The following is a 192,153-nucleotide window of genomic DNA, read 5'->3' as shown; positions in this document are numbered from 1 at the left end:
GCGCTGGGCGGAGGCAAATTTTCCCAAGTCTCCGGCCCTGGGGAGGAAACGCTTTCCCCTGGGGAGCTTTCCGGGGGCGGCACCAGGAAGTCCCCGGCGGGCAGTTCCCCCAAATCGCCCCGGTCGTCGTCGTCCCGGCTGCCCCCGCCGTTGACGTGGTAATCGTCGTACAGTGGAAATTCCAGCACGTTGGAGCGTCCCGCCATGGGGCCGCCCTCCACCGCCAGCTGGAACAGATAGGTGCGGTTCCATTCCAGCCCCTCCACCTGGGCCCCGGTGGAAAGCACCGCGCTGCCGGAATATTCCTCCGCGCCGCGCCAGCTTTTTCCGCCGTCTTCCGACACCCAAAGCGTCAGCCGGTCCGCCCCGGTAATCTCCCGGAAAAACCGGACGTACGCGCCCGCTCCCGCGTCCTGCGCGTCCATCAGGAACGGCTGGTTTTCCCCCACCGCGTGAATGGTCACCAAAAACGGGGCGAGCTCCAGCGGAAACCACTCCGGAGCCAGCGGCGCGCAGGCTGCCTCATAATCCCCCGAAAGCGTCTCCGGGAAACTCACGGGGGCCATGGGCACGCTGAAGAGCTGCGCGGGCTCCCGCTCCGCCGTGTCATAGGCGTAAAACTGCGCCCTGCCGCCCAGGGAATCCTCCCAAAGCTCCTCCACTCCTGCCCGGTCCGTGCCCATGGCGGCGCACAGCCCGTTTTCCCGAATGCGGTGGGCGGGAACCGCCGTGCGCTGAATGGTCCTCGCCCCGGGCAGCTCCGGGCTTACCCGGCTGCCGTCCAAAATCACCTCTCCGGTGGAGAGCACCGCCGCGCCCTCCGCCTCGGCCCGGCAGAAAATCAGCCGCACCGGTCTCTCGGAGCGCACCGCCACGGAGCCGCTTCCCTCCGCCCGGAACCAGCCGCCGAGCAGTTCCATGGGGCCGTCCCCCAGCAAATCCACCGCCGTGGCGCCTGTTCCCCGGGCGCTGATTTCCGGGAATTCCCAATTCAGAGAGTAGGCCCGCACCGCCGTGCAATGTTCCCCCACGGCCTCCGCCGCAACGCCGCCCTCAAAGGAGAAACCGCCCTCGGCCTCCAGCAGCGGGCGGCTTGTCCCGCTGCCCGTGAAAAGGACCGGACCCGCCACCCGAAAGGTGATTTCCTCCGGCACAAAAATACCGAAATCCCCCAGCTCCACCGTGACCGGGCGGGTCACCTCCACCGGGGTTTCCAAATCCCAGCGGATATCCCCGGCCACCGTCACCGTACCGCCCTCGTCGCGGTTCAGGGCTTCCAGCAGCTCCCGGGCCGTCGCGCACCCGGGCCTTTCCTCCAATTCGGACGCTCCGCTCTCCAGCGCCCAGCCGTGCGGCGCGGCGCAGGCCGCCCCGATGACACAGAGGCACACCAGCAAAAACAGCCGCACGCTTTTCATAGGCTTACTCCCATTCCTTTTCGGCTTCCAGCGTCAGGCGGTAGCCCCGGCTTCCCTCCCGCTGGATTTGAATGTTTCCCTCTTCCCTGCCGCCCCGCAGCTTGGCGCGCAGGTTGGAAATGTGCACCAGCACCGTGCGGGCGTCCGCGTTGGCATCCAACCCCCACACCTCCTGATAAAGCTCCTCCGCGGTGCGGAAGCGGTCCCGGCCGCGAAGCAGCACGCAGAGCAGCTGGAATTCCTTGGGCTTGAGCAGCAGGTCCTTACCCTCCAGAAAGGCCCGCTGGGCGCGGGCGTCCAGGGTGAGCCCGCCCACGCCCTCCGCCGCTTCGCCCCGGATTCGCTCCGTCCGGCGCAGCTGGGCTTCCACCCGGGCCAGCAGCTCCTCCATGCGGTAGGGCTTGGTGACGTAATCATCTCCGCCGGCCCGCAGGCCCTCCACAATCTGTTCGCTCTCCCCCAGGCTGGTGAGGAACAAAATGGGCGCGGCGGTGGAATCCCGCAGCTCCCTGCAAAGCTCCACGCCGTTCCCGTCCGGCAGCAGCACGTCCAAGAGAATCAGGTCCGGCTGCCGCCGCGCCAGCCGTTCCCTGGCCCCGGCCAGCGTGGACGCCGCCAGCACCTCATATCCGGCGGCCACCAAAGCCTTCCGGTTGTCCTCCAGAACTTCCTTCGAATCCTCTACCAAGAGCAGAGTGGATCTTCGCATGGGCCATTTCCTCCGTTTCCCCTACAGGGCGTGCCTTTCCCCAGCGGCTTTTCCTACATTTAGTATAAAGAATACACTGGGAAAAAGCAAGTGAACTGCACCCCATCTGTTAGATAACATATCACACTATCCAACAGATGGGTGCAGTTCAAAGACGCCAGTTTGCTAAATCTGGACGAAGAGAAAATCCGCTATTGCAAAAGGTACCGCTCAATTCTTTGCAGCGGCGGCAGGGTAAGCTTCAGCACCAGTCCGGTGAGCAGACCGGTTAACACGCCGAACAAAACTAAAAAAGGCAGATAGAATACCACAGCAGCCGAAGTGAGCAACCAGGCCGCGCAGAGCTGCGCAGCATTGTGGGAAAGCGCGCCGCACACACCCACCAGAGAGAGCGAGGCCCTGGTTTTCTGCAGCAGCAGCCACATGACAAGAGCGCTCAAAACACCTCCTGAAATACTCAGGAGGCCCGCTGTGACGCCGCGGGTCAGCAGCGCAAAGCCCCCCTTCAGGCAGGCCAGGAACAGCGCCGCAGGCAGCCCCAAGCTGCCCGCAGCATACAGCACCACAATATTGGAAAGCCCCAGCTTGGCTCCGGGAGGCAGTACTGGAATGGGCGGAATAAGCCCCTCCAAAAAAGAGAAGCTGAGCGCCAGAGCCGCCAGCAGCCCTGTAAAAGCCACGCGGCCCGATGCTTTCTTCACGGTCTTTCCTCCTCCTGCAAATTCTTCAGAAAACGTTCAATAGGTCTGCGCATCTCCCCCGCTGCCGCCTGTCAGCCGGACCGATACTTTAGCAGGGAGGCATAGAACGCTCTCTCCCGCCCGGGTGATCAGGCCGGTGCGTACACAGACTTGATCACGGCAGCCGGAACGGATCACCTGTGCGCCCTGAGGAGAAAGGCGCACCGTCACCTCTATCCCTCCATCCCCCTCTACCGTCACCTCTTTCGGACCGGCAAGTGCAGAGAGTTCCTGCTCTGCCACGATGTTTCCGTCGTACTCAATCACTGCTGTACTCGCCCGGGGCAGCAGGGAAAACACCAGCAGCATCCCCGCCGCCACACACAAAAGCGCCGCCAGAAGCAGGCTATCCCGTCGGGAGATCAAGCGCCTGCGGGTCAGCTCTTCCAATTATACCACCCCCGCGAAGGTATACTCTGAAGAGGACACTGAGAAAGCTTCCGCCAGGTTCTCCGTCACATAGACCTGATGTTCTTCTGTGAGGAACACGGCCCCGGCGCCGAATTCTTTCAGCAAAGGCAGACTGTCCTCCAGTCCCAGCACAAAGCAGGCAGTAGAAAGAGCGTCGCTCAGCGCTCCGCTCTTTCCCCAAACCGTGACGGAAACCAGCCCACTCTCTGCAGGATACCCGGTTTTGGGATCCAACAGATGATGATAAACCTTCCCCGTTTCCTCATCGGTAAAGGTCTTTTCATAGCTTCCCGAAGTGGAGACAAACCCTTCCTGAAGCCGCAATTCCCCCATCCCGCCGGTATTTTCCGGATTGCGGACCGTGATTTTCCAGGGCTCTCCGAAGGGCTTTTCTCCAAATAGACCCACGCTGCCACCTACGGCTATGATAGCCCGGTCTACACCGTTTTGCCTGTAGATCTCCACCGCAGCGTCGCAGGCAGCGCCCTTACCTACCGCGCCAAGGTCTACAGCCGTCCCGCTGTTCCGCAGCGCCGCCGTGCCGTCCTCCAAAAGAGAAAGCGTACTGTAGTCCACTTGAGGGAGCATGGCCTTGATCAGAGACGGCTTAGGCAAGTGGGGATTGTCATCAAAATCCCACAGCTGGCTCAGGGGGGCTATGGTGATGTCAAACGCCCCGCTGCTAGCCTCGCAGACAGACAGGGAAAGCTTGAGAAGCTGCCAGGTCTGGCTCTCAATGGGAATAAACTCCTTTCCGGCCTGGGCGTTGAGCTTCTGAATATCACTGTCCTCCACACGCCAGGAGATCAAATCCTCCAACCCGGCCACCGCATTGGCAGCCTGTCTTGCCGCCTCCTCCCGTTCCTTTCCATAAACCGTTTGCCGGACATAGGAACCCATGGAATAGGTGGTGACCTCATACCCTTTCCCGGAGCCTATGGTCAGGATGGCCGTACATGCCAGCAGCGCAATCCCCAGAATCAGCAGCACGACAGTGATCCGTTTCGCCTGCTTTTCCGAAAGCTTTTCCAAACATTTCATGAACCAGTTACCCCGTGAAAATTTTATTTCTCATTGTAGCACAACACGGCATGGGAAACAACTGATACTTGGAAAGTCCGCTGCAGAACCTGAACGCCATGTGGCGCTGCGGAGTTCCGCCGAAGCGCCTTCTCCCACCCCTTTTCCCGGCACAAAAAGGGGCAGCCGCATCCGGAACGTCTCTCCGTCTGCCGCAGCCCCATTTGTTATTTTCCTAAAACCTTATTTTGTGATAATTTATCTGTCCAATTTTTTCGCCGCATCCAGGATCAGGTCTACCGCCTGCTCCACACTGAATTTTGAGGTGTCCAGCGTCAGGTCGTAATTCATCAGGTCGTCCCAGCGGTTGTTGGAATAGAAATTATAATAGTTGGCGCGCTGTTTATCCTTTTTGGTCACAAAATCCGGCGCTTTCTTGGCCTCGCACAGATTTTTCCCCACAATCCGTTTCACCCGGGCCGCCTTGTCTGCATGGACAAAGACGTTGAGGCAGTTTTCAAAATCCCGCAGGATATAGTCTGCACACCGCCCTATGATGACGCAGGGGCCTTCCGCCGCCGCCTTTTTGATGATATCCGACTGGATGATGAACAGCTTATCGTTGATCGGCATTTCATTGATGCCGGGAATGCGCGACCCAAAGGCATAGCTGCCCATAACCATCGAATAAAGCAGGCTGCTGGTTGCCTTTTCATCTGCATCCGCAAACACTTCTTCAGAAAGTCCGCTTTTTTTCGCCGCCATGGCGATGAGGGCCTTGTCATAGAAAGGAACGCCCAGTTTCCCGGCAAGTTTTTCCCCTACCTCATGGCCTCCGCTTCCGTATTGACGGGCTATCGTGATGACAGGCAACATATTAATTCCTCCTTGTGTAAAAACTCCAATTTTTTTGCTATGATACAGACATTTATATTATTATCTTATAATAATACAATAACTTCTTTCCACTAAAAAGTCAAGTTCTTTCTCGGAATTTTCCCGAAATCAGGAAAACCACAAAAAATACTCCCGTAAAAATAGGGGTTGTGCCGGAAAGCCTTCCTTACTCTCTCTTTTTTCGTCTTTTTCTTCCTCTGTCCGCAATTGATTTTCCCGGCCTATTGTAGGATAATAACATAGATAAGAAAGCCCGCAGAGCAAGCTGGAAGGCTGTTGCCGGCCCATCCTGGAATTTTAGCTGCGCGTCACACAGTTTTCACAAAGCTGTGCTATTTTGAGCAGACATGGAAGCTTTCGTATCCAGGGTCTGGAGCATTCGGAAGCGGCAAGGGGGATGCCGGGTCACAGGGTTTTCCGTCCCAGAAGCAGAATCTGCAAAAAGAAGAGGGGGAATTTTGATGTATCACATCCTTGTTGTGGACGACGAGGAAAAAATACGCACTCTTATCCGCAAATATGCGGAATTTGAAGGCCATCAGGTTACTGAGGCGGAAAACGGCATGCAGGCTGTGGAAATCTGCCGGAGAACCCCCAGCCTGTTCGATATCATCATCATGGACGTGATGATGCCGGAGCTGGACGGCTTTTCAGCTGTGGCGGAGATCCGCAAGACATGTGCTTCTCCAGTGCTGATGCTTTCGGCCCGTGGGGAGGAGTACGACAAAATTCACGGTTTTGAGCTGGGAGTGGACGACTATGTGGTCAAGCCTTTCTCTCCCAAGGAACTGATGATGCGCGTAACTGCTATCATGAACCGGGTGCATCCGCAGAATGCCGTTCCCAAACGCAATCTTGCCAATTTCGAGGGGCTTTCCATCGACTTTGACGCACGTATCGTCACAGTGGACGGGGAACGCGCTGAGCTGTCCCCCAAGGAATACGAGCTTCTCCTCTATATGGTGCAGAATAAGAATATTGCCCTGACCAGGGAAATGCTCATCACCAATGTGTGGGGCTATGATTTCTACGGGGACGACCGCACCCTGGATACCCACATTAAGCTGCTGCGCCGCAGCCTTGGTCCCTACAGCAAGTTCATAGTCACCCTGCGCGGCGTGGGATACCGGTTCGAAACGCCATGAAAATAACGGCGGGCAAAAAAGAAAAAAAGAGTCCTGGGATCCGCCGGCAGGTAGTCCTGAGCTTCGGCGGGTTCATCCTCATCATCCTGGCGCTGCTCTGGGTGTTCCAGATCGCTCTGCTGGGGCCGTTTTACCGGCTTATCAAAATCAACGAGGTTAAGGGCGTGGCTCAAACCCTGGAAAATAACCTGGAAAGCGAAACACTGGAGGAGACGGCCTCCAGGCTGGTCAACGCCACTAACACCGCCATTGTGGTCTCCGATGAACTGGGCAGGCTCTATGTGGCAAAAAAAGCCTCCGAAAAATACGTGCGCCTGGAGGGACTCACCCCCTATGACCTGAGAAACATCTTCGACGGCGTCAACCTGCAGGGGGGCACAAAGATGGAAACGTACCGTTCCCAAGTGGAAACCTGGTTCGGCGGTACAGAGGAGGGAATCCTGTACGCCCGCACCGTGCGTACAAAATCGGGCCTGAACCGGCTGATCCTGCTGGAGAGCGAGCTCACCCCGGTAGATTCCACTCTGGAAACCCTGCGGGTCCAATTGAGCTGCCTTACCGTGGTCATGGTGCTGCTGGGCGGCGTGCTGGCCTTCTTCCTGTCAAGACGCATCGCCCGGCCCATTGCCGCTGTCAATGAATCCGCAAAATCTTTGGCAAAGGGACAATATGAGATCCGTTTTGAGGGCAGCGGCTGCAGGGAGGTGGCAGAACTGGCCGATACCCTCAACTATGCCGCGGAGGAGCTTTCCAAGGTAGAGGGACTGCGCAGAGAGCTGCTGGCCAATGTCTCCCACGACTTGCGTACTCCCCTGACCATGATAAAGGGCTACAGCGAGGTGATGCGCGACCTTCCCGGCGAGAATACGCCGGAAAATGTGCAGATCATCATCGATGAGACGGAGCGGCTGACAAACCTGGTCAATGACCTGCTGGATCTTTCCCGTCTAGAGGCCGGCGTTGTACCCCTGGACCGTACCCGTTTCAACCTTACGGAAAGCATCCGAGCCATTCTCACCCGCTATGACAAGCTGGCCGGTTACCACTTTCCCTTCCAGGCCGGAGAGGCGGTTTGGGTTTGCGCCGACGAGCTGCGCATTTCCCAGGTGGTTTATAACCTGGTGAACAACGCCGTCACCTATGCTGGTGCGGACAAGACCGTTTCCCTCTGCCAGACCGTGGAAAACGAGAAGGTGCGCATTTCCGTCACCGACACAGGCGAGGGAATTCCCGCAGACAAGCTGAAAGACATTTGGGAGCGGTATTATAAGGTGGATAAGGAACATAAGCGTGCCCAAGTAGGCACGGGGCTGGGCCTCTCCATCGTGAAAAACATTCTGGACCTCCACGGCGGAAGCTATGGAGTGGAAAGCGAACTGGGAAAGGGCAGCACTTTCTGGTTTGAGCTGAAGCTGGCAGAGGAAACCACCGCGCTGCCGGATCCGCAGGAAGCTGCACATTGACTTTTTAAAGAGATTGCAGTATCATGGGGAAAAGCACTTTATTCAATTAACGAAATAAAGGGAGCTGATTCTTATGACTTGGAAATACACCGTAAAGCAGCTTTTCCGCACCCCGGGGAAGCTGCTGCTGTTTTTTCTGCTGCTGGTCCTCTCCGCAGCGCTGCTGGTCTCCGGGTTCAATCTGTGGGCCAATACCGGGGAGACTCTCTCGCAGATGTCCCAGGCTTATACTACCCGGGGGACAGTGCGCCAGCTGGCAGACACCACGGAGCTGGTAAGTTATACCAACGCCTTAGGGAGCTTTACCTTTGAACAGCCTATTTATACCAAAGAAATGAAGCTGGAAGAGCTTTCCTCCCTGCCCTATCTGGTTCCTCCCGAAAACCGCCCCGTGCTCTATACCAAGGGCATCCGGGAGAAAAACGGGAATGAGATTCTCACTTATCCCAACACCCTTCAGTATGCGGTGATCAAGTTCCGGGTGCAGGAGGATTTCAACAACCTCTCCGGCGAGACCACCGGACAGCCGGGGGAACGCACTGCCTCCGGCTGCGACCAGGCGACGCTTTCTTCCCTCTCCGTCCTACAGGAGGACGGTTCCTTTGCGGAAGTCTCCCTGCCGGGCTGCCAGGTGCTCATCCCCCAATCTTCAGACCCTTACTCCTATGACTTCAAGGCCTCAGAGGAGTACGTGGCCTATGCCTATCTTGATGCCCGGGCAACCCCCATGGCCACCCTCAGACACTACAGCTACTCCACCGCCACCACCCCGGCCTCTACCGAGTATTCCGGGCTGGAGGAGCTCTACTACCCCTATTCGGATCACTTTCTCACCACGGAGGAGGGAAAGCTTCTCCTCGCCTATGCCCGGAACAGCGCCCTGTTTTCCCGCAACGCCTTTCCCACCGTTCCCACCAATGACAACATGCTGCTGGATCCCTTTTTCAAAAAATGGATCACCATGAAATACGGCAGAACCATCACAGCGGAAGAGTACGCTTCCGGCGCCAAGGTATGCATGGTTCCGGAATACCTGGCCTCCGACCCGTCGGATTCCGACACCAGCCCCAGCGGCTACAACAATTACATGAGCGTGGGCGACCAGCTTACCCTCTCCTTTTACGGCGCTGTATACAGCCTGCCGCCCGTCGATGCCAGCTATGACCCGAAGCAGTCCCTGAACGCGCCCCTGTTCCCCAAGGAAGAGATGGAACCCTTCGCTACCGAAACCTACGAGATTGTGGGTGTTTACCGCCAGCAGGTCCCCTCGGACACGGACGATACGGCGATGTTCGGCTACCTGCAGGTGATCATCCCCGAAAAATCCATCGAGGGAGGCGTTTCCAATATTGTGGCCGGAGGACCCTTTGTACCGCAAAACGTCTCCTTCCTTCTGGAAAACGGTTCTGCTGATTCGTTCCTGCTGGAGTTCGATAAGCTGGGGTACGACAACCTTCAGGTCGAAGTGGACGATATGGGCTATGCGGAGGTTGCCCGCGGCGTGGAAGCGGTAATGCTGGTGGCCCGCATTCTGTTCTTTTCCGGTCTGGCAGGCGTTCTCTGCGTGCTCGTCTTTTTCGTCTTCCTGCAGGTGGCCCGCAGGGAGCGGGAGACCGCCGTGCAGATTTCCCTGGGTTCCGGCAAACGGCGGGCGGCGGCCTCTCTGCTGCTGGCCGTGATGCTGGTAGCCATACCGGGCTCCGCCGGAGGGGCCTTGCTGGGCCATGCGGTTTCCGGCAGACTTTCCGAGCAGGTTTACGACACTGCCTCCCAGAGCGCCTACAGCCGGGAATACAGCGACCTGTACGCCAGCGAAAACCAGGAGCAGGTGACGCTGAAGACGGAGGCCCAGCCCGGCAATACCCTGGCTGCTGCAGTGGGCATTGTAGCCTGTGCGCTGCTGCTGACGGGTTTCTTTGCAGCACGTAATTTTCGGAAGGAACCGCTTGCTTTGCTTTCGAAGGGAGGTGACAGGACATGACTGCTTTGAAAAAAGCATGGCGCAGTGTTCTGCGCCACCGGGGCAAAACGCTGACAGCACTGGCTGTTTCTGTCTCCCTTTCCCTATTCCTCTGTCTGTTCGCCGGAAATCTGGAGCAAAACCGTGCGGAGTGGAACAGACTCTCAGACGGCGCGGATATCCGTATTCAGATCACCAGTTCCAATGGGCAGCAGAAAACCGGGCTTTTGATCGACGACGACCGTCTGGAAAAAATCGAGGCCACAGGCCTGGCGGAACGCGGGCTCTATACAGCGCGCGCCCTGTTTACCGATTCTGAGGATCAGGAAGAGGATGTCAGGAGCCCGCATTTCAACGGCCATATCCTGGCTGCCTATACCGCAGACACCCCGCTGACAGAGGCAGGGGAGGACAACATCAGCTACTTCTCCGGCTATGACAGCTCCCTGTTCGGCGGCAGTGAGGCTGTCTGCCTGCTGCAGGAGGACTTCCTGAACAGCCGCGGCCTGCAGCCGGGAGACTCTTATCACGTCCGGCTCAACACCCTGAAAGAAGGCGGCGAGGTGTATCCTGCGGGTGAAGCCGAGTTCAAAATCGCCGGCACCTTCCGCGAGTCCGGATCCGGCTTTGCCAATGCAGTCGCCGTCTGTTCCTATGATACTCTGAAGGCAGCCCTTTCCCAGTTCAACCTGCATATTTGGCCCTCCTCCGCTTGGCTGAAGGTCAAGGATCCCACACAGCTCAACCGGATCAAGGAGGCCATGAAAGAGGCCAATATCACCTCTGTGCTGCCTCAGGCTTATCTGTTTTCCACGCAGGGCAGCGCCGCGGTGATCAATGACCGGAAATTTATTCTCCGGGCCGAACCCCTAGAGAGGAACATCCGCCTGCTGCAAAGCCTGTATCCCCTGTTCTTTGCGGCCGTCGCCGTCATCGCTTTTTTGGTCTCCTATCTGTTGGCGCAGAGCCGCCGGGATGAAATCGCGGTCTGCCGTTCCCTGGGGGAGAGCCGGACAGGTGTGTTCCTGCAGTTTTTCTGGGAAAGTACAGTGGTCTGCCTTTCCGGCGCGGTTCTGGGCTTCGGGGCTGCCGCTCTGCTCTCCGGCATCTCCCCAGGGATGCTGGCGCTCCCTCTTCTGGGTTATCTTGCCGCCTACCTGCTGGGAGCCGCCGCGGCCATTCTGCTTTTAAACCGCACCAATGTGATCCAGGTACTCACCACTCTGGACTGACGGAAAGGAAGGAAAACAAATGAGTGTGCTCGCTGTATCCGATGTAAAATATGCCTACCAAAGCCGCTACCGTGTGGTAAACGTGTTAAATGATGTCTCCTGCTCCTTTGAAATGGGAAAATTTTATGCCATTGTGGGCAAGTCCGGCAGCGGAAAGACCACCCTGCTTTCCCTGCTGGCCGGCCTGGATCTGCCGGTCAGCGGAGATATCTTTTATGAGGGCAGTTCCCTGAAGGAACTGAACCGGGATCAGTACCGCCGGCAGGAGGTTTCTGTAATCTACCAGGCATTCCATCTTTTCCCCCTGCTCAATGCTCTGGAAAATGTGATGTACCCTATGGAACTCAATCACAAAAAGGGAAAGGAGGCGGCTCAAACAGCAAAAGAACTGCTCCGGCGTGTAGGCCTGCCAGAGAGCATTGAAAAACAGCTGCCGGCCCGTATGAGCGGCGGTGAGCAACAGAGAGTGGCCATCGCCCGGGCACTGGCTTCCCAGGCCAAGGTAATTCTTGCAGATGAGCCCACCGGTAATCTGGATTCGGAAAACGGGCAGAACATAGTGGAAATTCTCCTGGCGCTGGCCCATGAGGAAGGAAAGTGCGTCATCATCATCACCCACGACGAGGAGATCGCAGGAAAGGCAGACGTCGTGTATACCATGCGGGACGGACGGCTTGACAATTGAGCCGGTTCGAGCTAGGATATTAGAGACGGCGGGCGTGTCTCGCATCTGCCTCCTGTTTTTCCGTGGGCCCCGCCCGCATAAAACGCGGTTGGAATGCCTATACTCCGGCCGGAATCCTCATTCTCAATTCTCATGAAAGAAAGAAGTGTAAAAAATCCGTGAGTGAAACCTGCACACACGATTGTTCCTCCTGTGGCGAAAACTGCCCCTCCAGGAACCAGCCTCAAAGCTTTCTGGAACCCCAGAACGCTCTGAGCCATGTAAAAAAAGTGATCGGCGTTGTCAGCGGCAAGGGCGGCGTGGGAAAATCCCTGGTCACTTCCATGCTGGCCGCTACCATGCGCCGTCGAGATGCGGAAACCGCCATTCTCGACGCCGATATCACCGGCCCTTCCATTCCCAAATGTTTTGGCTTGAAAGAACGCGCCGTGTCTGATGAAAATGGCCTCTACCCCGTGCTTACCAAAACCGGAATCAAGGTGATGAGCGTCAACCTGCTGCTGGAGGAGGAAACCTCCCCCGTGGTTTGGCGCGGCCCGGTGATTGCCGGAGCCATCAAGCAGTTCTGGACCGATGTGGTCTGGGGCGAGGTGGACTACATGTTTGTAGACATGCCTCCCGGAACAGGCGACGCTCCGCTGACTGTGTTCCAGTCCCTGCCGCTTTCCGGCATTCTCATTGTCACTTCTCCCCAGGAACTGGTCTCCATGATCGTCTCCAAGGCGGTGGAAATGGCAAAGATGATGGATGTCCCAGTGTTGGGCTTGGTTGAAAACATGAGCTATGTGCAGTGTCCGGACTGTGGGAAACAGATTCCCCTGTTCGGCGAAAGCCATATTGACGAGGTGGCCGCCAAATATGCCCTGAAGGTGCTGGGCAGGCTGCCCGTAGACCCGCAGCTCGCCACTCTGTGCGACCGGGGAGCCATCGAACTGTTTGACGGCGCCTACCTGGACGCTGCCGCCGACCTCATCGAGACGCTTCCCGCCGGGGATGCCTAAGTTCGTTTGCAACGTACAAAACGGAGGAACGGATCCGTAGGAAGAACTCCTGAAATAGTATGTCAAAGCTATCGGACAGAAAATACGGACACACCAGACTTTTCAAAATGGTGTGTCCGTATTTTTTCTGCAAGTGCCAGAGCTATTTGACGAAACCTACGGACAGACGCTTTTTCCAGCCAGCATTGATCTCCGGCTTTCTCCGTTTCTACAGTCTGTCACAGAACTGCATCCCTGCCAATTATTTTTCCAATAATACGGCAAGAGTAGGGCTGTCTTCACGGTAAGGCATGCCCGCGATATCCCCAAAGATACCGCAGACCTTAAACCCGCTTTCTTCCGCCTCTTTCCGCAGAGACTCCCTGGTAAAGCAGGTGTCCCATAGCTGGTAGGTCATCATACCCCTGTCAGAGAGGACTGTAGTCTGCTTCAACGTCACAAGATTCGGATACCGGTACTGTCCGCACAGGGCAACATAGCCCTCTTCCCGCCAAAATCCTCCTTGGGGACAAACTTCCCAGGTCTGCGCTTCCTGAAACGAATCATAGGTTACAACGGAAAACACATCGAACAGGAATTTTCCGCCTGGCTTCAGCTGCCGGTAGATCCTGTTCATCAATCCCTTTCTGTCAACATCCGATAAGGCGCCATAATCGCAATAGATCATGGTTGCAAAATCGAAGGGTTCCCGGAATGACATCTCCAGATAATCCTGGCAGAAATAAGCAATGTCCAGCCCTTGCCCTGCCGCGGAGCGTCTCGCATACTCTATGGACCTTCTAGAGAAATCAATGCCCGTCACTCGATAGCCCTGCCGGGAAAATCTTTCCGTATACAGCCCCGGGCCGCATCCAACGTCAAGCAACGAAGAAAACTCTGCCGGTGGGACGAGCTCTTTAATCCAGGAGGCCGAGCTTTCAATAAATTCCAGCTTTCGGCTTGCCCCTTCAAATTCGGGATCCAGGTGAGCCTTGAGCATCTGTTGAGAAATATAGGAGTCGTTCCAAAACTCTCCTTTCGTCTTCGTATAGAGCGGCGGCTTTTCTAAAGCCTGAAGTATATCATAATACATGAAATTTTATCCCTCCTGTGTGTAAAGGAAAAGCCGCAGAGTAAATCTGCGGCTTTTCCTTCGATTGCTGGGGCAGCGCCGCCCGGTTTCTCATCTATCATTGAGATCCTTCTTGATCTGGCTGGTAGAAATTTCCGGAGTACGGGGCAGATAGACCACCTCGCAGAACTCCTTGAGAAAATCGAATTTCCCTTCCCAATCGTTCCCCATCACAAAGGTGTCCACATGGTACTCCCGGACGTCGGTGCGCTTTTGCTCCCAGCTTTCCTCCGGGATCACCAGATCCACATACCGGATTGCTTCCAGCAGCTGCTTGCGCTTTTCATAGTCAAAATAGCATTTCTTCCGCTTTTCTTCCCAGTTAAACTCATCGGTGGAGAGGGCCACAATCAGATAGTCTCCATACTGCTTAGCCCTGCGCAGCAGATTGATGTGCCCATAATGGAGCAGGTCAAAGGTACCGTAGGTGATCACTCGCTTCATGAAGGTTTTCCCCCGTTCTAAATTTTTTGCCTTTGTTCAATCCAATCCGCCACTGCCTGGGCGGCATGGCCGGTTTCCTGCACGCCAAACTCTTCCCGAAACTGTTCTTCCCTGGCGGCCTGTTCCTCCTCATCGAAGGAATGGATCGCCTGCTCCAGCCCGTCGTTATCCTCGGTCAGGAGATAGGGCAGCTTCTGCAGGTCGAAATAAAAATTCCTGTCCCCCCGGTAGGCCTCCAGATCGTTGACATAGAGGAAGCAGGGCTTTCCGGTGGCCATATAATCGAACATCACCGAGGAATAATCCGTCAGCAGGGCGTCGCTGGCCAAGTACAATTCCTGAATATCAGGATATTCCGAGGCATTTTTTACAACCTCAGGATCAAAGGGAATCTCCGCCGCTTTCCCTGCAATATTGGGGTGCAGCTTCAGCAGCACCGTCCACTCCCCGCCGAATCTATTCCCCAGCGCCCTGGCACAGCGGGAAAAATCCACGTCGTAAACGGAAACACCCTTATCCTTTCGGAAAGTGGGCGCATAAAGCAGGAGTTTCTTATCCTCAGGAAGAGAGAGAGCCCTCCTCACCTTGCTTTCCAGATCCGGATGCTCCTGGGCAAGGATGTCGTTGCGGGGAAAGCCGCATTCCAGCACCTCGCCGTCATACCAGAATCCTTTCTGATAAATCTGCGTCAAAAAGCGGGAGTTTGAGACAAACAGGTCGGCCATCCGGGAATCCTGCCTGGCCGCCCGGATATAATCCTCCGGCAGGGCCTTCTCCGCATCCTTTTCAATCCGTTTCAGCGGGAAACCGTGCCAGGTTTGAATATAAAGCTGTCTGCCGCGCTTTTTTGTATAAGCCCATTTGCGGCAGCTGTCCACCCATACCCCGGCGGTACACTGGTGGTAGATTGCCGCGGCGCTGTCCAGCAGCAGCGGCTTTACTCCCTCGGGCAGGGAATTCGCTTCCTGCTCTCCCTTTACGACCCAGCAGACCGTATAACCGCGCTTCAGCAGTTCTTCCCCCACAGCCGCGGGGCTGTCGGACCAGCCTCTGCCGTAAAAGCTTTGGCACACCGCTTTCCCGGGCTGCTTCGGCAAAAGGGAAAAAAGCTCCCACAGCACGTTTCTCTTGATTTTGTGCAGTACCTCATTCATCCAAAATCTTCTCCTCTATCTTTCCCGCCTCTTCAGGACGAAGCCGGTTCCGGTTCAGGAAGATCACCACGACCCGGAACAGCAAAATCAGGAATTCCGTCAGGGACGTGAGCAGGCACAGCGTCAGCACATCGAGATGCCCGGTGAAAAAGGCTATTCCCAGGTTGATCAGGTGGATCACCGTGCCGAACACTGTGGATAGGTTGGCATACTTGGCAAGACCCATGGCCCCCAGAGTGGGGAAGCCCAAAACATAGTTGGGCAGGGTGAAAAGCACCACCGGCAGCAGGGCCCGCAAAGGCAGGATGCTGGCCCCAAAATCATCTCCGAAGAACCCGATGCAGATCGGCTCGGCGAACACAAAAAGCACGCCGCAGCCCAGGGCGATCAGCGGCATAAAGATCAGCAAAGTCCTCTTGATCAGCTTGAAATTCCTGTGCTTGATCATATGGGGATAAAGGCTGTCCGAAATGGGATTCATCATATTCCGCACCGGCGTAATGATCTTGTCCGAAGCGGCGGAATAGGTCCCGGCCAGCGCCCCGGAGGCATCCATGCCTCCCAGAATGATCGTGTTGGTGGAGGTATATACGGTGGAGGCGATTTTGGAGACAAAAAACCAGAAGGACTCCTTGATCTCCAGGAAGACCTCTCTCACTGTCACCCGGCAGAAATGCACCCCCATCTTCTTGATGAGATGCCAGTACACCGCCACAATCGCGCCGGTGTTCCCGATGGCTGTGAACAAGGGCACCAGAAAATACTGTTCCTTGGTACGCAGAAACAAAAAGATCATGGCAGTGAAGAACAGCTTGATCAGCACCGTACGCACCGTTATGATGGACATGCGTTCCAGGCCCTTATACATGTAGTCGGGCAGGAAGGAATTGGTGCCCGTGGCCAGCAGATAGAAAAAGTACATCAGCCGCATGCTGTTGTCCTCCAGCCCGGGAGAAATGCACAGTTCCACCACCAGCAGCGACACCGCAAAGAACAGCGCCTTCGCCCAGGTGACGCAGGTCAGCACCTTAGAGAGCACCTGTGGGTCATCCCTGTGGCGGGAAATTTTGGCCACCGCCGAGAGGATGAACCCAAAGTCCATCAAAAGCTGAAAATACATCATGATGGCGGCAGCCACATTGAGCTTGCCGAAAATTTCAGCGCCCATAATACGGGTTTGGTAGGGCACGGTGACCAGGCCTAAAAACATATTGGAAAACTGCAGGATATACAGCATCACCGCATTTTCGATAAAGCTGCCTTTTTCCCGCTCTTTCCACTTCTTTATCAAATTCATCTGATTCTCCCTTTCGGACCGCGCCTAAATTACCCCTTGAGCTGGAACAGCAGGGCGATGAGGAAATACCACTTCCTTTGCAGCAAAAAGAGCAGTAGCTTTCTGTTCCTTCCCAGCCTGTCCAAATACCGGTTCTTTCTCCAGTCAGGGAACTCGTGCTCCAGATATTCCGCAAACCGGGGGAGCAGCGGATGTTTCCTGTCAATGCGCAGCACCCGCACCGAGGCGGTGAGGTAAGCGTGATACAGCGTCAGATAACACAGTTCCTCCCGGTACTCCTGGAACATTCCCTGCGCCTTGAAATAGGAAAGGATATCGTCAAAGGCCTCCAGGATTTCCACGTTCCGGTCCGCGTTGAGGTTTTTGGTGATGGAGCCCTCCCGCAGCAGGTAGTTATAACCGATATCATCGAGAAACACAGCTGTTTTCGCTGCCAAAAACAGCTTTAAGGTAGTGCGGATATCCTCATACCATACCCGGGGCGGATAGCGCACTGCCGACTCCCGGAACAGAGCTGCTCGGTACAGCTTGTTCCACGCACAGGGCGCCGTAAGGTAAATTTCCCGATGCTCCGTGACCGTCAGCGGCATATCCTTGGGCAGTTCTTCCCGGAAGACCTGAATCTGCTTTCCCAGCTCGTCCACGGAGCGGAAGGCAAACATCACCAGCTCCGCCCCAGTCCTCTCCCCCGTTTCGCGGGCCTTTTGCAGAATTTCCGGCTCCAACCAGTCATCGCTGTCCACAAAGAGCAGCCATTCCCCGTTTGCCGCCTCGATTCCTGTGTTTCTCGCTCCGCCCAGTCCGGCGTTGGGCTGATGAATCACCCTGACCCTGGCGTCCTTTCCGGCAATCCGGTCGCAGATAGTCCCGCTGGCGTCCGTAGAACCGTCGTCTACCAGAAGCAGCTCAAAATCAGGGTCCGTCTGGGCTAAAATCGAGTTTGCGCATTTTTCCACATACTGTTCCACATTATAAACGGGAACCACAATACTGGTTTTCGGCAAAGCGCCACCCCCTCAGGAAATTTTCTCCCCGGTTTTCGAAGAGACCCCATTTCTGTTACTTTACAAAAGTTTTCCTCTATTATACACACTCTCCCATATTTTTGCAACGCGGAGGAAAACTGTTGCAGGACATCTCCGCATGTCTGCCCGCCCTTGATTTCTCCCGGAAAAAAGCATATAATTTGCCCGGGCAGCAGTCGACTGCCCGGGCCCGGATACAAGCGCAATCCTCGTTCCTTTCGGGCTGACTCACGACAGTATGCGCCGTCCGGGACAATTTGCAGGGTGGGCGGCGAAACAGAAATTACAACGCGCTGAAATCCTGTTTTCAGCCTTATACAGAAAGGATGACGATCTGAACATGATGAAAAAAAAGATAACCTCCCTGTTTCTGGCCCTTGTTCTGGCAGCAGCCATGACGGGCTGCAGCAGTTCTGACAACAACTCTTCTCCCAGTTCCCAGGCTTCCTCCGGCACAGAGAGTTCCTCTGTGTCTTCGGCGGTGTCTTCTACACCGGGCGTTCCGGCGGAAGACTCCTCTCAGCCCTCTCCCGAATCCGCGGCGTCAGGGGAGAAAATCCGGGTGGCCGCCCTGAAGGGGCCCACCGCCATGGGCCTGGTCAAGCTCATGGATGACAACGACCACTCCGAGGCCCCCCAATACGATTTTTCCATCTACGCCTCTCCCGACGAGATCACCCCGAAGCTGGTTCAGGGGGAATTGGATCTGGCTGCCGTGCCCGCAAACCTTGCCAGCGTTCTCTATAACAAAACTGAGGGAAAGATTCAGGTTTTGGCGGTGAACACCCTGGGAGTGCTGTACATTGTGGAGAGCGGGGACAGCGTCAATACGGTGGAAGATCTGCGCGGCAGGACCATCTTTGCCAGCGGCAAGGGATCCACGCCGGAATATGCGCTCAACTATATGCTTTCTCAGAACGGTATTGACCCAGAAAAGGACGTGTCTATAGAATGGCGTTCCGAGCATTCGGAATGTGTGGCGGCGCTGGCCAGTACGGAAAACGCGGTAGCCATGCTGCCCCAGCCCTTCGCCACCACCGCATTGACCAAAAATGAGAATATCCGCATCGCCCTGGACATGACGAAAGAATGGGAAAAGCTGGCTCAGGATAACGGCTCACCCACTACGCTGATCACCGGCGTGGCGGTAGCCCGGACGGATTTTGTACAGCAGAATCCCGAGGCTGTGAAAAAATTCCTGGAGGAGTACAGCAGTTCCGTCACCTATGTGACGGAACAGAACGACGCTGCAGCCGAACTGGTGGGAAACTACGACATCGTTACCGCAGAGGTGGCCAAAAAAGCGCTTCCACAATGCAATATCACCTTTTTGTCCGGCAGCGACATGAAGGATAAGCTTTCTTCTTACCTCTCCGTCCTGTTTGAACAGAATCCCCAAGCCGTGGGCGGCAAGCTCCCCGCGGACGATTTCTACTATGCCGGATAGATGAAACAACGTCGTGTGCCGCCTGAACTGACGCCCGGGAGGAGGCGGTTTCTCCGCCTGGGCGCGGCTGTATTCTGGATTGCCGTTTGGCAGCTTGCCGCCATGTTTATCCATCAGGAAATCTTGCTGGCTTCCCCGGTTTCGGTGGCGGCCAGACTCATTTCCCTCCTGCCGGAACCCTCCTTTTGGAGGGCTGTCCTGTTCTCCTTTTCCCGCATCACCCTGGGTTTTCTCCTGGCCTGCCTCTGCGGGATTCTTCTGGCGGGGCTTGCCTCCCGTTTCTTCTGGGCCCAGGTGCTCATCCAGCCTCTGATGGGCGTTATCAAGGCCACCCCTGTGGCTTCGTTCATCATTCTGGTGCTTATCTGGCTGCCTTCCCGGCATCTCTCTATTTTTATCTCCTTGCTAATGGTCACGCCCATCATCTACTCCAACACCCTGGCGGGCATTGGGAACATGGATCAGAAGCTTCTGGAAATGGCGGATGTATTTGAAGTGCCGTTCCGGCGGCGTCTGCGGTATTTCCATATTCCCCAGGTGCTTCCCTTCTTTCGCTCAGCCTGTGCGGTATCCTTAGGGCTGTGCTGGAAAGCAGGCGTTGCGGCAGAGGTGATCGGCCTGCCCCAGGGTTCCATCGGGGAACGCCTGTACCAGGCCAAAATCTATCTGGAAACACCTGAACTCCTGGCCTGGACGCTGGTTATCATTCTCATCAGCATGGGCTTCGAAAAACTATTTCTTTGCCTGCTGGATACCGTCAGCCACAGGCTGGAACAGGGCTGACAGTGCCCTGACGTTTTCCCTGGAACCCTTCTCATGAAAAGGAGCCTCCTCATGATCGAAATCAGACATCTGGACAAGAGCTTTGGAGAAAAGCAGATCTTCCGGGACTTTTCCTGTTCCTTTCCGGAGGGGGAAACCACCTGCATCATGGGCCCTTCAGGCTGCGGAAAGACCACACTGCTGAACCTGCTGTTGGGCCTGGAGCAGCCGGACAGCGGCTCCGTTTCCGGAATGGCAGGAAAAAAGAGAAGCATGGTGTTTCAGGAAAACCGCCTGGTGGAGGGAATGGGTCCCGTGCCGAACCTTCGTCTGGTGAACCCCGCAGTCACCAGGAAGGAGGCGGAGGAGATGCTCCGCGCCCTGGGCCTTTCCGACAGCCTGCATCAGCCTGTCAGAACTCTGTCCGGCGGCATGCGGCGCCGCGTTTCCATCCTTCGCGCTTTGGCCGCTGAATATGATATTCTCTTTGCCGACGAACCTTTTAAAGGCCTGGATGAGAAAACAAAAAGCCAGGTGATTTCTTATTTCCAGGAAAAGACCCGGGGGAAAACCGTATTGCTTGTCACTCACGACAGAGAAGAGGCCCAAGCGGTGGGCGGATTTCTTCTGGAGCTGGGAAACAGACATTGTGTTTTTTCTTCGCCTGAGGTATGATGAAAGGCAGGAATTGCGGTAAAAATCTCAGATAGAAAGGCAGTGTACAAAATGAGCGATCTTCCAAGGCTTATGCACCATTTCGAACCGAAAAAAGGATGGATCAATGACCCGAACGGGCTCTGCTTTTTTGGAGGGAAATATCATGCTTTCTTCCAGCATTATCCCTTCGAGGCCAAATGGGGGCCCATGCACTGGGGCCATGCCGTGAGCGAGGACTTGGTAAGCTGGGAAGAACTGCCCATCGCCTTGTACCCAGACATGCCCTATGAAAACGGCGGCGGCTGTTTTTCCGGATCCGCCCTAGAAAAGGATGGGGTTCTGTACCTGATGTACACCTCCGTTTCCAAGGAACACGGGCAGACTCAATCCATTGCTGTCAGCCGGGACGGCCTGCATTTTGAGAAGCTCCCGGAAAACCCGGTGATTCCCCAGAGCCCCCTGGACTCAGAAAACCGCGATTTCCGAGACCCAAAGATTTTCCCCTATGGGGACGGCTATCGTATGGTCTGCGGCGCAGGGCAGGGCGGCATGGGCTACGTGCTGCTGTTCTGCTCTCCCGATCTGCTTCATTGGGAGTATGCAGGCAAGCTCTTTGAAAGCGATCAGTTCGGGGCCGTACCGGAATGTCCTGACTTCTTTCCGCTGGGGGATAAATGGGTGCTGCTGTTCTCCCGTATGGATACCCGTTCCGCCCAATTTATTGTAGGTGAATTTGACGGCGTACACTTCACGCCGGAATCCTATCAGCAGCCGGAATGCGGTACCGACTTCTACGCCCCCCAGACCTTCCTGGACGGGAAAGGCCGCCGTCTGATGATCGGCTGGCTCTATAACTGGGACCGCAAGGTGCCGGAGGGGGCTTCCTATGCCGGAGCGCTGAGCGTCCCTACCGAACTGACACTGCGGGACGGAAAGGTTTTTCACTACCCCGCAGAGGAAACTCAGAGCCTGCTGCGCGGAGAAGACGAGCATCTTCTCCGGCAGGACGGTGTGCTGAAGGTGACAAACGGAGAGCGCATCCTGCTGGAGCGTCCCCTTTCCCAGGTATCGGATGCAGCGGTACTGCGGGATACCAAAACCTGTGAGGTCTTCCTCAACCGTGGAGAGCAGAGCTGCACCTTTTATTTTATCTGAATGTCCGAGGCCGGCAACTTCATTTCATTCGGAGAGGCCAAAAAGCGAGCCGCAGAAAACTGCGGCTCGCTTCAGGCTGTCAAAAAAAGCCGCCTCGCAGCAACTTTTTTGACAGCCTGCGAGCGCGTAATAAATCGTGCCCTGTCGTTAATGTTCCTGTAGGAAAAAACTCTATATAAAAGCCCCTCGGCGGCGACGTCTGACCGCAGAAGAGCTTGGATATTTTTGGACAACTTAATGCTTTCGTGATATACTGCTGGAAAGAACAATAAATTCGGAGGCTACGCACATGGTTACATATATAGAAAACGAGCCTACATCTTCTAAAGCGATTGTCGCCCTTCGTCGAAGCGTTGGTTGGAATGGCATGGAGAGCTGCTATAACAATCCGCTAATGGTTTCGTATTATCATATCGCTTGCTATTATGACAAAAAACTTATTGGATATGTCGATACCGTTTCAAACGGAGTTACTGATGCCTACATTCAAGATTTGGTAGTTGACCCAGCATATCAAGGGCAAGGGGTTGGTACAGAATTGATGAATAGGATTATTTCAATACTAAAGGAAAAGAAAATTCTTTGGATTTCAGTAATGTATGAGGAGAAACTACAAGACTTTTACAAACGGTTTGGCTTCTTTCAAATGCTCTCTGGAGCAATGCAAACTTATGAGATGGAGTAGCGCATCGGGTAGTTTGTCACCGGCTTCTTTGAAGCGCGTGACCCACTTTGACAGTTACCGCGTTGCGGATAACTCAGGCTGTTAAAAAGTCGCCTTGAGGCGGCTTTTTTGGTATAATAAGCACAGGTGATGAAAGATGCTAGAGCGTGCAGAAGATAAGCGGAATCAAGTAAAAGTAGTGGACATAGAAGGGCTAGTGCCGTCAGAGCACCTGCTGCGAAAGATCGGACTTCGATCGAGTGTACGGGGTGGTGGAGCACCTATATAGCGAAGATAGCGGTCGCCCAGCAGCAGATCCAATGGTGCTGGTGAAGATGGCTTTGTTGCAGCATCTGTACGGGATTCGGTCACTGCGCCAGACGGTTATGGAGATCAATATGAACATCGCGTATCGGTGGTTCTTGCACTACGACTTGGATACAAAGGTACCGCACTTTGCGACGGTGAGCTACGCTTTTGCGACGCGGTTTCCGAGCGAGCTGTTCGAGGAGATCTTTGCGTGGGTACTGGAAGCGGCGGTAGAGCGAAAGTTCGTGGAAGCGAAGCGGGTGTTCATCGACGCGACGCACATCAAGGCGAGTGCGAACCGGAAGAAACACCGGAAGGTGCTGGCGCAGCACACCGCGTGCGTGTACGATGACCAACTGCGAGCAGAGATTGATGCAGATCGTGCGGCACATGGCAAGAAGCCCCTGAAGGACGATGACCACGATGACGAACCGAAGCATGGCAGCGGGCGAATGGCGAAGGAATCGACGAGTGATCCGGAGAGCGGACTGTTCGTGAAGAGTGATCACAAGGTGGAGTTCGCCTATACGGCGTATGTATCGTGCGACGAGCACAACTTCGTACTGAACTGCGAGGTGACACCGGGAAACGTACACGACAGCAAGGTATTCGATACCGTCTGTGAGCGTACGGTAGAGGCATTCCCGGATGTAGAGACAGTCGCAGTAGACGCAGGCTACAAGACACCCTGGATCTGCAAGACGATGGGCGAAACCTGTCGACTGCATATAAAAAGCGGGATTCTTTCGCAGCTATGAGTATATCTACGATGCGTATTATGACTGTGTGCTCTGCCCAAACAACCAGGTGCTTTCGTACAGCACGACCAGCCGCGATAGCTACAGGGAGTTCAAGAGCAACCCTACGATCTGCGCAAATTGTCCGCATCTTCAGCAATGTACCCACAGCCGAAACCATCAGAAAGTTGTGCAGAAGCTCATCTGGGAATCACACGTGGAGCGTGCGGAGGACTTCCGGCACAGCGAGGAGGGCAAGGCAAGTTACACCTTGCGAAGCCAAACGATTGAGCGGGTGTTCGCGGATGCAAAGGAGAAGCACGGCATGCGCTACACGCTACTTAGAGGGCTTGATCGAGTTCGAAACTGGGTCAGGCTCAAGTTTGCTGCCATGAACCTCAAAAAGCCAACATTGTGGGCATAGGAGTCGTACTTTACAGCGCCTCATAACGTCATTTGCACCCGATTTTATGCGCAAAGTTGGTTCTTCTTTCATGGAAAACCAACTTCTTTGACAGCCTGAAGCGAGCCGCAGAAAACTGCGGCTCGCTTTTTGTATCCAGTCTTTTTCGGGAATTTTTTTCGACTATTTCATTGAAGCAGCATATTCATCCAGCTGCTTTTGAAGCTCTTCCCGAACCTTTTCAATGCCAGCTGCTTCCATCTTCGCCTGATAATCCTTCAGGCCGCTCTCGATGTCCACGTATGCCAGCTCCAGCGGCTGCCAGTACTGCTGAATCACATTCTGTACAGCGGCGTATTCGGTTTCAATATTCGAGGTATTGATATTGAATCCCTGATATTTTTGACTGCCCTCGCCGTTCTTTTCTTCGATATATTTGTCAAACCCAGCTTTCTGCTCCTTCAGATCAGGCGGAGCGCCGTAAGAATCCTTGGTGAACTCCGTTGTGCGGGCGGCCCAGCAGGCGGAAAAACCGTAATCGTCGCTGTTCAGCGCCTTGACCTGGTCATCCACAAATTCATAGGAAGTCCCCTCGATCCCGTAGAAGAATGCATTGAAAGCGTCCTCGTCGCTGGTGATCAGCTCATAGAGCATCAGGGCGCGCTCCGGATTTTCCGACGTGTTGGAAATGACCAGGGCGTCCTGGGTAAAGGGCAGGTTGGAAACATCCTTGACAAAGTTTGCATATTTGATGCCCCACTCCGGGTGTTCAATATACTCGCCCGAATAGGAATCAATATTGTGGACGCGGCTGGCAGCCTTGCCGCCCTTGAACTTCTGGGAGTCCGTGTCGGACAGCGCGGATTTGGTAAAGTACCCATTGTCATTCCAACGTTTCATCATCTGCAGGAATTCCGGCGTCTTGTCGTATTCATACCAGGCCATCAGCTTCGGGCTCTCCTCATTGGGGTCAAACCACAAGAAGTTGGCACTCTTGGGCGCATAGAAACCCTGCTCCTGCATCCAGACGTCGTCCACGCCGGAACCGGCCTGGTAAACCTCATAGGGTTCCATCTCCGGAGCAGCTTCCTTCACATAACCCAGGTAAGCCTCATAATCCGCCAGATTCTCCATCTTGCCGTCCCAGTCCGTGCCTTCCAAAATGTCGGTGCGATAGATGGGACCAAAGGCGGAATAGGTGGCAAGCAAAGTGGGGATGCAGTAATAGTGCCCATCCACTGTAGCCTGCTGCAGCGCCGCTTCTGACTGGCGTTCAAAGTTCTTTGGTGCATATTGGGGCCAAATTTCATCCAAAGACTTGAAGGCGCCCTTCTGCGCCAGGGCAGCGTAGTTCAGCCAGGTGGCGGTATAGGCCATGTCGAATTTCTCCCCGGAGGAAAACAGCAGCGGGTATTTGTTGGGATACTCTGCCCAGCCGATCCAGTTTACCTTCAGCGTACAATTGAGCTTTTCTTTGAACAATTTGTTGAAATTGGCATCGATATCGTCTTGTTTGGCAGGGCGGTCACTGACCACATACATGGAGAGTTCTACCTCCTTCGAGGTATCTGTCTCTCCCGTATCTGCCGAAGCAGGGTCTGCCGCCTTAGAGGAGGAGGTTGTTTCCCCCTTGGACGCCTGGGAGGCTTTTCCCGAAGAACTGCCGTCCGTCTTGTCCCCACAACCGGCAAAAACACTCATCAGCATTGCCGAAGCCAACAGAAGAGCTGCGAATCTCTCGAACCGTTTCATAAAATAGCACCTCCATACCACATCACATATTTCCATTGCCGGAACCGGCAAACGAATGGAACCTTCTTTTTTCATTCTACTCTGCCCCCATCCGGGATGGTACCGTAATAAAATATGATTCAGAGGAATATCTTACGCTATTTGAGCTAATTAGCACTATTTTTTAAATCATATATTACAAAATTGTTTTAAACTGCACAAACATAACAATCAAATGCTTCCACAGCAAAAAAACTCCGGCCCGGATAATCCGGGCCGGAGTTTTTGTCTTTAGAAAAAAGGGAAAGCTTTTATTTCGTGGAAGCAATGAATTCATCCAGCTGCTTCTGAAGCTCTTCACGGACCTTCTCCACGCCCGCTGCTTCCATCTTGGACTGGAAGTCGGCAAGACCGGACTCCAGATCCACATAAGCCAGCTCCAACGGCCACCAGTACTGCTGTACTACATTCTTGCAGGCCGCAAACTCCGTTTCAATGTTGGAAGTGTCAATGACAAAGGCCTGATACTTCTGGGAGCCTTCGCCGCCCTTCTCTTCAATATGCTTATCAAAGCTGTCCTTCCAGGTCTTCACATCCTCGGGAGAACCGTAAGAGGGCAGGTTAAACTCTGAGGTACGGGCTGCCCAGCAGGCAGAGAATGCATAGTTGTCGGAATCCAAAGACTTGACCTGATTGTCAACAATCTCATAGGAAGTTCCTTCAATGCCGTAATAGAATGCGCGATAGGCATCCTCATCGCTGGTGATCAGGTCGTAGAGCGCCAGTGCCCTTTCAGGATTCTCCGCCGTGTTGGAAATAACCAGCGCATCCTGGGTGAAGGGCAGGTTGGAAACATCCTGTACAAAGTTCGCAAATTTGAAGTTCCATTCCGGCTTATCGATCGCACGGGACTCGTAGGTATCGATGTTGTGAATGGTGCAGGCTGCCTTGCCGGTCTGTACCTTTTGGGAATCCGTGTCGGAAAGGGCGGACTTGGTGAAGTAGCCATTATCGTTCCAGCGCTTCATCATGTTCAGGAAATCCATAGCGCCGTCATACTCATACCAGGTCATAAACTTGGGATTTTCCGCACTGGGATCAAAGAACAGGAAATCCACGCCCTTGGTAAAGAAATAACCCTCTTCAGCCTGCACATACATGTTGTCCACTTCAGAACCGGACTGATAGACGTTGTAGGGTTCCATCTCAGGAGCGGCAGCCTTCACAGCACCCAGATAGGCCTCCAAATCCGCAAAATTCTCCATCTTTCCGTTCCAATCCGTGCCTTCCAGAATGTCGGTACGGTAGATGGGTCCATAGGCGGAATAGGTAGCAAGCAGGGTGGGAATGCAATAATAGTGCCCGTCCACCGTGGCCTGCTGCAGAGCAGACTCGGACTGACGCTCGAAGTTCTTCGGCGCATACTTCGGCCACATCTCATCCAAAGATTTAAACGCGCCCTTCTGTGCCAGGGAAGAATAGTTCAGCCAGGTGGCGGTGTAAGCCATATCAAACTTTTCACCGGAGGAGAACAGCAGCGGATACTTGTTGGGATATTCAGCCCAGCCGATCCAGTTGACCTTCAGCGTGCAATTGAGCTTCTCTTTGAAAAGCTTGTTGAAATTGGCATCGATATCATCCTGTTTTGCAGGGCGGTCGCTGACCACATACATCACAAGCTCTACTTCCTTCGAAGTATCCAAATCGCTGCCACCTTCTGCTGTGGAGCCTTCTGATGCTTCAGAGCCTTCCGATGCCGTGCTGGCCTTGGACGACGTTTCTTCCTTCTTCGAGGAAGAGGACGACGTCTTATCGCCGCAAGCCGCAAACACGCTAACTGCCATTGCCAGAGCCAACAGTAGCGACACGATTCTCACTGACTTTTTCATTGCAGTACCTCCAGATTTCTCTATTATTTGGCGATTGGCTCAACCCTTGACAGAGCCGATCGTAATGCCCTTGACGAAGTACTTCTGCACGAAAGGATAGAAGAGAATGATAGGACCGGTAGCAACCACTGCCATGGCCAGTTTCAAAGAGTTGGAGGGCAGGTTTTCCACCTTGATGCCCACCTGGCTGGCAATAGCCGCCAAAGCCTGCTGCTTCTGCAGCATATTGTAGAGCATGTACTGCAGGGGGAATTTTGTTTCAGTATTCATGTAAAGCATGGCATTGTACCAATCGTTCCAATAGCCCAGGGCCATGAACAGGCCGATGGTGGCAAGACCGGATTTCAGCAGGGGCAGAACAATCTGAACGAAAATACGGAACTCGCCCGCGCCGTCTATTTTGGCCGATTCTATCAGCGCCGTCGGCACTGTGTTGACAAAGCTGCGCATAATCAACAGATAGAACACGTTCATTATTCCGGGCAGAATCAACGCCAGGAAATTATCCTTCAGGTGCAGGTACTGGATGTAGAAAATATAGGTACTGATCATTCCGCCGTTGAACAGCGTGGTAAAATAGAAGAAAAACGAGATTTTGTTGCGGTATTTAAAGTCCTGGCGGCTGATGACATAAGCTGTCATCGTAAGCAGGAACAGGCCCAAAATAGTGCCGACCGCCGTAATGAAGATGGTGACTCCATAAGCGCGGAGCACCTTCTCCGGCGATTTAAAGATAACCCCATAGGCCTCGGTGGTAAATTCCTGGGGCAGGATACTGTACCCATTAAAACGGATCGCCTGCTCCGAACTGAAGGAGCCGGAAATCAGCATGACAAACGGCAGCACGCACAACGCAGCCAATAGGGTGATAAATACATAGGAAATGATGTTAAAGACGATACGCGATGAAGTCAATTTAATTTTATTAGATCTCTCGACTGTTGCAGTCGCCATAAATAACCCTCCGTTTCTAAATTTTGCGTAGTGTCTGTCCGGTCAGAACAAGGCGTAATCCGCTTCGACCTTTTTGACGATCTGGTTTACGACCATGATAATGATGAAACAGAGGACAGATTGATAAAATGTGGCGGCTGCCGTCATACCGAAGTTGGAATTGGTCAGCAGGGAACGGAAAACATAGGTGTCGATCACGTCCGTTGCATCGTAAAGCTGACCGTTGTTGCCAACGATTTGATAGAACATCTCGAAGTCGCCCCGCAGAATACGTCCAACCTGAAGCAGCAGCATCGTGATGATGGTGGGCCGGATGGACGGAAATGTGATATACCAGATTTTCTGGAACACATTGGCGCCGTCGATATCCGCAGCCTCATAGCACTCGGCATCAATGCTGGTGATGGCCGCTATGTAAATGATGGAGTTGTATCCCACCCATTTCCAGGCGTTGAAGATACAGATGATCCAGGGCCAAACCCCGGGCATAGAATAGACATTGACCTTCTCTCCGCCAAAAGCGGTGATGATGTTGTTCAGTACGCCGGTCTCATAGTTAAAGATGTTGAACACAAAGGTGCCGACGATAACCCAGGAAATGAAGTAAGGCAGGAAGATAACCGACTGGGTAATCTTTTTGAAAATCCTGCCGGTGAGCTCTGAAATGATCACGGCCACAACAATTGCCAAACCTTGGGATGTGATCAGGTTCAGAAGATTGTACAAAATCGTGTTGCGGGTGATCAGCCAGCCGGCGCCGGATTGGAACAGGTACCGGAAGTTTTCCAATCCATTCCACTCGCTGCCGAACACACCCAGGTCAAACCTGTAGTTCTTGAAGGCTAGAACCAGGCCCGACATTGGCAGGTAAGACATCACCAGTACCAACAGTACTGTGGGCGCTACCATAAAGAACAAAGCCTTGTTCTTTTTGAACTCATACACGAAACCGTGCTTTTTCATGTGCTTTCCCCCTTGTGTCATTTGAACAAAAACAAATAATACCCAGAAGCTTTCTCTGTTTATTTGGTTTATAATATTGTACTATACTCCCCCTCGTAATTGAAACGGGACAAAACTATGATTTCAAGGATTTTATTATGATTTTGTTTAGAATGGCTCCTTTTTAAAAGTGAATTATTTCAATTTTGATACATTTTGTCCTGGAACACTCTCCTTTTATCGATAGAAAAGGAGCACAGAAGAATTCTCCCTGTGCTCCCCAGGACACTGTTATTATTTCTCTTTCAGCGAATCCAGGTACTCGTCCAACTGGCGCTGTACTTCCTCCCGTATCCTTTCGATACCGGCAACCTCCATCTTTTCTTCATATTCCTGCAGGCCGGATTCCGCGTCGGTGTAAGCCAGTTCCAGAGGCCACCAGTACTGTTGATGCACGTTCTGGCAGGCAGCAAATTCCGTTTCAATAGCGGCGGTGTCCATGACAAAGCCGGTATATTTTTGTGATCCCTCCCCCTTCATCTCCTCAATATGACTGTCAAAGGAAGCCCGGATGTCAGGCAGATCCGCCGGGGATCCATAGTCATCCATATCAAATTCCGGGGTGCGGGCGGACCAGCAGGCGGAATACACAAAATCGTCCGGCGCCAGGTTCTCGATCTGGCCGTCAATGATCTTATAGTTTACACCTTCCACACCGTAATAGAAAGCGTTAAACACCTCTTGGTCGCTGGTGATTAGATCGTACAGCATCAGGGCCCTTTCCGGGTTTTTGCTGGTAGAGGCAATCGCCATGGCGTCCTGCGTAAAGGGCAGGTTCGACACGTCGGAAACCAGGTTGGCATACTTGACGCCCCATTCCGGATGACGGATGTATTCGTCTGGATAAGCATCCAGGTTTGTGATGCGGGAGGCCGCCTTACCGCCTCGGAATTTCTGCGAATCCGTATCGGACAGAGCAGATTTGGAAAAGAAGCCCTTTTCATTCCAGCGGCTCATCATTGTGAGGAATTCCGGCGTATCCCCATACTCGTAATAGGTGAACACCTGCGGTTTTTCCTCGCTGGGGTCCAGCCACAAAAATCCTCCGGTAAGACCGTACAGGCCTTTGCTCTTCATATAAACCTCATCCATATCGGAGCCGGACTGATAGACATTATAGGGTTCCATCTCGGGAGCAGCCTCTTTGGCATACTCCAGAAACTCCTCATAATCAGCAATCGTTTCCATCTTTCCGTCCCAGTCCGTCCCTTCCAGAATATCAGTGCGATAGGTAGGGCCGGATGCAGAATAGGTTCCCAGCAGGGTGGGTATGCAGTAGCTGTGGCCATTGACCTTGGACTGACGCAGCGCCATTTCTGATTGGCGTTCATAGTTCTTCGGCGCGTATTTGGGCCAAAGCTCATCGAGTTCCTTGAAGGCTCCCTTTCTGGCCAACGGTGAAAAATTCAGCCAAGTGGAGGTGTAAGCCATGTCAAACACCTCGCCGGAAGAAAACAGCAGAGGATACTTGTTCTTGTACTCCGCCCAACCGATCCAGTTTACCTTGAGGGTACAGTTGAGCTTTTCCTCAAACACTTTGTTGTAGTTTTCCTCCACCTGGTCCTGAACCACGGGCCGGTCGCTGACCACATACATGGAGAGCTCCACTTTTTTGGAGATGTCCTCCCCCGCTGCCTCGGAAGACGCGGCGCCAGAAGAGGGCGTGTCCTCTGAGGACGCTTTCCCCTTCCCTGTTCCGCAGGCCGTGCATGCGCATACCAGAAGTGCGGCCACAAGCAACAGTGCCGTGAGCCTGATGGTTCTTTTCATTACAATTCCTCCCAATTTCTGGCCTTTATCTTTCGGCCGTCCCCGAGGGAAGACCGCAAAGCCCCAAAAGAGTGCCGGACATTCTGACCGGCGGAACCAGGCGGCGACCGTCCGGCTCTTTTTTTGCATGCCCTCATTTTACTTATCACACGTTAATAATGTAAGACCAGAAAAGTACGATTTACAGGAAAAACTTATGCACATTACACATAGAAAACCCAGGGACCTGTTTCTCTGCACAGCAGTATCGTTTGTCAGCCGTGCTTGCTATTGTAGCAAAAAAGCCTTCCGGCAGCCTTTGAATGCTGCCGGAAGGCAAAACCTCTAGCGTAAAAAACTCCCAAAAGCCAAAATCCCCACCAGGCTTTCAGAACCGGTTCTACGCCTCCCACGACCATGTACAGGCGATCACTGGACGTGCCGCTCCATCTCCTCCGGCGTCATGGCAGGAATACGGATGGTGACCGCCGTGCCGTGACCCACCACGCTGCGGTAGGTCAGCCCGTAGGCGTCCCCATAGGAGAGTTTCAAACGGGAATCAATATTTTTCACCCCGTAACCGTGAGAGTCGGAGGAATCGGCGCAAAGCAAAGCTTTCAGCTGATCTTCCGTCATCCCCATACCGTCGTCCTCCACAGTAAATACCACGTCCCCTTCCTCCCGCAGGGCTGAGATCGATACATTGCATTCCTGGATATAGGGAATCTCCGCAATACCGTGCATGATGGAATTTTCCACCAGAGGCTGAAGGATGATATTGATGCACCCAAGAGGCAGCAATTCCTCCGGCACATCTGTTTTCAGGCTGATGGCTCCGTCAAAATGGTGATTTTGAATCTTGACATAGGCTTCTACATGCCTCAGTTCCTGCTCAATCGTCACCACCTGCTGCCCGCGGTTCAGGCTGATACGGTAAAATCTGGCCAGGCTTTTGGCAATTTCAGCAATTTCAGGCGCGCCATGGTCCATCGCCTCCCAATTGATCAAATCCAGCGTATTGTAGAGAAAGTGCGGGTTGATCTGAGCCTGCAGCGCCTTCAACTGGGCAGATTTCACCGCCTTGCCGGATTTATACTGCTGTTGCATCAGCTCCTTGAGCTCTTCCGTCATATGGGAAAAGCTCCGAAATAGCTGGCCGATCTCATCGTTACTGGGCTTTTCCATCCCCACATTCAGATCTCCGCCCCTCACCGTATGCATCATGTCTGTCAGCAGTTTCAGCCTGTGGGTATAATACCGGGCAATAAGAACAGACACCGTACATACCACCGCTACGGCGAACAGGGAAAGCACCAGGATAACGGATCCGATCTGAGTCATCTGGCGGTTAATTTCCTTTTCCGGAACCAGAGCAATCAGCGTCCAATCCGCCAGCTTCAGCCTCTGCTGATTCATCAGATAGCTTTCTCCAGCCAACGTCTGAGCAGTCCACTTTCTAACCTTTCTGTCGTATTGGGGCAAAGTTCCATTTTCGGAAAGCGTCTTCAGCAGTCCGCCGCCTCCGCCGGAAGCGCTGATCACCGCGCCGGCATCATTGACCAGATAGACCGCTCCCGTAGTGGTAATATCCGATTTTTCCAGCACGCTCCTCAACTGAGAGGTGAGAATGCTCACCTGCTCTACGCCGATAGGCGTAGCAGTACCGTCCGTATTCCGGATCGTGCGCAGCAGGGATACCAGATTCACCGTATAGATCTGTCCCGGTATCTTTACCTCTTCCGGCTCGGTAAAATACACCATTTCCGTTTGGCTTTTGCGAAGGAACTCTTCATAATCCACCCTGCCCTCCAACTGGGAAACCCCGGCAAAATGCCGCTGATTGCTGGAATAGAAGATATCATCCGGAATAAAGACCCTGGAACGGTAAATGGTTTCTACCATTTCCACCGAAGTAAATACCTTGTCTAACTGCAGAAACTCCCGGTACTGAACGCCGAAATTCCGGTGTCCATTGAACGTAGGAGAGCTCATGGCCTGCTGTAGGTCATTATTATAATAGATCAGGTCCGAAACATAGATCATGGTTTCCAGATAATTTTCCAAAAACGACTGGGCCTGGTCGCAGGATTTCTCCGCCGTATGAAGAAGCTGCTCCCGATAATTTCGTGTGATGAAGTAATTGAGCAGTATCATAAGCAGCAGCAAAATCAACACTACGGTACAGGAAAAAGTCACAGCGAGCTTTGTGCGCATGGAATGGCGTGAAAACCAATCTTTAAACAGGCGTACAGGATTTTTCACAATAGATTTTTCTCCCTGTATTCAGAGGGTGTTACCCCAGTTTGCTTTTTAAAAATCTTGGCGAAATAATTGGCATCCTCATACCCGACCTGCTTGGATATATGGTACAGCTTGAAACGGGGATTCCGCAGCAATTCCTTGGCGCGCTCAATCCGCACGGAGGTCAGGTACTCCCAGATGGTCTTTCCGGTTTTCCTTTTGAACAGACCGGAAAGATAGGTGGGTGTCAAATAGACGTTCTCCGCCAGCTGTTTGACGGATAGATCTTTATCCCCATATTCCTGCTGAATCAGACGGATTACCCGCAGTACTACGGAACTATTGCTGTCGTCCCGGCTGTTCAACGCAAATATTTCGTGAACCTGGGCACGCAGGAACGCGTTCAGATCATCAATCGTATCCAGTCCCTCCAAATGCTGCGCATCGGTTTCCTGCCTTTTTGCCATGTCGGACCGGTCGTAAGGAAACAGACGGAGGGATTCCTCCTCCAGTTCCCGCTCCAAACTGAAATAAAGCCCCTGTACAAAGGCGGAAGCAACCGCCTCTCCCTCCCGCAATGAGGCGGCCAAACGGTCCAGCACCTGCGAAGCCGCTTCCTCGCTTCCCATGCTCAGCGCCTGCCGGAATTCCGCCGGGTAATCCGCACCCAGATCCAAGGGCCGGTCCTTCCTCCCCCGCTCCGCCGACTTTCCATACCCCAGATAAAAAACCGTCTTTTCGGCCTCATGGGCGCTTTGATAGGAATGGGAAAGGCCATGTGGATTCCGCACCGGCTCCCCCAGGGCGAAGAACAGCCGCACACCGTCCACCAGTCCTGTCGCTGCCCGGGAAATCGCTTTCAGGAGACAGCTGCCGTTGCCCACAGCCTCCTCCGTGCCGCACAGCAGCAAGATCAGCCGCCGGTTATCCCAGAACTCCCCATAAACGGAGCAGTCCCTCTCTGTAAACGCCCGTATCCCAGCCGTTTCCCACAGTGCGCTTCGAAACCTCGACAGATTGGTGACTGCCGGCGAGAGCCGCAGAATACAGATACGCATCAACGGGTAACCTTCCCGGAAAAGCCCGCTCTCCTCCAGGTTCTGTTCTGAGGATTCTCCAGGTTCCCTGCCGCGGAGGAGAGAAAAAAATGCCTCTCTTCGAAGATATGCTTCGCTTTTGGAAAGCCGTTCCCCCTCGTTGCGATGGCGCCGGGTCTCCAGAATAGACGCCATCGCCTTTTGCACCGCCCTCTTCAATTCCTCCGTATCCACCGGTTTCTCCACGTAATTTACCGCTCCCAGTTCAATGGCGGCTTTCAAATATTCCTTGTCGGAATATCCGCTGATAAAGATAATACGGCATTCCGGATATTTTTCATGCAGGATCGTACACATTTCAACCCCATTCATACCGCGCATACGGATGTCGGAAAGCACCAGATCCGGCTGAAAATCCTCACACATAGCCAGCGCCTCCTGACCGCTCTCTGCGGTCTGAATCATATCCACTCCGAGGCCCTTCCAGTCCATATAGCGCAACAAACCATTCCGGGTAGCAGATTCGTCATCCACAATCAATAAACGTATCACAATACATCCTCCCTCTACCTAACAGTCCTACTTTTCTGTGCTGCTTTACAGCACAGAAAGCTGAAGGAGAACGTTCTCCTTCAGCCCATCGGCGGCGTTGCCGCCAATGGAAATTCATAGCAGAATTGTTCCTGTTTTTCCAAAATCGTGTATGGTAGTCTGCAGAAAAAACTTTATAATTTGAAATAGGCGTGTCCGATTATTTTGGCTATTCCTGCCAATCGACATCCTCTCGATATTTTTGCCGGAATTTTCCGGGAGACATCCCCTTCAGCCGCCGGAAAACCCGATGAAAATAGGAATATGTACCAAAGCCTGAGTTTTCTGCAATCTCTTCCAAGGTGGAACCCGTATATTTCATCTGTTCTATGGCAAAGTTCAGGCGTACCTCCATCAGGTAATCCACAATGCTGCGGCCTGTGATCTCTTTGAACAGATGGATGGCTCGGGATTCGCTGAGGGATACATGCTCAGCCACGTCGGCCACCCGCAGCTTTTCCACCGCATGATCCTCAATAAAGCGGCGCATGCGGAACACGATGAAATCCGATTCGCCCTTCTGCCCCTGGTTAAGAAGCCGCTTGACGGAAAGGCAAAAGGTCCGCAGCAGGGATTCCAGGTATTCTTCATCCCCCGCCTCCGGCACCCGTCTCGTCTCCCGGATCAGCAGCCGCCACAATTCCAAAAGAGATTCGTTGGGCGGCACCCGGGTAAGTTTTCTTTCACCAATTTCCCGGTACCAGTCGGTCACCCATTCCCCGCGGCAGATGAGGTAATAATCTCCGCTGACATCAGCAGGGTCATCTGAAAGTTTGTCTTTTCTCAGTTTCAGTTTATCCCCGGGAGCCAGCGTCAGCAGGTCTCCCTTGCACAGTGTAAACTGTTCCCCGTCGTTGAGCCGAGCTCCGCATTCTCCGTGAGACTGCAGCCGGATCAAGTAGTGCCGGTTGCCGCCGATTTCTTCTGGAAAATCGCACTGCCGGTGGACGGAATATCCGCACATGACGATGGAATCCAATGGTATTTTTCCCCCCTTGCACCGACCTAACGTAAACTGCTTTTACCTATTTACTAGCAAGGATACCACAAAGAGGGAAAAACGACAAGAGCGATCGTTCCGGAAAGTCCGGATTAAAATAACCGATCAAACAATGATAAAGGGAGGAACATGAACCATGAACAAAATGAAAGCAGCCATGATCGGCTTTCTGCCGAAAGAACAGGACCCCTACGAGGTGCTGGAATCCTACGCCAAGCTGGGCTACAGCGCTTTTGAGGGCGCCGACGTCCTGCTGCGGGAGGGAGACCCTGCCGAAAACCTGAAGCGCGTCAATTCTTTCGGTATGCAGCCTCTGGCCGTTGGCTACAACATCTGGGATCCGCCCGCTGTGGCCGACGTGATCGACCGCGCCAAGAAAACCGGCGTTAAGCGCGCCGCCTGCTATGCCGGCTGTGCGGGAGCCTACCGTTTCGGCATGCGGAACGACCCGCCCTCCTACGACGAGCTTATGAAGGAGTGCGAACAGTTCGACAAGGCTGCAGAGGAACTGGGAAAAGAGGGCATCGTTCTCTCTTTCCACAATCATGACGCTGAATTTTTGCAGAAGCTCAACGGCGTTCCGGTGATCTACCTGATGGCCGCCAACACCCAGTACCTGAAGTTTGAAGTGGATTGCGGCTGGGTCACCTACGCCGACTATGATCCCATCAACTTTATGAAGGGTCTGGGAGACCGCATGACCGCTGTACATATTAAGGATTTTGTGGCCGGACCTCCGGTAGAGCGTCACGAGCCTGACGGCAGAGTGACCAGCATGCCTCGTTTCACCACCCCCGGCACAGGCGCTCTCGACCTGAAGGGCTGCCTCGAGGCCGCTCAGGCTGCAGGCATGGATTACGCCATTGTAGAGCAGGACTTCCAGTTCAATCTGACCGAGGCGGAAACCCTGCGGGCCGCCTACCTCAACATGAAAGAAACCGGCTTTGTCGAATAATCTCAAGGGTTTTAAAGCTTTCCATATTGGATTAAAGGAGTGTTTCCTATGAAAATCAGAAAGGGCGTACAGGTGTATACCGTACGTGATTTTATCAAAACGCCGGAGGGATATGAAAGCTCTCTGAAAAAGATCAGCGAAATCGGCTATGACAGCGTGCAGACTTTCGGATACCATATGAGCGAGGCGGAGCACAAGGCCTTTTTGAAAGACCTGGGTCTCAAGCAGGAATCCGTCGGCGGCAATTACGAAGAGATGGTGAAAGATCCCGAAGCTATCAAGAAAGCTATTGAGCTGGCCCATTTTTACGAGACGGACCTGATCTCCGTAGGCACGCTTCCCATCCCGCTGCGGGAAAGCCGCGAGGGCTATCTTCAGTATGCGGAGGGCATCAATAAAATCGGCGCTGAAATGAAAAAAGAAGGCGTAAAGCTCATCTATCATCCTCATGCCCTGGAATTTTTCTCCCTGGGCGGCGGTGAAAATGGCTTTGACGTGCTTTTCGATGCCACAGACCCCGAAGTATTCTGGTACTGCCTGGATACCCACTGGCTGCAGTCCGGCGGCAAGAATCCTCCGGATTACATCCGCAAGGCCAAGGGCAGGATGTCCGTCGTCCATTTCAAGGATTACAAAATTGTCGGCGGAGCCGATCCCATCGAGCAGGTCTGCAAGGACTTTGCCGAAGTCGGCGAGGGCAACCTGAACTGGCCCGCCATTATCGAAGCCTGCCGCGAAGTGGGCGTAGAGGCAGTCATTGTAGAGCAGGATGTCTGCCCCCGTGATCCTTTCGACTGCCTGAAGACCAGCTTCGACAACATGGTGAAGTTCGGCCTGTAAGCATGCTGTACCCACCGGCTGTCTCACGTGCAGCCGCGGTTTTCAGAGGAGGACCCACAGAAAGGGTCCTCTTCCTCTATCCGAACCGCTTTATCTTGAACGCAACATCAATAAAGGAGGCCAATTTCCCATGCCACAGATGAAAAAAGTGAAAACTGCCATCATCGGCTGCGGCACTATCTGTAACCGCATCTATGCGCCAAACCTGATGGAGAAATTCCATATTATCGACCTGGTCGCCTGCGCGGACCGCATTCCGGAGCGCGCCCAGGCTTTAGCTGATAAATACAGCCTTAAGGTGATGACCAATGAGGAGATTTATCAGGATCCTGAAATAGAAATTGTAGTGAACCTGACCTGTCCCGAATCCCACTATGAGGTTTCAAAAGCTGCTATTCTCGCAGGGAAAAATGTTTACTGTGAGAAAATGATGGCAGTCACTCTGGAAGAGGGAAAAGAGCTTTATGCTCTCGCCAAGGAAAAAGGGGTACAGTATACCATTGCTCCGGATACATTCCTGGGCGGCAGCTGGCAAACGGCCAGAAAGGCGTTGGACGACGGTTTGATCGGAACACCGGTAGCCATGGTCTGCTGCTATTCTTCCAACTACCAGTTTGACGGTGAAATGAGCGATATCGATCCCGATCATTTCATGTTTGTACTCCATCCGGGCGGCGGCATTCCCTATGACTTTGGCGGGTACTACCTGCACAACATCATCAATCTGCTGGGATCAGTCAAGCGTGTGGGCGGTTTCTGTAAGACTATGTATCCGGACCGCATTTATCGCAACCCCAGGCATCCCAATTATAAAGAACCGGTACATGTGGAGACCCCCACCTCCATCGCGGGCGCGCTGGAATTTGAAAACGGCGTTCACGGCACCTTGATGATCACCTCGGATTCCGTTCCGCGTTTTGTATTCCAGATTATGGGCACCCAGGGAATCCTGGTACTCAACGACCCTAACTTCTTCGGCGGATCCGTGAAGGTGATCCGGTCTGGAGCGGCCCCCATCGAGCCCTTCCAGGAGGCCCCTTCCGGAATGAGCGCCTTCTTCCCCACAGAATGCACCCTGCCCATCACCCATCCCTTCCGGGAGGATTCCCGCGGTGTGGGGATAGCGGACATGGCCTATGCCCTGCGCAACGGCCGCAGGCCCAGGGCCCATATGGACCTGGGATTCCATGCGTTTGAAGTGATGCACGGAATCTGGCGCAGCGGCGATACTGGAAAGATCTACGAGCTCACCTCTCATTGCGAGAGGCCGAAGCCCCTGCGTTCTCTGGGCCTTTCCGGCACGGCGGAGGAGTTTACGCTGGACGATTGATCCCTAACAAAGGAACGGCGGCGGAACGAAACCGCCGCCGTTTTCCATTTTTTTATAAAAACAAAAAGAGAGACGGTGCCAGTTTCCTCAGGGAAGCCGGCACCGTCTCTCTTTCCATCTAATCAACTATCTGCCACGGCAGCAGTCATGGCAAAGTACTTTTCATTGGGGATATACTCTGGGATACTATTTCCGGAGCCCAGCGCATAGCCGCCCTTCTCCTGGGCCAGCTCCAGCATCTTTCTGCAGCGTTCCGTAATGACGCCGCACTCTGAGCGGATCAGGAAATCCACGTCGATGCCTCCCAGAATGGCAATTCTGCCGCCCCATCTCCGGTAGGCCTCTTCTACGGAAATAATATTATCTTCATAGGAATGCTTTCCGTCGAACTTCATATCACAGATGATATCCTCCATGATCTCCTCAGGATTGCCGCAGGAATGGAGCACAGCCGGTTTTCCGTTCTTGTGGGCGCTCTCTACAATCTTCTTGTGCCAGGGGAACACATATTTTCTAAGATCTTCCGGAGAAAGCATGGTTTGGGTATTGAAGCCCCAATCGTCGTTTGACATGATGATCCCCACCGAATCATACTGTGCGCCCTGTTCATAATAAGCGGCCAAAATGGAACCCACCTTTTCAAAGACAGCCGCTACCAGCTCCGGTTCATCAAAGATTAAATAGCAGAGATTATCATACCCCACAAGGTCGATTACATTTTCCAGAACGCCGCCGGGACCTGACAGCATGATCTTCATATTCCCCGGCAGAAAAGGGGCTGCCTCCTTCAGGACAGAAAAATCAAAAGAGGCAGGATCCGGCCACTGAAACCGTTCAAAAGATTCCCAATCGGCAATGCAAACGCGGCCATTGAGGGAGACCGTGTTTTTTCTTTCCTGGATTTTAGGATTAAACGAAAGCGTGCATCCCTGGGCGTTAACGTAGTCATAGCCGCAGGCTGCATACGCTTTCGCAAGATAACGGACCGTGTTCAGCGGCGTACGTTCTGCGGGCGGCTCTCCCGCCGCCTCCCGGTAAACCACATCGTTCATAAAAAACTCAAATAGTGTAGGACGGCTGGGCTTTTCACAGCGCAGCACCTTCAGGATGTTTTCGAAATCCGGCTCGCGATGGACTGCATTCATACGGGCTGACCGCCTTTCCCTTTCGAAGGAAACCCGGTCTGAATCGCCGGATCCCCTCCCGCTGTATTTCATATTTTCTAAAGTATAACGTTTGGGAAGGCAATCCTAAAGCGCAAATTTTACCGGATCCTGTTCAAATTTTGTCCTTTGCCAGCTCGCTGAGCGCAGAGGGAGAGTATCCCGCAATCCGGCGGAAAGCGCGGCAGAAGGAAGAAGGGGAGTCGTATTGCAGAAGCGCGGCTGCTTCCGTCACCGTTTTTCCCTCCAAGAGCATGTCCTTGGCCGCCCAAATCCTTTCCCTGTCCGTATAGGTCTTGAAAGAAAGCCCCATCAGGCGTTTAAAGTATTTGGAGAAATATGCCGGAGAATACCCTGCAAAGGCTGCCGTGCCCGCCAGAGTCAGGGTATCTCCCAAATGAGAGCGGATATACCCCACAATGCGAAGAGCCTCCTCCGCCCGGACGTCCCGTCCGGTAGACAGCGTTTTTCCATCCCGCTCCAGAAATCCCAGGACCTGACGAATCAAGCCCTGGACAATCATCTGATATCCTGGATTTTGCAGGGTGACTTCCCGGTTGATTACTGTAAAAATCCTTGCCTGCTCCCGATCTCCCGGCTGAGGGGTCAACAGCCTGCCGGGAAGCTTCTCCGGCAGAGAGAACTGAACCACTCCGATGAAGCAGGCATCGGCAGCGGATACCGTGGTATGCAGGTCACCCGGAGCGATCAGCAGAACTTCTCCGGATTCCATGAAAAACTGTTTTTCATTCACCGTCTGCATACTTCTGCCGTCGAACAGGTAGAGCAGCTCATAGAATTCATGCCAGTGGGAGGGAGCCATTTGTCCCCGACCTTCTTTGTAATTGATAAAAGCGGTAAAGCCGTTCTCTTCCAGACTGTGAGACAAGTCCTCCCGATAGGGCAGCATCAGAGCCCCACCTCGTACCTGCTTCCAGCCGCTAGCTCCAGCTCTTTTCCGCACAACCGCAGGGCGACGGGCACGGTTCCTCTGTTTTCCACGACTACCCTGTTCCGCTCCGCCGCCACCCGCAGAGGCGTACCACGGAACACCAGCGGGAATTCCAGCCTGCTCCAGCCTTCAGGCAGACAGGGGGAAATCTGCAGCTTCCCGCCGACCAGTCTCACACCGCCGAACCCCAGCACCACATTTTGCCAGATTCCGCCCATGGCCGCACTGTGGATTCCCATATCGGAAGAGAGCATCTTCTGCCCCAGATCGGTCAGGCAGGCGCCCTGGTAAAACCGGTAAGCCTGCTCCGAAAGGCCAAGGTCGCAGGCCAAGACACAGTGCGTGGATTTGCTCAAAGAGGAATCGTGCAGGGTGTGCGCCTCATAGAACATATAGTTTTTTTCTTTGAGCTCAGCGGGGAACAAGTCGTCCAGAAGATAGAACAGCACCAGCAAATCAGCCTGTTTCAGCACCATGATGCCGTTGATCTGTTCCGCATTGTAATCGTTATAAATTGTCCCTACGGTTTCCCTGTCCTTATAGGGAGTCAGATCGATTTCCCGCAGTCCGAAATACCCGTCGAATTGCGGAATCAACCCCCGGTCATCCGGCTGAGGAAGATAGATCAGATCCAGCTTTTCAGAAATTTCCCGTTCTGTCTCCTCCAGCGGCAGCCTGGCGCACAGTCCAGTATAGAATACCGGTTCCTGCTCCCGCAGCTCCCGGATCAGCTTCAGCGCCAATTCCATATTATAATGAGCCATATAATTGGTATAGGCGTTGTTATTGACATGCTCCTTATATTCATCCGGGCCAATAACGTCGTTGATTTCAAATTGTTTCTTTTCCGGATTCCACTCCAGGCGGCTTGCCCAAAAACGACCTGTCTGGGTGATGATCTCCACGCCGCAGCGCTCCATAAACTCCCGGTCCCCCGTCATGAGCCAGTACTGCCACACCGTATAGGCAATATCAGCCGACACATGCTGTTCCAGCTCTCCGGTCAGGATAGGAATGGGCTTGCCCGTCACCACGTCTGCGCCTCCCAGCTTGGGAGTCACCTCGCCATCGTCCGCCCAAGCGGATTCCCAGGGGTACATGGCGCCCAGAAAGCCATATTCCTTTGCCTTTGCATAGGCCCCGCCCAGGGTATGGTACCGGTATTCCAGCAGAGTTTTAGCAGCGCCGGGGTCTGTAAACATAAAGTAGGGCAGGATGAAAATCTCCGTATCCCAGAAGGAGTGGCCCTTATAGCCTTCTCCGCTCATTCCTTTTGCACCGATTCCAACCCTGCTGTCGTCCGTCTTAGCCATAATAGCCAAATGGTACAGTGCGAAACGCAGGGCCAACTGGTCAAAACCGTTTTCACAGGTGATTTTGACATCCCTTGGTTCCCAATAAAGTCTCCAGGCCTCCCTGCTCTTTTCGAAGAGCCTGTCATACCCTTCCTGTCTGGCAGTACGGAGAACTGAGAGGCCGTCCGCGGCAGTGCGTTTCGCCGCCTCCTCAGAAGAAAGCTTTTCGTAGGCCAGATCTCTGCTGGTATGGACACAGGAGAGCTTCTCCACCACCAGTGTCTCACCTGCCGGGACCACAATCTCCATCTGATTTTCAATTGTCCGCCTGCTGATCACAGGAAGGGCAGGCACTGTCTGAGCCTTGCCGTTCAGGAAAACCCTGTGAGTGGTATGCACTGCCGCCGTCACACCGGACTGGTTTGTCCTCGATACCATCTCCAGGTATTCGCCCTCATAGACCCGTTTGCTGCCTTCCAGAAAATGCTGGGCGCCCGAATTGGTGACACGTCCGTCAATCCCGCTGTGAATTCCGATTTTTACTTCCTGAGACAGCGGGGTGATTTCCAGCTTTCCCCCAATCAGATGCTCGTTTTCCTTGGATACAAACCGGAAAAAATCCAGTTTCACCCGGTTCCCCTCCGGGGAAGCCCACACCACATGCCGGCTCAATTCCCCGGTCTGCAGATCCAACTCCCTGCGGTATTCCTGCAGCGTTCCCGCATCCATACGGAACCGCTTCCCGTCCAGCAGAATATCCACATTGGTGATATCAGGCAGGTTCGGCAGCTCCGTGACCTCAGTTTCGTCGGCCCGGTTGAAGGTGCCCGTCACCAGCAGGTCCCTGGTTTCTCCCACATATCGTTCTTCCAGGGCGGACCTCACATTGAGGTACCCGTTTCCCAGGCAGAAAATCGATTCGCATTTTCCAAGGTACCGGGGATCGAATACGGCTTCCCTGACCACCCAGTTTTCTTTGCTTCCCGTTCCGGCATTATATTGTAAGTAATTCATATCCTTTTCTCCTCTATTTTCCATGAAAAAGCCCCCTCGGCAGGAGCGGCGGTTTCCGCGCCGTACGGCTTGGAACTCAGACGCATTCCCACCGGGAGGCCACAATGCAGTTTCAGTATGTTAAAATATATTCAGCCTTTTACACCGGATGCAGCCACACTGGCCTGCACCTGCTCCTGGGCGCAGGCATAGAGGATAATGCCCGGAAGAACCACCACGGTCAGGGCCGCAAAAAGCTTTGTGTAGTCGTAGGAAAATGCCTCATTGAAGAACTGCAGGGCAATGGGCAGCGTTCTGTTCTTATCGCTGGACGTCAACAGGGACGCATAGAAATATTCGTTCCAGTTCCCCAGGAACATCAGGATCCCCGCGGTAGAAAGCCCGCTCTTGGTCAGCGGAAGGTTGATGCTCCAGAAACGCCGGAAGAACCCCGCGCCTTCCAGTTCAGCGGCCTCATCCAAAGATTTCGGCACCGACATAAACGCCGCCTTGAGGATAAACATGCTCATGGCCATGCCTCCTGACAGATACACCAGCGTGAGGCCCCAGATGTTGTCATAGAGGTTCAGGTTCATGATCAGCGCAAAGATGGGCTGCGCCTTGGATTGTCCCGGTACCAGAAGCGTCATGGCAAACAGGACGTAAAACAGGTTTTTGCCGGGGAAATTAAACTTGGCAATCACATAAGCCCCCATAGCGTAGAACAGAAGGGACACAAAAGTGGATACCACCGAAACGATCAGGGAGTTGAGCGCATAGCCCAGAAAGTTATATTTGGTAAACAGATAGGCATAGGCGTCAAAGCTGATGGAGGTCGGCAGCGTAAAAGGACTGCTCAGAATCTGGGCATTGGTTTTAAAGGAGGAGATAATCACCCACAGAATCGGAAATACCGACACGACGACGGTAAACACCAAGACAAGGTACATGAAGAACCTCGTCACAAATTTTTTCAGACCAGCCATGTATTTTCCCTCCTTCTCAATAGACCGGTTCATTCATTTTCATCACCTTATTGATGATGACCATGATGATGACGCCGATCAGGAACATGACTACGCCGGCCGCATTGGCATAACCGTTATTCATATCCATAATGGCTTTTACCAGGATCAGCGGCGTGTTCATGGTATCATCTCCAGGGCCGCCTGCCGTGGTAAGCTGAATGGCTTCATACATAGCCACACGGGAGGTCACCGTACAGATAATACTGGTGCCGATGGCGTTGCGGCACAGCGGCAGGTGAATCCGTGTGGTAATCTGCCACTGATTTGCACCGTCGATGCGCGCAGCCTCGTTGAGCTCTTCAGGAATGGCCATCAAATCTCCCAAAACCACCAGGGTGACAATGACGGCATAGAACAGCCAGGTAAAGGTGATGGCCCAGAAAGCATAGGGCGAAGTGTAGAACCACTGCACGTTAAAATCCGGGCTGATCATGCGGATCAAGTTATTGAGCACGCCCATCTCATTGTTAAAGATGAATTTGTAGATCAAGGCCCATGCCGCCGCGGAAATGACGTTGGGGATCATAAACACCGCACGGGTGAATTTCCAGCCTCTGGGTTTATGGTACAGGATAAGGGCCACCAATACGCCGAATCCCACGTGCAGGAAAATTCCAATCAGCGACCAGGCGATCAAGTTGCGCACAGAGATAACGAATGCCGGGTTTGAAAAGAGCCTGGTATAGTTGTCGAGGCCGTTGAATACAGGGGCGTTGAATCCGTCCCACTTGGTAAAGGATGTAAAGAACATGGTAAGTATTGGGACAAAATAGAACATCAGAAACATGACAACCGATGGCAGCAGGAACAGATAAATCCACTTGTAGTCCCGCCGCTCCAGCTTTGATGCCCGGACTCTTTTCCCCTTGTCGGGCATTTTAATTTTGCTCATGGACATTCCCTCCTTTTCCGGCCCTTCTCAATGGGTCGAAAAAAACTTATGTCTCCCCTCTCCGACGTTAAACACGGCGGGTGGAGCTCTCCTGCAGTTCGAAGAAAAAAAGGGCGGCGGCCATCCTTGCGATGTGTCCGCCGCCCCGTCTCTCTGTTTTCAGACTCTGCCGAAGCGGACAGTCCTTTTCTTTTATGCCAGAGCGTCGGCGGCCTTGGCAGAAAGCTGTTCGCAGAACTGTTCGGGTGTCAGGGTACCGTCGATCAGCTGGGGCAGCATCTTTCCAACTTCTGTCTCACCGACGGAGGTAGGCATGATATCCAGGATGGAAGGCGTAAATTGTGTCTTGTCGTTGATGGCTGCAGACAGATCGGCCAAAACCTGGGTCTCTCCCTGTTTGGCAAGGAAGTTTTCACTGTATTCCATGTTCGGGCAGGAACCGCCCTCGGCCAGCATGTAGGCTTCCAGCTCTTCCTGGCTGTTCACAAAATCAAGCCATGCCTTGGCAAGCTCAATCTCCTCGTCGGTCGCATAGGCGGAAACCCACCACTCGCCCCAGCCTCTGGTGTTGGCCAGGCCGATATTTCCGGGCAGAAGATCAGCATGCACATTGGCGCCGTCAAAATTGTTGCTCCACTTGTCGCTGGAATCCGGGGCGAAATCCGCGGACATCCAAGGACCGTTCAAAATCACTACAGAGCCCTCGCTCATGAAGTTGTTGGCAGCGTCGGCATAGGCTGCGCCCACAGAGTTTGCAGAGGCATTCTCCTGCAGGATCTTCTGCAGCTTGGTCACCGCGTTGACAATGGCGGGCTGGTTGAAATCGGAGGTCTTGTCGTCCACATTGTTCTTCAAAATCTCAATACCGCCCTCTTCGTTGGCCACCAGGTCGGAGAGGAAAAGCATGGAACACCATGCGTTGTCGGCGGTCTGGAACGCAATTTTGCTGTCGCCCAGGGAAGCGATAAATTCATCTACCGTCATGTCGTGAACGGCCTTCTCCGGCTTGTACAGATCAGAATTGTAGAACAGGCCCATGGGGCGGGTTACCGCTGCGGGGGCAGTGACGAGCTTGCCGTCGCGGGTGCTGTATTCCACAGAATCCTGAATAAAGAACTTCTTTGTGGGGGTGTTATTGTACCAGTCGGTCAAATCATAGGCAAAGCCGTTGGGAATGGCAACCTTTTTGAACCACTCGTTGTCCACGCCCGTGTGCATCAGCACCGGCATCTTTTTCTGCTGGGCCAGCTGCTTGATCTTTTCTGAATAGGAAGCCTGAGGCACCTCTTCGATATTGATCTTATACTTGCCCTCGTACATTTTGTTGAAGCGCTCTACCTGAGGCAGGAAGAACACGGCGCCTACGTTTTCACCGGCCTTGAAGGTGGGTAGATTGATCTCTACCAGCTTGCCGCTGTCTCCGCCTTCGGAAGTTTTCGACTCCTCAGTCTTGCTCTCGGTTTTGCTTTCCGTTTTGCTTTCAGTCTTGCTGCTCTCCTTACTGCCAGAGCTTGTGTTGTTTCCGGCGCAGGCCGCCATACTGAATACCAAAGCGGCAGCCATCACCAGTGCCAACAGTTTTTTCATGATGTTTTCCTCCTAACATATTTTTTATCTGTTCTCCGAAAGGAATTTCTCCCCATCCGGAGCCGGTCACAACGTTACAGGAACGGGTCGGTTCCCACCGTCCACACGGCGTCGTTGGCAAGTTCCATTTTGCCTGACTCTGCCGAACGGGAACCCGCATCCAGGATGGAAATCGCGGAGAGGTTGGTTTTCAGTTCCAAAAGCTGGAACAATTCTTCGCCTGTATCCAAATGGTGAAGCACCTCTCTGCCCAAATTGTCCCGGCCATCCGGCAGCGACATAGGTTCGATCACCCGATCCGGCGCTTCGGCATGCCGCGTACAATATATCTCAATAGCGCCGCTTTGATTCACCACCATTGTTCCCTCTGTGCCGTAGAGAATCGGTCCGTTGGGAATCCCCGTATTTACCGTAGTCCAGGAGCCTTCCAAAATGGCCACTCCCCGGGGAAAACGAACGGTTATCTCTGCATAATCTTCCGCAGAGGCATAGGGGGAATCAAAATTCGCCTTCAGCCCATAGGCAGATACCGGTTCAGAATTCAGAAACCAGGGCGCCATACACGCTCCATAGCAGCAGTAATCCAACAACGCGCCGCCGCCCACGTCGGCCTGGTGCCACCATTCCCTGCCCTTTTCCAGCTCCGTAATCTGCTGGCCGTAGGAAAGGGGACCCAAGGAATCCGAGTTGCGGAAAGTAAATTTGAAAAGCCTGCCGATCTCCCCTGCGTCGCACAGCTCCTTCGCCTGCCGGACGGCAGAACTCCAGGCCACCGGCCAATTGGTAAAAACCTTCGCTCCGCTTTCTCTGGCGGCGCGGGCAATCCGCATGGCCCCCTGCATCGTAGCCGCCAGAGGTTTTTCCACCACAACGTGGATCCCCCGGCGCAAAATTGTTTCCATCACCACAGGATGATAGGCGTTCTCGCAGCAGACCAGGGCAATGTCGATCTCATTCTCCTCCAGCAGCTGTCTGTAATCCTCATATTTCCGGAATCCGTACTGTTCAACCGCCCGATCCAGTTCGCATCTCCTGGTGTCAGGCTCGACACTGAGGGATGGGATTCTCGGAGGCACATCCGCCGCAGCCACAAATTCCACTCTTTCCCCACAGGAGGCGAACGCTTCCAAATTTGCCCGCATATGGGAATGAGCGAAGCCTATGGCGGCGATTCGATAGGTTTTCATAAAAGGCATCTTCCTTTCGGCTCAATGTCAAAAAGCAGTCTTCAGCTCTTTTGTCTCTCCATCCCGTGCGCTTTCCTCCACACGGCACATGATTTCTATCACATGTCTGGCCTGCTCCGGCGGCAGTCCCACAGGCTCCTCCTGTTCGATTGCCCGCACCAGGTCTCCGATACAGGACGCCTGGAAAAATTCCTCTGCAGGCCGTGTTTGAGGTTCCGGCTTCATCCAACCCCGAATTTTTTTCTCCGGGTCGTCCAGATACACCTTCAAAGGAGCCCCTCCGCCCGGGAATACGATCGACCCCAGCTCGCCGTAAATTTCCAATTCCGGAGCGGCGTTTCCCTTGACGCAGAATCCCGTCACAATATCGCCCAGCACTCCGTTGCCAAAATCCAGGGAAATCAGATAATTGTCAAATAGCTTCCCGGCTTGAATTTCCTTGCCGTCAAAAGCGCCCGACCGCACCGTACGCACCGGCTGCGCAGTGGCCGCCCGGCTGAACACTGTTTTGGCGGGGCCCGCTATTCCGGTCACCATGTGCAGGGCATGCACCCCCAGATCATACAGAGCGCCAGCTCCAGGCTCATAAAACCAGGAGGGATCGTTAGCCCTATACTGGAAATATTCCGGACCGCCGTGAGCCACCATGGACCGGATGAACAGAAGCCTGCCGATCGCCCCGTCGGCAAGCAGCTGTCTGGCCTGCCTGATATCCGGACGGAGCATATGGATGGGGGAAGCGGAAAACTTCACCCCGTTCCTGCGGGCAGTCTCAATCAGATCTGCAGCCTGCTCCTCATTGAGCGCTACCGGCTTTTGAGAGTACAGGTGCTTTCCCGCTTCCAGCGCCTTTTTGTTCAGCTCATAATGGGCCGGAATCGAGGCCAGATCCATCACGATATCAAATTCACACTGCGCCAACAGTTCATCAATATTGGGATATCCCCGGGGAATCCCGAACTTTTCCATGAACAGCCGTACCCTCTCCGGCTTCAGGTCACAGCAGGCCACCACCTCGACCCGTTGGTTCCGATCAAGATTCGGCAAATAGGTATGCTCTGCAATATCACCGCAGCCGACAATCGCAATTTTCCATGTTTTCATTCTTTTAACCATCCTCCTTTCTCAGGCCGGCACACATCCTTCCGTTTTCCTGAACGGTACCGGCAAGCATACGCAAACCTTTATTTTTCAAACCTTCCGCCCAGACGCGTTTTTCTTGGAGCTCCGGCAAACCGTCCTTTCAGCCTCCCCCCTCATTCTTCTGCCCTGTACTCTGCCTTTCTTTCAGCACATGAGGCAGATACAGGCACCTGGCCTCCTCCGGCCTTTCCAATATCCGGGACAGAAGCCGCATCCCTTCATATCCCTTTTGTTCGATTTGCTGATCCACGGTTGTGAGCTTGGGTTCCGTATAGGTGGTCAGCAAAATGCCGTCAAAGCCCACGACGGAGAAATCCTCCGGCACCCGATATCCGCACTCCTTCACGGCCCGCAGTACGCCGACAGCCATCATATCGCTCATACAGAGAAAAGCCGTCGCCCCGTTTTTTTGCTTCTTTTGGAGGTAAATCTTGGTTTTCCGGTATGCTTCGTCCTCCCGGAAATCACAGTAAACCACGTTTTCCTTCCGAAATTCAAAATTGTTGGCTAAATAAGCCTCATAAGCTCCGGCCATACGCTCCATGGTGACAGCGGCAGTTTTTCTTCCGGTTATCAGCAACAGTTCACGGTGTCCCAGATCAAACAAGTATTGGGTAAGTTCCTGAAATGCAAGCACATTGTCAATTGTGACACAGCCGACATTCCTGCCCCGCACCAAAGTATCCACCGTTACACATGGAATTTCCGCGTCGTGCAGCTGATGAAAATAGTCGTCCGTTATTTTCAGGCCGAACATGAGCGTGCCGGAAAGATTCCGCTCTGCACAAAATTGCTCATAAGTTTTTTTCTTCTGAAATTCGGAATCAATACTGTACATGGCAACGTCAAGATCAAGATCCCTCGCACAGCGGTAGGCGCCGTGCATCAGCCAGAACTCAAATTCATCATTACGGGCCTGCGCCGTATTCTCCTGCAGAAACCCGGAAATGACCAATCCGATATTCTGCTTTTTTTTGGAAGATAGATTCCTGGCGCTGATATTGGGGCTGTATCCCAAGGCCTCAGCCGCTTCCAGGATCCGCTGCTTTGTGACCGGATTGATATCGGAATATCCATTAAACGCCCGTGACACCGTGCTGACGGATACACCGGCGAGCCTTCCGACATCTTTGATGCTGACGGCCACATCCCACCACCTCTTGTTTTGCCAGTTTCCCACAAATCAAACGCGTTACAAAAACGTTTTCGTCGTTTTAATGACTATACTGTATCACAAGAATTTAAAAAAGTAAATAGATTTTTTCGATTACGCGCAATATTTTTTTACTTTGTCTCCACCTCCGCAGGTTTTTTTAAGCATGATATGGAAAATTCCGCGCCTTTTCTGCTTCCATCTCAACTTTTTCCGGGGAACTGAAATGGCGGAAACCCTCTGTCTTTTGGTCCTTGATTTGTTTTTTCTTTTCTTTTTGACAATCTTTTAATTATCTTGAAACCACTGTCCGTTTAGGGTAAAATAGAGGCTGTACAGCTCGGCATGCTCCGGGCTATTTTTCTGAATCGAGCAATCTGAGAAAGGCTGGTCTGAAACTATGGAGTTCCCAAAGCACCCTTTCAGGACCCATGGCGGCGCGCCGGTTCCGCATCACAAGAACACGTGGAACACTCCCTCCGTCATTATGCCCCCGCCTGAGAGGATCACTCTGCCGATGCAGCAGCACATCGGCGCGCCCTGTATTCCTACCGTCAAAAAGGGCGACCACGTCTATGTGGGCCAAGTCGTGGGCGACAGCGACGCCTACGTCTGCGCACCTGTTCATTCCTCCATCTCCGGCACTGTAGCCGAAATTACCTCCGTAATGCTCACCGGCGGCCAGATGACCCAGGCCGTGGTGATTGACTCCGACGGCAAGATGGAAATAGACCCCAATATCTATCCCCCGGCAGCCATTCATTCCAAGGAAGAGCTGGCGAAAGCCGCCCGTTCCGCAGGACTGGTTGGTTTGGGCGGCGCCGGTTTTCCCGCTCACGTAAAGCTGAACGTGCCCGAGGGGAAAAATATCGACACCCTTATCGTCAATGTGGCTGAATGCGAGCCCTATGTCACGTCGGATCACAGAGAGGCCCTGGAAAACGGCAAAAATGTTCTGGACGGCATTTATAAAGTAAAGGATATTCTCGACGTCCATCGTGTGCTGATCGCCGTGGAGGACAATAAGCCGGACGTCATCGAAAAACTCAGGGAAATCGCAGATAACCCTACGATGGATCCCCAGGACGAAGTACGGGTTCTGCCGCTGAAAAGCCGTTATCCTCAGGGCGCGGAAAAAGTGCTGGTGCAAGCCTGTACCAGCAGGAGGGTTCCCCCCGGCCAGCTCCCTGCAGATGTGGGCTGCCTCGTGATGAACATTGCCTCCATCTCCTTCCTGGCAAGCTACATGCGCACCGGCATGCCCCTGACTCTGAAGCGGGTCACCATCGATGGTTCCGCTGTCAAGTCACCCAAAAATGTGATTGTGCCTGTGGGCGCCAGAATCCGTGATGTCATCGAATTCTGCGGAGGGTATCGCAGCGAACCCCAAAAAATCCTGATGGGCGGTCCAATGATGGGCGTGGCCATCACCACTGACGAGCTGCCTATCCTGAAGCAGAACAACGCCATCCTGGCTTTCGATGCCGCAGAGGCGGCTTTACTGGAGCCCACCTCCTGCATCCGCTGCGGCCGCTGCGTAGCGGCCTGCCCCATGTGCTTGATGCCTACCAAGCTGGAAAAAGCTGTGGACAAGAAGGACGTGGACGCCTTGCAGGAGCTGGATATCATGACCTGTATGGAATGCGGCTGCTGCGCCTTTTCCTGCCCTGCCGGCAGAAGGCTGGTACAGGCGATTCGCCTGGGCAAGAGCTATGTGAAAAAGCAGGGGAGAAAATAAGCGCAGCCGTTCCTCATCTCCCCGGCCTTGCCGGCCTTATCAAATCTCACCTCTCCCAGAAAGGAAGATGGTCATAAAAATGGAAAAGCTCATCGTTTCGTCTTCCCCCCATTTTAACGGGAAGAAGACGACGCAGAACATTATGCTGGACGTGATTATCGCGCTGACGCCCGCCATGATCGCCTCCGTCATACTCTTTGGCTTCCGGGCCATGGTGGTAATCCTCACCTGTATTGCCTCCTGCGTTCTCAGCGAATACATATGCCGCCGTGTGATGAAACGGAGCCAGACCGTAGGGGATCTGAGCTGCGTTGTCACCGGTATTCTGCTGGCCTTAAATCTGCCGGTCACCATCAATCCGCTGATCTCCGTATTCGGCGGGGTGATCGCTATCGTGGTAGTAAAGCAGATGTTCGGCGGCATTGGACAGAATTTTGTCAATCCGGCTTTGACGGCCCGTATTATCCTGATGAATTCCTTCCCCGCCCGCATGACCCACTGGACGGCGGCCTTCGACTACTCCGCCACGGCGGACGCCGTCACTACCGCCACCCCTCTGGGGATTCTGTCGGAAGGCTCTGGCGGACAGCTGCCCTCTTACCTTGACATGTTTCTGGGAAAAACAGGGGGCTGCCTGGGGGAAACCTGTGCGCTGGCCATCCTGATCGGCGGCATTTACCTGATTTTGCGCCGGGTGATCAGCCCGGTGATTCCCGTGACCTACCTCGCCACGGCGGCGCTCTTTTCTTTCCTGTTCGGACGGGATCCGCTGTTTGACCTGCTTTCCGGCGGCCTGATGCTGGGCGCATTCTTTATGGCCACAGATTATACCACCAGTCCGCTGTATTTCTGGGGCCGCGTGGTATTTGCCGTAGGGTGCGGCGCCCTCACACTGGTTATCCGGGAATTCGGCTCCCTGCCGGAGGGCGTTTCCTATTCCATTATTTTGATGAATATCCTCACGCCTCTCATCGAGCGCTATATCAAGCCCCGGGCCTTCGGCCTTGTAAAGGAAAAAAGGACGAAGGAGGCCGCGAAATCATGAAACTGGACGCAAAAAGCATTCTGGTTCCCACTGCCGTCCTGTTCGTCATCTGTGTCGTCGTTTCCGCTGCATTGGCAGGCACCAACCTGCTGACAAAGGAAAAAATCGCGGAACAGCAGGCGCTAAAGGCGGAAGAATCCCGCAGAATTGTGCTGGATTCTGCAGACTCCTTCGAGGCGCAGGACAACGGCGAATACTATGCCGGTATCAAAGACGGCCAGACTGTGGGCTATGTTTTTGAAACTGAAAGCAAGGGGTATGGCGGTACTGTACGGGTGATGACCGGAATCAGCTCGGAGGGAGAGATTACCGGCGTTGTCGTTCTCAGCCACAGCGAAACTCCGGGCCTGGGCGCCAATGCGGAGAAAGAAGATTTCCGGAACCAATACAAGCAGGCTGCTCCGGAAAGCGGCATTGAGATCGTCAAGTATCAGACTCCCGCAGAGGGCCAGATAGAGGCGATGACCGGCGCTACCATCACCACGAAAGCGGTGACCCAGGCGGTCAATCAAGCTGTTGAAAAGTTTTATACCGTGAAAGGGGGGGCATAACGGTGGAAGCCAAAAAGAAAGGAAACCTCTGGAAGGAATTTACAAAAGGTATCATCCGGGAAAATCCCGTGCTGCGCCTGGTACTGGGCTGCTGCGCCACTCTGGCCGTGACCACCGCCGCCTCCAACGCCATCGGAATGGGCGCGGCCACCACCTTTGTGCTGGTCTGCTCCAACGCTGTGATCTCCCTGCTGCGCAATGTCATCCCCAACAAGGTGAGAATTCCGGCGTTCATCACCATTATCGCCGGTTTCGTCACTGTTGTGCAGCTGTTTATCAAAGCCTTTTCCCCTGCGCTGGACACCGCCCTGGGCGTATTTCTGCCCTTGATCGTGGTCAACTGCATCATTCTGGGCCGGGCTGAAATGTTCGCCAGTAAAAACAAGGTGCTGCCCTCCATCATTGACGGTCTGGGTATGGGCGTCGGCTTTACCGCAGCTATGCTCTGCATGGGCATCATCCGGGAACTGCTGGGCGCAGGCACGGTGTTCGGCTTTCCCGTCCTTTCCGGCTTTATGGAGCCCATCATTATTTTCCTGCTGCCGCCCGGCGGTTTCTTCGTGTTTGGCATGCTGATCGCCCTGGCTGGAAAGCTCTCCAAAGAAGGCCATGCCCCGGAATCCACCGGCTGCTCCTGCTGCCCCTTGGCAGCCTCCTGTTCCATGATTCAGGAGAAGGAAGCCTGCGGCAGGGATTCCAAGCAGGAGGTACAGAATGAAAAATAAAGCTGTCATTTCTCATTTTGCGCTTCAAAGACTGTGTGCGGGGAATTGGTTCTGCCATCTTCGCGCCGCAGTGAGGTCTGGAGCAGGAAAGGAGCTGGCTTAAATGGACGCACAAACTCTGAAAACCCTGGTTGCCATATTTTTGGCCGCCATTCTCACCGAAAACTATGTCCTGAATAAATTTCTGGGCATCTGCCCCTTTCTGGGCGTATCGAAAAAGCTGGATACGGCCTTTGGCATGAGCTGCGCGGTAACCGTAGTTATGGTGATCGCCACAGCGGTCACGTGGCCTCTGTACACCTATCTGCTGGCGCCAAACGGCCTTAGCTATCTTCAGACCATTGTATTCATCCTGGTGATCGCCGCCCTGGTTCAGCTGCTGGAGACTGTGCTGCGCAAGTACATGCCTCCGCTGTATAATTCCCTGGGTATTTATCTGCCCCTGATCACCACCAACTGTGCCGTACTGGGCGTTACCATGCTGGTGCTGGAAAAAGGCGCAGCAGACCCCAGCTTCGGCTATCTGCAGTCCCTGGTCAATGCTTTCGGCTCCGGCGTGGGCTTCCTGGTTGCCATGATCCTGTTTGCCGGTATCCGGGAACGCCTGGAAGACTGCGACATCCCCGAAACTTTTAAAGGCCTGCCCATCACTCTGGTGGCAGCCTCCCTCGTCGCCGTATCCTTCCTGGGCTTTAACGGCGTCGTGGACCGTCTGCTGTAAAGGAGGGCCGGAATGGATATTTTAACCCCTATTATGATTGTCAGTGCAATCGGCCTGCTGGCAGGCGTCATCCTGGCGGTAGCTTCAATTGTAATGGCTGTGCCAAAGGATGAAAAGGCCGAAGCCTTGGAGGAGGTTCTTCCCGGCGCCAACTGCGGCGCCTGCGGCTACTCTGGCTGCTCCGGTTATGCGGCGGCTCTCTCCAAAGGGGAGGCTAAGCCCGGTCTGTGTTCCCCCGGCGGCGCCGATGTGGCTCAAAAATGCGCCGAGCTTCTGGGCTCCGGAGAGGTGGAAGTAGAGTACAAAACAGCGCTGGTACACTGCCTTGGCAGCTATGACAACACCACCGATAAAATGCGTTATGACGGCATTCAAAGCTGCTCTGCCTCCACTTTTCTGGCAGGAGGAATCTCCAGCTGCCGGTACGGCTGTATGGGTATGGGCGACTGCGTCAGAGCCTGCGAATACGGTGCCGTGAGCGTTTGTAACGGCGTGGCGAAGATCGACCCCGCAAAATGCAGGGGCTGCTCCAAATGCGTGGAAGCCTGTCCCAAGAGCCTCATCAGCTTCGTACCCCTCAAAAAGCAGGCTGTGGTGCGCTGCTCCAACTGTGACAAGGGCAGAGACACGATGAAGGTCTGCACCATCGGCTGTATCGGCTGTATGAAATGTGTCAAAACATGTGAATTCGAGGCAGTCGCTGTGAAAAACGGCTGTGCGGCAGTAGATCCTCAAAAATGCACCGGCTGCGGAAAATGTGTGGAGGTTTGCCCCCGCCACGTGATTACCCTGCTGGATATCTAACCACCCTATTGGAAAACCCGCCGTCTCCTATGCACACAGCAGGGGATACGGCGGGTTTTTCTTTTACAGATTAAAGGAGACGGCGTGGGCGCGTCGCAGAATTTTCCCATTCCGCGACGCACCCAGCTGAGTTTCAGGTTCGTTTTAGGTAAGGACCGTACAATAGAGCAGCAGTAAGCACCAGAAAGGAAGGGACACGGATGGAGGATTTTTCCAAGGACGCAGTGATTCTCACTGCCTTTGAAAACAAAGAAGCGCTGGGCTTGTTGACTTGCGATTTAGTTCGTAGAGGCGTTGGGCTTGTTCTGCTAATAGATGACAGCTCCGGTTCTGCTGCCGGGAGTTCCGCAATCCCCGGACTCACCATTCTCCGGCAAACCCCTGACAGAGACGATGCCCCCACGCTTCGGGACGCCCTGCAATACCTGAACCTCCATCGCCCTGATATGGAATATGCCGCCGTGTTGGAGACAGCTGGAGATTGCAGCGCAGAGAACATCGCAGGCCTGCTTGCAGCCGTACACGGCAGAAAACGTCTTCTTGCGGTAAGCCTGCGTCGTCCAGGCCGAGGCGTCTCCTTCCTCAGCTGGCGCAGAAACCGGCTCAACTGCCTTTTGCCCCGTCTGGTAAGCGGAGAAGGAGAAGCAGAATCCTTGAGGAGTTCCCGCGCCTTTTCCACCCAGCTGATCCCCCAATTTCTCACAGTGGAAGGAGAGGGGCAGGCCTATCATTTAAACTGCCTTTTGGCCTGCATCAGCACCGGGATAGCCCTGGAGGAAGTCCTCTTTCCGGTAAAGGAGGAAAAAACAGAGTACCGGATACCGGAATTTTTGAAATCCATCATTCCCGGATAACCGTATGAATCCGGAACCCATGGAATATTCCCCGCATACTATGTGATAAGCGCCCGCACGGCAGAGACGTGCGGGCTGGTTTTATCTTTTCGTGCAGGGAGTGTCCTTTTGATGAAATTCCGCAGCAGAGAAAATCTAGCCATGCACGTTTCCCGTGTCTCCATCTTTTGGAACGTGCTTCTTTCCTCCTTTAAATTTTTTGCCGGGTTATTCTCCCATTCCGGCGCCATGATCTCCGATGCGGTTCATTCTGCTTCTGACGTATTCAGTACCCTGGTTGTGATGATCGGTGTAAAAGCAGGCGGCAAAGCGGCCGACCAGGAGCACCCCTATGGCCACGAGCGCATGGAGTGTGTAGCCGCCCTGCTGCTCTCCGTGGTATTGTTCGCCACAGGGCTCGGCATCGGCATTTCCGGACTCTTTAAAATCATTTCTCCCTCCGGCCATCTGGACGTTCCCGGCTTTCTGGCGCTGGCGGCAGCGGCCATCTCCATAGCGGTTAAGGAAACCATGTATTGGTATACCCGTGGGGCTGCCCGAAAGATTCAATCCGGGGCACTGATGGCCGACGCCTGGCATCACCGTTCCGATGCCCTCTCTTCCGTGGGAAGCTTCGCGGGAATTCTGGGAGCACGCCTTGGATTTCCCATTCTTGACCCCATTGCCTCTGTGGCAATCTGTCTGTTCATTGTGAAAGCTGCAGTCTCCATTTTCCTCGATTCCGTCAACAAAATGGTGGACCGCTCCTGTACGGAAGACGCTGTTCAAATCATTTCCGACACAGCGCTGGAACAGCGGCATGTGCTGGGTATAGACGAGATACACACCCGCTTGTTTGGGGACAGGGTATATGTTGATTTGGAAATCAGAGTGGACGGCAGCCTCCCGCTCCGGGACGCCCACGCTGCGGCGGAAGCTGTACACAATGCTGTGGAAAATAGATATCCGCAGGTAAAGCACTGCATGGTACATGTCAACCCTGGCGAGCCGGAGGACTGACGTCGAGGGCGCAATGCATTTCTGATGGAAATGCATTCTCCTCCAGGAACAGCTAAAGCACAACGCAAAGCCCCACAAGCACAGCCATGCGCTGTGCTTATGGGGCTTTCGCTCTAAATGGCACGGTGAAGCGTGTATTTTGCCTGGAACAGCACGACCCTTGTGCCTATTCCATCACATGGCCGCTGCTGATTCCCTGCACCGCTTCGCCAAGAGGCAGCCAATCAATGAATTTTTTGATGTACGTATCCCAGAACGCCCATTCATGGCCGCCAGGGCCCTCCTCGTAGGTAAAAGGATATCCTAAATCAGTTAAAAACTGACGGAATTCCCGGTGCTCCGGCAGCAGGAAATCCTCTGTGCCGCAGGCGAGGAACAGTTTGGGCAGCGTTTTCTTTTCCCGTACCAAACCCTCTGCCAACGCCTTGTAATCTTTCTCACTTCCCAACACCTTTGCCAGATCTCCAAAAATACTTTCATAAAATTTATTTCCCGGCATCATGCCGGCAAACTTTTTGCTCCCGCTGACAACTCCCTCCAACAGGAGCCCCGATGAGAAACCGCCGATAGCGCCGAAGGTCTCGTTATATTTCAGGCCGTTTACCAGTGCGCCGTATCCCCCCATAGAAAGCCCCGCAATAAAAGTATCTTCCCGTTTCTGGGAAAGCGGGAATGTTTTTCTGGTGAACTCTATCAGTTCCTTCCCGATGAAAGAGCCGTACATCTCCCCGGAATCGGGATTGTCAATGTAAAACTTGTTGTCTCCAGAAGGCATGAATACGGCCAAATCCTTGTCCTGCGCCCATGCCTGAACCCTGGTGCCGCCTAGCCAGTCCGTATAATTTCCATACCCTCCATGAAGCAGGTAGAGCGCCTTGTACTCTTTGATCTCCCTTTTCTCATGTTGGGTGAACAGGGTCTTGTCGGTGGGGATAATCGCGTTCATAGTGACGGTACGCATCAGCGACTCTGAGAAAAAATCGATTTGCAGAAGTGCCATTTGAAACTCCTCTCCTCTGCCCGGTCTCAACAGGCAGACAACTCATATTTACCCGCCGCAGAAAAATCCGTAGGCCGATGCCGGAATCTTCCCTGTCAGGGGGTTCCACTATTTATCCTACCAGAGGGGGAAAGAATCTGCTATCAAAAAGCAGATAAAAACTATCGATAACCCGACAAAACCTGCCATGTACAGGACAGAAAAAAGAGGGGCCTCCCCGCGGGAAGCCCCTCCGTTTTCCGGTTTTTTCAAGAGCATGCCGGACCTATTCTCAGCCCTTTCGCACACTTTCACTCCACAATGGAATACACCAAATTTTCCCAATGCAGCTTTGTGCCTACGTCTACTCCATCGGGCAGCAGGGCCATGGCTATCATAAAGGGTTCTCCTGCGTCGTAAATGTCCGTACGGCGCAGATAGGCGTACTCTCCCTCAATGCTCTCCACCACATACTCATAGGGTCCCATAAATTACGCCTCCACGGGGAAGAGCGGAAGCTCCTCCAAAAAGATGATGTCCTCCCGCCTGGCCGCGTCTCCCTCGGCCAAAATCGCCGCTTTTGCCACGATTTCACCGCCGGCTTTTTCCACCAGCCTCTCAATGGCGGACAAGGACTCTCCTGTGGAAATGACATCATCCACAATGGCAACCCGTTTTCCCTTGAGCAGCAGGGCATCCTTGCCGTCCAGGCAGAGGGTCTGTTTTTTCTGAGTGGTAATCGAAACCACCTCATCCGTAAGAGGCTTGCTCATATACGGCTTGACGCTTTTACGGGCCACAATATAGTAGGGCAGGTTCCGCAGGCGGCACAGCTCATGCACCAGGGGGATTCCTTTTGCTTCCGCCGTCACAATGTAATCCACTTGGGGCAGCCTCTCTTCGATCAGCGGAGCTGACTTCGTGACAATCTCACAGTCCCCCAAAATGACGAAGCTGGCAATGCACAGGGTGTCGGACACCTGCATAATAGGCAGTTGGCGGGTGACGCCGGCCACCTCAAGAGTATAGTATCCTTCCATGAATAAGCTCCTTTCCAATGGTTAAAATGCCAGGCCTGTCCAGCCGATCAGCAGCTTCAGGACGATACCGGCCAGCATGCCGAAGAACGGGTCGAACACCGCGGTGACCGACATGGTGACCGCAGCAATGACGGAACCGCCCGCTTCTGCGGTGGCAAAAGCAGCAGCGCCGTCTCCAGGAATGGTCACGAAGGCGCCGAGAATAAACAGAAAACCTGCAATAGACTGGCTGGGCACAAACTTACCGATTTTCGGAAGCAGGCCGAAGAAGAGGATCAACGCCATAATTGCCATCATGATGACGCCGGACCAAACCGCATGGGGAGCCGCACCGGTAGCGGAGATAATAGCCTCTACCGGGCCGCCGCCAAACAGGGAGCTGACCGCATCGGCCAGGCCGGAATACACCGTGAGATGGTCCACATTCATATTGGCATTCGCCATCCCGCCGGTGATATTGCCGAATGCGATGTTCGCGCCGATGGTCAGGCAGGCCAAGGAAAGGGCGCCTCGGATCACCGTAAAGTTTACCGTGGGCTTTTCCAGCTTCAGGCGGAACATTTTTTCAGATACCGCATCTGCGCCCAGCTCCTGTTTGGCCACCTTTGCCGCAATGCTGGAAATGATCAGGGACCCCACAATAGTGTACACCAACGCATTGCTGGGATCCAGCGCCTTGGAAACCAAATAAATAATCACTGCAGAGGCCACGGAAACCCAGCCCACCAGCCTGTTTTCCTTGACCATGCCGAACGCCACCTTCACCAGCATAAAACCCACGCCTGCCATCATGGCATGCACAATGGCGTCGCCCGCAAAGGCCGTTATGGCGGAAAGCGTCCCGGTCAGCCCCAGGATCACCATGATGACGCCGCCGAACAGAATCATGGAGAGCCTGTCTCTTCGATCCTTGCCCATATTGCCCGCCAGCACGATGGTCTCAGCCTGGAAGGAGATGGGGGCCACTGAACCCAGCGCTCCGCAGGCCACCGCACCTACCACGAAGCCCAGTCCTGTAGGCACCGAGGCAAACCCGTAGGTCAGTGCCAGCAGGCCCTGGGGAATTCCGTTGAGCACCACGCCGATAGCAGCCAAAATGTCTTGAATGACTTCCAAAATTAACACCCCTCTAACATATAATGATGTACGAAATCTGTCTTTCTTAATCGTACCGGAAAACGCGAAAAAAATCAACAGAATGTTCACATCTATTTCATAATCTAAGAAAACAAATTCCAGGAAACTCCTTATCCTTTTTCGTCCTCTCTTTCCCTTCTTTCTTGACATCCGCTTCGGAAACGGAGATAATAGAACCAGTAAAAATCAACCGTGCCAAACGGCGTACAGCCTGTACTGGAATTGCAGCTGGGGCAGGAGGGAATTCCAATGAAGCGAATGCTGCTGCTGATCGTTTTGAGTCTTATTCTGTGCCTCCTTCCAGGTTGTTCTTCCCCTCCGGAGAGCAAGGAACAGCTGACGGTGGAATTGGTACGGCAGCTGGCAGAAAAGGGAGAAGGGCTGACCTGGGACGATTTGGCCCCCTATGAGTATGATTCGGAGGCCGGTTCCGGCAGGGTTGTCCGCTTTTATATTGTTGAACCCAGCTACCTCCTCCTCGTCAGCGGCGATACGGCGGAGGAGAAGCCCCAGACTGCCCGGTTTGTCCACAACCGCAATTCCGAACAATATATCGACATCCGTACGGACGATCTGGACGCTTTTCTGGAAGAAAACCCGCCCCTGGAATCTCAGTCTTAACATGTTTTGAAAATTGGAGGAAGCTTTATGGAACTGGTTCATTTCAAACCCTTTGCGGACACTGACGGCTCCGTCGAGGGGCTTTTGCACACACCGATCCTGGAGATGGAGGAGCGCCGGGAAACCTTTCCCGCCGTAGTTCTCTGTCCCGGCGGCGCATATGCCTTTGTCTCCCGGCGGGAAGCTGATCCCGTGGCCCTGCGCTTTTTTGCCGCTGGATATCAGGTCTTCATCCTCACCTACTCGGTAGGAGAAAAGGCCAAAGAGTTTCTCCCGCTGCGGGAGCTCTCCGAAACCCTGTGCCGAATTCGGGAGCAGGCAACCCAGTGGCATGTCGATCCCGGCCATGTGGCTGTGTGCGGCTTTTCCGCAGGGGGCCACCTGGCCTGCTCTCTGGGCGTCATGTGGGACGATCCGGAGCTTCTCAAGCGCTATGACAACCACGGCGGAAAAAACAGGCCCGACGCCATGATCCTGGGATATCCGGTAATCACCGCGGACGAATATGCTCATGTGGAATCCCTTGAAAATGTCAGCGGCTGCAGGCAGGGAACGCCTGGCTACGCCTATTTTTCCCTGGACCGGCACGTAAATGAAAGGACATGCCCCGCTTTTTTGTGGCACACTGTCACAGACGATTGTGTGCCTGCGGAAAACAGCCTGAAACTGATGGCCGCCCTTCAGAAAGCGAAAGTGCCCTATGAGGCCCATCTCTTCCCCTCCGGCGGACACGGCCTGTCCGTCTGCACCCAGGAGACAGGCAGCCCAGACCCTTACAATGCAAGGTGGATGGAGCTGTGCCTCGCCTGGCTGGACAGGACCTTTGGTTATACCCTGTAAAAGAGGAGGAAAATTTATGTCATCGTGGTGGTTAATCGTAGGAATCGTTGCTGGTTTATTGCTTCTTGCCTTAATCATTATGCTAGCAACACGTTCCAAAGAATCCAAATCAAATTACCTAAAAAGAAGTGAGTCATTCGAGAAAGTTAACGCGGTTTCCAGAGCAAAAGAAGTGAAAGACATATCGAAAGAGACTGATCAAATCCCTTACTTGATGAAGGACCCTGTTATTGAGTACAGAATCTTATTCGAATCCGATTCAGGGAACACGAGGTGGATTGTCGTTCAAAAGGAACAATACGAAAACATTGAGGTAAACGAGCGCGGAGAACTGATTGTTGAAAATAACAGACTCATAGATTTTGGTGACAGGTTTGGCCATGACATAAACATGACTTAAAAAAGAAAGGCCGAAATTCGCATGAATTTCGGCCTTTCTTTCCATCCAATTTGTCTTAATGATTCCACCGCTTATTACAGAAGAATATGTTCGACGGGAAATTATTATAGAAGGGCCACAAGCTCAATCGGAATAGCGTTTGCTGGATTAAGATTGTAAAAACAGAGTCCTTGTGCTATAGTATTATGGATGCGTTGTATCAATCGGCAAACCGTCAAAAAACAGTTCCTATGACACGCATTTATACAAACTGTGCGACGATGCGGGGACGAGACGCTTCTGTATGCATGCGCTGCGGCACACCTACGCCATGCGTGCGATTGAGCGCGGCGTACAACTCAAAATCCTGCAGCAGTTGTTGGGGCACGCAAGCATTCAGACAATGATGGACAGATATGTCCATGTTACGGATGATTCACTGGTAAACGCCGTTCGCCAGTTTGAAAACGCTGCGCCTGTCAGTTGTGAAAAAAGGGCGTAAAAAGGGTGTAGCAGAAATATGAGGAAAGGCAGAAACCCAGAGAAATCAAGGGTTTTTGGATAGGTGTAAGAGAAAATGAAATTAGGAATCGTCGGTCTGCCCAACGTGGGCAAAAGCACACTTTTTAACGCCATTACCAACGCGGGCGCCCAGTCCGCCAACTATCCCTTCTGCACCATCGAGCCCAATGTGGGCGTGGTGGCCGTTCCGGACAAACGCCTGGACAAGCTCAGAGAGATGTATGAACCGGAGAAATTCACCCCCGCCACCATTGAATTTGTAGATATCGCCGGTCTGGTGAAGGGCGCTTCCAAAGGCGAAGGTCTTGGAAACAAATTTCTTTCCAACATCCGCGAGGTGGACGCTATCGTCCACGTGGTGCGCTGCTTCGTCAACGACGACATCGTTCATGTGGACGGCAGCATCGACCCCAGACGGGATATTGAAACCATCGACCTGGAACTGATCCTTTCCGACCTGGAGGTGCTGGACAGACGCATCGATAAGACCAAAAAGATGATCAAGGCGGACAAGAAGTACCAGACGGAGCTGGAATTTCTGGAGCGGGTCCGGGAAGCCCTGGAGGCGGGAAAATCGGCTCGCAGCGTGGAATGCACCGAAGAGGAGGCCGAACTGCTTTCCACGGTCTCGCTGCTGACCAATAAGCCCATCATCTTTGCAGCCAACATGAGCGAGGATGATTTTAAGGACGGCATCGACCAGAACCCTTCCTTCAAAATCGTAAAGGAATTCGCGGAGCAGGAACACGCCGCCGTGCTGCCCATCTGTGCTGAAATTGAGGCGGAGATTTCCGGCATGGACCTGGAAGAGAAATCTCTGTTTCTCGCGGACATGGGACTCACCGAATCCGGGCTTGACCGTCTGATCACCGCCTGTTATTCTCTGCTGGGGCTCATTTCCTTTCTCACGGCCGGCAAGCCGGAGGTTCGGGCATGGACCATCCAAAAGGGAACGAAGGCTCCGCAGGCCGCAGGCAAAATTCACACGGATTTTGAACGCGGCTTCATCCGCGCCGAGGTCATCGGTTTTGAGGAACTGATGGAATGCGGCACCATGGCCGCGGCAAAAGAAAAGGGCCTGGCGCGTTCAGAAGGGAAAGAATACGTCATGCAGGACGGGGACATCGTCCTCTTCCGCTTCAACGTTTAAACAGGTTTTCAAAAACAACAACACCCCCGCCGCAAAAATGCGGCGGGGCTGTTTCCTTTTTTAAACCTTCCCGCATCCCCTCTGAACTGCATTTCAAGCGGAAACAACGGCTCCGGACCGCTGAACGCAACGGTCCAGCCATTTCATCCGCGCATAGTAGATAATGAACACCAGCGCGGTCGCCGCCCATGTGACGGGATAGTTCAGCGCCACCATCTCCATAGTGGGCCAGAAGGGCACGGCGATGAGCACCCACAGAATCCGCAGGCCGCAGACGCCGAAGCAGGTAATCAGCATGGGCTGCAGCGCTTCCCCCGCGCCCCGTATCGCTCCGGAAAAAATTTCGATAAATACAAAGGTAAAATAGGAGGGCGCCAGAATCCTCAGGAAGTTTGACCCCAGCTCCACCACGGCGGCGTCATTGGTGAAGAACCTCAGCAACGGTCCCATAAAGAAAAACAATACCGCAGAAAGGGTAATGGTGGCGCCCAGCGCCATGCTCAGGCAGATGCGCACGCTCTTTTTGACCCTGTCATATTTCTGCGCGCCGAAATTCTGCCCCACAAACGTGGTGATGGAAATGCCGAAGGCATTCATCACCATCCAGATAAAGCCGTCGATTTTGCCAATGGCAGCCCAGGCCGCGATGGCGTCCGTGCCGAAGGAGTTGATGCCAGCCTGAATCACCAAATTGGAGACGGAATACATGACCGACTGCAGCCCGGCAGGCAGGCCGATCCGGATAACGTCCCGCAGCATATGCCGGTCAAATTTGATTTTTTTCAGCTCCACACGGTAGGACTCCCGGGTACCCATGAGCCGCACCATAATCAGCACCGCGCTGACCACCTGGGAAAGCACCGTGGCGAGAGCCACGCCAAATACGCCCCACCGGAAAGCCACCACAAACAGCAGGTCCAGTACAATGTTGACCAGGCAGCAGGCGATGAGCACATAGAGCGGCATGCGGGAATCGCCGATTGCCCTCAGAATTCCCGTGCCCACATTGTAAATCATACAGGCGAGGATTCCTGCGTAATAGACGTTGAGATACATCAGGGCGTCGTCCATAATTTCCTCCGGCACCCCCAACATCTCCAAGGAAAGCCTGGAGGTCAGCAGGCCGACCACCATGATAATCCCGCCGCCCGCCAGTGCCAGCGCCATAGAGGTATGCACGGCCCTGGACACGTTTTTCCCGTCTCCCGCACCGAAAAACTGGGAGATGATGACCGTGGCGCCGGAGGAGACGCCCACAAAAAATCCCACCAGCAGGTTGATGATGGTTCCCGTGGTGCCCACGGCAGCCAGGGCCTGCTTGCCCACATACTGCCCCACAATCACGGTGTCCACCGTGTTGTAGAGCTGCTGAAAAAATGTCCCGATCAGAATAGGAAAGAAAAAGAGGAGCAACTGCTTCCAGATGACGCCCTCCGTAATGCTGTTTTCCTTCAACTTTTGTCCCGCCATAGCCCTGTCCACGCATGCAGGCCCGCACAGATTCACGAAAAAACGTGCCTGGCCCCGCGCCCCCTTTCTTCATCTTATAGACCTCTGTTTGCCTCTGGATCCTTTTCTTTTGCCCTTTGCTTCCCGGGGAGGCATGCCCCCGGCGCTTGATTCCTCTTTTCCCGGCCGCGGGGAAGGGAAAACAGCGCCCTATTCCCGTTTTCCTGCGGGAAGCCGGTGAATCCGCACAAAATATGCCGCTACCAAAAGGATGGCCGCGGCCGTCCAAGCTCCCACCTCGGCAAAAAAGATACCCTCCTGCCCCATCAGCATGGGCAGGAATAAAGCCACAGCAATGCGCACCGCCATTTCCGCAAAGCCGGAAAGCATGGGGACTACCGTATCCCCAAGGCCCATCAGCGCCGAACGGTAAATATGCAGCATGTAGAGAATGGGCAGGCAGACGCTCATGATCGCCAAATAGTGATACGCAATCTGCATGGAGGTGTCGATTTCCTCCGGAGTGCCGGAGATAAAAAGACGCAGGAAGAAATTTCCGAACAGCAGCATGGCCCCTGCAATCACCGCGCTGGTTCCCAAGGCCACCAGGGTTGCGGCCCGCATGCCCTGTTTGATGCGTCCCACCAGTCCGCCGCCCAGGTTCTGTCCCACATAGGAGGTAACCGCATAACCGTAAGAGGTAGCTGCGATTTCCAAAATCCCATACAGCTTATTGGTGGCTGTAAAACCGGCGATAAAAAGCATGCCGTACCGGTTGATCACCGCCTGCACCACCATGCCGCCCACGGAGATGATGGCGTTCTGCAGGGCAATGGGAGAGGCCAGCTTCATGAGAATCCCGGTCAGTTCCCGGGTGGGCTTGAGGTCTCCCTTTTCCAGACGGATGATGGTGATACGCCTCACATTCCGGAAACAGTAGACGCTGGAAAAAAACTGTGCGATCACCGTGGCCGCCGCCGCGCCCGCAATTCCCCAATGAAAGCCCATGACAAACAGAAGGTCCAGCACCACATTGATCAGCGCCGCCACAATCATGGCATAAAGAGGGGTTTTGCTGTCTCCCAGAGCTCTCAGAATGGAAGCCAGCAAATTGTAGGCCATAATCACCGGGATGCCGCCAAAGACTATCCGCAGATAGAGCAGCGCCCCGTCCATGATGTCCGCCGGCGTGTTCAAAAGCCTCAGCACCGGCTCCGCCGCCAGCTGGCTTCCCAATAACAGCACCGCCGCAGAAATGACGCACAGGGTGACAGAGGTCCCTATGGACCGGGAAAGGCCCCTGTGGTCTTCCGCGCCGAAGTTCTGGGCCATCAGAATAGAAAATCCCTGAGTGAGACCCTGGATAATTCCCAAAACCATCCAGTTGAGCCAGTCGGCAGCCCCCAGAGATGCCAACGCGCCGACTCCCACAACCTGCCCCACCACAGCGGTGTCCACCACGGTGTAGAGCTGCTGGAACACATTGCCCGCCATCAGGGGCAGTGCAAAGGTGATGATCAGCCGCAGCGGCGAGCCCTGTGTCATATTCCGAATTCTCTGTGCCATACTCTGATTCCTTTTCCTAAAAAATACGGTATCCTGCGATTAAAAAACGGCGAGGGAAAAAGGGAAACCCTCTTCCACTCACGCCGCTTTCGGTCGAATAGACCCATCTTAACATGGGGCGGACAACATTGCAATCCAAATTTTTGCTTTTTCTCTGCAGAAAAACCGCAATTCTTTGCATCACTTCTCCCAACGCCTGACAAAGGTCCTGATTTTTTCTTCACAGCCCGCCGTATCCCTGGCGAAACTCTGGGCATGGCCCGCTCCCCGCACCAGATACAGCTCCTGTTCCGCCTTGCAGGCCCTGCTGTTTTCCTCAGTCATCCGAAGCGGCACAAAATCATCCTCCCTGCCGTGGAGAAAGAGCACCGGCCTGGTATTTTTCTGCAATGCCCTTCGGGTATCCGCCTCCCGCAGGCCAAAGCCCGCTATGATTCGGGCAAGCAGGTCCAGCGCGTACAGCAGCGGAAAAGCAGGCAGCTTAAAGTCCCTCTTTGCCACATGGGCCATGATATCCCAGGGGCTGGTAAAGCCGCAGTCCGCCACAATGCCCCGCACAGTATCGGGCAGTTCCAGGCCGGAGGCCATCAGCACTGTAGAAGCCCCCATGGAAATGCCCATCAAAAAGATGTTCTGCCGCGTTCCGAAACGCTCCTGCGCATATCTGGCCCAATCCCGGCAGTCAAACCGCTCCCTGACCCCATAGGTGATATATTTCCCTTCACTCTCCCCATGGGCCCGCTGGTAGGGGATCAGCAGCCGGTACCCCAGGCTGTGCAGGAATTCCGCCTCCAGGGCAAAATCGATGGTGGCGAGGGAACGGTACCCGTGCATCACGATCATGGTGCCCTTGGGCTGCGCGGTCTCCGCCGGAAGGTACAGGGCGGAGAGTTTCAACCCGTCAAAAGAAACCATGCTCACATGCTCCGCCGTATGCTGATGAATCCAGCTCTGGGCTTCCCGCATCCGTTCCCGAAAGGGGTTCCAAATGGAATTCCCTTCCTCATATTCCTCATCCGTCCGCTCTTTTTTCGCCCGCAGAATCGCAAACCGGAAGAAGAAGCCCGCGGCGCCGAACAACACCGCCAGAAGGACAAGAACGATCCCCGCCGCAATCCAGATTCCCAATTCAGTCCTCTCCCTTTCTTAAAAGTAGGAGGGCATCCCCGCCTCCGCGGCAGCCTGCTCCCACAACTGCTCCAAGTCTTCCGAGGAGCTGCCCTTCAGCGCAGCAAGCTCCTGGACCCGCGCCAACACCCGTGGGAAAAGCACTTCCCCAGTGAGCAGCACGTGGCATGTCATAGCAGTCCATACAGGCGCCATGTCAATAAGCCCGGATTCCTTCAGCTCCCGCACAGCCGCCTGTACGTCATAAGCTGCTTCACAGAACTCCTCCTGCCAGGATTCATTGTCCCACGTGAGCAGCGCAAAGGAAGCCCTTCCCGGCACATCCGGAGACATCCCCACTGAACCCGGATTGACCAGTTTTTTCCCCCGATAGGAAAATACGCCGCGGCAATGTGTATGTCCGCAAAGCAAAACATCCTGAGAGAGGGATTCCAGTACCCTGACCGCCAGATTTTTATCCTGCATCAGCCTGCCCCGGGTCTCCCAGGGAGAACCGTGACACAGAGACAGCTGAGAACCCCCTTCATAAAACTGCGTCCCCCGAAAATCCAAAGTTCCCATCCATACAAAATCCTCTTCCAGCAACTGCTGATAGGTGTAGAGCAACGCTCCGTTTGCAGAGCCTTTCTGCCAGCCATTCTCTCCGGACACCCGGTGCCTGAGCAGATATTCTTCCCGGTTTCCCCGGATGAATTTGCAGTTCCACCGGCGTTCTGTCTCTCTTAACAGCTCCATGGTTTTTCGCGGATACGCGCAGTCAGTGACATAATCCCCCAAAAACAGGTAATCTTTTATTTGCCGTTTCTCACATTCCGCCAGCACCGCCTCCAGCGCTCTGTAATTACTGTGAATATCACTTAATACCGCAACCTGCACCGACTCCCTCTCCCTTCCTAAATCACTTGGATTCTGCTTGCCCCGGCCTGCCGTTTTTCTGGGTAAACAGATAGCTGCCGATGGCCACGGACACCGCCAGGTTCAGGGAATCCACCGCGTCGGTCTGGTCGATAAACAGGCTCTGACCGCAGTTCTGGAATTCCGGGGGAAGGCCGGAGGCCTCGTTGCCGAAAATCAGCGTGTAGCGGTCTGCCCTGGGACAGCTTTCCGGCGTCAAAACGGTTCCTCCGTCCAGCATAAAGGGATAGAGGCTTCTCCCTTCCCCGAACCGGTTCAGATAGTCGGAAAATTCCGGGAAGCTCTCCACTTCCATGCGGAACAGTGCGCCCATGGAGGCCCTCACCACCTTGGGATTCCACACGTCCGCCCCATTTCCCACCAGAGCCAGATCCCGGATGCCGAAGCCCCGCAGCGTGCGCAGAATCGTCCCCAGGTTTCCCATGTCGGAAGGGCATACCAGCGCCACATGGGGCATGTCCGGGGAGAGCCGCCCCTCATACTTTCGGAACACCCCCGCCGCGTAGCAGTTTTCCTTGCTGGAAATGCGTTCCAAAGCCCGCTTGGAGCAGATGCAGGGGACGCCCGCGGCGCGGCAGGCTTCGGAGAGCTTCCCGCGCTCCGTAAAGCTCTCCTCAAAGTAAACCGCCTCCGCGCTCTCCGGCCTGCAGAGCAGCAGTTCAAAGGTGGGAAAGGGGCCCAGCGTATAGGAATGGGAAAACTCCTTCTTATACTTTTTCGGCAGCTCCCGCTGTGTCTCCATACTGTGCCCTCCGTTCAAATAATTGTTTTTTTCATTTTACCGTTTCCCGGCAGAAAAAGCAAGAATCCCATCTCCGGCACGTCCCGCCGCGCCGGAGAGAATGCTCCGAAAAATCTTTCGATTTGTCCACTTGACATTTGCGCTGTTTTTTGGTGTAATGTCGGTAGCGGAAGCGGCTTTGCAGACGGCAAAGCCCCGCCGAGGGGGAGGCGTCCTTTGAAATCGCTTTGGAACCGGTATCGGGGCAGCTATTTCAGCTATATCCTGACTTACTTTTTCTATTATTTCAGCATGGCTGTGTTCAGCTCCGTGCTGGCGGTATATCTGGCCGGCCAGGGAAAATCGGCCCAGGAGCTGTCGTTCATCATGTCGGCCGCCGGCCTTTTTTCCATTCTTCTGCTGCCCGTCACCGGCTGGCTGCTGGATAAAACCCTGCGGCCCCGGCTGATCAGCGGGGTGCTGCTGCTGAGCGCGGGCATGCTGGGTCTGGTTTTTTCCGCCAGCCATTCCGTTTGGGTGCTCTTTCTGCTGGACGGCCTTATCATGTCGGCCATCAACAGCATTACTCCCATCTGTGAGCGCATGGCGGCTTCCAGCCGGTACCGCTACGGGTCCATCCGGGTGCTGGGCACCTTCGGCTATGCTTGCGGCGCGCAGGCCGCCGGTTTCGCCATGGAGCACATCGCCCCCTCTTTCATCTTCGTCATGCTGTTGATCTCTGCAGTGCTTTCCACCGTTGGTTTTGCGGGCACCCAGGGCTTTTCCGGCAGACAGGATCACGTTCCGGAACGCAGCAAGGCCTCTGTTTCCCGCCTGAGCTTTCTGCGGGACCGCAATTTCCTGCTCTTTCTCCTGTGCGCTTTCCTGTTCGCCGGCTCCAGCGGCGCGAACAACATCTATTCGCCCGTACTGCTCACCGGGCTGGGCCTGCCCTCCGGCACGGTGGGAACCGTGCTGTTCTTCAGCACGCTGGTGGAAATCCCCCTGATACTCTGGTCCCACAAATTTATGGACCGTCTTTCCGGCAAGCTGTTGTTCGGGCTGAGTTTCGGAATGATGCTGCTGCAGTTTCTCTGCTACGGTTTCTTCCGTTCGCCCCTGCCGACGGTGATCGCCATGCTGCTGCTCAAAGCAACCGCCTCCACCATGTTTATGATGGTGTCTTTGAAAATTGTACGCAACATTGTGGACGGAAGCTCCACCTCCACCGCCCTTTCTGTGGTAAACGCCGTCAACGCCCTGTCCGGCATCCTCTTTCTCAACGTGGGCGGAGCGGTGGCGGACGCGCTCAGTATGCAGGCCTATTACCTGGTTCTCGCTGCCGCCGCCCTGGTGGGGCTGCTGCTGTGCCTGCTGCTGAAAATCGGCAACACACAGCGGGTCTTCAGCGCTTAACCTTTTTTCACATCTTCCTCCGGCAAAAACCGGAGCATTGATAAGGAGTTGCATGATTATGGAAAAACAATTTCCCCGCACTACCGTGGGAGGGGTCTCCCTCTCCCGCATGCTCATGGGATCCAACTGGCTTTTGGGCTACAGCCATACCAGCGTTTCAGCGGATGAGATGATCAAGCGCCGCTATGACAGCGCGGAAAAATTCAAGCCCGTCCTGGAGACCTACCTGAAGTACGGCGTGGACACCCTGATGGCGCCCTTCGGAAATTCCCCCGAGCTGGTTCGGGCCGTTAAGGATACCGAACAGAAAATGGGCCGGGAGATCATTATGATAGACACCCCCATCATGAATGTCAGCGACAGCGCCGAGGCCCGGAAAGAGGCGGAAACCACCATTAAGGAAGCCGCCGCACGGGGCTCCAAATTCTGCCTGATTCACCACTCCTCCTGCGAGCAGCTGGTGAACAAAAACCTGAGCCAGATTGTCCGCCTGGACGACTACACCAAGATGATCCGCGACGCGGGCATGATTCCCGGCCTTTCCGCCCATATGCCGGAAATGATCGTGTATTCCGACCTGAACGGCTATGACGTGGAAACCTACATTCAGATTTTCAACTGCATGGGCTTCATGATGCAGGTGGAAATTGAGACGGTGGGCTCCATCATCCAGAACGCCAAGAAGCCGGTAATGACCATCAAACCCATGGCAGCCGGCCGCTGCTCCCCCTATGTGGGCCTCACCTTCTCCTGGAACGCCATCCGGGAACGGGACATGGTGACCGTGGGCGCTTTCTCCGCCGACGAGGTGGAGGAGGATATCGAAATCTCCTTTGCCGCGTTGGAGCATCGTTTCCCGGATTTGGAAAAACGCTCCAGCCCCAATACTCAGCAGGCTGCTTTCGGCGGCTGAGCCGCAGAAAACAAATGGGAGGCCGTTCCTTTTGGGAACGGCCTCCCTGTTTGTTTTCGTTACTCGCCCATGCACCAGCGCAGGGCGTTCTTGACCAGCTTCTGAAATTCCGGGTTCTCCCATACGCCCAGCACATGTCCCGGCGTGAGGGCGCAGAGGCGGCCCCTGCCCAGGCTGCGCACGTAGCCACCCACCTGGTCCCCGCCCGTTGCGGAATGGGTGGTCAGCAGAATTTCTGCGTCCGGGGCGATATCCGCCAGCTCATAATGCTCGTCCCTTTCGGTGAAGCCCAGTACCCCCTGGGTGACGGGATGTTCCTTCTCCACGCGGACCTCCACCTCACAGCGGGGCGGATGGGTGACAAAACGGTTTCCCACAAACTCCGCATAGTCCGGGCAGCGGTCCGGGCCAAAGGTGTTGCCCGAATGGATGGAGACAAATCCGCCGCCCGCCTCCACATAGGCGCGCAGGTCCTTCGGCATCACCTCGGTGACGCCCTCCTCAAACCACGCGTTGCTGTTTCCGCCGTTGATGTTGTTCCCCTTACAGTTTACAATCACTGGAAAGCCCGAGATGAACGCGGGTGTCAGAATGTCCTTGGCGTCCCGAACAAACTCAAAATGAAACTCTTCCCCCTCCAGCAGAGAAAAGCCCCGTTCAATGATTTCCCCGGGATGCCAAAAATCGTCGCAGAGCACCAAAATGTTTTTCAATTGAATCCATCTTCCTCTCTTCCGGCCGCCCCCCGCCCTTCCTGACTGGAAGGCAAGGCCAGCGGCCTTTCTTTTTTTCTGGACTCCTGCCCGCAGAACCTGTTTCTGCAGGTTCATTTTACCACACAGAACAGTCCCCTGTCCTTCAAAATAAAAATTTTATAAGAAAAACCGTCCCCAAAGCCAGGAACAACTCCGGCTTTGGGGACGGTCTATCCATATATCCGTTCAACCGCCCTCAGATGACGATCTCATCTTCAATTTCACAGCTCCAACCCAATATCTCCGTATCGTCGGAATTATCTTTGGGACTGATAACCTCCTTCATCACCTGATAATAGGTTTTGCCGTCGCTGCCCTGCGCATGCCCATCTTCATAGACAAAGAGCGTGACGTCGTTTTCCAAGGTCACTTTCAAGATAATTGCCATTTCCTCGCAATCTGTCTCTCTGATGATTTTCAAATTGCTTTTTTCCATTTCATGATACCCTCTTTCCTATATTCGCTCTTTGAGCGGAACATCATGATAACTCACACCTGTCATTGTATTCACATACCCGGCGGTATTCTGTCAGATTCTGTCCCCAAAAGGAAAAAGAGCCGCCGGAAAAATGCTCCGGCAGCTTTTCTCCTCTCAGTCCTCGTCCTGCAGGCAGGCCGGAGTTTTGGGCTGATAGGAATTCCAGATCGATGTTGAACTGGCTCCATAACCCGCAACCTTCTCGATCAGAGAGGCAATGGCTCCCAAAATGCTGTTCATTGGAGTATTCTCCTCCTTTCCGCTAGTTTTTCCGCTATCATCAAACACGCCACCGAAAAAACGGTGAGCGCGGATACGGACAGAGGAATCAAACCGGTCCCCAGCAGGGATAAAAGCAGCAGGCCCGCTCCATCCAGCAGGACGAAAAGCCGGGCGGAGTTCCGGTTTTTCCGGATTCCCCTCTTGGAAAGGGGATTGGAAGGGTTCATCACCGGCGCCTGCCAAAAGATGAAAAGCAGCGCCAGGGCGCCTAAGGCCAAAACCGGCAGCTTCCAACCGGGGTCCTGCAAAGCACGGCCGCCCAGGCACACAGCCAGAAACATCAGGTTGCTCAGCGCGTAGCACCCGCCGTAGGTGGAACAGTGATAACCGCCGGCAAACTGGCGGATGGGAAGATAGAAAAGCAGGTAGCAAAGCAGAAAGCGCCAGTCGAAAAAGACCAGGCCGATCACAGTGATGGTGGCCAGCCAAAGCAGGGTGGACAGGGTGATTTGGAACCCATATTCAAAAAGCTCTCTCTTGCTCTCCTCCGCCGCTCCGCGGCGGAGCAAGGCCTCGGTCAGCCTTGCGGACAGTTTTTCCAACATGTGAGGCCCCCCTTGCGTCCTGGGATAGTATAGCAAAAAGGTCCTCTCAGATAGGCTTCTGTCCGCGAATCGCGGGTTTTTTGTCCCTATTTTGTCAGTTGTTGTCGGTTATTGTCGAAATAGTTTCACACATCACACTGACCTCCACAATGCCGTCCTCCAAACAGCTGCGCTTTACGCTGCCGTTGTATTTTTCCACGATATCCTCCACGCTGAGAAGGCCCAGGCCATGGCCCTGCTTTTCTCTCTTTGTAGTCTTCCAATCCTTCTCCTCAGGCCGGCTGTCGGACGTGTTGCGTATTTCCAGCAGAAGGAACCGATTGGCCACACTGATTTTCACCTCAATCCAGGGGTCCCTGCCTTTGACCTTTTCACAGGCCTCTCTGGCGCTCTCCAGCAGATTGGAAAAGAGGGTGCTCAGTTCCCAGGAACCCATCGTCAAATCAGGCAGCGGCTGGGCTGTCACGGAGAAATCGATGCCACTGGCCTGGGCGCTGGAATGGTGGGCGTTGAGCACCGCGTCGATGACCGCGTTCCCGGTGATGACGGCGGAAAAGCCGTGTGCCTCCGCTTCATGGAGCGAGCGGATGTAACCCTGCGCCTCCTCAAACTCTCCCTCCGTCAGCAGCTCGTCCAGAGCCATGACATGGTGCCTGAAATCGTGGATATTCTTGGCGTTTTCCAGGTAGCTTCGCTCCAGGTTTTCGTAGTTTTTCTCTATCATTGCGTTCACGGACTGGAGCATTTCATTCTCCTGTTCCTTTTCTTTTTGCTTCACCTTGAAAGAAAACAGAATCTGAATCAGGATGACTGCCGCCAGCATTGCTATCCATGCCATTGCCAGTGATGATTGCATTTTCTCGATTGATAAGGAGAGAACAGCATCATAGGTGAAATGTACGCTAGCAAACGCTACCACAGACAGTATCAAACTGATTACTAAACTGGATATTGGATATCGTGGCGCTTTATTTGACATAGCTTTAAAAATATAATAGGCAATCACGTTAATTCCTTTAACGAACAAAATATATATGGTTCGGCTCAATCCGACTGTAGACACTATCTGTGTTGGAAGTTTTGCATTACCTGACGCAACTCCAAAAATGATATTCGTTACTGAATCTATAATTACCACTACGAGGACGAACAGAGAAACGACTAATAATTGATACCAAAAATCTTTGTTCCCAAAGAGCAAAGAAATTATTGCTGATACTATGATTCCAATGCTCAATGTCAATATAGAAAATAGCTCAATCCTATTTAGTAGCAATATCACAAATGTATATAACAGCGCACAAAGGATTTTAGTAATGGCCCTCTTTTTCCCCGTCCATTTTGATCCACAGAGAAGTTCCACTGTTGAAAACAGTAATATTCCTTCAATGAAAGTGGTAAGTATTTCCGCCAGCATAAAAACTGTATTCATCGTCTTTCACCCCAATACCCGTGAATGGCCGCACGCACATCCTTCAGCCTTGACCTGCTGATGGGCAGCCGGTTCCCGTCGCTCATCAGGGCGAGGGCGTCTTCTGTACTCATGATATGGGGAATATTGGCAATGATGCCCCGGTCTATGTAAACAAAGGCGTCGGAAGCCAGCTTGTCAAAAACGTCGGTGATGGACATCCGCTCCCGGAGCTCCTCCTCTCCCTCCACCGTGAAGTCACAGTATTTCCCCACTTTCTGGATATAGAGAATTCTGTCCTTTTCCACAAGCCGCTTCTCATTGTGCCAGTACCGGGAATACAGTTCCTCCTGGTTTTTCTTTACCATGCGGAACACATCGTCCAGCGCTGAAAACAACTTTTTCCCAAGCAGATCTTTCGTCACGTACCGGCGGATCCCTCCTATATTCACGGCATCGACTCCATACTCCGGAAACGCGCTGAGAATCAAAACCTCAGCGTTCGGGTTTTTCTCGTGAACCGTCTCAACCAGAGTTAACCCGTTCTTCTTTGGCATATCGACATCCAGAATGTAGACTTCGCTCAGGTTGCCGTCCGTAACGTCATAATACAGGAGTTCAGGATTGTCATACTCCAGAATCTTAAAATGGACCTTTCTCGATTCCCTATAGCGAATCAGCTCCCTTTTCACCTTTTTCAGCGCTATCTGCTCATCGTCGCAAATTACCACCTGTAACATTTCTTGCAAATCCCTTCCTTTCCCGCGTCTTGATCGTGTATCCCATGAAAATTTACAAATTTTTCCAGATACCTAAAATTATACACGAAGTAGGATAAGATGGAATACCTTTTCAGAAATTTCGACAGGTTTCGCTTAAGCGAGCTTGTCTTTACATTTGGTTAAAAAAAGCTTATACTATATCTGTTATTTCTTTTGGAAGGAGAAATTTTTTATGGCACTTGTACAAATGAATTTCGAGAGCGAATATCTGCAGAGCAATCACGAAATCAGCGTGATTCTTCCGGATAAGCCCCGAAGCCTCACTCCCGCCCAATTTTACGGCAGCGGGAAGAAATATCCAGTCGTCTGGCTGCTTCACGGCACCTTCGGCGACCACAGCGACTGGATCCGCAAGAGCAACGTGGAACTGTACGCCTGCGAGCGGGATGTGATCGTGGTATCTGTCAGCGCCCTGAACAGCGATTACCTGAACTGGAAGGATTTCAGCATCGGCTACAATATGTGGGACTATCTCACAGAGGAACTCATGCCCCTGGTTTATAACTGGTTCCCAGCCTCTTCCAAGCGGGAGGACAATTTCATCGCCGGCCTGTCCATGGGCGGCAGCGGCGCCATTCAGTACGCCGTCGGCCATCCGGATAAATTTGCGGCGGCGGCCATCCTGTCCAACGCGCCGGTAAACGTACATAAGCTCTACGATGAGCAGGGGAATTTCCAGGGCAGCGAACGGCAGGCCACCATGGTCAAAAACGCCGGAGGCTTCGAAGCGTTCCTGAACAGTCACGCCAACGTCTGGGACAAGCTACCGGAATTCATCCGCCTGCCCCAGCATCCCAGCCTGTATTTCACCGTGGGAAAGAACGATTTCTTATATGACCGCTATGTGGAATTCAAAGCCTACGCCAAAGAAATCGGTCTGGACGCCGTATTCGAGGAATACGACGGCTTCACTCATGAGTGGCGTTTCTGGGATATGACCATTGAAAAGGCCTTCGATTTCTTCGGCCTGCCGAAAAAGGGCGCGGGAAATCCGTTCTAACCTATCCTCCGCAGGAAAGTCCCCGGCAGCCGCCGGGGACTTCAGTCTGTCGATAAACGTAAGAGTCAACGCCTTCGGAGGGAGGAAGGGTGTGGGAGGGAACCGTCAGGGTTCCTCTCCCGCGTTGATTCAGAAACAAGTTTGCACAGGGAGAGGTTTTCTGAGAAAACTATTTCTTCCCTGCAAACTTGTTCAGCTTGGCGAAAAAGAACATTTCGCCAAGCTGAGTCCCCGGCAGCCGCCGGGGACTTTGTTTTCTTCCGCTGCCGCCCGGAAAAGCTTCTTGACAGAAAAAACACCCCGCCCTATAATGAAAACCATGTTTTTCAGTTTGGGGAGTATGTTGTTATGAAGCAGGATTCTACGGTACATAACCTGACCGACGGAAGCGTCCGGCGGCAGCTGACCCGGTATGCCCTGCCCATGGTTGCCATCAGCCTGCTGCAGGCGCTCTACAGCATGACGGATATCATTATTTCCGGCCATTTTGTGGGAAATGTGGGTATTTCAGCCATCAATAATTCCGGCCAGGTGCTGGGCATCGTCACCAACATTGCCATCGGTGTAACCATGGGCGGCAACATCCTGATCAGCCAGTTTTTCGGTGCAGGGGATCAGGACCGCCGGAAGGAGGCCACCGGCACGCTGTTTTCCCTTTCCCTGCTGCTGGGGGTTTTCGGCGCCGTGCTGCTGATCCTTTTCGCCCGTCCCATGCTGGTAGCCCTGGGCGCGCCCGCCCTGGAGCAGGCCTGCGACTATCTCAATATCTGCGCTTTGGGCCTGCCCATGATCTTCGGCTACAATGCCCTGTCAAGCGTCCTGCGGGCTGTTGGAAATTCCAAAACGCCCATGCACATCGTAATAGCCGCCACCCTATTGAACGTGGCGCTGGACCTGCTGTTTGTGGGCCCTCTGCAGATGGGGACAAAAGGTGCCGCGGCCGCCACCGTAATTGCGCAGACGCTTTCCTTTTTACTGGCCCTGCTCTATATGCTCCGCCACAGAGAACTGTTTGAGCTGCGGCCCCGCTTTTTCAAAATCCGTCCGGCCCTCACAGCCTCCATTTTCAAGCTCGGGATCCCCAGCGCCCTGCAGAACACAATCGGCAGCATCTCCTGGCTGGTGGTCACCTTCCTGATCAACTCCTATGGGGTGGATGTCTCCGCGGGCAACGGCGTGGCCATCAAAATCAAGGATTTCTGCCAGCTGTTCACCGCCGCCATGGCCAACAGCGCCGCCAGCATGATCGCCCAAACCCTGGGTGCCAAAAAATTTGACCGGGCCAAGCAGGTAATGGATGAAACCATGAAGATTACCCTGCTGATTTCCGCAGGCATGATAGCGATTGTGGAGCTGTTCACACCACAGCTGGTAGCTGTTTTCACCTCAGACGCCAAAGTTGCGGAAGCCGCCGTTCTGAACCTGCGCATCGAAATACTGGCCCAGGTATTTTACGCCTCCTTCCCGGTCTACAACGCCCTGGCCATCGGCGCGGGGCATTCCCTGTTTGCCATGGCAAATTCCTTTGTAAACTGCATTCTCTTTCGAGTGGTTCTGGCCGTCACGCTGAACCACTTCTTCGGGATCGTGGGCCTCTATACCGCCTGTATGCTGGCCCCAGCCATCTCCGTGTTTCTCGGCCATCTCTACGCGAAATCCCGGGTCTGGCGCCGGTCTCTGGCATAATTACCCCTTTCGGAGAAAAGAAGACGGAACCCTTGCCGTGGGTTCCGTCTTCTTTTTTCATTCAAACAGGCCGTTCATGGACTCTATTTGGAAATAGGTGTTTGCCGACATCACGTTGTTCAGGAACAGCACGTCCGTTATGCCGTTTCCCCTGCAATATTCCGGCAGATTGCCCGGGAAGGAACGGAAATCTATCACATGCACCTCTTCAAAACTGGAAGCCAGGAAGGGGGCTATTGCATTTCCGTAAGAGTCCTTGACCAGCGCCAGCTTTCTCCCCGAGCAGTTTTCTTCATTCACAATCCGCATACAGGGGTTGTCCCCCCAGATAAACATAGCATAGCCCGCTTCTTCCTCAGGGTAATTGATGGTCTCCACTTCCGTAAAGCTCACTCCGTCCTGGGAGAGCGCGGCGGTATAGGAAAACGTGGGGTCATACAGGTCGATATGGTCCGGATGCTCCGCAAGGCAGTTCTCCTCCGATACACTGTACAGATAGCCTGTAAACCCTTCTACCGTGGTCTTCTGGAACTCTTCCAGCTCTGCGGCAGGCACGCCGGCCGTCTCGCAGAAAACCGTGTAGGCATAGTAGGCGCCCAGCGGAGCCCAATGGGTATCCGTATTGAAATACAGATACTCCTCTTTATGCTGCGCAAACGTAGAATAAATGTTGACCGGCTTGACCTCAGAGGTATAGTGTTGGTAAACGTCAAAGGTGTTTTCCCGCTGAGAGGTGCAGCCCATTTCCTCACGGATGCGCTCAGGCAGGCCAAACTCCGAATGGTTTGGCACCACCATATTGTACACCTCTATGCCCGCCAGACGGTCCTTATAAGAGGAAACGGCTTCCGCATAGGCGCGGGCCGCCTCCGAATCTCCATAAAAAAGTTCAAAGGCCTTGTCCTTCCAAATATAGAGCCCCGCGGAGAGATAGCCGCTGCTGCCGTCGTCGGGAATGGGCGGCGGAGTCGGCGGCGGAGAAGGGGTCGGGGAAGGCGTTGGCGTGGGGGAAGGCGTGGGAGAAGATATGGGGCTGGGCTTTGGGGTATCTTTTGCCCCGAAAGAACTGCTCTGCGCAGAGGGGATGCTGTTCGCCTGTTTTCCGGCAGGCTGCAGGAACCAAAAAAGCACAGCCGCCAAAACGGCAAGGAGCAGCACGGACAGCAGGAGCCATTTCCCCCTGCTGTGCCCTTTCTTCTTTCTCCTATACCGCAGCATGGACCTTCCCCCTTCTTTTCCGCTGATCCCATTATAAAATATCGGTTTGATTTCCGCAAGAAAATTTGGACAAAACCCCCTAATTTCACGTAAAATTCTCACAATTTCACACAAACAACCCGGTTCCATGCCCACATTTTTGCAATGCCAAATAGAACCTATTCCAGAATTTTGTTTTTGAAGCCAGTTTAAAATATTAATATGTTACAATTCAATTTTTGAACTATTGACTTTCAAATTGGGAAAGCGTATGCTGAAATTTATGATAAAGAATTGAATAGCGGCTGTATACTAAATATAAAAGGGGGTGGCCGGATGGACGCGCTGCGTGACGAGCTGCTGGGAAAGCTGGATAATAAGATTGCCTTTACCATCCCGGTATTCGGCGGCATTCCTGTGCCGGAATCGGTGGTGGTGACCTGGGGGATTATGCTGTTTTTGGTGCTGCTTTCGATCATCTGTACCAGAAGGCTGAAAAAGGTGCCGGGAAAGGCCCAGCTGGTTGCGGAAATGTTTGTGGGCTTTATCAACAAATTTACCAAGAACACCTTGGGGGAGCATTGGAAACCCTTTGCCGCCTATTTTGGAACCATCGGCCTGTACATCGGATGCGCCAACCTGATCGGCATGTTCGGCATCACCCCTCCCACGAAGGATTTGAACGTCACGGCCGCCCTGGCCATCATGAGCGCCGCCTTGATCTACGGCGCCAGCTTCCGCTATCACGGCTTTAAAGGCGGGCTGCATAAATTTGTGGAACCCATGCCCCTGCTGGCGCCCATCAATGTGATGGAAGTGGTCATACGGCCCCTCTCCCTGTGTATGCGGCTGTTCGGCAACGTGCTGGGTTCCTTTATCATTATGGAGCTGATCAAGCTGGCCATGCCGGCCATCGTTCCCATGGCGCTGAGCATGTATTTCGACGTGTTCGACGGTATCATTCAAACCATTGTATTTGTCTTTCTGACCGCACTGTTCACTCAGGAAGCTTTGGAATAACCGGGCTGCCATCCCTCTGGACCCCGTATTCATAATCCCAATCACGAATTAAAAAAGAAGGAGCGATTTATCATGAGTATTGCAATTGGAGCCGCCATCGCGGTATTGACGGGTATCGGCGCAGGGATCGGCATCGGCCTTGCCACGGCAAAGGCCACGGACGCCATCGCACGCCAGCCTGAAGCGGCAGACAAAATCCAGCGTTCCCTCCTCATCGGCTGTGCCCTGGCCGAAGCTACCGCCATCTACGGCCTGGTCATCGGCATCATGATTATCCTGTTCGTCAAATAAGGCTGAAGCATTGCAGGAATCCCCTGAAAGAAAGGTAGGCGCATCGGTTTGCTGAACTTGGACTGGTCAATTATTTGGAATATTGTTAATATCCTCGTTCTGTTCCTGCTCCTGAAGCATTTCCTCTTCGGGCCCATCACCAAGATGATGGAGAGCCGCACCGCGGAAATTGAAAACAATTTGAAGGACGCAGAAGAGAAGAACCGGAAAGCAGAAGCTCTCGGCGCCGAATACGAAAAGCAGCTGGCGGACGCCCAGGCCGAAGCCGCAAAACTTGTTCAGGAGGCCAAGGAGCGGGGGCAGAAGGAATATGACGAGATCCTGAAAAACGCGGACCAGGATGCCCGCACAGCCGCCGCCCGCGCCCACACCCAGCTGGAGCTGGACCGGGAACAGATGCTGCGCCAGGTGCAGGGAAACATGACCGAGCTGGTGTTGGCTGCAGCCTCGAAGCTCTCCCAAAAGGAGATGGACGGGGAGGCGGACCGAAGGCTGGTGGATTCCTTCCTGTCGGAAGTGGGGGAAAAGCCATGAGGCCGTTGGAACAGCGGTATGCTCAGGCCCTGTTTGAGCTGACGCAGGAGGAAGCACAGTTTCGTTCCGATACAGAATTTCTCACCGGGGACAGCAGCCTCTGGAAGGTTCTTTGCAGCCCCTGTGTAAGCACTGCTGAAAAACACGCCCTGCTGGAACGCCTGCTCCGGGATAAGACCACTCCCCTGCTGCTCAATTTTTACCGCCTGCTATGCGACCGGGAGCGGATCTTCCTGCTGCCCCGAATCCTGACCTGCTATCATGCCCTTTGTCTGGATGCGGAGCAGGCGGCAGAGGCCACCCTGCGCTGTGCCAGACCTCTTGCGGAAGCGGACCGGGAGCAGCTGTCCCAGGCGCTCTGCAGGCTCCACGGGAAAAATCGTGTGGAGCTGCTCACCCGGCTGGATCCATCGCTGATCGGCGGATTTGTGATACAGCTGGGCGATATGACCTATGACAAGAGCGTGCGCGGCATGCTCCGAGGACTCCAAAGATCCCTGAAAGAGAGGTAATGGCTTTGAACGGCAATCCGGAAGAGATCGTATCCATACTGAAAGAAGAGATCGCCCGGTATGAGGAGAAGACCCAGGTGAGCGAAACCGGCTCCGTCATTCAGATCGGCGACGGCATCGCCACCGTTTATGGCCTTCAGAACGTCATGTACGGCGAACTTTTGGAATTTGAAAACGGTGTGAAAGCCCTTGCCATGAACCTGGAAACAGGCAGTGTGGGCTGCGCGCTGCTGGGCCCTGAAGAGGGCCTGCAGGAAGGGGATCTGGTCAGGCGTACCGGCCGGAGGGCGGACGTGCCCGCAGGGGAAAAGATGCTGGGGCGGGTCATCAACGCCCTGGGAGACCCCATCGACGGCAAGGGGCCGATCCCCACCTCGGAAACCCGGCCCATCGAGCATGAGGCCTCCGGGGTTGTGACGCGGCAGCCCGTCACCGTCCCCCTGCAGACCGGCATATTGGCTATTGACGCCATGGTACCCGTAGGCCGGGGACAGCGGGAATTGATCATAGGGGATCGTCAGACTGGGAAAACCTCGATAGCGGTGGACACCATTCTCAATCAAAAAGGCCAAAACGTGATCTGTATCTATGTGGCAATCGGCCAGAAAGCTTCCACTGTGGCGAAAATCCACAACACGCTGGAAAAAGAGGGCGCCATGGAGTACAGCATCCTTCTTTCCTCCTCTGCCAGCGAGCCTGCCCCTCTGCAATACATCGCGCCCTATTCCGGGGCCGCCATTGCCGAGTATTTCATGGGCCAGGGGAAGGATGTGCTGATCGTCTATGACGACCTGTCAAAGCACGCGGTTGCCTACCGCACACTCTCCCTGCTTTTGAAGCGTTCCCCTGGCCGCGAAGCCTATCCCGGAGACGTGTTTTATCTGCATTCCCGGCTCCTGGAGCGCGCCTGCCGGATGGCTCCTGAGTTTGGCGGCGGTTCCATCACGGCTCTGCCCATCATCGAAACCCAGGCAGGGGATGTTTCCGCCTATATCCCGACCAACGTCATCTCCATCACGGACGGCCAGCTTTACCTGGAAAGCGATCTGTTCTTTTCCGGCGTGCGCCCCGCCGTAAACGTAGGGCTTTCCGTCTCCCGCGTGGGCGGCGCCGCCCAGACGAAGGCCGTCAAAAAGATTGCCGGAAGCCTGCGCATCGATCTGGCCCAGTTCCGGGAACTGGAGGTGTTTACTCAGTTCAGCTCCGATCTGGATCCAGCCACCAAAGAGGCCCTGGAGCACGGCAAGCGGCTGATAGAAGTGCTCAAACAGCCTCTCTATCATCCCCTCCCCGTGTCGCGGCAGGTGGTCATCCTCTTTGCCGCCACCCGTAAGCTGCTCTCCGACGTTCCCTTGTCCCATGCCAGGGAATTTGCCTGGGGGCTTGCTGAATATATGGAAAACATACAGCCCCAGGTGATGGAGGAAATCCAGCAGACGGGCGAACTCTCGGCTGAAAACGAACAGGTCATCCTGGACTGTTCCGAAGCCTACAAAAAGCAGGTGAGCCCCACATGGCAGGCATAACGGAAATCCGCTCCCGCATGCGGAGCATTGAGCAGACCCTGAAAATCACCAACGCAATGTATCTCATCTCCTCCTCCAAGGTAAAAAAAGCCCGCAAGCAGCTTTCTGAGGTGCAGCCCTATTTTGAACAGATTGCCAAGACCCTGCTGGATATCTTCCGTCATTCCCCGGAACTGCGCCACCGGTTTGTGGACGGCCATGAAAGCGTCAAGGAAAAAAAGGCAGGCTTTGTGGTCATTACGGGAGACAAGGGGCTGGCGGGCGCCTACAACCACAATGTGCTGAAGCTGGCGGAGAGCTATATGGCCAGAAAAAAGGATCCCACCCTTTTCCTGATCGGACAGATGGGCCGGCACTACTTTATGAAGAAGGACATTCGGATTGACGCCGAATTCATGTATACCGCCCAGGACCCCACCATTGAAAGATCCCGGGAGATTATCAGCACCCTGGTTTCCCTGTATGATTCGGAAAATCTGGATGAAATCTATCTAATTTATACCCGTTCGGTGTCGTCTGCACAGATGGAGCCGGAGATCATAAAACTGCTTCCGCTGGACCGGGCAATGCTCAGCGCCATGCGCGGCATGCGGGAAGAAGGGAAATACCGGGAAGTGCTGCGCTATGAACCCACGGTGGAGAGCGTGATGGAAGTCCTGGTCCCTGGACTCTTGAAGGGTTACCTTTTCGGTGCGCTGGTAGAATCCTTCTGCAGCGAACAAAACGCCAGAATGACCGCTATGGATTCTGCTTCAGACAGTGCCAGGGATATGCTGAAAAAGCTGTCTCTTGAATTCAACCGCGCCCGGCAAGGCGCAATCACGCAGGAGATCACCGAGATCGCCGGCGGGGCGGCAAGCCTGCTGGACAGTTGAGCCGCTGCACCTTCTATCACCCAAGAAAGGGATGAGCCTTACACTATGGAACAAAATCAGGGAAAGATCCTGCAGGTCCTGGGCCCTGTGGTGGATGTGCAGTTTGACGGTGTCCGGCTGCCAGCCATCCATGACGCGCTCACCGTAGAAAACGGCGGAGAGCACCAGGTTCTGGAGGTTTTAAAGCATATCGGAGATCATGCCGTGCGCTGTATCACCCTAGCCACCAGCGAGGGTTTGACCCGCGGCATGCCTGTCACCAACACGGGAGCCCCCATCGAGGTGCCTGTAGGCGCCGGCACGCTGGGACGTATGTTCAACGTTCTGGGCGATCCCATAGACGGCAAGGGTCCGGCTGACTGCCCGGAGAAATGGCCCATTCACCGGCCTGCGCCCGGATTTGCCGACCAGAGCCCTACCGTGGAAATTCTGGAGACGGGAATCAAGGTAATCGACCTGCTTGCCCCCTACGCAAAAGGCGGAAAAATCGGCCTGTTCGGCGGAGCTGGCGTGGGAAAAACCGTATTGATTCAGGAGCTGATCCGCAATATTGCCACCGAACACGGCGGATATTCCATTTTCACCGGCGTGGGCGAACGAACCCGCGAGGGCAACGACCTCTGGCGGGAAATGACCGAGTCAGGCGTCATACAGAAGACGGCCCTGGTCTTCGGCCAGATGAACGAGCCCCCCGGGGCCAGAATGCGGGTGGCGCTCACCGGTCTGACCATGGCTGAATATTTCCGGGATCACGAGCATCAGAACGTGCTGCTCTTTATCGACAACATCTTCCGCTATGTACAGGCCGGTTCCGAAGTGTCCGCCCTGATGGGCCGCCTCCCCTCCGCCGTGGGCTACCAGCCCACCCTGGCCAACGAAGTGGGTTCCCTGCAGGAACGGATCACCTCCACAAGGGAAGGGTCCATCACCTCTGTACAGGCGGTTTATGTCCCTGCGGACGACCTGACGGATCCCGCCCCCGCTACCACCTTCGCCCATTTGGACGCCACCACCGTACTGTCCAGAAAGATTGTGGAACAAGGCATTTATCCGGCTGTTGACCCACTGGAATCCACCTCCCGCGTGCTGGAACCGGACGTGGTGGGCGACCGGCATTACCAGACCGCCCGGGCCGTTCAGGAGGTGCTGCAGCGTTATCGTGAATTGCAGGATATCATCGCCATTCTGGGTATGGAGGAACTGGCCGATGAGGATAAGCGCACCGTAAACCGTGCCAGAAAGATTCAGCGCTTTTTCTCCCAGCCCTTTTTCGTGGCGGAACCCTTCACCGGCAAAGAGGGACGTTATGTGCCGGTAGAGGATACCATCAAAGGCTTTGAAGCCATTCTGGGTGGCGAACTGGACGAATATCCGGAAACTGCCTTCAGCATGGCCGGTTCCATCGACGAGGTAACTGCCCGCGGCAAGTCCTGAATCCCAGTCGGATGAACCATCTTTCAGAAGAAAGGAAGTACCGCAGCTATGGCTTCCACCTTTTATCTTGAAATGCTGTCTCCCGAGGACATTTTCTTTTCCGGAAACGCCCAACAGATCATCCTGCCCGCCATTGACGGTTCCCACGGGATTCTGCCCGGCCATGAACCCATGGTCACAGTTATTACCGCCGGAGAGCTCCGGTTCCAGGATGAAAAAGGGGAATGGCATATGGCTGTGATCACTGACAGCTGCGTGGAAATTATGCCGGAACGGGTGATCCTTCTGGCCGCCTCCATTGAGCGGCCGGAGGAAATCGACATCAACCGCGCCCTTGCTGCCAAACGGCGCGCCGAAGAGCGGCTGCGCCAAAAGCAAAGCCAGCAGGAATACTATCAGACGCAGGCCGCCCTTTCCCGGGCTCTCGCCCGCCTGAAATCCCGCGGTAGGGAATGATTTTCCAAAAGTCACAATGCAGGAGGCTTTGTCCGGCATTTCAGCCCCAGCGAAACTTTTTCCGCTAAAACCGCCCAGACTGCCTTCTGCTATTCCCCGCCCATCATTTTCTTCTCCATTTTTCCAAAAACAGGGCTTGACTGTACGCCAAAAATCTGGTATAGTATTGTCTGTTACGGGGGTATAGCTCAGCTGGTTAGAGCGCCTGCTTCACACGTAGGAGGTCACTGGTTCGAGTCCAGTTATCCCCACCAAAACTACGGTTTGCGAAATGTGAACCGTAGTTTTTTTATTTCAACCTTATCGCCATGCTTTGCAGGCTCCTTTTGGAGTACGGCAGCAGCGTGACGGCTTTGTGCGCTGGAGGCGCACGTTCACCACTGGCCGAAGCGGTCCGCAAATAGCATGAGTAAGCGTTTCGCAGCTATGCGAAGCGCTTTTGTTTTGTTCCCCGCCGGACGGATTTGTTCGGTACAGTCAGAAAGGAACCCGCAAGAACTCAGTGTTCGTGCGGATTCCTTTCTGCAAACACTCTCGCATGGCCTCTTTCAGATCCATAGATCCCTGACTTCCCGCGGTTTTGCTTGAATCAGTTCCTCCCGGGCTGCCATTTCACCAACTCCCGGAAGAACCTCCCTGCCGGCATGGAGGTCTGTCAAAACGCCGCCAGCACTTTTTGTCCCCTTTTTCGTACAACAATCCCTCCTCTGTTCCCGCCGCAGTTTTGAAGTCAGCAAACGCAAACCGATCCAAAACCCATACAGATTTCTGGCGTCCTTCGGGAGCATGAATATGCTTGCCATTTGCTTTTGCTTTCTGCATATTCCCATTCTTCCTTTCAGGAACAGATAAAACAAGGCTCATACCAGTCCATAAAAACGGACTAACGCAAAAGCCTCCTCCTATCTTTTTCCGGCGGGAGGAGGCTTTGTCAGGATTTTCTCCCGCCGGGTGACCGGGGTCATATCCGCTGCGTCGGCCCGTCACTTTTTCCTGTGAAGCTTTCGGTAGTCATTGGGGCTGAGGGAGACATATTTTTTAAAATTGCGGTAAAAATGATCCTCAAAATTATATCCAATCCGTTCTGTAATCTCGTGGATAGAGAGAGCCGAATTGCGCAGTAGGAGTTTGGCCTGTTGAATCCGAACATAATTTAAATATTCATGGAATGAGATTCCGCGTTCCTTTTTGATCAGCCGGCCCAAATAAGCCGGGTTCAGATAAAAACGTTCTCCCAATTCACGCAGGCTCAGGTTTTCCCGATAATGCGCGTCAATATAGGCAAGGATTTCGGAAGCGGCGGATTCCGGGCTCCCGTCCTCTTCCGGCAGCGTATATTCTTTCATGGAAGTATGGAGCTGATCCAGCGTCAGCTTGATCTTTCTGAGTTCTCCGGCAAGCTCTTCCGTATCCACCGGCTTGAGCAGATAATTGCTGACCCCACAGCTGATGGCGCGTTTTGCATAGGCAAAGTCGCGATAACCGCTGAGGATAACAACCTGAATATCCGCGGAGCTGCTTTTGAGACGTCTGGCCAGCTCCAAACCGTCCATCAGCGGCATGCGGATGTCGGTAATTACCAAATCAGCTTTCAGTTCTTCCTCCAGCTCCATGGCCTGAAGCCCGTTTTCAGCCGTACCAGCCACCTCAAATCCCAGCGCTTCCCAATCGATGAGCGTCTTCATCCCGGCGCAGATATCCGGCTCATCGTCAGCAATGATGACACGGTACACGAAAAACCACCTCCGTTCCCTGTTCTTCCATGCTGTTGAGCTGCACGGCATATGCTTCCCCAAAATGCATGGTCAAACGGTCGTTTACGTTCTGAATCCCGATCCCTTCCTCATCCGATGTCTCCCGGGCCGAGGCCAGACGGTCCCGGATCTTCTTCAGTTTCCCTTCCGGGATTCCCACGCCGTTGTCCGTTACCCGGATGCAGAGATCCTCCCCCTCTTTTTCTCCCTTCACAGAGATGCGGCCTTCCCCGCCCTTGGGATCGATCCCATGGAGCACCGCGTTTTCCACCAGCGTCTGTATGGCATATTTGGGAACACAATATTCCAGCATCTCCTCTTCGAAAGAGATCTCAAAGGTATACCGCTTGGGGAACCGCAAATTTTGTATTTTTATATAATGGCCCACATACTCCAGTTCACTTTTCAACGGGATCAGATCCTCCCGGTCTGAAAGACTCAGCCGCAAAATACGGGAAAGCGACACAAGCATGTCCTGAGCATGCTGCGAATCCCCGTTCTGCAGCTTCATCCGGATAGATTCCAGGGTATTGAACAGAAAATGAGGATGGATCTGATTCTGCAGCGCGATAAGTTCTGCGCTCTGCTTTTCAATCAGCACATTTTTTATTTTCAGCTGGGAGAGGTAGTTGTCATGGATGAGCTGTTCCAGGCTGGCAATCATTCGGTTAAAAGCCAGCTGCACCTTGTAGAGCTCGTCCTTTGGTCCCTGAATGGGAATGGGGACAAATTTGCTCTCCCGCTGCAGGTCCATATACAGGCTCAGCTTTTGCACCCTGCGGACCACGTCGCCGGAAAGAAGCAGATAAAGCAGGCTGGAGGCCAAAAAGCACAGTCCCGCCGTAAGGCATCCTATCTGCAAAACCGTATTGGCAAGCTGGCGCATATTTTTGACAGGAATCTGGGTAATGATGGTCCAGCTGGGCCCATCATCCATCTGCTCCAACTGTTCATAGAGCACGGCGCAGGATCCGTCCTGGGTATAGAGCATATCTCCATCCAACCGCCGCTGATACACATCCTGGCCGGAATAATCTGTGCCCACAATGGCGCGGTCGTTGGAAGAGATCACCTTGCCCGTCTCATCCACAATAACAATATACCGGTCCTCCGGACGGTAGGAGGAAAACAGCTGGTAGATATCCTGTTCCCGGACGACCAGCTGCACCAGCCCGAAGGACTCGCTGGTATAACTGGTGATTGGGCGCGAGACGGTTACCTTACCGTTCTCAAACCGCCAATCAATGCGGTTTTCCTCTTGGGAAAGCTGCTGATAAAGGGCGTTTTGCGGACCGCCGTCCTCCAGCTTCATAAAAAAAAGATAGTCGATCAGCGGGGAATCCTCCCGCAGGTACACGGTGAGTGCCCCCTGATAGTTATAGAACAAAATACTGCTGCGGATAATCTCTTTTTGATTGAGAAAGGAGGAGAGATTTTTCTGCAGGGTCTCTGCATCCAGCCCCACCAGATTCTGCAGTTCCCCGCTGTAGCACAGCCGGTTGACGATGCTGGCGTAATCCTTGAAAATATAGCCGACGTTATTTTTAAACTGCTTGTTAATCTGTACCTCATTTTCAATGCTCTGCTTCACTATGACATTGGAGACTACGTTGAGAATAATCCCTAAAAACAGCAGGATCGGGCATAAGATCGTGAGGGCATAGGAGAGGATATATTTGGTCTTCAGCTTCATGAACTTCATCAAGACCACCCTCCCCGATGAAGCCATTATAATCTTCCTTTCCAGAATTATCAACATCAGAAATCCGTAATGGGAATGATTTCCAGCTAAAAACATGGCAAAATACGATATAATTTCAGGAAGAGATGCAATTTTTCAAGTGATATACACCAATTTGTGGACTGTGAAACTCCGGTTCCCATGTTATCCTGAATTCAGGCTGAATCAGCGTTTTTACAACGTAAGGGAGGGGTATCTCTTTATGAGAAGAGTTCTCACAAGCTTCAAACGGGACAAGTGGCTCTATGTGATGGTGGCGCCCGCGCTGCTCTGGTTTCTGATTTTTTGCTATACGCCCATGTTCGGCATTGGCATTGCCTTCCGCCGGTATCAGCCGGGTATGAGTTTTTTCTCCTTCGATGGGTTTGTAGGTTTTAAAAATTTCCAGAACTTGTTTTCCGATCATTTTTTCTGGAGGGCTTTTCAGAATTCTATCATCCTGGCGGTGATGCGCATTGCGGTCTGTCTGCCCGCAGCGGTCTTCATGGCGATTCTGCTCAGCGAAGTGAAAAACAAAGTGTTCAAATCCCTAGTGCAAACTGTCACCTACATCCCACACTTCCTATCCTGGGTAGTGGTGTCCGTCTTCTGCATCACCTTTTTCAATCCGGAGACCGGCATCAATTTTCTGCTGAAGGGAAGAGGGCTTTCCCCCATTACCCTCACGGACAACAATCTCTTCCGGATCATTGTAGTGGGGGCGGACATGTGGAAGGACATGGGATTTAACTCCGTTTTGTTCCTGTCGGCCATTCTGTCCATCGATCCCGGCCTGTACGAATCCGCCGCAATTGACGGCGCGGGCAGGGGCCGCTGCATCTTTTCCATTACGCTGCCCTGCATCCGAAATACCATCCTTACGGTGTTCGTGCTGTGGGTGGGCACCATCATCGGCGCGGGCTTCGATCAAATTTTCAACATGTATAATCCCGCCGTTTACGCCACGGGAGATATTATCGACACCTATGTTTACCGCACGGCGTTTTCTATGGGAGGCGACAATTACGGAACCGCCACTGCGGCAGGGCTGTTCAAAAGCGTAATCAGCCTGGGCCTTCTGCTGGGCGCCAACGCCTTTTCCCGCCGGATCGGCGAAGAAATCATCTTTTGAAAGGGGGCGGAGAAATGAAAAAAAGAAAAAATACGGCGTTTGACTACATGGTGTATCTGATTCTGGCGGTTCTGGGCTTTTTATGTTTCTTCCCCTTCTGGTATGTGTTTGTCATCTCTGTGTCCACCGCAGATTCCTACCTGGCGGACAAGCTCCATTTCTTGCCTCACGCCCTTGATTTTTCAGAGTATTACCGAACCCTGGTTTCCAGCGGTTTTCTCCGCTCCTTCGGTATCAGTGTGCTGATTACCCTGTGTGGAACCCTGATTGCCTTGGTGCTGACAATTCCCAGCGCCTATGCCCTATCCAGGCCCCAGTTCGCCCCCAGGAAGGTGTTCAACGGGCTTATCATGTTCACCATGCTGTTCAGCGGAGGCATGATTCCCTCTTACATTGTGGTGACGCGGCTGGGGTTGGCGAATAAACTGCCCGCGCTGTTTCTGCCTATGGCCTGCAGCGCCTATAACCTGATCATCACCAAAAATTTCATGACCAGCCTGCCGGTAAGCCTGGAGGAATCGGCCAGGATAGACGGCGCCTCTGACATCACCATCTTTTTTAAAATCGTCTTTCCGCTTTCCAAGCCCATTATGGCGGTAATGGCGCTGTTTTATGGAGTGGGAATCTACAACGACTATTTCAATTCCGTACTCTATATCAGCTCCCGGGAACTGTACCCTCTGCAGATGCTGCTGCGGGAAATGATTGTAGCCAACACCATGCAGAGTTCTATGATCGGCCTGGGGAATCTCACCAACAAGTCCGAAATCTTCAAAATGGCCACTGTAGTCATCAGCATCGTACCCATCCTGTGCGTTTACCCGTTCCTGCAAAAGTACTTTGTAAAAGGGTTGATGCTGGGAGCGGTGAAAGGATAAATTTCAATAGAATAAGGAGGCAACATGATGGAAAGCAAAAGAAAATGGTCTCAAGTACCCGGCGCGCTGGTCTTAACGCTTCTCTTGGCGTTATCCGGCTGTACGGCGGCGTCAAATTCCTCGGAAGCGAATCCCCAGAGTACAGGTCCCGCCTCTGGGAATTCCAGTGAAGCCGGTGAACCCAGTACGGGAGACGCCGCTGCGGAGGAGCCCACGGAAATCCGGTTCTTCCGGGTGGCTGTCACCCAGGATCCCACCAAGGACAGGGTGCTGTTAGAGCTCCAGAAGCGCACCAACACCAAGCTGGAGTTTGTTACCGCCCCCTGGGACCAGCAGGCTACCAAGGTAAATACCATGCTGGCTTCCGGCGAGGTCATCGATGTAATCTCCATGGACGACGGCGCGGTGGATTATATCGGCCACGCCCGCAACGGCACGATTCTTCCGCTGGATGATTACCTGAAGGACATGGAACGCTATCCCATTGAATCCATGATCGCCTATGACGACGTCTATCAGAAATTCCTGGTGGACGGCAAGAGCTACGGCATCCCCTGCCTGAACCAGCCAGGCGGCGGCTGGGTAGCCGGAATCCGGAAGGACTGGCTGGACAAGGTGGGCCTGGACGTTCCCACAAACCTTGACGAACTCTATGAGGTATTCCGGGCCTTTAAAGAGGAGGATCCCGACGGAAACGGCCAGGACGACACCTATGCCATGATTGTGGCTCAGATCTTTGACTCCTGGGGCCTGATGATGCGCCTCAGTTCTCCCCCTGTGACCTGGACGGAGAATGAAGACGGCTCCCTGCAGTATACAGGCACCTCGGAAGGGCAAAAGGCTTCCCTCCGCTTTGTAAAGCGTCTTTACGACGAGGGGCTGATCAACCAGGATGTTTTCACCATTCGGGACAGGGACTATTGCCTCAACGATTTTACCGCAGGCCACAGTGGAATCGGCTTCTCCCCCATGTGGGCCAAGTCTTTGGCTGAGGTAAAAGCAAACTGTCCGGAGGCCGAGGTGGAGCTTTTATTCCCAGCCCCCCACGATCCCCGTTATACCAACGGCGCCACCGTCAACGATGCCGGCTGGTCCTGGCTGGTAAACGTACTGCCCAAGACCTGCCGGAACCCCGAACGGGTATTGGATCTTTTGGAATACCTGAATACCGGCGAAGGCCGCAAGCTCATGTGCACAGGCATCGAGGGAATCCACTACGACCGCTATGAGGACGGGGTGTTCTACGGCATCAGCCAGGAAGAGCAGGATAAGGATTGGGATCCCAAGGACGGCGAAGGGCCTACGGGCCATCCCCTTTGGTGGGGGCTGACCTCTACCATTAACGGCACCATCGATTTTGAAGCCTATCCGGGCGACCTGCTCTCCGCCATGCAGAACTGCGTCACCTTTGTATCCGAAGAAGACAAGGCCGACAACCCCTTCTACGAACAGCGCAAGATGATTTGTGAGGTGATGGCCCACGAGCTGATAGACGCAAAGCTGGAAACCGCTTCTACTTACAGCGGCAAACTGAGTTCCATTAGCAATGAATATCAAAGCCGCCTAATTTTGGAACCGGCGGAAAATTTCGACGCCATTTGGGACGAGTATGTAGAACAGATGCACGCCAACGGCCTGGACGAAATGTATGAGGAAGCAGGCCAGTGGCTGAAAGAAAACGGAAAGTGAGGAACTGACTATGAAATACAACCACCCAATCGAGATTCCCAGAAGCAAAAGCCTGTTTTTTGATTGGATCGGCGACCGCATCCCGGTGGCCAGCCCCAATGTGAAGGGCGATACCCACCCCATGGCCTGGGCGGATGACGATAAAATCTATATCGGCACCGGCGACCCCAACTGGATGGTATTAGATGGAAACAACTATGTGTCGGACCCCTCCCGGGGCGGCTGGAGTGAAAGCCCTGAAACCTACAAGGGAATGTCCGGCCAGGTAGTAGAGGTCATCACCGGTGAACCCGAGGCATTTCAGGTACACCGGGTCCACGACATGCCCGGCTATGTAGGACCCGGAGGTGGCGGTCCCAAGCCCTGCGGTATGATCTGCGTGGACGGAAAGCTCTACTACGCGGTTCAGAACCTTCTGGGATGGAAGGAGCCTGCACTTCCCGGCTGCCAATGGGGCGGCGACGCTACCATTATCTGCTCGGAAGACCACGGCAAAACCTGGACACCGGAGCTCAACACTTTGCTGGGAGAATTCCAGGAAAAATATTTTGACAGGACCACTGGCGCCGCTCAGAGCTGGACTCTTCCTGAGGCAGAGCGCACCGGCTATCAGGGCTGGGAACCCATGTTCCCCGGCACAGCTTTCGGAGGACTTTCTTTCCTACAGTACGGGAAGAACAATGAAGAGGCTGTAGACGACTATGTGTACGCCGTCTCGGGAGACCAATGGGATAACGGCAGGCAGCTGCTGCTGGGCCGGACGCCCAAAGACCGGATCATGGACAGGGGAGCCTGGGAGTTTGCTCAGCTCGATGAAAATGGCGACCCCATTTGGAAGAAAGAGCTGGCGGAGGCCACCCCCATACTGGAGATTCCGGGACATATCGGCCTGCCGGAGATGGTATATCTGCCCTCTCTGAAAAAATACCTGCTGCTCACCTGGGGCTTACATACCAATTTCCGCACACCCACCGGCAGCGAGCTGACCATTCTGGAATCCGACAAGCCCTGGGGGCCTTTCTTTCTGGTGCAGTATGACTGGACCTGGTATAAACGGGATGCCTGCCCCTACACGCCCCGAATCCCCTTGAAGTGGTTTGATAACGAGACGCTGGAAGGCTACCTGCTGCACTCTGGAAACTGGGAAACCAACATGCCCTATTACCTTCCCCAGGTACGCAAGTTCCGGCTGACCGTGCGGACGGACGACTGCCGCTGAACGCAGCTCCTACAACGATAAAGGAAGAGCTCCCTGCCCGGATGGGCGGCGGGGAACTCTTCCCTTTTCCTGGAATCCCGAAAGGGGAACAGCGATATAGGAAGGAACACAGCGGATTTCTCTTACGGGGCTGAAAAAAGACAGTCCGGCTATTTTTGCCAATGTTCCAGAAGCCATCTGGCCACCCCATCGTTGTCGTTGCTTTCAATGACAGCCGTAGCTCTGCGTTTGAGTTCCGGATCGGCGTTTTCTACGGCGTAGCATTCGTCTGAAACATCGAACATGGAAATGTCATTTTTGCCATCCCCAAAGGAAACCACCTTATCACAGCCCAGCAATTTTTTCAGCTCCACGACAGCGCCGGCCTTCGTCGCCTGCCTGGGCAAAATTTCAAGCCACTGCGCTCCGCTGTAAATATCTCTCTGGTACACGCAGGGAAAGTCCTTTTTACACAGATGATAAACCGGCTTCAATTTTTCTTCTGTGTCGATACAAGTGAAATAAAACACTTCGCCCCTGCACAGTTCCTTTTCTTCCACCGGATTCTCACGGATGTCGCCCCTGCGGCTTTCCAAAAAAGCGTCCCTGCCGGCAGTCGTACGGTCTTTACAGTAAGAAAATTTTTCTATTCCGTCAATATGCGCGTATACGATGGGATCGATGTGATGGTCCTGCAGCAGTCTCCAAATGCGCTGCACATCCTTCGGCTCAAAATAGTGGGACAGTATTTTTTCCTGTGTGCCATTCTTTAAAACAAAAGCCCCATTATAAATGATAACAGGAATTTGAGGCGATATTCCCTGGGTTATCTTACCTGCCGTACAATAGGAACGCGCAGTCGCATAGGAAAAAAGCATCCCCTGTCCAACCAGAGAATTGATCGTATTCACCGTGAACGCCGATAAAGCCTGGCCGCTGTTCAGCAAAGTCCCATCCAGATCCGACACATAGAAAACCTTTTCCTCTCTCATGACGCGCCTCCCTCGTCTGCTCCCGTACTTACAGCGCCATACCATGGCGCCCGTTTGCCCTGTTCCCAAGCCCGCAGGCCGCGCCGCCGGTTCTGTCCCGCCATGGAATCGGGCAGGGCTTTTCCGGAAAAAGCACGGAAAGGCCCTGCCTTGCTTTTCTCACAGCCGCTGCGCACCGTACCTGCCAAATCGCTTCAGGAGGCTCAGCAGGTGGGAAACCGCCTGCTGGAGCTCCTCACGAGTCACTCTGCCCTCCTCATACCCCTTTAAAATTTGGACGATTACGGGCGGACCGCCCGGCATCACCACATCATTTCCTGCAGCCACAGCGTCGGCTCCATCCACCACGATATCCATGTCTCCCCAATCGGTGACCACAAGTCCGTCAAAACCCCATTCCTGACGGAGGATGCATGTGCAGAGCTCTTTGCTGCCTCCTGCAAAAACCCCGTTGAGCTTATTGAAAGAGGTCATCATGCAGTGAAGGTCCGCCCTTTTTACCAGCATCTCAAAAGGTTTCAGATACAGCTCTCTGGCAGCACGTTCGGTGAGAATGGAATCTACAGCGTCATAGTGATGCCTAGCGCTTCCCCTGCGGTAAGTCTCCTGCTCATTGACGGCAAAATGCTTGGCGCACACCAGCACCGGATGATTCTTCTGCACCCCGCGGGCAATCGCGCAGGCACAAGCTCCCGTGAGATAGGGGTCCTCCGAAAGATATTCAAAATTCCTTCCTCCCAGCGGATGACGGTGAAGGTTCACCGCAGGCGCCAGCCAAACGTCCACCCGATTCTTTTCGCACTCAGCGCCTACAGCGTCTCCAAACCTTGCGCACAATTCCAGGTCAAAGGAACTGGCCAGCAGCATTTCGGAGGGCCAGGCAGTCTCTCCCACCCCGGCAGGGCCGTCCTTGTAGAAAATAGAATAGATTCCCTTTTTCTCAATCGCCGGGGAAACATAGCCGTTAAATCCGGCTGGATGGCTGTTAGAGGTGACCGGCTCTCCCTGTTGGTTAAAGATGGTATTGGGATCCGGAGTCTCCCGCAATGCCGCAAAGGGCGTGCCAGGACCGTAACCCACACAGAGAGACGCCAGCTCTTCCGGAGAAAAGCTTTCCCAATCCGCTTCCAGCGGCATAGGTGCAGCCGGCGTCTGTGGCCTCACCTCAGAGGCAGTGAGCTCCAGCACAGGGACAGCTTGGGGAAGCTCCGGCACGGCGGAAGCCTCCGGCGGGGCAAGAAACTCTATCCTGCCCCTGTTGCAGTCCCTGATCCCCAGGCAGTTTTCCGTTTGGAAGACAGGGATGTCCTCCCCCACCCGGACACAGGCCACAATCTCAGTGTGAGCAGAGGAATTTCCCAGACGCAGCAGATAGCCGCCGCTTTCAATGCTCCAGGAAGCCGTCTTTTCCCGATAGCACGCAAGCTCCTCCCAGGGCAGTGTCAGGGAAAGAGTCTCGCTTTCTCCGCAGGCCAGCTCCCGGGTCTTCGCAATGCCTTTTAATTCCTGATAAGGATGCTTTGTCTCCGTTCCGAAAGCGGAAGTATAAAGCTGCAATACCTCTTTCCCTGAGCATCTTCCTTCATTTTTTACCACAGCCGTCACGGAAAGGCCGTTTTCTGTTTTTTTCACTTCGACGTCTGCTGCAGAAAACCGGGTATAGGACAAGCCGAATCCAAAGGGGAACAGGGGCTTCTTTCCAAAAGTGTCAAAGTACCGGTAACCCAGATAGATGTCCTCCCTGTAGACGGTAACCGGGCTTTTTGCAAATCCCTTGCTGCCGTTCGCGGCAGCGTCCAGGCCATACTCCTCATAGGTCAGAATCTTTTCAGGATGCTCCTTATCCCAGGAAAAATCCAGGGCTGCAGGGTACTCCTCATAGTGCCGCGCAATGGTAACGGGCAGCTTTCCGGAAGGCGATACCGCCCCGCACAGGATATTGGCCAGCGCCGCGGGGCCCTCCTCTCCGGGGACGCCCAGGAACACTGCGCTCTGAATGCCGGGGTACTCCTCCAGCCAGCTCAAATCTATCAGACCGTTGATATTGAGAATGACCGCTACCCTGGGAAACGCGCCGCACACCTGAGCGGCCAGAGCTTTTTCGGAAGGCGTCAAATAGTAGTCGTCCTCCAGATGCCGGTCGCATTCCTCTCCGCCGGACTGTCTGCCGATAACCAGCACGGCTGTGTCCGTTTCCCCCGCACTTTGACGAATCAACTCCTCCGGCACGGAAAACTCCGCAGCAGGGGGATGATACTTCCCGAAAATCTCATACATCAGGCCGCTGTTTACCGCTTCCTTCAGCTGTGAGAAATCGAAATCCCCCTGCTTTTCCTGCGCGCTCTTTCCGACCTGTTCCTCATAGTATGCCTTCAAAGCGGGGACCGGACAGATTTCCCGCCGCTCGCACTCTTCCAGAATATTGGCTGTATGCCCTGCTTTCGCCGCGCCGGAGCCGTTTCCGGACAGGATGGTCTCCAGCTGTGCCCTGCCAAAGAACGCAGCCTTAGTGCCAGGCGCAAAAGGCAGCAGCTCTTCTTCATTCTTCAGAAGAACGACCGATCCCTCCACAATTTCCCTTGCGATCTTCCTCACGTCCATAGCGTCCTCCTTGTCTTGTTTCACCCGGCCGGACTTGCCCTGAACGGCAAGTCCACAATCCCGATTCTGCTTTCGAACACCGTACAGCCGCAGCCTCTTGAAAGGAATCCCGGCTCGCCACGCTTCCCCGCAATCCCCTCTCAACCTTCCAGCGCTGCCAAATACCGGGCGGCCTCCAGCAGATCTTCCAGTAAATCCCCGGGGCTGGAGTCCTGATCCACCAGCGCAGATACGCCTGCGGCCTTCACGCGCTCCATGATGGGCCGCGCATCCAGTGAGCCCTTCCCCAAGGCTATGGGGTGGTTTTCAACAGGGGTTTCCCTGTAATCCCCGTTGGTATCTTTGTAATGAACGGCCCGCAGGCAAAAGGCCAAACGATCCATCATCGCAGCCGGATCCTCCCCTGCATAAAGCGCCCAGCCCACATCCAGCTGGGCCCCCACCTTTCCGCCGCAGGCAGCCAGAACCGCCTCGTAGAAGGTGGTGTCCCCATGCCTGGCCAGTATTTCCCGATAGTGGTTGTGCATCCAAAGTTCAATCCCGTGAGGGGCCAGGGCTTCCGCCGCCGCCACACAGTTTTCCACCGTGCCGTCAAAAACCGCTTCCTCAGAAGGACAGTTGACCACGAATGCCTTTATCCCGTTTTCCTCTGCCAGCGAAACCAGCTCCTCCGCATGCTCCAAAGGATTGTCAAAGGAATGGCAGGAGTGAATGGAAAGTCCTTCCCGTTCTGCCATTGTCCGGAACCCCGCCACCTCTCCGGGCAGCCAGATGGGCTTTCCCCATTTTTGAGCGAGCGACTCCACAGAATCCCCGAAGGCCACACAGGGCTCGATGTCCGTATATCCGGCATGGGCCAGTTTGGATAGAAACCCCTGGGGATCCTTCCGGAACAAATCCATTGCTCCATAAAGCTGTACTCCTAACTGCATGTTACTCCTCCCTTTCCTTCCGCCTGCGCGGAACGGTGGCTTTTACCGCAAAAAGCCCCTTTTCATCCTTCTGGCGGGCCCTGCGGTCACAGACCCTCAAACTTTTGTACAGGAAACACACCTGCGGTGGGCATGTCGCGCCTCTTGGTCTCTGCGGTTTTTCGGCCAGCCCCACGCGTTACAGGCTTTCTGAGGTTATTATACCATTGATTCCGCAGGCGTTCTATCATAAATTCGTGATTTTGCTTCAAAAAATCCTACACCCTCCTATGGTTTCAGAACCAACGGCAAAAGCACTCCCCGGCAGTCCAAAAGGGACGCCGGGGAGTGCTTTTGAATCCAAGGGGGAGTTCCGTCAACTTTTCTCAGTCCAGTAATGGAGACACTTCAGACGATTCTGTCTCTCCAAGGGGACTTCAGCCGATCTCTTTTGTAACCCAGCGCAAAGCGTTGACAATCACCTTCTGATATTCCGGGAAGTTGATGGCAAAGGCATTGTGGCCGGGCGTCAGGATGCAGAGACGGCCCTCTCCATAGGTGCGGGTCAGACCGGCGGGGTAGGTTCCCGCGGCGGAGGCCGTTTCCGCGAAGAGCTCCAGTTCATCCGACAGAACCTCCAACTGATAGTGCTCATCCTGTGGAAAAGTGAAATCCGCAATGCCCTGCATGATGGGATGCTCCGGATTTTTCACCTGAAAGTCCACTGGACACTGGGGCGGATGCGTGATAAACCGAACGCCCAGGAAGTCCGACATGGCGGGACAGTTGTGCGCAGTGGTTCCCGCGTGCATGACCAAAACGGCGCCGCCCTCTTCCACATAGTTTTTGTATCCGTTGGGGTCCACCCAGGTAATCCCATCCTCAAACCAGGGAGCCTTGGCGTTCGCCCCGTTCAGGGAATTTCCCTTGGCGATTATTACGGCGTCATATTCCCTCAAAAGCTCAGGGGTAACAATATCTTTTGCATCCATCACGGTATCGATTGTATGTCCTTGTTCCTCCAGGAACTTGAGTCCGAAACGGACTGTTTCTCCCGGGTGCCAAAGATCATCGCAGAGAAGCAAGATTTTCATAAGCCTGTCCATCCTTTCTGCCGCTGCGGTACAGCATGCGGCAAGCCATCACTGGTTAGTATCACGAAAAAATGATTTACCAGGGAATTTCAATTCCCATCCAGTCTCGCAGAACCAGCCGGTTTTCATCCGAATGCTTATAGGATTCCGGCTCGTTGCTGCGATTTCGGGTAAAGTATTCCACTGCAAATTCTCCCGCCTTATCGGGCCCTGCTGTGGGATCCTTACCATACATTCTAAAGGTATAGCCTTCCGGACGAAGGCCGTTGAACAGCTGATTCATGGCCATATTCAAGGGGGCCTTGGAAACATGGCCGGGGAAATCCCTCATATCCCTTGTCATATTGTTGCTGCTGTCCACAGAGGTGACAGCGCAGATCCGCTTCCCGCCGCCTTTTTCCAACAGGGGCAAAAAAGCTTCAATGGTGCGCAGGGGCCCCAAAGAATTGTATTCATAGGCAAGCTTCATGGCGTCGTAATCCGGCTCATCCAGAATGGTCTTCTCGTCCCGTTCGGTGCAGTTGTCCATATTGACCACCAGGAGATCCACTGCCCCAAACTTATCTTCCACTGCCTTGGCGGCGTCTGTGGCCGACTGCTGGCAGAGGGGGTTAATCACCACGGAATATACCTCTTCGGGGAGCTGTGCGTCCTGCCCCTCCAAAAGGGCTGCGGCGACGGTATATTCCTTTTTCAAAAAATCCTTCACCAGGCGGATGCCTACGGCATCCCCGGCTCCCGCTATCATAACAACTTTATTCATCAGCTTATTTCTCCTTTCACGGCATTCTCACTTCCGCTCAGAACGGCCAGGCGGCGCCTTCGTTGTCAATCAGCACCAGCCGGTCCTCCCACTCGCGGTCTTCGATAAACTGGGGCGCAGCTGACGCCGCGGTCTCCCAGGGCCAGAACTTTCCAATCAATTCTCCATTTACTTCAAAGCTGGGAGCCTCTTCCCCGGCATGCGTAACCTTGGCCGAACGGACCCAGCCGGGATGATACAGCCGGAAGGTATATCCCATCGGCTGCAGCTGGTTAAACATCAGGCGCAGCGCCATATTGAGGGCTGTTTTGGACATGCAGTAGCTGGAAACCTCCGTCCGGTGGGCAACTGAAACAACGCCCGCCTCGGAGGAAACAAAGCACAGCCGCTTCATGCCGGTCTGCATCAGTGGAAGGAAGGAATGGACCAGCCGCATGGCGCCAAGGCAGTTGATATTATAAGGGGTAGAAAAGGTGGAGTAATCGACAGCCTTCCGTTCCCCTCCGGTATGATCGCCAAAGCCCGCTGCATTGTGAATCAGCATGTCGACATGATCCACCTCTCCGGCGACCATGTCCGCGGCCGCCTGTACGGTTTCCGCCTTGGAAACGTCCAGCGGCACCAGCGTAAGGGTGTCGGGATATTCCTGCTTCAATTCCTCTAAAAGAGGCAGCTCCATCAGATAGCGGCCCGCAAAAACCTGCCAGCCGCGTTGCAGAAACTGCTTCACCAGCTCCAGGCCGATATTCCGGTCTGCTCCGGTAATGACAACATTTTTCATTCTGAGTACTTCCTTTCTCGAAATGTTTTTTCAGATTCCCATAGATACAAACTTCCGGGGAATCACTTCTTCCGAACCCGGGCTTTTTTGGGTACCGGGCTTCCGCCGTCAGCCCTCTCTCTGCAGGCCGGCGCTTACTTTTCCAGCGTCGCGCCGGCTGCTTTGGCCCCAGCGACTCTGCGCACGAAAAAGAAGACAATGGTTGAGGTGAGAGTGACCGTCATACCGATCCAATACATCGGCCGGTAGCCGAGGTTTTCAATCAGCCAGCCACTGGCCATATTTCCCACAATGCCGCTCAGGCCAAAGTAAATGGAATAGGCCACCGTCTGGTAGGTGGTACGGATGTCCGGCGGGGCGATAGAGTCCATGTAGTAGAGCGTTCCAATGGTAAAGAGGGCAAAGGAGGGGCCGTCCATCAAACATGCCAGCACCACCTGTCCGGGGGTCTGACAAATGCTGAAGAAAAAATGCCAGAGCACAAACGCAAAGGAAGAAATCATGACCAGGATCTCCGGCTTGGTTTTTTTCAGCATCCTTTTGGAGAGAAACATAATGACTGCCTCTGAAACGAACATCAGGGCGCTTGCATAGCCAACCAGAGAGGTATCTCCGCCCAACTGCTTAATCAGCAGGGGATAGAAGGTAAAGCTTCCTCGGTGAGCCAGCTGCATAAAAAAGACATAGCACAAAAAAATTAGAAATTTCTTATCTCTGAAAACACGTCCTATCTGCATTTCCTTCAGGGTAACAGCCTTTGCCGGCGCAGAGCCGGTTTTTACAAAGAGCAGGACCAAGGCTATCGCCAGCAAAAGACCGGAAAAAATCGGAATAATGGCGCCTGTGGAATACCGGCTGATAAACACGCCGGAAACCACGCTGCTGACGGAAAACCCAATACAGCCCCACATCTTGACCCGCCCCATCCCGTTGGGGTCTCCCGCGTTCTTGAGGCTGGTCAGCGCCCAGGTATCCATCAGGGGACCCTCCGAAGAGGAGAAGGAGGTATAGATCATAAAAGCAATGGCAATGAGAAAAATTTCATTGGCGAATAGGAGGGAAAGGGCAAAAACAGCTTGACAGATCATGCAGAGGATCAGCGTTTTTTTCATCGATCGGATTCTATCCGCAACGATTCCCCACACTGGCTGTGAAATAATTATGATAAAGGAGTTAATGCCGGTAATCAAACCGATCTGTTCGGGGGAAAGGCCCTTTTCCTCTAAATAAAGCGTGATAAAGGGGCCAAACACTGCCCGTGCCAGCATAAAAAAGAAATAAAGGGCGGCAAAGACGATTTTCACCCGCCTCAGCTCCACGGCTGCCGGCTCCCGCTCCACACTCGGGACTTGGTTCATGAATTGCCTCCTGATTGATTGAGATTTCGATATTCGTTGGGAGTCATCCCGTTTTCCTTCCGGAACACCTTGGAGAAATAGGAATTGCTGCTGAAACCTGTCCGGGCCGATATTTCAGAGATTGTGAGCTTTCTGTTTTCCAGCAAAAGCCTTTTTGCCTGTTCCATCCTCAGTTCACCGATGGTTTCGGCCACGCTTTTCAACGTATAGCGCCTGTACAGTTTTCCCGCATAGGCAGGTGACAGCCCAACGGCTTCTGCCACACTGTCCAGACAGCATTCCGGATCTTGAAAAGTTTTCTGAATGATGTCTGAAATCTTCTGAACCAGAACAAAGTGATGTGCGTTCCGTTTGTTTTCAAGCAACGAGACAATCTCGTGAATCATCTTTTCAAAACCGCCGACTACAGCTTCAATCGATTCTTCCTCGGCCAGATGGGTTACCGCATAAGATTCCACCAGATCGGATTCAGGGGACTCCAGCAAATGGCTGCTCTTCAGGTCGTCCACTACCCCCAGAAGGGAGAGCGCGATCCGGGAAACCACCAGATTCACCACAGAGAAAGAATACTCCTCTGTTTCGAGAATAACGCCTCGCATAATGGCATCGGCCTGCTCCTCATTGGAAGAGAGGATAGCTTCAACCATCTGTTCTTCCCGTTCCTGTGGATAGGTGTAGTGACGGGAGTTACGTTCCAAAACCTGCTTGGCCCACAGGATATCTCCCGTTTTGCAAAAAAGCTGATGACCGGCTGCCTCTTGCGTAATTCGGTAGGCAGCCGCAATATTTTGGAAGGGAAACAGCTCACTGACCGTATAGCTCAGCTCAAGAGAAAGCGCCTGGCTGACCGAGAAGGTGATCTCCTGCAAGCAGCTGTTCACCCACTCCTGGAAAGGCAAGTCCACATGTTCACAGTGCGTCAGAATCAACGTCAGGTGGCTGCCCCCGCCCATATCCACTACTTCGGCGCAAACACTGCGGGAACAGATCTCTGCCGCCACATTGGCCACCGCATAGCGGAACAAGCTTCTGTCGTCGCTGTCATATCCCAGATACAATCCCCGGTAATTTCGGATGCGAACCAGTACCAGCAGGCATTCCTCGTCCAGCCCTTTCAAGCGCAGCCCGTTTAATGTTCCGGACTTGAGTACGGCTTCCGGGTTTTCGCTTCCATACAGCAGATTCCGAAAGAGCTGCTGGCGATGTCCGCTCCTGTTTTTCCTGCTTTCCTGCTCCAGTTGTTCCAGGTTCTGATAGATTTCTCCAATTGGCTTACGAACCCGCAGGGAAAAAAGGAAGGAAATCAATCCGCCCACCGCTATGGTTGCAAACCCGATCAGCAAAAAGCTGCTGATTGCCTGATCGATATCCCCGGTGATCAGCGGGTAAGGCGTCAGCCGGAGATACTGCCAATCTTCTCCCCCCGGGCGCAAATAGGAGGCAAGCGTCTTTTCACCATCAATGTAGGTAACAAAATATCCTTCCCCGGTGCATTCCTGCATCCGGCGGTAAAATTCCATATCAGACGCGTCGGTCAGCATGGGAAAATATCCCCCGCCGCTGACAACTACGCCTTCCTGGTTCAAAATTAATGTGCTGCCGGGAAGCTCACTCTTGTTCTGCACAATGCTGTCAAGCCACTCACCGGAATAATTGACAAACACCGCACTGCGGATATTCTGCATATTGAACGTATCACAGGTCAGGTAGGTATAATAGAATTTTTTCGTATTTTGATACCGTATCAGCCGCGGGATGGGTTGGTACTGCCCGGCAGAACCCTCCCCGCGGATGATCTCGGCAATCTGGCTGTCAAAAAAGGCATCCTTCCCTGAGAGGGGCGCGTCGTAGGTTCCAAACTGACTGGAACTCGCTGTAATGGAATTCAGGTTTCCATTATAAATATAAATTGAATCGATATAGGGGTTGGAAAAACGATAATTGTTCAACTGCGCAAGGGATGCGCAAAGCTGGTTGGAATCAAAATAATCCGCATAGAGAAGATAGGCGACCAGCTGGTCGTTGTAAACCTGCCATCCGATCGTTCCTGCTGTCCTTTTCATGCCGTCTGACGCACTATAGACCTGTCGAAGGCTTTTGACGTCGGCCTGGCAGGTGCGTTCCAAAAGCACCTGCCTGCTTACGACGTAAAACAGCGCACAGGCCAAGACTGTCATCATCAGCGCAAGATATAGGATTGTCCGCTGTACCGATCGAAACAACCGGTTTCTATGCTTTTTCATGGTCATCTTCCCTATTTGAAACTCTATTATTGAAGGTATATGAACTTTAAGATAAACCTCACGTTATTATAGCAAAAAAAGACAAATACGGAAAGGCTGGCACACTTTTATTTCATAGAGCATTTACGGAACCCTGTCTTCAGGCCTATTTCGCTAACCCATGCTCTTCCACATAGGCGAGCCACTGTTTGGTATATTCCTCGCGAATCTTATCCAGACCGGCCACCTTCGCTTTTTCCAGCAGATTGTCAATCTCAGCATCCACATCGCTGACAAGCCCTGCCTGAATCGGCGGCAGATACTGCGTGATCACATTGGCCAATGCCGCCTTCTCTGTCTGATAGGGCGTTGTATCCTCGGCAAATCCGGTCCAGATATTCGGTCTGGTATAGGTACGGAACTCATCATTGAGTTCTTTCAGCACCTTTGCAGTTGTCTCGGGATAGAGCATGAAATCTTCGTTTCTTGTGGACCAGAGGTCGCCCGCTTCACGGGGGAAGCCTGCAGAACTGGGTTCTCCCACCGCCACATAATATCCGTCCTCCGAAATTTCGTAGTCCTCGCCTAGCACACCGTACTGAGAGGTACGATAATATTCCTCATCCAGAATCAGTTTTTCCAGAAGCATGATACCGCGTTCCGGATATTCTGCGCTGGCAGGAACCGCCATGCCGTTCTGGGTTGCGTGGTTGGGAGTTGCCAGCTGTTTGACACGGTAATGCGGCTGCCAGCCCAGCTCCCAATCAGGATGAGAGGCAGCGACGCGGGATACCAGATTTGCATATCCAGAGGGGGCGTTAAAGGCTAAATCACAGGCAATTTTCCCCGCTTCAAAGGCATTCTGCTTTGTTTCCGTATTGGCAAGCGCGCTTCTGGACCAATAGCCTGCGTCCGCCCAACGCTTGAACATCTTCATATCGTTGCGGAACTCTTCTGTTTCCCACCAATTGATGACCTTGGTAGGATCCTCATAGTCGATGTACAGGCCGTAGGGAACACGGAAGTCAGCCCATTTATACTGCCGGTCAAGAAATTCCCAGGTGGTGAAGTGGGAGCCCAGAGACCCGTAAGTGGAAACCATTTCACCGGTCACCTGCATGTCCGGCTCATTGTCCTTAATTCCCTGCATGTACGCTTCGATGGATTCCAAATCGGAGATTTCAGGAAGATTGTACTTCTTTCTCAAATCCTCCCGCCAAAGGAAGCCATAGGGTACCCATTCCTCCCACATACAGGGCACCATGTAGACTTTCCCGCCTACACGCGTCGCGTCCCACATCTCCGTACTGACGTACTCCTGAAGAGCGGGAGAGACCTTGGGAACCAGATCGTCCAAAGGCAAAAAGGCGTCCTTTGCCGCATAAACAGCGTAGTTTTGGTAGTTTGCGGCATAGATCACGTCGATATGCTCGCCGGATGTCAGCAGCAGGTTCAGCTTCTGAACGTCAACATACATATTCCACTCCAGGGTGGCGTTCAGGTCTCGCTGGGTCATCTCATTCAATTTCCCAGAGATTCTCTGCAGGTCGCGGGGCGCAGTGCCTGGCGTCCACATGACCAGTTTGGCTTTTGAAGAAATATCCACGCCGCTTTCAGAAACCTGCGTACCGCTGTTTTCTCCACCAGAGGTGTTGGAGGGCGGGTTGCCGGAAGAACTGTTGTCGTTGCCGCCACAGCCGGCGAACACGGCGATTGATAATGCCAGCGCAAGCAGCAAACATACGATCTTTTTCATATTTAGCCTCCTGAATTTATTTTACGGGCTTATCCTTTCACGGAACCGATTGCAATGCCAGCCACGAAGTATTTCTGTACAAAGGGATAGAGGAAGATAATCGGACCGGTAGTGACGACCACCATCGCCATCTTGATCGATTCGCTGGGCAGTTCCCGGTCTCCCACATACATTCCCATCTCCTGCGCGAAACGGGCGCTGTTCAGCATGTCGTAAAGATAGAACTGCAGGCTGTACATATCGCGATTGGTGATGAAAAGGGAGGTCAGATACCACTCGTTCCAATAGGCCAGTGCAAGAAACAGTCCGACTGTGGCAAGGCCGGGACCGATAATCGGCAGTACTATGGAATTGAAAATTTTGAAATCGCCTGCGCCGTCAATTTTTGCAGATTCTACAATCTCCACGGGGCAGGAGGAAGAGATAAAAGTGCGCATCAAAATGATGAGGAAAGGAGTCATCAGCAGCGGAAGAACCCTGGCCACATAAGAATTCTGCAGGTGCAGATATTTGGAAAGCAGAATATACCAGGGCACCATACCGCCGCCAAAAATTGTGGTGAAATAAATGATAAAGGAGATTCTATTCCGGTAGAAAAAATCCTTGCGCTGCAGGACATACCCCGTCATGCTCATGACAAACAGCCCGATGGAGGTTCCGATTACCGTGATGGCGATCGTGCTGCCGTATGCCTTCAGAATGCCTGCCGGATATTTGAACAGCTCCTGATAGGAAGCCACCGAAAACACAGACGGCCAAATGCGGTAGCCTTCCCGAATCAAAACGCTGTTCTGGGTAAAGGATCCCGAAACAATCAAAACCAGCGGAAAGATACAGAAAACTGTAAGAACCAAAATGATCGAATACGCGATAAGGTTAAAGATGATATTGGACGGCGTCCTTTTTATCTTAGATCCGTTTCCTTTCATGGTGTTTCCACTCCTTTCAAAATATCAGAACAGAGCCTGTTCCGGATGGCCGCGTTTGATCAGGGTGTTGGTAACCATTATTACAATGAACCCGAACACCGATTGATAGAGCCCAGCCGCAGTGCTCATCCCGATATCAAAATCCTGTTTGAGGGAACGGTAGACAAAGGTATCCATAATATCGGTCACGTCATAGAGGACTCCGTTGTTTCCTATCACCTGGTAGAACAGGTCGAATTGCCCCTTCATGATACCTCCAAGGCTGAACAGCAGCAGCGTGATAAAGGTGGGGACCAGAAGCGGAATCGTGATGTACCGAATCTGCTGGAATACGTTGGCGCCGTCGATTTCCGCCGCCTCATACAGTTCAGGGCTGATACTGGTAATCGTGGCCAGATAGATGACCGTGCCATAGCCAATCTGCTTCCAGAGATAAAAAATAACCATCAGGAAACGCCAGATCCCCGGGTTGTTGTACGCGTCAAAGGGAGCCGACCCCATGGAACGAAGCACGCCGTTGATAAAGCCCACGTCGTAATTAAAAAGGTTGTAGACGATTACGTTCAGAATAACATAAGACACGAAGTATGGGAGGAACATGATGGACTGCGTGGTCTTTTTAAAATATTTGTTCCCGATCCGGCTGAGCAGAATAGCGCAGAGGATCTGCATGAAATTTGAGGTGAAAATAAAGGCGATGTTATACCCTACCGTATTGATTGTCAGCATGGAAAGCTTTCCAGATTCCCAAAGGAACCGGAAATTTTCCATTCCCACAAACGGGCTTCCAAACAGACCTCCTGAAAAACTGAAGCGCGTAAAGGCAAAGTAGATACCGATGATCGGCAGATAGTTGTTGATGAAAAAGTAGAGCAGCGCAGGGATCAGCATGATAAACAGAATTTTGTTTTGCTTTAATTCGCGAAGAAATCTTCCTTTCCCTTTTGATTTTGCCTTAAGAACCTTTTGTCCGTCCGTCATTTTTGCTTCGCTCCTTTATGTAACGGGGTGAGAGGACCGTTCGCAGACAGCTGTCGGGCTGCGATACCGTTCGGCCCGTGTACAAATTTTGGGGGTTGTGCCTGCCGGCAGTGAATTTGCATTGGTTGAATTTTAATGTTCTGTACATAATTTGTCCATAGAATAATCCCGTTTTTATTGTAAAAGTCCGTTTTCAAAATGTTAAAATTCGGTTTTTCTTGTCTTTTTTGCGAAATCACTATCTCAATACCGGTAAAATCACCCTCGCATACTTACTATGGCACGGCAAATTCCTTTGACAAATAAGCCTTTTCCATAGGTCGTTTTGTATCGCCGGTATGTCAGATCCGGCCGCCTTTCGCTTCCACCCTGTTGAAAAACAACAGGTCTTTCGAAAAGAATCCCCAAAAATACAAGGAAAGCGATATTTTATGATATACAGACGGTTTCCGCCTTTCTATAATAGAAATTACTATTTGGCAGAAAGGAATGAATTTATGAGCGCTTTTTCCAAGCCTGCCCGTTTGAACCGGGGCAGCATTGATATGACCTTGGGAAATCCCATGATGCAAATTCTTCGATTTTCGATCCCCCTGCTGCTGGGCAACATTCTGCAGCAGCTGTATAACACGGTGGATTCGATGGTGGTGGGAAACTTTGTGGGCAGCGGAGCCCTGGCTGCAGTGGGCGCCAGCGGCCCGGTGATCAATTTGCTGGTTTCGTTTTTTCTGGGAATTTCAGTGGGTACCGGAATCGTGATATCACAGGCCTACGGGGCAAAGGATTTCGAGCGGCTGCAGAAAGCCGTAGGGACGGTGATTACCGTCACCATTCTCGTGGCCCTTGTTCTGATGGCTGCCGGAATCCCCCTGAGCCAGCTTCTCCTGCGCCTGGTGAATACGCCGGAGGACATCATGGCAGAGAGCACCGTTTACATGCAGATCACCTTTGGAGGCATCATCTTCCTTATGCTCTTCAACGTTCTGAGCGGCATTTTCCAAGGCATCGGTGATTCTATTTCCCCCTTTATCTTCCTGGTGATCTCCTGTGGGATCAATATCCTCCTGGATCTGCTTTTTGTCATCGCTTTTGACTGGGGCGTTGCCGGAGTGGCCTGGGCCACCCTTTTCGCCCAGCTGTGCTCGGTGGTGTTCGGCCTGTTCCGTATCAACCGCACCGACGCCCCCATCCACCTCTATCTGAAAGACCTGAGAATTTCCAAGGAGCTGCTGAAGGTAATTCTGCGGCTGGGGATTCCTTCCGGCTTTCAGAACTCCCTCTCTGCAATCGGGAACATTATCGTGCAGACCATGCTCAACAGCTTCGGGACCGTCATCATTGCGGCCAATATCGCCGTGATCAAGATCGACTCCTTCTGCACCATGCCCATGATGACCTTTGGCTCCGCCATCGCGGTCTATGCTGGGCAGAACATGGGAGCCGCCAAGCCCGGACGGATCAAAGAAGGCGTTAGGACGACCTTGATCGTCTCCACCGCCATCTCAATTCTCATCTCTGCCTTTCTGTTCTTTTTCGGGGAACTCCCACTGCAGCTGTTCACCCGAGAATCCGCAGTGGTACAGGCCGGTATGGATAAATTCCGGATTGTGGCTCCCTTTTACATGATGATGGGCTTCTTCGGTATTCTGAGCGGCGTCGTCCGCGGCTGCGGGCACACCACTGCTCCGATGCTGATTGGGATTCTCTCTATGTTTTTGGGAAGGGTGCCGGTGGCAATGCTGCTTTCCAGCCGGATCGGCGCCAACGGGATCCATTGGTCCCTCTCGGTGTGCTGGACTCTGGAGGCTCTTGTCATGATCGTCTACTACCTCTTCGGCGGTTGGAGGAAAAGTCTGCGGGAGCCTGAAAAAATAAAGCAAACGTAAAGAATAAAAAAGGATGCGGCCAACCATAGACAGGTTGGCCGCATCCTTTTCTTATTTATGGGGTTTTCCCAGTCCGCAGACCCCCGCCCGTTCCCCCCAGAGAACACCTGTATTCCGTCTTCACCAGCAGGATCATATCTTCTTGGTCCGGTATCGGTGCGGGGTCATGCCGTATGCCTTTTTGAACAATGTGTAGAAATAGCTGGTGTTCAAGATTCCAATGGATTCACTGACCTGCTGAACGGTGAGATTTGTCTCCGTCAGCTTCCGGGCGGCCTCCTCCATTCGGATCTTTGCAAGATAGTCCACACAGGACACTCCCAGCTGTCTGGAAAAGACCTGACCCAGGTAGGAGGGCGACAGCCCGACCCGTTCTGCCAGCGTTGTCAGCGATATGGCGGGATCCGCATAGTTCTGTTCCATATACAGCTTCACCTCGTTGACCGCCTGCTCCGTACTGCTGCGGAAGGTGACCCGGCCAATCTGTTCCGTCAGTTCTGCGCACAGCGCAAGATAGGCCTGCTTCATACCGGCCAGATCCCGCGTTACATGCGCAGCCTGCCACAGACGCTCCTGCCTCTCCAGGGAGATATCTGTGGAATCCAGGATGGAGATCCCTTTGGAAAGGGTGGAGAAATAGAGCCGGTGAAAATAGAGCAGCGCCTGTTCCGGCGGCGAGTTTTTCAGGCTGTCAAAAAATTCTTCGGAAAGCAGCCTTGCCTGTTCTCCATCCCCTGCGAAGATCCTGTCCTGCAGGCGGCGCTCCAGAGCCGCAGGGTATTCCTCCAGGGACGTACGGGAGGGAAGCTTTCCTTCAAAATACAGGTGCATTGGGCCGTCCAGGATCCGTTGTTCCAGCGCTTCCACCGCGCCATGGAAGCCCGAGGGCAAAGCCTCCAGCCCCCGCCGTACCGAACTCACCCCAATACTGACTGAAAGATGGAACTCCCTATGCAGGCCAAGCTGTATTTCTTCCAGACCCATCTGCATCTTGGCGGGGATTTCCTCTTTTCCCGTCTGGCAGATCACCGCGAATTCCACCTCCTCCGGTTCAGAAACCGACAGCCCCAGCGAGAGGATTCCACTCTCCTCCAGCAGTTCCTCCGCCATTTTCATCAGGATATAGCAGTAGAGCTGGCGATCCTGGTAAAAGTCGTTCTGACGGCAGGAGCTGTCTGCGGAGAGCACCACTACGCAGTAGGGAGAACCAGAGGCCATTGTCTCCAGAAAGGGATCGGAAAGTTTTTCCAACTCCTCCCAGGAGGAGTCCTGCCTCTTAAAACATTTCCGGACGGCTTTGCGGACTGGGGAGGTGTCCCAGCGGTAGCAGTCCTCCCGTCTCCGGTAGCTGCTGAAGGCATTGCCGATGAGCTCCAGCTCGTCCTGGTTCCCGTCTTTTTCCGGCTCCACACCGATGCTGTCGCGGATATCCTTTATGGGGCTATAGATATAATTTGAGAAGAAAACACTGAGGATCACATAGAGCACAATGACTAAACCCGCGCCAATAAGGAAAATCCACTGTGTGCCCATAAAGACGGAGACGATATTGCCCCAGGGCTGGATCCCCACGATGCACCAGGGAATCCCTGACAGGCGGCAGAAGGACACCAGCTGCTTGGTCCCTGCGTAGGCGCCGGAAAAGTAGCCGCTCTCGCCGCCTTCCGGGATTTCTCCCGCCAAGGCCTCCAACGCCTGTTTCTGATCCGTTCCGGTGTGGACGCCCAGCACCTGCTTTCCCTCCCCGTTGAGCAGGGCGATTTGCTCCCAAACCTCGCTGTCGATCAGTTTCAGCTGATCCCTCATAGCGGCAAGATCCAGATCCATTACAATATAGCTGCCAGTTCCACGGAAGCTGTAGGGTTCATATAGATAGGTCAGTACGGAAATCTTTTTGGATTCCTCGGTATTCTCATATTCCCGTACGTTTCTGGCAAAGATGGCATAGTGCTGGTTTTCCTGGGAAAGGTCCGCTTCCTTTATGGAATCCTCACACCCGAAATAGACGCCCCGCGTACCTACATAGCGGTCCAGCCTGCCGTTGACGATGCCCATATGCCGGATATAGGGATAGTTGATCTTCAGTTTCATAATACTGGACATCAGGGCGTACTCCTTCAGCCGGTCCAGTGTGTAGCTACCGGCCACTGAAGTAAAATATCTTTCGTTCATCAGGATATCTGCCGCATTTTGACAGTTTTCCAGCAGAGTATCCAGAGAATCCGCCACCTGCCTCACGCTGGAAACAGACATCTCTCCCACACGCTTTACCGTCATCCGGGAAAACATAATGGAAATACAGACCACCGCCATGGAGACCAGCAGTACACCGATCAGTACAAAAGAACACACCAACTTCCGGTAATAGCGAAAGCGAAACAGGTTCCGCAGATTCATCCCAATCCCCTCTTTCCTCAGCACCCAATCTATCTTATAAATATTGTAATCCCATTGCCTCTGCAAAACAATAGGCGCAGAAAAGCTTCACAGGTTTTCAGAAAAAGGGCGCTGCAAAAAATATATTTTGCAGCGCCCTTCCGAAACTTTTTTGTGTGCCGTGCAGAACGGCCCGCGGTTCAGAACCTTCCGCCCTGAACCACATGGGTGGCATTCTGGCCCATCCTTCCAGTTACAGGTATTTCTTGATGTTTTCCGCGCTGATCCTTGCGTTCTCCAGGCTGTTCTCCTCATTCCACAGCTCTGTAAGTACCCATTTGGTTCCGCACTCCTCGGCCGCCGCCACGATAGAGGCCACATCCTGTACGCCGTTGTCCCCCACGGCGCAGCCGCGGTGATGGTCGCACACCTCGTTATGGCGCACCAAAATATATTCGGTGTCATAGGGAACCGGATGGTAATCCTTGAAATGCAGGATATCCACATGGCCCCGGTATTTTTTCAGGAGCTCGATCGGATCGTTCCCGCTGCAGATCATCCATGCCGTATCGAATTCAGGCTGGATCAGATCGATGCCCGCCTCCTCAATCATGCCCTGGTAGGTAGGACGGCCCTTGTAATCGTGCAGGTAACCGTACACCGCACAGTGCACCTGGAACTGGATCCCGTTCTCTTTAAAGACCCTGGCCCCTTCTGTAATCTGTTTATACTTTTCGATCTGATCCCCGTGGGGGGTACGGTCCCCTTCAAAAGCAGGGCCCACCGCAGCATATTTCAGCCCCAGATCCAGGCATTCCTGCAGCACCACTTCCGGGTTTTTCATAAATTCGCCGAATGCGATATGGGAACCCAGCGGCTCCACACCATAGGCCTCCATCATCTTCTTCAGCTCTTTGGGATCAACCGGATAGCCGCAGCGGTCCGACAGAGTTGCGCTGCCGCCCAGGGCGAACTCCAATCCCTCATAGCCCATTTTGCTCATTTCCTGCAGCGCCTTTTCAAACCCCTGGTTTACAAACACGTCGTGAATGCTCCACATCTGCAGGCCCAGTTTCAACTTGCTCATTCTAATTCCTCCTTATGATTGTCCTGTCTGTTTACGTTCTGCCAATGGATCTCTCTCTTTCCTCCCCACCGCTCAGCGGCGGCCGGTTTTACCGGCAGTCGCTGAGCTCTTCCCTGGTAACCTCCCGGCCCAACTGGCCGGACAGATAGAAGGCCTCCATCACAGCTACCACATTGAGCATTTCTTCACGCTTGATCACACATTCCTCCCCATTTTGCAGCACGTCCGCAAAGTGGTGGATCAGCATTTCATGCCCGATATCGTGCATAGCGCCTTTTTTGGCGATGGCAATTTCCAGATTTTCGTCTGACAGGTGCTTCCCCTCTGCCCCGTACAGGGTGATGGGGTTCTGTGCGCCGCTGCTCTTGTCATAGACCAACCCGGCTTTATCGCCCACAATTTTGTAGCCGTCGTTGCGGGGCAGGTTGAGCGCCCAGGAAAACTTCAGCATGATCTGCATGCCGTTGTCAAACCGTGCAATGCCGGAGGCGAAATCCTCCACGGAAAAATCATGATAATCGTAATCCTTGCGGGGCAGGTAGGGTGTATCCCCAGTCATGGCGCCCATTGTGTCCACACTGGCGTCCCCCCGGTCCGCAATCTTTGTAAAGGTACTTGCGGAAACGCTTACCAGCTTCGGATTCCCCACGGCGAAGAGCGTGGCGTCCAGGTAATGGACACCCACGTCGCACAGCGGGCCGCCTCCGTTATCCTCCTTCACGTGAAACCTGCCCCAGGCAGGTACGCCACGTCGGCGGATGTTCTCAATCTCTGCGTAGTAAACCTGGCCCAGCACACCGTCTTCGATTAGCTTTTTGACCTCCTGCATCGGTCCCATGCGGTTATTTTGGCAGGCAATCAGCTTTTTCCCAGCCCGGTCAGCCTCTTCAAACATCTCCTTGGCATCCTTGACGGTCAAAGCCAAAGGCTTTTCACACAGCACATTGGCGCCGCTGCGGAGTGCTGCAATGGCAAATTCCTTGTGGGTGTTGTTTGCCGTACAGATATGTACCACGTCAAATTTATTTTCCCGCAGCATTTCATAAGGGTCTGTGTAGGTTTTCGGAATGGGGAAATACTTTTTAATGTGCTCCAGGGCCTCCGGCCGGTTGTCCGCTATGGCCGTCAGCTCCGCACGATCCCCCAGCTTGAGTATGGAGGGGAGATGGGCGGTACTGGCGATAAAGCCAGCGCCGATTACTCCCACCTTCAGCTGTTTTGCTTGACTCATGGAAAAACTCCTTTTCTCTTTATTTATTTAGACTGACCTGATAAAAACTCCTGAAACTGCTTATCATACTCCGCCAGATATTCGTCCAGCCCGGCGGCTTTCAGGGTAGAAAGTGCGCTTTCAAAGCCCTCGTCATAGGAAACTAGGCCGCATTTCAGAGGTGCCAACAGGCTCTCCGCCTCTGCGGACAGGTTCGCCGCGGCATCCGCCACCGGTGTGGAGTCGAACATAAAGCCGGTAGCTACGCTCACCACAGCCTCCTCGTCCAGGTCGCGGCGGCGGCTGTCAAGGGCAATCAGACGGTCGGACATCCCGTCTTCAAACCGGCGCAGCGGCTGATAGGCAATCTGCCATTCGTCATACTGGTAAAGGGCCTTTCCGTCTTCGCCCAAGATCTTTTCCTTCCTGTTGTCGCCCACGGCATTATAAGTCTCCCCTTCGATGCCGTACATAAAGAGGTCATGATTTTCCTGGTCGGAGTACAGCCACTGCAGGAAATCCAGAGCTGCCTCAGGATGCTTGGAAGTGACAGGAACCGCATTGCAGTTGTAGGTGTAAAACGTGATGAAATCGTTCTTTTCCGGTGCAAGCTGGAAGACGCCGATCTCTGCGCCCGGTACATTTTTCTGCAGCTGCTGCTCATTTTCCACAGGCATTCCTGAGTCAAAGCCAATAGCCCAGCGTCCGTACAGGATTTCGTTGGAGCCGTATTCGTGGCCCAGGCTCAGGCTGTCCGGATGGATCAGCCCTTCCTTGTTGAAACGTTCGTACAGCTTACAGCTGTTCTTGAACTCCTCGCTTTCCACCCAAGAGGAGACGGTGCCATCCTGGTCTACCTTTACCAATGTCAGAGCGGTATCCACATAGAAGTAATCCTCATCCAGTGAACGCAGGTACCATTCGGCAGGACGGCCGGTACCACCCCAAGCGTAGATTTTTTTGCCGGTCTCTTTTTCCAGTTCCGCCTGAATCGCCTTGGCGAAATCGATAACCTCATCCACCGTGGTAGGCGTCTTCAGCCCCAGCTTGTCCGCAACATCCTTGCGGTAAGAGATATCGCCGTAGCTTTTCCCCTGGTTGGCTGTGGACATAGCTGGAACCGCCAGGATATTGCCCTGGGACGTAACTTCCTTCCAGACGTTGTCGGTAAATTTGCTCTTCAAGTCGTCATATTTCCCGGAATCAAAGAGCTCGTTCAGAGGTGCCAGAGCCCCCTGACCATACAGGATGCCCACCTGCTTCTTGTCCTGCATGACATGCAGCATTTCAAATTCCTCGCCGCTGGAGATCATCAGCTGTGTCTTCTGGTCCCAGGCGTCCCAGGGGATTCTCTGCAGCTTGACTTCAATGTTGACGCCGTCTGCCTGCAATTTTTCATTGACCTTGGCTATCACCTCATCCTGCATGGGCCAGTCGGAACCGGGAGCCACGTACCGCATGGGCTGGGGCGCACTGGAGCCGGCCGCCGCGGAGACAGCCTGGCTGCCGGCAGAACTGGTCTTCTCTGAGCTTCCGCTGTCTGCTCCAGAGCAGGCGCCGGCGCTCACCGCCATTGCCGCACACAGTGCAACGGCCAATAGACGTTTCATTTTGGTTTTCATGGATTTCATTCCTCCTATTTGATTTCAGCTTTTTCATTGAGCTGGTTGAACCATTCGGAACCGGGCCTCTCCCACAGCCTGCTTTCCCATTTTATGGATTACTGCGTTCCTGCTGCCGGGAGACCCACCTTGTTTAACCCTTTACCGCCCCAATAATCAGGCCTTCGGTAAAGTAGCGCTGCAGGAAAGGATACAGGAGCACGATAGGTCCTATCGTGACAATGGCCGATGCCATCTTGAAGCTTTCCGTGGGAACGGTATTGGACAAGCCCACATTGGTCAGGTCCTTGAGCATGCTCAGGTCAGACTGGATTTTGAACAGGATCATCTGCAGCGGGTACAGCTCGCTGCTGTCCAGCAGCATGATTGCATTGAACCAATTGTTCCAGTACCCCAGCGCGTAGAAGAGTGTAATTGTTGCGATAACCGGGGAGCAGATGGGAAAGTAGATCCGAAACGCTATGGTCAGCTCCCCAGCCCCATCGATCCGAGCCGAATCCATCAGGGAACTGGGAACCCCTTTGATGAAGTTCCGGGTAAGGAACATATTGAAGGGAGTAAAAATCAGAGACGGGATAATCAGCGCCCAGATATTATTGTAAAGGTGGAGCACACGGCAGATCAGGTACCAAGGCACCAGACCGGAGTTGAACACCGTGGTGATAAAGAAGAACAGGGAGAAGCCGTTGCGGTATTTCAGGTTTTCATTCGCCAAAGAAAATCCGCACATATATGTAATTACTACGGCAATCGCCGTCCCCACCACGGTGATCAAGATGGTGATCCCATAGCTTTTCAAAGTGGGGGAACCTGCATAAAAAATGGATTTGTACGCTTCCAGGCTGAATTGCTCCGGGATCAGCTGGTAGCCGTTTTTCAAAATGCTTGCCTCTGTTGCAAAGGAATTAATCAGCACCAGATACATGGGAAACAGGCAACAGAAAGCAAACAGGATCAGGATCAGTCCCATCAGGACCTGGGAGAGCTGTTCTCCTCTCTTTTTTCCGAGACGTGCCGCATTCATGTTAGAACAACGCTCCTTCCGGGAAGAATTTCTTGGTAAACCAGTTTGCCCCGAACACCATCAAAAATCCCATGACTGACTGGTAGACTCCGATGGCCATAGCCATCGAGGGATTTCCCGTTGTACGCAGCATGCGGAACACATAGGTATCAATCACGTCCGTGGTCTTCAGCAGGATGCCGTTGTCCTTTACAATGGCGTAATACATGGCGAAATCGCCATAAAAGATACGGCCGATGGACATCAGCGTCAAAATGCAGACCGTGGGCATCAGCAGAGGCAGCGTTACATACCAGATGCGTTTCCAGGTGCTGGCCCCGTCGATGACAGCCGCCTCATAGATCCCGCTGTCAATGCCGGTGATGGCCGCCAGGTAGACAATGGAATTGTACCCCGCAGTCTTCAGAGCGTGCATAATCACCAGGATAACCGGCCAATAAGAGGCGTTGTTATACCAGTTTACCGCCTCCATGCCCACCCCGGTGAGCATTTTATTTAGAAGGCCGTACTCTGAGCTCAAAAAGGCATACAGTACATAAGCGATAATCACCCAAGACAGAAAGTGGGGGAACAGCATAGCCGACTGGGTCAGCTTGGCAAATTTCCTCTTTCTGATCTCATTGACCAGGATTGCGATCACCAGCGCGATCACAGTGTCCACCACCAGGTAGCTGATATTCAGTACCAGGGTGTTCCTCGTAACCTCCCATGCCTTGGTCGAGCTGAAGAAAAAGCTGAAGTTCTTCAGGCCCACCCATTGGCTGTGAATTCCAGTATTATACTTGAAATCCTCAAAGGCGATCACCATGTAGGGAATCGTGAAATAGCTGAATATCAAAGTGTAAATAGTCGCTGGCAGCAAGAATAAATAGGAGAACTTATTCTTTTTGAATTCCAGCCCGATCCCTCTTATCCGATGTTTTTTCATCCTCTTCTCCAAATAATGGAATTCTCCTTCCTCTCTCCCTGAAATTGGCGCCTGCTCAGAATGTCCAGGGCACATTTTGAGGCGGACAAATGCAATTCCCAAAGACCCAGCAACTTGAATAACAATTTTGTCAGGTTGAGGATTGTTTTTGTCTGCCTCTCAGTTTAGCCAACTCTTTCCCGCCCGTAAACTCTAAAATCAGTTAAAAAACAACAATTTTAAAAGATTCAAAATTTCAAAAAGTTTTAATTTTTTTGGATTTTTCAATTTTACAAGACAAAAATGACAAGTAAGGATTCTGTTTTATGTTAAATTTTACCATCAAAAAAGAATTCAGAATCCCTGCGTTATAAAGAGAAACCGCATCTCACCTTTTACTGTTTGAAAGTAGCTTCTATGAAAATTGCCGTAAAAAACACTCCCTGGAAAGCCCTAACAGGCTCCCCAGAGAGCGATTTTTTATGCTTCTCTTTATTTATGACCGTGAAGGGAACCAGCATCCCCCTTTTGTGGAACAGCATCCGTGAAAACAGTTCAAAATATCGCCATGGACTCTTATTCTGAAAAAAGTAATTTTCCGTACTCGTTACAGAGGGGGAAAAGGACTTCCTCATCCTCTTCTATGACTGAGAAACGGTCCCGCTGCTGCAGAAAACAATTATCCGTCCTGTCGTCGTTGACGGAGGACACCTCTCCCACAATCAGATCCCCTGCTCCCTTCTTCGCCCAGAAACGGTGATACAGTCCGGGAACCAGGGTAATGCTGCAGCCCTTTTGCACCTCAACCACCGTTCCGGCAGGGATCCTATGCCGGATCCCATCGCAGAACACCTCCACTTCCCGTTCCCTGTCCAGCGTCCCGTCCGGGCCGGAACAGTACAGCTGCAGCTGCAGGATTCCTCCGCCCCGGTTGATGATGTCTTCCGTCTTGATGCGGTGGAAATGGAACGGGATTTCCTGCTCTGTTTCATGGCGCTGGAAAATCAGCTTTTCCGCATAAGGAGTCCCTGTCCCGGAAGGGCTTCCATTACGTATCGTGAACAGAACCGATCCGGTATGCAGAAAATCCCCGCTGGAGAAATCCGTCACATCCCAGCCCAGCATGGTCTGCCGGATGATTTCCAGCCTGTCCCTGTTCTGTTTCCAATCCTCCAGCTTCCAATATCCAAATGCGGGCAGCCCAATCCCCTCCTGCCCCAGCAATTCCACGGCGCGCTGAACCGCCCTGTTGATTTCCGATCGTTTCACAGAAGTTCCTCCTATCAACGCTTGGTTTTTCTGTCGTGCCAGAACCGCCAGAAGCTCCGGCGCTCCCGCCGGGAAAAAAGTTACACTCTGCAGAACTGCAGCAAAGCGGCACTTCTCAGGTTCTGCCCTTTTCCTTCTGGCCCAGATGCGGCATGCTTTTCCCCAGGGCGGCAATCAAGATAGCCACCAGGGGATTGATCCATCCAAAGAAGGTAAAGGGGCCGTACTGCCAGGCGGAAACGCCCAGCATCCCCTCGGTAAATCCGGCGCCCGTGCTGTAGGGCACGATTCCACCGAACACGGTTCCCGCATCTTCCAGAGCCCGGCTCAGATTCTGCGGCTTCAGGTTATATTCCTGATACAGGGGACGGAACAGCCGGCCCGCCATGATGATAGCCACGTACTGCTGTCCGGTTCCCAGCAGAATGCCCCAGGCGGTGAGGATAGTGGCAATCACCAGCCCCCGTTCCGTCTTTACATGGCTGACCACCTTTTTCAGAATGGAGGAGGCCATTCCCGTACATTCAAACACCCCTGCAAAGCTCAACGCAACTATGGCCAGCGCCACTGTTTTCATCATGCTCAGAAGGCCACCGCGGTTGAGCAGCGCATCCACCGCCTCCACCCCGGTGGAAGCGGTAAACCCGTTCATAATCCCCTGCAGGATTTCCGTTATGGACGCACCCTGAACCAGTACCGCTGCCAGCATGCCCAGCACGGCGGCCCCCATCAGTCCCGGAAGCGCGGGGATCCGGAAAATTACCATCACCAGCACCAGCAGCGGTGGCAGCAACAGCAGAGGATGGATGACAAACGTCTCCCGCAGGGTGCGGAGGGTGGCCTCTATCTGGGCAGTGTCCGCCGTTCCCCCTCCGTAGGCGAACCCGATGATCCCATAGATAACAATGCAGATCAAATAGGTGGGGGTTGTGGTGACCATCATATGGCGGATATGGTCGAACACATTGGCATCCGACACGGAGGGCGCCAGATTGGTGGTGTCGGACAAAGGCGACATCTTATCCCCAAAGTAGGCGCCGGAGACAATGGCTCCAGCCGTAATCGCCGGCGGAATTCCCAAGGCGGAGCCAATGCCGAACAGCGCCACTCCTACGGTTCCAATGGTGGAAAGGGAACTGCCGATGGCCAGGGAAACCAAAGAGCAGAGCAGCAGCGCCGTCACCAGAAAGAACCGGGGAGAAATGATCTGCAGGCCGTAATAGACCATGGTGGGAATGACGCCGCCCGCCATCCAGGCGGCAATGAGAATGCCGATGGACATGATGATGAGCAGGGCGGGAAGAGCCGTAGAAATCGCCCCCGTCATTCCCTCCATCATCTCTTTCCACGAAAACCGATGAAAAGCGCCGACTACCGCCGCAAACGCGGCAGCCATCAGAAGCGGCACATGGGGCGCCGTCTTCAATCCCGCCGTCATGGAGACCACCAGGACGATCAAAACCAGGAACGTCAGCACTGACAGCCAGAAGCCAACAGGCTTCGCGGTCTTTTTTTCACCCTTCATAAAACTGTCCTCCCCTAAGCTCAAAATGTATTTACCTTCACTAAGTATACTGTTTTTTCCGCTAAAGTGAAAGACACAGAAGAAGGAAATTTTCTATGGTTTCTCTGTGTTTTGTCTATTTCAGCGGAACAGGGCGGCAAAAAAAGCAGGCGTGCCGGGAGATTTCACACTCCGGCGCGCCTGTCATTTTCTCTTTTCATGGATTTTGAGGCAAAATACTTACATTGAGAATCAAACCGCTGCTTTTTTGCACGGCAAGCGTCACCTTATAGCCGTCCTTCATCCTTACCGCAAACCAATCGGCGGCCCCATACAGCGGATCCTGATATCCGCCCTCCTGTTCCGCCGAAGCAACCTCCGCCTCTTCCAGAATGGACAGGGCATAGTCTGCGGCTCTCTTTTTCCGCTCCTCGCCGCTTATCTCCGTTCCTTCCCCCGGAAGCTCCGGGAAGGCAAAATCCGGATCCGTAAAATAACCCGGCGGGTAACGGACCCAGCCGCTGAGCTCTCCGCCAGCCGCCCGAAAACCGGCGGCAAATTGGTCCCCTGTCTCATTCAGAAAGATAACATTCCAGGTTTCCTTCATTGGATTCCGCTTTTCCGCGGTGAAGTCGTTCTGCGTCAGAATGGCGCTGTATCGCGGCAGCTTCCCGTCGTAGAAATGATATTTGGCATTTGCCTCCCGCAGCACTGCGGGCAGATCCTGATAGGAAAGCTCCTCCTCTGTGGGCAGGAGATCTTCCGCCAGGGAAACTCCCGCGTATTTTACGTCCAGGCAGTGCAGCAGTCCCTCCTCTGACAGATTCTCTAAGGGAAGGATTGCAAATTCTTTGTCTTCCTGCAGCCTGACCAGGAGAAGGGCACCGTCTGGGTCCGCGGAAGCCCGACGTCCATCGTATAGATACGCAGGTTCCAAAAGGAGCAGCCGTCTGCGTTCCTCCTCATGAAAGGCACGGTTCTGCAGCAGGGCCTCATAGCCCGCCTCCTCGGAAAGGACGCCTGTCCTCGCGTGCTCCGGCTTCAGCAGCTCTTCCCCGGAAAGCCCTTCCATTCCCCAGGCAAGCTGCAGCATTTCCTCCTCCGTGAGCGCCCGCTCCTGCAGCGGCAGAAACGCATAGGCGCTGGTTCCGTAGGTTTCCCGGTCCAGGGGCAGCACCCCGAATCCGGTTTCAGAGGGGTCCTGAGGAGTGGGAGAGGATGGTTTCTCTCCCATTTTCCTCTGTTCCAACGCCCTGTTGTAGAGGTTCAAAAACTCTGTTTCATCAAAGCTGTATGCGCTTCCCGGGTCAGAAGACGGCTCCCCAGCTGACGAGGCACCAGGCCTCTCGCTGGACAGAGAGGTTGCCGGGACATCCGTCTGACATCCCGCCAAGATGGACAGGAGCAAAACAAGTGAAAATACTGGAATGTTATGCTTCTTCATTGTTTTCCATCTCCTCAAAACCAATCTCAAATCCCTTAGAACCAGATTTATGGAGTGGCAGTGACACAGCTTTCTGGATTGACAGGAACTTCAACTTTCGGCTTGCTTCCGTTTCTCAAGTTTAGAAAATCCTTAAAAACACTCCAGGCCGATCCCTCGGTTCCTGCAGCGCTTGAAGGCATTGATGGTATGTGGCTTCTGAAAAGCAGGAATATTTTTATATCTATATTTTCATTACATCATTTTTTGTGTAAATTGTCAATACATCTCCTGTATCTTACAATAATTTCATAAATACTATTTCATTTGATTCTTTCACTGTCGAAAATCATACATTAAACTTGATTGAGATATTTATTTTTTCTGTAAAATTCTTGACTTTGTGGAATATCATGCCATAATATCACTATAAGCAGGGCATTTCTCTTTCTTTCCCTGCAAATGCTTTGGGCCTAACGTCCGGCGAAGGGCCGGACGAAATGATAGAGCCAAATTGGGAGGATTTTGTATGGATTTTTTGAAGGTCAAAAACGGCGCCGTTGTGGACGAATCCGGAAACAGGGTACGGCTGCGCGGTACAAACTCCGGAGCCTGGATGAACATGGAGAACTTTATGAACGGATTCCCGGGCTGTGAGCACCGCCTTCGCTTTTTCGCAAAGCAGATACTGGGCGAAGAGCTGGGCTCCTATTTCTTCGACAGCATGCTGGGGAATTTTTTCACCGAGGCTGATGTGGAATATATCGCCTCCCTGGGCATGAATCTGCTTCGCATTCCTCTGAACTACCGGCATTTTGAAGACGACATGCACCCCTTTGTGTACAAGGAAGAGGGGTTCCAGATGCTGGACAAGGCCCTGGACTGGTGCGAAAAGCACAATGTCTACGCCATTCTGGATCTGCATGCCGTGCAGGGATGGCAGAACAGCGACTGGCATTCCGACAACTACACCCGCAGTGCTCTGCTGTGGCGTACCCTTCATTTCCAGGACCGCTTCGTGGCCCTGTGGGAGGAGTTTGCCAAGCGCTATAAGGGCCGTTCCGTCATTGCCGGTTACGACCTGATGAACGAGCCCTGCACCAACACAGATTACACGCGCATGCCCCTGCTGCCCTACGACGGCCGCTGGGATGAGATGAACAAGCTGTACCGCCGGGTCACCGAAGCTATCCGGAAAATCGATTCCGATCACATTGTCATTTTGGAGGGTGATGACTTCTCCCGCCGCTTTATGGGCCTGGACGTCCCGTTCACCGACAATCTCATGTATTCCAGCCACGAATATTCCCTGGTAGGAACCCATCCGGAGCTGGAGACCGATGAGCAGAAGAGGGACTTTATCCGCAAGGAATTCCTGGAGGCCGAGGGCACCAAATTTGCCATGAAATACAACGTGCCCCTGTGGGTCAGCGAATTTTCCTTCCTGCCCGACCAGGTGGAGCTCTACGAGGAGATGAATGTACACTGGACACAGTGGAGCCTCAAAGGAGTGGGAGGCGGCTTCCTGCTGCATGCCCCGGACGACGGCGCTTACAACAGCCTGGTGCGCCCTGTCATGGACAAGGCTCTGTTTACCTCTCCCCACTGGGGCGAAGAGGCCAGCCGGGAGCTGCGGGAGCAGATCATCGCCCTGTCTGAGACGGTAAAACACCTGGTGGGCGCTAAAAACTTGGATAACGTGGAACATCCCGTCTATTTTAACACCACCATCGGCGACAACTATGTGGACTGTATGCTGCAGTACCCCTATCTGGAACTTTTCCAGGGCAAAAACAAAGAGGAGCTCGATCATATTTTGTCTGACTTCCGCTTTGACCGCTGCCAGATCAACAAAGATGTGGAGGAGCGGTTCCGGAAGTACTGCAAAAGCTGAGCTTCTTTCCCTGAAGGAAAAAGAGCGCTGTCGCGCCAGCCCGTATTCTGTCAAAAGGACGGCGGGGACATCGGACGAATAAAGGGTTAACATACCAAGGCGGGCTTGTTTGGGATTGCCGGAGCAGGCGTCCCGGGCAGGCCCTTCTTTTCGGGCACGGCAATCCGCCTTGCCATCGTATTTCAATTTTCAGGAAGGACTAAAACTTTGAAAACAACAGAATTTGTATGCAGGTACTTTGCAAAAGACACTTGGCAGATCAGCGGAAGCGCGTGCGACTGCTACCTTCTTATCGGGGAGAAGGAGGCGGTGATGATCGACGCCGGAAGCTACGATGAGAACATTCGGGAATTCGCGCAGACGCTGACTGAGAAACCCGTAAACAAGGTCATCAACACCCACAGCCATTTTGACCACACCGGCGGGAACGGCTATTTTCAGCAGATTTTTGCCACCGAAGGAATTTCCAGAAGCGCCAAAAATTACATGGGAGAATGCAGGGACCTCTCCCTGTTGGATTACGGCTTCACCTATGTGACAGACGGGGAAATTCTCCCCATCGAAGGCCGTCCGCTGGAAATAATCGTTTTAAACTGCCACAGCCGCGATAACCTGGCTGTCCTGGACCGAAAAAGCAGACTGCTTTTCGTGGGAGACGAGCTGGACGCCGGCCAGGTCCTGCTGCTGCCGGGTTATGCAGAACAGCGGGGTCAACTGCATGCGGTTCCCGCCGCCTCTGTGGAGACTTACCTGGGCGCTCTGAACCGGTTGGCGCAGTACCGGGATGCCTTTGATTTTATCTGTACCGGCCACAACGGTTCTCCTCTGGATCCCTGTTATTTGGATTGGTTCCGGGAGCTTTGCCGTCGGATCCTGTCCGGCGAGGAGACGGGAAGCGCAGACTGCTCCGGCAAAACCTATTCCCCCTCTGCGCTGCATTTTCCATTCCCCAACGCCGGATACCGGCGAGCCTGCTGGAACGGTATTTCACTGGTTTACTGCGCCTCCCGCCTGCTTGACAGCGACCCGCCGGGGACTGAACCAGCCACGCCTCTGCACGCCCTGTCCGCCTACACAATCGCCTGACCGAAGCATCCATTTCCATACAAGCTCTTTTCAGCAAAGGGGAACAGGGCAGTTTGCCCTGTTCCCCTTTGCTGGAATTTCCGTCCCGGTTTCTTTTCTGTCATCACAGGAAGGTAAAGCTCTGGATGGTTCCGTCAGGAAGCAAGACCAATTCTGCGGACCTGCCGTCCTCCTGTTCTACCCAGACACACTTCCCTGTCTCTTCAAAGAAGGTTCTCCGCTCTCCCTGCCAGGCCATCTTATATTCCCCTTCTCCGGGACACAGCTCCTGCAGATATCCCTTCGCCTTTTCCAGCAGTTCCTCTTCCCGGAGCGTTCCAGCATGGGAGGGAACCGCGGCTGTACCCGCCGTAAAGGTTCCGTTGGGGTAGCGCGCCCAGCCGTACAATTCTCCCGTATCCGACCGCAGGCCCACCACGTATTCGTCCCCCTCGGGATACAGCAGCGTTACCTGCCAGTTTTCTTCGGAAGCCCTCCGCTCTTCCGGCGTCCTCTGAGCTCCTGAATTTTGCAGCAGCAGAGCGCAGTATTCCGGCAGCGTACCGTCCCCTATTCCATAGCGGAGAAGGGCGGAGGAGAGGAATTCCGGCAGCTGCCCATAGGAAATCTCCTCCGGCAGGGGCAGGTAATCCTCCGGTCTCAGGCGGGCAAATTTTACCTCTAAATACCGCAGCAGCCCCTCCTCTGTCATATCCTCCTGGGGCAGAACGGCGAACTGATCCTCTCCGTCCAGCTTCACCGTCACGGGCAGGCCTTCTTCCTGTGCTCCGGGTTTCGGAAGGGAAGCCCTCATCCCCTCATAAAAGTACCGGGGCGTCAGGCGCAGCAGCGCCGCCTCTTCCTGACGAGTGACGGCACGGTTTGCAAACAGGCGTTCCGCGCCGTCATAGGAGAAAAGCCCCGTCCTCGCGTGCTCCGGCTTCAGCAGCTCTTCCCCGGAAAGCCCTTCCATTCCCCAGGCAAGCTGCAGCATTTCCTCCTCCGTGAGCGCCCGCTCTTGCAGCGGCAGAAACGCATAGGCGCTGGTTCCATAGGTTTCCCGGTCCAGGGGCAGCACCCCGAATCCGGTTTCAGAGGGGTCCTGAGGAGCGGGAGAGGATGGTTTCTTTCCCGTTTTCCTCTGTTCCAACGCCCTGTTGTAGAGGGTCAAAAACTCTGTTTCATCAAAGCTGTATGCGCTTCCCGGGTCAGAAGACGGCTTCCCAGCTGGCGAGACATGGGGCTTCTCGCTGGACAGAGAGGTCGCCGGGACATCCGTCTGACATCCCGCCAGGATGGACAGGAGCAAAACAAGTGAAACTACTGGAATGCTATGCTTCTTCATCGTTTTCTTTCTCCTCAAAACCAACCTCAAATCCCTCAGAACCTGATTTATGGAGTTGTAGTCACTCAGCCTCCTGGATTGACAAGAATTTTAAAGCTGCCTCAAACTCTCACACGGTCCAACCGAAAGCTTAACTTGCTTTTTATAAACCATAGGTATCACCCGATCTTTCTGATATTGTTCCTATATTATAATACTTTTTAACTTTTATAAAATTATTATATTCTCTTTGTGGCTGTTTCGTCAAATGTTATTTAAAAAATTACCCACTGGTGAAAAACAGCAAAAAGCACGGTATTGGGGTAAAAACCCCAATACCGCGCTCTTTTCAGTCCTCCCAATCGCATCCCTTTTCCAGCAGGCGGACAATTTCCCCCAGGCCGGCTGCATCCTCCTCTGTAAACCTATTTTCCAGGGGACTGTCCAGATCCAGCACGCCGCAGACCCTGCCCGACGGGCTGTGAATAGGCAGCACGAGCTCTGAACGGCTGGCGCCGTCACAGGCGATATGGCCGGGAAAAGCATGAACATTCGGCACCAGAAGCACGCTATCCTGCTCCGCCGCTGTCCCGCAAACACCTTTTCCCCAGGGAATATGGATACAGGCGGGCTTTCCCTGGAAGGGCCCCAGCAGCAGTTCTCCTCTTTTCTCCAGATAACATCCCACCCAGTTGAGTTCCTCCATCGACTCCTTCAGCAGGGCAGAGAGGTTTGCCAGATTTGGGAAAAGTTCACGTTCCCCCTCCAGCAGTGCTTCGGCCTGCTTTTGTACCAGTTTCCAGTCCATCGTTTTATTTCCTTTCTATGCTAGAATACCCTGGATTTCATCTGACCGCAGGGTATTTTCTTTTACACTACCATGAAAACGGCTGCCAAATCAAGTCTAAATTCCACCTTATCCTTTCTGCAGTCACAAAGCAGGAGGGACGCGGCGTAAACCGCGTCCCTCCTGCTTGAAAAAGGAGATTTATGAAAAAGAAACTTGTACTCTGATTAATTGGATTCTCCGGAATTCTCGGAGAGCACCAGCTTCACCTGCTCGGATTTTCCGGAGGAAGCTCTCACCACCGTCAGGGTGACGGTTTCTCCGGGCTTCTTATTTGCAATATAGGAAGAGATGGTGCTGGCAGAGGTGACCTGCGTGTCATCGATGGCGGTGATCACGTCGTACATTTCCAGGCCGGCCTTCTGCGCCTCCTCACTGGTGGCTTTCTCCACCACAAAGCCCTGCGTCAAGCCATAGAAGCTGGCTGACATGCGGTCCACATAGGCGCCGGTGATCCCCAGCATAGCCCGGTCCTTTACATAGCCGTACTCGATCAGGTCGGATACAATGGGCTGTACTGTATCGGAGGGAATTGCAAAACCCAGTCCCTCATAGCCGGTAGCCACAATTTTAGAGGAATTGATGCCCACCACATGGCCGTTCATGTCCACCAGCGCACCACCGGAGTTGCCGGGGTTAATGGCGGCATCCGTCTGGATGCAGTTGATGGTGTATCCGGTATCGCTGTTGGTCACCTGCCGGTTCAGCGCCGAAATATAGCCCATGGTGACGCTGGAATTGAGCTGCAGGCCGCCGGGATTGCCGATGGCCATCACTTCATCCGCCACTTTCAAGTCCTCAGAGGTGCCGAAGTCTGCGGGGGTAAGTTCGTCTTCCGTCTCGATCTTGATCACTGCCAGGTCGGTCTGTGTATCTTCACCGATCAGTGTAGCCTCATAGGTCATGCCGTCTGAGGTAATCACCTTCAGGCTGGTGGCACCGTCCACCACATGCTGGTTCGTAACAATATAGCCATCCTTGGAAATGATGATGCCGGATCCCTCTCCTGCAGGGGAAACCGAGCCGGACTCATCATTCTGATAGCCGCCCAGGAAAAGGCCCTGCTGCTGGCTGATACGGTAATTTTGAATACACACTACGGAGGGAATCAGCTTTTCCGCCACCTGCTGTGGGGTAAGCGCTTCTCCGTTTACCGCCATATTGCTGGCTTTATTGCCGTCCTCCAGCTTATACAGGGTAAAGGCGGCCGTTTTGGAATCCCCGGTGCTCTCCACATTGATCACACCGTTCTGTATCATCAGGGCGAACACCCCCACAGAGCTCAGGGAGACCACCGCACAACACAGAACGCCGGCCAGAATCTTGGCAAACACCTTGCCGCCATGTCCCTTGGCTTTCTTCTTCGGAGGCTCCGGCACATAATAGGGAGCCGTCTGCTGTGGGGCGCCGCCGTTGGTATTCCACGTATAGGAAGGCCTTGCCTGCTGGGATTGCGGCACACCGGGCACGGATGAACCCGCGCCTGTCTGATAGGTCTGCTGAGAATTGGACGTTGGATAGGAAGGACTGGACGCTGTGCCGTCCTGCCTGGTGTAGGGGGAACCCACAGGTACTCCCATCCCTCCTATGTGCTGGCCCTGAGGGGTATTTTGAGAAGCCTGCGTGGTGTAGGAAGGGGTTTCCGCCGTTCCGTAGCCTGCCGAATTTTCTTTGCCTGTTCTATCGTCATTGGTGTTATGGTTATTGTTGGAACTGTTGTCATAGGGATTATACATAACCGACACTCCTTTCAAAAACTGCGCTGTACCAGGATTTCTTGTTCCTGTTCCTTTACTGTGCCTTTATTATCAGCCTGTTTTGTGAAAATCATGTGACGGTTTTTGTATTCTTATCTGAAAATCAGCTTAACATTCTGTCAAAGATTCATTTTGTCCAGCAATTTACTTTTTTTCAATGCCAAACGGATGGCTGCATACAGCGGTACGGAAACCACCACCGCGATGACCGCATTGACGCTGGAGGTAAACAGCTTTGTGGCAAGCGCAGTGAGCACAGTGCCCATTTCGCTGCCCAGCAGAAGCCCTTCCACAAAATTCTTTCCCAGGTAGAGAATCATATAGGTGACGCTGCCGCAGACGGCCGCCGCAATATTAAGTTTGTGGTTCTTCCCGCGGTTATTCCCCGCATAGGCCACCAGCCCGCACACACACGCCAGCATAAACTTGAAAGCAAAGGTAAAGGGTGCCGAGGCAATATAGGCCGGATTTGTCAAATCGTAAAGGGCAGAGCCGATTCCCGCCGCCAGCCCGCCGCCCACAGGTCCCAGCAAAAAGCCGGAAAGCAGGCAGAAAATATTGCCCAAATGGATTCTTGTAATATCTCCGATTGCCACCGGGATGGGGACGCTGAGCATGCTGGAGACAAATACCAGTGCGCCCAAAAGCGCTACGGCCACAATCCGGTACAGGTGCTTTGCAGCATTCCCCGCGGCTCTTTCTGCCCGCCTTCCCCGGTCGTTGATCTCCTGTACATCCTTTCTCAGCTGCTCCCTCTGTACTTCCTCTTTTTCCTTCTCCTGCATCAAATCATTCCCTCCAAACAATAGATATGCGCCGTCTCCCGTAACTCCGGGGTAGCCTGCAAAAACTCAAGCTCTGGCCACACCGGTCCGCCGGGCGGCCTCCGCCACTGCCTTAGCCACGGCGGGCACCACATCCCTGTTGAACACAGAGGGGATGATGTTGTCCTCCCGCAGCTCCTTTTCCGGGATGAGATCCGCAATGGCCCGGGCGGCAGCCGCCTTCATCCCGTCGTTGATCTCTCTTGCCCGCACGTCCAGCGCACCCCGGAATATTCCGGGAAAAGCCAATACGTTATTGATCTGGTTGGGGTAGTCCGAGCGGCCTGTGCCCACCACCCTGGCCCCGGCAGCCAGCGCCTCTTCCGGAAAGATTTCCGGCGTGGGGTTGGCGCAGGCAAAGATAACAGGATCCGCAGCCATGCTTTTTACCATCTCTCCGGTGAGGCAGTTGGGCGCCGAAAAGCCCAAAAACACATCCGCCCCCCGTACCACTTCCGCCAGAGCGCCCTGCTTCTTTTCAGGATTTGTTCTGGCAGCCAAGGGAGCCTGAGCCTCCGTCATTCCCGGCATGCCCTCGTACAGCGCGCCAAACCTGTCGCAGACCACCACATTTTTCAGGCCCAGCGCCATTAGGAGCTCCGTACAAGCTGTTCCTGCTGCGCCTGCGCCGTTGACCACGGCGGAAACTTCTTCTATTTTCTTATCCACCAGCTTCAGTGCGTTGAGCATGGCCGCCATGGTGACTACGGCCGTACCGTGCTGATCGTCGTGAAATACCGGGATATCCAGACGCTCCTTGAGCTTCCTTTCCACCTCAAAGCAGCGGGGCGCCCCGATGTCCTCCAGATTGATGCCGCCGAAGGATCCGGCGATCATCTCCACTGTATGCACAATCTCATCTACGTCCTTGGAACGCACACAGAGCGGGAACGCATCCACCCCGGCAAAGGCCTGAAACAGGGCGCATTTCCCCTCCATCACCGGCATGCCGGCTTCCGGGCCAATATCCCCAAGGCCCAACACCGCCGTGCCGTCGGTAACCACAGCCACCAGGTTTCCCCGGCGCGTATATTCATAGGACTTTTCCACGTCCTTTGCAATCTCCAGGCAAGGCGCCGCAACGCCGGGCGTGTAGGCCACGGAGAGGTCCTCCCTGCTGTTCATGGGACACGGGGTGTTCACCCGGATTTTGCCGTGCCATTCCCGGTGCTGTTTCAAAGCCTGTTCGGAATAATCCAATTTCATTCCCTCCATCTATATTCCTTTTTGCAGGAGAAAGTCCTCCGGGCTGCATGATCCGCCGCACCCGAAACGTTCCAGGCGGACAAAACCGCCGGAAGACGCCTGATTCCGCTTCCTGTAACCGCAGTAAGTATATCACAGAATGCAGCTTTAAATCAATACGGCGTCCTTGATTTTTCCCCGGAGTTGCATGTATAATAGGAATAAAGATGTATGCGGAACACATTCAAAAATCTCACGGATTTCTTGAAAGCGGTGACTAAATTTGTACAAAGCCTGTATTTTTGATATGGACGGCACCTTGCTGAATACGCTCCATTCCATTGCCTGGATAGGCAACACTACGTTACATAAATTTGGACTCCCTCCCATTGAGACGGACGCCTATAAACTGCTGGTGGGAAACGGAGCTGACACCTTGATGCGCCGCATGCTTCGGACCGTTGGCGCAAAATTTTCTGATGCACAGCTAACCGAGTTTCGTGCGGAGTATGACCGGCTGTATGAAAGCGATCCTCTGAGGCTGGTAACCCCTTATCCGGGTATTCCTGAACTGCTCCGGGAGCTGAAGGGAAGAGGCTTCCGGCTGGGGGTGCTCTCCAACAAACCGGATAACATGACGCGTATTCTGGCAGAATCCTTTTATGCCGGACTGTTTGACGCCATACGGGGCCAGGTCCCGGGGATTCCCAAAAAACCGGACCCCACAGCCGCGCTGGGGATTGCCAAAGGCTTCTCCATCCCGCCCCGGGAAATCCTCTACATCGGCGACAGCGGCGTGGATATGCTGACAGGAAAAAACGCCGGTATGGATTCCTGCGGTGTCCTTTGGGGGTTCCGTGACCGGAAGGAGCTGGAAGAAAACGGGGCCGTCTTTACAGTGGGCAGCGCTTCCGAGCTGCTGGAAACTGTCATGAGCCGCTGATCCCCTTCCGCATAAAAAATCGAAAGCGATACAGAAAGGCGGTATTCTCGATGCAGGTCAGAAAATTGGAACATCAGGAGCTTTTTGACGCCCACCGGATCATGGCGGTGGCCTTTGAAGGAGAGTTCGATCCGGAAAAGGAGCGTGAAAGCCTCAAAAATAAGAAAGAACCGGAGCACCCCGGGCAGACTTGGGGAGCGTTTGAGGAGGGGGCTCTGCTGGGCTGCTTCGACCTCACCTCTTTCCCAGTCCGGTTTGACGGACACCATGTGCAGATGGGCGGTGTCGGCGGCGTCTCCACCCTGCCCCCTTACCGGAGAAAGGGCGTCATCCGCGCCTGCATGCAAAGCGCTTTTCAGAGCATGTATCAGGAGGGCTGTGCCTTTTCCTTCCTCTACCCCTTCAGCACCGCTTATTACAGACAGTTCGGCTTTGAAAACGGAGCCGCCTGTCAGACCTGGACGCTGCCCATCCTCTCCCTGAAGCTGCCGGATGCCGGCGGCGCCATCGAACAGCTTTTCCCGGGAGACGACCTCTCACCGCTCCTGGAAATTTACAATTCCTACTATAAGAACTTTAACCTTTCCGTACTACGGAATGGTTACGATGCTTCTCTGGAAAAGGAAAACTGGCTGAACCAAAAACGGTACCTGTACCTTTGGCGGGATGAATCCGGCGTTCCCCGTTCCTTCCTGCTGGCCAGCCGGGATGGGGAAATTTTAGACTGTACCACCGACTTTGCCCGGAAAAACGGCCTGCTGTTTACCGACGCCCGCTCCCTTCAGGCGCTTCTGCATTTTGTGTACGGGGCATTTTCCTCCCATTATAAGAGCATCCGGTTTACGGCGCCCTCCTGCCTGCGCCTGCAGTCCCTGATCCCGGAGATGGCGCAGGCGGAGTGCCGGTGGTTCACAAACGGCATGGTTCGTGCGGTCCACGTGGAAAAGGTGCTCTCCCTGTGCAGCTGCCGCGGCGAGGGCGCCCTGCGAATTGAAATTTCCGACCCTCTGTTGGAAGAGAACCGCGGGGTCTGGAAGCTCTTCTTTGCGCCCGGCCGTGAAAACCTGGTGGAGAAAACCGCCGAGGCCCCAGATCTCTCTCTTACCATCGGCGATTTTTCCACCCTGATCTGCGGGATTCGTTCCGCAGAGGAGCTTCCCTGGATGCCCGCGGCGACCGTCTGCAACAGTTCCGCGCCGCTGGACCGGGTTTTCCGGGCGAAGCCCTGCCATGTGCTGGACCTGTTCTAAAAAAGAAACGGTGCGGCAGTGATCCGCAGCCGGAAAGGTATGGTCATACAGATGAAAAAAACAGAGTGGACCCGTCCCGCCAGCAGCGGCAGCGGTTTGATTTTTTCCCGGCTCTGGACGGATGAACAGCCCAAGGCCATTTTAGGGATTGCACACGGTATGGCAGAGCACAGCGCACGTTACGCAAGCTTCGCAGAATTCCTCACCGCCCACGGCTTTGCCGTATGTATGAATGACCATGCGGGGCATGGAAAGTCGGCACAGGTCAAGGGACATTTTGCCGACGAAAATGGCTGGGAATTTGTTGTGGACGACCTGAAAGCTCTGCTGGACGAGGTTTCAGGCAGATATCCCGGCCTGCCGGTCTTTTTGATGGGCCACAGCATGGGCTCCTTTCTCTCCCGTTCCTTCCTGACCCGGTACGGCGGGATGCTGCAGGGCTGCATCCTCTGCGGCACTATGGGGAAAAACCCGGCGTTGGGTTTGGGCAAGGCGCTGGCCGGGCTGCAGAAAAAGGTGCTTGGACCGCGCTCCAGAGGAAAGCTGATCGATAAGCTGGCCTTTGGCAGCTACAACAAGAGGATTGAAAACCCGGTGAATCAGTTCGCCTGGCTCTCTACGGTGGAACAGGTGTGCAGGGAATATGCTGCGGATGAATTCTGCGGTTTCGAATTCACAGCGGCTGGTTACTACGACCTGTTCTCCGGCCTTCAGGAGGTCAACTCCCCAAAGTGGGCGCAGGAGGTGCCAAAAAACCTTCCTGTGTTTTTGCTGGCAGGGGACGCGGACCCGGTGGGGAATTATGGTAAGGGCCCCACAGAGGTTGCAGAAGCGCTGAAAGCCGCTGGCTGCGGGGACGTTTCCCTGAAGCTGTATCCCGGCAAACGGCATGAGCTCTTGAACGAATCCAACCGGCAGGAGGTTTATGCAGATGTCCTCCGCTGGCTGGAAAAGAAGCTGGAATCGGGAACGTAATGACAGAATAACAAGACCGCCCTCAGGCCCGTGAGACATGGCCTGAAGGCGGTCTTTTCTCTCCCGATGGTTCCATTTGGGCATGCCCTGCGGCTTTTTATTCCCAGCCGGCGTCCATGGGCCTCTCCGTCACCTGAACGCTGGCCCACTCCAGTTCCGGGTCGGAATGGAATAAAACGCCATCCCTGCGTCCCACCAAAATTGTGCCGACAGGCTCCGGCAGCAGCAGACGGGTGGCAAAATCCCGTTCAGGGAAATTGACATGGATCACGGCGCTCAGCTCATCCGGCCTCTCAACGGTAAAGGCGCCATGGGTAAGCGTCCCGAACAGGGCGGAGGACCAGCCCTGAATTTCAAAACCGCAGTTTTCCAAGGTAATTCCATGGAGATACTCATTGGGGGCAAAATCTCCGGGGACCTCAAGATCATAGCGCCCTGTTTTGCGGATCAGCCTCTCCGCATCCTCCCAGGCGCCCATACGGTATCTGCCCATGCAGTCGCAGAAGGTGAGGTAGGGCCAGATGCCGCCGTTGTGGTAGACGCCGGGTTCATACTCCATCTCTTCCCGGAAGGGATAGGTTTCCGGAATTCCGCCCTCGTTCTCCCCCCGGGAGAGGGCCTGCCAAATGGCACCTGCCCGCTCTTCCTCCACCACGCCAAAGGCCATGCCCACGGTCTGATCCTGGAGCACGGAAGAAATTTCCCTTCCATCGTACCAGAGCTCGGTGTAATGGTCCCCCTGCCATAAGCCGCCTTCCTGTACGGGAAGTTCCGTCTGCGCCTTTGCCCGCTGGAACAGTTCCCGGAACCAGGCCTCGGATTTCTCCGACTCCAGCGCCTGCGACAGGAGAATGCCCTCCTGCAGCACAGCCAGCCACAGCAGGACAAAATGCGGCGCCAGCTTTCTGCCCACAATCCCCTTGACATCCTTCCAGTCTGCCCAGAAGCAGAGCGGATTTTCCGGCGGCGCCTGTTCCGGCAGGCCGTCTCCATCCCTGTCCAACGTCAGCAGAAACTCCACCGACCTGCAGAAATGGGGCCAGCATTCCCGGAGAAAGGGCAGATCCCGGTGCCAGTGGAAATACCGGGCAATGCGCAGGCAGAAGTACTCGTTGATATCCACATCTGTCTCCCGCTCATATTTCGGCAGGATTGTGGTGGGAAGTTTTCCGTCCTCCCTCTGCCAGAGGCAGGATTCCCGAAGCATGGCCTGTTCCAGCTTTGGCCAGAAGGACAGGTGTACAAAGCTTGTCCAAAAGGAATCCCTCTGGTTCAGCTCATGGTATCCCATGGTGATCACCCGCCCGGTGACGTCGCTTTTCGTCAGCATCACCGCGGCCTGGCTGTACCAGCGGGTATAGCGCAGGATCTGTTCATCCCCCACCTGGGGAAGGGAGAGGATCCACTCCTCCACCTGCTCCTCCAGATGCGGGAACTCCTGCCGCAGCCTGCCGCAGAGCGACCCGGTGCTCTCAGCGTGGATGCGAAAACGGTGCTCCTTGGGAAAATACCCCAGCATGGCCTGCACCCGCCTTTTTCCCTGCATGCGAAAGCTGGTTTCCACCGAAAACAGGCCGGAACGGCCGCAGGGCCCCAGCCCTCCCATCTCGCCGCCGGATAGCTCCAGGAAGGCGTCTCCCCGTTCCGCACGGAAACAGCCGGCCTCCTTTTGCAGGCAGACCGGCGCGGAATAGGAACCCTCCAGCATCTCCCGGGTGGGTTTCCAGGCCCAGGTGACGGCAACCTCCTCAGCAGTCTCCCCCTCAAACGACAGCGAAACCAGCAGGGACGGCAGAAACATAGGTTCCGTATCCCCTGGGGCCAGCGGAGCGAAGGCGCATACCTCCACAGAAAGTTCCGACAGCACCTGTGCCTTTGCCCGGTACCGGGGATAATCCCGTTCCAGTACAGTCCAGGAAAGCTCCACGTCCTTTTTTGTCTTTCCTCCTGCGGTGATGAGGAAACCGGATTCCCCGCCCTCCCGCATTCCGTTTCTGCCATCCTCAAAGCAGGGCGGATTCCAGACAATGCGCTGAAACAGCCTCCCCCGGGGAGATACGTCCCCGGAGATGGAGGCGTTCCCCGCCACCAGCCCTCTGCGTTCTTCCGGCTTCCAAGAAATTCTTTCCATAGACAGACCCTTCCCTTTCTGCGAGATGCGATCTTTTCTGCCGCCTGCTGCAGTCCCACCCGGCAGCCAGGAGCATCTCTCTTTCCCGGAGTATAGCATAGGAAAAGAGCGGAAACAATGCTCTTTTTTTGACAAAACCGGCAGGAGGGATGCCCGATTCTTGACTTTAAGAAAAGAAAGGATAAAATAGAGCACAGAGTGAAAAACACATCCCGGTTGGTAGTCCGGGAGCAGCACAGTGCTGTCAGTAACCTGCCTCCTTGGTTGTCCGCACTCAATTTACAACCCAGTGCGCCTCACCCGGCGCGCAGCAAAAGGAGGAAAAGGGATGGATATCACCCATTTCAAACTGACCGTCATGTTTCAGGAGCCCTTTTGGATCGGTCTGTGTGAGCGGGAATGCGGCGGAACCTTGGAGGTCTGCCGTATCCCTTTCGGAGCCGAACCAAAGGACGGCGAGGTTTATGAATTCTGGCTGAAAAACGGCGGCAGCCTGAAATTCAGTCCGGCTCTCTCCGAGGGATCCGGGCTGGCAGAACGGCGCAAAAGCCCAAAGCGCCTGCAGCGGGAAGCCAGGGAGCTGACCCGCCCATCCAGAATCGGCACCAAGGCGCAGCAGGCGCTGAAGCTTCAGCAGGAACAGGGCAAAGAGAAGCGGCATGCCCTTTCCAAAATGCAAAGAGAAGCGGAAGAGCAGAGGCGGTTCGCGCTGCGGCAGGAAAAACGAAAGGATAAGCACAGGGGCCGCTGAAGCCCCGTGCTTATCCTTTTCCTTCTTCAAAACAGCCCTTCCGGCAGGCAGATGTCGCTATGGGGAACCTTCTTCCAGGAAAACAGAGGCAGCAGCTCCTCCGGAAGCGCGGGCTCAGGCCGGTCCAGAAGCCCGGCGCACCATGCCAGCCGCCCCACAATCTCCTTGCCTGTCAGCCCCCTGGCGGCCAGCGCTTCCAGGCTTAAATCCCCATCCCGTTTGGAAAGCCTGCGGCCGTCGGGAGCGAGCAGCAGCGGCGTATGATAAAAGGCCGGCGGCCTGAACCCCAAAAGCCGGTACAGGTACAGCTGGCGTGGCGTGGAGGAGAGCAGGTCCCGCCCCCGCACCACTTCAGTCACCCCCATGGCCGCGTCATCCGCCACTACAGCCAGCTGATAGGCGAACACACCGTCGGAACGGCGGAGAATGAAATCGCCGCACTCCCGTTCCAGATGCTGGCTCATCTTCCCATAATGGCCGTCCTCAAAGCAGAGCACTTCGTCGGGAACCCGCAGGCGCAGTGCCGGCGGGCGCAGCCGCGCCCTTTGTTCCGTCTCCTCCCGGGTGAGCGTACGGCATCTGCCGGAATAGATGGGATCCCCGTCCGAAGCATGGGGCGCGTCTGCCGCGTGCAGTTCCGCACGGCTGCAGAAGCAGGGATATACCAGCCCCTTCTCCTCCAGCCGCTCCAGGAGCTGCTGGTAATAGGCGGACCGCTTTCCCTGCTCATAGGGGCCGGATGTGCCCCCACCACAGGTTCCCCCTTCGTCCCAGTCCAGGCCCAGATAACGGAGATCCCGCTCCACCGCCTCGCTATATTCCCCACGGGAACGCGCAGGATCCAGGTCCTCCATGCGCAGCACCATCCTGCCGCCCAAAGATTTTGCCGAAAGCCAGGCCAGCAGGGAGCAAAACAGGTTTCCAAGATGCAGCCGTCCGCTGGGCGTAGGGGCAAACCGGCCCACAACGGGCCGCACTCCAGCCGGAGCCATCTCTTTGCCGTTTATCATTCCAGGTTCAGCTCCATTTCCCGCGCCATGCTGTGCTGCAGTCTGGGGTTGACTTTGTGCAGAACACCATCTTTAAGGAACCGGGATCCCGTATTTTTAAACCAGAAGGATACGCCGGCCTTCCGGCATTGCTCCCGAATGTGCAGCACCCATTCGTACTGGCAGACCCTTGCCTCCCGAGAGGTTTCTCCGCCTGCGGAGACCATGGAAATACCGGAAAGGCAGGGCCCCAGCTTCAAATCCTCCAACAAGGGGGCACAGGCAAGAAAACGGTGCTTGATGGGATAGGAGAGAAACAGCGGCAGCCGGGTATCCACCGCCTCCTGATTCTCACAGGTACAGCCCAGCAGCACGTTGTCGTACCCGTCTCCCCAATCCTCCGGCAGGGAGACGGGAAACCGTTCGATCCGCTTCGTGAGAATTTGGAACTGGCAGTCCGGCCTCTGCCGGATCATGCTCCAAGCCTCTCTGCGCCACTCATCTGCCTCCGGCAGGAAGAAATCGGTTGAAAAGCAGGTTGCCACCATGGATCCCGGCGGGATTTTCCATTTTTCCGCCGTCTTCTTTTCCAGAGGTTTCATAAAGTCTGCCGTCTTACAGACAGTATTCTGCCCATACCGTTTCGAATACGGGCCGTAATAATAACAGTATTTGCATCCGTCGCTGGCGGGGTAACAGCCGGTCCACGGTTCCCACATGCTCATTTCCTGTCTCCTTACTCCACTGTCACGGGCAGGCCCTCCAGGTATCGCCGCACCATGTCCAGAGCCTGGGACGCAGCGCAGTGGCGATGCCATTCCCTGTTTTTTGTACGGCCTATGGGAGAACGCTTCACCACCCAAGTCTGACTGCCGTCGCTCAAGGCGATATAGATCAGCCCCACGGGCTTTTGCTCCGTGCCTCCGTCCGGTCCGGCAATCCCGGTTATCCCGATTCCCAGGTCGCTGCCGGAACGCCTGACAATCCCCTCTGCCATGGCGCAGGCCGTCTCTTCACTCACCGCCCCGTGGGCCTCCAAAATTTCGTGGGGCACATAGAGCAGAGCCTCCTTAGCCTCATTTGCATAAGTGACACAGCCCATATCGAACACAGCAGAGGAGCCTGAAATGTCGGTGATACGTTTGGCAAGAAGGCCTCCCGTGCAGGACTCCGCTGTCGCCAGCTTTTTCCCCTGCTGCAGGAGCTCTTTTACCACCAGGGCCTCCAGAGATTCCACATCTATGCCGTAGACGAATTCTCCCAGCCGGTTCCTGATTTCCTCAATGACAGGGGCACACATTTCGTCTGCCTGCTGTTCGTCCGCCGCCTTCGCCGTGACACGCAGATAGCACTCGCCCTCTTTTGCATAGGGCGCCAGGGTGGGGTTCTCCCCATCCATCAGGTCGTCCATCATCTGGGCGACAGGCGCCTCTCCCCTTCCATAAATGTGAACATTGTGGGAAACAATGACAGAGTTCACGCTCTTTTTCAGGTAAGGCACCGCATAGTTTTCCAGCATGGGCGCAAGCTCTGAGGGCGGACCGGGCAGCATGATCACCGTACAGCCGTTTTCCGCCTGAAAGGCGCAGCCCGGCGCAGTGCCGTTATCATTCTGCAAAACCGTGCAGCCCTCCGGCAGCCAGGCCTGCTTTTCCTGATTTTCGCTGACATGCTTTTCATTAAAATAAGTCTGAATGCGCCGTAGGCTATCCTCATGGAGCTTGAGCTTCCGGCCTGCTGCAGCCGCTGTTGTCTCCTTGGTAAGGTCATCGGCCGTGGGGCCCAGCCCTCCTGTCATGATCAGAAGATCGCTGCGGGTAATGGCCGTTTCCACCGCTGTTTTCAGCCGTTCCGCATTATCCCCCACCACTGCGGAATACAGCAGGTTGATTCCCAGCGCGGAAAGCGCCCTGGCCACAATAGCGGTATCCGTATTGACAACCTGCCCCAGCAGCAGTTCTGTCCCCACTGAAATAATTTCTGCGTTCATTTTTTCTCCTTTCGGCCTCGGCCTTTTGAAAAAGGCCTGCGAAAACTTTTTTTCCGGCTTCGGCTGTCTTCAGCGCGGGGAGCCCGCTCCACGATGCCCCGGCCTTTTGAAAAAGGCCTGCGAAAACTTTTTTCCGGCTTCGGCTGTCTGCAGCGCGGGAATCCCGCTCCACGATGCCTCGGCCTTTTGAAAAAGGCCTGCGAAAACTTTTTTTCCGGCTTCGGCTGTCTTCAGCGCGGGGAGCCCGCTCCACGATGCCTCGGCCTTTTGAAAAAGGCCCGCGAAAACTTTACTTCCGACTTCGGCTGTTTGCGGCGCGGGGAGCCCGCTCCACGATGCCCAGGCCTTTTGAAAAAGGCCTGCGAAAACTTTTTTCCGACTTCGGCTGTCTGCAGCGCGGGGAGCCCACTCCACGATGCTCCTGCCTTCTCTCTGCGGAGGCTTTTCTCCGTGCTGTGACTTTACGGCATAATCTGCGTGGTGCGCACGTCCTTCAGCGCCTCTTCCAGAAGAGCCTCCCCATCTATAGCCTTTTCCGCATTTTCCACAAAATGCAGCGCAGGCTTCGTGCGGGGGTGCCGGGGAGTGAATATGGTGCAGCAGTCTTCATAGGGTTCGATGGAGATATCATAGGTGCCGATCTGATAAGCAAGCTTGACGATCTCCGATTTATCTGCGCCGATCAGCGGCCGGAATACCGGCATATCAGCCACTGCATCCGTACAGGCGATGGCCTGGATGGTCTGGCTTGCCACCTGGCCCAGGCTTTCTCCGGTGATGAGCGCAGCACAGCCCTCGTCCCGGGCTACCCGCTCGGCAGCCCGCAGCATAAAACGCCGCAGGATAACGGTACCCAGCTCCTCGGGGCATTTGTCCCGGATCTGCTCTTGGAGTTTTGTGAAGTTCACCGTGACCATTTTAATGCGACCCGCATACTCGCTGACCTTTTTGAGGAGGCGGACCACCTTTTCATGGGCCAGCTCGCTGGTATAGGGCGGACTGGCAAAATGGACGGCGGTCAGCTCCACGCCGCGCTTCGCCATGGTCCAGGCAGCCACGGGGCTGTCTAGCCCGCCGCTGATCAGCACAGCAGCCTTCCCGCCGGTGCCCACCGGAATTCCCCCCGCGCCGGGCTTCGGGTCCACATGCAGGTAGGCGTTCTGCTCCCGCACCTCCACCCGTACAATGACGTCGGGATGGTGCACATCCACCCGCAGGTGGGGATATTGTTCCAGCAGATAGCCGCCCACCTCCGCGGAAATCTCCGGCGACTTGTAGGGGAATTTTTTATCGCTGCGCTTGCATTCCACCTTGAAGCTCCCTGCCTCCTCCAGAACGTCCCGCAGGTACTCCGCCGCTTTTTCCCGGATCTTGGGCAGCTCCTTTTCCGTAACCGCGGCCCGGGTATACCCCACCACGCCGAACACTTTGGCGCAGCGCTCCTCAGCCAGGTCCATATCCGCTTCCTCATTTTTAGGCTCCACGTAGATGGTGGACTGCACCGAGGTCACCGCAAATTCCCCCGCGCCGGTCAGCCTGCGCCGGATATTCTTCAGCAGCACGTTCTCAAACGTACGGCGGTTCAGCCCCTTCAGGGCAATCTCCCCCAGTTTCAGCAAAATGACTTCTTTCGCCATGTAGTCCTCCTTGTATTCCCCGCATCACGCAGGGCTTTGATGATTTTTTCCAAACAAATACCGCCCGTTCTGCATGCCCCAGGGAACCCGTCAAATCCCTGTCAGTTCCCTGCATGCAGGCTCAGTGCAGCAGTGTGCGCAGGCCCTTCTTCAACGCTTCCGCCAACGCCAATACATCATCCTCTTCACTGAAGCGGGAAAAACTGACCCGCAGTGCAGAACTAATTCTCTCCTTCGGCAGGCCCATTGCCTCCAGCACATGGCTGGGTTTGGCTCTCCCACAGGCCGAACCTGAGGAAACAAAAATATTCTGTTCCGCCAAAAAATGCAGCATGGTTTCCGCCCGCACCCGGCCTGCGGAAAAATTCAGGATATACGGTAGCCCATCCTCCGGGGAGTTGACCGTCACCTCAGGCAGTTCCCTCAGCTTTCCCCGCAGCAGGCCGTTGAGCCGTTCCATTTCCGGCCCTGCCTCGGAAGCTTTTGGCAGCAGCCGGACCGCTTCGCCAAAGGCGCAGATCAACGGCACGCTTTCCGTGCCGGGCCGCAGTCCCTTCTCCTGTCCCCCACCAAAGGTATGGGGCAGGATACGGGCCGATTTGGAGACGTAGAGCGCGCCCACCCCCTTGGGTCCATGCACCTTATGAGCGCTGACCGTACAAAGGTCTGCCCCCAGCTTTGCAGGGGAAAACTCCAGCTTTCCAAAGGCCTGCACCGCATCGGTGTGAAGCAGCGCCGGCGCTTTTTTCCTCCGGATAGCCCGGGCAGCGGCTGAAACAGGGAAGACAGCGCCGGTCTCATTGTTTACCAGCATCATGCTGACAAGAATGGTCTTCTCATTGACAGCGTCAAAAAGCTGTTCCTCAGAAAGATGCCCCTCGGAATCCGGCCGGAGACGCACCACTTCGAAGCCCTGCTTTTCCAGCTCCCCCACGGTGCCAAGCACAGAATCATGCTCCGCCAGTGTGGTGACGATGCGGTTCCCCTGACGCTTTTTAGCCAGTGCTGCACCGAACAAAGCCAGGTTGTTTCCCTCCGTGCCGCCGCTTGTGAAGTACAGCTCCTCCGGTTTTGCGCCCAGCCTGGCAGCAACTGTTTCCCGAGATGCTTCCAGTTCCTGCCGGGCCCGGAAGCCCCGTGTGTGCAGGGAGGAAGGATTGCCGTATTCCTCCACCATAACCTCTGCGGCTTTCCGGGCCGCTTCAGGCAAAACGCGGGTGGTGGCGCTGTTATCCAGGTAATGTTCCTTATTGTCTTCCATTTGACCCTTCCTTACGGCGTTTTCCGGTATCCGGTCTGGAAATCCACCTGATTTACCAGAGGCTCGCCCTTGACAAAGCGTTCCAAATTTTCAGCAAAGATACGCAGAATGCGCTCATGTGTTTCTTTGAGATGATAATAGCCCGAGATATGGGGCGTGATCACTGCCGTGGGGATCCGCCACAGCCGGTGCTCCGGAGGGAGAGGCTCCGGATCTGTTACATCCAGCCCGGCGCCCGCCAGCTTCCCGCTCTCCAGTGCATCACACAGGGCCTCCGTATCCACAATATATCCCCGCCCCACATTCAGAAGCACGGCTCCATTCTTCATCCTGGAAATCCTCTCCCGGCTGAGCATGCCGCGGGTAGCCTCCGTACCGGGAAGAGTGACTGCAACCACATCCGCCTGGGGCAGCAGCCGGTCCAGGTCCTCCGTGAGATACACCTCGTCGGCATACTCCGGCTTTTCCGTATTTTTCCTGCGCACTCCCAGTACTCTGGCCCCCAAAGCCTTGCAGCGCATCCCGAACTCTCCGCCGATATCGCCCATGCCCAGCACCAGCACAGTGGAACCGTACACCGAGGTGACCCGGCCCAGGGAATTCCAGCTTCCCTGCTTCTGTGCGTCACGGTAGAGCTCCAGCTTCTTGATAATTTCCAAAAGCATGCCCAGCATATGCTCTGAAATTGCCAGCCCATAGGCGCCGGTGGCATTGGTGAGCACGGTATTTTCCGCCAGCACGCCGGGCTTCAGATAAGGCTCCACGCCCGCGCTGTTGGTCTGCAGCCACCGCAGCTTTTCCGAAGCATTCAGCTGCCCCGGCTCCACGTTGCCCAAGATCACTTCCGCCCAGGCCACGTCCTCTGGGGCAACATCCTCCTTCTCCATAAATTCCCGAAACCGGAACTCCGCCTCCGGCACAGCCGCCTTCAGCAGGTCAATATGACGCTGTTCCACGGGAACGGTCACCAAAATATGTTTTACCTTCCGCATCATTGGGAACTCCCTTCTCTTCCGGCATTCTGATTTTCTGCCCCGCCATCGGAAAATCCGGCGACAAGGCTTCCCTGTTTACAGCCTGTCAATCTCCTCCAGCCATACTGTGCAGCACGCATCGCTGGGCATGCGGAAATCGCCTCGGGGAGAAAGCGTTACAGAACCCACTTTGGGGCCGTCCGGCAGGCAGGAACGCTTGAACTGCTGGGTAAAGAACCTCCGGTAGAAGGTGCGCAGCCAATGCCGGATCACCTCCGGAGAATAGTCTCCCGCAAAGGAACGGCAGGCCATCCGGTAAATCTTCCCGGGCGTAAAACCGAACCGGAGGAGATAGTAGAGGAAAAAGTCGTGCAGCTCATAGGGGCCCACCAGCTCCTCGGTCTTCTGGGCGATTTCACCGTCTTTGGGCGGCAGAAGCTCCGGGCTCACCGGCGTGTCCAACACATCGTACAATGCCCTTTTCAAAGCCTCGCCGCTGTGGTCTGCCGCATAGCGTACCAGATAACGAACCAAAGTCTTTGGGATGGAGGCGTTCACCGCGTACATGGACATGTGATCCCCATTATAGGTGGCCCAGCCCAAGGCCAGCTCGGAAAGGTCTCCCGTGCCCACCACCAGCCCGCCGCACTGGTTGGCAAGATCCATCAGCACCTGGGTGCGCTCCCTCGCCTGGGAATTTTCATAGGTCACATCCAGGGTTTCCTCGCTCTGGCCGATATCGGAAAAATGCTGGCGCACCGCCTTCTCGATGGAAATCTCCCGGAAGCTGACGCCCAGCTCCTCCGCGATTTTTTGTGCGTTGCTCTTGGTACGGCTGGTGGTGCCGAAGCCCGGCATGGAATAGGTTTTGATTCCGCTATACGGAAGCTTCAGCCGGTCAAAAGCGCGTACGGCCACCAGCAAAGCCAGTGTGGAATCCAATCCTCCGGAAAGTCCGATCACCACCGTGCTGCAGCCTATGTGCTTCAGCCGCACAGCCAGCCCCTCCGACTGCATGGCGAGAATCATGCTGCAGCGTTTTTCCAAGTCCCCGCCGTTTCCGGGAACAAAGGGAGTTTTCGGAAAGACGCGCTGCGGTTCGAAGGCCCGCACCGTCTCCTCTCGGTAAGAAAAGGAAACACGGGTCATCTCTTCCGGGTCCGGCCATTCACTCCAGGTGCTCATTCTCCTGCGCTCCTGTACCAGCCGTTCCAGGTCCAGGTCGGCCATTGTAAGACCCGTGGTGAACAGCTCTCCCTCGGAGAGCTGCGACCCATTTTCCGCTATGAGCCGGTGTCCGGAAAACACCATGTCCGTGGTGGATTCCCCAAAGCCGCTGTCCGCATAGGCATAAGCTGCCAGCAGTCTTGCCGAATGGCTTTTCACCAGTTCCCTGCGGTATTCAGCCTTTCCGATGGTCTCATCGCTGCAGGAGGGATTGAGCAGCACCGTGGCTCCGCACTGGGCCAGCCTCGTGCTGGGCGGCCCAGCCACCCACAAGTCCTCACAGATTTCCACTCCTACCGTCAGGCCTGTAACATTTTCGCAGGAAAACAGTAAGTTTCCGCCCATGGGCGCCCTCTGGCCACAGTAAAGAACCGTTTCCGCTTTCTCAGGAGCAGGCGTAAAATGCCTGGCTTCATAAAATTCAGCATAATTGGGAATATGAGTCTTCGCCGGAAGTCCCAGCAGCTTTCCCCGCAAAAACACCGCAGCGCAATTGTAAAGCCCACCCCTGAACGCCACAGGCACTCCCACCACACAAAGCAGGTCCAGTTTCCCAGTTTCTTCCATCAGTTGGGAAAGGCCCCGCTCCGCAGCCTGAATCAGCGTGGCGTCCCGGAAAAGATCGCCGCAGGTGTAGCCGGTGACAGCCAGTTCCGGAAAGACCACCGCGGCGCAGCCCTGTTGTGCCGCTTCCCTGGCAAGTTCCCCCATTCTGGCGATATTGGCTTTCACATCGGCAACCCCTGTTTCCGGCGTCGCCGCAGCAATTCGAATCAAACCGTCTTTCATAGGACCTTCTTCCTTTCTCCTGGCTATGATAATTTTTCCCGCCCTGCTTTTCAGACTTCGGGGTACACGCGGATTACCGCACAATCCCCCGCACCGTCAACGGCACAGGGGATTGAAAAACGCTGAATGGAAAGAACATTGGAACAACAAACAGAAAGCTGAAAATTCCGCTATGTATTTTCGTTGTTATTCCGCAGCCGAATCAACATCGTCAGCGCCCTCCTCCGGATTGGATGAGGAAAATTCTGAAGAGTTTGACTCCGACGAAAGCTCAGAGGATTCCGGCGGCTCCTCCGTAGGCTCAGGAGATTCGGGCGGCTGCTCGGAAGATTCCTCCGGCGGATCCGGATTCACAGGGGGCTTCGAAGGCGTCTCCGGAGATTTGGAGGGTTCCGGAGAGGGTTTCTCCTTTGTTGTAGTCCCCCTCTCCTTACTGGTATCCACCTTGGAGGTGTCCGTCCCTTCCCCTACGGCGTAAACCGTGCCGGTGGGTTCGTAATAGGAATCCGGCAGCTGTTCTGATTTTACAACGGTATCGCCCTTGTAATAGGTTCGGTAGGCACAGGCAGAATATCCCTCGTTGCCGGATGTTTTTCTCACATACTCGCCGGCAGCCAAATCATAATCTGTGACAAAGCTCACCTCGGAACGGGGCGGTTCGTACCCCACCTGTTCTGAAGAAACCTCCACCCTGTCCCATTCGGACGGGAAGCAGCCGTACACATTCACATGCAGCGTGACGCCGTCCATCCAGGCGGAGAGGTACACCGGCGTGTCCAATTGATTGCGGAACTTGAAATCGATATTGCCGTAATCCACCGTGGCGTCCAGGCCGATAGGGCAGTAGCTGGAGGGCGAGCTGTGGCAGTCCCTCTCTACGATTTCCAGCCCCGCTCGGAGCACTGCATTGTATAATGTGCTGGAACCCTGGCAGATTCCGCCGCCGTACATCTGTACCAGAACGCCTCCGCTCAGACCCCCGGCAGGCAGCCAGCCGTTCTCCGGATTTGTGCTGTCCCCGATGGTATCATTGTAGGAGAACACCTGCCCGGGCTCCAACACGGTACCGTTCACATGGGAGAGCGCCAACCTCATGTTGCTGTTGCCGTTTTCCGTATTTCCGGACTCCGTGGTATAAGAGGCCATCAATTTGAAATTCTTCGAAAGGGTTTCCTTGGTAAGTGTGGGGTTTGCCTCCAGAAAAGCCGCCTGAATTGCGCCGCTGTGCTTTTGGGATAACAGCTGCCGCACGCTTGCCAAGGTCTTCACCAAGTCTACACGGCTTCCCTTCTGCTCATCCGAAAAGATAAAAGCCCCCGCATCGGAATCAAAACCGGTGACTGTGGCATTTTTTCCTTCGGCATAGCAGGCTGCGGCCGCATCCGTCAGCTTCTGCCTGCCGCTTTCCGAGAGATCGGTCACATATGCAAGCTCATACTTGTCCGCCCTGCGGCTTTCCAGCAGTTTGGGAAGGGTCAGCTCCAGCACATCCTTGGTGACAAAATCACTTTTGGAGAGCACCACCGTGTCATCCCGGAATTTTACTGATATTTCCAGGCCATCCACTGTCTCCTGCAGGGCCTTGCGGGCGGTTTCCAACGCCTCATCCACGGTCTTTCCTGAAATATTCTTCCCGCCGATACTGGTTCCATCCGGAAATACCGCGGGATCTTCCACCTGGGAAGAGATCTGACTGTCAGGCTCCGGCTTCGGCGAACAGGCCGAAACTCCAGTTATGAGAAGCAGTATGGATGCCAGCAATGCTGCTGTTTTCAGTTTATTTGGGTTTCTTTTCACGGAAAGCCCCCCTTTCAAGACTGCTGTATATTTTCTGAGGTTATATCGTTTGCAAAGTCCGCCTATTTGCACACTTTGCCGTAAAGTCCAATCGTTTTATTATTATACCTTATTTTATAGGCAAAAGTAAAGCATGGAAAAGGTTTCAAAACCATTAAAAAACTGGCATTTTCAAGAGGGGTATGTTACAATATGTTCATAATTCAGCAGGCTGAAAAACCTTGTTATTGAAAAGAAGACGGTGAAACCCTTCCCGTCCTTACATTTCCATTGAAATAGTAGGAAAAAGGAAAGAATTTTATCGTCTATTTCTTTTCTTTTTCCTACTATTCTATAAGAGTACAGAGGGAACAGAAAAGTTACGCTTTTTTCTGCTTTCTGCGACAATAAATATCGCTGTGCGAGGGTATTATTGCAATAGTCCCCCTTTCGTGGGGATCCAAATTGAGAAGGGGTTTTTACTGATGAAAATTTTATTGTTGACAGCCGCCACCGGCGGCGGGCATTTGCGGGCCTCCAATGCAGTGGAGCGGTACATACGGGACAACACGGGCCACGATGTCAAATCTGTGGATACGCTCAAGGCGGTTGGCCGGTTTCTGGACAAGACGGTGTGCGACAGCTATCTGTTTATGGCAAAGAAAGTACCTGCCCTGTTCGGCAGACTCTATAAGCAGACCAACAAACAGAATCTCTTTTCCGACCTGGTACCAAAGCTCAGCGGCATGTTCAGCAACCTGCTGCTGCCGGCCATTGAAGCTTACCATCCGGATGTGATCATCACCACCCATCCTTTTGCCACGGAAATGGTTTCAGACCTCAAGGAGGATGGGTCCGTCACTGCTCCCCTGATCTGTATTCTCACCGACTACGGCGTACACCGGGCCTGGATTGCGGACTATGTGGACGCCTATGTGGTGGCCAGTGACGACATGGTGCCGGAGCTGATGACCTTCGGCGTGCCCAAGGAAAAAATTTATCCCTTCGGCATCCCGGTACATGACGTGTTTTTCGACCGGGAGGACCGTTCCATGATCCTGCGGGACCTGAACTTCGACCCTGAACTGCCCACGCTGCTCTTCATGGCAGGCAGCTTCGGTGTCTCCAACATCATCAAGCTTTACCGGGATCTGACGGAAACTAATGTCAAAATGCAGATTATCGTGATCACTGGACGCAACCGGAAGCTTTACGAGGCCTTTGAAAAGGAACTTGCCTCCGGCGCACGGCTTCCCACCCGGCTGATCTATTTCACCGACGAGGTGGAAAAATACATGCACGCCTCCGATCTGCTGGTGACAAAGCCCGGCGGCCTCACGGTTTCTGAAGCCCTTGCCTGCAACCTGCCGCTGGCAGTGTTCGACGCGATCCCCGGGCAGGAGGAAGACAACGCCAATTTTCTTAAAACCCATGATATGGGTGTACGCCTGCACAAGGGCGACGATTTCGCGGAACAGATTTCCTCCCTGCTGATGGAGAAGCAGAAGCTGCAGGCCATGCGGGAGAACTGCGAGGAATTCGACAAATCCCAGTCCATTCCGAACCTGTTGGTGCTGATCCGCACCCTGACCAAAAACGCGGGTACCGTATGAGCTTTTCACCGGAAGAATATAAAGAGCTTCTGGCCGAATTCCGGCGCTGCGCAGACGAAGCCTACAAAAAATTTAATGAGAGCCTGATTCCCGGTACGGAAACCGCGTACGGCGTCCGTCTGCCGAAACTCCGGGAAATGGCCAAAGATGTCATCCGGCGGGATGCTGAAGGCTTTCTGGCCGTCAGCCGGGCCGGCTCCTATGAGGAGATTCTGCTGCGCGGCCTGGTGATCGCCGGCATGAAAACTGGGATTTCCCGCCGTCTGGAACTGGTTTCCGCCTTTCTTCCCCTGATTGATAATTGGGCCGTCTGCGATTCCTTCTGCAGTACCTTCCGGTTCCCCAACGAGGAGGAGAAACAGCGGATGTGGGAATTCCTCCGGCCGCTGTTTCTCGACAGCAGGGAATTTTTTGCACGCTTCGCAGCCGTCATGCTGCTGGATCATTATGTGACGAAAGAATACCTGCCAGAGGGCCTCTCCCTGCTCAAAGGCGTCCGTTCAGAGGCCTACTACGTCCAGATGGCGGTGGCCTGGGCAGTTTCCGTCTGCTATGTGAAGTTTCCGGCCGAGACCCTTCCCGTGCTTCAGGAGAGGGTGCTGCCCCCATTCACCCAGAACAAGAGCATCCAGAAAATACGGGAATCTTTCCGGGTGGGGAAAGCGGATAAAGAGATGCTGCTGCAGTATAAGCTGTAGGACTCTCCCGATGGCTGATCGGAGGCCGCCCCTGCCGGGCAGCCCTCCCATCCCCGGAAAAACTCACCGTTATTCCAAAAAGCATGATAGTAAACTTCAAAATGGAAGTGAGGAAGCTTATGAAAATCGGTTGCTGCATGTCTCTTTTCGACGACCGGATTTTTTCCCTGTCTCAGGCTGGAGCCGACTATGTGGAGATCGGGATTTCTGAACTAAACGGACATTCCCGGGAGGAAATTCTTCAGCGAGCAGACGCACTGAAGGCCTCTGGACTCTCCTGTCTTGCAGGCAACCTCCTGTTTCCCGGCGGCATGCCTCTGGTGGGAGAAGCGGTGGACAGGGAAAAGACGGCGGATTACCTCTCAGATGTTTTGGACAAAGTCGCCCTGCTGGGCATTCACACCATCGTGTTCGGCAGCGGAAAAGCGCGGGCCGTGCCGGAGGGCTATTCCCGGGAAAAGACCTGGGAACAGCTTCGCAGCCTTTGTTCCCAGCTGATCGCTCCCGCTGCGGAAAGCCGGGACATCGTCTGCTGCATCGAGCCGCTGAACCGGGGAGAATGCAACATTCTCAATACCTGCTCGGAATCAGCCCGGCTGGTCCGGGAGGTGGACAAAACCAGCATTCGTCTGCTGGTGGACTTGTATCATTTTGACCTGGAACGGGAGCCCCGCGCCTCCCTTGCCGGTTACCGGGGCCTGCTGGCCCATGCCCATATCGCCAGCGCCAAAAACGGAAGGCTCTTCCCCCAGCCCGGGGACGGGGAGGACTATGCCTCTTTCTTCCGTGCGCTGCAAGAGGCCGGCTACGAGGGCTCCCTTTCTCTGGAAGGCTCTGTGAAGGGTGATTTTCTGGAATTTGCCGGCAGTTCTATTCGATATCTCCATACGTTGTTCTGAGTCCGTGCCGTTTCAGAAGCCTCTCCGCCCAAACGGGTATCAGGAGAGGCTTTTTCATTGTCCCGGCACATGGGTCCTCTTTTTCTTCTATCCAGGCGGAAGACTGAAATTTCAACCAGAAATCAACGCCTGATAGTTGCATCGTCAACTAATTTGTGGTATCCTAATCCATGGAAGGAAGCAGTCTCTCAAGGACTGCCGCACCGCTTTGGAGAAAGGCGGCCAGGCGGCGTCAACACAGTATTCCGAGCCGGCAGGGCGCGGAGCAGAGGCTGCATTTTGGAAGGGGATTGTATATGAAGAAGGTATTTTACTATCTCAAGCCCTATTTGCCCCGCATGACGCTGGGAGTCTCCATCAAATTTGCCGGCTCCCTCATGGATCTGCTTCTGCCCTGGATTCTCTCCTACATGATCGACGAGGTCGTGCCGAAACGGGACGTTGGCTTAATCGCCCTCTGGGGAGCCGCCATGGTTCTGGCGTCCGTCGTCGCGGTGGTCACCAATATTCTGGCAAACCGGATGGCCTCCTGGGTGGCTCAGCACACCACGGAATCACTGCGGCATGACCTCTTCTCCAAGATTTCCTATCTCTCCTGTTCCCAGATCGACGAGTACAGCATCCCCTCGCTGGAATCCCGGCTGACCAGCGATACCTACAACATTCACCAGATGATCGGCATGATGCAGCGGCTGGGCATCCGCGCCCCCATTCTGCTTCTGGGCGGCATTTTGATCACCCTCACCCTGGATCCTGTTCTCACCTTGGTTCTGGTGTGCACCCTGCCCTTCATCGGGTTTGCGGTGTTCACCATTTCCCGCAAAGGCATTCCCCTGTATGTGGACCTTCAGAGGGGCGTGGATTCCATGGTGCGCACCGTGCGCGAAAACATTTCCGGCATTCGGGTAATCAAAGCCCTCTCCAAAACTGAATACGAAAAGGAACGCTTTGCAGGCGTCAATGCGGAGGTGGTGCGCAGGGAAAAGAAGGCGGGGATGACCATGGCCCTGTCAAACCCTCTGATGAACCTGTTTTTGAACGGGGGACTCACTGCCGTCATCATCGTCGGTGCGTTCCGCGTCAATTCCGGCCTCACCCAGGCTGGAAAAATCATCGCGTTTCTCAGCTATTTTACCATCATTCTCAACGCCATGATGTCCATCACCCGCATGTTTGTCATGTATTCCAGGGGGTCCGCCTCTGCGGCCCGTATCGCGGAGGTATTGGATACCCCCATTGACCTGAAGGTGAGTCCTGCAGAACAGGAAAAAACGTCCTACCATGTGGAATTCGACCATGTCTCCTTTTCCTATCGGAAAAAGGAGTATAATGTGCAGGATATCAGCTTCCGCCTGAAGCGCGGGGAAACCCTGGGCATCATCGGGGCCACAGGCTGCGGAAAATCCACCCTCATGTCCCTGCTTATGCGCCTGTACGACGCCGACAGGGGTGTCATCCAGATAGCCGGCAGGAAACTGGATTCCATTCCCACAGAAGAGCTACACACGAAATTCGGCGTAGTATTTCAAAACGACGTGCTTTTTGCTGATACGATTTATGAAAACATAGATTTCGGCAGGCATCTGCCTCGGGAGGAGATCGAAAAAGCTGCCCGCTGCGCGCAGGCCATGGAATTCATCTCCTCCCTGCCGGACGGCTTCTCCCACATGCTCACTCCCAAGGGAACCAACCTCAGCGGCGGCCAGAAGCAGCGCCTGCTGGTAGCAAGGGCCCTGGCAGGCCGCCCCGAAATCCTGATTCTCGACGATTCCTCCAGCGCGCTGGACTATAAGACCGACTCCCTGCTCCGCCAGGCCCTGCGGCAGGAGTACAGCGGCGTGACCACCATCATCATCGCCCAGCGCATCAGTTCTATTCTCCATGCCGACCATATCCTAGTGCTGGAGGACGGCAGGGAGCTGGGCTATGGAAGTCATGAGGACCTGCTGAAAACCTGTGAGATTTACCGGGAAATCTCCCGTTCTCAAATGGGAGAGCGCGGAGCGGGGCAAACAGGGCCCGGAACTCCGGTGGAAGCGGAATGCTGCAAGGAGGTGAGCTGAATGCCCGGACATATGCCCAGAGGTCCCATTGAAAAGCCTCGTGACCGGAAAAAGGTGCTTCTGCGCCTGTGGTCGTATATCTGCCAGCATAAATGGATGGCTTTTGCCGCCGTATTGCTCACCGTATCCAGCAATTTTCTGGCCCTGCTCGGCCCCATGCTTTCCGGAAAGGCCATAGACGCCATCGGCCTGGAACAAGGCCGTGTGGACTTTCCCACAGTATTTCTCTACTGCGGGCTTATGGTGTTGTTCTATGCAATTTCTTCCCTGCTCTCCTACATCCTCTCCATCCTAATGATTCAGCTGAGTCAGAAAATCATTTACAGGATGCGGCAGGAGGTCTTTGACAGGCTCACCGAGCTGCCTGTACGGTATTTTGACCAGCACCAGACCGGCGATATCGTCAGCCGGATCTCCTACGATATCGACACGGTGAACGCCTCTCTCTCCAACGACCTGCTGCAGATTGCCGCCAGTGTGATCACCGTGGTGGGCTCTCTTGCCATGATGCTGGTCATCTCTCCCGTGCTGGTGCTGGTGTTTGCCATCACCATTCCCATGTCCGTGCTGTTCACCCGGTACATGACCCGCAAGGTCCGCCCCCTGTTCCACAAACGCTCGGTCAAGCTGGGAGAGCTCAACGGATTTGTGGAAGAGATCATCTCCGGTCAGAAGACCACCAAAGCCTATCATCAGGAAGAAACCATGGTTTCCCGCTTCGACGTGAAAAACAAGGAGGCGGTGGACGCCTACTACAACGCCGACTATTACGGCAGTATGACCGGCCCCTCCGTCAATTTTATCAACAACCTGTCCCTTGCTTTCATCAGCATTTTCGGGGCCCTGTTGTTCCTGTTCGGCGGTCTGACCATTGGAAATCTCTCCTCCTTTGTGCTCTATTCCAGAAAGTTTTCCGGCCCGATCAATGAAATGGCCAACATCATCAGCGAGCTGCAGTCCGCCTGTGCAGCTGCGGAGCGGGTGTTCCGTCTGATCGACGAGGCGCCCGAGCCTGCCGACGCCCCGGACGCCAAGGCGCTGGACCAGGTGGTGGGAGACGTGGAGATGGAGCATATCCATTTTGGCTATGAGCCCCAAAAGACCATCATCCACGATCTGAGCCTGCACGCCTCTCCCGGCAGCCTGGTAGCTATAGTGGGCCCGACAGGCGCGGGGAAAACCACCCTCATCAACCTGCTGATGCGCTTCTACGACCCTCAGTCCGGAGAAATCCGGCTGGACGGAAACGGCATTCAGTCCGTCACCAGAAAGAGCCTGCGGCTGGCCTATGCCATGGTCCTGCAGGACACCTGGCTGTTCAGCGGCACCATTTTTGAAAACCTGGCCTACGGCAAAAAGAATGCCCGGCGGGAGGATGTGGAGGCAGCCGCCAAGGCCGCCCGCATCCACCGGTACATTATGAGCCTGCCCAAGGGATACGACACCCTGCTGGACGACAATGGCATGAACCTGTCCCAGGGGCAGAAGCAGCTGCTGACCATTGCCCGGGCCATGCTGCTGGATGCAAAAATGCTGATTCTGGACGAGGCCACCTCCAATGTGGATACCCGTACGGAAATTCAGATTCAGGCGGCCATGCGCACCTTGATGCAGGATAAGACCTGCTTTGTGATCGCCCACCGGCTCTCCACCATTCAGAACGCGGATACCATTCTGGTGGTTCGGGACGGGGATATCGTGGAGCAGGGAAAACACGAGGAGCTGATGGCGCGCCAGGGCTTCTATGCCGGGCTCTACAATTCCCAATTTCAATAAAATTGACCGCTTCTCTCAGGTTGACAAAAGGCTTCCCCGCGTGCGACAATGTACGCGGGGATTTCTGTCCCTCATGAAAGGAGGTTGTTTCTATGGAACTGCGGCCGCCTGTGCGCGGAATTTTTTTTGATTTGGGCTGGACCCTGCTATATCCGCCTTCGGGAGATTGGATGTTTTCCGGCTTTGCACGGAAATACTTTCCACGGGACAAGCTCAGCGCCCTGCCCCGGGAACGTGTGGATGCGGCCCGGGAAGAGGGAATGGAGCTTTTAAACCGCAACCACCTGATGTCCTCCACAGTCGAGGAATACCGGCAGTTTTACGAGTATTATGCCCTGCTGGCCAAAGCGCTGCCAGAACTGGGGCTGACTCAAACGGACTTGGAAAAGGTGACAGAAGATAAAGTCCATACCATCAGAGACAACTACCGGCTGTTTCCCGATACCATAGACACGCTGGAAGCCCTTTCCGGAAAATACCGGCTGGGCGTCATTTCCGACACCTGGCCCTCCATTGTGCCTGTTCTGGAAAATTTCGGAATCCTCTCCTATTTTTCCTGTGTCACCTACAGCTATACCCTGGGAACCTATAAGCCCGACCCCCGCATGTACCGGGACGCCCTGGAAAAAATGGGCCTGCCTCCGGAAGAGACCGTGTTCGTGGACGACGGTGTGGAGAACCTGCAGGGCGCCCGTGAGCTGGGTATCCAGCCCGTCCTGATCCGCGCCAAACCGGAAGCGGAGTTCTGTGACAATATTCCCAGCATCCGCCGGATTTCCGGACTGCTGGAATTACTGCCGTAAGGCAGGGGGGAGAGCAACTGAAATGGATGAGAAAATGATCCGGAATTACAGCAGAATTTTAAAAGAAGAGCTGGTGCCTGCAATGGGCTGTACCGAGCCCATTTCCATTGCCTATGCAGCGGCCGTCGCCCGGGAAACTCTGGGTTGTCCTGCCGAACGCATCGCCCTGGAAGTCAGCGGCAACATCATCAAGAACGTCAAGAGCGTCACTGTGCCCAACACAGGCGGCCTGCGGGGCATCCCCGCCGCAGCGGCAGCCGGGATGGCGGCCGGCGACGCCCAAAAACAGCTAGAAGTGATCTCCTCCGTGACGCCGGAGCAGCAGGAGAGGATCCGGGATTACCTCCTGCACACTCCCATCGAGGTGAAACTCTCCCGTTCCCCCTTCCTTTTCGACATTCTTCTCACCGCCTTTTCCGGGACGGACAGGGCAACCGTGCGCATTGTCAATTACCACACCAATATCGTGCTGATTGAGAAAAACGGCACGGCCCTCCGGCAGGTGGACGCCCGTGTGTCCCGGGAGGAAGGGCTCACCGATAAATCCGTTCTCAGCGTGGAGGGAATTCTGGAATTTTCCGACACCGTGCCGCTAGGGGAGATAGAGGAACCTATTTCCCGGCAGATTTCCTACAATACCCGCATTGCGGAGGAAGGCCTCAGGGGAAATTGGGGCGCCAATATCGGGCAAGTGCTGCTTGCCGCCTATGGAGATGATGTCAAAATACGGGCCAAGGCCATGGCGGCGGCAGGATCCGACGCCCGCATGAACGGCTGCCGCCTGCCGGTGGTCATCGTTTCCGGAAGTGGGAACCAGGGGATGACAGCTTCTCTGCCCGTCATCGAATACGCAAAAGAGCTGGGGGTCTCCAGAGAAAAGCTTTACCGGGCCCTAGCGCTTTCCAACCTGCTCACCATCCATCTGAAATCGGAAATCGGCAGGCTTTCCGCCTACTGCGGTGCAGTGAGCGCCGGATGCGGCAGCGGCGCAGCCATCGCCTATCTTTACGGCGGCGGATATCGGGAGATTTCCCATACCCTGGTCAACGCACTTGCCATTGTCTCCGGGATTGTCTGCGACGGAGCCAAGGCCTCCTGCGCAGCCAAAATCGCCTCCGCTGTGGATGCCGGTATCCTGGGCTACCACATGTACCGGGAGGGCCAGCAGTTCAGGGCCGGGGACGGCATTGTCTCAAAAGGCGTGGAACGGACCATCCAAAATGTCGGACTGCTGGCCAAGGAGGGCATGCGGGAGACCGACCGGGAAATTTTGGACATTATGCTCACCCGTTGCTAGACAGGCCGGGAGGAACCCTGTTTTCTCCTGGATTTTGCCGGATGGCAGCTGAAAATTTCCGAATCAGCTGACGATTCAGGACAGGGTATCCCACAGCGCTTTCTCACGCGGCTCTTCCCCTGCGGAAGGGCTGCGTTTTTTGAAAAAGATCGTTTACTTCCCATTGGGATACAATTCAGATGCAATTTTGAGGTATTCTTTTCTGAAAGGAGAAGGGGGGGCGGTTCTGTGTACAAAATACTGGCTGTGGAAGACAGCCCTGCCATTCTGAATCTCATCCGGATGAGCCTGGAGGACGCAGGGTATCTCTGTGTCTGTGCGGAAGACGGCGTACAGGCCGCCGACCTGCTGGAGGAACGGCAGTTTGACCTGGTGCTCCTGGACGTGATGCTGCCCGGCATCGACGGCTTTGAACTGATGGATTATATCCGCCCATTGGGAATTCCCGTGATCTTTCTCACGGCAAAAACAGATGTGAACGACAAGGTAAAGGGGCTCCGTCTGGGCGCAGAAGATTACCTGACAAAGCCCTTTGAAATTCTGGAACTGCTGGCCCGGGTGGAAACCGTGCTGCGGCGGTACGGGAAAGAGGCCCGGCTGCTGCGCTTTGAGGACGTGGAGGCGGATACCCTGTCCCGCACGGTAAGGAAAGCGGGGATTCCCGTCAAGCTCACCGTCAAAGAGTATGAACTGCTGCTGTTGTTCCTGCGAAATCCCGGCATCGCCCTGTTTCGGGACCGCATCTATCAGCTGGTCTGGGGCGGGGAATATTCCGGGGACAGCCGCACCGTAGACCTGCATGTGCAGCGCCTTCGCAAAAAGCTTCAATGGGAGGGGAAGCTTTTTGCCGTCTACAAAATCGGTTACCGCTTGGAAGGCGGAAGGGAGAGAGAACCGAGGTGAAGTTCTTTTGGAAGGTATTTTTGAGCACTCTGTTCACCGCCGTGTTTGCCTTCAGCGCGGGAAGCTTCTTACTGATCGACTCCCAGTTTCGATCTTCTTTTTCCAAAGAGGTGGAAGCTGCCTATACGGAAAACAGCCTGCTGCGCCGCTCTCTTCATCGGGAACTGGAAACGCTGCAGGAGACCTATTCCTATAAGGGTGTTCCCGCCTCTCAATATGAGGCGGACGGTGCGCCCGCCTCCGCCCTGCTGCGCGCTGCCGCCCTGTCGGTCTCCGGCAGCATCAGCGGAGGCACGCTTCCGTTCCGGCTCTGCACTGCAGAGGGGAATCCCGTATTCAGCCAGCTTCCCTCCCCCTCCTCCGGGCTGATCGCCGGACTCACGCCGGAATCCCAGGGGTACGTGCTGGTTTCTTCAGGCCATTCCCATACCCTGCACATAGCCGGCCCCCTCATCCTGGGGGAAAAAACCTATTATCTGGAAAACACAAGAGAAGTGTCAGACCTGTTCCAGTCAAGGGACAGCCTGTACCGCACCTTTCTGCTGCTCACCCTCGCGCTGGCCGCCATATGCGCCGTACTCAGCTTTTTTCTCTCCCTCCGTCTCACCAGACCTGTGGAAATCCTTTCCGCCGCTACCAGAAAATTGGCGCAGGGGGATCTCTCCCGACGGGCGGAAGTACGGTCAAAAGACGAGTTGGGCGGTCTGGCTGAAGATTTCAATGCAATGGCTTCCCAGCTGGAACAAAACGTGCAGGAGTTGAAGAAGGAAGCGCGAAGACGAGAGGAATTTACCGCCAGCTTTGCCCATGAACTGAAAACGCCTCTCACCTCCATGATCGGCTATGCCGATCTTCTCCGTTCCAGAAGCCTGGGCGAAAAAGACACCGTACTCTGTGCGAACTATATCTTTGAAGAGGGCAGGCGTTTGGAGGCCCTTTCTATGAAGCTGATGGAGCTCATTGTCCTGCAAAAGCAGGCGTTTCCTCTGCGGCGAATCCTCGCCTCTCAGCTCTTTTCACGGGTGGAAGCCGCGGTGCGTCCGTCTATGGAAATCGCGGGCGCACGGTTTTCTGTCGTCTGTGAGGAAGCGGAATTACCGCTGGAGCCGGATTTGATGCAGACTGTCTGCATCAACCTTCTGGATAACGCCAGAAAATCCCTGGGACAGAATGGAGCTGTAACACTTCTGGGACACTGGGGGCCGGAGGACAGCTACACCATAGCCGTTCAAGACAACGGCAAAGGCATCCCTGCCGAGGATCTGAACAAAATCACGGAACCCTTCTATATGGTTGACAAATCCCGAGCCCGAGCCCAGGGCGGCGCCGGTTTGGGCCTTTCCCTGTGCAGAAGCATCGTTCTGCTTCACGGCGGCGAGCTTACCTTTGAAAGCACGCCCGGCAAGGGCACCCTGGCCGCCGTGCATCTGAAAGAGGTGAATCGGTTTGAAAGCTGAACGGTTTCGGCAAGCCCCGCCCAAAACAGGCAGACCAACTGTCACAATAAGCCGCTGGAAACATTTTCTCACGGTATTCCTTTCCCTGATTGCTGTGGCTGCCGCTGCTTTGCTGCCGCCTGCTCTTTCCCGCGTCCGGGATCAGTTCAGCCTGCCCGGCGTCCACCTGGAGAGCGCTGTCCCTGTTACACTGGAACCGGACGCCGCCCTTTCCCTGAAAGAAAAACTGGCCCTGATCTGTCGGATGAGGCAGGAGAGTTCCCGGATGATCACCAGCGCAAGGGAGCTTTCTAAGGATGAGGCCGCAGCCGTTTGGGAATCCGCCAAACCGGAGCTGGAACTGATGATAAAATGCGGGGCTTTCCCCGCAGAATATGACTTCTCCCTCTCCGCTGCCACCCAGCTCACCCTCGTGGTCTACACCGACACAGAGGACCTTTCCCAGTCTGTCAGTATTTGGAATCTTTCTCTTGCCGCCCCGGAAGGGGCCAGCGACCATTACCTGTCCTTGAGCCTGGATGCGGAAACCGGCAGGATACTGGAGTATTCCTTTACGCTGCCCTATGATTCCTCCATTTCCATCGACTCCGACGAAGACGCCCCGTATCTCCTTCCCCTATGGGAAAACACAGCAAAAGGTTTTGGAGAATACCTGGGAATAGATTGTCAGCTGAACGCCGCCTCGTCCAGCTGCCCTTTAGAATTTTCTTCCAAAGATAAAAAAATCCGCTATGCTCTGTATGGAGACGGCGTCACAGATATGAGGATCATCCTTTTCTAGACGGCCGCAGGGCAATCCTCGGTTCTTGTATCAGCCTCCTTCTTTAAAACCTGTTTGTCAGATATTTTCTTTGGAAAAATCCCCAATTATGTAACTTTGATGCAAGTTGGCTCGTATTCAGATACACAGGCCCTGTATCCTGAAGATAACGTCACTTTTCGATAAAGGAGAGGATCCCGAATGTCTCGAAAATTTGAATACCGGAACCCCAGACGGAGGCCGCCGCACTCCCGCTTACTGCTCATTCCATGTTTGTGCATACTGGGCTGCCTTGTAGTGGTTTTGATTGCCTTTGCCATGCCCCAGGCTTCGGCGTACTTTGTGGAAAGCTGGGAGCCGGACATCCGGGATTCGTCACAGACAGGAGATTTTCCCCAAGAGGAGGAGTGGAACCTGACCCTGGTCAATTCCAGGCACCCCCTGCCCGAAAACTACTCTCCCGAACTTTCTCCCATTGACGGCAATGGAGAGCAGTTCGACAGCAGGGCATCCGGCTCTTTGCAAGCCATGCTGGACAAGATGCGTGAAGAGGGCCTGTCCCCGGTGGTATGCTCCGGCTACCGCTCCCGGGAACTGCAGCAGACTCTTTTTGACAACCGGGTGGAACGCTGTCTGGACGAGGGAATCGCCCAGGAGGACGCCGTGGAGGAGGCCTCCCGTTATGTGGCCCAGCCCGGCACCAGCGAGCACGAACTGGGGTTGGCCGCGGATATTGTGTCAGAAAATTACCAGCTTTTGGTGGAAGAACAGGAAAATACCGCGGAACAGCAGTGGCTGATGGAACACTGCACGGAATATGGTTTTATCCTCCGCTATCCGAAAGACAAGACTGACCTCACCGGCGTAAGCTATGAACCCTGGCATTACCGCTATGTTGGAAAAGAGACTGCGCAGGAGATCATGACGCAGGGCCTGTGCCTGGAGGAATACTTGAAGGCCTGACCGCCTTATTTTCCATAAAAACTGCCGGAAACCGGAATGGCAACAGCCAGACCGTGTTTCCGGCAGTTTTTTCGCCTCAGCAGGTTACAGCAGGGCATCTACTAGCTCCGGCAGCCCCCGCAGGTCCCGTATTTCAAAATCGGGCGTCACATCCTCCGCCTGTTCTCCTTTCCGGTTCACCCAGCAGGCCTGCATTTCCACTCTCTGCGGCCCAAACACATCGTCCCGCAGAGAGTCCCCCACAAATAGTGTTTGTGACGCCTCAAGCCCCAGCTGCTTCAGGATACTCCGGTAAAAACTGCGATGGGGTTTATAGACCCGAAGTCCTTCTGAAGTAAACACCCTGCTGACAGGCAGCCCGCTTCTCTCCAGATCCTGCAGCAGAGGAGCCGTGTCCGATGTAGAGCCGATGCAGAGCGTCATCCGATGTGAGAGCTTTTCCAAGACCTCCTTCACTTCCGGATAGGCCGTCCTATTCCCCAGAATATCCAGCATGATCTGTACATCCTCATCCGGATCTCCCTCTATGGCATATTCGGCATACAGTTCTCTCAGGTCCCTGTGATAAAGGACCTCCTCCGTCAAAAAGGTGCCGGGAGCTTCCAAATGCTGCCGGTGAATCTGCTTCCACCGGGCATAGAATTCTTTCGCATCCAGGTCGAAGCGCCCCCGTTTGGCCAAAACCTTCCCCGCAGCATCCACCGAACCCGTGCCTGTGAAAAACAGCGTTCCGTATCCATCCAGGATCAGAGCTTTCTTCATTCCAATTCCCCCAAACTTCTCTATATTCTTTATTTTATCACCTGTTTCGCAAAAGGGAAACCATTCGTTCCATGCGCCCCATCTCCGGCTATTTCATCGCAGCACACAATTTCCTGCCTGTCCGCATACCCTAATGAATGGAATGCTTTCTTAGCCTTCCAAAAAACAATCGGACATGAAGGAGATCTTTTTATATGAATATTTACAGACCGTCAGACGGGTGCTTTGATTCCTGTCCCCGGCCATGCCACCCCTCTCCCTGTCCTCCGCCACCTTGTCCGCCTCCCTGTCCCCCATGCTGTCCCGTCCCCGGACCTCAAGGCCCCCAGGGCAACACCGGACCAACAGGCCCTATGGGGCCAACCGGGCCACAGGGGATTCAGGGCGTTCAAGGGATTCAAGGCCCTCCCGGACCTACCGGCGCTACAGGTCTGCCTGGACCTACCGGCCCCCAGGGAATTCAGGGACTTCAGGGCCCTCAAGGTCCGCAGGGAACAATAGGTCCCACCGGAGCGCAGGGAGTACAGGGACTCCCCGGAACCAATGGCGCCACTGGTCCTACAGGAGCCACAGGCCCTACAGGTGCCGCCGGACCAACCGGCCCCACCGGTCCTACCGGCGCTGCAGGAGCCACAGGACCAACAGGGGCTACAGGACCAACCGGTCGCAGCGTTCGCGTTGGGACTACCACAACTCTTGACCCCGGCCAAAACGCCATGGTCACCGACACCGGTGACGATACCACGGGAGAACTGAATTTCTATATTCCCAGGGGCGCCACTGGCCCTGCGGGAGCTACTGGTCCGACCGGCCCTGCGGGAACTGCCGGACCAACAGGAGCTACCGGCCGGAGTGTCCGGATCAACACCACTACTACCGCAGAACCCGGACAGCCCGCCACTGTCACAGACAATGGCGACGAAAACGAAGCTGTACTGGACTTTACGATTCCCAGGGGTGCAACTGGCGCCGAGGGCCCCACCGGCCCACAGGGAATAGAAGGTCCAGAAGGGCCGACGGGGCCCACCGGCGCAGACGGGCCTACCGGACCCACTGGCGCAGCGGCCACTATCAGTATTGGTTCTGTCATTACCGGAGATCCCGGTACGGAAGCTCAGGTCATCAATTCCGGAACCGAAGAAAACGCAGTGTTCGATTTTGTGATTCCTCGCGGTGAACCGGGAGGAGGCGCTCCTGAAGTGCTGGCAACCGTGGATGCTTCAACGCAGCCCAGTTCCGCTGGAGGCGCCCTGGTATTTACCGATAATCCGCTGGTTTCAGGATACTCCATTACCCATACTGCGGGTTCTCCCGACGTGCAGATCACCCAACCCGGTATCTACCAAGCTACCTTCCAGGGAACTGCCGGCCCAGAAACCGGGACCACGATTCCAGCCACCGTGCTGGTGCAGCTTTACCGGGACGGCGTGCCCGTCACCGGAGGCTCTGCAAGGCACACCTTCACCTCATCCACCGAGTTGGCAACCCTATCCTTCAGTGTCCCTTTCCAAGTGGACTCTTCCTCTTCGGTAACCGTGGTGGTGGATCAGGCAGGTTTTAACTTCCAGGAATTGGGCCTGACCGTACAGCGTCTGGGAGACGCCTAAACTTCCTGACCCAGGAATGATAAAACCAGAGGAAACGTAATATAGCATTGTCGCAAGACGCATTGATCCTCCCAACAGGAGGGCGCCGCAAAATTGACATCTTGCAGCGCCCTCTTTTCGTATTGCGCTTCAGCCTATTGGAAAGGAAGATGGCCTTGACCACTATCAGCTTGTGCATGATCGTCAGAAATGAAGAGGAGGTGCTTGCCCGCTGCCTGAATTCTGCGCAGTCTCTGGCGGATGAGATTATCATCGTCGACACCGGAAGCACAGACCACACAAAGGAAGTCGCCCGTCAATATACCGATTCCGTCTATGATTTTGCCTGGACCGACGACTTTTCCGCTGCCCGCAACTTTTCTTTTTCCAAAGCCACACAGGATTTCTGTCTCTGGCTGGATGCGGACGATATCCTCGAACCGGAGGATTTGAACAGCCTGTTATCCCTGAAAGCCTCCCTTACAACGGACACCGATGTGGTGATGCTGCGTTATCACACCGCCTTTGACGAGGCTGGGAATCCAACCTTTACCTATTACCGGGAGCGTCTGATCCGCCGTCTGTCCGGCCTGCGGTTCCAGGGCGCCATACATGAAACCATTGCTCCGGCAGGCGTCGTGCTGTACTGTGAGGCTGCCGTAACCCACAGAAAACTGAAACCCGGCGATCCGAACCGCAACCTGCGTATTTTTGAAAAGCTGCTCTCTGAAGGCGCCGGGCTTTCCCCCAGGGAACAATTCTACTATGCCCGGGAACTCACCTACCATGGGAAGGATGAAAAAGCTGCGGACATCCTGCGAAGCTATCTGGACGCAGGGCAGGGCTGGGTGGAAAATGAGATCGAGGCCTGCCGAACGCTTTCCCAATGCCTTGACCGCCTAGGAAAGCCGAAAGAATCACTTCTCGCCCTACTGCAGAGTCTTCAGTTTGGTCCTCCGAGAGCGGAACTCTGCTGTGATATCGGCCTGTATTTTTTCAGGCAGGAAGATTTTACAACTGCGTCCTTTTGGTATGAGCTGGCGCTCACCTGTAAGCGCCGCGATGCTTCCGGAGGCTTCGTCATCCCTGACTGTTATGGATATATCCCCGATTTGCAGTTATGTGTCTGTCATTACCGGCTGGGAAACCTTGCCCTTGCCAAGGAATATAACGAACGGGCCGGGCGTTTGAAACCGGAAAGTCAGGCCGTCCTTTATAACCGGAATTTTTTCAACAGCCTTTCACAGCCCTCCATACAGCCTGGGCAGACAGCCGCCGGAAACGCAGAAAACTCGGGCTGGCTCAAAACATAACTGCTCTTTGGAACGTGTTTTCTCTATTTTGAATAAATTAAAAAAAGCTGTTGACTCTTACCTATGGTAATAGTGTAAAGTAAGGATTGGGAGCAAAAAGGCGCCTCTTGCCGGCAGAGGCTGCCTTTCAGAACTCCACGATAAAGAACAGAAGGTGAAGCAGCTATGATGACCGTAAAACAGGTTTCCCAGCTGACGGGAGTCAGTGTGCGGACACTGCAGTTCTATGACAGGATCGGCCTGTTTAAACCGGCAGCAACAACTGAGGCCGGATACAGGCTATATGAGGAATCCTCCTTGGAGGAACTGCAGCAGATTTTATTTTTTAAAGAACTTGATTTTACTCTTAAGGAAATCAAAGCGATACTGGAAGCCCCCCAGTTTGATTCCACAGCTGTTTACCGGAAACAACGGGAACTGCTCCGCATCAAGCGTGACCGGTTAAATGCCCTGTTGGAACTGCTGGATCGGCTGATAAAAGGAGAAAAATGTATGGAATTTAAAGATTTCGATGAAAACGTCTATTTTACCATGCTGGAAAATTTCAAAAAAACGCATACAGAAAATATCATTGATCAATTGGGGAGCATAGAGAATTATAATGCCCTCCTTTCAGAACTGAAAGCCCAGGGAGAACAGCTCGTGGAAAAAGCGGTTCAGGAATATGGCAGCCTGGAAAAATATGCAGAGGCCATGAAGGAACACACCCAGGCATTTCTGGAGAATGGCCCGTCCGTCTCACAGGAGGAGGCAAAGGAACTGGCGGACCAAACCGACGCTCTCACCAGACAGCTCACGGAAGACCTGACCTTGAACGCCGCTTCCCCAGAGGTGCAGGAAAAACTGAAGAAGTTGATCGTCTTTACTGAGAACACAGGCGGTCCCGGCAGCACAGACAGGCACTACTGGTCTTTTTTGGCAGACGCCTATCTTTCGAATCCATCCTTTCAGGAGACAGCTGACAGAAAATACGGTTCCGGAGCAGCCCGGTTTATCGGCAAAGCTTTAAAAACGTATCTGGACAATTGTTAAATCCACATTCGGAAGGTCTGGCGCGCTATCTGGCTTTTCTCCATTTCTGCGCTTCCTTTCCCAGAGCTGTCCATCCTCCTCTCGGTCTGTACTCTCGGGCCGAATGATATTTAGTTGCGGATTTTGCCATTTTATGCGATAATTTCTATACTGTCATGAAATTCGTCAATTCGCTGCTAACAGGAGGTTTTGTTTATGATCTGCCATATTGTCATGTTCAAATTCAAAGAGTTTGCCGAAGGGCGTTCCAAAGCCGAAAACCTGGCCGAAGCCAAACGGCGTATGCTGGCCCTTCGGGAGGAAATCCCCGAGATTGTCAGCATGGAGGTCTTCCTCGGCGCGCCTGGTTCTGCGGATACAAACTACGATTATATCCTTGTCTCTACCTTCCGCAGCATGGAAGAGATGCTCCGTTATCAGAAGCATCCCAGTCATGTGGCCTTCGGCAATTTTGTCAAGGCCCTGCGGGAACCCGACGGCCGCGCCAGCATCGATTACGAGCTGAAGGAATGACAGTGTATGTGCAAAGGCCTGCCCGGCATTTGCATTCTTGACACAAACTGGGAGAAGAGAAGCATGGGCTTCTCTTCTCCCGTTTTCATTTTGCGGCGCTATTTCTGGCATCAAACTCTTTCCGACATTTCCTAGGAAATGGGCGAAATGAAATTCACCGTGAAACTCCGGCTAAAACGAGGCGCGGATTACAGGGAATTCTCCTTTTACCCGCCGCTTTTCAGCTTCTATTGGAAGGATACAACTGGAACCTTATTCCACCTCAAAAATCGCTTCCGTCTCAACCGGCATGTTGCCGGGAAGCACGCTCAGCCCGATGGCGGAGCGTGTAGGGGCTCCGACCTCCTGGCCAAACAGGTCGATCAGCAGCTGTGTTCCGCCGTTGGCCACCTGGGGCTGATTGTAGAACTCAGGCACGGAGGCCACAAAACAGGTGACCTTTACCGCGCTTTTTACCCGGTCCAGATCCCCTATTTCACGCTTGAGAACGGCCAGAACATTGAGCATGGAATTTCTGGCATAAAGGTAGCCCTGTTCTTCCGTCACCGCTTCCCCCAGCTTTCCGGTAATGGGTGTACCGTCGGTAGAGGGACCGCAGCCCGAAATGTAAACCAGGTTGTCCCCAAAACATTTGGCCGGCGCATACACCCCGCCCTTCGCCGGCGGGGTTGGAAGGGCCAGACCCATCTCCTTCAATTTTTCTTCTATTCTGCCCATACTTATCGTTCCTTTCTATCATGGATTCAAAACAGGCAAAGGCCTATTTTTTTACTATTTTTCCGCCACGTTCCTGCGGCGGCTTTCCGTTGACAAGAACATACTCCAGGCCCTCTGCCTCCTGCCTGGGGTTCTGCCAGGTGGCCCGGTCCGTAAATTTCGCAGGATCAAACACCAGCAAATCCGCATAATTCCCTGGCTCCAGAGTTCCCCGATCCCTGAGGCCCAGCCGCCGGGCAGGCATGCCCGTCATCTTTCGGACCGCTTCTGCAAAGGAAAGCGCGCTCTTTTCGCCCGCATATTCCCGCAGGAACTTAGGAAAAGCGCCGTACAGACGAGGGTGGGGCATACCGCCGCCCCCATAGAGAGCGTCGGAGATGAGGCTGACATAGGGCAGGCAAAGCACCCGGTCCACATCTGCCTGGGCCATGCTCATGAGGATGACCCCTATCTTGCCGGAATTCTCATGCACCAGCCGGCAGAACAGCTCCGTCTCCGTACTTCCGGACAGCGCCGCAGCCGCAGTAAAGTCCAGCCCAGCATAAATACGGTCCTCTTCCCGGATCACAGAACCGATGACGATACGTTCCCAGCCGATGGAGGATACCATATTATCCCAGCTGGAAAATTCCTTGCCGATCTCCTGTGCCAAGTCACGGATGCCCTCCTGCGTACCCAGATAGGCGGCCGCCTCCCCTTTGGCCCGTTCCATAACGGTGGGGGGAATCAGGGAAAGGATCGTGGTGGATCCACCGGGATAGGGATACGCATCCGCGGTAACGTCCTGCCCTCTCCCGCGGGCCTCCTCCAAAACCCCGACAGCACGCTCGATTCCCCAACCGTGATTTTTCAGTCCCGTGACTTTGAGATGGCTTATGTTCACAGGTACACCGGCCCGCTCCCCGATTTCCAGCACCTCTTTTACCGATTCTGTCAGGGAATTCCCTTCGCCCCGGATATGACTGGTGAGATAGCCGCCGTACTCGCCGCATATTTTTGCCAAAAAGACAAAATCCTCGGTCTTGCTGAAACATTCCGGCGTGTACATGATACCGCAGGAAAGCCCCAGCGCTCCTGCTTCCATGGCGTCCTTCACGTAAATTTCCGCCCTGTGTCTGGATTTCCTGTCAAAGGGGACATTGTCGAATCCCTTTGACGCTGCAGTGATGGCCCCGGTGGCCCCCAATACTCCCAGGTTCAGCGGATACCGCCTTGTCTCCAGTGCCCGGAAAAACTCCGAAACCAGAGGGAAAAAACTGTTTTTGGGAGCTGTGCCCAGACAGGGCTCCAAAAAATCATAGAGCCGGTCCCTGTACTCCTCCGTACATGGTGCAGGAGCCAGCCCGCAGTTTCCCATCACAGCAGTGGTGATGCCCTGGGCAAGCTCCAGCCTGCCGAACTCCGGGTCATAAAGTGCCGCAAGATCACAATGGCGGTGGGCGTCGATAAACCCCGGAGTCACCGCCATCCCCCGGGCGTCCAGGACCTCTGCATCCAGCTCCCCAAAGGGAATGGGAGATACCTCCGCAAGCTTTTCCCCATCGATCAGCAGCTCCCCGGAAAACGGCTCTTTCCCTGTGCCGTCGCAGATGACGGCATTTTTCACCTGTATCATACCAGCATTCCCCTCGCCTCCACCGGCATTCTGCGCAGTACGCCGTCCTCAAAGACAAATACGCTGTTCTGCATGTTGACCGCTGTACAGACATGAATGGGAATCAGCTCCAAAACCTGCCCCACCCTGAGGCCTGTTCTTCCGTTTTTTGCGGTGAGAATCCCGTGCTCCTCGTTCATGCGGCGAAGCTGCAGGTTTTCATCGGGTTTGCCGTCCCCGCCGATGGGAATGGCATATCCGGGATACAGGAAGGGCGGCGTGTCCAGAGGAATATCCATGGGAAAGGTCTTCGTACCGCCGTCGAGCACCGCATAATCCGGCGCGGGAGTGCTCACCACCATTGCATACAGGCGGACGGCAATATCCTCCACTGCTGCACAGTTCTCTTTTGTGAGCATCCAGTCCCCAAAGATATAGGTACCGGGGCGTACCTCTGTAACCAGACCGGTCCTGGCCACTTGAAGGCCTGTAGGGGTGGAACCGGCGCTCACCTCCCGGATTGGCAGACCCCGGGTCCGCAGGCTGGCAGCCATACCGCTCATCAATTCCGCTTCCTCGACGGCAGCAGCCTTATTATCTTCCGTGGGACACCCATGGAGCACCAGGCTTTTAAACGTGTAAATGCCTGTCAAATTCAAATGCGGCAGGGCGGCAATCTGCCCCGCCAGCTCCAGAACATGCCCGCGGGTTACGCCGGTGCGCCGGGCACCTGTATCCACTTCCAGACGCACTTCGCAGGTAAGACCAGCTTCTCCGGCCGACCTGCTCAGCGCGGCGGCTCCCTCCAGGCTGTCAACCGCCAGGATCAGCCGTTTCACCCTTTTTTGCAGCTCCAGAGCGCGGTGGATACGAAATTCCCCCACCATGGGATAAGCGATGAAGATATCTTCCACACCGCCTGCCGCCATCACCTCCGCTTCGCTGACTTTGGCACAGGTGATTCCCTCCGCTCCTGCTGCCAGCTGAAGCCTGGCAAAATAGGGGATCTTGTGGGTTTTTATATGAGGTCGCAGTTTGCAGCCGCAGGCCGATACCGCCTCCTGCATCCGGCAAATATTTTTCTTTGCCGTTTCCGTATCCACCACAATGCAGGGAGTTTCCTGCACAGCTGCCTTATGCTCCCGGATCAGCTCAAACACTGTTTTCCTCACCTGTATGACCCTCTCTCCCTTTTCAAAACACGGAGCCAGCTGCTTTCTGTTTCCTCCGCCGTAAAAACCACTTTGCGGTTATTATAACACGGCGCAACCGGAAAGTCATCGCTGATGTCCGCCGCTGCGTGAAAAGTTCTGCACCATCCCGGCAGCCAGAGAGTGATTAACACCACAGTCTTTTCTTTTGATCAACTGTACTTCTCTCTGGGCTTAAAATTGGGTTTATAAAACACCTTTCCCGATGCGACTCCAGCAAAAGCTTTTGGGAAAAAAGAGACGGCGTCCAAATAAGACGCCGTCTCTGAAACTGCTATTCTTAGAAATTTCCGTTTGTCAAATCCTCAACCACAAGGGTACGGGGAGAATTGTCGCTTGCCTTTGCGGCAGGTGCTGCAGCAGCGGCAACAGGGGCCGCCGGCTCTTCCTGGTGGGGATGATCCCTCCACTCGAAGAACTTGAGCGCAACCTGAGGGAACAACGCATAGCTGAGAGTATCCTCTTCGCAGTTGCCGATACCCTTTTCCTTGCACTCAGCGCGGAGCTTCTCCATTTCAGGCTCGATCTGATCCGCGGGGCGGCAGGTGATGACCTCGTCGTTGCCGATGGCCTTCTTCCGCACTTCCTCGTTGACCTCGCCGGGCAGCTGGCCGTACTCACCGCGGAGCAGTGCCTTGGACTCCTTGGTGACCATCTTGTAGCGGTCGCCGGACAGCACGTTCAGTACCGCCTGCGAACCCACAATCTGGCTGGTAGGAGTGACCAGGGGCGGATAGCCGAAGTCCTTGCGGACACGCGGCACTTCTTCCAGCACATCATAATACTTATCCTCGGCATTGGCCTGCTTCAGCTGGGAGATCAGGTTGGACAGCATGCCGCCGGGCACCTGATACAACAGGGTGTTTACATCCACCTTCAGGACCTTGGGGTTGATATCCAGCTTCTCGGCAACGCCGCGGAAATGAGCGGCCGCTTCGGAAAGCTTCGCCATATCCAGGCCGGTATCGCGGCTGGTACCCTGCAGGGTGGCCACCATGGCCTCTGTCGCGGGCTGCGAGGTGCCGTTGGCCAGCGGGGACAGGGCGGTATCCACAATGTCAACGCCCGCCTGAGCTGCCATAAGGTTTGTCATGTCACCCGTACCGGTAGTGTTGTGCGTGTGCAGATGAATCGGCACGCCCACATTCTCCTTGAGCTTCTTCACCAGGGAATACGCATCGTAGGGCAGGAGCAGGTTCGCCATGTCCTTGATGCAGATGGTGTCGGCGCCCATTTTTTCCAGCTGCATAGCCAGCTTTACGAAATAATCCTCGCTGTGCACAGGGCTCTTGGTGTAGCTGATGGCGGCTTCCACTAGTCCGCCGTATTCCTTGACATACTTCATGGCGGCTTCCATGTTCCGAGGGTCATTCAGTGCGTCGAAAATGCGCACTACATCGATACCGTTCTCAATGGATTTCTTGCAGAAGGCTGCCACCACATCGTCTGCATAGTGCCGGTAGCCCAGAATGTTCTGGCCGCGCAGCAGCATCTGCAGCTTGGTATTGGGCAGACCCTTCTTCAGGGTCCGCAGGCGCTCCCACGGATCTTCATTCAAAAAGCGCATGCACACGTCGAACGTGGCGCCGCCCCAGCACTCCAGGGACCAGTAGCCGATGCTGTCCAGCAAGGGAAGCACGGGAACCATATCCTCAATCTTCATGCGGGTGGCAGCCTGAGACTGGTGCGCGTCACGCAGGATGGTGTCCATTATCTTAAGGGGATTTTTTGCCATATTGTAGACCATTTCCTTTCCCTGTGAATATCACAGAAACGATCAGTCGCTTAACCAAACAGGGACAGCAGCACACCGGCCGCCACAGCGGAACCGATTACGCCGGCCACGTTGGGACCCATTGCGTGCATCAGAAGGAAGTTGGAAGGATCTTCCTTCTGCCCCACCACCTGGGAAACACGGGCCGCCATGGGTACGGCGGAAACACCGGCGGAGCCAATCAGAGGATTGACCTTCTCCTTCGCGAACACATTCATCAGCTTAGCGAGCAGCACGCCGCCGGCAGTTCCCAGGGCAAAGGCGCAAACGCCCATCACCAGGATTTCCAGAGTCTGGAGGTTCAGGAAGTTGGCCGCGGTGGCGGTAGCTCCCACAGAGATGCCCAGGAAGATGGTGACAATGTTCATCAGTTCGTTCTGAACGGTCTTGCTCAGACGGTCCACAGCGCCGGACTCACGCATCAGGTTGCCCAACATCAGGCAGCCGACCAGCGGAGCGGCTGAGGGCAGCATGAGGGAGACAAAGATGGTGACGATGATGGGGAACAGGATCTTCTCAGTTTTGGAAACCGGGCGAAGCTGCTTCATCTTGATCCTGCGCTCTTCCTTACTGGTCAGCAGCTTCATGATGGGGGGCTGGATGACCGGGACCAGAGCCATGTACGAATAGGCCGCCACGGCAATGGGGCCCAGCAGTTCAGGCGCCAGGGCAGCCGTGGTATAGATGGCGGTGGGGCCGTCCGCGCCGCCGATGATGCCGATAGAGGCGGACTGGGGGCCGGTAAAGCCCAGCAGGTTGGCGCCGATAAAGGTAAGGAAAATGCCGACCTGGGCGGCAGCGCCCAGAAGCAAGCTCTTGGGGTTGGCAATCAGGGGACCAAAATCGGTCATAGCGCCCACGCCCACGAAGATCAGGCAGGGGTAAATGCCCAGTTTGACGCCCAGATACAGGTAGTCGATCAGGCCTCCGTGGCCAGTCCCCAAAGCAGCCCAGTCGATCACCCCGTTGGCGAAGTACTCGGCATGGTACATTCCAGCGCCGGGCAGGTTCGTCAACAGCATGCCAAAGGCGATGGGCAGCAGCAGCAGGGGCTCAAATCTCTTGACAATGGCAAGATACAGCAGAACACAGGAAACCAGGATCATCACCAGACAGAGAGGATTCTGTCCAATCAGAGCGAAGCCTGTATTCTGCAAGAAGTTCATAATGGCTTCCATTGAATTGTTACACTCCTTTAATTAGTATTAGGGAAAAAAAGCACCTTATGCGATGGTGCAAAGGAGTGTTCCGCTCTCTACGGAAGCGCCCTTGGAGACAGAAACAGCGGTAACTGTGCCATCCTTGGGAGCCATGATCTCGTTTTCCATCTTCATGGCTTCCAGAACCATCAGCACGTCGCCGGACTTGACAGTCTGGCCTGCGGCCACCTTTACGTCCAGAATGGTGCCGGGCATGGGAGCAGTTACTTGCTCTCCTGCACCTGCAGGTGCGGCGGCAGCCGGAGCCGGAGCAGGGACAGCTGCAGGAGCGGGAGCGGCTACAGGAGCAGGGGCGGCGCCCTTTACTTCTTCTACAGTGACTTCATAAGCAGTGCCGTTGACGTTCACATTGTACTTTCTCATAGTTTTATACCCTCTCTTAAAATCATACTTCTTACTGTTTTATACCGCGGACAGGCTTGTCTCACAGCTTCCGGATCGCGTGAATTCTGATGTGGTTTACATCCGTGCCCATATCCTCTGCAACAGCCGCCGCAATAGCGGCAACCAGCAGCTGCTTGTTAGGCTGCACAGCAGGCACAGGTGCGGCAGGCGGAACAGGAACCGCCTGAGGAGCACTTTTCCCAGTGACCTTCGTCATGATAGCTCCCATAATCTTAATGATGACAATGAGACAGATCAACACAACGAAAACTGTGATAAGACCCATGAGAACAACTTGGATAAAACTCGGTTCGTTCATAGAAATTTGACCTCCCTTCGCCATGACATTATGAATAAACTAACACAAAACAATGGTTGGATTTTGAAAAAACACCATTCTCCCGCATTTTATCAAAATCAGATCTATGATAGCACGAACCGGAATTTTTTACAATCCTTTTTGTTCATGAATTCGTTAAAACTTTTTCAAAGTTTCATTCCAAACCCAAAAAGGTTCACGCATCCTTCCATCTTCTTCTGTACTGGTAAAAACGGCCTCACAGGTCTTTCTTCTCTGTTTTTTTTGTGATACAATAAGTAAAAAGCTCGAAAGGGGGCGACAACTATGCGGGTACTGATCTTATCCTGCAACACGGGACAGGGGCATAATTCAGCTGGATCGGCTGTCCGTGAGGAACTGGAGGCTGCAGGCGCGGAATGCGAACTGTTGGACGCCCTGTCTTTTGCACGCGGAAACACTTCAAAGACTGTCGGCGGAGCGTACGTAAGCGTCACCACAAAAGCGCCCTCCCTGTTTGGCGGTCTGTATCAACTGGGCGGCCTGATCAGCAACCCATGGCTGAAATCCCCTGTTTATCTGGCCAACACCCGGTACGCCGGAGCCCTGGGGGACTACATAGAAAAATCAGGCTTCGACGCCGTGGTGTGTCCGCACCTCTTCCCTGCTGAAACCCTGACCTGCCTGCGCAGAAAAGGGCGGCTCTCTGTTAAGACCTATGCGGTTGCCACCGATTACACCTGCATCCCTTTCTGGGAAGAGACCGAGCTGGACGCCTATTTTGTCCCCCATGAAGATTTGAAACGGGAATTTTCCGGAAAAGGAATCCCGCAGGAGAAACTGATTCCCACAGGTATACCAGTTTCCCGCCGCTGCCTGCAGAAGACGCCGAAGGCAGAGGCCCGCCTCCTGCTGGGTCTGCCGGAACAGGAAAAGGTCTTTCTGGTGATGACCGGCAGCATGGGGTTTGGGGACATCTCTTCTTTTGCATTGGATCTGCTGCTGAGCTGTCCTAAAAATTCACGCATTCTCATTTTGACAGGCAGGAACGCCGCGCTCAAAGACCGCATCGATCACGATTTTTCCCGGGAAAAACGGGTGCAGACCGTGGCCTTTACCAGGAATGCGCCGCTGTATATGGACGCCTGCGACATTCTGCTGTCAAAGCCGGGAGGACTCACCAGCACGGAAGCAGCCGTGCAGAACATTCCCTTGGTACACACCAGGCCAATACCGGGCTGTGAAACAGCCAACGCCAGATTTTTTGTCTCCCACGGCCTGTCTGTGTGTGCGGTGCACCCCAAAGCAGCCGCATTGGCTGCCGCTTCTCTCGCTGAAGACACGGCCGCCCTCCAGCGTATGACTGAATGCCAGAAAAGAGAAATAAATCCCAATGCGGCGGAAGAGATCGCCGCCATAATTCTCTCGGGGGATGTACCAAGCAATAATGGGACAAAAAACTAAGGAGGTCCGGTTTATCCCCTGCTCCCGGTTTTAACCCCTGTTTTCCGTCCGCTGTCCGGAACAGTTCCGAGCAGCGCAACCGTCTGTGTGAAAAAGGAGGTATGAACTGTGACGACGTTCCGTTATCTGCTGTTTTCTTTGTTTGGTTTTCTGCTGGGCAGCGTGCTGTTCAGCTATCATCTGCCCCGGCTGCTTAAGGGTGTGGATATCCGGGCTCTCAGCGAGGATCACAACCCCGGAGCCGCCAACGCCGTGAAATACGCAGGGATCCCGGTGGGGATGCTCTGTGTGTTCTGCGACCTGTTCAAGGGCTTCCTCCCCGTCTTTCTGGCCCTGCGGTATACGGATCCCCGAAGTCTGTGGTTTGCCCTGGTTCTGGCCTCCCCCACCCTGGGTCACGCCTGCGCCCCGCTGTACCATGGACGCGGCGGCAAGGCTATTGCCGTCACGTTCGGCGCGCTGCTGGGCCTCGTTCCCATGAGCTGGCTGGTTTTCGTGCTGGCCGCTTTCTACATTTTCTTTTCTGCGGTCTGGGCCATCCATCCCAATGAGAGACGTACCGTAGTCACCTTTTCCCTTTTCACCGCCGCCTGCGTGCTGGGTGCTTCCTATACGGGACGCTGGCCCTTTGGGCTGGGCGGCATGGCAATTTCCGCGGTGGTGATTCACAAAAATCTGCGGGATGCGCATCTGGCAGCCCCTCATCCGGAGAAGCAGCCCCAGGAACCCTGAACCTGCTTTTCCCGATACTCGGTACTTGACGCCCTGAAAACCTTTTGCTATACTGAATTCCGTCGGAGGGAAGCCGCTCAGAAAGAAGCGTTTTGCCGGATAAGACAGCTGGCTGGGATGCCTGTTGTTTTATCCGGTTTTTTATGAAAATTTTGTGGAAGGGAAGCCAAAACAATGCGTACACAGTCAGATTTCACGGAAGGAAAGATTTTAGGGCCGCTGCTGAAATTTTCTCTTCCCGTACTGTTCGCCATGTTGCTGCAGGCCATGTACGGCGCGGCCGACTTGCTCATCGTGGGCCAGTTCGGCGCGGCGGCGGACGTCTCCGCCGTCTCCACAGGCAGCCAGATCATGCAGACCATCACCTCGGTCATCACGGGGCTGTCCATGGGCACCACGATCCTGCTGGGACAGAAAATCGGTCAGAAGAAGCCTGAAGAGGCCGGGAATGTAATCGGGGCCGGCGTCTGTATTTTCGCTGTGCTAGCCCTGTTTCTCACCGCAGCCATGACTCTGTTCGCCGGTCCCTTCTGCGCCGCCATGCAGGCGCCGGCAGAAGCTTTTGACAAAACCGTGGATTACGTGCGCATCTGCTCGGCAGGCGCCGTCTTCATTGTTGCCTACAACGTGCTGGGCAGCATCTTCCGGGGGATGGGGGATTCCAAAACGCCCCTGCTTGCGGTATTTATCGCCTGTATCTGCAATATTCTGGGAGATCTGCTGTTCGTCGCCGTATTTCATATGGCCGCAGCCGGGGCCGCCCTGGCCACGGTACTGGCGCAGGCCCTCAGCGTAGTCCTGTGTGTCCTGGTGGTCCGAAGAAGAGGGCTTCCCTTTCCCTTTTCCCGGAAAAACCTCCGGTTTCACCGGCAGGTGATCTTCAAAACACTGAAGCTGGGTTTCCCTATCGCCCTGCAGGACGCCCTGGTGAGCATCTCTTTCCTGGCCATCATCGCCATCGTCAACTCACTGGGCGTCATCCCCTCCGCCGGGGTAGGCGTAGCGGAAAAGCTCTGCATGTTCATCATGCTGGTGCCCTCCTCGTTCATGCAGTCCCTTTCCGCTTTCGTGGCCCAAAACATCGGTGCGAACCGCAACGACAGAGCCGTGCGCGCCATGGTCTGCGGCATGCTCGCCTCCCTGCTCATCGGCGTTGCAATGGCTTTCCTCGCCTTTTTCCACGGAGACTTTCTCTCCGGCCTGTTTGCCAGAGATCCTCAGGTGATTGCAGCTTCCGCAGACTATCTGCGCGCCTACGCTGTCGATACCCTGCTGGTTTCCTTCCTGTTCTGCTTTTCCGGCTACTTCAACGGCTGCGGCAAGACTACCTTTGTCATGGCCCAGGGGATTGCGGGCGCCTTTCTGGTGCGCATCCCCGTCTCCTTCCTGATGAGCCGCATCCAGCCTGTCTCCCTGTTCCTGGTAGGCTTGGCCACACCCTGCTCCACTGTGGTTCAAATCCTGCTGTGCGCCGGTTATTTTTATCTGCTTGGCCGGAAACGCCGAAAGGCCGGTTCTCTCTAAGCCCCGCGCTATTGTCTCCATAAAAAAAGCTTGCCGCAAAGCAATGCGGCAAGCTTTTTTATTTCTTTACAGTTCTGTCATTCTGCTGATCATCGCTCTGAGCAGGGCCTGAAAGTCTTCCGCCACCCGGTCCGCAGTGGCCTTAACCTCTTCATGGGAAAGAGGCGCCTTGCTGATTCCAGCTGCCAGATTGGTGATGCAGCTGATACCGCAGACCTCGAGCCCCAAATGCCGGGCCGTCATAGCTTCGCAGGCCGTGCTCATGCCCACGGCGTCCGCACCCAGCGTCCTGAACATGCGGATTTCCGCGGGCGTTTCGTAGTTTGGGCCTGTAGTCTGAAGATAGACCCCCTGCTTCAGCGGGATTCCCAGCTTCCCGGCTTCCTCTTCCGCCACCGTGCGCAGTCTTCTGCTGTACACCTCCGACATATCCGGAAAACGGAGGCCAAAAGCTTCCTCATTGGGGCCCAGCAGGGGGGAAGGGATAAAAGAACTGATATGGTCGGTGAGCAGCATCAGGGCTCCTGCGGCAAAGTCTGGATGAATCCCCCCTGCCGCATTGGTGAGGATCAGCCTGCGGGCCCCCAGCCGGGCCATCACCCGGATGGGCAGCACCACGTCCCGCATGGGATAGCCTTCATAGTAGTGGACTCTTCCCTGCATAACGGCAACCGGCTCTTTTCCCACATAGCCCAGGACAAAACGCCCCTTGTGACCGCTGACGGTGGACACGGGAAACCCTTCGATCTCCCCGTACTCCACCACGGCTTCGATCTTGACGTTGTCGGCAAAGCCGCCCAGGCCGGAGCCCAGCACAAGAGCCGTATGGGGCTCAAACCCCGTCTTTTCCCGAATATACCGCACACAGGTCTCCACACGTTCCATTTCCGCACCCATTCTCTTCCCCCCATGCAACTGCTTGATTGTATTTATTCTACATGCCTGCCGGGGATTCTGTCAACACTCGGAAATGCGGAGAAGACGGTTATATTTTGCTACACGTTCCGTCCGGCAGGGGGCGCCTGTTTTGATCTGCCCGGCATTCACCGCCACCGCCAGGTCGGCGATGAAGGTGTCCTCCGTCTCGCCGGAGCGGTGGGAGACGATGGTCTTATACCCGTTCTTCTTGGCCAGCTCAATGGCGTCCAGCGTCTCGCTGAGTGTTCCGATCTGGTTGAGCTTGACTAAAATAGCATTGCCGGCCTTTTCTTCGATCCCTTTCTGCAGCCGTTCCATATTGGTCACGAACAGGTCGTCTCCCACGATCTGCAGCCTGTCCCCCAAACGTTCCGTCATTTTGGTCCAGGCGGGGAAATCCTCTTCTCCCAGCGGGTCTTCAATAGAGACAATGGGGTACTTGCGCACAAGCTCTTCCCAAAAGTCAATCAGCTCATCTGAGGAAAACCGCGTTCCGCGCTTCGGGAGCCGGTATTCCCCATTTTCGGCCCATTCGCTGCCTGCCGCGTCCAGCGCCAGCTTCACTCTTCCGCTGTATCCTGCAGTTTCCACCGCGCTCAGAATTTCTTCTATGGCCTCTTCATCCGAAGCGAGGTTCGGTGCAAAGCCGCCTTCGTCCCCCACTGCCGTGGAATGACCTTTTTTCTTCAGCTGTCTGCCCAGAGTGTGATAAATTTCTGCACACCAGCGAAGCCCCTCCCGGAAGTTTTCCGCCCCCGTGGGCATGATCATGAACTCCTGAATGTCAATATTGTTTCCAGCATGAGCGCCGCCGTTGAGGATGTTCATCATGGGCACCGGCAGCTCGTGGGCCGCCGCGCCGCCCAGAAAACGGTAGAGCGGCATACGGTAATGGGCGGCGATGGCCCGGGCGCAAGCCAGGGATACCGCCAGAGTGGCGTTGGCGCCCAAATGGGCCTTATTGGGGCTGCCGTCCAGCTTTATCAGGACCTTATCCACCTCCCGCACCGTCAGGCTGTGAAGATTTTCCAGCGCAGGAGAGATCATCTCATTGATATTCTGTACCGCCTTCAGCACGCCCTTTCCCCCATAACGCCGCTCGTCGCCGTCCCGCAGCTCCACTGCCTCAAACTTTCCGGTGGACGCGCCGGAGGGAGAGGCCGCCGTACCCATGGAGCCGTCCGTCAGCTGCACTGTAGCGCTGACGGTAGGGTTCCCCCGGGAATCCAGGATTTCGCTTCCGTAGACCTTTTGAATTTTTACCATAGTGATAACCTTCTTCCTTTTAGCGAGGCGCGGGGCTTGACGCGGTTTTCCGGGCCTTTCCCGCCTTCCAAGAATTGTTCTATTCTTTAGTATTCTGCATTGCAGGACGGTTTAAACTGTGGTAGGATAAAAATATCTTCTCCTGTTTTCGAAAAGAAGAGCAGCCTCTCCTGGAAACAGGATATGAATTTTTGTTAGCGGAGCGTAGGTGTCCGCTGGATTATGAAAGGTTGTGTTGAAAAGATGGATTTTGAACGGGTCACCCCGGAAAGCGTGGGGATTTCCTCCAAGTCGATTCTGGAATTTCTCGACGAGCTTTACCGCTATGGGATTGAAATGCACAGCTTCATGCTGCTGCGCCATGGCAAAGTCTGTGCGGAGGGCTGGTGGAAGCCCTATACGCCGGCCTCTCCCCACATCATGTTCTCCTTCAGCAAGAGCCTGACCTCCACTGCCATCGGTTTTGCCGAACAGGAAGGCCTGCTCAGCCTGGACGACCGCCTGGTGGATATCTTCCCGGAAAAGGTTCCGGAGAACCCCAGCGAAAATCTGAAAAAAGCCACGGTGCGTCATCTTCTGATGATGGGCTGCGGCCATGAAAGCGAAATCCCCAACATGGGGATCGACGATCCGGACTGGATCAGTGCTTTTCTTGCCCATCCCTTCGTGTATGAGCCGGGTACGAAATTCATGTACAATACGGCGGGCACCAACCTGCTGTGCGCTATTTTGAAGCGCAAAACAGGCAAGCACCTCACCGAGTTCCTGCGGCCAAGGCTCATAGAGCCCCTGGGCATGTCCGACATTCGTTGTCAAGCGCTGCCGGACGGTACGGAAATGGGTGGAGCAGGGTATTCCCTCACCACAGAGGACATGGCACGGTTCATCCAGTTTGTAGCCAATCAGGGCCAATGGGAAGGAAAACAGCTGCTTCGGAAGGAGTGGTTCCAGGCTGCCACCTCCAAGCAAATCGAAAATAGGGGTGTGGGCTGGGGAGGCGACCCCGACTGGCAGCAAGGCTACTGCTTCCAGTTCTGGCGTTGTGAGCCCCGGGGCGTGTTCCGCGGAGACGGAGCCTTCGGCCAATACGGCATCGTATTCACGGAACAGGACGCCGTGCTGGTGATCACCTCCGCCTCTATGCGCCTGCAGGCTGTTTTGACCTCTGTGTGGGAGAAACTTCTGCCCGGTATGCAGGCGGAACCTCTGCCGGAGGACCGCATGAACTGCCATGTACTGGCCCACCGCCTGCGGAATCTGGAACTCACTCCCATGCTTGGCATGCGGAATCCCGGAGCGGAGGAATCCCTCAACGGGGCCGTCTACCTGCCTAACGCCCCCACCCCCTCTCTGACTGACCTGATCGGAGGCATCGGAAAATTCCAGCCGGACGGTGGAACACTGCAGGAGCTTCATCTGATTTTTGCCGGAAACAGCGACGTGCGGCTGCAATGCGTTCAGGACAACGGCTGTTGCGAGCTGAAGATAGGGATGGAAGGACACCATGTGCTGACCCAGCTGGACGGTGTGCTTTACGGAGCCATCGGACGCTGGCGCGCTGTGGACAAACTGGAACTGGAGCTGCGCAATACCCGCATGGCGGGGGGCAAGCGATTTGTGCTGCAGTTTCAGGGTGACAAGCTGATTCTCAACGCCGACTCCACCATCCCGGAGGCAGGCGGCCTGGCGGACCCCCTGACGCCGGAATACTCCTTCACCCTGAAGGCCGGAGACGTGAACACAAAAACGAAGATGTACTGGGAAAAATAAGTCTGTCCGCCTCAAAAGAAATGTTTTCATGCTTTTTACGAAATCCAGCTGGGCGCTTGAAAAAAACCATGACAGAAAGACGCAGGAAGTGAAAATGTCTTTTTCGCAGGAAGTGCAGGGAACCCTTGTTTCTTCTGCGCGAGCACGGCAAAGCCGCATGAAAGCTATATTTTCATAAGTGGCAAGAAGAGAACCACCGGTATAAAAGCCGGTGGTTCTTTATCGTTTAGTCATCCGCTTCTTTTAAAAATTTTACCATATTGGATACATTGTTTAAAAGGCCCCTATATTTCAAGAGATCATTTATTGCTTTAGGCCCTCTATAAAGCATTCGAATGCACGGAGAGCCATTAGACGCCTTTCCGGGTCGAGACCAATAAGTTTATACTGCAAATATGAGGATTTTTCATCTTGTGCAGCTGTAAGTGAATCCAGTAAGGCCGCATCAGCAGACATATTCAACGTGTTTAGCAGTCGAGCAAAAACATCAACATTAGGAGTTTTCTTACCACATTCAATAAAAGAAAGATAAGCTGATGTAATGTCCGATCTTTCTGCCGTTTCTTTCATCGAAAGGTTTAACTCTTCTCTTCTTTCTCTCAATCGTTGTCCGAGTTTAGCCAAATCGATTTTCGAACACAGCGGTTTTGCCGAATAAGCATCCGTTCTCCCAATCAACTCATCAACAGTTATCCCAAAGAAATCAGCTAGCTTTGTGATAACATCAAGTTTAGGTTCACTTTTACTAGTCGTTCTTTCATAATAATAGAGCTTTTTCTCTGTAAGCCCAAACATCTCTGCCAATTCTTTTCTGGTCATTTTATGCAATTCTCGATAATAACGAAGATTTTTTATCATATTTAAGATACCTTTCTACTATAATACTATCTCATAATGCACCTTTAGTATAGTAAAAAAGCCCACTCACATCAATGGTCAAAATTTGGATTATTTATAGCAGTTGACACGCCGTTTTTTGTATAGTAAAATAATAAATACACCCGCTCCATTTTACTCTTTTACTTCTTCCAAAAGAGAAAGAACCGCTCTCTTTGCTTTTTCGTTTTTTAAGGTACTCAACCGGTAAGCCAGTTTCTCATCATCGCTGTAAACAGGTCCCCGAATCGGTGTCCTTCCAATCAAATAGTCAACAGTTACACCAAATAAATCAGCTATTCTTATTAGATTTGTAAGACTAGGTTCATATGTGCCCGCCTCATATTGCTGTATTGTTGTATTTCCTAGTCCTAATTCTAACGCCAAATCCATTTGCGTCATATTTTGTTCTTCTCGTAACTCCTTCGTTTTTAACGCTATAGCCATACTTTCATCTCCAAAACTTATTAGTTAATATTTTAGTTTTATTTTTTTACTTTGTCCATCTTGATTAATTAAATTTTCTGTTATGCTGAAGTCGCTATACACAAAATTTTTGCGGAGAATAAGATAATGAGTACCGAATTTGCAATTAACTATGAGTTAGCATATCGTGTTAAGTTATTTCAACGTGAAAACCATATTAACGTTAACGAATTTGCTCAACGCTGTGGTCTGGCTGACGAAGTAATAGAAAATGTTATAAACGAAATAACAGTATCTATTGAGCAAATCTGGAAGATCTGTGATTATCTATTAGTTGATGTAGACACTGTATTACACCCACCTCGAGAAGAAAAATACAGGCAATTCAAAGATACAATAGTCCATATCTTTTTTCTAAACATCACGCACAGCGAGAAAATTGAAATGATACGTAAATACAAAGCAGAAAATAATTACACTGATGACTTATGGAAACGATATTGTTGTTGGACACAGGCGGAGATAGGTATACAAATAGACGAGATACAAGAAAGCTAAAAGCGCTCTGGTGGCAGCCCTAGTAACGGCAACTCTATACGGTGTAAATGCTGTAGAGACCGAGGTGTCTTATGTCATTTAATTTTTCATTTTTACATGAAGTTGATTTGTTTTATAAAATTGAAGAAGGATGGAAAAATCGCGGGTACAGCGAAAAGAAACATTTTTTTCTTATTCATTCTTGGGAGATGTCAGCATTGAAAAGACAACACAGGCAATTAAGCGCAGAACAGCAAATTTTGTGTGACACTATGAGAAAATTGCGGATTCTTACCAATATATCTCAACAGAACCTTGCAGACTGTTTTGATATCCAACGCTCCACTTATACTTATTATGAACTTGGGAAAACCCTGCCTAACATATTTATGCTGAAACGTATGGCCGAGTTTTATCATATTTCCATGGATGACTTTTTTGACGAAAAGCATCTGGAAAATCTGGGGCAAAGCTCGTTGAGACCTCGTAAAAAGGTGGCCAAGGACCCCCACATCATAGGCGAATTGACATCGCAAGAAAAAAGTCTGATCCTGGCCCTGCGGCTATATCCCGGAAGCACCGAGGAAGCATTCGCGCAAATTAGCAAGCTTCTGAACCTCCCCGATGCCGAAATAGTACGCGGAACAAATTTGGAGTAATCTGCCGCACAATCGGCTGGTTCACATATTTTGTGCGGGCTTGTTCTGATTCAGTTATCCCATACTATGACAGCAAAAAGGTCCGCTGCAGAATCATGCAGCGGACCTTTTCTGTCTATCATAAAAAACTCTTACAGCAGCTCGAGAATCGCCATTTCAGCGGCGTCGCCGCGGCGGGGCCCGAGCTTTGTCACACGGGTATAGCCACCGTTGCGGTCAGCATACTTGGGGGCAATTTCCTTGAACAGCTTGTTGGTAACAGATTCCTTCGTGAGGAAGCTCATCACCATGCGTCTGTTGTGCAGGTTGTCTTCCTTCGCGATGGTGATCATCTTCTCCGCCAGCGAACGCACTTCTTTTGCGCGCGTTACGGTGGTCTCAATCTTGCCATTCTCGAAGAAGAACGTCACGAGGCCCCGCAGCATGGCGGTTCTATGAGCAGTGTCTCTCCCGAGTTTTCTGGTTCCCGGCATAGATATTCACTCCTAACGTTTCAAAGTAGGTTATTATTCGTCTTCCTTACGCAGGTTGAAGCCCAGGGAAGCCAGCTTCCATACGACCTCTTCCAGCGACTTGCGGCCCAGGTTGCGCACCTTCATCATGTCCTCTTCAGACTTGTTGATCAGGTCTTCCACCGTGTTGATCCCGGCGCGCTTCAGGCAGTTGAAGGAACGGACCGAGAGATCCAGCTCTTCGATGGTCATCTCCAGAACCTTTTCCTTGCCGCCCTCGTCCTTCTCCACCATAATTTCCGTGCTCTTTCCCTTGTCGGAAAGATCCACGAACAGGTTCAGATGGTCTGTGAGAACCTTTGCCGCAAGAGAGACAGCCTCCTGCGCGTTGATGACACCGTTTGTCCAGACCTCGAGCGTCAGCTTGTCGTAGTCGATGCTCTGGCCGACACGGGTGCTCTCAACGTTAAAATTGACTTTGAGCACAGGTGTGTAAATTGAATCGACCGCAATCTCTCCGATCACGCCCTCCGCCATATTCTGCTTATTCCGCTCGTTCGAAACATAACCCCTTCCCTTATCCAGGGTGAGCTCCATATAGAGCTTGGCGCCGTCGCCCAAAGTGGCGATAGGCAGTTCCGGGTTGAGAATCTCGACCTCACTGTCGCATTTGATGGCTTCCGCCGTGACCTTGCAGGGACCCTCGGCGGAGATCTCAACCGTCTTCGGACCGTCGCAATGCAGCTTGGCGACCAGACCCTTGATGTTGAGTATGATCTCGGTAACGTCTTCCTTGACACCGGGAATAGTGGAAAATTCGTGCAGCACGCCGTCAATCTTTACAGATTTGACAGCCGTCCCGGGCAGACTGGAAAGCAGAACTCTTCTCAGCCCGTTGCCCAGCGTGGTGCCGAAGCCCCTTTCCAAAGGCTCTACCACAAACTTGCCATAAGTGCCGTTCTCGGAAATTTCCTCGATTTCTATTTTGGGTCTCTCTATCTCAATCATCCGCGATCCTCCTTTTACACAGTACAAAGCTTGCCAAAATGTCTTGGATGCCTGAAAAAGTAAAGGGCATTACTTGGAGTACAACTCGACGATGAGCGTTTCGTCAACCTCAAGGTCGATCTCCTCACGGGTGGGCATTTCAACAACCTTCGCCTGCGCGTTCTGGGCGTCCACATCCAGCCACTTCGGCACGGGACGTGCGGAGTTTGCTTCCAGCACAGCCTTGAACTTATCGCTCTGGCGACTGCTGTCCTTAATGGCGATTGTCTCGCCGGGCTTCACCAGGTAGGAGGGGATATCCACCTTCTTGCCGTTTACGGTGAAATGTCCGTGAACCACCAGCTGGCGGGCCTCCGCACGGGAGCTGGCCCAGCCGCAGCGGTAAACCACGTTGTCAAGACGGGACTCCAGCAGGATCAGCAGGTTGTCGCCGGCCTTGCCCTGCATGGTGGTGGCCATCTCGTAATAGTGGTGGAACTGGTTTTCCAGAACGCCGTAGAAGCGTCTTGTCATCTGCTTTGCGCGCAGCTGCAAACCGTACTCGGAAGTCTTTTTACGGCCCTGACCATGCTGGCCGGGAGCGTATGCCCTGCGGTTGATCGCGCACTTATCTGTGTAGCATCTCTCACCCTTGAGGAACAGCTTCTGGCCCTCGCGGCGGCAAAGCTTGCACACAGCTTCAGTATATCTTGCCATTTATGGTACCTCCTAGTAATCGGTTGAGTTATACGCGTCTTCTCTTGGGAGGACGGCATCCATTGTGGGGGATGGGCGTGACGTCTTTGATCATGCTCACATCCAGACCGGCGGCCTGCAGTGCGCGGATGGCGGCCTCACGGCCTGCGCCCGGACCCTTAACGAAGACCTCTACGGTCTTCATGCCATGCTCCATCGCGATACGGGCTGCCGTTTCGGCTGCCGTCTGCGCGGCGAAGGGAGTGGATTTTCTCGACCCACGGAAGCCCAGCTCTCCAGAGCTGGCCCAGGACACTGCATTGCCCTGCGTATCGGTGATCGTTACGATGGTATTGTTGAATGTAGACTGGATATGGGCTGCGCCGCGCTCAATATTCTTGCGCTCACGGCGTCTGCGCACCGTACCCTTTGTGCTCTTCTGTGCTGCCATTGAAAAACCCCTCCTTACTTCTTCTTGTTAGCCATCGTTTTTCTGGGACCTTTGCGGGTTCTTGCATTGGTCTTCGTACGCTGGCCTCTTACCGGAAGGCCCTTGCGGTGGCGAATGCCGCGGTAGCAGCCGATTTCGATAAGTCTCTTGATGTCGAACGCAACGTCGCGGCGAAGGTCGCCTTCCACGTGGCAGTTCTTGTCGATATACTCTCTCAGCTTTGCTGTATCGTCTTCCGAGAGGTCTCTCACCCGGATGTCGGGATTCACGCCGGTCTCGGTGCAGATGTTGCTTGCAGTCTTGCGTCCGATTCCGTAGATATAGGTAAGAGCAATCTCGATTCGCTTATCTCTGGGTAAATCAATACCGGAAATACGAGCCATTCTTATACCTCCATGTTTTCGCCGCAGGGCTCAGCCCTGGCGCTGCTTATGCTTGGGGTTGTCACAGATGACCATGACCTTGCCCTTACGTTTGATGATCTTGCACTTCTCACACATCTTCTTAACAGAAGGCCTTACTTTCATTTATGACCATTCCTTTCTTGCGCCCGGCCGCTGGGAGTGAGCGGCTCCGGTAGAAACCGGAACTCTGAATTGCAATTCTGCCGGGTACTGGGTTTCATTTATTTCGAACGCCACGTGATGCGGCCCTTGGTCAGGTCATAGGGAGACATCTCCATGGTAACCTTATCTCCCGGCAGAATCCGGATGAAGTTCATCCGCAGCTTCCCGGAAATATGGGCCAGAACCGTGTGGCCGTTCTGCAGCTCGACCTGAAACGTCGCGTTCGGAAGGGCTTCTTTCACTACGCCCTGTACTTCAATTACGTCCTGCTTTGACATAGAAAAACCTCCGTGCTTCACTTTTGCGCCCGTTCCCGGAAGGAACGCAGTGCGCTTCGTATCTGTCGATTGGTTTCAAGGCTCTCTTCCGGCAGCACCGCCGCAGTGGGCGCCAGGTGGAGCAGTTTCTTTCTCTTGGGATGCTCCAGACTCCTGCGCTTTCCGTCGCACACCACCGCATAGGGCGGCAGAAGTTCCAGCACCGTCTGAAAATCACCTTTGTCATGGCCTGCCAGCGACCTGACCACCTGTCCGCGTTTGATCTCCATGGGCCGCCTCAATCAAGCTGCGTCAAAATGACGGGCCCGTCTGGGGTAATGGCCACCGTGTGTTCAAAGTGGGCGGAAAGGCTTCCGTCCTGCGTCACCGTGGTCCAGCCGTCCTGCAGGATTCTCACCCCGCATTTGCCCCGGTTCACCATGGGCTCAATGGCAATGGTCATGCCTGGCAGCAGTCGCACGCCCCTCCCGGGCGTACCGTAATTGGGAACGCTTGGGTCTTCATGCAGCTTCGCACCTACTCCGTGGCCGACAAACTCTCGTACCACCGAGTAATTGCGAGCTTCGACATACGCCTGTACTGCGTGACCGATATCCCCCAGCCGGTTGCCGGGACGGGCCTGCTCGATTCCGAGAAACAGTCCTTTTTCGGTCGCATCCAAAAGCGCTTTGGCCTCCTCGCTCACTTCCCCGCAGGGGAAGGTCCAGGCGTTGTCGCCATGGAAGCCTTCATAACAGGCGCCGATGTCGATTCCGACGATGTCGCCTTTTTTGAGAATAATGCTTTTGGAGGGTATGCCGTGGATGACCACGTCGTTTACAGAGATACATGCGCTGGCCGGAAACCCGCCGTACCCGAGAAAGCTGGGCACTGCGCCCATCTTCTCGATATACTGGCGGACGATTTTGTCGATCTCCCAGGTGGATACCCCGGGTTCAACTGCCTCTCCGGCGAGCTTCAGTGCTGTCTGCGAGATTTTCCCGGCCTTCCGCATCAGGGAAAGCTCACGGCTCGTTTTCAGCACGATCATGTCAAATCCTCCAGAGCTTCCAAAACCAGGCGGATGGTATCCTCCACCTTTTCCTGGCCGTGAACGACAAGCAGCTTTCCCTGCTTGCTGTAAAACTCCTTGAGGGGTTCCGTCTGAGTGTGATACACTTCCAGGCGTTCCTTCACTGTATCGGGATGGTCGTCCTTGCGCTGAACGAGGGTGCCGCCGCAAATGTCGCACTTGCCTTCCACCGAAGGCTGTTTGTACAGCACATGGTAGGAGGAGCCGCACTTTTCGCAGACACGGCGTCCGGACATACGGGTGACGATATCCTCATCCGCAACCTCGATATCGAGGACTGCGTCGATTTCTACACCCATCGTATCCAGAGCCTCGGCCTGAGGAATGGTCCTCGGAAAGCCGTCGAGAATAAAACCGTTTTTGCAGTCATCCTGGGAAAGACGGTCCTTGATGATACCGATCAGGATCTCATCGGGCACAAGCTTGCCGCTCTCCATATAGGTTTTGGCCTTCAGGCCCATCTCTGTGCCGCTCTTCAGCGCTTCACGGAGAATATTCCCCGTGGAAATTGTAGGGATGTTGTTCTTTTGACAGATTACCTCTGCCTGGGTGCCTTTCCCGGCCCCCGGGGCGCCTAACAGAATCAGCTTCATAGCAAAGCACCTTCCTTTCTCCATACCGCGGGATTGTGCGGTTCCGCCTCAGCGGAATCCGGAACGCTGTTCCGAAAAGCACAACACGCTGTTTGAAAGTTTGCTTTCAAACCACTACTTTCCTTCTCTCAAAGGCCGGAAAGTTCCGACCCAGTGCCCGTAACTGCTTAATCGAGGAAGCCCTTGTAATGACGCATCATCATCTGCGACTCCAGCTGCTTCACAGTTTCAAGCGCTACGCCTACGATAATGATCACCGAGGTTCCGCCCATCATCAGACCGTGCATACCGGTCAGGTTGCTGTAGATGATCGGGATAAGCGCCACGAACGCGAGGAACAGGGCGCCGATGAGCGTAATCTTGGAAAGGATCTTTGCGATGAAGTCCGCCGTGGGTTTGCCGGGACGGATACCCGGGATGGTGCCGTTGCTCTGGCGGAGATTATTGGCCATTTCCAGCGGATTATACTGAATCGACATATAGAAATATGCAAACATGATGATCAGCAGGAAATAGAGCAGAGTATAGAGCCAGCCGGTCTGGGAGAAGGCGTCGAAGAAGCTCTTCCAGAAGCCGCCTGTGGGATTGACAAAAAACTGAATGAACTGGGGAATGGATAGGATTGCGCTGGCGAAGATGACGGGCATAACGCCGCTCATGGCCACCTTCACAGGAAGGAAGGAGCTCTGGCCGCCGTACATCTTGCGGCCTACCACCTTCTTGGCATACTGCACCGGAATTCTCCGCTCGGCGTCGTTCATGAAAACGATGACCCACACCACTGCGAGGAACAGGACGATAAACAGCGGAACCAGTACGAAATACTGGGGCTGGCCCTGCTGACCCAGCTGGAGATACTGCCACAGGGAGCCCACCGTAACCGGAAGCCTTGCGACAATACCTGCAAGCAGGATGATGGAGATGCCGTTGCCGATCCCCTTTTCGTTGATCTGCTCGCCCATCCACATGATGAGCGCGGTGCCGGCCGTGAAGGTCAGCACGATGACGAACGCCGTAAAGACGCCTGCCCCGCCCGCAG

176 protein-coding genes and 1 tRNA gene (1 of these 177 cut by a window edge) are annotated in these 192,153 nt (G+C 54.2%); 74 read left to right on the top strand and 103 right to left on the bottom strand.

Features of this window, described 5'->3' with window-relative positions:
* From BN3911_RS05155 to BN3911_RS05130, 6 genes are all read right to left on the bottom strand, one after another.
* Positions 1–1,418: hypothetical protein (locus BN3911_RS05155; RefSeq protein ID WP_147578526.1), on the bottom strand; the 1,418-nt coding region annotated here is incomplete at its 3' end.
* Positions 1,419–1,422: 4 nt separating this feature from the next.
* Positions 1,423–2,127: a response regulator transcription factor gene (locus tag BN3911_RS05150; RefSeq protein ID WP_066862250.1), complete on the bottom strand. Its 705-nt coding sequence runs from the start codon at positions 2,125–2,127 to the stop codon at positions 1,423–1,425.
* Positions 2,128–2,318: 191 nt separating this feature from the next.
* Entirely contained in the window at positions 2,319–2,828 is a 510-nt protein-coding gene (locus tag BN3911_RS05145; RefSeq protein WP_066862247.1) for a Gx transporter family protein, read from the bottom strand.
* Positions 2,829–2,864: 36 nt separating this feature from the next.
* Positions 2,865–3,257: a NusG domain II-containing protein gene (locus tag BN3911_RS05140; protein WP_147578525.1), complete on the bottom strand. Its 393-nt coding sequence runs from the start codon at positions 3,255–3,257 to the stop codon at positions 2,865–2,867.
* On the bottom strand, positions 3,258–4,319 hold the full coding sequence (locus tag BN3911_RS05135) for an FAD:protein FMN transferase (RefSeq protein ID WP_066862241.1): 1,062 nt from the start codon (positions 4,317–4,319) through the stop codon (positions 3,258–3,260).
* A gap of 237 nt (positions 4,320–4,556) precedes the next feature.
* Positions 4,557–5,174 carry a cytidylate kinase-like family protein gene (locus BN3911_RS05130; RefSeq protein WP_082942110.1) on the bottom strand — a complete coding sequence of 206 codons (618 nt, stop codon included), beginning with the start codon at positions 5,172–5,174 and terminating at the stop codon, positions 4,557–4,559.
* A 482-nt stretch (positions 5,175–5,656) separates the two neighbouring features.
* On the opposite strand from BN3911_RS05130, the gene BN3911_RS05115 reads away from it, so the two are divergent.
* The 6 genes from BN3911_RS05115 (at position 5,657) to BN3911_RS05090 (ending at position 12,681) form a co-directional block, all read left to right on the top strand.
* Positions 5,657–6,340, top strand: a complete 684-nt coding sequence (locus BN3911_RS05115) for a response regulator transcription factor (protein WP_066862229.1) — start codon at positions 5,657–5,659, stop codon at positions 6,338–6,340.
* Complete coding sequence (locus tag BN3911_RS05110) at positions 6,337–7,803, top strand: sensor histidine kinase (protein WP_066862226.1); 1,467 nt, start codon at positions 6,337–6,339, stop codon at positions 7,801–7,803. The genes BN3911_RS05115 and BN3911_RS05110 overlap by 4 nt, the downstream gene beginning before the upstream one ends.
* Positions 7,804–7,876: 73 nt before the next feature.
* Positions 7,877–9,784, top strand: coding sequence for an ABC transporter permease (locus BN3911_RS05105; RefSeq protein ID WP_066862223.1), 1,908 nt, complete (start codon positions 7,877–7,879; stop codon positions 9,782–9,784).
* Positions 9,781–10,995 (top strand): ABC transporter permease, encoded by a 1,215-nt coding sequence (locus BN3911_RS05100; protein ID WP_066862221.1) that lies wholly within the window; start codon positions 9,781–9,783, stop codon positions 10,993–10,995. The genes BN3911_RS05105 and BN3911_RS05100 overlap by 4 nt, the downstream gene beginning before the upstream one ends.
* 19 nt (positions 10,996–11,014) lie before the next feature.
* Positions 11,015–11,680 carry an ABC transporter ATP-binding protein gene (locus BN3911_RS05095; protein WP_066862219.1) on the top strand — a complete coding sequence of 222 codons (666 nt, stop codon included), beginning with the start codon at positions 11,015–11,017 and terminating at the stop codon, positions 11,678–11,680.
* A 158-nt stretch (positions 11,681–11,838) separates the two neighbouring features.
* Positions 11,839–12,681 carry an Mrp/NBP35 family ATP-binding protein gene (locus BN3911_RS05090; protein WP_066862346.1) on the top strand — a complete coding sequence of 281 codons (843 nt, stop codon included), beginning with the start codon at positions 11,839–11,841 and terminating at the stop codon, positions 12,679–12,681.
* A gap of 241 nt (positions 12,682–12,922) precedes the next feature.
* On the opposite strand, the gene BN3911_RS05085 is transcribed toward BN3911_RS05090, so the two are convergent.
* The 5 genes from BN3911_RS05085 to BN3911_RS05065 all read right to left on the bottom strand — a co-directional run bounded on the left by BN3911_RS05085 (position 12,923) and on the right by BN3911_RS05065 (position 17,691).
* Positions 12,923–13,753: a class I SAM-dependent methyltransferase gene (locus tag BN3911_RS05085; protein ID WP_066862217.1), complete on the bottom strand. Its 831-nt coding sequence runs from the start codon at positions 13,751–13,753 to the stop codon at positions 12,923–12,925.
* 90 nt (positions 13,754–13,843) lie between these two features.
* Complete coding sequence (gene tagD, locus BN3911_RS05080) at positions 13,844–14,236, bottom strand: glycerol-3-phosphate cytidylyltransferase (protein ID WP_066862214.1); 393 nt, start codon at positions 14,234–14,236, stop codon at positions 13,844–13,846.
* Between the two features lie 17 nt (positions 14,237–14,253).
* Complete coding sequence (locus tag BN3911_RS05075) at positions 14,254–15,390, bottom strand: CDP-glycerol glycerophosphotransferase family protein (RefSeq protein ID WP_066862210.1); 1,137 nt, start codon at positions 15,388–15,390, stop codon at positions 14,254–14,256.
* Positions 15,383–16,687 (bottom strand): oligosaccharide flippase family protein, encoded by a 1,305-nt coding sequence (locus BN3911_RS05070; protein ID WP_066862208.1) that lies wholly within the window; start codon positions 16,685–16,687, stop codon positions 15,383–15,385. Before BN3911_RS05070 ends, BN3911_RS05075 begins: the two co-directional genes overlap by 8 nt.
* Positions 16,688–16,716: 29 nt before the next feature.
* Positions 16,717–17,691: a glycosyltransferase family 2 protein gene (locus BN3911_RS05065; RefSeq protein ID WP_066862206.1), complete on the bottom strand. Its 975-nt coding sequence runs from the start codon at positions 17,689–17,691 to the stop codon at positions 16,717–16,719.
* A gap of 361 nt (positions 17,692–18,052) precedes the next feature.
* Between BN3911_RS05065 and BN3911_RS05060 the strand changes: the two genes are divergently transcribed.
* From BN3911_RS05060 to BN3911_RS17825, 7 genes are all read left to right on the top strand, one after another.
* Positions 18,053–19,159, top strand: a complete 1,107-nt coding sequence (locus tag BN3911_RS05060) for an ABC transporter substrate-binding protein (protein WP_372496200.1) — start codon at positions 18,053–18,055, stop codon at positions 19,157–19,159.
* Positions 19,160–19,174: 15 nt separating this feature from the next.
* Positions 19,175–19,942 (top strand): ABC transporter permease, encoded by a 768-nt coding sequence (locus BN3911_RS05055; RefSeq protein WP_242871077.1) that lies wholly within the window; start codon positions 19,175–19,177, stop codon positions 19,940–19,942.
* Positions 19,943–19,993: 51 nt separating this feature from the next.
* Complete coding sequence (locus BN3911_RS05050) at positions 19,994–20,596, top strand: ATP-binding cassette domain-containing protein (protein ID WP_242871076.1); 603 nt, start codon at positions 19,994–19,996, stop codon at positions 20,594–20,596.
* Positions 20,597–20,647: 51 nt separating this feature from the next.
* Entirely contained in the window at positions 20,648–21,733 is a 1,086-nt protein-coding gene (locus tag BN3911_RS05045) for a glycoside hydrolase family 32 protein (RefSeq protein WP_066862198.1), read from the top strand.
* A gap of 289 nt (positions 21,734–22,022) precedes the next feature.
* On the top strand, positions 22,023–22,418 hold the full coding sequence (locus BN3911_RS05040) for a GNAT family N-acetyltransferase (RefSeq protein WP_207644500.1): 396 nt from the start codon (positions 22,023–22,025) through the stop codon (positions 22,416–22,418).
* 239 nt (positions 22,419–22,657) lie between these two features.
* Positions 22,658–23,464 (top strand): transposase, encoded by an 807-nt coding sequence (locus BN3911_RS05035; protein WP_341440499.1) that lies wholly within the window; start codon positions 22,658–22,660, stop codon positions 23,462–23,464.
* Positions 23,465–23,492: 28 nt separating this feature from the next.
* The gene (locus BN3911_RS17825; protein ID WP_187127685.1) at positions 23,493–23,867 is read left to right on the top strand and encodes a transposase; all 375 of its coding nucleotides are present in this window, start codon (positions 23,493–23,495) and stop codon (positions 23,865–23,867) included.
* Positions 23,868–24,029: 162 nt separating this feature from the next.
* Here BN3911_RS17825 and BN3911_RS05030 read toward each other — a convergent pair whose 3' ends face one another.
* The 8 genes from BN3911_RS05030 to BN3911_RS04995 form a co-directional block, all read right to left on the bottom strand.
* Complete coding sequence (locus BN3911_RS05030; protein WP_187127684.1) at positions 24,030–25,598, bottom strand: ABC transporter substrate-binding protein; 1,569 nt, start codon at positions 25,596–25,598, stop codon at positions 24,030–24,032.
* A gap of 290 nt (positions 25,599–25,888) precedes the next feature.
* Entirely contained in the window at positions 25,889–27,466 is a 1,578-nt protein-coding gene (locus BN3911_RS05025; RefSeq protein ID WP_082942107.1) for an ABC transporter substrate-binding protein, read from the bottom strand.
* A gap of 39 nt (positions 27,467–27,505) precedes the next feature.
* Positions 27,506–28,420 (bottom strand): carbohydrate ABC transporter permease, encoded by a 915-nt coding sequence (locus BN3911_RS05020; protein WP_066862192.1) that lies wholly within the window; start codon positions 28,418–28,420, stop codon positions 27,506–27,508.
* A gap of 42 nt (positions 28,421–28,462) precedes the next feature.
* Positions 28,463–29,383, bottom strand: coding sequence for an ABC transporter permease (locus tag BN3911_RS05015; protein WP_066862189.1), 921 nt, complete (start codon positions 29,381–29,383; stop codon positions 28,463–28,465).
* Between the two features lie 273 nt (positions 29,384–29,656).
* Positions 29,657–31,192 carry an ABC transporter substrate-binding protein gene (locus BN3911_RS05010; RefSeq protein WP_066862186.1) on the bottom strand — a complete coding sequence of 512 codons (1,536 nt, stop codon included), beginning with the start codon at positions 31,190–31,192 and terminating at the stop codon, positions 29,657–29,659.
* 408 nt (positions 31,193–31,600) lie between these two features.
* Entirely contained in the window at positions 31,601–33,433 is a 1,833-nt protein-coding gene (locus BN3911_RS05005; protein ID WP_066862184.1) for a cache domain-containing sensor histidine kinase, read from the bottom strand.
* Positions 33,430–35,001, bottom strand: coding sequence for a response regulator transcription factor (locus tag BN3911_RS05000; protein WP_082942105.1), 1,572 nt, complete (start codon positions 34,999–35,001; stop codon positions 33,430–33,432). The genes BN3911_RS05005 and BN3911_RS05000 overlap by 4 nt, the downstream gene beginning before the upstream one ends.
* Before the next feature lie 208 nt (positions 35,002–35,209).
* Complete coding sequence (locus BN3911_RS04995) at positions 35,210–36,019, bottom strand: helix-turn-helix domain-containing protein (protein WP_082942104.1); 810 nt, start codon at positions 36,017–36,019, stop codon at positions 35,210–35,212.
* 157 nt (positions 36,020–36,176) lie between these two features.
* Between BN3911_RS04995 and BN3911_RS04990 the strand changes: the two genes are divergently transcribed.
* From BN3911_RS04990 to BN3911_RS04980, 3 genes are all read left to right on the top strand, one after another.
* On the top strand, positions 36,177–36,995 hold the full coding sequence (locus BN3911_RS04990) for a sugar phosphate isomerase/epimerase family protein (protein WP_066862178.1): 819 nt from the start codon (positions 36,177–36,179) through the stop codon (positions 36,993–36,995).
* A 48-nt stretch (positions 36,996–37,043) separates the two neighbouring features.
* Positions 37,044–37,835: a sugar phosphate isomerase/epimerase family protein gene (locus BN3911_RS04985; RefSeq protein ID WP_066862176.1), complete on the top strand. Its 792-nt coding sequence runs from the start codon at positions 37,044–37,046 to the stop codon at positions 37,833–37,835.
* Between the two features lie 130 nt (positions 37,836–37,965).
* A complete protein-coding gene (locus tag BN3911_RS04980) occupies positions 37,966–39,165 on the top strand; it encodes a Gfo/Idh/MocA family protein (RefSeq protein WP_082942103.1) in 1,200 nt (399 codons plus the stop codon).
* A 122-nt stretch (positions 39,166–39,287) separates the two neighbouring features.
* Here BN3911_RS04980 and BN3911_RS04975 read toward each other — a convergent pair whose 3' ends face one another.
* The 9 genes from BN3911_RS04975 to BN3911_RS04935 all read right to left on the bottom strand — a co-directional run bounded on the left by BN3911_RS04975 (position 39,288) and on the right by BN3911_RS04935 (position 50,552).
* A complete protein-coding gene (locus tag BN3911_RS04975; protein ID WP_066862173.1) occupies positions 39,288–40,310 on the bottom strand; it encodes a uroporphyrinogen decarboxylase family protein in 1,023 nt (340 codons plus the stop codon).
* A gap of 133 nt (positions 40,311–40,443) precedes the next feature.
* Complete coding sequence (locus BN3911_RS04970) at positions 40,444–41,238, bottom strand: helix-turn-helix transcriptional regulator (RefSeq protein ID WP_066862170.1); 795 nt, start codon at positions 41,236–41,238, stop codon at positions 40,444–40,446.
* On the bottom strand, positions 41,238–43,589 hold the full coding sequence (locus BN3911_RS04965; RefSeq protein WP_066862334.1) for a glycoside hydrolase family 65 protein: 2,352 nt from the start codon (positions 43,587–43,589) through the stop codon (positions 41,238–41,240). The genes BN3911_RS04970 and BN3911_RS04965 overlap by 1 nt, the downstream gene beginning before the upstream one ends.
* 131 nt (positions 43,590–43,720) lie before the next feature.
* Positions 43,721–44,554 (bottom strand): carbohydrate ABC transporter permease, encoded by an 834-nt coding sequence (locus BN3911_RS04960; protein ID WP_066862331.1) that lies wholly within the window; start codon positions 44,552–44,554, stop codon positions 43,721–43,723.
* A gap of 16 nt (positions 44,555–44,570) precedes the next feature.
* Positions 44,571–45,488 (bottom strand): carbohydrate ABC transporter permease, encoded by a 918-nt coding sequence (locus tag BN3911_RS04955; protein WP_338086358.1) that lies wholly within the window; start codon positions 45,486–45,488, stop codon positions 44,571–44,573.
* Between the two features lie 192 nt (positions 45,489–45,680).
* A complete protein-coding gene (locus tag BN3911_RS04950) occupies positions 45,681–47,075 on the bottom strand; it encodes an ABC transporter substrate-binding protein (protein WP_066862167.1) in 1,395 nt (464 codons plus the stop codon).
* 74 nt (positions 47,076–47,149) lie between these two features.
* Positions 47,150–48,262 (bottom strand): Gfo/Idh/MocA family protein, encoded by a 1,113-nt coding sequence (locus tag BN3911_RS04945; protein ID WP_066862164.1) that lies wholly within the window; start codon positions 48,260–48,262, stop codon positions 47,150–47,152.
* 27 nt (positions 48,263–48,289) lie between these two features.
* Positions 48,290–49,366, bottom strand: coding sequence for a Gfo/Idh/MocA family protein (locus tag BN3911_RS04940; protein ID WP_066862161.1), 1,077 nt, complete (start codon positions 49,364–49,366; stop codon positions 48,290–48,292).
* A 139-nt stretch (positions 49,367–49,505) separates the two neighbouring features.
* A complete protein-coding gene (locus BN3911_RS04935) occupies positions 49,506–50,552 on the bottom strand; it encodes a LacI family DNA-binding transcriptional regulator (RefSeq protein ID WP_066862158.1) in 1,047 nt (348 codons plus the stop codon).
* A 406-nt stretch (positions 50,553–50,958) separates the two neighbouring features.
* On the opposite strand from BN3911_RS04935, the gene rsxC reads away from it, so the two are divergent.
* The 8 genes from rsxC (at position 50,959) to BN3911_RS04895 (ending at position 57,995) form a co-directional block, all read left to right on the top strand.
* Positions 50,959–52,296, top strand: coding sequence for an electron transport complex subunit RsxC (gene rsxC / locus BN3911_RS04930; protein ID WP_066862153.1), 1,338 nt, complete (start codon positions 50,959–50,961; stop codon positions 52,294–52,296).
* 67 nt (positions 52,297–52,363) lie between these two features.
* Positions 52,364–53,341 carry an RnfABCDGE type electron transport complex subunit D gene (locus BN3911_RS04925; RefSeq protein ID WP_412269220.1) on the top strand — a complete coding sequence of 326 codons (978 nt, stop codon included), beginning with the start codon at positions 52,364–52,366 and terminating at the stop codon, positions 53,339–53,341.
* Positions 53,338–53,892: an RnfABCDGE type electron transport complex subunit G gene (locus BN3911_RS04920; RefSeq protein ID WP_066862150.1), complete on the top strand. Its 555-nt coding sequence runs from the start codon at positions 53,338–53,340 to the stop codon at positions 53,890–53,892. Before BN3911_RS04925 ends, BN3911_RS04920 begins: the two co-directional genes overlap by 4 nt.
* 2 nt (positions 53,893–53,894) lie before the next feature.
* Positions 53,895–54,617 carry an RnfABCDGE type electron transport complex subunit E gene (locus tag BN3911_RS04915; protein WP_066862147.1) on the top strand — a complete coding sequence of 241 codons (723 nt, stop codon included), beginning with the start codon at positions 53,895–53,897 and terminating at the stop codon, positions 54,615–54,617.
* 103 nt (positions 54,618–54,720) lie between these two features.
* The gene (locus BN3911_RS04910; protein WP_207644499.1) at positions 54,721–55,338 is read left to right on the top strand and encodes an electron transport complex protein RnfA; all 618 of its coding nucleotides are present in this window, start codon (positions 54,721–54,723) and stop codon (positions 55,336–55,338) included.
* Between the two features lie 12 nt (positions 55,339–55,350).
* On the top strand, positions 55,351–56,142 hold the full coding sequence (locus BN3911_RS04905; protein WP_066862144.1) for an RnfABCDGE type electron transport complex subunit B: 792 nt from the start codon (positions 55,351–55,353) through the stop codon (positions 56,140–56,142).
* 200 nt (positions 56,143–56,342) lie between these two features.
* On the top strand, positions 56,343–56,996 hold the full coding sequence (locus tag BN3911_RS04900; RefSeq protein ID WP_066862142.1) for a hypothetical protein: 654 nt from the start codon (positions 56,343–56,345) through the stop codon (positions 56,994–56,996).
* 111 nt (positions 56,997–57,107) lie between these two features.
* Entirely contained in the window at positions 57,108–57,995 is an 888-nt protein-coding gene (locus tag BN3911_RS04895; protein WP_066862139.1) for a cation diffusion facilitator family transporter, read from the top strand.
* A 166-nt stretch (positions 57,996–58,161) separates the two neighbouring features.
* On the opposite strand, the gene BN3911_RS04890 is transcribed toward BN3911_RS04895, so the two are convergent.
* The 4 genes from BN3911_RS04890 to BN3911_RS04880 all read right to left on the bottom strand — a co-directional run bounded on the left by BN3911_RS04890 (position 58,162) and on the right by BN3911_RS04880 (position 61,139).
* Positions 58,162–58,995 carry an alpha/beta hydrolase gene (locus BN3911_RS04890; RefSeq protein WP_066862136.1) on the bottom strand — a complete coding sequence of 278 codons (834 nt, stop codon included), beginning with the start codon at positions 58,993–58,995 and terminating at the stop codon, positions 58,162–58,164.
* Positions 58,996–59,285: 290 nt separating this feature from the next.
* Entirely contained in the window at positions 59,286–59,462 is a 177-nt protein-coding gene (locus BN3911_RS17155; RefSeq protein WP_147578523.1) for a chorismate--pyruvate lyase, read from the bottom strand.
* A gap of 3 nt (positions 59,463–59,465) precedes the next feature.
* Positions 59,466–60,014, bottom strand: a complete 549-nt coding sequence (locus BN3911_RS04885) for a phosphoribosyltransferase family protein (RefSeq protein WP_066862133.1) — start codon at positions 60,012–60,014, stop codon at positions 59,466–59,468.
* A 21-nt stretch (positions 60,015–60,035) separates the two neighbouring features.
* A complete protein-coding gene (locus BN3911_RS04880; RefSeq protein ID WP_242871075.1) occupies positions 60,036–61,139 on the bottom strand; it encodes an NCS2 family permease in 1,104 nt (367 codons plus the stop codon).
* Positions 61,140–61,400: 261 nt separating this feature from the next.
* On the opposite strand from BN3911_RS04880, the gene BN3911_RS04875 reads away from it, so the two are divergent.
* The 5 genes from BN3911_RS04875 (at position 61,401) to ychF (ending at position 64,663) form a co-directional block, all read left to right on the top strand.
* Positions 61,401–61,772, top strand: a complete 372-nt coding sequence (locus tag BN3911_RS04875) for a hypothetical protein (RefSeq protein WP_066862131.1) — start codon at positions 61,401–61,403, stop codon at positions 61,770–61,772.
* A gap of 27 nt (positions 61,773–61,799) precedes the next feature.
* Positions 61,800–62,612: an alpha/beta hydrolase gene (locus BN3911_RS04870; RefSeq protein ID WP_066862128.1), complete on the top strand. Its 813-nt coding sequence runs from the start codon at positions 61,800–61,802 to the stop codon at positions 62,610–62,612.
* A gap of 16 nt (positions 62,613–62,628) precedes the next feature.
* A complete protein-coding gene (locus BN3911_RS04865) occupies positions 62,629–63,012 on the top strand; it encodes a DUF2500 family protein (RefSeq protein WP_066862125.1) in 384 nt (127 codons plus the stop codon).
* Positions 63,013–63,214: 202 nt separating this feature from the next.
* On the top strand, positions 63,215–63,493 hold the full coding sequence (locus BN3911_RS04860; RefSeq protein WP_082942095.1) for a tyrosine-type recombinase/integrase: 279 nt from the start codon (positions 63,215–63,217) through the stop codon (positions 63,491–63,493).
* A gap of 75 nt (positions 63,494–63,568) precedes the next feature.
* Positions 63,569–64,663: a redox-regulated ATPase YchF gene (ychF, locus tag BN3911_RS04855; protein ID WP_066862119.1), complete on the top strand. Its 1,095-nt coding sequence runs from the start codon at positions 63,569–63,571 to the stop codon at positions 64,661–64,663.
* 93 nt (positions 64,664–64,756) lie between these two features.
* Here the strand turns inward: ychF and BN3911_RS04850 are convergent, their stop codons facing one another.
* From BN3911_RS04850 to BN3911_RS04830, 5 genes are all read right to left on the bottom strand, one after another.
* Positions 64,757–66,133, bottom strand: a complete 1,377-nt coding sequence (locus tag BN3911_RS04850) for an MATE family efflux transporter (RefSeq protein WP_066862317.1) — start codon at positions 66,131–66,133, stop codon at positions 64,757–64,759.
* 189 nt (positions 66,134–66,322) lie between these two features.
* Positions 66,323–67,678 carry an MATE family efflux transporter gene (locus tag BN3911_RS04845; protein ID WP_066862116.1) on the bottom strand — a complete coding sequence of 452 codons (1,356 nt, stop codon included), beginning with the start codon at positions 67,676–67,678 and terminating at the stop codon, positions 66,323–66,325.
* 180 nt (positions 67,679–67,858) lie between these two features.
* Complete coding sequence (locus BN3911_RS04840; RefSeq protein WP_066862113.1) at positions 67,859–68,806, bottom strand: alpha/beta hydrolase; 948 nt, start codon at positions 68,804–68,806, stop codon at positions 67,859–67,861.
* A gap of 18 nt (positions 68,807–68,824) precedes the next feature.
* Entirely contained in the window at positions 68,825–69,682 is an 858-nt protein-coding gene (locus tag BN3911_RS04835; protein WP_066862111.1) for a metallophosphoesterase family protein, read from the bottom strand.
* A 22-nt stretch (positions 69,683–69,704) separates the two neighbouring features.
* The gene (locus BN3911_RS04830) at positions 69,705–70,463 is read right to left on the bottom strand and encodes a TrmH family RNA methyltransferase (protein WP_066862108.1); all 759 of its coding nucleotides are present in this window, start codon (positions 70,461–70,463) and stop codon (positions 69,705–69,707) included.
* 216 nt (positions 70,464–70,679) lie between these two features.
* Here BN3911_RS04830 and BN3911_RS04825 point away from each other — a divergent pair, with 216 nt between their 5' ends.
* The gene (locus BN3911_RS04825) at positions 70,680–71,858 is read left to right on the top strand and encodes an MFS transporter (protein WP_066862105.1); all 1,179 of its coding nucleotides are present in this window, start codon (positions 70,680–70,682) and stop codon (positions 71,856–71,858) included.
* A gap of 58 nt (positions 71,859–71,916) precedes the next feature.
* Positions 71,917–72,771 (top strand): hypothetical protein, encoded by an 855-nt coding sequence (locus tag BN3911_RS04820; protein WP_066862314.1) that lies wholly within the window; start codon positions 71,917–71,919, stop codon positions 72,769–72,771.
* A 59-nt stretch (positions 72,772–72,830) separates the two neighbouring features.
* Here the strand turns inward: BN3911_RS04820 and BN3911_RS04815 are convergent, their stop codons facing one another.
* From BN3911_RS04815 to BN3911_RS04795, 6 genes are all read right to left on the bottom strand, one after another.
* The gene (locus BN3911_RS04815; RefSeq protein ID WP_066862312.1) at positions 72,831–73,484 is read right to left on the bottom strand and encodes a ThuA domain-containing protein; all 654 of its coding nucleotides are present in this window, start codon (positions 73,482–73,484) and stop codon (positions 72,831–72,833) included.
* 238 nt (positions 73,485–73,722) lie between these two features.
* Complete coding sequence (locus BN3911_RS04810) at positions 73,723–73,962, bottom strand: hypothetical protein (protein WP_066862102.1); 240 nt, start codon at positions 73,960–73,962, stop codon at positions 73,723–73,725.
* A 156-nt stretch (positions 73,963–74,118) separates the two neighbouring features.
* Positions 74,119–74,244, bottom strand: a complete 126-nt coding sequence (locus BN3911_RS16780) for a cyclic lactone autoinducer peptide (protein ID WP_082942091.1) — start codon at positions 74,242–74,244, stop codon at positions 74,119–74,121.
* Positions 74,241–74,831, bottom strand: coding sequence for an accessory gene regulator B family protein (locus BN3911_RS04805; RefSeq protein WP_066862100.1), 591 nt, complete (start codon positions 74,829–74,831; stop codon positions 74,241–74,243). Before BN3911_RS04805 ends, BN3911_RS16780 begins: the two co-directional genes overlap by 4 nt.
* Positions 74,832–74,925: 94 nt before the next feature.
* Positions 74,926–75,669, bottom strand: coding sequence for a sensor histidine kinase (locus BN3911_RS17360; protein ID WP_187127683.1), 744 nt, complete (start codon positions 75,667–75,669; stop codon positions 74,926–74,928).
* A 590-nt stretch (positions 75,670–76,259) separates the two neighbouring features.
* Entirely contained in the window at positions 76,260–76,982 is a 723-nt protein-coding gene (locus BN3911_RS04795; RefSeq protein WP_066862094.1) for a LytR/AlgR family response regulator transcription factor, read from the bottom strand.
* A 214-nt stretch (positions 76,983–77,196) separates the two neighbouring features.
* Here BN3911_RS04795 and BN3911_RS04790 point away from each other — a divergent pair, with 214 nt between their 5' ends.
* The gene (locus BN3911_RS04790) at positions 77,197–78,024 is read left to right on the top strand and encodes an alpha/beta hydrolase (RefSeq protein WP_066862091.1); all 828 of its coding nucleotides are present in this window, start codon (positions 77,197–77,199) and stop codon (positions 78,022–78,024) included.
* Between the two features lie 348 nt (positions 78,025–78,372).
* Positions 78,373–79,710 (top strand): MATE family efflux transporter, encoded by a 1,338-nt coding sequence (locus tag BN3911_RS04780; protein WP_066862085.1) that lies wholly within the window; start codon positions 78,373–78,375, stop codon positions 79,708–79,710.
* Between the two features lie 57 nt (positions 79,711–79,767).
* Here the strand turns inward: BN3911_RS04780 and BN3911_RS04775 are convergent, their stop codons facing one another.
* Positions 79,768–80,928 (bottom strand): DHHW family protein, encoded by a 1,161-nt coding sequence (locus BN3911_RS04775; protein WP_066862081.1) that lies wholly within the window; start codon positions 80,926–80,928, stop codon positions 79,768–79,770.
* Positions 80,929–81,243: 315 nt separating this feature from the next.
* Between BN3911_RS04775 and BN3911_RS04770 the strand changes: the two genes are divergently transcribed.
* From BN3911_RS04770 to BN3911_RS04730, 9 genes are all read left to right on the top strand, one after another.
* A complete protein-coding gene (locus BN3911_RS04770; RefSeq protein WP_066862078.1) occupies positions 81,244–81,927 on the top strand; it encodes a F0F1 ATP synthase subunit A in 684 nt (227 codons plus the stop codon).
* 72 nt (positions 81,928–81,999) lie between these two features.
* Positions 82,000–82,218, top strand: coding sequence for an ATP synthase F0 subunit C (gene atpE, locus BN3911_RS04765; RefSeq protein ID WP_066862075.1), 219 nt, complete (start codon positions 82,000–82,002; stop codon positions 82,216–82,218).
* Between the two features lie 48 nt (positions 82,219–82,266).
* Positions 82,267–82,752, top strand: coding sequence for a F0F1 ATP synthase subunit B (atpF, locus tag BN3911_RS04760; protein ID WP_066862072.1), 486 nt, complete (start codon positions 82,267–82,269; stop codon positions 82,750–82,752).
* Complete coding sequence (gene atpH, locus BN3911_RS04755) at positions 82,749–83,264, top strand: ATP synthase F1 subunit delta (RefSeq protein WP_082942087.1); 516 nt, start codon at positions 82,749–82,751, stop codon at positions 83,262–83,264. Before atpF ends, atpH begins: the two co-directional genes overlap by 4 nt.
* Positions 83,264–84,790 (top strand): F0F1 ATP synthase subunit alpha, encoded by a 1,527-nt coding sequence (gene atpA, locus BN3911_RS04750; RefSeq protein ID WP_066862066.1) that lies wholly within the window; start codon positions 83,264–83,266, stop codon positions 84,788–84,790. The genes atpH and atpA overlap by 1 nt, the downstream gene beginning before the upstream one ends.
* Positions 84,778–85,665, top strand: a complete 888-nt coding sequence (atpG, locus tag BN3911_RS04745) for an ATP synthase F1 subunit gamma (RefSeq protein WP_066862063.1) — start codon at positions 84,778–84,780, stop codon at positions 85,663–85,665. Before atpA ends, atpG begins: the two co-directional genes overlap by 13 nt.
* 45 nt (positions 85,666–85,710) lie before the next feature.
* Entirely contained in the window at positions 85,711–87,099 is a 1,389-nt protein-coding gene (atpD, locus tag BN3911_RS04740) for a F0F1 ATP synthase subunit beta (RefSeq protein ID WP_066862059.1), read from the top strand.
* Positions 87,100–87,147: 48 nt separating this feature from the next.
* A complete protein-coding gene (gene atpC, locus BN3911_RS04735; RefSeq protein WP_066862056.1) occupies positions 87,148–87,555 on the top strand; it encodes an ATP synthase F1 subunit epsilon in 408 nt (135 codons plus the stop codon).
* 177 nt (positions 87,556–87,732) lie between these two features.
* A tRNA-Val gene (locus BN3911_RS04730) sits at positions 87,733–87,809 on the top strand.
* A gap of 729 nt (positions 87,810–88,538) precedes the next feature.
* Here the strand turns inward: BN3911_RS04730 and BN3911_RS04720 are convergent.
* A complete protein-coding gene (locus BN3911_RS04720) occupies positions 88,539–89,288 on the bottom strand; it encodes a response regulator transcription factor (RefSeq protein WP_066862050.1) in 750 nt (249 codons plus the stop codon).
* Entirely contained in the window at positions 89,266–91,011 is a 1,746-nt protein-coding gene (locus tag BN3911_RS04715; RefSeq protein WP_066862040.1) for a cache domain-containing sensor histidine kinase, read from the bottom strand. Before BN3911_RS04715 ends, BN3911_RS04720 begins: the two co-directional genes overlap by 23 nt.
* A 241-nt stretch (positions 91,012–91,252) precedes the next feature.
* Here BN3911_RS04715 and BN3911_RS04710 point away from each other — a divergent pair, with 241 nt between their 5' ends.
* From BN3911_RS04710 to BN3911_RS04695, 4 genes are read left to right on the top strand one after another with little or no spacing between them, the layout of a single operon-like run.
* Positions 91,253–92,161 (top strand): ABC transporter permease, encoded by a 909-nt coding sequence (locus BN3911_RS04710; RefSeq protein WP_066862037.1) that lies wholly within the window; start codon positions 91,253–91,255, stop codon positions 92,159–92,161.
* Positions 92,162–92,175: 14 nt separating this feature from the next.
* Positions 92,176–93,039: a carbohydrate ABC transporter permease gene (locus BN3911_RS04705; RefSeq protein ID WP_066862034.1), complete on the top strand. Its 864-nt coding sequence runs from the start codon at positions 92,176–92,178 to the stop codon at positions 93,037–93,039.
* Between the two features lie 24 nt (positions 93,040–93,063).
* Positions 93,064–94,728, top strand: a complete 1,665-nt coding sequence (locus BN3911_RS04700; RefSeq protein WP_066862031.1) for an extracellular solute-binding protein — start codon at positions 93,064–93,066, stop codon at positions 94,726–94,728.
* Positions 94,729–94,738: 10 nt separating this feature from the next.
* A complete protein-coding gene (locus tag BN3911_RS04695; RefSeq protein WP_066862029.1) occupies positions 94,739–95,947 on the top strand; it encodes a DUF4185 domain-containing protein in 1,209 nt (402 codons plus the stop codon).
* Positions 95,948–96,096: 149 nt separating this feature from the next.
* Here BN3911_RS04695 and BN3911_RS04690 read toward each other — a convergent pair whose 3' ends face one another.
* The 11 genes from BN3911_RS04690 to BN3911_RS04635 form a co-directional block, all read right to left on the bottom strand.
* The gene (locus BN3911_RS04690) at positions 96,097–96,918 is read right to left on the bottom strand and encodes a Cof-type HAD-IIB family hydrolase (protein WP_066862028.1); all 822 of its coding nucleotides are present in this window, start codon (positions 96,916–96,918) and stop codon (positions 96,097–96,099) included.
* Positions 96,919–97,077: 159 nt separating this feature from the next.
* Positions 97,078–99,543, bottom strand: coding sequence for a glycoside hydrolase family 3 protein (locus BN3911_RS04680; RefSeq protein WP_242871074.1), 2,466 nt, complete (start codon positions 99,541–99,543; stop codon positions 97,078–97,080).
* 116 nt (positions 99,544–99,659) lie between these two features.
* Positions 99,660–100,451 carry a sugar phosphate isomerase/epimerase family protein gene (locus BN3911_RS04675; protein ID WP_066862024.1) on the bottom strand — a complete coding sequence of 264 codons (792 nt, stop codon included), beginning with the start codon at positions 100,449–100,451 and terminating at the stop codon, positions 99,660–99,662.
* 416 nt (positions 100,452–100,867) lie between these two features.
* A complete protein-coding gene (locus BN3911_RS04670) occupies positions 100,868–101,524 on the bottom strand; it encodes a ThuA domain-containing protein (RefSeq protein WP_066862021.1) in 657 nt (218 codons plus the stop codon).
* 76 nt (positions 101,525–101,600) lie between these two features.
* A complete protein-coding gene (locus tag BN3911_RS04665) occupies positions 101,601–102,287 on the bottom strand; it encodes an SDR family NAD(P)-dependent oxidoreductase (RefSeq protein ID WP_066862018.1) in 687 nt (228 codons plus the stop codon).
* Positions 102,288–102,324: 37 nt separating this feature from the next.
* Positions 102,325–103,068, bottom strand: a complete 744-nt coding sequence (locus BN3911_RS04660) for an SDR family NAD(P)-dependent oxidoreductase (protein ID WP_066862015.1) — start codon at positions 103,066–103,068, stop codon at positions 102,325–102,327.
* Between the two features lie 134 nt (positions 103,069–103,202).
* Positions 103,203–104,426 carry an MFS transporter gene (locus BN3911_RS04655; protein ID WP_066862012.1) on the bottom strand — a complete coding sequence of 408 codons (1,224 nt, stop codon included), beginning with the start codon at positions 104,424–104,426 and terminating at the stop codon, positions 103,203–103,205.
* Entirely contained in the window at positions 104,423–106,669 is a 2,247-nt protein-coding gene (locus BN3911_RS04650) for a helix-turn-helix domain-containing protein (protein ID WP_066862010.1), read from the bottom strand. Before BN3911_RS04650 ends, BN3911_RS04655 begins: the two co-directional genes overlap by 4 nt.
* A 145-nt stretch (positions 106,670–106,814) precedes the next feature.
* Entirely contained in the window at positions 106,815–108,404 is a 1,590-nt protein-coding gene (locus BN3911_RS04645; RefSeq protein ID WP_066862008.1) for a DUF3502 domain-containing protein, read from the bottom strand.
* A 29-nt stretch (positions 108,405–108,433) separates the two neighbouring features.
* Complete coding sequence (locus BN3911_RS04640) at positions 108,434–109,333, bottom strand: carbohydrate ABC transporter permease (protein ID WP_066861987.1); 900 nt, start codon at positions 109,331–109,333, stop codon at positions 108,434–108,436.
* 24 nt (positions 109,334–109,357) lie between these two features.
* Entirely contained in the window at positions 109,358–110,314 is a 957-nt protein-coding gene (locus tag BN3911_RS04635) for an ABC transporter permease (protein WP_066861984.1), read from the bottom strand.
* 497 nt (positions 110,315–110,811) lie between these two features.
* Between BN3911_RS04635 and BN3911_RS04630 the strand changes: the two genes are divergently transcribed.
* On the top strand, positions 110,812–112,200 hold the full coding sequence (locus tag BN3911_RS04630; protein ID WP_187127682.1) for an MATE family efflux transporter: 1,389 nt from the start codon (positions 110,812–110,814) through the stop codon (positions 112,198–112,200).
* 132 nt (positions 112,201–112,332) lie between these two features.
* Here BN3911_RS04630 and BN3911_RS04625 read toward each other — a convergent pair whose 3' ends face one another.
* From BN3911_RS04625 to BN3911_RS04585, 9 genes are all read right to left on the bottom strand, one after another.
* Positions 112,333–114,597 carry a helix-turn-helix transcriptional regulator gene (locus tag BN3911_RS04625; RefSeq protein ID WP_066861981.1) on the bottom strand — a complete coding sequence of 755 codons (2,265 nt, stop codon included), beginning with the start codon at positions 114,595–114,597 and terminating at the stop codon, positions 112,333–112,335.
* A gap of 232 nt (positions 114,598–114,829) precedes the next feature.
* Complete coding sequence (locus BN3911_RS04620) at positions 114,830–115,663, bottom strand: sugar phosphate isomerase/epimerase family protein (protein WP_066861978.1); 834 nt, start codon at positions 115,661–115,663, stop codon at positions 114,830–114,832.
* Between the two features lie 88 nt (positions 115,664–115,751).
* Entirely contained in the window at positions 115,752–116,894 is a 1,143-nt protein-coding gene (locus BN3911_RS04615; RefSeq protein WP_066861976.1) for a Gfo/Idh/MocA family protein, read from the bottom strand.
* Between the two features lie 23 nt (positions 116,895–116,917).
* On the bottom strand, positions 116,918–118,495 hold the full coding sequence (locus BN3911_RS04610) for an ABC transporter substrate-binding protein (protein WP_066861973.1): 1,578 nt from the start codon (positions 118,493–118,495) through the stop codon (positions 116,918–116,920).
* A gap of 133 nt (positions 118,496–118,628) precedes the next feature.
* Positions 118,629–119,519, bottom strand: a complete 891-nt coding sequence (locus BN3911_RS04605; RefSeq protein WP_066861970.1) for a carbohydrate ABC transporter permease — start codon at positions 119,517–119,519, stop codon at positions 118,629–118,631.
* A gap of 1 nt (position 119,520) precedes the next feature.
* Positions 119,521–120,447 carry an ABC transporter permease gene (locus BN3911_RS04600; protein ID WP_066862304.1) on the bottom strand — a complete coding sequence of 309 codons (927 nt, stop codon included), beginning with the start codon at positions 120,445–120,447 and terminating at the stop codon, positions 119,521–119,523.
* A 555-nt stretch (positions 120,448–121,002) separates the two neighbouring features.
* Entirely contained in the window at positions 121,003–121,695 is a 693-nt protein-coding gene (locus BN3911_RS04595; RefSeq protein ID WP_066861967.1) for a D-lyxose/D-mannose family sugar isomerase, read from the bottom strand.
* Between the two features lie 115 nt (positions 121,696–121,810).
* Positions 121,811–123,220, bottom strand: coding sequence for a Na+/H+ antiporter NhaC (gene nhaC / locus BN3911_RS04590; RefSeq protein ID WP_066861964.1), 1,410 nt, complete (start codon positions 123,218–123,220; stop codon positions 121,811–121,813).
* Positions 123,221–123,416: 196 nt separating this feature from the next.
* Positions 123,417–124,643: a hypothetical protein gene (locus BN3911_RS04585; RefSeq protein WP_066861960.1), complete on the bottom strand. Its 1,227-nt coding sequence runs from the start codon at positions 124,641–124,643 to the stop codon at positions 123,417–123,419.
* A gap of 508 nt (positions 124,644–125,151) precedes the next feature.
* Here BN3911_RS04585 and BN3911_RS04580 point away from each other — a divergent pair.
* The gene (locus BN3911_RS04580) at positions 125,152–126,516 is read left to right on the top strand and encodes a glycoside hydrolase family 5 protein (RefSeq protein WP_066861957.1); all 1,365 of its coding nucleotides are present in this window, start codon (positions 125,152–125,154) and stop codon (positions 126,514–126,516) included.
* Between the two features lie 207 nt (positions 126,517–126,723).
* Complete coding sequence (locus BN3911_RS04575) at positions 126,724–127,602, top strand: MBL fold metallo-hydrolase (RefSeq protein ID WP_147578519.1); 879 nt, start codon at positions 126,724–126,726, stop codon at positions 127,600–127,602.
* 103 nt (positions 127,603–127,705) lie between these two features.
* Here the strand turns inward: BN3911_RS04575 and BN3911_RS04570 are convergent, their stop codons facing one another.
* From BN3911_RS04570 to BN3911_RS04550, 5 genes are all read right to left on the bottom strand, one after another.
* Positions 127,706–128,926, bottom strand: coding sequence for a hypothetical protein (locus tag BN3911_RS04570; RefSeq protein ID WP_066861951.1), 1,221 nt, complete (start codon positions 128,924–128,926; stop codon positions 127,706–127,708).
* 328 nt (positions 128,927–129,254) lie between these two features.
* Positions 129,255–129,713 (bottom strand): GAF domain-containing protein, encoded by a 459-nt coding sequence (locus BN3911_RS04565; RefSeq protein ID WP_066861948.1) that lies wholly within the window; start codon positions 129,711–129,713, stop codon positions 129,255–129,257.
* A gap of 206 nt (positions 129,714–129,919) precedes the next feature.
* On the bottom strand, positions 129,920–131,488 hold the full coding sequence (locus tag BN3911_RS04560) for a S1C family serine protease (protein ID WP_066861946.1): 1,569 nt from the start codon (positions 131,486–131,488) through the stop codon (positions 129,920–129,922).
* 140 nt (positions 131,489–131,628) lie between these two features.
* Positions 131,629–132,294: an ECF transporter S component gene (locus BN3911_RS04555; protein WP_082942079.1), complete on the bottom strand. Its 666-nt coding sequence runs from the start codon at positions 132,292–132,294 to the stop codon at positions 131,629–131,631.
* A 66-nt stretch (positions 132,295–132,360) separates the two neighbouring features.
* Positions 132,361–133,533, bottom strand: coding sequence for an NAD(P)-dependent malic enzyme (locus BN3911_RS04550; protein WP_066862298.1), 1,173 nt, complete (start codon positions 133,531–133,533; stop codon positions 132,361–132,363).
* A 268-nt stretch (positions 133,534–133,801) separates the two neighbouring features.
* On the opposite strand from BN3911_RS04550, the gene BN3911_RS04545 reads away from it, so the two are divergent.
* Genes BN3911_RS04545 through BN3911_RS04535 form a run of 3 tightly spaced genes read left to right on the top strand, consistent with a single transcriptional unit; the run spans position 133,802 to position 136,686 of the window.
* Positions 133,802–134,461: an HAD family hydrolase gene (locus BN3911_RS04545; RefSeq protein ID WP_066861943.1), complete on the top strand. Its 660-nt coding sequence runs from the start codon at positions 133,802–133,804 to the stop codon at positions 134,459–134,461.
* Positions 134,462–134,511: 50 nt separating this feature from the next.
* Entirely contained in the window at positions 134,512–135,711 is a 1,200-nt protein-coding gene (locus BN3911_RS04540) for a GNAT family N-acetyltransferase (RefSeq protein ID WP_066861941.1), read from the top strand.
* 51 nt (positions 135,712–135,762) lie between these two features.
* Positions 135,763–136,686 (top strand): alpha/beta hydrolase, encoded by a 924-nt coding sequence (locus tag BN3911_RS04535; protein ID WP_187127681.1) that lies wholly within the window; start codon positions 135,763–135,765, stop codon positions 136,684–136,686.
* Between the two features lie 97 nt (positions 136,687–136,783).
* Here BN3911_RS04535 and BN3911_RS04530 read toward each other — a convergent pair whose 3' ends face one another.
* Positions 136,784–138,817 (bottom strand): GH116 family glycosyl hydrolase, encoded by a 2,034-nt coding sequence (locus tag BN3911_RS04530; protein WP_187127680.1) that lies wholly within the window; start codon positions 138,815–138,817, stop codon positions 136,784–136,786.
* Between the two features lie 328 nt (positions 138,818–139,145).
* Between BN3911_RS04530 and BN3911_RS04525 the strand changes: the two genes are divergently transcribed.
* Positions 139,146–139,568 (top strand): YjdF family protein, encoded by a 423-nt coding sequence (locus tag BN3911_RS04525; protein ID WP_066861932.1) that lies wholly within the window; start codon positions 139,146–139,148, stop codon positions 139,566–139,568.
* Between the two features lie 26 nt (positions 139,569–139,594).
* Here the strand turns inward: BN3911_RS04525 and gluQRS are convergent, their stop codons facing one another.
* The 8 genes from gluQRS to BN3911_RS04480 all read right to left on the bottom strand — a co-directional run bounded on the left by gluQRS (position 139,595) and on the right by BN3911_RS04480 (position 150,232).
* The gene (gene gluQRS, locus BN3911_RS04520; RefSeq protein ID WP_082942078.1) at positions 139,595–140,578 is read right to left on the bottom strand and encodes a tRNA glutamyl-Q(34) synthetase GluQRS; all 984 of its coding nucleotides are present in this window, start codon (positions 140,576–140,578) and stop codon (positions 139,595–139,597) included.
* Positions 140,575–141,282, bottom strand: coding sequence for a DUF5131 family protein (locus BN3911_RS04515; protein WP_242871073.1), 708 nt, complete (start codon positions 141,280–141,282; stop codon positions 140,575–140,577). The genes gluQRS and BN3911_RS04515 overlap by 4 nt, the downstream gene beginning before the upstream one ends.
* 11 nt (positions 141,283–141,293) lie before the next feature.
* A complete protein-coding gene (locus BN3911_RS04510; protein ID WP_066861929.1) occupies positions 141,294–142,547 on the bottom strand; it encodes a competence/damage-inducible protein A in 1,254 nt (417 codons plus the stop codon).
* 461 nt (positions 142,548–143,008) lie between these two features.
* Positions 143,009–144,184, bottom strand: coding sequence for a tRNA uracil 4-sulfurtransferase ThiI (thiI, locus tag BN3911_RS04500; RefSeq protein WP_066861927.1), 1,176 nt, complete (start codon positions 144,182–144,184; stop codon positions 143,009–143,011).
* 121 nt (positions 144,185–144,305) lie between these two features.
* On the bottom strand, positions 144,306–145,445 hold the full coding sequence (locus BN3911_RS04495; protein WP_066861926.1) for a cysteine desulfurase family protein: 1,140 nt from the start codon (positions 145,443–145,445) through the stop codon (positions 144,306–144,308).
* Between the two features lie 11 nt (positions 145,446–145,456).
* On the bottom strand, positions 145,457–146,440 hold the full coding sequence (locus tag BN3911_RS04490; RefSeq protein WP_066861924.1) for a D-2-hydroxyacid dehydrogenase: 984 nt from the start codon (positions 146,438–146,440) through the stop codon (positions 145,457–145,459).
* 75 nt (positions 146,441–146,515) lie between these two features.
* Entirely contained in the window at positions 146,516–148,435 is a 1,920-nt protein-coding gene (locus tag BN3911_RS04485; RefSeq protein WP_066861919.1) for an NAD(+) synthase, read from the bottom strand.
* Between the two features lie 186 nt (positions 148,436–148,621).
* Positions 148,622–150,232: a VanW family protein gene (locus tag BN3911_RS04480; protein ID WP_066861917.1), complete on the bottom strand. Its 1,611-nt coding sequence runs from the start codon at positions 150,230–150,232 to the stop codon at positions 148,622–148,624.
* 464 nt (positions 150,233–150,696) lie between these two features.
* Here BN3911_RS04480 and BN3911_RS04475 point away from each other — a divergent pair, with 464 nt between their 5' ends.
* The 11 genes from BN3911_RS04475 (at position 150,697) to BN3911_RS04425 (ending at position 163,443) form a co-directional block, all read left to right on the top strand.
* Positions 150,697–151,824, top strand: a complete 1,128-nt coding sequence (locus tag BN3911_RS04475; RefSeq protein WP_066861915.1) for an MGDG synthase family glycosyltransferase — start codon at positions 150,697–150,699, stop codon at positions 151,822–151,824.
* A complete protein-coding gene (locus tag BN3911_RS04470) occupies positions 151,821–152,522 on the top strand; it encodes a DNA alkylation repair protein (protein WP_066861912.1) in 702 nt (233 codons plus the stop codon). The genes BN3911_RS04475 and BN3911_RS04470 overlap by 4 nt, the downstream gene beginning before the upstream one ends.
* Before the next feature lie 119 nt (positions 152,523–152,641).
* The gene (locus tag BN3911_RS04465) at positions 152,642–153,421 is read left to right on the top strand and encodes a sugar phosphate isomerase/epimerase family protein (RefSeq protein ID WP_187127679.1); all 780 of its coding nucleotides are present in this window, start codon (positions 152,642–152,644) and stop codon (positions 153,419–153,421) included.
* A gap of 296 nt (positions 153,422–153,717) precedes the next feature.
* Positions 153,718–155,484 (top strand): ABC transporter ATP-binding protein, encoded by a 1,767-nt coding sequence (locus BN3911_RS04460; RefSeq protein ID WP_066861908.1) that lies wholly within the window; start codon positions 153,718–153,720, stop codon positions 155,482–155,484.
* Positions 155,485–157,260, top strand: coding sequence for an ABC transporter ATP-binding protein (locus tag BN3911_RS04455; RefSeq protein WP_207644498.1), 1,776 nt, complete (start codon positions 155,485–155,487; stop codon positions 157,258–157,260).
* Between the two features lie 92 nt (positions 157,261–157,352).
* Positions 157,353–158,063: an HAD family hydrolase gene (locus BN3911_RS04450; RefSeq protein ID WP_066861902.1), complete on the top strand. Its 711-nt coding sequence runs from the start codon at positions 157,353–157,355 to the stop codon at positions 158,061–158,063.
* A 22-nt stretch (positions 158,064–158,085) separates the two neighbouring features.
* Positions 158,086–159,360: an L-cysteine desulfidase family protein gene (locus BN3911_RS04445; protein ID WP_066861899.1), complete on the top strand. Its 1,275-nt coding sequence runs from the start codon at positions 158,086–158,088 to the stop codon at positions 159,358–159,360.
* Between the two features lie 228 nt (positions 159,361–159,588).
* Positions 159,589–160,263 carry a response regulator transcription factor gene (locus BN3911_RS04440; RefSeq protein WP_066861896.1) on the top strand — a complete coding sequence of 225 codons (675 nt, stop codon included), beginning with the start codon at positions 159,589–159,591 and terminating at the stop codon, positions 160,261–160,263.
* Positions 160,260–161,720 carry a sensor histidine kinase gene (locus BN3911_RS04435; RefSeq protein ID WP_066861892.1) on the top strand — a complete coding sequence of 487 codons (1,461 nt, stop codon included), beginning with the start codon at positions 160,260–160,262 and terminating at the stop codon, positions 161,718–161,720. Before BN3911_RS04440 ends, BN3911_RS04435 begins: the two co-directional genes overlap by 4 nt.
* On the top strand, positions 161,710–162,501 hold the full coding sequence (locus BN3911_RS04430; RefSeq protein ID WP_066861889.1) for a hypothetical protein: 792 nt from the start codon (positions 161,710–161,712) through the stop codon (positions 162,499–162,501). The genes BN3911_RS04435 and BN3911_RS04430 overlap by 11 nt, the downstream gene beginning before the upstream one ends.
* A 180-nt stretch (positions 162,502–162,681) precedes the next feature.
* Positions 162,682–163,443 carry a M15 family metallopeptidase gene (locus BN3911_RS04425; RefSeq protein WP_066861887.1) on the top strand — a complete coding sequence of 254 codons (762 nt, stop codon included), beginning with the start codon at positions 162,682–162,684 and terminating at the stop codon, positions 163,441–163,443.
* An 84-nt stretch (positions 163,444–163,527) separates the two neighbouring features.
* Here the strand turns inward: BN3911_RS04425 and BN3911_RS04420 are convergent, their stop codons facing one another.
* Entirely contained in the window at positions 163,528–164,205 is a 678-nt protein-coding gene (locus tag BN3911_RS04420) for an HAD family hydrolase (RefSeq protein WP_066861885.1), read from the bottom strand.
* Positions 164,206–164,921: 716 nt separating this feature from the next.
* On the opposite strand from BN3911_RS04420, the gene BN3911_RS17675 reads away from it, so the two are divergent.
* From BN3911_RS17675 to BN3911_RS04400, 4 genes are all read left to right on the top strand, one after another.
* Entirely contained in the window at positions 164,922–165,812 is an 891-nt protein-coding gene (locus BN3911_RS17675) for a collagen-like domain-containing protein (protein WP_147578517.1), read from the top strand.
* A 155-nt stretch (positions 165,813–165,967) separates the two neighbouring features.
* Positions 165,968–167,104 (top strand): tetratricopeptide repeat-containing glycosyltransferase family 2 protein, encoded by a 1,137-nt coding sequence (locus BN3911_RS04410; RefSeq protein ID WP_082942117.1) that lies wholly within the window; start codon positions 165,968–165,970, stop codon positions 167,102–167,104.
* A gap of 165 nt (positions 167,105–167,269) precedes the next feature.
* A complete protein-coding gene (locus BN3911_RS04405) occupies positions 167,270–168,136 on the top strand; it encodes a MerR family transcriptional regulator (protein ID WP_066861881.1) in 867 nt (288 codons plus the stop codon).
* Positions 168,137–168,331: 195 nt separating this feature from the next.
* Positions 168,332–168,649: a Dabb family protein gene (locus BN3911_RS04400; RefSeq protein WP_066861878.1), complete on the top strand. Its 318-nt coding sequence runs from the start codon at positions 168,332–168,334 to the stop codon at positions 168,647–168,649.
* Between the two features lie 252 nt (positions 168,650–168,901).
* On the opposite strand, the gene BN3911_RS04395 is transcribed toward BN3911_RS04400, so the two are convergent.
* From BN3911_RS04395 to BN3911_RS04365, 7 genes are all read right to left on the bottom strand, one after another.
* Positions 168,902–169,366 carry a RidA family protein gene (locus BN3911_RS04395; protein WP_082942075.1) on the bottom strand — a complete coding sequence of 155 codons (465 nt, stop codon included), beginning with the start codon at positions 169,364–169,366 and terminating at the stop codon, positions 168,902–168,904.
* Between the two features lie 43 nt (positions 169,367–169,409).
* Positions 169,410–170,981, bottom strand: coding sequence for an N-acyl-D-amino-acid deacylase family protein (locus tag BN3911_RS04390; protein WP_066861872.1), 1,572 nt, complete (start codon positions 170,979–170,981; stop codon positions 169,410–169,412).
* The gene (locus BN3911_RS04385) at positions 170,978–172,132 is read right to left on the bottom strand and encodes an alanine racemase (RefSeq protein WP_242871071.1); all 1,155 of its coding nucleotides are present in this window, start codon (positions 172,130–172,132) and stop codon (positions 170,978–170,980) included. The genes BN3911_RS04390 and BN3911_RS04385 overlap by 4 nt, the downstream gene beginning before the upstream one ends.
* 319 nt (positions 172,133–172,451) lie before the next feature.
* Positions 172,452–173,906: a pyruvate carboxylase subunit B gene (locus tag BN3911_RS04380; RefSeq protein ID WP_082942074.1), complete on the bottom strand. Its 1,455-nt coding sequence runs from the start codon at positions 173,904–173,906 to the stop codon at positions 172,452–172,454.
* A 50-nt stretch (positions 173,907–173,956) separates the two neighbouring features.
* The gene (locus BN3911_RS04375; protein ID WP_082942073.1) at positions 173,957–175,123 is read right to left on the bottom strand and encodes a sodium ion-translocating decarboxylase subunit beta; all 1,167 of its coding nucleotides are present in this window, start codon (positions 175,121–175,123) and stop codon (positions 173,957–173,959) included.
* Between the two features lie 45 nt (positions 175,124–175,168).
* On the bottom strand, positions 175,169–175,528 hold the full coding sequence (locus BN3911_RS04370; RefSeq protein WP_066861866.1) for a biotin/lipoyl-containing protein: 360 nt from the start codon (positions 175,526–175,528) through the stop codon (positions 175,169–175,171).
* 61 nt (positions 175,529–175,589) lie between these two features.
* Positions 175,590–175,868, bottom strand: coding sequence for an OadG family protein (locus BN3911_RS04365; protein WP_066861864.1), 279 nt, complete (start codon positions 175,866–175,868; stop codon positions 175,590–175,592).
* Positions 175,869–176,174: 306 nt separating this feature from the next.
* On the opposite strand from BN3911_RS04365, the gene BN3911_RS04360 reads away from it, so the two are divergent.
* The 3 genes from BN3911_RS04360 to BN3911_RS04350 all read left to right on the top strand — a co-directional run bounded on the left by BN3911_RS04360 (position 176,175) and on the right by BN3911_RS04350 (position 179,567).
* Entirely contained in the window at positions 176,175–177,311 is a 1,137-nt protein-coding gene (locus tag BN3911_RS04360; RefSeq protein WP_066861861.1) for an MGDG synthase family glycosyltransferase, read from the top strand.
* Between the two features lie 108 nt (positions 177,312–177,419).
* A complete protein-coding gene (locus tag BN3911_RS04355; RefSeq protein WP_082942071.1) occupies positions 177,420–178,043 on the top strand; it encodes a glycerol-3-phosphate acyltransferase in 624 nt (207 codons plus the stop codon).
* Between the two features lie 174 nt (positions 178,044–178,217).
* The gene (locus BN3911_RS04350) at positions 178,218–179,567 is read left to right on the top strand and encodes an MATE family efflux transporter (protein WP_066861858.1); all 1,350 of its coding nucleotides are present in this window, start codon (positions 178,218–178,220) and stop codon (positions 179,565–179,567) included.
* A gap of 66 nt (positions 179,568–179,633) precedes the next feature.
* Here the strand turns inward: BN3911_RS04350 and BN3911_RS04345 are convergent, their stop codons facing one another.
* Both BN3911_RS04345 and eno read right to left on the bottom strand, forming a co-directional pair.
* The gene (locus BN3911_RS04345; RefSeq protein ID WP_066861855.1) at positions 179,634–180,464 is read right to left on the bottom strand and encodes a purine-nucleoside phosphorylase; all 831 of its coding nucleotides are present in this window, start codon (positions 180,462–180,464) and stop codon (positions 179,634–179,636) included.
* A gap of 60 nt (positions 180,465–180,524) precedes the next feature.
* Positions 180,525–181,751, bottom strand: coding sequence for a phosphopyruvate hydratase (gene eno, locus BN3911_RS04340; protein ID WP_066861850.1), 1,227 nt, complete (start codon positions 181,749–181,751; stop codon positions 180,525–180,527).
* 243 nt (positions 181,752–181,994) lie between these two features.
* Here eno and BN3911_RS04335 point away from each other — a divergent pair, with 243 nt between their 5' ends.
* On the top strand, positions 181,995–183,521 hold the full coding sequence (locus BN3911_RS04335) for a serine hydrolase domain-containing protein (RefSeq protein ID WP_066861847.1): 1,527 nt from the start codon (positions 181,995–181,997) through the stop codon (positions 183,519–183,521).
* Between the two features lie 303 nt (positions 183,522–183,824).
* Here the strand turns inward: BN3911_RS04335 and BN3911_RS04330 are convergent, their stop codons facing one another.
* Positions 183,825–184,379, bottom strand: a complete 555-nt coding sequence (locus BN3911_RS04330) for a helix-turn-helix domain-containing protein (RefSeq protein ID WP_066861844.1) — start codon at positions 184,377–184,379, stop codon at positions 183,825–183,827.
* A 153-nt stretch (positions 184,380–184,532) separates the two neighbouring features.
* Positions 184,533–184,844 (bottom strand): helix-turn-helix domain-containing protein, encoded by a 312-nt coding sequence (locus BN3911_RS04325; protein WP_066861841.1) that lies wholly within the window; start codon positions 184,842–184,844, stop codon positions 184,533–184,535.
* Positions 184,845–184,970: 126 nt separating this feature from the next.
* On the opposite strand from BN3911_RS04325, the gene BN3911_RS04320 reads away from it, so the two are divergent.
* Positions 184,971–185,381, top strand: a complete 411-nt coding sequence (locus BN3911_RS04320; protein ID WP_066861839.1) for a helix-turn-helix domain-containing protein — start codon at positions 184,971–184,973, stop codon at positions 185,379–185,381.
* Between the two features lie 71 nt (positions 185,382–185,452).
* On the top strand, positions 185,453–186,019 hold the full coding sequence (locus BN3911_RS04315; RefSeq protein WP_066861837.1) for a helix-turn-helix transcriptional regulator: 567 nt from the start codon (positions 185,453–185,455) through the stop codon (positions 186,017–186,019).
* 131 nt (positions 186,020–186,150) lie between these two features.
* Here the strand turns inward: BN3911_RS04315 and rplQ are convergent, their stop codons facing one another.
* The 11 genes from rplQ to secY form a co-directional block, all read right to left on the bottom strand.
* Positions 186,151–186,492 (bottom strand): 50S ribosomal protein L17, encoded by a 342-nt coding sequence (gene rplQ / locus BN3911_RS04310; protein ID WP_066861835.1) that lies wholly within the window; start codon positions 186,490–186,492, stop codon positions 186,151–186,153.
* Positions 186,493–186,525: 33 nt separating this feature from the next.
* On the bottom strand, positions 186,526–187,479 hold the full coding sequence (locus tag BN3911_RS04305) for a DNA-directed RNA polymerase subunit alpha (RefSeq protein WP_066861833.1): 954 nt from the start codon (positions 187,477–187,479) through the stop codon (positions 186,526–186,528).
* 69 nt (positions 187,480–187,548) lie between these two features.
* Positions 187,549–188,175: a 30S ribosomal protein S4 gene (gene rpsD, locus BN3911_RS04300; protein ID WP_066861831.1), complete on the bottom strand. Its 627-nt coding sequence runs from the start codon at positions 188,173–188,175 to the stop codon at positions 187,549–187,551.
* Between the two features lie 28 nt (positions 188,176–188,203).
* Entirely contained in the window at positions 188,204–188,605 is a 402-nt protein-coding gene (gene rpsK / locus BN3911_RS04295; RefSeq protein WP_066861827.1) for a 30S ribosomal protein S11, read from the bottom strand.
* A gap of 14 nt (positions 188,606–188,619) precedes the next feature.
* Complete coding sequence (gene rpsM / locus BN3911_RS04290) at positions 188,620–188,988, bottom strand: 30S ribosomal protein S13 (RefSeq protein WP_066861825.1); 369 nt, start codon at positions 188,986–188,988, stop codon at positions 188,620–188,622.
* Between the two features lie 30 nt (positions 188,989–189,018).
* Positions 189,019–189,132, bottom strand: coding sequence for a 50S ribosomal protein L36 (rpmJ, locus tag BN3911_RS04285; RefSeq protein WP_016404088.1), 114 nt, complete (start codon positions 189,130–189,132; stop codon positions 189,019–189,021).
* Positions 189,133–189,230: 98 nt separating this feature from the next.
* Entirely contained in the window at positions 189,231–189,449 is a 219-nt protein-coding gene (infA, locus tag BN3911_RS04280; RefSeq protein WP_066862280.1) for a translation initiation factor IF-1, read from the bottom strand.
* Positions 189,450–189,466: 17 nt separating this feature from the next.
* Positions 189,467–189,718 carry a KOW domain-containing RNA-binding protein gene (locus BN3911_RS04275; protein ID WP_066861823.1) on the bottom strand — a complete coding sequence of 84 codons (252 nt, stop codon included), beginning with the start codon at positions 189,716–189,718 and terminating at the stop codon, positions 189,467–189,469.
* A gap of 8 nt (positions 189,719–189,726) precedes the next feature.
* The gene (gene map, locus BN3911_RS04270; protein WP_066861820.1) at positions 189,727–190,479 is read right to left on the bottom strand and encodes a type I methionyl aminopeptidase; all 753 of its coding nucleotides are present in this window, start codon (positions 190,477–190,479) and stop codon (positions 189,727–189,729) included.
* On the bottom strand, positions 190,476–191,114 hold the full coding sequence (locus tag BN3911_RS04265; protein WP_066861817.1) for an adenylate kinase: 639 nt from the start codon (positions 191,112–191,114) through the stop codon (positions 190,476–190,478). Before BN3911_RS04265 ends, map begins: the two co-directional genes overlap by 4 nt.
* Before the next feature lie 167 nt (positions 191,115–191,281).
* Positions 191,282–192,153 carry the 3' portion of a preprotein translocase subunit SecY gene (gene secY / locus BN3911_RS04260; protein ID WP_066861814.1) on the bottom strand. The gene runs 430 nt beyond the window's last position, so only the last 872 of its 1,302 coding nucleotides appear in the window; the start codon falls outside the window, past its right edge; it ends in the stop codon at positions 191,282–191,284.

The organism is Neglectibacter timonensis (assembly GCF_900048895.1).
Lineage (GTDB): Bacteria > Bacillota > Clostridia > Oscillospirales > Acutalibacteraceae > Acutalibacter > Acutalibacter timonensis.
This window is presented reverse-complemented; position numbering and strand designations above follow the sequence as displayed.

Bases quoted from the DNA above. Each gene is read 5' to 3' on its own strand.
- BN3911_RS17360 (WP_187127683.1), bottom strand. From the start codon at position 75,669: ATGGCATGGATAGCAATGCTGGCGGCAGTCATCCTGATTCAGATTCTG.
- BN3911_RS04515 (WP_242871073.1), bottom strand. From the start codon at position 141,282: ATGAGCATGTGGGAACCGTGGACCGGCTGTTACCCCGCCAGCGACGGA.
- BN3911_RS04690 (WP_066862028.1), bottom strand. From the start codon at position 96,918: ATGAGAGAGGAAAAGGTTTTCTATGTGTCGGATCTGGATGGGACTTTG.
- BN3911_RS04795 (WP_066862094.1), bottom strand. From the start codon at position 76,982: ATGTTACAGGTGGTAATTTGCGACGATGAGCAGATAGCGCTGAAAAAG.
- BN3911_RS04605 (WP_066861970.1), bottom strand. From the start codon at position 119,519: ATGAATGCGGCACGTCTCGGAAAAAAGAGAGGAGAACAGCTCTCCCAG.
- BN3911_RS04395 (WP_082942075.1), bottom strand. From the start codon at position 169,366: ATGGGCAGAATAGAAGAAAAATTGAAGGAGATGGGTCTGGCCCTTCCA.
- BN3911_RS04380 (WP_082942074.1), bottom strand. From the start codon at position 173,906: ATGGCAAAAAATCCCCTTAAGATAATGGACACCATCCTGCGTGACGCG.
- BN3911_RS04670 (WP_066862021.1), bottom strand. From the start codon at position 101,524: ATGAAAATCTTGCTTCTCTGCGATGATCTTTGGCACCCGGGAGAAACA.
- atpD (WP_066862059.1), top strand. From the start codon at position 85,711: ATGGAACAAAATCAGGGAAAGATCCTGCAGGTCCTGGGCCCTGTGGTG.
- BN3911_RS05030 (WP_187127684.1), bottom strand. From the start codon at position 25,598: ATGAAACGGTTCGAGAGATTCGCAGCTCTTCTGTTGGCTTCGGCAATG.
- BN3911_RS04705 (WP_066862034.1), top strand. From the start codon at position 92,176: ATGAAAAAAAGAAAAAATACGGCGTTTGACTACATGGTGTATCTGATT.
- BN3911_RS04810 (WP_066862102.1), bottom strand. From the start codon at position 73,962: ATGGAAAAAAGCAATTTGAAAATCATCAGAGAGACAGATTGCGAGGAA.
- BN3911_RS04330 (WP_066861844.1), bottom strand. From the start codon at position 184,379: ATGATAAAAAATCTTCGTTATTATCGAGAATTGCATAAAATGACCAGA.
- BN3911_RS05045 (WP_066862198.1), top strand. From the start codon at position 20,648: ATGAGCGATCTTCCAAGGCTTATGCACCATTTCGAACCGAAAAAAGGA.
- BN3911_RS04805 (WP_066862100.1), bottom strand. From the start codon at position 74,831: ATGTTGGAAAAACTGTCCGCAAGGCTGACCGAGGCCTTGCTCCGCCGC.
- BN3911_RS04555 (WP_082942079.1), bottom strand. From the start codon at position 132,294: ATGCAGGAGAAGGAAAAAGAGGAAGTACAGAGGGAGCAGCTGAGAAAG.
- BN3911_RS04920 (WP_066862150.1), top strand. From the start codon at position 53,338: ATGAAACTGGACGCAAAAAGCATTCTGGTTCCCACTGCCGTCCTGTTC.
- BN3911_RS04830 (WP_066862108.1), bottom strand. From the start codon at position 70,463: ATGGAGACACAGCGGGAGCTGCCGAAAAAGTATAAGAAGGAGTTTTCC.
- BN3911_RS04985 (WP_066862176.1), top strand. From the start codon at position 37,044: ATGAAAATCAGAAAGGGCGTACAGGTGTATACCGTACGTGATTTTATC.
- eno (WP_066861850.1), bottom strand. From the start codon at position 181,751: ATGGTAAAAATTCAAAAGGTCTACGGAAGCGAAATCCTGGATTCCCGG.
- BN3911_RS04890 (WP_066862136.1), bottom strand. From the start codon at position 58,995: ATGGCACTTCTGCAAATCGATTTTTTCTCAGAGTCGCTGATGCGTACC.
- BN3911_RS04925 (WP_412269220.1), top strand. From the start codon at position 52,364: ATGGTCATAAAAATGGAAAAGCTCATCGTTTCGTCTTCCCCCCATTTT.
- BN3911_RS05070 (WP_066862208.1), bottom strand. From the start codon at position 16,687: ATGAATTTGATAAAGAAGTGGAAAGAGCGGGAAAAAGGCAGCTTTATC.
- BN3911_RS05050 (WP_242871076.1), top strand. From the start codon at position 19,994: ATGATCGAAATCAGACATCTGGACAAGAGCTTTGGAGAAAAGCAGATC.
- BN3911_RS04305 (WP_066861833.1), bottom strand. From the start codon at position 187,479: ATGATTGAGATAGAGAGACCCAAAATAGAAATCGAGGAAATTTCCGAG.
- BN3911_RS05025 (WP_082942107.1), bottom strand. From the start codon at position 27,466: ATGAAAAAGTCAGTGAGAATCGTGTCGCTACTGTTGGCTCTGGCAATG.
- BN3911_RS04610 (WP_066861973.1), bottom strand. From the start codon at position 118,495: ATGAAAACCAAAATGAAACGTCTATTGGCCGTTGCACTGTGTGCGGCA.
- BN3911_RS04665 (WP_066862018.1), bottom strand. From the start codon at position 102,287: ATGAATAAAGTTGTTATGATAGCGGGAGCCGGGGATGCCGTAGGCATC.
- BN3911_RS04350 (WP_066861858.1), top strand. From the start codon at position 178,218: ATGCGTACACAGTCAGATTTCACGGAAGGAAAGATTTTAGGGCCGCTG.
- BN3911_RS16780 (WP_082942091.1), bottom strand. From the start codon at position 74,244: ATGAACAGCATTTTGGGAGCCATTGCCTCTCTGATCGAGAAGGTTGCG.
- BN3911_RS04585 (WP_066861960.1), bottom strand. From the start codon at position 124,643: ATGAAGAAGCATAACATTCCAGTATTTTCACTTGTTTTGCTCCTGTCC.
- atpE (WP_066862075.1), top strand. From the start codon at position 82,000: ATGAGTATTGCAATTGGAGCCGCCATCGCGGTATTGACGGGTATCGGC.
- BN3911_RS04695 (WP_066862029.1), top strand. From the start codon at position 94,739: ATGAAATACAACCACCCAATCGAGATTCCCAGAAGCAAAAGCCTGTTT.
- BN3911_RS04420 (WP_066861885.1), bottom strand. From the start codon at position 164,205: ATGAAGAAAGCTCTGATCCTGGATGGATACGGAACGCTGTTTTTCACA.
- gluQRS (WP_082942078.1), bottom strand. From the start codon at position 140,578: ATGATAAACGGCAAAGAGATGGCTCCGGCTGGAGTGCGGCCCGTTGTG.
- BN3911_RS04655 (WP_066862012.1), bottom strand. From the start codon at position 104,426: ATGAACCAAGTCCCGAGTGTGGAGCGGGAGCCGGCAGCCGTGGAGCTG.
- BN3911_RS04530 (WP_187127680.1), bottom strand. From the start codon at position 138,817: ATGGAAAGAATTTCTTGGAAGCCGGAAGAACGCAGAGGGCTGGTGGCG.
- rpsM (WP_066861825.1), bottom strand. From the start codon at position 188,988: ATGGCTCGTATTTCCGGTATTGATTTACCCAGAGATAAGCGAATCGAG.
- map (WP_066861820.1), bottom strand. From the start codon at position 190,479: ATGATCGTGCTGAAAACGAGCCGTGAGCTTTCCCTGATGCGGAAGGCC.
- BN3911_RS04425 (WP_066861887.1), top strand. From the start codon at position 162,682: ATGTCTCGAAAATTTGAATACCGGAACCCCAGACGGAGGCCGCCGCAC.
- BN3911_RS04675 (WP_066862024.1), bottom strand. From the start codon at position 100,451: ATGCAGTTAGGAGTACAGCTTTATGGAGCAATGGATTTGTTCCGGAAG.
- atpH (WP_082942087.1), top strand. From the start codon at position 82,749: ATGAGGCCGTTGGAACAGCGGTATGCTCAGGCCCTGTTTGAGCTGACG.
- BN3911_RS04850 (WP_066862317.1), bottom strand. From the start codon at position 66,133: ATGGCGGGACAAAAGTTGAAGGAAAACAGCATTACGGAGGGCGTCATC.
- rsxC (WP_066862153.1), top strand. From the start codon at position 50,959: ATGGAGTTCCCAAAGCACCCTTTCAGGACCCATGGCGGCGCGCCGGTT.
- BN3911_RS04570 (WP_066861951.1), bottom strand. From the start codon at position 128,926: ATGAAGAAGCATAGCATTCCAGTAGTTTCACTTGTTTTGCTCCTGTCC.
- BN3911_RS04400 (WP_066861878.1), top strand. From the start codon at position 168,332: ATGATCTGCCATATTGTCATGTTCAAATTCAAAGAGTTTGCCGAAGGG.
- BN3911_RS05015 (WP_066862189.1), bottom strand. From the start codon at position 29,383: ATGAAAAAGCACGGTTTCGTGTATGAGTTCAAAAAGAACAAGGCTTTG.
- BN3911_RS04370 (WP_066861866.1), bottom strand. From the start codon at position 175,528: ATGAGAAAGTACAATGTGAACGTCAACGGCACTGCTTATGAAGTCACT.
- BN3911_RS04405 (WP_066861881.1), top strand. From the start codon at position 167,270: ATGATGACCGTAAAACAGGTTTCCCAGCTGACGGGAGTCAGTGTGCGG.
- rplQ (WP_066861835.1), bottom strand. From the start codon at position 186,492: ATGCCGGGAACCAGAAAACTCGGGAGAGACACTGCTCATAGAACCGCC.
- BN3911_RS04965 (WP_066862334.1), bottom strand. From the start codon at position 43,589: ATGAATTACTTACAATATAATGCCGGAACGGGAAGCAAAGAAAACTGG.
- BN3911_RS04335 (WP_066861847.1), top strand. From the start codon at position 181,995: ATGGATTTTGAACGGGTCACCCCGGAAAGCGTGGGGATTTCCTCCAAG.
- BN3911_RS04390 (WP_066861872.1), bottom strand. From the start codon at position 170,981: ATGATACAGGTGAAAAATGCCGTCATCTGCGACGGCACAGGGAAAGAG.
- BN3911_RS04715 (WP_066862040.1), bottom strand. From the start codon at position 91,011: ATGAAGTTCATGAAGCTGAAGACCAAATATATCCTCTCCTATGCCCTC.
- BN3911_RS04910 (WP_207644499.1), top strand. From the start codon at position 54,721: ATGGACGCACAAACTCTGAAAACCCTGGTTGCCATATTTTTGGCCGCC.
- BN3911_RS04445 (WP_066861899.1), top strand. From the start codon at position 158,086: ATGGATGAGAAAATGATCCGGAATTACAGCAGAATTTTAAAAGAAGAG.
- BN3911_RS04870 (WP_066862128.1), top strand. From the start codon at position 61,800: ATGGAACTGGTTCATTTCAAACCCTTTGCGGACACTGACGGCTCCGTC.
- BN3911_RS04875 (WP_066862131.1), top strand. From the start codon at position 61,401: ATGAAGCGAATGCTGCTGCTGATCGTTTTGAGTCTTATTCTGTGCCTC.
- BN3911_RS04905 (WP_066862144.1), top strand. From the start codon at position 55,351: ATGGATATTTTAACCCCTATTATGATTGTCAGTGCAATCGGCCTGCTG.
- BN3911_RS04955 (WP_338086358.1), bottom strand. From the start codon at position 45,488: ATGAGCAAAATTAAAATGCCCGACAAGGGGAAAAGAGTCCGGGCATCA.
- BN3911_RS04275 (WP_066861823.1), bottom strand. From the start codon at position 189,718: ATGGAGATCAAACGCGGACAGGTGGTCAGGTCGCTGGCAGGCCATGAC.
- BN3911_RS04845 (WP_066862116.1), bottom strand. From the start codon at position 67,678: ATGGCACAGAGAATTCGGAATATGACACAGGGCTCGCCGCTGCGGCTG.
- BN3911_RS04900 (WP_066862142.1), top strand. From the start codon at position 56,343: ATGGAGGATTTTTCCAAGGACGCAGTGATTCTCACTGCCTTTGAAAAC.
- BN3911_RS04960 (WP_066862331.1), bottom strand. From the start codon at position 44,554: ATGGCTGGTCTGAAAAAATTTGTGACGAGGTTCTTCATGTACCTTGTC.
- BN3911_RS04375 (WP_082942073.1), bottom strand. From the start codon at position 175,123: ATGGAAGCCATTATGAACTTCTTGCAGAATACAGGCTTCGCTCTGATT.
- BN3911_RS04945 (WP_066862164.1), bottom strand. From the start codon at position 48,262: ATGAAAACCTATCGAATCGCCGCCATAGGCTTCGCTCATTCCCATATG.
- BN3911_RS04490 (WP_066861924.1), bottom strand. From the start codon at position 146,440: ATGATGCGGAAGGTAAAACATATTTTGGTGACCGTTCCCGTGGAACAG.
- BN3911_RS05135 (WP_066862241.1), bottom strand. From the start codon at position 4,319: ATGAAATGTTTGGAAAAGCTTTCGGAAAAGCAGGCGAAACGGATCACT.
- atpA (WP_066862066.1), top strand. From the start codon at position 83,264: ATGGCTTTGAACGGCAATCCGGAAGAGATCGTATCCATACTGAAAGAA.
- BN3911_RS04620 (WP_066861978.1), bottom strand. From the start codon at position 115,663: ATGAGCAAGTTGAAACTGGGCCTGCAGATGTGGAGCATTCACGACGTG.
- BN3911_RS04660 (WP_066862015.1), bottom strand. From the start codon at position 103,068: ATGAAAAATGTTGTCATTACCGGAGCAGACCGGAATATCGGCCTGGAG.
- rpmJ (WP_016404088.1), bottom strand. From the start codon at position 189,132: ATGAAAGTAAGGCCTTCTGTTAAGAAGATGTGTGAGAAGTGCAAGATC.
- BN3911_RS04970 (WP_066862170.1), bottom strand. From the start codon at position 41,238: ATGCTGCCCTATCGGGAGGACTTGTCTCACAGTCTGGAAGAGAACGGC.
- BN3911_RS04450 (WP_066861902.1), top strand. From the start codon at position 157,353: ATGGAACTGCGGCCGCCTGTGCGCGGAATTTTTTTTGATTTGGGCTGG.
- BN3911_RS04510 (WP_066861929.1), bottom strand. From the start codon at position 142,547: ATGAACGCAGAAATTATTTCAGTGGGGACAGAACTGCTGCTGGGGCAG.
- BN3911_RS05100 (WP_066862221.1), top strand. From the start codon at position 9,781: ATGACTGCTTTGAAAAAAGCATGGCGCAGTGTTCTGCGCCACCGGGGC.
- BN3911_RS05060 (WP_372496200.1), top strand. From the start codon at position 18,053: ATGATGAAAAAAAAGATAACCTCCCTGTTTCTGGCCCTTGTTCTGGCA.
- BN3911_RS04540 (WP_066861941.1), top strand. From the start codon at position 134,512: ATGCAGGTCAGAAAATTGGAACATCAGGAGCTTTTTGACGCCCACCGG.
- BN3911_RS05085 (WP_066862217.1), bottom strand. From the start codon at position 13,753: ATGTATTATGATATACTTCAGGCTTTAGAAAAGCCGCCGCTCTATACG.
- BN3911_RS04770 (WP_066862078.1), top strand. From the start codon at position 81,244: ATGGACGCGCTGCGTGACGAGCTGCTGGGAAAGCTGGATAATAAGATT.
- BN3911_RS04535 (WP_187127681.1), top strand. From the start codon at position 135,763: ATGAAAAAAACAGAGTGGACCCGTCCCGCCAGCAGCGGCAGCGGTTTG.
- BN3911_RS05095 (WP_066862219.1), top strand. From the start codon at position 11,015: ATGAGTGTGCTCGCTGTATCCGATGTAAAATATGCCTACCAAAGCCGC.
- BN3911_RS04980 (WP_082942103.1), top strand. From the start codon at position 37,966: ATGCCACAGATGAAAAAAGTGAAAACTGCCATCATCGGCTGCGGCACT.
- BN3911_RS04630 (WP_187127682.1), top strand. From the start codon at position 110,812: ATGAGCGCTTTTTCCAAGCCTGCCCGTTTGAACCGGGGCAGCATTGAT.
- BN3911_RS05040 (WP_207644500.1), top strand. From the start codon at position 22,023: ATGGTTACATATATAGAAAACGAGCCTACATCTTCTAAAGCGATTGTC.
- tagD (WP_066862214.1), bottom strand. From the start codon at position 14,236: ATGAAGCGAGTGATCACCTACGGTACCTTTGACCTGCTCCATTATGGG.
- BN3911_RS04565 (WP_066861948.1), bottom strand. From the start codon at position 129,713: ATGGACTGGAAACTGGTACAAAAGCAGGCCGAAGCACTGCTGGAGGGG.
- BN3911_RS04615 (WP_066861976.1), bottom strand. From the start codon at position 116,894: ATGAGTCAAGCAAAACAGCTGAAGGTGGGAGTAATCGGCGCTGGCTTT.
- nhaC (WP_066861964.1), bottom strand. From the start codon at position 123,220: ATGAAGGGTGAAAAAAAGACCGCGAAGCCTGTTGGCTTCTGGCTGTCA.
- BN3911_RS04265 (WP_066861817.1), bottom strand. From the start codon at position 191,114: ATGAAGCTGATTCTGTTAGGCGCCCCGGGGGCCGGGAAAGGCACCCAG.
- BN3911_RS05110 (WP_066862226.1), top strand. From the start codon at position 6,337: ATGAAAATAACGGCGGGCAAAAAAGAAAAAAAGAGTCCTGGGATCCGC.
- BN3911_RS04650 (WP_066862010.1), bottom strand. From the start codon at position 106,669: ATGAAAAAGCATAGAAACCGGTTGTTTCGATCGGTACAGCGGACAATC.
- BN3911_RS05020 (WP_066862192.1), bottom strand. From the start codon at position 28,420: ATGGCGACTGCAACAGTCGAGAGATCTAATAAAATTAAATTGACTTCA.
- BN3911_RS04495 (WP_066861926.1), bottom strand. From the start codon at position 145,445: ATGGAAGACAATAAGGAACATTACCTGGATAACAGCGCCACCACCCGC.
- BN3911_RS04625 (WP_066861981.1), bottom strand. From the start codon at position 114,597: ATGAATCTGCGGAACCTGTTTCGCTTTCGCTATTACCGGAAGTTGGTG.
- ychF (WP_066862119.1), top strand. From the start codon at position 63,569: ATGAAATTAGGAATCGTCGGTCTGCCCAACGTGGGCAAAAGCACACTT.
- BN3911_RS04790 (WP_066862091.1), top strand. From the start codon at position 77,197: ATGGCACTTGTACAAATGAATTTCGAGAGCGAATATCTGCAGAGCAAT.
- BN3911_RS05115 (WP_066862229.1), top strand. From the start codon at position 5,657: ATGTATCACATCCTTGTTGTGGACGACGAGGAAAAAATACGCACTCTT.
- BN3911_RS04560 (WP_066861946.1), bottom strand. From the start codon at position 131,488: ATGTATAATCCCTATGACAACAGTTCCAACAATAACCATAACACCAAT.
- BN3911_RS04895 (WP_066862139.1), top strand. From the start codon at position 57,108: ATGAAATTCCGCAGCAGAGAAAATCTAGCCATGCACGTTTCCCGTGTC.
- BN3911_RS04315 (WP_066861837.1), top strand. From the start codon at position 185,453: ATGTCATTTAATTTTTCATTTTTACATGAAGTTGATTTGTTTTATAAA.
- BN3911_RS04635 (WP_066861984.1), bottom strand. From the start codon at position 110,314: ATGACGGACGGACAAAAGGTTCTTAAGGCAAAATCAAAAGGGAAAGGA.
- BN3911_RS04525 (WP_066861932.1), top strand. From the start codon at position 139,146: ATGGATATCACCCATTTCAAACTGACCGTCATGTTTCAGGAGCCCTTT.
- BN3911_RS04460 (WP_066861908.1), top strand. From the start codon at position 153,718: ATGAAGAAGGTATTTTACTATCTCAAGCCCTATTTGCCCCGCATGACG.
- BN3911_RS04600 (WP_066862304.1), bottom strand. From the start codon at position 120,447: ATGAAAAAACATCGGATAAGAGGGATCGGGCTGGAATTCAAAAAGAAT.
- rpsD (WP_066861831.1), bottom strand. From the start codon at position 188,175: ATGGCAAGATATACTGAAGCTGTGTGCAAGCTTTGCCGCCGCGAGGGC.
- BN3911_RS17675 (WP_147578517.1), top strand. From the start codon at position 164,922: ATGGTCACCGACACCGGTGACGATACCACGGGAGAACTGAATTTCTAT.
- BN3911_RS04365 (WP_066861864.1), bottom strand. From the start codon at position 175,868: ATGAACGAACCGAGTTTTATCCAAGTTGTTCTCATGGGTCTTATCACA.
- infA (WP_066862280.1), bottom strand. From the start codon at position 189,449: ATGTCAAAGCAGGACGTAATTGAAGTACAGGGCGTAGTGAAAGAAGCC.
- BN3911_RS04465 (WP_187127679.1), top strand. From the start codon at position 152,642: ATGAAAATCGGTTGCTGCATGTCTCTTTTCGACGACCGGATTTTTTCC.
- BN3911_RS04645 (WP_066862008.1), bottom strand. From the start codon at position 108,404: ATGAAAAAGATCGTATGTTTGCTGCTTGCGCTGGCATTATCAATCGCC.
- BN3911_RS04950 (WP_066862167.1), bottom strand. From the start codon at position 47,075: ATGAAAAAACTGTTGGCACTGGTGATGGCTGCCGCTTTGGTATTCAGT.
- BN3911_RS04475 (WP_066861915.1), top strand. From the start codon at position 150,697: ATGAAAATTTTATTGTTGACAGCCGCCACCGGCGGCGGGCATTTGCGG.
- atpC (WP_066862056.1), top strand. From the start codon at position 87,148: ATGGCTTCCACCTTTTATCTTGAAATGCTGTCTCCCGAGGACATTTTC.
- BN3911_RS04990 (WP_066862178.1), top strand. From the start codon at position 36,177: ATGAACAAAATGAAAGCAGCCATGATCGGCTTTCTGCCGAAAGAACAG.
- rpsK (WP_066861827.1), bottom strand. From the start codon at position 188,605: ATGGCAGCACAGAAGAGCACAAAGGGTACGGTGCGCAGACGCCGTGAG.
- BN3911_RS04320 (WP_066861839.1), top strand. From the start codon at position 184,971: ATGAGTACCGAATTTGCAATTAACTATGAGTTAGCATATCGTGTTAAG.
- BN3911_RS04780 (WP_066862085.1), top strand. From the start codon at position 78,373: ATGAAGCAGGATTCTACGGTACATAACCTGACCGACGGAAGCGTCCGG.
- BN3911_RS04485 (WP_066861919.1), bottom strand. From the start codon at position 148,435: ATGAAAGACGGTTTGATTCGAATTGCTGCGGCGACGCCGGAAACAGGG.
- BN3911_RS04775 (WP_066862081.1), bottom strand. From the start codon at position 80,928: ATGCTGCGGTATAGGAGAAAGAAGAAAGGGCACAGCAGGGGGAAATGG.
- BN3911_RS04455 (WP_207644498.1), top strand. From the start codon at position 155,485: ATGCCCGGACATATGCCCAGAGGTCCCATTGAAAAGCCTCGTGACCGG.
- BN3911_RS04820 (WP_066862314.1), top strand. From the start codon at position 71,917: ATGGAAAAACAATTTCCCCGCACTACCGTGGGAGGGGTCTCCCTCTCC.
- BN3911_RS04470 (WP_066861912.1), top strand. From the start codon at position 151,821: ATGAGCTTTTCACCGGAAGAATATAAAGAGCTTCTGGCCGAATTCCGG.
- thiI (WP_066861927.1), bottom strand. From the start codon at position 144,184: ATGGCGAAAGAAGTCATTTTGCTGAAACTGGGGGAGATTGCCCTGAAG.
- BN3911_RS05150 (WP_066862250.1), bottom strand. From the start codon at position 2,127: ATGCGAAGATCCACTCTGCTCTTGGTAGAGGATTCGAAGGAAGTTCTG.
- BN3911_RS04345 (WP_066861855.1), bottom strand. From the start codon at position 180,464: ATGGGTGCGGAAATGGAACGTGTGGAGACCTGTGTGCGGTATATTCGG.
- BN3911_RS05010 (WP_066862186.1), bottom strand. From the start codon at position 31,192: ATGAAAAGAACCATCAGGCTCACGGCACTGTTGCTTGTGGCCGCACTT.
- atpG (WP_066862063.1), top strand. From the start codon at position 84,778: ATGGCAGGCATAACGGAAATCCGCTCCCGCATGCGGAGCATTGAGCAG.
- BN3911_RS05130 (WP_082942110.1), bottom strand. From the start codon at position 5,174: ATGTTGCCTGTCATCACGATAGCCCGTCAATACGGAAGCGGAGGCCAT.
- BN3911_RS05075 (WP_066862210.1), bottom strand. From the start codon at position 15,390: ATGAATGAGGTACTGCACAAAATCAAGAGAAACGTGCTGTGGGAGCTT.
- BN3911_RS04700 (WP_066862031.1), top strand. From the start codon at position 93,064: ATGATGGAAAGCAAAAGAAAATGGTCTCAAGTACCCGGCGCGCTGGTC.
- BN3911_RS04640 (WP_066861987.1), bottom strand. From the start codon at position 109,333: ATGAAAGGAAACGGATCTAAGATAAAAAGGACGCCGTCCAATATCATC.
- BN3911_RS05105 (WP_066862223.1), top strand. From the start codon at position 7,877: ATGACTTGGAAATACACCGTAAAGCAGCTTTTCCGCACCCCGGGGAAG.
- BN3911_RS04975 (WP_066862173.1), bottom strand. From the start codon at position 40,310: ATGAATGCAGTCCATCGCGAGCCGGATTTCGAAAACATCCTGAAGGTG.
- BN3911_RS04580 (WP_066861957.1), top strand. From the start codon at position 125,152: ATGGATTTTTTGAAGGTCAAAAACGGCGCCGTTGTGGACGAATCCGGA.
- BN3911_RS17155 (WP_147578523.1), bottom strand. From the start codon at position 59,462: ATGGGACCCTATGAGTATGTGGTGGAGAGCATTGAGGGAGAGTACGCC.
- BN3911_RS04325 (WP_066861841.1), bottom strand. From the start codon at position 184,844: ATGGCTATAGCGTTAAAAACGAAGGAGTTACGAGAAGAACAAAATATG.
- BN3911_RS04940 (WP_066862161.1), bottom strand. From the start codon at position 49,366: ATGAAAACATGGAAAATTGCGATTGTCGGCTGCGGTGATATTGCAGAG.
- BN3911_RS04360 (WP_066861861.1), top strand. From the start codon at position 176,175: ATGCGGGTACTGATCTTATCCTGCAACACGGGACAGGGGCATAATTCA.
- BN3911_RS04885 (WP_066862133.1), bottom strand. From the start codon at position 60,014: ATGGAAGGATACTATACTCTTGAGGTGGCCGGCGTCACCCGCCAACTG.
- BN3911_RS04710 (WP_066862037.1), top strand. From the start codon at position 91,253: ATGAGAAGAGTTCTCACAAGCTTCAAACGGGACAAGTGGCTCTATGTG.
- BN3911_RS04865 (WP_066862125.1), top strand. From the start codon at position 62,629: ATGTCATCGTGGTGGTTAATCGTAGGAATCGTTGCTGGTTTATTGCTT.